This is a genomic window from Collinsella sp. TM10-22 (genome assembly GCF_003466125.1).
Classification (GTDB): Bacteria; Actinomycetota; Coriobacteriia; order Coriobacteriales; family Coriobacteriaceae; genus Collinsella.
Genome location: NZ_QSOC01000002.1, coordinates 173,015 through 337,581, shown reverse-complemented (window position 1 = coordinate 337,581; position 164,567 = coordinate 173,015). Strand labels below are relative to the sequence as shown.

Sequence of the window (164,567 nt, the reverse complement as noted above, 5' to 3'; positions counted from 1 at the left end):
GGGCCCGGGCTGACAATTTCGACTGTAATGGACGTTCTTAAGCGACTAGTCGAAAGGGACACTCTTGCGGCACTTGGCACTCGGGGACGTTCCTTTTGTGCCGGCACTTGGGGACGGTCCTTGCACCGATCTGTCGATTGAACATCGTTGCATGTTCGCGCTATCATGCATGGTTAAAAATGGTTAGCCATGGCAAACGGTTAGCGACGGTGAACATAAAAACAACGCCCTGTGGGCGCCGGGGGAGGAACACGGACGTGAAGCTCGATACACTCGAGATTGGAAAGGACGCCGTTGTCGCATCGGTGGCATCGGACGATCAGGCACTCCGACAGCATATTTTGGACATGGGTCTAACGCCGGGCACCGAAGTCACCATGATGAAGTACGCCCCTATGGGCGACCCGCTCGAGATTCGTCTGCGTGGCTACGAGCTGACGCTGCGCAAGGACGATGCCGCTCGCATTGAGCTCGTGGGCATCCACGACACCGATACGGGTCCGCGCGTGAACGCCGCTATTGGCACAACGGAGCACCCGGCCCTCGGCGAGGGGACGTATTCGCCCCGCGCGGCAAAGACGGCCGTGCCCGAGGGCGCGCCGCTGCACTTTGCCCTCGCCGGCAACCAAAACTGCGGCAAGACCACGCTGTTCAACCAACTGACGGGCTCCAACCAGCACGTCGGTAACTTTCCCGGCGTGACGGTCGACCGCAAAGACGGTACCATCCGCAACCATCCCGAGGCGAGCGTTACCGACCTGCCCGGCATTTACTCCCTGTCGCCGTACACGGGCGAAGAGATTGTGAGCCGCCAGTTTATCCTGGACGAGCATCCCGACGCCATCATCGACATCATCGACGCTACTAATATTGAACGCAACCTGTATCTAACGCTGCAGCTTATGGAGCTCGATCGCCCCATGGTCATCGCGCTCAACATGATGGACGAGGTGACGGCCAACGGCGGCGCCGTGGACGTCAACCTGCTCGAGAGCCTGTTGGGCGTGCCTGTTGTCCCCATTAGCGCTGCCCGCAACGAGGGCATCGGCGAGTTGGTGGATCATGCCTTGCACGTGGCGCGGTTCCGTGAGCGCCCCGGTCGCCTGGACTTCTGTGCGCCCGATGGCTCGGACGGCGGTGCGCTGCATCGCTGCATCCACGGCATTGCCAACCTTATCGAGGACCATGCCGCGACGGCGCACATTCCGGTGCGTTTTGCGGCGACCAAGCTGGTTGAGGGCGACGAGTTGGTGACGGAGGCGCTTCACCTGGACCGCAACGAGCTCGACGCCATCGAGCACATTATTTCCCAGATGGAGGGCGAGGCCGGCACCGACCGCCTGTCCGCGCTGGCCGATATGCGCTTTAGCTTTATCGGCGACGTGTGCGGGCGCTGCGTCGTCAAGCCGCACGAGAGCCGCGAGCACGTGCGTTCCGTCAAGATCGACCGCATCCTGACGGGTCGCTACACGGCCATTCCGGCGTTCCTGGTGATCATGGGCCTCGTCTTTTGGCTGACGTTTGGCGTGATCGGCGCAGCGCTGCAGGGACTCTTGGAGGACGGCATCGCTGCCATCATCGCTTCGGCCGATGCGGGCCTCAAAGCGTTCGGCACCAACGACGTGGTGCGCTCGCTGGCTGTCGACGGCGTGCTCACAGGCGTGGGCAGCGTGCTCACCTTCCTGCCGATTATCGTCGTGCTCTTCTTGTTCCTCTCCATTTTGGAGGACTCGGGCTACATGGCGCGCGTGGCCTTTGTCATGGATAAGGTGCTGCGCCGCTTTGGCCTGTCGGGTCGCAGCTTCGTGCCCATGCTCGTCGGTTTTGGCTGCACCGTGCCGGCTATCATGTCGACCCGCACGTTGCCGTCCGAGCACGACCGCAAGATGACCGTCATGCTCACGCCGTTCATGAGCTGCTCGGCCAAGTTGCCGGTCTACGGCCTGCTGTGCGGGGCGTTTTTCCCGCAGGCGACGGTTCCCGCTATGGTCTCGCTCTATCTGATCGGCATTGTGGTCGGCTGCGTCGCGGCTTTGGTGCTTAACCGCACGGCATTTAAGGGCGAGCCGGTGCCGTTTATCATGGAGCTTCCCAATTACCGTCTGCCGAGCGTCAAGACGACGGTGATGCTGGCATGGGATAAGGCCAAGGACTTTATTACCAAGGCCTTTACCATTATCTTTGCCGCTACCGTGGTCATCTGGTTCCTTCAGACGTTCGACATTCGCTTTAATGTGGTCGCCGATCAGTCGCAGAGCCTACTTGCCGGTCTGGGTAGCATTATCGCACCGGCGCTGACGCCGCTTGGGTTTGGCGACTGGCGTGCATCCACGGCGCTCGTTACTGGACTTATCGCCAAGGAGAGCGTTATCTCGACCCTCACGGTGCTTTTGGGTACAACCTCGCCCGCGGCACTGTCGACCATGTTCTCGCCGTTTACCGCCTACGTGTTCCTGGTCTTTACACTGCTGTACCCGCCTTGTGTGGCGGCAATCGGCGCCGTCAAGAGCGAGTTGGGCGCGCGCTATGCCGTGGCCGTGTTCGCGTTTCAAGTGATAGTCGCCTGGATCGTGGCATTTGTCGTGCATTCGGCGGGCATATTGCTGGGGTTGGCTTAGTTATGTATTGACGGCGCAACCTCTGTGTATCGAATTGTTTTCGGCCCTGCATCTGTACTGACGGATGCGGGGCCGTTGCTATATAATCGCCCACCGCTCAAGATAATCGGAGAGGTTTTCCTATATGGCTCAAACAAAGCAAGATGGCATCTCGCTCAAGCAGTGGCTCCCGCTTATCGGGCTCGCCTGTTGCGCGTTCATGTTCAACACGTCGGAGTTTATGCCCATCGGCCTTCTGACTGATATCGCCGCGTCGTTCTCGCTCACCGAGGCCCAAGCCGGCATCATGATTTCGGTCTATGCCTGGGGCGTCATGCTGCTGTCGCTGCCACTCATGGTGTTTGCCTCGCGCTTTGAGTTCAAGTGGATGCTGCTCGGCGTGCTCGCCGTGTTTTCTCTGGGTCAGTTCCTGTCTGCTGTGGCACCGACATATCCCATCCTGGTCTGTGCGCGCCTGGTGGTCGCTTGCGCACATGCCGTGTTCTGGTCGGTCGCCTCGATTATGGCCTCGCGCCTGGTTGACGCCCGCCACGGAGCGCTCGCTATCAGCATGATCGCCACGGGATCGTCCATCGCGCAGATCTTTGGCCTGCCGATCGGCCGCGCTATCGGCCTTGCCGTGGGCTGGCGCATGACGTTCGCCGCGGTCGGGGCCTTCTCTGCCGCCGCGGTGGTGTACCAGGCCGCGGTGTTTCCGGCCATGCCGGCGGGTGAGCGCTTTACCGTCAGACAGTTGCCCGTGCTGCTCAAGAACCCGTTCCTGATCGCGCTCTACGCGGTCACGGTCTTTATGGCGACCGGCTATTACGCAAGCTACAGCTATATCGAGCCCTTCCTGGCGCAGGTCGCACACGTCGATGCGGGCGCCATCACCATGACGCTGACGGCGTTTGGCTGTTCTGGTCTGCTCGGAAGCTGGCTGTTTGGCCGCCTGTTCGATGGGCATCGCTTCCCGTTCTTGGCTATCACGCTCTCCGGCGTGCCGGTGGCTCTGCTGCTTATGGCCCCCGCAGCCTCGGCACTCGTGTTGGTGCTTGCCGTCTGCGCACTATGGGGCTGCTGCGCCACGACCTTTAACGTGGCGTTTCAGGCCGAGCTCATCAAGTACACGCCGGCGGACTCGTCGGCCGTCGCCATGTCGATCTTCTCGGGCCTGTTTAACCTTGGTATCGGCACGGGCACCGCGATCGGCGGAGCCGTGGTGTCGGGCCCCGGTATCGCCTGGATCGGCTACGCGGGCGGCACGATTGCCGTCGTGGGCGTCATCCTCGCCATCACCGTGCTGTTCCCGGCCATACGCCGCGCAAAGCCTGTCGCCTAACCACACCCCCTCATCAGTTGCGGCGGAATGCGGACTGGATTGGGTAGCTAAAAAAGCCCCGTCCCAAATTAGCTACCCTGCTGGGCATACAATGGATGTCGTTGTGTTGAGCTTACCGGGAGGCTGTTATGTGGGCATACGAGACGACGTTCTATCAGATCTATCCGCTGGGCTTTTGCGGGGCTCCGCGCGAAAACGCCGCGCCTGTTGCCGAGGATGAGCTCTTCCAAGCTGCCGGTACCGCGCCCAATCCCGATGCCCCCATCATGAAAATCGCCCAATGGGCCGATTACCTGCAGGAGTTCGGTATCGGTGCCGTGTTGATCAACCCTCCGCTTGAGTCCGATAGCCATGGCTACGATACGCGCAGCCTGCGCCATATCGACCGCCGCCTGGGTGGAGATGCCGATTTTGCCGCCGTATGCGAGACACTGCACGCCCATGGCATCCGCGTGGTGCTCGATGCGGTCTTCAACCATGTGGGCCGTGGCTTTTGGGCCTTCCGCGATGTGCAGGAGCGCAAGTGGGATTCGCCCTACAAGGACTGGTTCCACATTAGCTTTGACGGCGAATCCTGCTATGGCGACGGCTTTTGGTACGAGGGCTGGGAGGGCCATTTTGAGCTCGTGAAGCTCAACCTGCAAAATCCTGCCGTAGTCGATTACCTGCTCGAGTCTGTGCGCCGTTGGGCCGATGACTTTGGCATCGACGGCCTGCGCCTGGACGTCGCCTACATGCTCGACCGCGACTTTATGCGTCGCCTGCACTCCTTTACCCGCGAGCTCAAGCCCGACTTTGTACTGATCGGCGAGACGCTCCACGGCGACTACAACCAGATCGTCAACGACGAGATACTCGACTCCTGCACCAACTACGAGTGCTACAAGGGCCTGTATTCCAGCTTTAACTCAGTCAATATGTTCGAGATCGCCCATTCGCTGCATCGCCAGTTTGGCGGCGACCCGTGGTGCATCTACCGCGGTAAACACCTGCTGAGCTTTGTCGACAACCACGACGTACCGCGCCTGGCGAGCATTCTCACCGACAAGCGCTGTCTGCGTCCCGCCTATGCCATGCTGCTTGGTATGCCGGGCATTCCGTGCGTCTACTATGGCAGCGAGTGGGGGATTGCCGGCGAAAAGGGCGGACCCGATGGCGACTGGGCGCTGCGACCCGCACTCGACGAGCCCGCGCCTAACGAACTGACAGGCTTTATTGCGCAGCTTGCACACCTGCGCTCGACAAACGATGCGGCGGCACGCGCTCTCAACTACGGCGCGTACCGTAACGTGGTGATTCAAAACAAGCAGCTGCTGTTCGAGCGTGCCTGCGACGACGCCACGGTGCTCGTGGCGGTGAATGCCGTGGACGAGACCTATTCCTTTACAGCCGGCGAGCTCAACGGGTCCTTTGTCGACCTGCTTGCCGACGACGCGCCCACGGTCGAGCTGGCGGGCACGCTTGAGCTTGCGCCCTATGAGGTGCGTTATCTGCTGAGGGTCTAGCCCATGCCTGCGTCTGACGAGGGCTATCAACATATTGAGCATGGGTTTGAGCCCGTGTTCGACCGGCACTCGCGCGTTTTGGTGCTCGGGTCGTTCCCCTCGGTGCTTTCGCGCGCCAACGCCTTTTACTATGGCAACCCTCAGAACCGCTTTTGGCGCGTGATAGCGGCATGCCTCGGTGCGCCTGTGCCACCCAATGAGGGCGATCCTTTGGCGGACGGTACGCCGGCGACACTCGACGCCTCGATTGCCGCCAAGCGATTCATGCTCCTCGACGGCGGCGTAGCCCTGTGGGATGTGATCGAGAGCTGCGATATCAAGGGCTCGAGTGACGCTAGTATTCGTAACGTCGTGCCGGCACACATCGAGCTCATCACCAGCAACGTGTCCATTGAGCAGGTAATATGCAACGGTGGCACGGCGGGGCGCCTCTACAAGCGCTATCTACAGGAGCGGACGGGCCTGCCCGCTGTCATATTGCCGTCAACAAGTCCCGCTAACGCGGCCTGGCGCCTGGAGCGCCTCGTTGAGTGCTGGCGCGAGGCCGTTGACTGGGGTGCTCGATAATTTAGATAGTTGATTGAGCGCGGGTGCCGAGACGTTTGATGATGGCGTGCCAGATTGGCGTGGGCACGGCGGGCTTGGCGAAAACCACGCCATCTGCTGTGACATCCCCGGTGTCGCCGCCGCCGAGTCGTTGGGCGTGCTCAACCGAGCAGCCCATGCGCACGGCGCCTACCAGCTTATCCATCGCTTCGGAAAACGGCCGTCGCAGAAGTCCCATGCGTGGGGAATGGTGAAGCGCCGCGATGCCGCTGCCGGCACAGATGACAACGCCGCCGCACCACGTTAGCCTACGGAGTTCGCAAGCTTGGCGCAGGCACTCGATATACCGGTGCGCCTCCTCGGTGCGCCCACAGGTGGCTTGAACGACGACATAGACGCGCGTTCCCGTATTGCCAAAGCGATCGAGTGCTTGTTGAGCGGCGGATGCCGCCTCATCGTTGGGCTTATCCGTAATCGCGAGCACAATGCCATCGACGGCGGCATCGGCGTCATTCGCCTTCAAGTCGACCGGGCGGGGGAGCGCGGTGCCGGAAAGCCGGGCATAGGCCGCGATGGCATCCTGCAGGTCCCAGAGCAAAAACTCAAGATCGGCGCTATTGGGAATACTGACGTATGCAATCTTCTGCAGTGTTTTGGGCTTATTGCCCTGCGGATCTGTCTCCATGCCGCCTCCTTTCCGGTTCGTTTCCGTTTAGGTTACACCGTCTGGCGGCGCCTCGCCGCGCTATCCTAGTGCAACCCTTACGAAAGGAACGCCATGCGCCTGCCCATGAATACCTCGCTTGCCACGCTCAAGCCTTCCGGCATTCGCCGGATCAACGCGCTCGCCGCTCAGCACCCGGGGTGCATCGCGCTCGCGCTTGGCGAGCCCGATTTTCCCACGCCCGATGTGATCAGCGCCGAGGTGGCCGCCTCGCTGGACCGCGGTGACACACACTATCCGCCCAACAACGGTCGCCCCGCCCTGCGCGAGGCGCTGTCTGCCTACATGGACGACGCGGGTCTTACGTTTTCTGCCGACGAGGTCATCCTGACCGACGGCGCGACCGAGGCCCTGTCGGCAACATTCATGGCTATGCTCAATCCCGGCGACGAGGTCATTATCCCCACGCCGGCCTTTGGCCTGTACGAGAGCATCGTCGTGGCCAACCACGCTAAGGCGATCTTTTTGGATACGGAGCCCGCGCAATTTCAAATTGACGAGGACGCCCTTCGCGCCTGCGTGACACCGGCGACTAAGGCCATCGTCATTTGCTCGCCCAACAATCCCACGGGCTGTATCCTCAACGCGGCTTCGCTCGACGCCGTGGCGCGCGCGGCGGAGCAGACGGGCATCTACGTGGTCTGCGACGACGTATACAACCGCCTGGTCTATGTGGATGGCTACGAGCGGTTTGCCCAGCGACACCCGGAGCTGCGTGATCAGACGGTGGTCATCGAGAGCTTTTCCAAACCCTGGGCCATGACCGGCTGGCGCTTGGGCTGGCTCGCAGCCGCAGCCCCCGTCATCGCCGAGATCGCAAAAGCTCACCAATACTTAGTATCGAGTGCCGTCTCCTTCGAAATGGACGCCGCAGCCAGAGCCCTCACCGTCGACCCAACTCCCATGCTCGAAGTCTACCGAGCCCGCCGCGAGCGCGTACTCGCAGCCTTAGACGCCATGGGCCTCGACGCAGTAGAACCAGCAGGAGCCTTCTACGCCTTCCCCAGCATTAAACAATTCGGCCTAACAAGCGAAGACTTCTGCATCAAAGCCATCGAAGAAGCCAATGTAGCCCTAGTCCCCGGAGACTGCTTCGGCTGCGAAGGCCACATCCGCCTAAGCTACTGCGTAAGCGACGAAAACCTAGACAAAGGCCTAAATCGCCTGTCCACCTTCATTTCGACTTTGTAGTCCTCAGGGATGCAACACATCAGCCCACCGACATAAGGGTTATGCGTGGGGCGCGTCGCTCAACGGACACGAGGATTCGCAGCAAAGGCAACGTAGCTCCGGCCGGGAGGGGCAGGGCGAGTTTTCCGTAGATTCCGCACGAGCCGAAGGCCACTTAATGTGGCCTTCGTGCGAGCCCAGGACTTGACCGAGCGGAAAACTCGCCCTGCCCCTCCCGGCCGGAGCGTATGCAGGGTTTGTGTACGAATCCTCGCGCCCGTTGACCGACGCCGGGGTCCCCGCCATAATACTTTCGGTTCACGCACGAATCCGCTGCCAGAGACAGCCGGTGCAAACGGGCTTCGCCCGCAAGCTTAATGGGACATCCCGCCAGCCGAGGTGGTCGAGTAGATATGTCTTCTCGCCCCCGTCGCTCATGCAGCGCGGGGGCTTTCTTTTTGGACATGCCCCCGTCACGTCCTTGTGGCGGACCGTGCCCGGAAAGAATTCGAGGAGGTGTAATTCATGCCCCAGCAGTACAAAATCGACAAGGTTGCAGAGATCGAGTCCCGTATCGCCGAGAACGCCGGTCTGTTCGTCGTCAACTACAACGGTCTGACGGTTAAGCAGGCTCAGGAGCTGCGTCATCAGCTTCGCGAGTGCGGCGCTGAGATGAAGGTCTACAAGAACAACCTGGTCAAAATCGCTCTCAAGAACCAGGAGCAGCCCGAGCTCGACGAGATTCTCGCCGGCCCCGTCGCTTATGTGTTCTACGAGACCGAGCCGGTCGAGGCCGCTAAGGCCCTCAAGGACTTCTCTGCTAAGTCCAAGGGCGTCCTTGAGATCAAGGGCGGTATCTCCGACGGCAAGGCCGTTTCCGCTGATGATGTTAAGGCTATCGCCGAGCTGCCCACCAAGGATCAGCTTCTCGGCCAGATCGCCGGTCTCATCTCCGGTTTCGCTCGCGACATCGCTGTCTGCGTCAACGGCGTTTCCTCTGGTCTCGCTCGTTCGATCCAGCAGGTTTCCGAGCAGAAGGCAGCCTAGTCGCTGTTTTCACCCGCGGCGGCAACGCCGCACCCCTGGCGCATTCGCGCCGTGTTTTAACTGATCTCCGTGCACAGACACGGAAACCGAAAGGACTTAGAAATGGCTAAGCTTACCACCGATGAGATCATCGATGCTCTTAAGGAAATGACCCTTCTCGAGGCTTCCGAGCTCGTCAAGGCTATCGAGGACACCTTCGGCGTTTCCGCCGCTGCTCCTGCTGCCGTTGTCGCCGCTCCCGCTGCTGGCGCTGCTGAGGCCGAGGAGAAGACCGAGTTTGACGTCGTGCTCGAGGGCTTCGGCGACAACAAGATCCAGGTCATCAAGGCCGTCCGTGAGCTCACCAACCTTGGCCTGAAGGAGGCCAAGGAGGTCGTCGAGGGCGCTCCCAAGGCTGTTCTCGAGGGTGCCAAGAAGGAGGACGCCGAGGCTGCCAAGGAGAAGCTCGAGGCTGCTGGCGCTGCTGTTACCCTCAAGTAATCAGGCTTTCTCGCCAGATTTCTTTGCAGACGGGGTTCGCATTGCGAACCCCGTCTTTTTTGTTTTTCGGTCCCTCGACATCGGTTGCTCAAACTGCCATGTTCTGTGATTTGCGTCGTATCGGGTGCCCTGCCGTTGGGCAATAAAATTGCACCATCCGAGCAATAATTTGCGTTGACCTGCTGAAGAATTGTCTCTGCCTTGTAGTGACATATAGTTCCAGCGGTAAGATGCTTAAGTATCGCAATTTGGTCTGCGGCTGTGTGCCGCACGCATGGGGCGCTTTTGCGCCTGCGAAAGGATCTTTGAATAACATGAAGGCAATCATCCCCGCCGCCGGTCTTGGCACGCGTTTTCTGCCTGGCACTAAGTGCACGCCCAAAGAGATGCTGCCGGTGCTCGACAAGCCCGTCATTCAGTACGTCGTCGAGGAGGCGCTCGAGCCCGAGGAGGTCGACGATGCCATCATCGTTACCTCTCCCGGTAAGCCCGAGCTGCTGAGCTACTTCCAGCCCGATCGCTCGCTCGAGAACCTGCTGCGCGAGCGCGGCAAGAACGCCTATGCCGATGCCGTAGCCCACGCTGGCGGTATGCCGGTCGACTTCCGTTATCAGTACGAGCCCAAGGGCCTCGGTCACGCCATTCGCTCTGCTGCCGACGCCGTGGCGGGGGAGAACTTCCTGGTTCTTCTGGGCGACTACGTTGTGCCTAACCGTGACATCTGCGACAAGATGCTCGCCGTTTCCAAGGAGCACGGTGGCGCTTCGGTTATCGCCGTCGCTGCTTGCTCGCCCGAGGAGGTCAGCCGCTACGGCGTTATCGCCGGTGAGCGCGTCGGTTCGCTCGAGGGTGCCGAGGACGTTGCCGATGCTGAGCCGGGCGCTGTCTGGCGTATCGGCGGTCTGGTCGAGAAGCCCGCTCCCGAGGCTGCTCCGTCCAACCTGTACATCGTCGGTCGCTACCTGCTGAGCCCGCTGGTCATGGACCTGCTTGCCGACCAGCAGGCCGGTAAGGGTGGCGAGATCCAGCTGACCGACGCCATGGCCCGTTCGCTCGACCGCGAGGCCATGTATGCCGTTGTCATCGACCCGCTGTCGGGCTACGACACCGGCACTCCCTCTGGCTGGATGGCCACCAACGCCCTCATGGCAGCAAGCGACCCCCGCTTTGCCGATGCCTTCTGGGACGCCATCGACGAGCGCGGCGGTCTTAAGCGCAACTAGCACGTGCCACGGGTGCGGACTTCGGTTCGCACCCGTTTTTTGTTCGCGGGCCATGTAAGCCGTTGCGGGAGGCCGTCGTTGTCCTGCAGGGGAGTGTGTGTTCACAGAAAATATATGAACGCATGTTCGATACAACACCATCTACCTGCTCGTTTTCTGTTGAAAAACTTTGCTACTCCAAAAACTCAATCGCGTCAAGGCTTTTCTTGCCCAACGGTCGGTACCTGATAAACTATTAGGTTGCGATAACTGGCGAAGCTATGCCTCGCCAACCCACCGAGCATTTCCGTGAAGGAGGAAAAACCTGGTGACCTACGCATACACTGCCACTGAGCGCAAGCGCGTCAGCTTCGGGAAAATCCCGGAGGCCATGGAGCTCCCCAACCTTATCTCTGTTCAAAGGGAATCCTTTGAGCGTTTTAAGGACGAGGGCCTTCGTGAGGCGTTCAAGGAATCCAGCCCCATCCAGAGCCAGAACCATGTTCTCGAGGTTACCTTCGGCGAGCATCAGTTCGGCGATCCCGCGCACACCGTCGAGGAGTGCCGCGAGAAGGACATGACCTATCAGGCTCCGCTTCTGACCGACGTCCGTCTCACCAACAAGGAGACCGGCGAGATCAAGGAGCAGCTCGTCTTTATGGGCGACTTCCCCATGATGACCGATCAGGGCACCTTTATCATCAACGGTACCGAGCGTATCGTCGTCTCGCAGCTCGTCCGCTCCCCGGGCGTGTACTACAGCTCCGAGATGGATTCGGGCAAGCAGATCTACAAGGCCCAGATTATCCCGTCCCGCGGTGCCTGGCTCGAGTTTGAGGTCGACAAGCGCGATCAGCTCATGGTCTCCATCGACCGTAAGCGCAAGCAGAGCGCCACGATGTTCCTACGCGCCCTTGGCATCGCCGTCACCAACGACGATATCATCGAGCTGCTCGGCAACTCCGATGTGATCAAGCGCACCCTCGAGCGCGATACCGCCCTTACCCGCGAGGATGCTCTTATCGAGATCTACCGTCGCCTGCGCCCGGGCGAACCTCCCACCGTGGATGCCTCCCGCAGCCTGCTCGAGGGCCTGCTCTTCAACCCGCAGCGCTACGATCTGGCCCGCGTCGGTCGTTACAAGGTCAACAAGAAGCTCAACCTCACCACCGAGGAAGAGGTCACGGTGCTCACCGACGAGGATATCGTCGCGACGCTGCGCTACCTGCTGTCCCTCGCTGCCGGCGAGCAGGGTTTCAAGGTCGACGACATCGACCACTTTGGCAACCGCCGCATCCGCACCGTCGGCGAGCTTGTCGCCAACCAGTTCCGTATTGGCATGAGCCGTATGGAGCGCGTCGTCCGTGAGCGCATGAGCTCCCAGGACATCGACGAGATCACCCCGCAGTCGCTCATCAACATCCGCCCGATCGTGGCCTCCATCAAAGAGTTCTTCGGTTCCTCGCAGCTCTCGCAGTTCATGGACCAGGCGAACCCCCTGACCGGTCTGACCCACAAGCGCCGTCTGTCCGCACTCGGCCCTGGCGGTCTTGCCGGCCACAAGTCGGGCTCCAGCCGCCGCACCAACGTGCCGACGGCCGTCCGCGACGTTCACAACTCGCACTACAGCCGCATGTGCCCGATCGAGACCCCAGAAGGCCCCAACATCGGCCTGATCGGCTCGCTTGCCCTCTACGCCCGCGTCAACGAGTATGGCTTCATCGAGGCCCCGTTCCGTCGCGTCGAGAACGGCGTTGCCACCGATCAGATCGACTGGATGACCGCTGACGAGGAAGAGAAGCACGTCATCGCGCCGGCCAACACGCCGCTCGATCCCAAGACCAACGAGTTCATCACGACCGATGCCGAGGGCAAGATCGTTCGTCCGCACACCGTGATCGCCCGTACCCGCGACTTCGACGGCTCCTTCGGCGCTCCCGCCGACGTGCCTGTCGAGGACGTCGACTACATGGACGTCTCGCCGCGTCAGATGCTCTCCGTCGCAGCCACGCTGATTCCGTTCCTGGAGCACGACGACGCCAAGCGTACGCTGATGGGCGCTAACATGCAGCGTCAGGCCGTGCCGCTGGTTCACCCTGCCGCTCCCTATGTCGGTACCGGCATGGAGCGTCGCGCCGCCCTGGACTCCGGCGAGGTCACCCTGGCCAAGAACGCCGGCGAGGTCATCTTTGCCGACGCCGCCAAGATCATCGTCAAGCATGCCGGCGGCATGGACGAGTATCACCTGGCCAAGTACCAGCGCTCCAACCAGTCCACCTGCATCAACCACCGTCCGCTCGTGCGTGTCGGTGACACCGTTGAGCAGGGCGAGCCCCTGGCTGACGGTCCTTCGACCGATCATGGCGAGCTCGCACTGGGTCAGAACCTCACTGTGGCCTACATGCCGTGGGAAGGCTTCAACTACGAGGACGGTATCGTCGTGTCCGAGCGCCTGGTGGCCGAGGACCTGCTGACGACCATCAACATCACCCGTCACGAGATCGACGCCCGCGACACCAAGCTCGGCCCCGAGGAGATTACCCGCGAGATTCCGAACCTCTCCGAGGACATGCTTGCCAACCTCGATGAGGACGGCATCATCCGCATCGGCGCCGAGGTCGGCCCTGGCGACATCCTGGTCGGCAAGGTCACGCCTAAGGGCGAGAGCGCTCTGACCGCCGAGGAGCGCCTGCTGCGCGCCATCTTCGGTGCTAAGGCCCACGACGTCCGCGACACCTCCCTCAAGATGCCTCACGGCGCTTACGGCCGCGTCATCGACGTCGTCCGCTTTAGCCGCGAGAACGGCGACGACCTGGCCCCCGGCGTCAACGAGCAGGTGCGCGTCTACGTCGCCCAGCGTCGTAAGATCCAGCAGGGCGATAAGATCGCCGGCCGCCACGGCAACAAGGGTGTTATCTGTAACGTTCTGCCGGTCGAGGACATGCCCTACATGGCTGACGGTACCCCGATCGACGTTATCCTCAACCCGCTGGGCGTTCCTTCGCGTATGAACGTCGGCCAGCTGCTCGAGTGCCACCTTGGCTGGGCTGCTGCCTGCGGTTGGGATACCGAGCAGGCCGACTCCGACAAGTATGTCCCCGGCCCGTTCTTCACCGCGACGCCCGTCTTCGACGGCGCCAAGGAGGACGAGATCGCCGAGGTCATCCGTCGTGCCAACAAGAACATGCTCAACAAGGCCACCGCTGCCTTTGGCGATCACATGCGTCCCGAGTTTGTCACCCAGCTTGACGAGCGCGGCAAGACCCGCCTGTTCGACGGCCGCACCGGCGAGGAGTTCCGCGAGCCCATTACCGTGGGTACGTCCTACATCCTCAAGCTCGGCCACATGGTCGACGACAAGATTCACGCCCGTTCGACAGGCCCTTACAGCCTGGTTACCCAGCAGCCTCTGGGCGGCAAGGCTCAGTTCGGCGGCCAGCGCTTCGGCGAGATGGAAGTTTGGGCACTGTACGCTTACGGTGCTTCCAACGTCCTGCAGGAGATCCTGACCGTCAAATCCGACGATACCGTGGGCCGCGTCAAGACCTACGAGTCCATCGTCAAGGGCGAGAACGTTCCTGTCCCGGGTATCCCCGAGTCCTTCAAGGTTCTCGTTAAGGAGATTCGCTCCCTCGCGCTGGACATCGAGCCCATGCACGATGCCGACGAGGACGCCTCCGCCCCTGTGACCGCCGAGGAGACCTCTGCTCTCGACGACCTGGCTGCGCTCGCTGGCATTGACGCCGACGTCGAGGCCCAGGATGCCGAGACCGCCGAGGCACCCGAGGCCGTCGCCGCCACGACCACTGATAAGGAGTAGTTGACTGTGGCAGATTTCGAAGCTACTGATTTTGACTCGGTAAAGATCTCCCTTGCCTCCGCCGACCAGATCCGTTCCTGGTCGCACGGTGAGGTCAAGAAGCCGGAGACCATCAATTACCGTACCCTCAAGCCCGAGAAGGACGGCCTGTTCTGCGAGAAGATCTTCGGTCCCGCCAAGGACTGGGAGTGCTCCTGTGGCAAGTACAAGGGCATCCGCTTTAAGGGCATCGTCTGCGAGCGCTGCGGCGTCGAGGTCACCTCGGCCAAGGTGCGTCGCGACCGCATGGGCCACATCGAGCTCGCCGCTCCGGTGTCCCACATCTGGTACTTCAAGAGCCCCACGAGCTTCCCGATGAGCCGTATGCTCGACATCAAGTCCAAGGACCTCGAGAAGGTTCTGTACTTTGCCAGCTACATCATCACCGAGGTTGACTACGAGGCTCGCGAGGCCGACGCCGACGACCTGCGCGAGGAGCTCGCTGCCGATCTGGAAGAGATCGATGCCGAGTGCGCCCGCCAGATCGAGTCCCTCAAGGAGCAGGGCGACCCCGAGAACTTTGACGAGTTCTCCGACGAGGAGCCGCTGACCCCCGAGGAGATCGCCTCTGGCATCGTCGACATCGAGGAAGAGTGCAAGGACGAGAAGCAGCTCCGCACAGACGCCTTCAACGCCTTCATGAAGCTCACCGAGCGCGACCTCATCTCCGATGAGCCGCTGTTCCGCGAGATGACCCGCTACTACTCCATGTACTTCAAGGGTGGCATGGGTGCCGAGGCCGTCCGCGACCTGCTCGCTGCCATCGACCTCCCCTCCGAGGCCGAGAAGCTCAAGGCCATCATCGCCGACGAGGACTCCCAGAAGCAGAAGCGCGAGAAGGCCGTCAAGCGCCTCGAGGTCGTTGACGCCTTCCTGAAGGGCGGCAACAGCCCCGCGAACATGATCCTGGACGTCATCCCGGTCATTCCGCCCGATCTGCGCCCGATGGTCCAGCTCGACGGCGGCCGCTTCGCTGCGTCCGACCTCAACGACCTGTATCGTCGCGTGATCAACCGTAACAACCGACTCAAGCGCCTGCTCGACCTGGACGCCCCCGCGATCATCGTGAACAACGAGAAGCGCATGCTCCAGGAGTCCGTGGACGCCCTGTTCGACAACGGCCGTCGTGGTCGCCCGGTCTCTGGCCGTGGCGGTCGCCCGCTCAAGTCGCTCGCCGAGGCCCTCAAGGGCAAGCAGGGTCGTTTCCGTCAGAACCTGCTGGGTAAGCGTGTCGACTACTCCGGCCGTTCGGTTATCGTTACCGACCCCAAGCTGCTGCTGCACCAGTGCGGTCTGCCTAAGACCATGGCGCTGGAGCTCTTCAAGCCCTTCGTAATGAAGCGCCTGGTCGAGCTCGGCAAGGTCGAGAACATCAAGGGCGCCAAGCGCGCCATCGACCGCGGTGCCACCTTTGTGTGGGACATCCTCGAAGAGGTCATCGACGGCCGCGTCGTGCTGCTCAACCGTGCACCGACTCTGCACCGTCTGTCCATCCAGGCCTTTGAGCCGGTGCTGGTCGAGGGCAAGGCTATCCACCTGCACCCGCTGGTCTGCTCGCCCTTCAACGCCGACTTCGACGGCGACCAGATGTCTGTCCACGTGCCGCTGTCCAGCCAGGCTCAGGCCGAGGCTCGCGTGCTCATGCTCTCTGCGAACAACCTGCGCTCGCCGGCATCCGGCAAGCCGGTCAACATTCCCTCGCAGGACATGATCATCGGTGTGTACTACCTCACCCAGGTTCGCGACGGCCTGCCGGGCGAGAACCACGTGTTTTCGAGCTTCGACGACGCGCTGCACGCCTATGACTGCCGCTCCGAGGTCGACATGCAGGCCAAGATTCAGGTCCGCGTGTCCGCCGAGAACGCCAACGTCATCAACGAGGACGGCACCCGTATCTTCCGCGTTAAGAACGGCAAGAACGAGTTCGTCGACTACGACGTCACCGGCAACAAGACCGCGCGCTTCGAGACCTCTATCGGCCGCATCATCTTCAACCGCCAGTGCCTGCCCGAAGACTACGAGTTCATGAACTACAAGATGGTCAAGGGCGATGTGGCCAAGCTGGTTGCGGACTGCTGCGATCGTTACCCCGAGGCCAAGGTCGGCCCGATCCTCGACGCCATCAAGTACTCCGGCTTCCACTACGCTACCCGCGCCGGCCTCACCATCTCGGTGTGGGATGCTCTCATCCCTGCCGAGAAGCAGGAGCTGCTCGACCGCGCCCAGGCCAACGTCGACCAGATCAACGAGTACTTCGAGGAGGGCTTCATCAACGAGACGGAGCGCCACATCGAAGTCGTTAACGAGTGGACCGCTTGTACCGATAAGGTTGCAGCGCTCATGCTCGACATGTTCGACGAGGAGAACCCGCTGTACATGATGGCCGACTCCGGCGCCCGTGGTTCTAAGACCCAGCTGCGTCAGCTCGGCGGCATGCGTGGCCTGATGGCAGACATGTCCGGCGAGACGATCGACCTTCCCATTAAGGCGAACTTCCGCGAGGGTCTGCTGCCGCTCGAGTACTTCATTTCGACCTACGGCGCCCGTAAGGGCCTGGTCGATACCGCATCCCACACCTCGGACTCTGGTTACCTGACCCGTCGTCTGGTCGACGTGGCCCAGGACGTCATCGTCCGCGAGGAGGACTGCGGTACGCACGAGGGCGTCACCTACAACCTCATCATCCCCGGCACCACCGACCTCAACACCGACCTCGTCGGCCGTTGCTTCATTGAGGATGTCGTGGCTCCCGATGGCACCGTGCTCTTTGAGCAGGATGGCTACATCGAGAAGGTCGCCGACATCCAGAAGATGGTCGATGCGGGCCTTAAGAAGGTCAAGCTTCGCGCGCTGCTCACCTGCCGCTCCAAGTACGGCGTGTGCCAGAAGTGCTACGGTTGGGATCTTTCCACCCGTCGTCCGGTCGCCATCGGTACTGCCGTCGGCATTATTGCCGCCCAGTCCATCGGCGAGCCCGGTACGCAGCTTACGATGCGTACCATTCACTCCGGCGGCGTCGCTGGCGTCGACGATATTACGCAGGGTCTGCCTACGGTCAGCCGTATGTTCGATATCGTCGGCAACGTCAACGAGAAGATTCTGGGTCGCGAGGCCGAGCTGGCTCCGTACTCCGGTCACCTCTCGATTAAGCCCGAGAAGTCCGAGTACGTGCTGACGCTCACCGACTCCGAGGATCACACCCGTGTTCTCGACGAGCGTCGCGTCCCCGCTTCGGTGCGCTTCATGCCCGAGATCGAGGACGGCTGCGAGGTTCGCGCCGGCGACCAGATCACCAAGGGCTTCGTCAACTTCCGCAACCTGCGCAAGCTGACCGACATCGAGTCGACGATGCACACCTTCGTCGAGAGCGTCAAGGACGTCTACACCAGCCAGGGCGTCGACCTGAACGACAAGCACATTGAGGTGCTCGCACGTCAGATGCTGCGTCGCGTTCAGATTACCAACCCCGGCGACTCCAAGTACCTGCTTGGTCAGTACGTCGACCGCTATGAGTTCGCCGACGAGGTTGAGCGCGTTGCCCGCCTGGGCGGTCAGGCTCCCGTGGCCGAGCCCGTCATCCTGGGTACGCTCAAGGTCGCGTCCAACATCGACTCCTGGCTGTCGAGCGCTTCGTTCATCCGTACCGCTGGCGTCCTTACCGAGGCTGCCATCGAGGGCAAGGTCGACCACCTGCTCGACCTTAAGTCCAACGTCATCGTCGGTAAGAAGATCCCGGCTGGTACCGGCCTCAAGCCGTACGCCAACGCCAAGCTGACGTATCGCACGGCCGACGGCTACGTGGACATCGACGGCCCGGCTTCGCCCAACGCCAAGTCGCTGCCCGAGTGGGCTCCTGTGGAGCTCAAGGACCTGGACGAGCAGCTCCCGCAGCAGCTCGACTGGGCCGGCTACGATGAGTTCGGTGGTGCTGACGGTTCGTTCACCCGCAACGGCCACACCATCTCCGCCGAGAAGGCTCGCCTGTACCTGTTCGACGACCTGGGCGTGTCGCAGCGCTGGACCAACAAGTTCAGCGAGGTCGGCATCGAGACGGTCGGCGACCTGGTCGGCAAGTCCGAGGAGGATCTGCTGCGCATCGATGGTATCGGTGCCAAGGCGATCGAGGAGCTCCGTGACGGTCTGGAGGCCCACGACCTGCTCTACATCCTCGAGAACAACGACGACGTCGCCGACGAGGAAGACCTCTCGCAGCTGCTGCAGATGGTCTTTAGCCCCGACGGTCCGGACGACATCCTGCTGGGCACCTCCGCTCCGACGCATCACGCCGACGACGAGGAGGAGCTCCTGGGCGCTCCGATCGACGACAAGAAGGCTCCCGCCAACGGTGCCATCAACGAGGACATGGCTTCCCTCGACGAGCTGCTCAACCAGCTCGTAGACACCGATGACGCCGAAGAGGCCAAGGACAACGACGAGGAGTAATTTCCTAGTACGTTAACCGCCCTTCCAAAGACCCGCTTCCCAACAGGGGAGCGGGTCTTTTTTGGTGAGGAACGTTGCCCCGACGAGCACGTCGGATTCCCGGAACGGGCGGCCCGCTGTTTAAGTTTGTCGCGAGTTCCGCACGCAAAGGAAAGCACTTAATGTGCTTTCCGTCTTGCGCAGGACTGTAGAGCAGCAAACTTAAACAGCGGGCCGCCCGGACCGGGAGTCCACCCCCGCGCACAGGAGGGGATTCCGTTTGTGTAGGCTTTGCGGAAATGTGCCAATTTTGGGATACGCCCGGCGGCGTGGTCTGTTGACGGCACAGCTAACGCCACGTATCCTATCGAACTGCGTGTTTCGTAGGGGGATGCTGACCCCTCGATTCAAGCCGTTGCACTTTACAGAAAGCTGGAATCATTCGAGAAGGAGTACGCTTTGCCTACTATTAACCAGCTGGTTCGCCAGGGCCGCCGTTCCGTGCCCAAGAAGTCCAAGAACGCTGCTCTGCAGCACAACTCCCAGAAGCGTGGCGTGTGCACCCGCGTCTTCACCACGAGCCCCAAGAAGCCGAACTCGGCTCTTCGTAAGGTTGCCCGTGTTCGCCTCGTCAACGGCATCGAAGTTACCGCTTACATCCCGGGTGAGGGCCACAACCTGCAGGAGCACTCCATCGTGCTCGTCCGTGGCGGTCGTGTCCGTGACCTCCCTGGTGTCCGTTATCACGTCATCCGTGGCGCCTATGACGCTGCTCCGGTCCAGAACCGTATGCAGGCCCGTTCCAAGTACGGTGCTAAGCGCCCCAAGGCCAAATAAGCCAGATAACGTTTTGATACTTTCGCCGTGTGCCGTCTTGAGCGCCGCACGGTAGACACTTAAGGAGATTTCACATGCCGCGTCGTGCAGCAGCTAATCGTCGTGAGGTTCAGCCTGACGCCGTTTACAACAACCGCCTGGTGACTCAGCTCATCAACAAGGTCCTTCTTGACGGCAAGAAGGCCACCGCTGAGCGCATCGTTTACACCGCTTTCGAGATCGTTGCCGAGAAGTCCGAGGGCGGCGACGCTCTCGCTACCTTCAAGAAGGCTATGGACAACGTCAAGCCCACGCTCGAGGTTAAGCCCAAGCGTGTCGGTGGCGCTACCTATCAGGTCCCGATGGAGGTCAACTCCCGTCGTTCCACCGCTCTGGGTATCCGCTGGATCGTCAACTTCTCCCGCGCTCGCAAGGAGAAGACCATGGCCGAGCGTCTCGCTAACGAGATCCTCGACGCCTCCAACGGCCTGGGTGCTTCCGTCAAGAAGCGTGAGGACGTCTTCAAGATGGCCGAGGCCAACCGTGCGTTCTCTCACTATCGTTGGTAAGTTTAAGGTAAGGAACTAACATGGCTAAGCCTAAGTACAAGCTTTCCGATACCCGTAACATCGGCATCATGGCTCACATCGATGCTGGTAAGACCACCACGACCGAGCGTATTCTTTACTACACCGGTAAGACCCACAAGATCGGTGAGGTCCATGAGGGCGCTGCCACCATGGACTGGATGGTTCAGGAGCAGGAGCGCGGCGTAACCATTACCTCCGCTGCTACTACGTGCTTCTGGAACAAGGACGGTAAGGACTACCGCATCCAGATCATCGACACCCCGGGCCACGTTGACTTCACCGCCGAGGTCGAGCGCTGCCTGCGCGTCCTCGATGGCGCTGTCGCCGTCTTCGACGCCGTTGCCGGCGTTCAGCCCCAGTCTGAGACCGTTTGGCGTCAGGCTTCTACCTTCAACGTCCCCCGCATCGCCTTCATCAACAAGTATGACCGCGTGGGCGCTGACTTCTTCAACGCTATCGAGACCATGAAGGATCGTCTCGACGCTAACGCCGTGGCCGCTCAGGTCCCGATGGGCGCCGAGGACAACTTCTGGGGCGTCATCGACCTCGTCACCATGACCGCTTGGGACTTTAAGGCCGACGAGAAGGGCATGACCTACCCCGAGCCGATGGACGAGATCCCGGCTGAGTTCGCTGACATCGTTGCCACCAAGCGCGAGGAGCTCCTCGACGCCGCTGCCAGCTTTGATGACGAGCTCATGGAGAAGATCCTCATGGAGGAGGACTTCACCGTCGAGGAGCTCAAGGCCGCTCTGCGCAAGGGCGTTCTGGCCAACGAGCTCAACCTCGTCTTCGTGGGTTCCGCCTACAAGAACAAGGGCGTTCAGGAGCTGCTCGACGCTGTTGTCGACTACCTGCCCAGCCCGCTCGACGTCAAGGCCGTCACCGGTACCGATCCGGACACCGGCGAGGAGATCGAGCGTCATCCTGACTTCGACGAGCCCTTCTCCGGCCTGGTCTTCAAGATCATGACCGACCCGTTCGTCGGTAAGCTCACCTACGTCCGCGTTTACTCCGGTCGTGCCGAGTCCGGCTCCTACGTTGTCAACGCTTCCAACGGTCAGCGCGAGCGCCTCGGCCGCATCCTCGAGATGAACGCCGCCGAGCGTATCGACCGTGATGACGCTGCTGCCGGCGACATCGTCGCTTGCGTCGGCTTCAAGAACTCCACCACCGGTGACACCTTGTGCACCGAGGGCAAGGAGATCGTCCTCGAGAAGATCGAGTTCGCTAAGCCCGTTATCGACGTTGCCATTGAGCCCAAGACCAAGGCCGAGCAGGACAAGATGTCCCTGGCTCTGACCAAGCTCGCCGAGGAGGACCCGACCTTTACGGTGTCCACCAACCACGAGACCGGCCAGACCATCATCGCCGGCATGGGCGAGCTGCACCTCGAGATCATCGTCGACCGTCTGCTCCGCGAGTTTAAGGTTGACGCTAACGTCGGTAAGCCCCAGGTTGCCTACCGCGAGACCGCTGGTCACGACGTCGAGAAGGCTGAGGGCAAGTTCGTCCGTCAGTCCGGCGGTCGCGGTCAGTACGGCCACGCCGTCATCAAGCTCGAGAAGATGGAGGAGGGCTTCGGCTACGAGTTCGTCAACGCTATCGTCGGCGGCGTCGTGCCCAAGGAGTACATCCCGTCCATCGACAAGGGCATCCAGGAGGCCCTGAACACCGGTGTTATCGCCGGCTTCCCGGTCCTCGACGTTAAGGTCACCCTGTTCGACGGTTCTTACCACGAGGTCGACTCCTCCGAGGCCGCCTTCAAGATCGCCGGTTCCATGGCTATCAAGGACGCTCTCAAGAAGTCTGACCCGCAGCTGCTCGAGCCGATCATGGCTGTTGAGGTCGAGACCCCCGAGCAGTACATGGGCGACGTTATGGGCAACCTCTCCGGTCGCCGCGGCAAGATCGAGGGCATGGAAGATCGCAAGAACAGCAAGCTCATCCGTGCCAAGGTGCCGCTGGGCGAGATGTTCGGTTACGCTACCGACCTTCGCTCCCAGACCCAGGGCCGTGCATCCTACACGATGCAGTTCGACTCTTATGAGCCCGCGCCCAAGTCCATCGTGGACGAGGTCATGAGCAAGAACGCCTAAGTTCGAGCTCCCTGTTACGTAATCCGCGAGAACATCTCTCGCACTCTTTGGAGGTTTAAGTTGGCTACCCAGAAGATCCGCATTCGCCTCAAGGGCTATGATCACGAGGTCGTCGATCAGTCCGCGAAGCTCATCGTCGAGACCGCTCAGAAGACCGGTGCTCGCGTTTCCGGTCCTGTCCCCCTGCCCACCGAGCGCAACCTGTACACGGTCATCCGCTCGCCGCACGTGAACAAGGACTCCCGTGAGCAGTTCGAGATGCGCACCCACAAGCGCCTCATCGACATCCTCGACCCCACCTCGGGCACCGTTGATTCGCTCATGCGTCTCGACCTTCCCGCTGGTGTCGATATCGACATCAAGCTCTAAGCTTTTTGCTCGATCGCACGATTGATAAGGCCGCAGCCCTTTGGGTTGCGGCCTTTTTGTATCGATGCTGTAAAGGGTCTACACTACTGAGCTATTCGACAAACGGGTGTATGAGTAACGCTGTTGGGGGCAGGTAAAGATGGTCGAGTGGATTGTTAAACGAGCACAAGGTGACCGTGCGCGCGTGGGCACGTTGACGGGCGTGGTGTGTATTATCGCCAATGTGGCACTTTGCGCTGCAAAGGGCGTAATTGGCGTGCTGTCGGGGTCGGTTTCAATCGTGGCGGACGCCATGAACAACCTGTCCGACGCCAGCTCAAACATCGTGAGCGTGCTTGGCTTTAAGCTGGCGAGTAAGCCGGCGGACCCTGAGCATCCTTACGGACATGGACGCTACGAGTATCTCTCGGGCCTGGTCGTGGCGGCGCTCGTGCTGCTCATCGGCCTTGAGCTAATCAAATCCTCGGTTGAACGCATCATCCATCCCGAGCCAGTTGAGTTCTCGCTTGCCCTGGTTGCGGTCCTGCTGCTTTCGATGGTCATTAAGCTGTGGATGGCGGCCCTCAACCAAAAGCTCGGCGACCGTATTGAGTCCGAGACGCTGCATGCGACGGCTCAGGATTCCAAGAACGATGTTCTTGCCACGGGTGCTGTGCTGGCATGTGCGATTGTTTCTCAGGTGACGTATGTCAATCTTGATGCCTGGGTCGGCCTTGCCGTTGGCGCCTATATTGGCTGGAGCGGCTTTGAGCTTATCCAAGATACGGTGAGCCCGCTTTTGGGCCAGGCACCAGACCCCAAACTGGTCAAGCATATCCGTGGCAAGATCATGAGTTATCCCGGTGTTTTGGGCGTGCATGACCTGATGGTTCACGATTACGGTCCGGGCAGGAAGTTTGCGAGCGCCCACGCCGAGATGGCAGCTGAGGTCAGTCCACTAGAGAGCCATGACACGCTCGATAACATCGAACAGTCGTTTAAGGACGAAGACGGCATGATCGTCACGCTCCATTACGACCCCATCGTGACCGACGACCCCAAGGTGGCGAGCATGCGTTTGTGCATTAACGCTATGGCTCAACAGATCGATAGCCGCCTTTCGATTCACGACTTGCGCTGCGTGCCGGGCCCTACGCACACCAACGTGATCTTTGACTGCGTGCGTCCCTCGGATCTGCAGATGAGTGCCGAAGACGTAAAGCACACGCTGGCCCAGAGGGTCGAATCCGAATATCCTAAGTCGATTGCCAAGATTACGATTGACGAAGACTACGTAGGCCATGCCCACGAGTAGGGCTGTGTCGGCAAAGTAATGTATGCAGAAGGGGAGAACATGAAGAGGCTGTATCTGCTCCGCCATGGCCAGACGGAATTCAACGTCAAAAAGCTGGTCCAGGGCCGCTGTGATTCACCGTTGACCGACCTAGGCCGCAAACAAGCGGGAATGGCGGCCGCATGGCTCAAGGGCCACGACGTCGTCCCCGACAAAGTGGTCTCATCGCCCTTAGGCCGAGCCATGGACACGGCAAGTCTCATCGCAACCGAACTCCTCGGCCCGGACGCAGCCGTCGAACCCTGCGAAGGCATCATCGAGCGCAGCTACGGTACCTTCGAAGAAGGCCCCCACGACGCCCTGCCCATCGACGTCTGGGATCCGGGCGAGGATTTGGTCCCCTTTGGAGGAGAGGGAAGCAAAGCGTTGCAAGAACGCATGGTAGCCACCCTCACCAATCTCATAAGCGCCGAGGATATCGAGACCCTCCTAGCAGTAAGCCACGGCAGCGCCAGCCGCCAATTCATCAAGGCCGCAGCCCCAGAGGGCTTTGAGCTCCCAGCAAAACTCCCCAACTGTGCCATCATGATCTTCGATTTCGATGAGGCGAAGCCACAAGTAGAAGGCGAGCCAATGCAATGTAAGTTCACCCTCCAGCAAATAGTGGACCCCCAACAAGGTAATTAGCTGAGCGAGCAGGGTTAAGCAGACATCAACGTGTCGTCTCCCGAGCTTTGGCGGAGGGGCGGGCCCGAGACTAATTAAGGTTGTCGCGAGTTCCGCACGAACAGGAGAGCACTTAATGTGCTCTCCGTCGTGAGCAGGACTGTAGAGCAGCAACCTTAATTAGTCTCGGGCCCGCCCCTCCGCCAAAGCCCAGGCGACTCCACGCACTTTACCTGCGTAAACAATGTGAGTGAAATATGAATCTCGATGGATACGCCCGCAGCCGTGTATACTAAACAGCTGTGTGAAACCAGGGGAGTATTCTGGCTGGACAAAATGCCTGCTTAATAGGGTTGTCAGGTAGTTCGGGCACAATACAAGGCTGGGGAGCACGTCGTGTAAGTAGTGGTCCTCTAGGGGCGTACGCTCGGTGGTGTACGCATTGTCCCAAGACCACGCGAGAGTTGGGATCATATCTTGATCAGCATGATTCTCGGCCGCAAGATTGGCATGACCCAGGTTTGGGACGAGAACGACAACGTCGTTCCCGTCACGGTCATCCAGGCTGGCCCCTGCGCTGTCTCGCAGGTTAAAACTCAGGCAACCGACGGCTATGACGCCGTCCAGATCGGTTTCGGCGACATCAAGGCCAAGAACGTGAACAAGCCCATGGCTGGTCACTTCGCCAAGGCTGGCGTCGAGCCTGTCCGCTTCCTTCGTGAGGTCCGCGTCGAGAACGGCGAGGAGCACAAGGTCGGCGAGGTCGTTACCGTCGCTGATTTCGCTGATGTCGAGAAGGTCGACGTCATCGGCACCTCCAAGGGTAAGGGCTTCCAGGGTCGCATCAAGCGCTGGGGTCAGCGCCGCGGTCCTATGACGCATGGTTCTCACTTCCAGCGTCACCCCGGTTCTATCGGTCAGTGCGCCTATCCTGCGCGCGTCCTCAAGGGCGTCAAGATGGCCGGTCACATGGGTAACGAGCGCGTTACCGTCAAGAACCTTTCCGTTGTCCGCATCGATGCCGAGCAGAACCTCATCTTGGTCAAGGGCGCTGTCCCGGGTGCCAAGAATGGTCTCGTCGCCATCCGTATGGCCTAAGGGCCCAGCCCATTTAGCCCAGCGTCATACCAAGGAGAACACTTAAATGGCAAAGTTTGAAGTAAAGAACAGCGAGGGCAAGAAGGTCGCCGAGGCCGAGCTCGCCGCTGAGGTGTACGGCATCGAGCCGAACATCCACGTTATGCACCACATCGTCAAGTGCCAGATGGCCTCTTGGCGTCAGGGCACCCAGTCTGCTAAGGGTCGCTCTGAGGTTTCCGGTGGCGGCAAGAAGCCTTGGCGTCAGAAGGGTACTGGCCGTGCCCGCCAGGGTTCCATCCGTGCTGCCCAGTGGCGTCACGGTGGCGTCGTCTTCGCCCCCAAGCCCCGTTCCTACGCTAAGCGTATGAACAACAAGGAGGTCAAGCTGGCTATGCGCTCCGCGCTGTCCGCCAAGCTGGCCGATGGCGAGCTCGTGCTCGTCGACGACTACGGCTTCGAGAAGCCTTCCACCAAGGCTGCCGTCGCCATGCTCAAGGCTCTCGGCCTTGAGGGCAAGCGTCTGACCATCATCGTTCGCGATGAGGACGTCAACGCCTACCTGTCGTTCCGCAACATTCCCAAGACGTTCATCATCACCGCCGACGAGGCCAACACCTACGACCTCGTCAACAACAACGCCGTGCTGATGCCCGCCGACATCGCCGCTCACTTCGGGGAGGTGCTTGCATAAATGACCGCCCACGAGATCATCATCCGTCCGATCGTGTCCGAGCGTTCCTTCTCCGGCATGGAGCAGAACAAGTACACGTTCGAGGTCGCCAAGGATGCTAACAAGTATCAGATCAAGGACGCTGTCGAGGAGATCTTCGGCGTCAAGGTCGTTCGCGTGAACACCCTGACGGTCAAGCCCAAGACCAAGCGCGTGCGCTATGTCGCCGGCAAGACCCGTTCTTGGAAGAAGGCCATCGTCACGCTGGCCGAGGGCGACACCATCGAGGTCTTTGGCAACCAGGCCTAAGACTCGCTGCTGTTGAGTGAGCTCATGCCTCCCAAATAGGGGAGGCGAGAGCTCAAGGTTTTGGGAGTATAAAATGGACACGCCCGGAACCGTGTATACGTCCGGTGTCATCGCACCCGAGGCAGAACCTCGAATCCCTGTCTGCGATGGCTAACGGATTCCTATTGAAAGGGATTGTAATGGCTGTAAAGCACCTTAAGCCGACCTCCGCTGGTAGGCGTTGGCAGACGATCTCCGACTTCTCCGAGATCACCTGCACCAAGCCCGAGAAGTCTCTTCTCGAGCCCCTGCCCAAGAAGGCCGGTCGTAACAACAACGGTCGCATCACCACCCGCCACCAGGGCGGCGGCGTGAAGCGTCGTTACCGCGTGATCGACTTCAAGCGCAACAAGGACGGCGTGCCCGCCAAGGTTGCCACGATCGAGTACGATCCGAACCGTTCCGCTCGCATCGCTCTGCTGCACTACGCTGACGGTGAGAAGCGCTACATCCTGGCCCCCAAGGGCCTCGAGGTCGGTCAGACCATCATGTCCGGTTCTGACGCCGACATCAAGCCGGGCAACGCTCTGCCCCTCGCCGACATCCCCGTCGGTACGCTCATCCACGCCGTCGAGTTCCAGCCGGGCAAGGGCGCTGCTATCGCCCGTTCCGCCGGTAACTCCTGTCAGCTGATGGGTAAGGAGGGCAAGTACGCTATCGTCCGTATGCCTTCCTCCGAGATGCGCCGCATCCTCGTTACCTGCCGCGCCACCGTCGGTGAGGTCGGCAACGCCGATCACGCCAACATCGTCATCGGCAAGGCCGGCCGTAAGCGTCACATGAACGTGCGCCCGACCGTCCGCGGTACCGTCATGAACCCTGTCGACCACCCGCACGGCGGTGGCGAGGGCAAGAACCACACCTCTGGTCGTCCCTCTGTTACCCCCTGGGGTAAGCCGACGAAGGGCCTTCGTACGCGCAAGAAGAAGAAGGTCTCGAACCAGCACATCATTCGTCGCCGTAAGAAGTAATTTCGGATACCGAGTTTTAGGAGAAAGCACTTATGAGCAGAAGTCTCAAAAAGGGCCCGTTCGTGGAGACTCGCCTTCTCTCGCGTATCACCGCGATGAACGAGGCTGGCAAGAAGGACGTCGTGAAGACCTGGTCCCGCGCGTCCACCATCTTCCCCGAGATGGTTGGTCACACCATCGCCGTCCACGACGGCCGCAAGCATGTGCCCGTGTATGTTACCGAGTCCATGGTTGGTCACAAGCTCGGCGAGTTCGCGCCGACTCGTACGTTCCGTGGCCACAAGGCCAAATAGGGGGTTAACCGTAAATGGCAACTAAGTCTATTGAAACTGAGGCCACCGAGGTTCGCGCCGTCGCTAAGTACGTGCGTGTTTCCCCCAGCAAGGCCCGCCTGGTGGTCGATTTGATCCGCCGCAAGCCTGTCGCTCAGGCCTTCGACATCCTCCACTTCTGCGACCGCGCCGTCGCCGTGGATGTCGAGAAGGTTCTCCGTTCCGCCGTTGCGAACGCCGAGAACAACAACGGTCTGCGTGCCGACAACCTGGTTGTCGCCGCTGCCTATGTTGACGAGGGTCCGACGCTTAAGCGCATCCGTCCCCGCGCCAAGGGTTCCGCTTCTCGTATTCTGAAGCGTACTTCCCACATCACCGTCGTCGTTGCTCCTCGAAAGGAGGCGTAAAGCTGTATGGGTCAGAAAGTCTACCCCACCGGCTTCCGTCTTGGCATTACCGAGAACTGGCGCTCCCGCTGGTTCGCAGAGAAGGATTACGCTAAGACCCTCGGTAACGATCTCGAGATCCGCAAGTACCTCGAGAAGCGTCTTTCCCGCGCAGCTGTCTCCCGCGTCGAGATCGAGCGCGCTGGCGACAAGGTGAAGGTCATCATCCTCACCGCTCGCCCCGGCGTTGTCATCGGTAAGAAGGGTGCCGAGATCGATACCCTCCGCACCGAGCTCGAGAAGGTCGCTGGCGTCTCCAAGGGCCAGCTCTCCGTCGACGTTGTCGAGATCAAGCGCCCCGAGCTCGACGCCAACCTCGTTGCTCAGTCTATCGCCGAGCAGCTCGAGGGCCGCGTTGCCTTCCGTCGCGCTATGCGCAAGGCTGTCCAGTCCGCGCGCAAGGCCGGCGCCAAGGGCATCCGTATCCAGTGCTCCGGTCGTCTCGGCGGTGCCGAGATGGGTCGTCGTGAGTGGTACCGTGAGGGTCGCGTGCCTCTGCACACCCTCCGTGCCAAGATTGACTACGGCACGGCTGTCGCCAGCACCACCATGGGCGCTTGCGGCGTGAAGGTCTGGATCTACCTGGGCGAGAAGCTCCCGGGCCAGCCTGTTCCCAACCCTGCACTCGAGGGCTCTTCCCGTCCTCGTCGTCGTAACTCCGAGAGGAGGGGTCAGTAGTGCTTGCCCCTAAGCGTATTCTTCACCGCAAGGTGCAGCGTGGCTCCATGAAGGGCCAGGCCAAGGGTAATACCGAGCTGCATTTCGGCGAGTTTGGTATCCAGGCTCTCGAGGCCCATTGGATTACCAACCGTCAGATCGAGGCCGCTCGTATTGCCATGACCCGCTACATGAAGCGTGGCGGTCGTGTCTACATCACGATCTTCCCCGATAAGCCCATCACCAAGAAGCCTGCGGAGACCCGCATGGGCTCCGGTAAGGGTAACCCCGAGGAGTGGGTGGCCGTCGTCAAGCCCGGCCGCATTATGTTCGAGGTCAAGGGCGTGCCCGAGGAGGTCGCTCGCGAGGCCCTGCGTCTGGCGCAGCACAAGCTCCCCATCAAGACCAAGATCGTCGCTAAGCCTGCCGCTAAAGAGACGGCCGAGGAGGAGAACTAATGAAGCCCGCAGAGATTCGTGAGCTCTCGGACGCTCAGCTCGTTGAGAAGCTGAAGGAAATGCGCGCCGAGCTCTTTAACCTTCGTTTCCAGATGGCCACCAGCCAGCTGGACAACACCGCTCGCGTTAACACCGTGAAGAAGGACATTGCTCGTGTCCTCACGGAGCAGCGTGCCCGCGAGATCGCAGCGGAGAAGTCCGCTGTCGCCGAGTAGGACCTAAGGAGAGAACATGACTGATTCGCGTAACACGCGTAAGGTCCGTACGGGTGTCGTTACCTCTGTCTCCGGTGCCAAGACCATCGTCGTCACCATCACCGAGCGCAAGCGTCACCCCAAGTACGGCAAGATGATGACCACCTCCAAGAAGCTGCACGCTCATGACGAGGAGTGCACGGCTGGCGTGGGCGACACCGTCCGCGTTATGGAGACCCGTCCTATGTCCAAGATGAAGCGTTGGCGCCTCATCGAGGTCGTCGAGCGCGCTAAATAAGCAGTCGCTCTTACGACTTGTACGTTTCCGAAGATGTGCGTATGCCTGGCTTGCATACCACGGGCCGTATAAAGGCTGCGCACCTCTCTTCGGTTCTTAGTTCGGAGGAACATCTACCATGATTCAGATGCAAACCATGCTGAACGTCGCCGACAACTCCGGCGCTCGCAAGATTCGCTGCATCAAGGTGCTTGGCGGTTCCAAGCGTCGTTATGCAGGCATCGGCGATGTGTTCATCGGTGCTGTCCAGGAGGCTACCCCTGGCGCCAACGTCAAGAAGAAGGACGTTGTCCGTTGCGTCGTCGTTCGCACCGTTAAGGAGATCCGCCGCAAGGATGGCTCCTACATTCGCTTTGATGACAACGCCTGCGTCGTCATCAACAACGATGGTTCGCCCGTCGGCACCCGTATCTTCGGGCCCGTCGCTCGCGAGCTTCGTGACAAGAAGTACATGAAGATCGTCTCGCTCGCTCCCGAGACCCTGTAGTTAGGGGAGATATATGTATATCAAGAAGGGCGATAAGGTCCAGGTTCTCTCTGGTAAGGATCGCGGCAAGCAGGGCGTTATCCTGCGTGCTCTCCCCGCCGAGAACAAGGTCGTTGTCGAGGGCGTTTCGGTCGTCAAGAAGGCCGTCAAGCCCAACGCTGCCAACCAGCAGGGCGGCATCGTTTCGCAGGAGGCTCCCATCGACGCCTCCAACGTCAATCTCGTTTGCCCCGAGTGTGGTAAGGTTACCCGCGTCGGTCACGAGAAGGACGGCAAGAACAAGCTGCGCGTCTGCAAGAAGTGCGGCCACAAGTTCTAAGCTGCCCGCAACATCAAGTTGCTAGCAAAGGTCCGGATGCCCCACGGCACCCGGGCCTTTTTCTATGCCTACTCATTGGGGATACTCATTGGGGACAGACATAAATGATTGGACATAAATGAGTGCCGTTAGAGTGGCCATTGAAAGACCGGCACCTGGGGACGTTCCTTTTCTGTCGGCAGTTTGGGACGATCCTTAGAGCTGTAGTGCGCCATGTTCGACGAAGCGAAGCGGATCATCCTGTCTTTCGAGTTCTAAGCAGAATTCCCCGTCTCTGTGCAATGACGACTGCGCATTTGTGTGTATTTGTGTGCGTAAAATTACGTGACCTTGCGTGTACATGCGCCGTTTGCGGCTGAATTATGACAATTTGGCGGTAATATACGCAGAAGTACGCACACATGCGCGAATTCGTGCGAATATAGAGCTGTCAGAAATAAGAGACTTTTCACGACGTAGGAGGCACATATGGCAGATTCCAAACAGGCTCCGCTCGATGCTGCGGCAGCAGCAAAGGCAGCGTTCGCTTCGGTTCAGGACAAGCCGTTCCCCGATGATGTCTTTACGGCTCCCGAGCTTCGCTGGGCCGTGATCGGCTGCGGTGTTATCGCCAACCAGATGGCCCAGTCTCTCGCCCTCGCTGGCCGCAAGCTTGCGGGTGTTGCAAATCGCACTCATTCCAAGGCTCAGGCTTTTGCCGAGCAGTATGGCGTTGAGAAGGTCTATGACACGGTCGAGGACCTCTATGCCGATCCTGACATCGATGCTGTCTATATCACCACGCCGCATAACACGCACATCACTTATCTGCGCGCCGCTCTGGCAGCTGGCAAGCATGTCCTCTGCGAAAAGGCCATTACCCTCAACTCTGCCGAGCTTGACGAGGCCCGCGCCATCGCCGACGAGCACAACGTGGTCCTTATGGACGCCACTACAGTGCTGCACATGCCGCTGTATCAGGAGCTCCACCGTCGCATGGAAGCGGGCGACTTTGGCCGCATGAACCTCGCCCAGCTCAACTTTGGTAGCTATAAGGAGTACGGCGACCTGACCAACCGCTTCTACAACCGTAGTCTTGCCGGCGGCGCCATGCTCGATATTGGCGTGTATGCTCTGTCCGTCATGCGCCTCTTTATGGCGAGCCAGCCTGCTGAGGTTGTCTCGCTGGGCAATACCTGTGAGACCGGTGTCGACGTTGCGGGCGGCATCGTCTGCCGTAATGCCGAACAGCAGCTGGGTGTTGTGAGCCTTACGCTCCACTCCAAGCAGCCCAAGCGCTCGGTTATCAGCTTTGACAAGTGCTATATCGAGATAAACGAGTATCCGCGCGCCGATCACGCGACGATTGTGTGGACCGCGGACGGTCATCGTGAGGACGTTGTCGTGGGTACCGAGGCTTACGCCCTGTGCTATGAGATGGCCGATCTTGAGAAGGCCGTTGCCGGCGACGACTCCAAGCGCGAGCTGCTGGATTATGCTTCTGATGTTATGGAGCTTATGACCAAGCTTCGCGCCGACTGGGGAGTCGTGTACCCCGAGGAGGAGTAAACGATGCTTGCGGAAGATAGGCTCAATGCGATTGTATCAATGGTGCAGCAGGCCGGCTCGGTTACCGTTCCGGAGCTTGCTGAGGCCCTAGGCGTGACGGCGTCTACCATTCGGCGCGACCTGCAGACGCTCGATCGAGCGCACCGCATCGCCAAGGTCCACGGTGGAGCGACGAGTCTTGAACGCGCGCATGTGACGCGCGACCTAACGCTTAATGAGCGCAGTGATCTCCATAACGACGACAAGGAGCGTATCTGCGCCCGTGCGGCGGCGCTTGTGGAACCCGAGAGCTTTGTATACATCGACTCGGGCTCCACGACCCTCAAGCTCATCGAGCATCTTCCACACCTTGAAGATGTCACCTATGTGACCGATTCCGTGCTTCACGCTCAGCACCTCGCTTTGCGCGGCATGCGCACCGTGGTGTTGGGTGGCGAGCTCAAACCCGAGACCGAGGCGCTCGTTGGCCCCGATGCCTTGGCAACCCTAGACCGCTACAACTTCAATTGTGGCTTTTGGGGTTCTAACGGCATTGCCGCCGAGCAGGGCTTCACGGCGCCCGATATCGAGGAAGCGCAAGTAAAGCGCATCTCGATGCGCCATACGGCCAAACGCTTCGTAATCTCGGACGCCAGCAAATTTGGCATGGTGGCGCCCGTCAAGTTCGCGGACTTCCGCGACGTAACGATTATTACCGCAGGCGAGGTCCCCGCCAAGTACCAGGCAATGGATAACGTCATAACGGTCTAGCGACGGGACAAGGCCAAAACCATTTAGTTTTCTCAATAGAAAAGCGGCTACGTCCATTACGGGCGTTGCCGCTTTTGTTGTCTACCGGTTTGTCTAAGTCTGTAACAACTAGACCGTTAAAAGTGGGCCAGGTGTTATAGATCGAGATACTTCCGAACCGCGCCGTCCCTTTGTCTCAATCTGTAACATCTGGGACCGATTTTGCCGAGTTACTGTTACAGATTGAGATTTCCCCTTAAGGGGGATTTGAATGTCTCAATCTATAACAGATAGACCGGAAAACGGTTTCTAACTGTTACAGATCGAGACGTTTTGGGACCGCGGCTGAGCCATTGCGGCAAAACCACCACAAAGGTGCCTGTCCCCATTGTGGTGGTTTAGGGCTCCCAGGGGCAGGGGGCTTCGATGTGGATGTGCTCGCCGGTTACGGGATGCGTGAAGGACACGCTGTGGGCGTGGAGCATCAGGCCGCAGGGGCGCGGCGTTCCGTACAGGTCGTCGCCAACCAGGGGATGACGCTCGCTGGCCAGGTGCACGCGGATTTGGTGCTTGCGTCCGGTGAGCAACTCAACATCGATATACGAGCGCGTGGGCAGGCCACGGCGGCTCTTAAGGCGCTTGAGCACCTTCACGCGCGTCTGTGATGGCTTGCCGCTGGCGCCGACGCGCATCTTTCGGCTGTCGTGGCGGTCGCGGGCGATTGGCTTGTCGATGAGCTTTTCGTTCCAGTCGATTTTGCCCTCGGCGAGTGCCAGATAGTGCTTTTCGAACGCGTGGTCGATCACCATTTGGTCAAAGACGGGCTGCGTCTGCTTGTCGAGCGAGAACAGCACCACGCCGGTGGTGTTACGGTCCAGGCGGTTGAGCGGCTGCATGTCGGTCGCGGCAAAACCGTCGCCCATCGCCAGCAAAAGGTCGCTGGCGTAGTCGGTAAGTGTGCGCTCGCCGGTGCCATCGCCGTGGACGATCATGCCGGTGGGTTTGTCGATAGCCATGAGCCAGGCGTCGCAGTAGAGGACTTGAGGTTCTTCGTTCACGTGTAAGCCTTTCGGTTAGCTAATTCCCACAAACATACAGCCCGAGGTGGCACCGCGCAGGCGGGCGGCGGGCTTGCGGCCGGCTTTCGCGGCCTCGACGGCGCGGCGGGTTCGAGCGACGGCACGGCCAATCTCATCGGCCTCGAGCAGTGTGCCGTCCACCATGAGACGACGGACGCCGGCATCGAGCAGCTGCGGAACCTGCGGCGTGAGGTCGATGGGGTAGGCGTCGTACAGGCGCGAGCGGCCATGGATATCGGTGCGCACCGGCATGACCTTGCCATCGATATTCTTGAGCGAGAGCTTGCGGGCACGCAGGCGGCAGTTGGCACAATCGTGGATGCAGCCGTTGGCAACCTGCAGAATGCAATGCTCGCTTGTCATGACGCGCGGGCGGCCAAAGACGGTGATGCCCAGAGCCGCGGGCGCGGCGGCGCCGAGCGAGACAATCTCGTCGAGCGTGATCTCGGGCGAGAGCCAAAACGCATCGGCTCCGCGCTCTGCAAGCGCCTCCATGCAGGGCGTATTGTGCACCGGCAGGCAAGAGCGGACCTCCGCCGTGGCGCCGGCCTGCGCGGCTACGGCGAGCTCGGAGATATTGCCGACGGCGACGGTGGCTCCGGCATTGATCCAGGGATCGACGCGCTCGTGGTCGATGGCGCGACAGACCTCGTCGAGTATGGGCACGATGCCCTGCTCAAATGCGTCGGCGGGGGAGAGCGCGGCGGCCTCGAGCGCATCGGTGGTCATGTAGATGCGCGTGGCGCCCTCGGTACGGGCGGCCTCGGCTGCTTCGAGCGAGGTGACGGCGGCGCAGATCTGCGGCTCATCGCGGTAATGCTCGGGCGCGGGGCGCGTGCATTTGTCGAGCACCGGCAACTCGAGCGTTCTCGCGCGCTCTTCGTACGGCGCCAGAATGGCCTCTTCCAGTGCCTTGCAGGCGGCGGCGCGCACCTTGTGCACGGCGGAGAAGCCCATGCCGCAACCGGCGTCGAGTGCCACATCAAAGCTCGCAGCCTCAAAGGGCGAGGACCCCATGCGCCCGACGTGCTCAACCAGATCGGATGCCTCGACGGCGCGGGTCTTGGCAGCCTCGACGGTAAAGCCCGTGGCTGTTGCCGTAAGCGAAGGGTCGTCACAGCAGGTGAGTGTGAGAGTAAACGGATCGCCCAAACGCGCCACAACGGACACGTCTACGGCGCGGCGGCGCAGCACGTCGCGCTTGAGCGCGGCGCCGGCGGCATCGATGGCGCGCTGGCTGCGGATGACGCGCACGCGGCAGCCCTCGGGCATGCTGCGGGGCACGCGGCACTCGATGATGTCACCGGCGGCGGCATCATCGGCGGCGATGGTGGTCAGGAACTGGTCAAACTCGTTATCGTGGCGAAGCTCCAGCAGGTCGCCCTTGCCCACGGGCTCAAACAGCTCAATGCGGGCGATGGCGGCGCGGCGACGGCGGTCGTCGGGCTTGAGGCCGCGCACATCGCGGTTGGCCGAGCGGCTGCCCAGCACCGTGCCCACGATCTGGCCGCGGTTGTTGGAACGCTCATAGCTCATCATCTCGTCGCCCGAGGTACCGTCCTGATAGGCGTGCGTAAAGTCGCGGTTGAAGCAGCGCTTGAGCTGGCGCTGACGGGCGGCTTCCTCATCCTCGGCAACGGTGGCTCCGGATAGCATGTCGTCAATTTCGTGACGATACACATCAACGATGGAGTACACGTAATCGGGCGCCTTCATGCGGCCCTCGAGCTTGAGCGACGCGGCGCCGGCGTCATACAGACGGCGAACAAGCTGTGAGGTGTTGGTGTCACGCGGGCATAGCGCACGCTCGCGGCCGGCGGGGGAGAGCGTGCGACCGTTCTCGTCGATCAGCTCGTAGGGCAGGCGGCAGGGCTGGGCGCACATGCCACGGTTGGCCGATCGTCCCGCCATGGCAAAGCTTGAAAGCAGGCACAGGCCCGAGTAGCAAAAGCAGATGGCGCCATGGCTAAAGACCTCAAGGTCCAAATCGGGCGCGGCATCGTGGATGGCGGCAATCTCGTCGATGGAAAGCTCGCGCGAGAGGGTTACGCGGTCGGCGCCCTGCTCGCGGCACCAACGGGTTCCGCGGTCGTCGTGGATGTTCGCCTGGGTCGAGATATGCGTCTCGATGCCGGGCATCGTGCGCTTGACCTCAAAGAACAGGCCCCAGTCCTGGATGATGAAGGCGTCGGCGCCCAGCGTGGAGCAGCGATGGATGAGCTGCAGCGCATCGCTCATCTCGGACTGCTTGATGACGATGTTGACCGTGACGTAGACGCGCGAGCCGGCCAGGTGCGCGGCGCGGCAGGCCTGCTCAAAGGCCTCATCGGTAAAGTTGGTTGCCTTGCGGCGGGCGTTGAAGCTGCCCATGCCGCAGTAGATGGCGTCTGCCCCGGCGGCGAGTGCGGCGGCAAAGGGCTCGGGCCCTCCGGCGGGGGCCAAAAGCTCGGGCCTGCGGTTGGTGGTTCGACTGGCGGTTGCGGTCATATCCTGCCTTTCAAAATGCTCAGATACTCAAAAGTATAGTGGCGCCGTCGCGATGGACGATGCCCGTGCTCCAAGCGGGATAAAGTCTTCAGCAGCTTGGGCTGGCTGACCCCGTGGAGAGCCGTTCGGCGGTCCGGGGAAACCGTTGGGCGATAAAATATTCTTGCAACTTGATAATTATCTTGCATCGCGCGGAAACCTTGAGTACTATCCCAATCAAGCGCGGCATTCAGACCGAACTGTGCCTCCCGGTATGAATGCCGCGCTCCCGTTCCCTTTTACTTGTAAGGAGAAAAACATGAGCAAGACCGTCGTTTCTTCCGATAACGCACCCGCAGCCATCGGCCCGTATTCCCCCGGCATCCAGACCGGCAACATGGTGTTCCTGTCCGGCCAGCTGGGCATCGATCCCGCAACCGGCAAGATGCCTGAGGGCGTCGAGGCCCAGGCTAAGCAGTCCCTTGCTAACGTCGAGGCCCTGCTGACCGCTGCCGGCGCCACGTTTGCCGATGTTGTCAAGACGACGGTCTACCTGGCCGATATTGCCGACTTTGCCGCCGTGAACGAGATTTACGCCTCCAAGTTCGAGACCCCGTTCCCCGCGCGCAGCGCCTTCCAGGTTGCCGCCCTTCCGGCCGGCGGTCTGGTCGAGATCGAGGTCGCCGCCGCTCTCTAAGGCGCTGGCGAAAACAAGACATGACATGCAAAAGAACCCTGCAGCGCGTGTGAAGCTGCAGGGTTCTTTGTGTCAGGGGTAGTCTTTTTGGGACGGGGCTATTTTAGCTACCCCTACATGCAAGATTGATTTTACTCGCGGCTCATCGAGATCACGGGCAGAGGGAGGGTAGCTAAAATAGCCCCGTCCCAAAAAGACTACCCGCGCTCCATTCTGCTCGTTAGCCCTCCTTGCGGACCTTTTGCAGGTAGCGGTATACGCTGGGCTCAGAGATGCCCAGCGCGGAGGCGGCGCAGGCCACGGCGCCCTTGAGCATAAACACGCCGTTGCCGTTGAGATGGCGGATAACATCGACGCGGTCGGCTTGGCCGAGCGAAGAAACTTCCATTCCGCGGCTTTCGAGCAACTCGGAAATACTGCGGTCGATGAGCTCCTGTGTGGACTCCGAAAGGCTTTCGACCTCGATAGGGGCGGGCTCCGTGCGCGTCGGCGCCGCGTCGAAGCACGCCATGAGCTGCTGCGCCATGGCGTTGATGGAGCGCACGGTCGAGAGGTCGGTGTTGACGCAGAGCATGCCGACGATCTCGTCATTCTCGCGGATAAAGTACGTCGCTGACTCCAACGTCTTGCCGCCGGCACCGCGTCCCTCGTAGCCCGTAATAAACGGCAGGTCGCGATACTTGGCGTCGTGCATGATCTTGAGTGCCAGATCGGTGGCGGGACCGCCGACCTTGCGGCCGCTCACGATGCCGTTGCGGATATCGACGATGGCGTGGTCGGGATCCGAGAAATCGTGCAGCACGATTTCGCTGTTCTTACCGAGTACCTGCTCCAAGAAATCGACCATCGGCAAAAAGCGACGTACGGTCTCGTTCACGGGCAACTCCTTTGGGTTCTATCGAAGTGTTCATAACAGTTTTTCTCATGGTAACACGCTGCCCATCATCTCGCATATCCGCAGGTACATTGCGTAATACAGACGAACGGTAGGATTTTGGCGGTAAGCAGTCGATCAAAAGAAAAGTTAGATGTTATTTTGACCAGACACTTTTTGACCTGCGGAAATGCGTTTTTTCGGCTGAAGAATAGTCTGATAACAAAAAATTATTATTGAGAATGAGAATCATCTTTAATGCGATATGCAACGAAGGCACAACCTCAACCCCGCACTGCGTCACAATAGAGCGTTAGATGCGAAAACAACTACTTCGAGGATTGGTGGTCAAATGACCCAGGAGACGGTTACGAACGGCACTGAAGCCCTGTTCACTCGCGAAGGCATGCCTCCCGTTAAGGCTTTAGCTTTGGTGCGCTGCTGGGCGGCGAGATCGTCGGCGGCGCCGTTGTGGTCCTCTTTGGTCTGGCCTACAGCAAGATCAAGTAGCTGTTCCCGCCCGTCGTGACCGGTACGGTCATCTTCTCCATTGGCGTCTCTCTATCCCACGGCCGCCAAGTATATGGCCGGCGGTATGGGTACGCCGTTGTGGGGTACCCCGCAGGCCTGGTACGTCGCTCTTATCACCTTTGTCGTGGTCTTTGCGCTCGCCAACTTTGGCAAGGGCACGCTCAAGTTGGGCTCCGTGTTCTTTGGCATGATCGTTGGCATGATCGTCTCCATCCCCTTTGGCATGATCGACTTCTCCAGCGTCGCCACCGCTCAGGTCTTCGCCCTTCCCAAGCTCATGCCCTATGCGCTCGAGTTTGATCCCGAGGTCTGCATCACCCTCGCCGCCGTGTTCCCCATGGTTGCCATCCAGGTTATCGGTGACGTCTCCGCCGCCTGCCTGGGCTCCATCGACCGTATGCCCACCGAGCGCGAACTCTCCGGCGCTATCGTGTCCCAGGGCCTCACTTCTATGGTCGGCGGTCTGCTGGGCGGTCTTCCCACCAGCGCCCTTGGCCAGAACGTGGGCATCATCTGCTCCAACAAGGTCGTCAACAAGTGGGTCTTTGTGATCATCGCAGCCGTCTTTGCCATCGCCGGCCTGTCCCCGCAGCTCTCTGCCGTCCTTTCCGCTATCCCGCAGCCCGTCATCGGCGGCGCGACCGTCGGCGTCTTTGGCACCATCACCATGAACGGCGTGCGCATGTTCACCCGCGAGGGCCTCACGCAGCGCACCACCACCATCGTCGGCACCTCCGTTGTCTTTGGCCTGGGTATCTGGATGGCCAGCGGTTGCCTTGCCGGCGAGGGTATGCCCACCTGGGTGTCCACCGTCATCGGCTCCAACGCCGTGATCCCCACCGCCATCATGGCCATCGTGCTCAACCTGATCCTTCCGCAGACGCCGGTCGTGGCTCAGCACATCGATGCTGCCAAGGACGCTGCCGTGGATCTGGTCTTGCCCGAGAGCAAGAAGTAACCAATTCGGTACTATTCGTCGGCGGACGCATCGCCTCGTCCGCCGGCGCCATGCGGCGTCAAGCCGCACTTCAAAGGGTTTGTCCCTTTGGTGAAGCGTTGACGGGAGAGGGCCCGTTTCCGGTGTAGGCCGGCACTTCGCACTCCGCCATGTCAGAGGTGTCAAACCCCGCCCCTGATGTTGAAGGGAGCATATATGCTTCTGGTCGCTAACGGTTCCGTCTTTACCCGCAACACTCAGACCCCGTTCATTCCCAACGGTGCGGTCGTCATTGACGGAGATACGATCGTCGAAGTGGGCCCCGAGCGCGAGCTCAAGGCCAAGTACCCGGATGCCGAGTACGTCGACGCCCAGGGCAACCTCATCATGCCCGGACTTATCAACTGCCACACCCACATCTACTCGGGTCTGGCCCGCGGCCTTGCCATTAAGGGCTGCAACCCCACCAACTTCCTGGAGAATCTTGAGCAGCAGTGGTGGAAGATCGACGACAACCTGACGCTCGACGGCACCAAGGCCAGCGCCTATGCCACGATCCTGGATTCCATCCGCGATGGCGTCGCCACGATCTTCGATCACCATGCGAGCTTCTGCGAGATCCCGGGAAGCCTCTTTACCATTAAGGATGCAGCTCAGGAGCTGGGCATGCGTTCGTGCCTGTGCTACGAGGTCTCCGATCGCCGCGGCCAGGAAAAATGCGACCAGGCCATTGCCGAGAACGCCGAATTTGCCCAGTGGGCCGCCAAGGAGCGTCGCGATAACGACAACCACATGATCGCCGCCATGCCCAACGTGGGCTGGTGCGAGGCTATGACCATGCTGTTCGAGAACAACGCCAAGATGGCCAGCAAGTACTTCGATCGTAAGCTCGGTGTGCTTGAGCCCGGCGCTGCCGCCGACGTCATCGTCATGGACTACAAGCCCTTTACGCCGCTGAGCGAGGAGAACATCGACGGCCACATGCTCTTTGGCATGATGGGCAAAAACTGCCGCACCACCATCATCAACGGCCGCGTCCTGTACAAGGATCGCGAGTTCGTTGGCATTGATGAGGACAAGATCAACGCGTGGACCATGGCCGAGTCCAAGAAGCTCTGGAGCACGCTCAACGATCGCGCCTACTAATTAACAAGTAGATTCACGCGCGTCGGATGTTTCGCCGCATCCGACGCGCGTATAGGCGACCTCCGCGGGGTCGCCGGCGCTTGTGCTAGCGCTACACCGTATTTGCGCCCGCCGCGCGGTCTCGCCGGGCGCTACAGAGAGGAGCTCACTATGAGCGACATCATGAGGCCGATCCCGTTTTCGCAGCTGATGAACTGGATCATCGAGGAGCATAAGACCCAGGACGCCATCTTTGGCGTGCGCAAGATGGTCACGACCAACCAGGAGGGCGCGCTTCCCATTTTTGACGAGCGCATCGAGACCCCGTTTGGCCCAGCTGCCGGCCCCAACACGCAGCTTGCCCAGAACATCGTGGCATCCTACGTGGCCGGTTCTCGTTTCTTTGAGCTCAAGACCGTTCAGGTGATGGATGGCGAGGAGCTCTCCAACTGCGTCAACAAGCCCTGCATTGTGGCGCAGGACGAGTGCTACAACTGCGAGTGGTCGACCGAGCTCGAGGTTCCGCAGGCCTTTGCCGAGTACGTGAAGGCATGGTTCGCCTGCCACCTGATCGCTCGCGAGTACGGCCTGGGAAGCCCGGACGGCTTTGTCTTCAACATGTCCGTGGGTTATGACCTCGAGGGTATTAAGAGCCCCAAGGCCGACGCCTACATCGAGGGCATGAAGGACGCCAGCGGCTCTGACGTCTGGAACGAGTGCCGCACGTGGGCGCTCGCTAACCTGGACAAGTTTGAGCATGTCGATGCCGCGTTTGTCGAGTCCATCCCGGCGCGTGTCTCCAACTCCATTACCGAGTCCACGCTGCATGGCTGCCCGCCGGCGGAGATCGAGCGCATCGCGACCTATCTGATCACCGAGAAGGGCCTCAACACCTACATCAAGTGCAACCCCACGCTGCTGGGCTATGAGTTTGCCCGCCAGCGTCTGAACGAGCTGGGCTTTGACTACATCGTCTTCGATGACACGCACTTCCGCGAGGACCTGCAGTGGGCCGACGCCGTGCCCATGTTCGAGCGCCTGATCGCCCTGTGCGCCGAGCGCGGCCTGGAGTTTGGCGTCAAGCTGACCAACACGTTCCCCGTCGATGTGACGAGGAACGAGCTGCCCTCCACCGAGATGTACATGTCGGGCCGTTCGCTGTTCTCGCTGACCATCGAGGCCGCCCGCCGCATTGCCGAGCAGTTCGATGGCAAGCTGCGTATCAGCTACTCCGGCGGTGCCACGGTCTACAACATCCGTGCTCTGTACGATGCCGGCATTTGGCCCGTTACCCTGGCGACCGATGTGCTCAAGCCCGGTGGCTACGAGCGCTTTAGCCAGATGGCCGGCGAGTTTACCGACCTGGACGGCAAGCCGTTCGCGGGCGTCTCTCTCGAGGCCGTGACTGCGATCCAGACCGACTCGCTCACCAACCCGCTCTACAAGAAGCCGCTGCGCCCGCTGCCCGACCGCAAGGTCGCAGGCAAGAGCCCGCTTTCCGACTGCTTTACCACGCCGTGCCGTACGAGCTGCCCCATCCAGCAGGATATTCCCGCCTACCTGGCGGCTGTTGACGAGGGCCGCTACGAGGACGCGCTTAACATCATCATCGAGCGCAACGCCCTGCCGTTCATTACCGGTACCATCTGCCCGCATCCCTGCGGCCGTTCCTGCGAGCGTGCGTTCTACGAGCCCGAGGGCGCCCAGATCCGCACCAGCAAGCTCAAGGCCGCCCGCGAGGCCATGACCGCCGTGCTGCCCAAGCTGCGCGCCCAGGCCATCGCCAACGACGGCGAGCGCAACGTTGCCGTTATCGGCGGCGGCCCTGCCGGTCTGGCGACGGCGTTCTTCCTGACGCGTGCCGGCGTGCCCGTCACCATCTTTGAGGCCCGCGACTCGCTCGGCGGCGTGGTCCGTCACGTGATCCCCGAGTTCCGTATCGCCAGCGACGATATCTCCCACGACGCCGAGCTCTGCCTGGCCTTTGGCGCCAAGGTGCAGCTCAACGCTCGCGTGGATTCCATCGACGAGCTCAAGGCCCAGGGCTTCACCGACGTGGTCGTGGCCACCGGCGCCTGGATGCCCGGCTCTGCGGGCTTGGGCGAGGGTGCCGAGCTCGACGTGCTGGAGTTCCTCGAGGCCGCCAAGAAGGGCGAGAAACTCGAGCTGGGCGAGGACGTCGTAGTCATCGGCGCCGGCAACACCGCCATGGACGCCGCCCGTGTAGCCAAGCGCCTGGCAGGCGTGAAGAACGTGCGCCTGGTGTATCGCCGCACCAAGAAGCAGATGCCTGCCGACGAGGAAGAGCTCGATTTTGCTCTTGCCGATGGCGTTGAGTTCTGCGAGCTGCTGGCGCCCAAGGCGCTCAACGGCGCCGTGCTGACCTGCGACGTTATGGAGCTTGGCGAGCCTGATGCAAGCGGTCGTCGCAGCCCCGTCGCCACGGGCGAGACCGTCGAGCTTCCCGCCACCACGGTGATCTGCGCCGTGGGCGAGGGCAACGATGCCAGCCTGTACGATGCCGCGGGCGTCGAGCACGACCGTCGCGGCCGCCTTGCCGCCACCTCCACCGGCGTCGAGGGCGTCTGGGCTGCCGGCGACTGCCGCCGCGGTCCGGCCACCGTGGTCGAGACTATCGTCGATGCCGCCGAGGTTGCCCGTGCCATCGCCGGTGTGGACTTTAACAGGTACGCCGACTGCAACGAGCAGGCCGGTCGCGAGGACACCTGCTACGAGCGCAAGGGGTTGCTGTGCCGCGACAAGTGCAACTGCACCAAGACTCGCTGCCTGGGCTGCGGCTCGGTGTGCGAGGTCTGCTGCGACGTGTGCCCCAACCGCGCCAACGTGGCCATTAAGGTGCCGGGCCTGGCCAAGCATCAGGTCGTACATGTCGACGGAATGTGCAACGAGTGCGGCAACTGCGCCGTGTTCTGCCCCTACCAGGAGGGTCGTCCCTATAAGGACAAGCTCACCCTGTTCTGGAGCGAGCAGGACATGGAGAACTCCGAGAACGAGGGCTTCCTGGCCGTGGACGAGGACCACTTTAAGGTCCGCGTCGCCGGTACGGTCCGCACCGTCTCGGTCGATGCCGTCAACACCGGTCTGCCCGAGGCCGTCCGCCTGACCATCAAGGCCGTGCGCGACAGCTATCCGTACCTCCTTAAGAAATAGGCGAGTCTCTTATGGCCAAATCCATTCAACATAACGTGGCCTACGCCGCCTGCGGAAGCGGTTGCGCCTCCGCAGGCGGCGACGCCCGCTGCGTGGGCGATGCCATTGTGTTGGTGGTCGCCGAGGACGAAGCGACGCTCGAGAAGGCCAAGAAGCTCGTAAAGATCGATTACGAGCCGCTGGAGCCCGTGCGTAACATTGTCGAGGCCAAGGCTGCCGACGCCCCTCACCTGCACGACAGCTTCTTTGCCTTTGGCAACACGGTGTAGCTCAAGGACAACGTGTGTCAGTGCCGCCATGTGACGCGCGGCGACGCCGCCAAGGCGCTGGCGGAGAGTGCGTTCACCGTGACGCAGCGCTTTACCACGCCCTTTACCGAGCATGCCTTCTTGGAGCCCGAGTGCGCCGTTGCCTTCCCGTACAAGAACGGCGTCAAGGTGCAGTCGACCGACCAGGGCGCCTACGACACGCGCAAAGAGTGCGCCCACATGTTTGGCTGGGATAGCGAACCCGAGCGCGTGGTTGTAGAGACCATGCTCGTGGGCGGCGGCTTTGGCGGCAAGGAGGACGTGTCCATCCAGCACCTGGCCGCGCTTGCTGCCTATAAGCTCCAGCGTCCTGTGAAGTGCAAGCTCACGCGTGCCGAGTCGCTCGCTTTTCATCCCAAGCGTCACGCCATGGACGGCACCTTTACACTGGGCTGCGACGCCGAGGGCAACTTTACCGGCCTGGACTGCGAGATCAACTTTGACACCGGCGCCTACGCGTCGCTGTGCGGCCCGGTGCTCGAGCGCGCCTGCACGCATGCCGTCGGCCCCTACAAGTACCAGAACACCGACATTCGCGGCTTTGGCTACTACACCAACAACCCGCCCGCCGGCGCGTACCGCGGCTTTGTTTTTGCAGGACGTTGCCGAGGCATGTGGCCTGCCGCTTCACTGTATTGCCAACGGCGAGTGCTCCACCGAGGACGCTCCCGACTCCGGCACCACGTCTGGCTCGCGACAGACGGTCGTGACTGGCGAGGCCGTGCGCGGTGCCGCCTTCCTGCTGCGCGATGCCATGCTTGACATCGAAGCCGGCAAGTCTGCGCCCGCCGCTCCCGTGAATGCGCATGGCGACGGCGTCAAGATCGAGTACGACGACGGTCGCGCCTATCAGCTGCACACGCAGGAGCTCGTCGCCGGCCAGGGTATGCATCCTCAGGATCCCGCGGCCGCCATCAAGGCGCTCGAGGGATGTGAGTTTGGCTACGTGTACCTGGAGCCGACCGACAAGCTGGGTGCGGATGTTCCCAACCCCAAGAGCCACATCTGCTACGGCTTTGCCACACATGTGGTCATTTTGGACGATGACGGCCGCGTGAGCGAGGTCTATGCCGCGCACGATTCCGGCAAGGTGGTCAACCCCATCTCCATCCAGGGTCAGATCGAAGGTGGCGTGCTCATGGGTATGGGCTATGCGCTTACCGAGGACTGGCCGCTCAAGGACTGCGTACCCCAGGCAAGGTACGGTACGCTTGGGCTGTTCCGTGCGCCCGAGATTCCGGATATCCACGCCATCTACGTTGAGAAGGACGAGCTGCTGCCCGTGGCATACGGCGGCAAGGGCATCGGCGAGATCGCAACGATCCCCACGGCGCCCGCCGTGCAGAACGCCTATCGCGCGTTTGATGGCAAGCTGCGTCCGGATCTGCCCATGGTGGATACGCCCTACAGCCGCATCCGTCACCGCGGCTAGGGTAGAGCGCGGACGGCCATTGCTGACAGATCGTCCGCGCTCAACATCAACTGTATATGCCGTGCCTTCCATCGCCCCTCGGTCACAACAAAAGCCCGACCCCTCTTTCGAAGGGCCGGGCAGGAGGCATTGGATTATATGAGGCAGAACCAAAAAACCGCCGCATCGCTCAATCGCCCAAGCGCCGCGGTGTGTGCGGCAACCATGTCTAGGCGGTCATGCCACCGTCAACGATGAGCTGCGTTCCCGTTACGTAGCTGGAATCATCGCTCGCAAAGAACACGGCGACCGTGCCAATCTCACGCGGCTCTCCGCCGCGACCCATGGGAATCTTTGCCAGCGTGTATTGGGTGAATTCGCCGTCGCGCGGCATCATCTCGGAGAAGATCGTTCCGGGACAGATGGCGTTGACGCGAATGCCCTTGGGAGCGAGCTCCGCGCCCATCGAGCGAGTGAACGAGAGCGTGGCCGCCTTGCTGGCGCCGTAGCTGCTCATACCGGGGCAACCGCCAAGGCCGCCGATGCTTGCGACGTTGACGATTGCGCCGCCGTCCGTCATGGCTTTGACGGCAAGCTGCGTGGCATAGACGTAGCTGTGAAGGTTGAGGGCCATCACGCGGTCGAAATCGTTGGCGATGTCCATGGTCTCGACCTGGAAGTTAGTCATCATGCCGGCATTGTTGACCAAGATATCGAGTTTGCCATACGCCTCGATGGTCGCGGAAAAGAGCATATCGACATCCTGCTCGTTTGTCATATCCGCCTGCACAAAGGTCGCGTCATGCCCAGCATCGCGGAGCTCCTTTTCGAATGCCTCGCCCTTTTCGCGGCGTCGACCGCAGAAAACGACCTTGGCACCTTCCTCGCAATAGCACCAGACGACACCCTGGCCAATGCCCGACGTCGCGCCCGTGACGATTGCGACCTTTCCATCAAGTTTGCCCATCTGTTCCCTCCGTTATGTTGTGAATTACGGTATCAAAACCGCTGATAAACTAAGTTTGGTCTATTTCATTCGGCATTACTAGGGGATAAAATATCCAAAAGTGTTCATAAGAGAACACATAATTAACCATCATTCATTTTGCGAAGCCGGTAATCCATGAATCGCTCGAGGAAAGCATACTTAGAGGCACTTGTCGAGTTACTGCGAACAAAGTCGTATTCCAAGATAACGGCGAGTGACATCATCGGTCGTAGCGGCTACGGACGCACGGGTTTCTACCGTCAGTTCTCGGACAAAAATGCGCTCGCCGCCGCGCTCGTCAAAGAGCATACCGCGATGTATGCTCGAATCCTCGCGAACGATCTGCGCGATTCGCAGTGCAACATGGAGGACATGGTGCGGCATATCCTCGAACACGTAATGCAGCATCGAGCGGAGTACCATGCCATTCTGTCGTCGCAGATTCCTGGGCACGGCTTCGATGAGTTCTGTGCGTGCGCGCTCGTCGATTTTCGCATTATGGCGAACGCTCGCCCCAACTGCTCCGATGCCGAGCTCGACTATGACCTGTTCTACTATGCGACCACGCGCCAGTTCGCGGATTATCTGCGCTACTGGGATGCTCACGGATATGAGCCAGCTGCACCACAAATGGCCAAGTGCATCGCAGGGGTGATTGACCACTTGTCGCCGGGGGACGCCTTGCGTTTTGAGAATTCGGATGGCGCGGAGAGTAGGGGAGACGTTGGGCTGATCTCGTTTGCCGAGCTGTCCTAAATTAGTGCCGCGGGTAAAATAAGGTCGACGGCAGCCCAAGTGGTGGAAAGCTGGGCGACGCCGTTACTTAGATCAAGGGGTCAATGCCTTAACGGCGTCGACCCCTCTTCTTTTTCTTCGAACGCTGCTTGAGTGCCTTGGAAAGTCCGACAAGCGCTCGTAGGGCGGATTTGCCCCGGTGCTTCCGGGACATTCCACGTGTGGCGGGGCGCCGCCTCTTTCGCATGCGTGCCGATTGCCATATTACGTTATAGCTAACTATATTATAGGAAGGTATAATATAGTTAGCTATAACGTAAAGGAAGGGAGGCCCTATGTTTATCGGAAGAACAGCGGAAATGTCCGAGCTCAATCGACTGTATGGCACGGGCTCCTTTGAGATGCCTGTGATTTACGGCCGTCGTCGTGTGGGTAAAACGCGTCTTATCACAGAGTTCATCCAAGGCAAGAAGGCTATTTACTTTCAAGCTCGTCGTACTAACGCAGAGGCAAACCTGCACGGCTTTAGCCAGGCGATACTTGCGGGCTCGGTTGGTGCTGCGGGTGTGTCGTTTCGTAGTTTTGACGAGGCATTCGATGCGTTAGCCACCATGGCCCGCGCGGAACGTTTGATTGTCGTGATTGACGAGTATCCCTATCTCGCTCAATCAAATCCCGAGATTAGCTCGTTGCTGCAAGACAAGATCGATCACTTGTACAAAGAGACCAAGCTCATGCTGATTCTATGCGGCTCGTCTCTTTCGTTTATGGAGGAACAGGTGTTGGGCTACGAGAGCCCACTATACGGTAGGCGTACGGCCCAGTTTAAGATCATGCCGCTCGATTTTACGACGACCCTCGGCCTGTGGCACGACATGGATCGCGAAGACGCTGCGGTTTGCTATGGCATGACGGGCGGCATTCCCGCGTATATCGAGAAAGTCGATTCCGCCGCATCGCTCAAGGACAACATCAGACGTCTATTCCTTACCCCTACGGGCTATCTCTTTGAGGAGCCGAGCAACTTGCTTTTGCAAGAGTGCCGTAATCCCGAGCAGTATGATGCGATCGTGCAAGCAATTGCTCAGGGGCGCTCGAGAATCTCGGAGGTTGCGAGCTCTACGGGAATTCCTGCAAGCAATGTAAAGAGCTATGTGGATAAGCTGGCGTCGCTTGGAATTGTCGAGCGCGAGCTGCCCCTAAACGAGACGAGCAATAAGCGAGCCGTGTATCTGCTGAGCGACCAGATGTTTAGGTTCTGGTACAAGTTTGTGCCGCAGAACATCGGGCTGATTCAAAACGATATGGCCGAGATGGCGTACAAGCGCATTGAGCCGTACTTATCGGATTACATGGGCACGGTCTTTGAGCTTATATGCAGGCAGTACGTGTACGAACTTGCGCGGGCGGGCCAGCTCGACGTGGTCCCTGCGACCGTTGGACGCTGGTGGGGGACGGATAATCGCACGCATACGCAGGAAGAAATCGACTTGATTGTTGATGATGGTGATGGCGCTGTGCTGTTTGCGGAATGCAAATGGCGCAATGAGCCGGTGGGCGAAGACGTGCTGCAAAAGCTCGTGCATCGAAGCGAGCTCTTTAGGCGGCAGCAAAAAAGCTACGTGATCTTCTCGAAGCGTGGCTTTACGCAAGGATGTCAGGAAGCTGCGAAGAGCAGGGGAGATACCAAGCTGATTTCGTTTGCCGAGATGTGCGAGCGGAGATAACCAAGCGCGCTCTGATGTGATGCTCGGAATGGGATGCGCTTTCCTTTTGCAACCCTTGGCGGAAAGCGTGTCCCAGATTTCGGCTTCAGAATGGGATGCCGTTTCCGGATCGGCCCTCAGGCGGAAACTACGACCCGGAATTTGGCTCCAAAACGGGATACGCTTTCCCGGTGGCATCTCTAGCGGAAACTGCATCCAGGAATGAGCTCTCGGAACGGGACACGCTTTCCCATCGGGGCTTCAAACGGAAACCGTGTCCCGGAATCGAGCCTCAGGGTGGGACGCATTTTCCGGTAGAGGCCTGGGACGGAAGGCGTGTCCCAGAATCCGGCTAATCCGATGGCCAGGTGGTTGAGCGAGCGGGCTCCGAGGCTCCATTACTGAAAATTCATTTGTTAAACCTGGCAACCGTGGGTAGAATAAAGTCGACGGCAGCCCAAGGGTGATAGCTGGGCAGCGCCGTTACTTAGTTCAAGGGGTCAATGCCTTAACGGCGTCGACCCCTCTTCTTTTGCTTCGTACGCTGCTTAAGTGCCTCGGAAAGTCCGATAAGCGCCGTGAGGAGCGAGACCAAAGCGGTCAGGAGCTTCACGAAATCAATCAGATCGGTCATGGGCATCACCTCCCGTCGCATGGAGGGCGCTGCCCGGCACATGGAACTGCCGTCAACAACTGCCATTCTATCAAAGCGCGGTCATAAATACGAATATATGTTCGATAATAACAGCAACGTGATTCCCTCGAATAGCAGCCTTTCGTAAGGGCGGCAGAAGACGACGCTGGGCGATTGGGGATAGACGCGCAGGTCTTCGTCACCGAAAGCCCGTTTGATTAACCAGCCCTCTGTAGGTACACTGCATATTGATGGGCTCGGGATGACCGCTGATTCAAGTCACCGGGCCTAAATCTTTTTCATGCATTTGAATAGAGCGGGCGACTCTCTTGGGGCGGTCTGCATGGCGTGCGACCGGAGCATGGTATTGCGTCCCGCTTTCATGTCCGCGCGGGCGCCTATCCTTACGGCAATGCAGCCGCCTATGTAGCAAGCGGCAGTTGACGGAGAAAGGCCATAACCGTGTCAGCTGAAAAGACGCTGGGTATCTCGGCTATCGATACGACGAACTTTGCGCGCCAGATCGTGCTGGACTTTGAGTTTGCGCCGGTGCCAAAGCAGCGCCAGCGCCGTGGGCTGCGCAATGAAATTATCGAGGTCGGCGCTGTTAAGCTCGATTACCACGGCAACATTATGGGCGAGTTCTCGCAGTTTGTGCAGACGGAATTTACCGAAGGCGTTGCGTTCCCCGTCCGCGAGCTCACTGGGATATCGGCCGTGGACACAGCGATGGCCGATCCGCTCTACGTGGTGATCAAAAGGCTCAACGATTGGATTGGTCGTTACTCCGCCCAGGTGGTCTGTTGGAGTGGGGCGGACCGCCGGCAGCTTATGACCGAGTGCCAGGCAAAGCACATCCATCTTTCCGCATTTCCTACGGACTGGGCCGACCTGCAGGCGTTTTACACCTCGATCATGGACGTGGGCAGCCACGGGTGCGTCTCTTTGAGTGACGCGGCAGCGTGGTTTGGCATCGAGTTCGACGAGTCGACGGGCCACGCCCACAGCGCCCTGGCCGATGCGCGCGTGACCGCCAAGCTGCTCAAGCAGGTGATGGGCGGGGACTACCGCGTGAGTCCGCGCGCCCAGGAGATCCGCCAGCGGTGGGGGATGGGCGAACGACCCCAGACGCGCCTTTCCAGCAAGTGCACCGAGCTGGGCGACCTGCTGCTAAAGCTGAAGGCGGAGGGAAGGTAGGGTGCGGACATCATTGTCGTTTTCGCCTGCGAAGAGGGAATCAATTAACTACAAAGTGTGGATGGCTTCTAGTGAAGACTTAACCACCAGATTATGAAAGGGTTAGCGGGCCATTGGGGTTGCAGTGTTCACCCGTCGCAAGACGTTGCTCGTTCAAATTGGGACGCTCCGCATCCGATGAAATGGTTGATGCGGAGCGTTCCTAGAGACCTGTCTTCTGTTGCCTAATAGTAGAGTTCAATATACGAATACGCCTTATCAAAAAGAGCCTGGTCTTTGAGCTTGTAGCGCATCCAAAGAATGGCGCGTAGCTGCTTCTTGACCTCTTTGACGCCTGCTGTGGTTGCCTGCCAACCGTCGAATCGGGTGATCTTAACGATTTCGTCGATGTCGCCGACGATGTTCTCGACGATGATTGGCGTGTCCCCGTTCTTTACACCATTGAAGAGTTCTGTGAGGGCCGCCTTGCCCTTGTCCTCCTCTTCTTCGGGCACGACTTCCTTTTCGGCCGCTCGAGCCTCTCTGGCGAGGTCGATGAGCATCTTGAGGAACTCGACGCTGTTGATGAGACCTTGCTCGTGACGTTCCCTCAGGTCCTCCAGGCGCTCGCCGAGCTTCTGGAACTTGCCATTCTTATCGTGCCTGCGGATTCGGGCGACGAGATCTATCTCCAGCTTACGCGTGATCTTCTCGGTATTGCTCTTGTCGTTGATGAAGTGCTCGATCATGTCCTCGTCGAGTTCAAGGATGTCGTCATCGTCTCGGACTTTCTCGACGGTGATGTTCTCGTGCACGAGCTCGATTGTCTTGGGCCCGAGCGTTGCCCAGATGAGCTTCCCGCGATTGTCTACCGGTCTCACGGAATCGTAGACCTGCGAGAGCCAGATGAAATCGGGCTTGTAGGGATTGAGACATGGGTCGGGCGAAAGGGCTTCCCACGCTCTGTTCAAGACCGAGAAGTCGGCCCCAAACTGGTCTTTCACCTTTGTCGTTGGCAGGCATTGTTGAGCTTCGAGAAGGGACTCCCAATCCGCGCTGCGGCGGTCTCTGACCGTTGAGAAGTACTCAAGACAGCAATGCATAAGCCCGGGTAGCTCGGCCTTTACCTCGTCGATGTTGGTTATAACCTTCTGCACCTCGGCCTCGTCGAAGTGCAGAGACTTGGCGACGTTGTCGAAGAGGCCGATATAGTCGACAATGAGACCGAATGTCTTCTTGTCGTTGTAGACGCGGTTGGTTCGACAGATTGCCTGCAACAGCGTGTGGTCGCGCAAGGGCTTGTCAAGGTACTGAGTTTGCAGGATGGGCGCATCGAACCCCGTGAGCAGCTTTGCAGTGACGATGAGAATCTTGAGCGGATCGTCCGGGTCGCGGAAACGGTCAAGGAGCTTTTCCTCGGCATCGCGATCTCGACGGTATGCCTTGTAGCGGTCTTCCTTGTCGTTGTTCGTGTCCATGACGATGGTGACTGCATCAGTGCCCAGGAGCTTGTCGAGCTCCTCCTTATATAGCAGGCAGCACTCTCGGTCGTAGCAGACTACCTGCGCCTTGAAGCCGTCGGGCTCAACCTTTGACTTGAAGTGCCTGGCGATGTGCTCGCATACCTTGTGGATGCGGTCGGGGGCCTTCATGACGGACTCGATCTTGACGCGCCTGGTGAGTTCCGCCTTGTCCTCTTTGCTGAGGTCTCGGGTCATTTCGTCAAAGGCGGCGTTCACGACCTCTTGGTTGACGTGGAGCTCGACGGGAACGGTTTCAAAATGGAGCGGCAATGTGGCGTGGTCGCGGATGGAGTCGGCGAAGGAATAGCGGCTCATGTAGCCGGACTTGTCCTCTTTGGCACCGAAGGTGTGGAACGTGTTCTTGTCGGTTCGGTTGATGGGCGTGCCGGTCAAGCCGAAGAAGAAGGCGTTTGGCAAGGCGAGTCGCATCTTCTCGCCGAGGTCGCCCTCTTGGGTGCGGTGCGCCTCGTCGACCATGAGGATGATGTTCTCGCGCTCGTTGAGCGTCCCCGCAACCTCGCTGAATTTGAAGATGGTGGTGATGAGGATCTTTCTCATGTCCTGCTTGAAGAAGGACTCAAGCTCCTCCTTGCTGCCGGCGCTTGCGAGGTTGGGGATATCGGATGCGTTGAAGGTCCCCGTGATCTGGGTCTCGAGGTCGATTCGGTCATCCACGATGACGACGGTCGGGTTCTTGAGTTCGGGGACCATGCGCAGCTTCTGGGCGGCGAATACCATGAGCAGTGACTTTCCTGAGCCCTGGAAATGCCAAATGAGGCCACGCTTCGGGTATCCTGCGCGGACGCGGTCCACGATGAGGTTCGCGCCCTCGAACTGTTGGTAGCGACAGATCAGCTTGATGCGTCGATGCTTCTTGTCGGTGGCGAAGAGCGTGAAGAACTGGAAGATGTCCATGACGTTCGTGGGGGTTAGCATGGACGCCATGCTTCTCTTGACGTCGGCAAGTGTGCCCTCGCTCTTCTTGTCGCCCTCATGCCAGGGTCCCCACATCTCGGGAGGCATGTTCACCGACCCGTAGCGATAGCTTTTTCCTTCGCTGGCGAAGTTGATGGCGCTACAGACGAACATCTGCGGGATGCTCTTCTCATATTTAGCGATGTCGCCAGCGCCGTCGAGCCAGGTTATCGAATCGCGCACCGGCGTCTTGAACTCGCCGATGACGAGCGGAAATCCATTGACAAGAAGGACGAGGTCGAGGCGCTTGCCGCCCTGCTCCTGGGGGTAGACCCACTGGTTGGTGACGATGTACTCGTTTTTGTCAAGATCGCCGTCCGCCGCCGTGCCAAAGAAGCGGATGGGGACCATGCGGCCGTCTTTGCCGTAGGGGAATGAGTTCTCCTCGATGACGAGCTTTTTGAACCGCTCGTTGGTGGAGACCAGGTTCTGCGGACTTGTGGACTGAATGAGGGCCCTGAGTCGGTAGATGATCTCGTCGGCGCGATCGGGGTCTTCTGCGATCTCCGGGTTAAGCCTGATGAGGGCGTCCTTGACCATGGGCTCGACCATGACGTCGGCATGGCGGCGCGGGAGGTCTTCGGCAGCCACGTATCTCCAGCCAAGGCTGGCAAGCGCCTCGACGCTCATTTGCTCGATGGTGTTGTCCTCGTTAAACATCTCCGAGTCCTAACTCTTGGTTCAAGATTTTCTTCGTCGTGGCGTTTAGCTCATCGAGTGCCTTTTGTACGGCAAATTTCGATTTGTCGACCTGAAGCACGAAGTCGGTGAACTCCTCCTGGAGTTCGAGCGGGGGAACTATAATGCTCGTCCTTCCAATTACGTTTAGATGGAGGTGTTTTACAGCAATCCCCTTAACGCCGCCTGTAAATTGGTCCTGCACTCCTGCGCTTTTTAGTTGTTCTCGTAGGAATACTCCATCAAGAATGTCGCGACGGTATTTGAGGACAGCGAGACTTTCGAATAGACCGATTGGAAAATCGACATCGACAATAGCCGGCATACCAAGTGATCCACTTTTTGTAAGAAGCACATCGCCGATTTGGGTTTCACAACGTTTTTGAATGGACTCATATTCATCCGTGCTTATATGCTTGATGTCGCTGAAATCTAGCTTGCCATCTGATGTGACATTCTTCGCAGAAATGAATGCAATTCCAGCTTCTTGATATTGGGGCGTTTTATGGGTGCCATCAGTAATTTTCGTGCATGCTTGTGAGAGGGGAATCAGTGGAAACTCTTTCTTGGAAAATATTTCGACAAATTGTGATTTGACGACGTCGTCGCAGGTCGTGAGCAGCTTACGATAATGCCCCTTGAGGCTCTCGGCTTCCGAGAGGATGCCGGCAAGCTCGCGTTGTTTTCCCGGCGAGGGCAAGTCAAATTCCAAGGTCCGGAGATCTTTCCAGTTTGCCGTCGGCGAAAGAGAGCCGACAGAGACCCGTATTGCCTCGTCAAGGAACATGTCGGAGCTGATGAAAAACGGGAAGAACATCGGATCGACGACATCGGCCTTCGGGCGCAGCACCATCCCGTGAGCCGAGAAGATGCCATCGAAGGGTGCTATGCCGACCTTCTTCTGATAGGCCCTTCGGCGGCCGAACAGGACATCGCCTTTCTTCATGAGCAGTTTGTCGCCCTTGGGAGTAACCTCGGCGCCCCAGCGGGTCACCTCAAGAGTGCCCGGATCAAGGTGCTCCAGCCCAACGTACCGGTTGCGATCGCTTTCCTCGGGTTTTTTCTTGGCGGTGCTGTTCTCGGCTATCTGGTCGAATCTATACCTTGTCATGCCGCACACCTCCGGCAGACAAATTGTGATTTGACGACGTCATCGCAGGCTGTAAGCAGCTGCCTGTAGTGAGACCTCGTTTCTTGTGCGGTCCAGAGTATGTCGGCAAGATCTTCTTGCTTAGCGATGCTGGGAAGCTCGAATTCAAATTGCGAAAGGCTCTGCCACTTGACTCTTGGCGAGAGGGAGCCTGCCGAATTGGTGACGGCGTGCTCGAATAGGGCGTCGTTCTGGATGATGAACGGGAGCAGCCTCGGAGAGAGGTTATCCTTGGGAGCGATGACGGTGATGTCTCCAGAGCAGATTCCGTCGAATGGGGCGACGGCCGCTTTACGCAGGTAGGCCCTGCGACGCCCGAACAGCACCTGCCCCTTTGAGAAAGCCTTAGTGAAGGTGGTCTCGACACCTTCGTCCCAATGGGCGAGTTCGACTTCGCCGGGGTCCAGATGCTCAAGGCCGACCGTCGGCAGCTCTTGGTCTACAGGGACCTTCTGTTTGATTTCGCGGGCAACATCGCCCAGGCAAACGTGGGTCATGTTACTCACCATCGTTTTCATGCAATTTCGCAGCAATATTATCGAGCAGGGACGCGGCCTCTGTGGAGGCGGCTCTCCAGCTTTCTACCGTCTCCTCGATGCTTCTATCGTCAGCATTTTCATCATTGGAGGGCTTCACGTACAGAGGGATGGAGAGCGAGAAGGCGTTGTCCTCGAGCTCACTAAACGATGCGTGGGATGAGAACCCTTCGATGTCCTCGCCAGACCGGTAGGCATCGACGATTCTCTTGATGTGTTGAGGCTCAAGGTAGCTTTGCGCGTTCTTGCGGGTTACCTCGGCAGAGGCGTCTACGAACAGTATTTTCTTGCTTCGATTCGGCGCTTTCTTGCTGCGGCAGATGAGGATGCATGCCTCCATCGGCGAGTTGAAGAAGAGATTGGGGCCGAGTCCGATGACGGCCTCGATGAGGTCGCTCCTGACGAGCCTCTCGCGCATTTCGGACTCCTCGTTGCGGAAGAGTACGCCGTGGGGAAGAAGAATAGCGCACCTTCCGCTCCTCGGGTCCATGCTCTTGAGGATGTGCTGTATGAAGGCATAGTCGGCCCGCCCCTGCGGCGGGGTGCCGAGGAAGTTGCGGCCGTAGGGGTCCGACGCGAACGCTTCGCGGTCCCATTGCTTGATCGAGTAGGGTGGGTTGGCGAGCACCATATCGAAGGTGCGCAGCTTTCCCGCCTCGAGGAAGGCTGGGTGCCGCAGCGTGTCGTCGTTTACAATTTCGAAGTCCTCGACGCCGTGCAGGAATAGGTTCATGCGTCCGATGGCGGAGGATAGCTGGTTGATCTCCTGTCCGTAGGCGTGAACATTGCGCCATTCCTCTCCGTGCTGTTTGAGGTGGGCAATGGAGGAGATGAGCATGCCGGCGCTGCCGCAGGTGGGGTCGTAGATGGACTCGCCGGGCCTGGGCTGGAGGATCTCGGTCATCAGGTGGACGACCGTGCGGTTGGTGTAGAACTCCTGTGCCGTGTGCCCTGAGTCGTCTGCGAACTTCTTGATGAGGTACTCGTAGCCCTGGCCGAGTTCGTCCTCGGGGCAATTGGCGATGGAGAGCGTTATGGCGCTGAAGTGCTCGATGAGGTCCTTGAGCAGGCGGTCGGGAAGTCGTTTCTTGTTAGTCCAGGCGGCGTCGCCGAAGATACCACGCAGCTTGGAACCGTTGGCCGTCTCGATGGCGCGGAAGGCGCCCACGATGGCCTTACCGATGTTTTCCGTGGCCTCGCGGACATCGCACCAGTGGGCGCCGTCCGGGATTGCGAAGCTGTGATTCTCGGGAAGGGCGGCGAACTCCGCATCTCCGTTAGAGGCTTCCAATGCCTCGGCGGTCTCCTCGTCGTAAACATCCGAGAGGCGCTTGAAGAATAGCAGCGGGAATATGTACTGCTTGTACGAGCCGGCATCGATGTAGGTGCGCAGCAGAACCGCTGCGTTCCATAGATGGTTGTTCAGCTCTTCCTGGGGGATTCTACTCTCCATCGACATAGCCTCCCTTTGAGAGCAGCTCAAGGAGTTTCTCCTCGGACTTCCTCGTCTGGCGAAGGAGGTCGTAGAAACGTTTCCTGGTTTCCGTCGGCGGCTCGATCTCCTCGCGCCTTCTTTCGACGTAATTGTTCGCCGAGAGCACGTAACCCTCGCGCTCTATATCATCGAGCGTCGCGATGGCGCACTTCTCTACGACGGGTTCGTAGGAATGGTAGAGGGAGAGCATCTCCTGAGCGTTCTCCTCCGAGATCATGTTCTGCGCGCGCTGGGCGGTGAAGATCTCGGTACCGTCGATGATGCAGACGCGGTCCCGATGCGCCGGAGGCTTGTCATTCCGGAGGAACAGCACACAGGCGGAGACACCGGTGCTGTAGAAGACGCCGCTCGCGAGCGAGATCACTGCCTCGACCTTGTCCGACTTGAGCAGCTCCTTGCGGATGGCGCCCTCCTTGCCGCTGTGGAACAGTGCGCCCTGGGGCAGCACTACAGCGCAGCGACCGCTCTTCTCGTCCATGGAGCAGACCATATGCTGTACCCATGCGAAGTCCGCCGACTTGTCCGTGGGGACGCCCCAGATGTTGCGGCCCCACGGGTCCGAGGAGAACTCTGCGGATCCCCAGTTCTTAAGGGAGAAGGGCGGATTGGCGAGGACGCAGTCGAATGTCCTGAGGGTATTCCCGGCAAGGAAGGCGGGGTCGCGCAGGGTGTCCCCCTGGGTGATGCGAAAGTCCTTCGCACCGTGGAGGTAGAGGTTCATGCGTGCTATGGCAGACGTGCTTAGGTTCTTCTCCTGGCCGTAGAGCTTGCCGTAGGCGAGCCTCGAGTTGTCCATCTGACGTACTGCCTCGATGAGCATGCCGCCCGTGCCGCATGCGGGGTCATAGACGGTCTCCCCGGGCTTTGGCTCGAGCAGGGAGACCATCATCTTCACGATCTCCCTCGGGGTGTAGAACTCGCCGGCGTTCTTCTTCTGCATATCGGCGAACTTCTTGATCAAGTATTCGTAGGCGTCGCCCATCATGTCGGCGCTATAGTTCCTGTTGCCGAACTTCTTCGCTGAGAAGTGCTCGACGAGATCCTTCAGGCGTTCGTCGGAGAGCTTGCCTTTGTCTGTCCAGCTCGCATCGTCGAAGCTACTGAAGAGGCCGCTGAGGGTGTCGGGGTTGGCGCGCTCGATTCCGACCATTGCATCGACGATTGCCTTGCCGACGTTCGTGCCGGTGTTGCGAACGTCTTGCCAGTGGCAGCCCTCCGGCACCTCAAAGCTGTGGTTTTCGGGCAGGGCGGCGTAGTCTTCATCTCCGCCCGACATCTCTAGAGCCTCGGCGGTCTCCTCGTCGTAGACGTCGGAGATGCGCTTGAAGAAGAGCAACGGCGTGATGTAGCTCTTGTACTCGTCCTGGTTGATGGGGCCACGCAGGATGTCGCAGGCTCCGAGTAAGTGGTTTCCCAGCTCGGATTTACTTATCGGTTCTTCAATCATTCGGGTACCTATGAGCTCAAAAATATAATTACAGCTCTTGTGATTATACCGTCATATTTGCCGAGATAATTGAGCTGAGCATCGCCGCCCATTCAGACAACCTGCGCCTGTAAATCACAATTTGTCGAGATGTTCGAGGGCAAGGAATATCCGAGCAGCTGCCTTTCGACTCTCGTGTCGTCGATGAGAAACGGCCTGTCTCCATCGAAGTCAGGATCGTATCGTTCGAAGGTTCTTACTCTATCCGCCATAACCCAGGGGCGCTTCGACTCGTCAGCGTGGAAAGACGGCTTCTTTACGGAGGAACCTCCTGCCGATAAGCGCATCTCAAATGAAGATTTCTATGTTTGCCGGGGCAATGGAAACAAGCATCTGGTTGGAACAGGCGAATACTCAAATGTACCAATGAAAGATATGGTTTTCCCTGACACAATGATCGCGGCAAGGATTAAACAAGAGCAAATTATCTTGCCTTATTTACGGTGTGCTTGGAATCAGCCTTCGACTCGCAAGCAAATCGAGGCATCGGCGAAAACCACCAACGGAACATTCAAGATCAACCAAACGGCTCTCGGCAATATCAAGCTTCTTGTTCCGCCTCTCGAGCTCCAGCAGGAGTTCGCCGACTTTGCCACCTCGGTCGACAAATCGAAATTTAAGTTAGGTATCTGCGGTGGGATGCTTTTACGTTGCGCTGGTCGACCATTGCGTACCTTAATGTGGTGTCTATTTTTTTATGGCCAAGGAGTACCTGGACTTGTTCGATGGGCATTCCTTTGTCGATTGCCTTTGTAGCAAGCGTTCTTCTGAACTTATGAGGGTGGACCCTTCCTAAATCAAGCTCGCGCCCCAGTTTTCTAAGCAGCGCCTCGACGCCGCCAATTTGTAACCTCTCGTGTGGCGCCTTGCTCGACACGAAGAGGGCTTCCGAGCTGTCTATTCGTGTTGACAGGTAATTCTCAATATGAACTTTAGTCTTTGCGTCAAAATAGACGATGCGGTCCTTATTACCCTTGCCGTGTACGATGCATTCCCGATTGATGGTGTCGATGGAGTTCCTGTCCAACGAGACGAGTTCACCCACACGCATGCCCGTGGAGCGCAACAGGTCGATCAGGGCAAGGTTTCGGGGCGACCCGCAGTTATCGCAAAGAATTTCAACGACTTCATCGCTATACGTTTCCTTTATGGGCTGCGGAGCCTTGACTCTTTTAATGCGTCTTACCGGGCTCTTAATGATATGGTCCTCGTCTTCGAGCCATGAGTAGAAGCTTGAGATGATTCTTCGGACATTGTCGACGGTGACGCGACTGACGCCGGCTTTTTGCTGATAGTCGGAAAGATAGGACCTAATCTCTTCGGTTCCCAGGTCGCAAGCTGGTGTATCGAATGATTCAAGCATTTTATTGATGGTGGTTTCGTAGTAGGAGATGGTCCTATCCGAGCAGCCTTCGAGGCGTTTTGCAGACAGAAAAAGATCCAGGAATGATTCGCTTTCACCGTCGCCGCCGTCTTCGGCTAATTGGCTTTCATCGAAAAGGCAGTGCGATAAAACCTTTTTGAGCTGGCGGTTCTGCTGCGTGGTCAGGTAGGGGAGCATGAGACGGGTAATTTCTCTAGCCGTTTTCGTGAGATCCATGGTGGCGTCCTTCCTTGCACGGTGGGTGGCGCTATTTCCCTTTGTTTACCCGCGCGTTATGGAAGGGATGCCGGGTGGCACTTCCGCTGGGCCGCGTCAAGGGAACCCGTGAAACCCCGCGCAGACCTCCGCATCACTCCGGTGCGGCTTTGCCTGCAGAGTGAGATGTTCAGAAGCGTTTTATTGACGGGGGATGTTTTTCGGATTCTTTTGATGGGGATGTGGAAACACTGATGAAGTTTACGAATAGCGAGGTTCAGGGGTTCGCCTGTGCCCATCGCCTCTCGTGTGCGGATGGATGGTGCCGGTGGTTGTTTGAGACTGCAGTCGCGCCGACGGGATTGGTTGGGGTCGGTACAAGGCGAGCACGCCCCATGCCGTCATGGTAGATGCATCTTTGTCGATAGAGCGCTCGATTAATCTACGCGGGAGCGCTGAGAAGATCTTCCAGCATCGGGTCTACCCCGGCGGCGACCATGCCCTCGATCAGGTGCTGGGTGTGGAACCGACCAACTGTCCATGCGATATATGAAAGCATCTGACAAGCGCGCTCCTTGATATCAAATGCAGCTTTGCTTAGAACGATTGCCTCTGCGATGTCGGCAAATGCGTCGTAATCTCCCCATGTCTTACAGGCTTGTATCATGCCCTGGTCGATAGCATCCATAACAAAGGCGCCGGATCCGTCCGCAATGCACTTGCCGTCTGCAAAGAGCTTCCAGCTGGACGGCTCGCGCGAGTCGTCTCCGAGCAGCTTGATCTGCAGTACATGCGGGTCGCCGGCGGCGCAGGGCTCTTCCTCGAGCGCCTGCACGGTAAAGCGCATCTGGTGGGAGAGACTGCTCTTGACCATGGCCGAGGCGTAGCCGTTCGGCTTGTCCAGAAGATGCATTCGTTTTGGCTTGGCTGCCAGGTTGTGGAAATTGCGCTCGTTGCGCACAGAGAAATTGTCCATACGGACTCCTTTCATCGATGTTGGCAGGGCCACCGTGCCTCTTGGCCGGTTGGCGTCGGGATCGTGGAGCCAACTCTCTACCCCGACTCTGGATAAAACGCGCCCGCTCCTTGCGGGCGCGATAGAGTCTATCAGCGCGCGCGGACAGAAATTAAGCGCCGCCTGCTGTTAAGCTTAAATTCGAAAAAGTGTCGAAATTTCCCATATAAAAGTATGGAAAAGTGTTGTAATACACACTTTAAAACCTCGGAAAAGTGTCGAAATGAGCACCTAATAACTACGGAAAAGTGTATCCTAGTGCTAAAACAGCACGTAATAAGGGGTGCGCTTATGCTGCAGAGAAAAGCGAAAGCACGGTTTGAATCTTGGCTTGCCTCGTCGCCTAACAAGGCTCTTTTGGTCAAGGGTGCCCGACAGGTAGGAAAGTCATATTTGGTCAATGTCTTTGCAAACGAATCGTTCGAAAATATCGTGACGTTCGACCTTATCGCCGACGCGTCCGTGCGCGATTCGTTTTTGGCGGCGAAAAGTGCGGACGACCTGCTTATGCGCATGTCTATCGCTGCGACGCAGCCGATGGTTGCGAACAAGACCGTCGTGGTTATCGACGAGGTGCAGCGATGCCCCAACGTGGTGACGTTTATCAAATACCTGGTCCAGCGCGGCGACTTTCGATACATCCTTACCGGATCGCTCCTTGGCGTTGAGCTCGAGGGCATCGATTCCCTGCCGGTGGGGTATGTCGAGCAGGTCCAGATGTACCCGCTCGACTTTGAGGAGTTTTGCTGGGCAAATGGCGTTGGCGCCAGCGTGTTTGACATGCTCAGGGACTGTCTAAAGGATGAGGGTGAGCTCCCTGGCTACCTGTATGACCGCTTGCTCGATCTGTTCCATCAGTATGTGGTGGTGGGAGGCATGCCCGACGCGGTCAATTCCTTCTTGGCGACGCGCAATGTCGACGAGGTTCGAAACATCCATCGTGATCTTCACGCCCTGTATCGCGATGACATCGCAAAGTACGCTCCGCCCGAGCTACGCTTGGTTATTCGCGATATCTATGATTTGATTCCCAGCGAGGCCGGCTCCAAAAATAAGCGATTCAAACTGTCATCGATTAACGGTGTCAAACGTTTTTCGCAGGTGACAGATCATTTTCTCTGGTTATCGGAGGCAGGTGTCGCGCTTCCTGTGTATAACGTAACGGCGCCCGTTGCACCCCTTTTATTGGGGGAGCAACGAAATCTGTTCAAGCTGTTTTACCTGGACACCGGAATGCTCATGTCGTCGTATTCCAAAAGGGTCGCCCAAGGCGTTTTTGATGGGGAGGCGGAGGGCCCCTTTGGCATGAACATGGGGGCGGCGTTTGAGGGCTTCGTTGCCCAAGAGCTCAAAGCTCATGGATTTAGATTGCGCTACTTTACGTCCAAAAAGGTCGGTGAGCTCGATTTTGTGGAAGAGACGTTCGATGGGGAAGTGTTTGCCATCGAGGTCAAATCGGGCAAGAGCTTTAAGTCCCACGCGGCGCTCGATAACGCATTGACAACGAAGGGCTACGGAATCGATCGCGCCCTGGTACTTGCGGAATGTAATCTTCACCGCGATGGTGACGTGCTGTATCTGCCCATCTTTATGGCAGGGCTTTTGGAGCCGTAACGTGCCGCCGGCTCTTCCGGCCCTCACTTAACCCTCGCTACTCGTCGTCTCCGTCGTTGGGGTCGCCCTTGAGGGTGTTGATGTCCAGATACTCGTTATCGTCCTCTTTTTGCTGGGTCTCCGACTCCGCTTGGGTGGGGCCGCGGAACAGCTGGAATCCCTCAAACGCAATGACGCCGAGCAGGGCAATGATAATGGCGATAAAGGCAACCTTGACTGCCTGCGGAAATTCCGAGAAACGCAGTGCCTTTTCCTCGGCGTAATAATCGGCGAAGAGCTCTTCGCCCGTGCTTTTGGTATACGCCGGTGCGGACGCGGCCTCCGGGTCATATTCCGGTGCAGGCGCGGCAGCGTACGGATCGTTGAGATAATCGCTCGATGCGGTGCCATAATCCTCGGTCCCGATGCGACCGGTGCCATCATAGCCATCGGAATAATCGGAATATGCCGCACCGCCCTCATAGTCCGCGGCGCTCGTGTTGGCGGCAAAAAGCGGGTTAACTGGAACGTCGAGCGCCAGCATGCCGGTAGAGGTCTCATCCAGATCGGCTGCAGCCCAGGAATCGTAGGCCACCTGATGGGCAGCGGGCTCATCGAGCCTTGTGACTTGAGGCTTGCGTGCCGCAGGAACAGGCAACTGCTGGGCGCTGAACATGACGGTGCTGTCGGCCGATTTGCCCTGCGTCGCTGCAGCGAGAAATGCCGCCGTCTCGGTCGGGTCGCTTGCGGGGCGGGGAGCGGGCGTGGGCGCCGAAGTGGGTGCGGGCGTAGGCGCGGGCGTCGAAACAGGCGACTGCGCAGGAGTCGGCGCAGATGCGGGCTTAGGCGCAAGTGCGGGATCGGGGCTTGACGGGCGAGCCCCGCCGCCCATGAGTTCGTCGGCGGTCCACGGGCGATCATCCATCACGTCGTCAAGGCTCAGCGAAAACAGGTTGTCTTCACCCTCATCGAACATGCGGTGCACATGTCCACCAATTGCCGGAATCAATCCGCGACCGGTGCATGATGCCTTGCTCAACGCCATTCTGTTCCACCCTTTCGAAATACCAATGACATCGATTATATGGAACTTCCCAAGCGGCTCGGTCTTGGATTCATGCTTTCCAGAACTCGCGCCCAAAAAGGGGAGGGGTGCAGGCGCGCTGACTATTTGTCGCCGGCCGCCGCCTTGGCCTCGTTGAGGTAGCTATAGAAGCTGTATTTGGAGATGCCAAAGAACTCGCAGGCGCGCTCGCTCGACTTTGAAATGAGGAAGGCGCCGCGACGGTCGAGGTAGCCAATGGCACGAATACGCTCGTCTTTGGTCATGAGCGCCGCGGGCTTGCCCACAAACTGCTCGCACTCGTGCAGCAGGTCCTCGAGCAGGTTGCCGATGTTCTTGGTAATGGGCTCGGGCTCGGTGTAGCCCGTGCCGCCGGTGCCGGTAAAGGCGTCGAGCGAACGCTCAAAAGCCTTCATAAGCGTAATGTCAAAGTTGATGCCCAAAATGCCGACGGGCTTGCCCTCGTCGTTGCGGATAAAGATCGTCGACGATTTGAGCAGCTTGCCATCGGTGGTTTTGGTGAGGTATGGCTCGCGGTCGTGCACGTCGGTGGTGCCCTCGTGCATGGACTCAAACACGATATGGCTGGGGCAGTCACCCAGTTTGCGCCCGCTGACGTGGCCGTTTTCGATCACTACGATGGAGTGGTCCACGTCCTCGGTTTCCAGATCGTGGACGACGACTTCGCAGTTGGGGCCAAATTGGAGCGCCAGACCGTGTGCAAGGCGCTTGTAGAACTCAATCTGTGCGGGGGTCATGGGTGCCTTCCTAAAAATTAGTTTGGGCTCACTGTGCCATAAACCCCACTTGTTCGCAAATAACGAAAGCGTCGCTGCGTTATAAGACCGCCGACATCTCAGGCGCCTCTTGCGAGCACGGCGAGGTCAACGCCGCCCGTTGGTTCCAGGCCTAAAGCCGGGTTGAGGTAAACCATGTAAAGGGGGCACTCTGCCACCCGGCGGGGTGCCCCCTTTTTGCATCGTGGGCGTGTGGGATAAGCGCTTTTAAGGCCAACGGCGGCGTCGCGCCCGTGCGTCTTGCCCTAAACGGTGAACCCGCCTCGCCGGTGCTGTTCCCTGCGAGTCTCTTTTCCGACCTTATGGGGCTTAAGGGCAAGGATGGCGGATCGTCGCTGCTTAGCGGTTGAACCGCTTTTGCTCTGCTCAAACCGTAGCACAGGGATGTGTCCCGGGAATGCTTGTTTATGTTCGCGGCGCCGGCGATATCGCCACGGGTGTCGCTGCCCGTTTGGTGCGCGTCGGCGTGTCGGTCGTTATGGCCGATATCGCGGTCCCCACGTGCATCCGTCGCACAATCAGTTTTTGCGAGGCCATTCGCTTGGGCGAGGTCCAGGTCGAGGGCATTCGCGCCCGCTTGGCGCAGACGTCGGCCGAGGCGCTTGAGATTACCGAGGCGGGGGATGTCACCGTGGTGGTGGACCCCCAGGCGCAGATGCTCGGCGAACTGAAGCCTGCGGCTGTGGTCGACGCGATTCTGGCCAAGCGCAACCTGGGTACCACGCGCGATATGGCGCCTGCCGTTATTGCCGTGGGACCGGGCTTCGCCGCGCCGGTTGACTGCGACGCCGTGATCGAAACCATGCGCGGGCATTTCCTGGGCCGTGCCATTACCCAGGGCTCGCCCCAGCCCAACGCGGGCGTGCCGGGCGTCATCGCCGGATATGGCAAAGAGCGCGTTATCCACAGCCCCGCCGCCGGCGTGTTTCGGTCCGACCGCGCAATCGGCGACATCGTGAGCGCCGGAGACGTGATTGGCTACGCGGGCGATACGCCCATGTGCACTCAGATCGACGGCTGCCTGCGCGCGCTTTTGGCGAACGGCGTGCAGGTGACTGAGGGCTTTAAATGCGCCGACGTCGACCCGCGCGGCGATGCCAGCTATATCAACTATATTTCGGACAAGGCGACGTCGGTCGGCGGCGGCAAAATCGAGCTCTTTGCGCTGGACGAGGCTCGCGAGCTGCTGGCCGGGGGTAAATCGCGTCTGGTCCGCTACACCATGGGCGGCGAGAACTCCGATACCGGCATGATCTGCGGCGGAGCCATCTGCCTGTGCTATCTGCACCTGGACGCGACCCAGACGCCGTTGTTCCAGTCGGTTGCCGACGTCTTGGCGTATCGACGTATCGGCGACTTCGTCATCGACTTTGAACCGTTTGTCATCCAAGCCCTCGAGGGTGACGTTGCCGAGTACCATGGCGAGGAATCGCGCCGCACCATTGCGGGCTGCCCCAGGCTTTCGCTGGTGGAGGAGGGGAGTAAGGTCACCTACACCAACGCGGCCTCCGAGATTCCCGCGGCGCACATCGAGACGCTCTGCCCCGAGGAGATCGCCATCTCCATCGCCGCCGAGATGATCCACCTACGCCGCACCAAGCTCGTCCCCCGCAAGCGCTACTCGCATCCCAGGGGTAGCTAATTTGGGACGGGGCTTTTTTAGCTACCTTGTCGCAGGGGAGCTAAAAAAGCCCGTCCCAAATTAGCTACCCCTGGCACATGCGGGTCATATTTGTGCGGGGGAGTTGTGGAGTTGTGCAGGCAGACGAGGTTTTTCTGGTAATACGCTCCCGATGCGCGTATAGTACCGATTGTTTTGTCGGCTCCTGCTGCGTCGAGTCCAAACCGCGAAATGCCATGAGCGGCGCGGATGCAGCCAGGAGGCACGAGGACAACCCATCGTGGCCACGCCCCGTGCTTAAAACCCCAAGAAGGAGTGAACAATGGCAGAAGAGAAGTATGTGCCGCGTCTGAAGACCAAGTACAACAATGAGGTCAAGCAGCAGCTTCAGGACAAGTTCCAGTACGAGAACGTCATGATGATCCCCAAGTTTGAGAAGATCGTCGTGAACATGGGTGTCGGCGAGGCCGCTACCGATTCCAAGGCCATCGACGGTGCCGTGCGCGACCTGCGCGCCATCACCGGCCAGCAGCCGATGATTACCCGTGCCCGCAAGTCCATCGCTACCTTCCGCCTGCGCGCTGGTATGCCGATCGGCTGCAAGGTTACCCTGCGTGGCGACCGTATGTGGGAGTTCTTCGATCGTCTGACCTCCGTCGCGATCCCCCGTATCCGCGACTTCCGCGGTATCTCCGCCAAGAGCTTTGACGGCCGTGGTAACTTCTCCATGGGCGTCACCGAGCAGCTCATCTTCCCCGAGATTGACTTCGACTCCGTCGATCACCAGCGTGGTATGGACATCACTTTCGTGACCACCGCCAACACCGATGAGGAGGCCAAGGCCCTTCTGGACGCCTTCGGTTTCCCGTTCAAGAAATAGGTTCACCTGCCCTATAAGCGCCGTTCCCACAAGGGGGCGGCGCTTGGGGCGAACAATACTCTATGTGAGGAGGATATAAGTGGCTAAGACATCGATGATCGTCAAGTGCAATCGCAAGCAGAAGTTCTCTACTCGTGAGTACACGCGCTGCCAGCGCTGCGGCCGTCCGCACTCTGTGTACCGCAAGTTCGGCCTGTGCCGTGTCTGCTTCCGCGAGCTTGCACTCAAGGGCGAGCTTCCCGGCGTTAAGAAGGCCAGCTGGTAAGTCACTACCAGCGTTTCAAGCATCAGTTTGGAACAGGGAAAACGCGCTAAAAAGGCTTTGCCGTTAAGGGCGGCGAAGAACCAAGAGCACGTGTTCATCAAGAACGAAGGAGAATCTGTATGAACCTTACAGACCCGATCGCAGATATGCTTACGCGCATCCGTAACGCTAACTCTGTGAACAAGGCCACGGTCTCCATGCCGAGCAGCAAGAAGCTCGTCGAGATCGCTCGTGTTCTGCACGAGGAGGGCTACATCGAGGGCTACGATGTCGAGGACACCGTTCCCCAGAAGACTCTGCACATCACGCTTAAGTATGGTCCCAAGAAGGCTAAGGTCATCAACGGCATCCGCCGCATTTCCAAGCCGGGCCTGCGTAAGTACACCGGCGTTGCCGACATGCCCCGCGTCCGCGGTGGCCTTGGTACCGCCATTATTTCCACCAGCCATGGCGTCATGACCGACCGCGATGCTCGCAAGCACAACGTCGGCGGCGAGATCATCGCTTACGTCTGGTAATTCGCTCGGTAGGTAGAAGGAAAGGAGATCACCGTGTCTCGTATCGGTAATAAGCCTGTCCAGATTCCCGCCGGAGTCGAAGTGGCAGTCAACGGCAACAACGTTGTCGTCAAGGGCCCCAAGGGCCAGCTCGAGCTCGATGTCTTTGAGAAGCTCGCTATCAACGTCGAGGACAACGTCCTCACCGTTTCCCGTCCCGACGACGAGCGTGAGACCCGTGCCCGCCACGGCCTCACCCGCGCCCTCATCCACAACATGGTTGTTGGCGTTTCCGAGGGCTTCGAGAAGAAGCTCGAGCTCGCCGGCGTCGGTTACCGCGTGCAGCAGAAGGGCAAGAACCTCGAGTTCTCCCTGGGCTTCTCGCACCCCGTGATCGTCGAGGCTCCCGAGGGCATCACCTTCGAGGTTCCCGACAACACCCACGTGAACGTCAAGGGTATCAACAAGCAGCAGGTCGGTCAGATCGCCGCTGAGATCCGCGGCCATCGTCCTCCCGAGCCTTACAAGGGCAAGGGTATCCACTACGTTGGCGAGCACATCCGCCGCAAGCTGGGTAAGGCCGCCAAGTAGTCGTAACCGACTCACTCGCATAAGACCAGCACCCCGTCAGGTGCTGGCAAGATCAACCTTTTTAGGAGTTTACGTATGAACAAGCATAAGGCGAAGCTGGAAGGCCTCAAGCGTCGTCAGCGTCGTGTTCGCGGCAAGGTCTCGGGTACCGCCGAGCGTCCGCGTCTTCGCGTGACCCGCACTAACGCCAACATCTATGCCCAGATCATCGACGACAGCAAGGGCTCCAGCCTGACGCTCGTCTCTGCTTCGACCCTCGAGGCCGAGTTCAAGGGCACCCACACCTCGAACAAGGAGGCTGCGGAGAAGGTCGGTCAGCTCGTTGGCAAGCGCGCCATCGAGGCCGGCATCACCAAGGTCGCCTTCGATCGCGGTGGCCGTATCTACCATGGCCGCGTCAAGGCCCTCGCCGACGGTGCTCGTGCCGCCGGTCTCGAGTTCTAGGAGGTATGTAGCACATGGCTCGTAATCAGAAGCAGCAGCGCGAGGCCTCCGAGTTCGAGGAGCGCGTCGTTTACATCAACCGCGTGTCGAAGACCGTCAAGGGTGGTCGTCGCATGAGCCTCGTCGCTCTCGTCGTCGTTGGCGACGGCAAGGGCAACGTCGGCGTTGGCATGGGCAAGTCCGCTGAGGTGCCCCTGGCCATCTCCAAGGCGTCTCTCGATGCCAAGAAGAACATGTTCCACGTGCCGGTGACCGAGCAGGGCACCATCCCGCACGAGGTTCTCGGCCACTTTGGTGCCGGCCGCATCATCATCAAGCCCGCTGTCGAGGGTACCGGCGTTATCGCCGGCGGCGCTGTGCGTCCCCTCTTCGAGCTTGCTGGCATCAAGAACGTCCTGTCCAAGTCCCTCGGTACCGACAACGGCCTCAACATCATCAAGGCTGCCGTCGAGGGCCTCAAGGAGCTCTCCAGCCCTGAGGACGTCGCGGCTCGCCGTGGCCTGACGGTCTCCGAGATGTTCGTCGGTAAGGAGAACTAAGCATGGCTGACACCATCAAGATCAAGCAGGTCCGCAGCACCAACGGTTGCAAGCAGGACCAGGTCCGTACTGTCCGTGCCCTCGGTCTCCACAGGATCCGCGAGGTTCGCGAGATTGCTGACAACGAGTCCGTCCGCGGCATGATCTTCAAGGTCAAGCACCTTGTCGAGATTGTAGAGGAGTAGCAAATGCAGCTTCACGATCTTACTCCCGCGCCCGGTTCCACCAAGAACCGCAAGCGCGTCGGCCGTGGCAATTCTTCGGGTCACGGCACCACTTCTGGCCGCGGTCAGAAGGGCCAGGGTTCCCGCTCTGGCGGCACCAAGGGTGCCGGCTTCGAGGGTGGCCAGACTCCGCTGGCTATGCGCCTGCCCAAGCTTCCGGGCTTCCGCAACCCCCGTCGTATCGAGTACACCGCTGTTAACGTTGAGCGTCTCGAGCGTAAGTTCGAGGACGGCGCTGTGATCGACGGTGCCGCTCTTAAGGCCGCTCGCATCACTAAGAGCGAGTTCGAGCCCGTCAAGGTGCTCGGCAATGGTGAGCTCACCAAGAAGTTCACGGTCAAGGTCGACAAGGTCAGCGCTTCTGCGCAGGCCAAGATCGAGGCCGCTGGCGGAAAGGTCGAGCTGCCGTGCTAAATGGTCTTAAGAATGCTTTCCGCATCAAAGAATTGCGTGAAAAGATTCTTTTTACCATAGCTATGCTCGTCGTGTACCGCATTGGTGCGCACGTTCCTGTGCCCGGCATTCCCTTCCAGGGGATGCTGGGCCTTTTCTCGACCGATAACAATTCGGTCGCCGCAGGTGCTATGGCCCTCCTGAATCTTTTCTCTGGCGGCGCGTTGAGCTATGTGTCGGTGTTCTCCCTGGGCATCATGCCTTACATCACCAGCTCGATCATCCTCCAGATGCTCCAGGCCGTTGTGCCTTCCCTGCATGAGCTTGCCCGCGAGGGCGAGGTCGGTCAGACCAAGATTACGCAGTATTCGCGTTACCTCACCCTGGCTCTGGCAATCCTCAACTCCGTGGGTTACCTCTTCCTCTTTAAGAGCTTCGGCATCAGCTTTACTGGCGCCGGCGCTCCCGAGATCATCTTCGACCTCATGATCGTCGGCACGCTCACCGCGGGCGCCATGCTGATCATGTGGATTGGTGAGCTCATCACCCAGCGCGGTATCGGCAATGGCATGTCGCTGATCATCTTTGCGAACATCATGGCCGGTCTGCCGCAGGCGATCTTCTCCAGCACCGAGGGCAATGCCGGTGGCATCATCACCATGGTGATCATCTGCGCCATCATCTTGCTGGTTATCCCGCTGATTGTTTTCCTTGAGCGCGGCCAGCGCCGCATTCCGGTCTCCTACGCTAAGCGCGTTGTGGGTCGTCGCATGATGGGTGGCCAGACCACCTACCTGCCCATCAAGGTCAACACCGCGGGCGTCGTGCCGATCATCTTCGCTTCGGCGCTGCTGTACTTCCCGGCTCAGATTGCCGTGTTCTTCCCTGGCATCGGCTGGATTCAGGCAGTTGCCTCTGCGCTTTCGACCGGTTGGCTCAACTGGGTGCTTAATGTTGTCCTCATCGTGTTCTTCGCATACTTCTACACCTCCATGGTGTTCAACCCCGATGACACGGCAGACAACCTTAAGAAGCAGGGCGGCTTTATTCCGGGCGTGCGTCCGGGTAGAGCTACCGCGGCCTACATCAAGAACGCGCTCAACAAGATCACGCTTCCCAGCGCTGTCTTTTTGGCGCTCATCGCCATCGTGCCTTCGATCATCTTCTCTTTCACGGGTAACCAGCTGATCCAGGCATTTGGCGGCACGTCCATCCTCATCATGGTCGGCGTCGTGCTCGACACGGTCGATAAGCTCGAAGGCCAGATCAAGATGTATGATTACGATGGATTCTTTAAATAGGCTAGAGGAGGATTGCTCATGAACCTCGTATTGCTCGGAGCTCCGGGTGCCGGTAAGGGCACCGTCGCACAGGAGCTCGTCGCCGAGTTTGGCGTCGCTCACATTTCCACGGGCGACCTGCTGCGTGCTGCCGTCAAGGGCGGCACCGAGCTTGGTATTCAGGCTAAGAAGTACATGGACGCTGGCGAGCTCGTTCCCGACCAGCTCGTGATCGATCTTGTCAAGGAGCGTCTTGCCGCCGATGATGCCCAGCAGGGTTTCATCCTCGACGGCTTCCCGCGCAACACCGCCCAGGCCGTGACGCTCGATTCCGAGCTCTCCACCATGGGTCGCGAGATCGACTGCGCCCTTCTGGTCGACGTGGCCCCCGAGGTCATTATCGATCGTCTGTCTTCGCGTCGCACCTGCCGCGCCTGCGGTTACACCGGCACCGCTGCCGATGCTACCTGCCCCAAGTGCGCCGGCGAGATGTATCAGCGCGACGACGACAAGCCCGAGACCATCAAGAACCGTCTCGACGTCTACGAGAAGTCCACGAGCCCGCTCGTCGACTACTATCGTGGCCAGGGTCTGCTCAAGTCGGTCAACGGTGACCAGGCTCGCGAGACCGTGTACGGGGATGTCAAAGAGGTCCTCGGTCTATGATCAAGATTAAGTCTGCAACGCAAATCGAGCAGATGAAGAAGGCAGGAGCGCTATCTAAGATGGCGCTCCGCCACGTTGGAGCCATGGTGCGCCCCGGCGTTTCGACTTTTGAGCTCGATCAGCTCGCGGAGCAGATTATCCGCATGCATGGCGGCACCCCTGCCTTTAAGGGATACGGCGGGTTCCCGGGGACTATTTGCGCATCGATCAACGATGCTGTGGTCCACGGTATTCCCAACCCCGACATGATCCTGCGCGATGGCGATATCATCTCCATCGATACGGGAGCCGTTGTCGACGGTTGGGTTGGCGATAACGCTTGGACGTTTTTCGTCGGCACCCCTACGCCTGAGGCCAAGGCCCTGTGCGAGGTTACGCGCGATTGCCTTAAGGCTGCCATCGAGCAGGCTGTTCCCGGTAACCATATCGGCGACGTCGGTTATGCCGTTCAGTCCCTCGCTGAGTCTCACGGTTACGGCGTGCTTCGCGACTATGTGGGCCATGGCATTGGCCGTGTGATGCACGAGGACCCCAACGTTCCTAACTATGGAAAGAAGGGGAGGGGCGTGCGCCTCCAGACCGGCATGGTCATTGCCATTGAGCCGATGGTTACGATGGGTTCCAACCATGTGAGCTCGGGCTCCGACGGTTGGATTGTTACGACCAACGATCACCTGCCCGCCGCGCACTACGAGAACACCGTCGCCATTACCAATGACGGTCCGGTGATTCTCACCACGGACGCGCAAGGTGCTTGGTGCTCCCTGCAGGGCGGAGAAATGTAAAAGTCGCCGCCCCCTGATGCCCAACCTCGCCTTTCAATTTCGAAGGCATGACCCCAAGGTCTATTCCTTCTCATTTCAAGACGATCTTGGGCATCAGGGAACGGCTTTGTTTTACATTTCAAATGTAACAAGTTCCACGTAGTTGTGGAGCCATTACGAAGATATTACGATGCGTGCATACGTATTGTAGAATACTCAATCGCTGTCGTTTTCTAGAGAAAGATGATTGCTTGTGAAGAAGGAAGACGCAATTGAGCTCGAGGGTACGGTAAAGGAACCGCTGCCCAACGCCATGTTTAAGGTCGAGCTCGAGAACGGTCATTCGGTTCTGTGCAACATTTCTGGCAAGATCCGAATGAATTACATCCGTATTCTCCCCGGTGACAGGGTTGTCGTGGAGCTTTCCCCGTACGACCTGACCCGCGGCCGCATCACCTATCGCTACAAATAGCGGCACGCATACACGCACTCCATTTCCGACTGCAGGCTTAGCTCAACCTACGGTCGGATTGTGTGTGAAGACCAGCCATAGTTTTAAACGCCTGCGGCTGGGCGAGTAGATAGTAGGGAAGTAGTTTGAGCGCTACCGAAAGGAAGAACGATGAAGGTACGTCCTTCGGTCAAGAAGATGTGCGATAAGTGCAAAATCATTAGGCGCCATGGCAAGGTCCTCGTCATTTGCGAGAACCCCCGTCATAAGCAGCGTCAGGGTTAAGAGAGGAGACTACGTTGGCCCGTATTAATGGTGTCGACCTCCCGCGTGAGAAGCGCGTTGAGATCGGTTTGACCTACATTTACGGCATCGGCCGCACCACTGCGACGAAGATTTGCGTCGAGTGCAACGTTAACGTGGATACGCGCGTTAAGGACCTCACCGAAGATGAGGTTAACGCCATCCGTGATTATATCGACAAGAACCAGATCATGGTTGAGGGCGACCTCCGCCGTGAGCGCAACCAGAACGTCAAGCGCCTTATGGACATCGGCTGCAACCGCGGCCTTCGTCACCGCAAGGGCCTCCCGGTCCGCGGCCAGCGCACCCACACTAACGCTCGTACCCGCAAGGGCCCGAAGCGTCAGATCGGTGCTAAGAAGAAGAAATAAGGAGCGCTAGATAGATGGCTACTGCTAAGAAGAACGTTCGCGCTGCCCGTCTGAAGCGCGCGGACCGTAAGAACATTTCCGTGGGCCAGGCTCACATTCGTTCTACGTTCAACAACACGATCGTTTCGATCACCGATCCCCAGGGCAACGTCATTTCCTGGAAGTCGGCTGGCCAGGTGGGCTTCAAGGGCTCCCGTAAGTCCACGCCGTTCGCTGCCCAGATGGCTGCCGAGGCTGCTGCCAAGCAGGCCATGGAGCACGGTATGAAGAAGGTTTCCGTCTTCGTCAAGGGCCCCGGCTCCGGTCGTGAGACCGCCATCCGCTCCCTCCAGGCCGCTGGCCTCGAGGTCTCGAGCATCCAGGACAAGACCCCCATTCCGCACAACGGCTGCCGCCCCAAGAAGCGTCGCCGCGTGTAACTGAAAGGATCGTATCAATATGGCAATCGACAGGACTCCTGTTCTTAAGCGCTGCCGTCAGCTCGGGATCGATCCCGCTGAGCTCGGTTACAGCAGCAAGAAGGAATCTATCCGTCAGCCCAAGCGCCGTCGCAAGGAATCTGAGTACGGCATGCAGCTGCGCGAGAAGCAGAAGGTCAAGTTCATCTATGGCGTTCTGGAGAAGCAGTTCCACGGCTACTTCAACAAGGCCCGTAAGATGAACGGCGTCACCGGTGAGAACCTCATGATTATCCTTGAGTCTCGCCTCGACAACGTCGTCTTCCGTCTTGGCTTCGCCCGCACCCGCAAAGAGGCTCGTCAGTCCGTCCGTCACGGTCACTTCACCGTGAACGGCAAGCGCGTGGACATCCCGTCCTACCGCGTCAAGGCCGGCGACGTCGTCGCTGTCGGCGAGAAGTTCCGTGACCTCCTCCCCATCAAGGAGGCCCTGATTTCCTCCGAGCGCTTTGAGGTCCCTGGCTGGCTCGAGGTCGATATCGAGAAGCTGTCTGGTAACGTGCTCGCTCTGCCGACGCGTGAGCAGATCAGCGGTGATATCAACGAGCAGCTCATCGTCGAGCTCTACTCTAAGTAGTCCATCCGGGCTGCTGAGGCTGGAGGTAATACATGTCAGAATTCATTAGGCCTCAGGTTCAGGTCGAAGAGATCAACGAGACGTCTGCTCGTGTCTCCGTCGAGCCGCTCGAGCGTGGCTACGGCGATACGCTGGGTAACTCCCTTCGTCGCGTTCTTCTGTCCTCGCTCGAGGGTGCCGCCGTCGAGGCTATTCAGATCGATGGTGCGCAGCACGAGTTCATGACCATCCCTAACATGGTCGAGGATGTCACCGACATCGTCCTGAATGTCAAGGGTCTTGTCTTCAGGGCTCTCGGCACGACCGACGAGGCGACCGCCACCATCTCGGTTGACGGCCCCTGCGAGGTCACCGGTGCGGACTTCTTTATTCCGTCCGAGTTTGAGCTGGTCAACCCCGAGCAGCACATTGCTACGCTCACCGAGGGTGGCCATCTCACCATGAGCATGCGCATCGGCTATGGCCGCGGCTATGTCTCTGGCGAGGCTAACCAGCGCGACAACGATCCCATCGGTGTGATCCACGTCGACTCGCTGTACTCGCCGGTTTCCCGTTGCGCCAAGCTCGTTGAGGCTTGCCGTGTCGGTCAGCACACCGACTACGACCGCCTTGTCCTCGAGATCGAGACCAACGGTTCCATCGCCCCGCGCGACGCCGTGGTCCAGGCTGCCAATATCATCAACCAGCATATGGCCGCCTTTATGAACCTTGCCGAGACCCCCGAGGTCGAGGAGGAGGCTTCGATCTTCGCTCCCGAGGTCACCAACGACAACGCCGAGCTGGACAAGCAGATCGAGGATCTGGACCTTTCCGTCCGTTCCTACAACTGCCTTAAGCGCGCCAGCATTCACTCGGTCCGTCAGCTCGTTGAGTTCTCGGAGAACGATCTGCTCAACATCCGTAACTTCGGTGTTAAGTCGATCGAGGAAGTGAAGGACAAGCTTGAGTCCATGGGCCTGAGCCTGAAGGCTTAATGCTTCGCATATTTGAGGAGAAACTAGACCATGCGTCACAACGTTAAGAAGGGCCTGAAGCTCGGCACCGATGCGAGCCACACCAAGGCCATGAAGAAGAGCCTTGCTAAGGCCCTCTTCGAGAACGACCGCATCAAGACCACCGAGACCCGCGCTAAGGCGCTGCGTTCGGTCGTCGACCCGATCATCACTTGGGCCAAGAAGGGCGACCTGCACTCTCGTCGTCTGGCTATCGCCAAGCTCGGCGATAAGCAGCTCGTTGCCGAGATCTTCGACAAGGCTGCCCAGGGCATGTGGCAGGACCGCAACGGCGGTTACACCCGCATCATGAAGCTCGGTAACCGCAAGGGCGACAACGCTCCCATCGTTATCATGGAGCTCGTCACCGAGCCTTGCACGCCTAAGGCTAAGAAGGCTGCTCCGGCCCCCAAGAAGGCCGCTGCTCCCAAGAAGGTCGAGGCTGTCGAGGAGACCGCTGAGTAGACATTCCGTCTGCATAGGCTATATTCGAGGGGTACGTTCGCGTACCCCTCTTTTTTTGTCGCGATACCGTTGCTTGTTTGTTGGGAGCGCCCATGACTGCGCCGTCTGATTTCAATTCGATTCTTGAGCTTGACGCCACCCTTGTATTCCGCGTCGCCTATGACGGCTCGTCGTATAGCGGGTTTGCCGAGCAGCCGGGACAGACGACGGTTGCGGGTGAGCTGCGTCGAGCCATCGAGACGCTGCTTCGCCGCCCGATCGATCTGACATGCGCGGGGCGTACCGATGCCGGCGTGCATGCCGTGGCTCAGTACATCAGCGTGCCCGTAACGGACGCTGAGCTCGCGTGTACGCGCCGTAGGTGGCTGCGGGCTATGGATGCCCTGCTGCCCAAAGATATCGCCATAAACGAGGTCTACAAGGCCCGTAAAGGCTTTTCTGCACGTTTTGACGCGCGTTCCCGTACGTATACGTACCGTATTGCCGATCGAGATGCGCGCCCCGTGCTGTCCCGCGGTGCCGTGTGGTGGCATCGCTATCCCTTGGATGTTGAGGCTATGTCTGCTGCCTGCCCCGCGCTGCTGGGCGAGCAGGACTTCAAAAGCTTTTGCAAGGTTGCCTCGGCTGTTGGCAAGCCCACGCATCGCTGCGTGATGCGTGCCGAGTTTGGCCATGAGGTTGCGTTTGGCGAGGACATCCTGACGTTCACCATCGAGGGCAATGCGTTTCTGCATTCGATGGTCCGTACGATCGTGGGCACGCTTGTCGAGATTGGTGTGCATCGCCATGAACCTGGGTGGATGCGTGAGGTCATCGATGCTTGCGACCGTACCGCTGCGGGCCCCACGGCTCCTGCCTGCGGCCTTACGTTTATGGGCGTGGATTACGATCCCGCCGAGCTTGTCGTGCTCGACTAGGGGAGGGCTCGACGCGTCGTGCGTCGACACCTGCCATCTGTGGGCTGCGCGTGTGCAACATCTGTTCTTGGCGTGCAATACAACCGGTGTCTCATTGCTTTTATTGCCGGGGTGTACCATGAACGACAGTTTGATTCACTGCTGTCGAGAGGACGGATAACTTGGTTCGACGTGGCTCGCATCCGCGACTTTCGGTGATCCTTGTGGTAGAAGGTTCGCCCACCTATGCGATGCGTGCGCTCGAGAGTATCCAGAACCAAGACCTCTATGATTTGCAGATTGTCGTTGTCTGCCGCGATGCTGCGCCCGGTGTGCGCCATTCGCTTCAAGTTGCTGCCGACAGGGACATCCATATTGATTTGATTGACGTCGAGGACGCTAAGCGCGGCGCTTGTCTTCGTGCCGGTTTTGATGCCTCGCGCGGCTCTCAAATCATCGCCATGAACGCCGATGAGTGGTTTGCTCCGCACGCCCTTTCCAAGATGGTCGATATCGCGTGCAATACTGCGGCAGACATAGTCTTCCCCACGGTGTCGCTCGACCGCTATGATGCACATCGAGAGCGCCATTCGCGCGTCTTGGATGCTACTCATATTTCCATTGATAGCGAATCTTCGATGGTGGCCGGGCTGCCTCAGTTGATTTTAGGCGGCCTGGTTGCTCAAGTCTCTGGCGTGATGTACACCCGTCCGCTGTTTGAAGCATGCCTTTTGTGCGATAAGACGTTTCGCACTGTTGGGTTTATGGCGTGTGCGCTCTCGCAGGCACAGCGCGTCTCCGGATGCGGCGACGCTTGTTTCCACGCGGCGGCGCCTAAGCTTACAGATGCCTTTGATCCCACCATGTATGCCAAGGTATCCGATGACACCCGAGCGCTCGATGAGCTTGCGGACTCACTCTCGGAAGCAGATAGCGGTGGTTGGCTCATGCTGGCAAGCCAGAAGTTCTACTTTGCCGGACTGGTCGCCTGCATCGAGAATTTGTGTCTGAGCCCGCATGGGGTGTCATCAATTGAGCGCTCCGCCCGTATGCGTGATATGCTCGAGGCGCCTCGAACCCGTCAGATGGTCGCCGCGCTCAAGGATAACCATCGGGGGCTCGGTCTGTTGTTTGGGCCGATCGCCAGCGCCAAGCCCGCGCGCTGCGTGATGTGTACGCATCTGGCAGCTTTTCTTAACCGGACGGGCGCAAAAACCGCCTAAATGGCTCATTACGAAACAAACTTGCATAGAATTGTTTCGAAATGCGTTCTTATACACAAAAGCCTTCAAATAGCGTTAAACTATTCAATCATTGATTGATTGTCTCCGCCATCTTTTGGAGTGAGGTTTGTATGGCTAAAAAACGCAATGGGCGCCAGGATGCCATTAGAGATATTGTGCGCAATAAGGACGTCCGCACGCAGCGCGTGCTGGTCGATGAGCTCCGCGCTATGGGCTTTGATTGCACGCAGGCGACTGTCTCTCGCGATATTGCCGATATGGGGCTGCGTAAGCTCCCTGAGGGCATCTATGTTCTGGCAGAGGACCTGCACCTGCAGCGTATGGTTTCCGAGCTCGTAACGGGCGTTCTGCGCACCGATAATCTGGTTATGATCAAGGCTCAGCCTGGCACGGCTTCCGGCATCGCCGCCGCCGTTGATGCGGCAGAATTGCCCGATGTGCTTGGCTCGCTTGCCGGCAACGATACGATTTTGGTTATTGCCCAGACGGCCGAGGACGGCGAGCGTCTCGAGGCGCTGATCAATAAGCTGAGCAATTCTCGCAAGTAGGCGTGCGGGTCGTGCGCTTGGCCCTGCGTGCGCTGACATAGTGGCTTGTAAGGGGTATCGACGTTGGTCGGTACCCCCTTTTTTGTTTGCAGGCATAAAGACCGCCCACCAGGTCGCTTTAAACTAAAAGGCCCCCGAGCAGTTTAATAAGCTGCTCGGGGGCCTTGTTGCTTATGGCCGGATGATTTCTAGCCGACCGTATCGTCAGGCGTGGGCGAGGGGTCGGGAGTGGGCGTGGGCGAGGGGTCGGGAGTGGGCGTAGGCGTAGGCGTGCCGCCATCGCCGCCGGTCGAACCACCAGTGGAGCCGCCCGTCGAGCCACCGGTCGTACCGGTGCCGCCGGTGGTGTCGCCGCCTGTGGTCTCGGTGGTCGTGGTCGTTGTGGTCGTCGTGGTGGTGGTTTCCTCTTCGTCCTTGTCTTCGTCCTCGTCGCTTTCCGTCTTCTTGGTGTTGTTGGTGCCGTAGAACTTCCAGACGTTATTGTTCTTGTACGTGGGGGCCGTTCCGGTCGGGAACTCCTCGCGCTCGGTTCCAGCCAAAACAGTGTTCATGAACTTCTTAAAGACGGGCAGGTTGGTGCTGTCGCCCAGCAGGTCCGTACCGTACTTTTGGATGGGAATCTCGCCTGCGGAATAACCGGTCCACAGGGCGCATGCCAGTTGCGGCGTGTAGCCGCAGAACCACAGGTTGGTGGTGTTGTCAGTGGTACCTGTCTTGCCGGCATAGGGCTGGTTGACGCTCAGCGCGCCGGCGGCACCCGTGCCACTGCCCTGCATGACGCCGGATAGAACGTCGGTAACCGCGGCAGCCTCGCCTTCGGTGAGCACCTGCGTGGGATTGTCGGTGTGCTGGTACAGAACCGAGCCGGTACGCGAGTCGATCTCGGTGATGGCGATCGGCTGGCGATAATGGCCGCCGTTGGCAAAAGTGGCGTAGGCCGATGCCATCTCGAGCGGCGAGATGGACCCGGTGCCGAGCGTCATGACGGGAACGTCCTCGATATTGTCCTTGGCGGGATCGATGCCGAGCTTTTTGACGAGCGACATGATCTTGTTGTTGCCGATGGCTTCTGCCACCTGAATGTAGCCGGTGTTGGATGAGTACGCCGTTGCCTGCTTAAGCGTGATGTTGCCATAGCTCTGGTTGGCATAGTTTTGCACCTTGGTCGTAGTGCCCTTGGCTGTAAGAGGCGAGTTGCAGTTGAGGGTGACGTTGGGGTTCATACCGTTTTGGATGGCAGTTGCCAGCGTAAAGGCCTTAAACGTGGAGCCTACGGGGCGCTTTGCCGTAGCGTGGTTCACGTGATTCTCGTCGGCGTTGTAGTCGTAGCCGCCCACCATGCACTTGATGTAGCCGGTCTTGGGGTCTACGACGACCATGCCCATGTCCAGGCCGTCGAGCGAAAGCGTGTCGAGCTGCGAGCGCACAGCCTCCTCGGCCACCTGTTGCATGGTGGGGTCGATGGTGGTCTTGACGGTCAGGCCGCCCTTAAAGAGCACGTCGGTCGAGAACTCCTGCTCCAGCAGCTGCTTAACATAGGCGACAAAGTAGGGCTGCGAGTATATGTCGACGCCGCTGCCCGAAATCTCGGTCACGTTGAGGGTGATGGGCTCGGCCTGTGCGGCATCGTGCTCCTCCTGCGTGATGTGGCCCAGGCGCAACATGTTGTCAAGGACCTTGTTGCGACGGGACAGCGCCAGGTCGGGGTTGACCGTGGGGTCGTACTGCGAGGGCGAGTTGGGAAGGCCGATGAGCAGCGCGGCCTCGCTGAGGGTGAGGTCGGCGGCGCTCTTGGACAGATAGGTCTCGGCTGCGGCCTCGATGCCGTAGGCGCCGTGGCCGTAATAGATGGTGTTGAGGTACATCATGAGGATCTCGTCTTTGGAGTACATGTCCTCCATCTTGACGGCGATGTAGGCCTCGCGCACCTTACGCTCGATGGTCGAGTCGAACTGCTCCTCCTGCAGGATGGTGTTGCGCACCAGCTGCTGGGTGATAGTCGAGGCGCCTTCGTGCCCGCCGCCGAGGGTTGCCACCGCAGCACGCGCGATACCCCACAGGTCGATACCGCCGTGCTCGTAGAAGCGCTCGTCCTCGACGTCAACGGTGCCCTGCAGCACGTAGGGGGAGACCTCGTCCTTGGTGATGGACTTGCGGTTTTGCGTGTAGAAGCTCGCGATCTTGTTGCCGTTGCAGTCGACGATCTCGGTGGGCTCGCTCACCAGATACGCGTTGGCGTCGGTGTAGTCGGGCAGATCGGACAGCCAGCGGTTGACGTTGCCGACCATGCCGATGCCAAATGCCACGCCCGCGATAAGCAGAAAGCCCAAAAACGAGAGCAGGATTATGGGCAGGGCATGCGTCTTTGAACGGCTGCGTCCCTGTCGTTGGCGAGGACCCATATATTGACCTCCAGGTATGTCGTGCCGGACGGTGGATGTGCCGTCGGGGCAGGATGGACATAAGTTATTACACGATAAACCAAACGGGGCGCGCGAGGCCTCGTGTATGCTGGAAGACGGCATTTTTCAGAGTGAATGCATACCTTGGTGAGGAGTTTGCCGATGGCGATTCGGACGATGGGGCCGAGCGGACAATACGAGACTGGATTGGATGCTGCCGGTGCGGCGCTGCCCGAGCTGCTGGCGCCGGCGGGCGGACTCGACCAGATGCTTGCGGCCATCGCCGCGGGCGCCGATGCCATCTATGCGGGGTTGGGCGACTTTAACGCCCGTGTGAGCGCCCATGGCTTTACGGATGACGAGTTTGCGCGCGGTTGTGCCGTGGCGCATGCCCATGGCGTGCGTGTGTACGTGACGCTCAACGTGTTCGTGTTTGACGATGAGTTGTCCGACGCGGTGGCGTTGGGAGCTCATGCACTGGAGCTGGGCGCCGATGCCCTGATTGTTGCCGATGCCGGATTGGCGTGCGCGCTGCGTGCGGCGATTCCCGGCGTCGAGATTCACCTGTCCACGCAGGCGGGCGTTCATAGCGAAGGCGCCGTGCGGCTTGCCGCCGATGAGCTGGGGGTCGAGCGCGTGACGACGGCACGCGAGCTGACGGTCGACGAGATTGCCTCCTTGTGCGGTACGGGCGTGCCTATCGAGGTGTTCTGCCACGGGGCCATCTGCATTGGCTACTCGGGTGCTTGTGAGTTCTCAGCCCTGAGACGCGGGCGCTCGGCGATGCGCGGGGACTGCACACAGCCGTGCCGCCTGGCGTACGACCTAGTGGACGAGGCGGGGGAGAGCGTCGTCGCCGTTGAGGGGGACCGTCTGCTGTGCCCGCGTGATTACCTGGGCATTGCGCACCTGCCCGAGCTTGTTGCCGCCGGCGTGGCGTCGCTCAAGATCGAGGGTCGCATGAAGAATCCCGACTATGTCTTTAACGTGGTGAGGGCGTGGCGTCACGCGCTCGATATGCTGCGCGACGGCACGTGGGATGCCAATGCGGTGCCGGCGCTTGAACGCGAGCTGGGAAGGTCGTTTAACCGTGGGTTTACCGATGCGTACCTGCGAGGGCGTTCGGGCGCCGAGCTTATGAGCTTTGAGCGTGCAATCAACCAGGGCGTGCGCGTGGGGCGCTTGGTCGCTGTGGGCCATGAAGAGGTGGCCGTTGAGCTCGACGCCGCCGTGGCGGCGGGTGACACGCTCGAGATTCGGTTCTATCCGGGTGTCGACGCGCGTCCCGATGTGCCCAAGCGCTGGCCGCAGGTGCCCTGCCCGGTGAGTGCCGCGGTGGGGGAACGCGTTGTCGTGCATTGCAAGCGTAAGGTGGACACGGGCTGCGAGGTGTACCTGATTCGCAGCGCCGGCGTGTTGGATCAGACGGCGGCGGCGTTGGAGCGCATGCGGGCCGAGGCAGATGCGATTGCGCCCGTTGCGCGTGCTGTTGAGGTACTGCCCTTTGAGGACGTTGCGGTGGATGGCGGTGCGTCGACGGAGTTGGTGGAGTGCGCGGTTCCCGCTCGCATGGTTTTTGCTTGGCAGCTGATGGATGCCGACCCGCGCGGAGAACTCGATTTGTCCGACGCCGTTGTGGTGCTCGACGAAGTGTACCGCACGGGTGACGCTGACCGGACCCGCTCACTGATGCAGCGTGCCGGGCGCGTCGTCTGCCGCAACCTGGGACAGGTGGTGATCGCTCGAGAGCTGGGCGTGACGTTTGACGTGGCGGCGCCGGTGTTCTGTGCGAACCGGACTACGCTTGCCTGGCTACGTGGGCTCGGCGCGGGTCGGGTGTACTTGCCGGCCGAGTTGCTCGGCAATGATGCGGAACGTATTGCCGAACTGACGGCCGAACCTGGTGTTCTGGGCCCCGTCGATGCCGACCGCACCGAGCTCATGGTGTGCGAGCACTGCCTGCTGACCGCCGAGGGGGCTTGCGCCACCGATGCGGCGCAAGCCGGGGCATGTTGTCACGATTGCATGCGTCGTCGACAGGCGCGCTATCTGGTTGAGCGGGATGGCACGCGTTTGCCAGTTGCCATCGATGCACGCGGCAGGACGAGGATTTTCCTGTCATAGGTGCCGCGTCGCGCCGTTTTGGTTATCATAAGTGAGTTTATGAACTTCCAGCACCGCCGTATCCGGTGAGGGTGCTATAGCAAAAGGAGGATACCCAATGCTGTCTGTTGACGAGCAAATGCGTATCATCACCTCGGGCGCTGCGAAGATCGTCCCCGAGGCCGACCTTCGCAAGAAGCTTGAGAAGGGCGAGCCCCTCAACATCAAGCTTGGCGTCGACCCCACCAGCCCCGATCTGCACCTGGGCCATGCCGTGCCGCTGCGCAAGATGCGCCAGTTCCAGGACCTGGGCCACAACGTTACCCTTATCATCGGCAACGGCACCGCGCTGATCGGCGACCCCTCGGGCAAGAACTCCACGCGTCCGCAGCTTTCGCAGGAGCAGATCGAGGCCAACGCCGAGACCTATGTGAGCCAGGCCATGAAGATCCTGGACCCCGAGAAGACCACCATCGTGCACAACGGCGATTGGATCCTTTCGATGGATCTGGCCGGCCTGCTGCAGGTGTGCTCCAAGTTTACCGTCGCCCGCATCCTTGAGCGCGACGACTTTACCAAGCGTTACCAGTCCCAGACGCCGATCGCCCTGCACGAGTTTCTGTACCCCGTGATGCAGGCTTTCGACTCCGTTCAGATTAAGGCCGACGTGGAGATGGGTGGCACCGATCAGCTCTTCAACCTGCTCGCTGGCCGCGAGCTCATGGAGAAGATGGGCATGGAGCCGCAGATCGCGCTTACCATGCCGCTGCTCGAGGGCACCGACGGCGTGCGCAAGATGTCCAAGTCCTATGGCAACTACATCGGCCTGACCGATGCTCCCAAGGATATGTTCGGCAAGACCATGTCCATCCCCGACGAGATGATTGGCAAGTACTATCGTCTGGCCAGTTCGCTCACCCCGGCCGAGGTCGACAAGATCGATGCTGCTCTGGCCGATGGCTCTGCCGACCCCTACGAGCTCAAGCGCGCTCTTGGCCGCGACCTGTGCGACACCTACCACGGCGCCGGTGCCGGCGACGAGGCTCAGGCCGAGTTCGACCGCGTGTTCAAGGAGGGGCAGCTTGCCGACTTCCCCGAGAAGCACGTTGAGCTGACCGTCAACGACGAGGGCCAGATCTACCTCGCTGGCCTGCTCAAGGACCTGGGTCTTTCGGCCAGCGCCGGCCAGGCCCGCCGCGATATCGACGGCGGCGGCGTCAAGATCAACGGCGAGGCCGTGGCTCCCAAGAGCTACAACATCGACCCCAGCGCCCTCAAGCTGGGCGACATCCTCTCCGTAGGCAAGCGCAAAGGATTTAAGTTGGTCTAACGAGTAAGTTAACCTCACAGAATGAGAGTGGATAATCTTCCGTTTTTGGCCTGTTTGTGGGCTCAAAGTGGGAGATTATCCGCTCTCGTCATTTGCAGGGGGTGTATTGCTGTCCCATCGTTTGGGCATACAATGGCTATTGGTTTGCTGCGGTGAAGGTCTGTCCGCCCTGCAGCTTTTTTCTACGGTTAAAGGAGTATGTATGTCCGTTGAGGTCATGAGGTCTGTGATCGACGCTGCCGAGGGTCGCGTGCCCGTCGACACGCTGTTTACCAATGCGCAGATTGTCGACGTATATGGCCAGCGCGTGGCACCCGGTAGCGTTGCCGTCAAGGATGGCGTAATCGTCGGCGTGCTCTACGACGGTCGCGACGATGCCGCCGGCACCTACGAGGCGACCGAGGTTATCGACTGCCAGGGCCGCTATCTTGCTCCCGGCTTTATTGACGGGCACCTGCATATCGAGTCTTCGAACATCCGTCCCGCCGAGTATGCTCGCATGGCCGCGACGCGCGGTACTACCACCGCCATTGCCGACAGCCACGAGATTGCCAATGTTGCCGGTCTCGACGGCTTGCGCTTTATGATCGAGGATGGTCGCCGCGCACCCATCTCCATCAAGTACATGATGCCTTCGTGCGTGCCCGCGCTGCCCGATGAGCAGGCCGGTGCCGTTATTTCGGCCGCCGATATGCAGGCGTTTTTTGCCGAGCATCCGGGTGATGTCTTTGGCCTGGGCGAGATGATGAACCTGCCGGGCGTCTTTATGGCCGATCCCGAGACCTGTGCTCGTATCGACGCTGCCAACCAGACGCCGTCCAAGCAGGTCGACGGTCACGCCCCGCTCGTTGCCGGCAAGGATCTCAACGCCTATGCCGCGGCAGGCATCATTGCCGACCACGAGTCGACGATTCCCGAGGAGGCGCTCGACAAGCTGTCCCGCGGCATGTATGTGATGCTGCGTGAGGGCACGTGCAGCCACGACCTGGCTAATTTGTCCCCGATGCTGCTGGAGAACCCTGCCCGCGCCCGCCGCTGCTGCTTTGCGACCGACGACCGCGCTCCCTCCGATGCTCTTTCGACCGGCATGATCGACAATGCCTGCCGCGTGGCCATCGAGGCCGGCATCGACCCGGTGGTCGCTATCTCCATGGCGTCCCTTTCCACGGCTGAGGCATTTGGCCTGGACCACGGCTGTCGTGACCCGCATGAGCTCCGCGGCGCGATCGCCCCGGGCAAGCGCGCCGACCTGCTGGTGCTCAACGACCTGACGTTTGTCGCGGCTCCGCATCTCGTGTATGCCGCCGGTGCGCTCGTGGCACAGGACGGCGCCTTTGTGGGCGAGATTGCACCCGAGATGGCCGAGGTTGCGGCCCTTGCCGATGAGCTGCGCGCCTCCGTTAAGCTGCCGAAGCTTTCGCTTGACGTGTTCGATTATGCCTTTAAGCCGGGCGAGGCGGTTATTGATGTGATCCCGGGCATGGCTATCACGGGCATGGTTCGTCCCGAGACTGACGAGGGCCTGCGCCGCATTATGCTGATCGAACGTCACGGCCGCGGCGTGTCGCTGCAAGCCGAGGGCGCCGACGGTGATGGTCCTGCGGGCCTGGGTCTTGTTGGCAAGCACATCGGTCGCGGCTGGGTGCGCGGCTTTACCATCACGGGCGGCGCTATCGCCTCGACGATCGGCCACGACTCGCATAACGTGTGCGTGGTGGGCGACAACGCGACCGATATGATGGCTGCCGTCGAGGCTGTTGGCCAGGGCGGCCACGTGCTGGTGCGCAACGGCGAGGTCGTGGCGCGCATTCCTCTGGCGCTCGGCGGCCTGATGAGCGAGGGCACGGCCGAGGATGTCGCCGCGCAGCACGACGACTTTATGGTCAAGGCACGCGCCATGGGTATTGAGCCGCCGCTCGACCCCATCATGGGCATCATCTTCCTGCCCCTGCCGGTCATCCCGACGCTCCGCATCCGCCCCGAGGGCATGTTCGACGTTACAACCTTCACCTACGCCGACTAGTCATTGGGGACGTTCTTAAACGCCTAGCCGCCTGCGACACTCTTTGACTTGTCGCCTGACGCCGCGACCGTGAGACCTCTGGCGCGCGTGAGCTATTTGCCGGGTCTATGTAACGTTTATGACTGCGGCGTCTTATATTTGAGCTCCCTTTGGGTACGTTGGAATCGGATACACGTTCGATTCCAACAAGCCCGAAGGGAGCTTTTCTATGTTTAAACTGATTGCATCCGATATGGACGGCACACTGCTTGACGAAAACGGCCAGGTGCCTCCCGAGACCTACGAACTGATTCTGGCGCTACACGAGCATGGCGTGCATTTCGCCGCATCGTCAGGTCGTCGATACGATCGCCTGTGCGAGTTCTTTGCGCCCGTTCGCGACAAGATGGACTTTGTCGCAGCTAACGGTGCCCAGGTCTACGCCGACGGCAAAATGGTAGACCGCGAGGTGTATTCGCACCTGGCGATTCGAAAACTCGCCCAGGCCGTTAGGACGTTTCCCAATTTGCATCTTGCGCTCTTTGACCGAGCCAAGTCCTTCCTGCTCGATGACGAGAGCAAGTTCGTGCGCGAGGTCGATAAGGACCTCCCCAATGCCGAGCGCATTTGGGAGCTGCCCGATCCCGGCGTAAATATCATCAAAGCGAGTATCTTTTGCGACGACGGTGTCGTTATGGACAGTGCGTACGTGCTACAGCGCGAACTCGGTCAGCTCTTTACCTTTGCGCCTTCGGGCAACGCGTGGATCGATGCCATGCAGCCCGGTGTGTCGAAGGCTTCGGGCATCGCACAGCTCGCGGAGCATTACGGCATTGGGCGCGATGAGGTTATGGCGTTTGGCGACTCTATGAACGACTACGAGATCATTCGCTTTGTCGGCACGGGTTGCGCGATGGAAAACGCGCGCCCCGCGCTCAAGGCGGTGGCCGATCGCGTGGTGGGTCGTAACCGCGACCACGCCGTCCAGCAAGAACTCCGCCGTGTTCTGGAGAGCCTTGCTTAATCCAGCAGTTAGGGACGTTCCTTTGCTGCCGGGTTGCTGCTGCTAGGCGAGGGCGTCCATGATGGTGCGGGCGACACCGTCGTGGTCGTTGTCGTATTTGGTGATGGCGCCGGCTGCCTCGCGGTCCTCAGGCTCGGCGTTGATCATGGCCGTGCCGTGGCCCGCTGCCTGCAGCATGGGAATGTCGTTGATGTTGTCGCCGAACGCCCAGACGTCGGCGAGAGACTCGCCCAGATGGTCGCATAGCCACGTGAGGGCCGTTCCCTTGGTGGCGCCCTCGCCCATGACCTCAATATTCATGGCGTACGAACGCGTGACCTCGATGCCTTCGAGCGTGTCGAGCGCCGCCGCGATGGCGTCGCGATCGGCCGGGTCGTGCCAGTACATGGCGATGCGTTCGAGCGTCTCGACCTCGTCGATCTTGCTGTCGACATCCAAGTCGATCGGTGTTCGTGTGCGCTTGAGCGAAGCCGCGATGTGGGGGTCGCCGCCGCAGAATTCGTCCAGGCGCGTGTAGAGCGAGCGGGGGAGGAAGCACTGCCCGTCCGCGAAGATATCGAAGGTGACGTCATGGCCGGCGGCAATGCTATGGACGCGGTGGGCGATGGTGCGGTCGAGTGGTCGGCTCAAAATGCGCGTAGCACGTGAGGCATCGGTGGGCGTATCGTCGTCGAGCTGCCAGACGCTGGCACCATTGGCGCAGACCGCGTAATGCACGGCGGGATGGGCGAGGATGGGCTCAAAGACGCCTGACAGTGGACGTCCCGTGCAGGGCACAAACTCAATGCCGCGGCGCGCAAGCTCGTCGAGCATCGCCCAGGTGGCGTCGCTCATCTGCTTACCACTCGTCAGCAGCGTTCCGTCCATATCGGAAAACACAATCATTTGATGCAGCCCTTTCTGCTGGCATAAAAAGCGTGGCCGAGGGCGGCGATGCCCTGGCCACGCTCGAGCTCTATAACGGTCCGCGTCCTAGCGGTCGGCGAGTGGCTTGTACTCCAGCGGCTCGATCACCGGACGATAGGCCGGGCGAATAATACGGTGCGCGCAGAAGAGCTCTTCCATGCGGTGCGCCGACCAGCCTGCCATGCGGGCGACGGCGAACAGCGGCGTAAAGAGCGTCTCGGGCACGCCGAGCATCTTGTAGATAAAGCCCGTGTACAGGTCGATGTTGGCGCAGATGGGCTTGGTCATACCGTGGTCGCGCATCACCTGCGGTGCCAGGCGCTCGATGCGCTCGATGAGTGCGAACTCTTCGCCCAAGTCCTTCTTGGCGGCAAGTGCGCGCGCGTAACGGCGGCATACCTCGGCGCGCGGGTCGCTGAGCGTATAGACGGCGTGGCCCATGCCGTAGACGAGGCCCGTGCCGTCGAAGGCCTGCTTGTCGAGGATCTTGCCCAGGTAGGCCGCGACCTCGTCCTCGTCCTCCCAGTTGGAGACATGCGCGCGGATGTCCTCGTGCATAGACACGACCTTGGCATTGGCACCGCCGTGGCGCGGGCCCTTGAGCGATCCGATAGCCGCGGCGTAGGCGGAATACGGGTCAGTGGCCGAAGACGACAGCACGCGGCAGGCGAAGGTGGAGTTGTTGCCGCCGCCGTGCTCGGCATGCAGCATGAGCATAACGTCGAGCAGCATCGCCTCATCGCGGGTGAACGCCATGCCGCCGCGCAGGACCTGCAGGATGGTCTCGGCGGTGGAAAGGCCGGGCGTGGGGTGTGGCACGTGAACCTCGGAGCCGCGAAGCTTGGCGACCGAGGCCATGTGTGCGAAGGCGGCGATGCGCGGGAGACGTGCAAGCATGGAAATGGCGACGTCGATTTCGTGCTCGGGCGTGATCACGTCTGGTTCGGCATCGAAGGCGTAGAGCAACAGTACGGCGCGCTGGAGCACGTTCATGATGCTCGAAGACACCGTGGTCATAGGGAACTCTTTAACGTACTCGTCACTCAGATGTCTAAAGGCGCCCAGGCGCTCGCAAAAGCCGTCGAGCTCTTCCTTGTTGGGCAGCGAACCCGTGATAAGCAGATAGGCGACTTCCTCGTAGCCGTAGCGATTCTCGGCCTGGGCATTGTTGACCAGATCCTCGATGCTGTAGCCGCGAAGCGTGAGCTTGCCCTGATCGGGCACGACCTTTCCGTCGACCTTGTTGTAGCCGTGCACATCCGAGATACGAGTGAGGCCCGCGACCACGCCCGAGCCGTCGGCATTGCGCAGGCCGCGCTTGACATTGTGCTCGACAAACAGGCCCTCGTCATAAGGGTCGGTCGGCAGGCCGTGGTAGAGGTTTTCGCTCTCAGGCGAAATCTGGCGGCTTGCTTCGTAATCCAGAACCAGGCGGCTCAAGTGGTCATCGAAGCGGTAATAGATTTTCTTGGCGTCGTAGGCCATGCGCGCTCCTCTCCGGGCCGCTTTGGGGCGGCGCGCTTGGACGATATGACGTCAGGCTGCCCCGAGCGGCTTGTTCGCTACAGGCGGTACATAAAGTTAAAGACGTCCTCGCGCTGGATGGACACGTTGACGCCCGAAAGCTCGCCTGCCTCGGCCAGGGCCTTCTGCAGCTCGGCGAAGTCGAGCTTGGACTCGGCGGTGTCGGCCAGCATGGTCATGGTGAAGATGTCCTCGATAATGGACTGCGTGATGTCGCGGATGTCGACGTTGGCCTCGCCCAGAACACGGGTGACGCCGGCGACGATGCCGGGGCGGTTCTTGCCAAGGACGGTGATGACGATGCGGGAGGACGAGATCTCGGCCATGGGAAACCCTTTCGCGTGGTTGCGGCGCGCGGGGGCGCTCCGCTACGGTACAGTGTTCATCATTGTACCTGTCTGGCGCCAAAAGGGGCACCTTTGCTGCGGCGTTACATGTCTGCAACATGAGCGTGAGGGGGCAGGCCGCATGGGGAAGAGCCGTCTGGCGCGCGTCCAGCTCGTGTTGGGTTGATTTCCGAACTCAGCCGAACACATCGAGCGGATAGGCCGTTCCCGCAGTCAGCCGAACGCCTCCGACCGCTGATTCCAAACTGAAAACGGGGGGCATCCCCCACTATTCGGTGGGGGATACCGCTCCGCGGCGCATGCCGCGGGCGGCGCCCCTATCGGACCACCGTGACCTCAGTTGGGATGGGCCCAGCACCGCGGCGTACTCGGTGGGGTAGAGCCGACTGATCGTCTTCACGTCGCGTATGACGATATTTTGGTCGTCCGGCTCGGTGACGCCGTAGCCGAACGCCTGGAGCGTCTCGATGGACTCCTGGATTCTCTGCTGGAACATGGGTCCCGGATCGACCCTCGGCCCGAGGTACCCGCGCCAGAGGCACGGCGAGACACGCAGCATGTTATGGATTTTGGAGATTGGCTCGATGTCGGCGTAGACGTTGAGCGTCGCCATGGCGTCCTTGTGCCCGAGGATCGATTGGAGCGCCTTGATATCGCCGCCCTGGCGGATCCACTGCGTGGCGAACGTGTGGCGCAGGCCGTGGAACGTGATCAGCTCGTCGTTGGTGCCCATGAGGCCGTTGGTCTCCGAGAACGTCTTGAACGCCCTGCGGATATAGCTCGCCGTCGCGAAGGCCGCGCCCGGCTCCGACAGGATGTAGCAGTTCCCGATCTCGACCGCCCCGGTAAGGTTGCGCGAGCGCAGCTTCCCGCGGTCGATCTCGTGGATCTCCTTCAGGAAGGGGAGCAGGCCGACCGGGTCGATGGGGATGCCCCTGGCGTCATGGGTCTTGGTGTCCTTGATGAACGAACCCATCCCCTTCGCGTACGCCACCGAGTGCCTGATCGAGATCAGGCCCGTCTCGAAATCCACATCGCACCACCGAAGGCCGCAGACCTCGCCGATTCGCATCCCCGTGTGCAGGGCGAGTACGACCGCCCCCTAATCCTCGGCGGACCAATCGAGTCCGAACTCCTTTCGGGCATCCTCTTCGCTCATGACTTCGAGAAGGTCTCCGGGTTGGCAACGAAGGGCGAGGCATAGCTGCTCGAGTGTGTTGAAGCGAATGCCGCGAATATGCCCTTTTTTTATACGGGACAGGTTCACGGGCGTGGTTCCAATCCTTTCGGCAAGTTCGTTCGAGGAAATCTTTCGCTCGGCCATGATCTTGTCGAGGCGAACAATTACGGGCATGGCGTTTCCTTACGCAATCTCGTCGGAGTCGAGGTACAGCTCTCGGGCGTACAAGAAGAGCTGGGAAAGCATGAGCAAGACGATGCCGAGAACCAGAGAGGTCCAGTCGAATGATGAAGCGATCTCTTGGGCGCCGACGGCCCCCTCGCCGCCAAACATCGAAACGGAGGTTTCGAGTGAGCCGGCGTAGAAGCTGGTGGCAGCTTGAACAACGAAGAGAATGCCGAGCACCTTCAAGCATGTCGCAGACCCTTTCTTGAAGGGGTCTCCGCTCTTGATCGTCCACACGAGAACGGCGCTGAGGATGGTCGTGGCGATACCGATGACGGCAGGGGCCAATGTCGAGATCGCAAGGGCTGGATACGCGGGGGAGTCTGCAATTACAGGGTTGTCGAGCACTTCGATTGCTGGCTTTAAGGAGAACGCCACTTGTGCGATGGCGGTGACGCAAAGGGCCGCAGAGGCTATCGCACATGCGATGCGGAAGGAATGAAGCCGGGGAGTGCGATTGTCGTAACTCATAATAACCTCCGAAGAATTTAAAAACCTCAGGTTACTTTTTAACAGTTTATGTTAAATTGATTTTGCCGACAAGTAATCACAGCATGCTGCAACCGAAACCCCTCTAGATTGGAGAGGATTATGTTCAGTACTGTTAAGTCGTGTAAGCTCTTGGTTTTCCTCGGCCTCGCTCTTTGTCTGTTGCTGCCGGGAGCCCCCGCTTTTGCGGATACCCCGATGCCTCCTTCCCAGGAGAGCAGCCAGTGTGCCCTCGTTGAGCCCCTCGGGTATACGGACGACGTCGTCGATACCTACTGGAGCTACAGCTGTCCTCGCGGCGTGAGCGGGCACAGCATCTCGATGTTCAACATCTCTTACAAGACGATCTCCTACCGAAATGGCTATCGCCGATCCGCGCATCATAGGGAATCCCGCCTCGCTGCAATGTGTTCCTGTGGTGTTCTTGGCACAACTGATAAATGGCAATTTGTCTATAGCACCTACTAGATGCGAGAAGGGGCCGAGCATTTTGTTCGGCCCCTCTGTTCCGACTGGATGAGGTTAAGGTTGGCGATGAATATGCTCAAAATCTCGAAGGCAATCTTTAGGTCGCTCCTCTCCTCCAGGTCGCTCTGTGTTGCCGTTGTTGCGTTGATGGTTCTTTGTGCTCTGCCCGTCTTCAGGAGCGCGGCTGGCATCGACGGACGGGTTGAATACCTCGAGTCGGGAATAACCCGTGTTGAGCAGGAATTGTCAGCATCCTATGCGGATGCGCTTGTGAATGCGGGGGAGGAGGGCGTCTATACCTCTTCATCAAGCATGCCCGCGCTTCTGTACCCTCTTGCCGCGGGGCGTCTTGTCTTGGCGCCGCTCTCTCCTCTGCTTCCGTTTCTGCAGGTATCGGATGGAGCGTACTCCTTTTATGACGGATCGAAGGAGTACTTGCTATGGGCCGCAACGGCCGTTGCCGTCTCGTTCCTTGCCGCGCGTCTTAACAAACGTGAAAAACTCATCATCCAGGCACCGATGGGTGAGCTGGGCAGGCTTGTTGCATCGAGCGTATGGGCGAGTGTTTTTGCGATGCTTGCCGTCTTCGCCGTCAATCTTCCAGGGATAATCGCCGCACTTGTGAAGAATGGCCCGGGCTCGCTGTTCTATCCGATAGGCTACGTTCAATATGCGACTCCGGTTATCAAACCGGCTTGGCTGGTGTTCGCACAGACGGCCATCTTGCAATTCTTGGTGGCGGCGTTCATCTCGCTCGTCGTTCACCTTGCCGTGAAGATTGCCAATAACCCTACGCTTGGAATCGTGTTCGTATGTGCCCTGATGGGGGCGACGATGGTTCCCGGGTATTACGGAAGATCCATCGCTTTACGTGAGTTCGCCCTGTTGAATCCCCTTACGTATGCGAACACTGAGTTGACCGTCGGCGCCTATAGCCCGTACCCGACAACGCAGATAGTGAATCTGCCTGGACTTTGCTTCGAGCGTGGCGCGATTACCCTCGTATGCGCAATCGGGATCGAGGTGCTGGCAATTAGCCTGCTTTGCGTTGCTGGAAAGAGCGGCTGCGCGCGCCCGATGTCCCCGATTTGTCTTGAGAGAGGTTCCTTCACCGCATCGAGAACGACAGCCCGTTCGAGCGCTTGTACCTCCGCCGTTGCATACGTAAGAACGATGGGGAAGCTGCTCCTGCATTCTCCTGCCCTCGCCGTATGCGCGATTGCAATGTCGACGGCGATGCTGGCCCCGGCTCTGGTCGAGGTGTTTCCTGACGCTGGTGACGTTTCCGCTGTTCGGTATAGGGATGGGGAGCTCCGTTCAATAGATCGGTATCTAGAGCAGGACGTTGCGAATATGGACGTCGAGGGCAAAGCGGCCCTGGAAGGCATGCGAGATGCTCTTTCGGGTTTCGTGTACGCGCCCACGCCTGCGGAGGGGTTTCGAAGCCTTGCGACGTACGAGCGCGCTCGAGGCGAGCTGGGCGCGGCAGATGCGACCCTCCTGCAATCGATCGGAATCGAGCCGGAGACTCCTTCTCGTGCGGAGGCGCGCGCCCTTCTGCTCGAGTCGATCGCGAGCTTGCCGGACCCCAAGGTTTACGAGTTAAGTACGAAGATGCCCCCATTAATCCTCCTTTCCTATCTCCAGGCAGCGCTTCCTTCCTTGTTTTGGCTGTTGCCCGTGGTTGTCACATCGCTTGCGTGCACCTACCTGCGGTGCCGTTCCCTTCTGGTTTTCCAAGTCCCCGCAACAGCGCATGTGCGTTTTCTGACGGCTGTTGCGCTGTCTCTCCTGCTTGGCTTGGCGCTGCTTTTGGTGTCGATGGTTCCCGCTGCGGTTGTGTCCTTGATTAAGAACGGTGCGGGTGGATCGGAGTATCCCGTCGCTCTCATTCGGGCGGGAGCTTCGACAACGTCCATGGTGGGGGAGGCGGTGTTGTGCAGTATTCCGTTGCTGGTCATGGCATACGGCGTGATTTCCGTCGTCGCTGCGTTGACAGCAGCGATTAGCCGCAACCCCGTTGTCACCGGAGTGGTTTGCGCGGTTCTCTTGGTGTTGGGTTCGTTGAGCGCTCATGTTGAAAGCGCGGGCATGGGCGTCGCGCTGCTGGCTCCATTCGCCTCGTTTGATCCCGCTTCCCAGGTGGGGACGATTGGGTTCCTTGGGCGAGGGACGAACGCGATGCCTTTTGGAGAGGTCGTCGGCGCATCGGTCGCTCTGCTGGTGGTCTTGGGCGCCGTATCTCCGTTGATGGTGCGCCTGAGTGTTCCAAAGATCGAAAGGGGATGATCTCGATGATTGGCCTTCAAACGCTGACGATCTCTTATGGAAAGAAGGTACTCGTAGATTCGGTGGACGCTGAGTTTGCCCCGGGTACGGTCTACGGTCTCGTCGCTCCGAACGGGCATGGAAAGACGACGTTGCTGCGGGCGATGGCAGGTTTGCCGGGTCCTCGCGTGGACGGGAGCATCGTTCTGGATGAGGCGCAGGGCACGGGTACAAGAGAGGTCCGTTCTATGATCTTCTACGCACCTGGTGAGGGGACGCTGCTGTATCCCGGATTGCGTGCGGAAGATCACCTCAAGATGGTTTGCGATATGTGGCCACATGCTCGCGATATCGAAGTGATAGTGGAACAAACGCAGATAGGCGAGTTCGCGAAGATGAGGATCCGTACTCTGAGCCAGGGCATGAAGCAGCAGCTTACCCTGGCGATTGCGTATGCGACGGGTGCGCGGTACCTTCTATTAGATGAGCCCATGAACGCGCTCGACCCCAGCAGGGTGGACTTGCATTCAGAGATCCTCAGGAAGCTGGCCGATTCTGGTACGTGCATCATCATGTCATCCCACATCTTGGATTCGGTCGATAGGCAGTGCGATGAGATTCTGTTTTTGAAGGATGGGAGGCTCATTAGAAGCATCCCGCAAGATGATACTGCGCCGAAGTCTCGTGGATCCCATTTCGCAAAGCCTGCCGGACGCGCCGAGGGTGCGCTAAGCACGTATCGGCGACTCTACGAAAAGGGCGGGTAGAAATGCAAGTTAAAAATCTATGTGGTCAATATGATACCGTTGAACCCGCGTATCAATACCGCTCAGCCATTTGCCTCGCCCCCGTCGCACGTATCTTCATTCGGTCTGTCATTAATTAAACTAACGATGCTTTGAGAAATGTAGGTGCTTCTAAATGTACTGTCGACTTCTTCTCAAACTAATCCTAAGAGACAGGGCCGTATGGATCTCTACGCTCGTTCTTGCCGCAGCCTTCTCCGTCCCCATCGCGTTCAATTCACCCATCTTCGGCCCCTTCTTTATGAAGCAGGGCATGCAGAGCTTTGTCGACGCATTCAATACGCGCGCAACCCAAGCCAACGGCAATATGAACGAGCGAGGAATCATCACGTTATCAGGGGCAATTTTGAGAAAGGAGATGTTTTCTATCCAAGACGTCCGTTAGGAGGACACAATGAAGAAAATCGTCGAAACCGGGATCACCAGGCGAGCCGCTATCGCCGCAGCGGCGGTTGGAGGAATCTCCCTACTGATGCCAAAAGGGGTGTTAGCGGCGGAATTTCAAACACTTGATCAGAATCGAATCGACTACTTCGTTCGCCCCGACCTCACTGAAAACCAGTTTGACGCGATGCTCCGCGAACGCGCGGAGGAAGAAGCTGCGCAAATCATCGAGCAAGCCCTCGCCGGGTACGATGGCGACGCACGAGCCGGGGGACGTCCGACCTACGACACGGTATACGGCAGCGTGGTAAACAAGAGCACTGGATGGCATGACGTCGCCGGACAGCCGGCGGGCGGCGTGCAGATATCGGGAGGTGGCTCTATCTTCGTATCACCTTCCGGCGGCGGATCGGTCGGTGTGTCGGTATCCCTTCCCGGAGGAGTTGGCAGCGTGAGCGTTTCCATCCCGAAGGCAAATCGCTCCCTCAGCGTGACGGGGTACGCGGTCAACATTTCCGGATCGGGCTTCTACAAGGCGACGGCGAACGTGACCCACAAGATTCAACCCTACGTCGTCTATGAGACGACGAACGGGGTACGCAGGGTCTACGCAAAGATGGCCACCAACACGTTCTACAGCATGGCTCTCGGCAAGCGCAAAGTAGGCTGACATGAAGACCGGCTCCGCCAAAATACCCATTGCGCTGGCGTTATTGGTCGCGATAGCCGCAATCGCAGTCTCTGCCGTATCCATAAAAGATGCGAACACCTTGAAACATGGCATTTCCGAAGGGTTCCGCCTAGACGGAGTGTACCGAGACCACGAGACCGGCTTAACCCAGCTCTCCTTCCTTGGGGAAGACGAAAACAGGTGGCAAATCGTCGACAGCAATGGAAATGTGACCGACGGTTCATTTGAGACAACCGGCGATCCGAACATCTTCATGTTGGCCGACCAATCAGGAGATGATTACGGATTTGTCCACCTGGCTTACGCCTCCGCAGACGGAAACCAAGGAAGCCTTTATTTGAACACCGGAACGTCGGTGCTCGAATTTGACAAGGTAACCAGCGGCCCGGCTTTCGTCGTGCCGTAAATGCAAATCGAGTGTCATGAGAGAAGAGGGGACTGGCCTTGCCAGCCCCCTCTTCCTTTTACTGCCCAAGCGGGAATGCTCACCACTGCAGTTCGCGAACGTCAGACGCTTCCTCCGCCCGCGGCACTCGGCCAGGTACATGCTGATGATGACTTGATACGGCACCACTGTACGGGCGGACTCCGCCTTGAAGTAGTCGATGTTCTAGCCGTCGATGTTCATAGTGACGCGGCGGCGCACCTTCCCGATGTAGGGGTTCGGAACGCTGTCGGAGAAGTCGACCTCGGCGGGCATCTCCATAATCTCGTCCTTGCCATTCGTTTCGATAGCTCCAATACTGCCGTCCCTCTGTCCTCGTCGATTTTCTCGCCGAGATTATCCTGATGGTCGAGCCGCCATGCCTCTCGCAATGGCAAACCGTCAGCACCCACGATTCCAGAACGTTGAAATTTGCAACGTTCTACCAGTGCGTGGGTCGTTTTGAAGGTAATTCATGGGACCATTTGTCGGTAATCCGTGGGTCATTTTTCCTCGCGTTGTGCCGAAAAGACCGTGAACCTTTTGTGGGACACGCGGCGCCGTGGTACCATAGCCGAGTTTGTTGTCTTGGTCGGAAACCAAGACGCCTTATGCGCTGATCGGTAACCAGCGCCTGACCAATAAGGAGTCCTACCATGAAGCAGGGTATCCATCCCCAGTATGTCGAGTGCACGGTGACGTGCTCCTGCGGCAACACCTTCAAGACGCACGCTACCGTGTCCGAGATGAAGGTCGAGCTTTGCAACGAGTGCCACCCGTTCTACACCGGCCAGCAGAAGTTCGTCGACACCGGTGGACGCGTCCAGCGCTTCGCCGACAAGTTCGGTGGCGCCGCTGCCGCTCAGCTCAAGAAGGCCGAGGAGGCCAAGGCTGCCAAGGCCGCCAAGGCTGCTGAGGCCGAGGCCGCTCGCAAGGCCGCCGCTGAGGCTAAGGCTGCCGAGAAGGCTAAGCGTGCCGCTAAGTTTGCCGAGGAGGCTGCCAAGCAGGCCGCCGAGGCTCCCGCAGAGGCTCCCGTCGAGGAGGCCGCTGCCGAGGCCGAGACCACCGAGGCTGCTGAGTAAGTAGCTCGCCGCGGAAACACTCGCATTCATGGCATAAGGGCCGCGCATCCGTTTGGGTGCGCGGCCCTTTTCTTTTTATTGGTGCAAGCTAGCCCGTCCCCATTGCGCCAGGTTGGTGCGAAGGGGACGGGCTAGCTTGCACCAAATGGCAGAGAGAGAGGCAGCGGTTTCCCAGATAAAAGCCGCCAAAATAAACCAGTCCCTTTTTGGCAGGCTGTCGTAGTTATTACGTGGTCGAGCGTGTCGACCGCATAGGCGGCGCCTTGTTTGGCTAAAGTACAAATATCTGTGTTTAACTCGTCCAAGGTTTTATGCCACGGGCGATGGCCAAAAAGGAAAACCACATGGGATTCATGTCAAAGCTGCTGTCCTTTGGATCCGATAAGGACCTTAAGCGCTACTACAAGATCGTCGACCAGATCAACGGTCTTGAGCCCCAGTTTGAGAAGATGACCGAGGAGGAACTCCGCGGCCAGACCGATAAGTTCCGCGAGCGTTACGCCAACGGCGAGTCGCTCGACGACATGCTCCCCGAGGCCTTTGCCACCGTGCGTGAGGCTTCCAAGCGCACCATGGGTATGCGCCACTTTGACGTGCAGCTTATTGGCGCCATGGCACTGCACGAGGGCCACATCGCCGAGATGAAGACCGGCGAAGGTAAGACCCTCGTCTCCACGTTGGCTGGCTATCTCAACGCTATTGCCGGCAAGGGCGTGCACGTCGTTACTGTCAATGATTACCTTGCCAAGCGCGACTCCGAGTGGATGGGCCGCATCTATAAGTACCTGGGCATGACCGTCGGTCTGCTCCAGAACAACATGCCGCTCGAGCTCAAGCGCCCGGCCTATCAGGCCGACATCACCTACGGCACCAACTCCGAGTTCGGCTTTGATTACCTGCGTGACAACATGGTTACCCGTCCCGAGCAGCGCGTGCAACGCGGCCACAACTACGCCATCGTCGACGAGGTTGACTCCATCCTGATCGATGAGGCCCGCACCCCGCTGATCATCTCGGGCGCTGGTACCAAGTCCGCCAGTACCTACAAGGACTTCGCGCGTGCCGTGCGTGGCCTTGAGCGCGGCGAGGACGTGTCGCACGACATGCTCACCGCCACCGAGGACGTCGAGCCCACGGGCGACTATGTCATGGACGAGGCCAAGCACACCATTGCCGCCACCGAGCGTGGCCTTAAGAAAATCGAGCGCCGCCTAGGCATCGAGGACATCTACGCCGATCTCTCGGGCCAGCTGGTCAACCACCTGCAGCAGGCGCTGAAGGCCCAGTACATGTTCCACCGCGATAAGCAGTACGTGGTCACCAACGGCGAGGTCAAGATCGTCGACGAGTTCACCGGCCGCATTATGGAAGGCCGCCGTTACTCCGAGGGCCTGCACCAGGCCATCGAGGCCAAAGAGGGCGTGCTCGTGCGCGAGGAGAACCAGACGCTGGCGACCATCACCCTGCAGAACTACTTCCGCCTGTATGACAAGCTCTCCGGTATGACCGGTACGGCACTCACCGAGGACGCCGAGTTCCGCGAGATCTACAAGCTGCCCGTTGAGGTCATTCCTTCCAACAGACCCGTGCAGCGCGTGGACCACGAGGACCTGGTCTACCGCACCATTCAGGCTAAGTACAACGCCGTTGCCGACGACGTTGAGCAGCGCCACGCTAAGGGCCAGCCGGTCCTGGTGGGTACCGTCTCCATCGAGAGCTCCGAGAAGCTGTCAGCCGCCCTTACCAAGCGCGGCATCGCGCACGAGGTCCTCAACGCTAAGCACCACGAGCGCGAGGCCCATATCGTTGCGCAGGCCGGACGCTACGGCGCCGTGACCATCGCTACTAACATGGCCGGTCGTGGTACCGACATCCTGCTGGGCGGCAACCCCGACGAGCTGGTGCGCGAGCGCCTTGAGTACGAGGGCCTGACCATGGAGGACGTAACGCCCGAGCAGCTCGAGCAGTTTAACGCCGAGGCCAAGGAGACCTGCAAGGCCGAGCGTGAGCGCGTGCTTGCCGCCGGTGGCCTGACCGTTATCGGCACCGAGCGCCACGAGTCCCGTCGTATCGACAACCAGCTGCGCGGCCGCTCCGGTCGTCAGGGCGATCCGGGCGAGACCCAGTTCTACCTGTCGCTCGAGGACGACCTCATGCGCCTGTTCGGTGGCGACAAGATGGACCGCGTCTCCAAGATGATGGTCACGGCCGACATGGGCGACGACATGCCCATCCAGCACAAGATCATCTCCAAGGCCGTCGAGAGCGCCCAGCACAAGGTCGAGAGCATCAACTTCTCCATGCGCAAGAGCGTCCTCGAGTACGATGACGTCATGAACAAGCAGCGCCAGGTCATCTACGCCGAGCGCAACAAGATTCTGGACGGCAAGGATCTGACCGACCACATCACCGAGGTCATGCACGACACCGTGTACCGCTGCGTGCAGGAGTTCTGCACCAAGGACAGCCACGATGGCGAGCGCGATCTCGAGGGCCTGCGCAAGTGGGTCGTGGAGCTCACCGGGCATATCGATACGCCCAAGTTCCCCGACGAGGACTTTGAGGCCCTGGCTGCCGATGTCCTGGCCTACGTCGAGAAGTGCTACAACATGAAGGCCGAGCGCCTGGGTGAGGACCTCATGCGCGAGCTCAACACCCAGGTCATGCTGCGCGTCATCGATACCCGCTGGATGAACTACCTGCAGGAGATGGACTACCTCAAGACCGGTATCGGACTGCGCGGCTTTGGTCAGCGCGACCCGCTGGTCGAGTACAAGACCGAGGCTTATGGTGCCTTCCAGATGCTCGTCGACACCATGTACGAGGATTACCTGCGCACCGTCCTGCGCATCGAGATCAAGGCCGCCCCGCACGCCGTGGAGCACAAGGAGGACCCTGCGCTCGAGGGTGCACACTTCTCCGGCCCCGCCGATGTCGATGGCGACAACGGCAACTCGGTGCTGCGCAAGCAGGCACAGGTGCAAGCCCGTACGGTCGTCCAGGGAGGCCCGGCTGCCGTCAACAACGGTGGCAAGGTGACCACCTACCGCAAGTCCGAGAGCGATGACCCTTATGTCAACGTGGGCCGCAACGACCTGTGCCCCTGCGGCAGCGGCAAGAAGTTCAAGTACTGCCACGGCAGGAATCGTTAATGGCCGAGGCTTTAGAGGTAACGCCCGCCGAGCTGGACGCGTTTGCGGACCGGCTCGGCGAGGTCGAGTCGTATCTTCATTTGGACGAGAAGCGCACGCGCGTGACCGAGCTCGAGACCAAAAGCGTGGCCCCCGGCTTTTGGGATGACGCCGACGCCGCTCGCGCCACCATGGAGGAGATCGCTCGCGCCAAGGAAGATATCGCTGCCGTGGATACCGCGCGCGGCGAGCTATCTGACGCCCGCGCGGCGCTGGAGCTTGCCGAGGAGATGGGCGACGACCCCGATGCCGCCGCATTGCGCGAGGAGGCTGCCGCTACGGCAGAACGCCTGGCCCGCGCTATCGACGAGCTCGAGCTTTCGAGCTGGTTTACCGGTGAGTTCGATCACGGCGACGCGATTGTGACCATCAAACCCGGACAGGGCGGCCTGGAGGCGCAGGACTGGACCTTCATGCTCTTCAAGATGTACATGAAGTACTGCCAGCGTCGCGGCTGGAAGGTCACCATTAACGACTGCCCCGCAGCCGAGGTCATCGGCATCGACCGTGCGACCTTTACTGTCGAGGGCAAGGACGCGTTTGGCATGCTGCGCGCCGAGGCCGGCGTCCACCGTCTGGTGCGCATTAGCCCCACCGACGACAAGAAGCGCCGCCAGACCACGTTTGCCGGCGTCGAGGTCATCCCCGTGCTGCCTGACGATATCGACATCGAGATCAGTCCCGACGATATCCGCGTGGACGTGTATCACGCGAGCGGCCCGGGCGGACAGGGCGTCAACACCACCGACTCCGCCGTACGCGTGACGCATTTTCCCAGCGGCATCGTTGTCACTTGCCAAAACGAGCGCAGCCAGATTCAAAACAAGGCCGCGTGCATGCAGATTCTCAAGGCCCGTCTGTACGAGATCGAGCTCGAGAAGCGCGCCGAGGCGCTCGACGAGATTCGTGGACCCAAGACCACGATCGGTTTTGGTAACCAGATTCGCAGCTACGTGCTCTACCCGTATCAGATGGTCAAGGACCTGCGCTCGGGTGTGGAGACCAGCAACGTCGAGGCCGTTCTCGACGATGGCGATCTGGATCCGTTTGTGATCGGCTACCATCGCTGGGCAACCGGCAACGCCGATGCGGAGGCCCCGTCTGTCTAAACCCATAGGGTTGGCTTTGGGCAGATGTGGCCAATACGGACCCTGAGCGGGGGTGGTATTTGGTCGGCGAATCGGTAAAATCGAATACAAGAAGAAGCTCAAAGCGCATCCGTTTGGGTGCGCTTTTTTGAGGGAGGCAGCATGGCATATCGTCTGGACATCAAGCGCATTCTTTCGATGAACTTCTTTCGCGATCTGCCCCAGATTATGTTGGGGTGCGCTCTGGCCGCTATTGCGACCGACCTGTTTTTGATTCCCAACGGCCTTGCTGCCGGTGGCGTTACGGGCCTTGCCACCATTATCCAGGCGGTCGGCGCCTCGCATGGCATATCGCTTCCCGTCGGTATCCAGACCATCGTGATGAATGCCTTGCTGCTGCTGGTCGTTATGCGCGAGGGCGGCATGTTCTATGTGGTGCAGACCGCGACGGGCTTTGTGCTGCTGGGCTTTTTCACCGACCTGTTCGCTCCGTTTGTGGCGCCGTTGGCACATGCCGATCTGATGCTGCCCGCTATGTGGGGCGGCATTATCACGGGCATCGGCTACGGCATGGTGCTGCGCGCCGGTGCCAACACCGGCGGCTCCGACACGATCGGCCAGATCATCTCGCGCAATACGTCGCTACCGGTGGGCTCCACCGTCATGGCGATCGATGTTGCCGTGTGCGCGCTGTCGGCCCCGGTCTTTTCGGTCGAAAACGCGCTGTATGCAGGTCTTTCGATGGTGATCAGCGGCTACGTGATCGATGCTGTGGTCGATGGCGGCAACAAGCGTCGTATGGTGCTCATCATCTCGGACAACTTCCCCGATATCGCGGCCGACATCATGTATGGCCTGGGCCGCGGCTGCACCAAGTTAAAGGCGACCGGTATGTATTCGGGCGCCGAGAAGCCGGTGATTATGGTCATCGTGAGCCGTCGAGAGCTCAACACCCTGAAGACGATCGTGCGCGAGCGCGATCCTCACGCCATTGTGACGGTTGCCGATGTTACGGAAACCTTTGGCGAGGGATTCAAGGACATTAACGCGTAGGGCAGGCTGCGCCCCATCCAAAAGACGTTCACATTGATAAACCGTTTCATCAGCGGGTCTGCCTGCTAAATTGCTCAAATAATGATAAAAAGTCTGGTAAAGCCATCAGTTTCCAGCATAATGAATGACGTACGTGCATTGCGGCTGTGTTGGGATTACCTTCTGTGCCGTGCGCATTTTGTCTAATGAGGATGAAAGGAAGGCACAATGAGCGACGAAGAGCTCAAAAAGGTTGCCAACGAGGTTAGGAAGGGCATCGTCACCGGCGTGCACGCTGCCAAGTCCGGCCATCCGGGCGGTTCGCTCGGCGCTGCCGACATCATGACCTATCTGTACTTTGAGGAAATGAACGTCGACCCGGCTGATCCCCACAAGGCCGACCGCGATCGCTTTGTGCTCTCCAAGGGCCACTGTGCTCCGGGTCTGTACGCCGTGCTCGCCGAGCGTGGGTTCTTCCCCAAGGAGGATCTCGAGACGCTGCGCCATATCGGTAGCCACCTGCAGGGCCACCCCAACATGAACGACACCCCGGGCGTCGATATGTCCACCGGCTCGCTGGGCCAGGGCATCTCCGCCGCCGTGGGCATGGCGGTTGCCGCCAAGCACTGGGGCGATGACTATCGCACCTACGCCCTGCTGGGTGATGGCGAGAGCGAGGAAGGCCAGGTCTGGGAGGCCGCCATGTTTGCCGGCAACCAGCAGCTCGATAACCTTTGCGTGATCGTTGACCACAACGGCCTGCAAATCGATGGTCCCGTCGAGGAGGTCAACGACCCCATGCCGCTGGCAGACAAGTTCCGCGCCTTTAAGTTCCACGTGGTGGAGCTTGCCGACGGCAACGATTTCGATCAGATCCGCGCCGCCTTTGCCGAGGCCCGCGCCACCAAGGGCCAGCCGACCGCCATTATCGCCGAGACCATGAAGGGCAAGGGCGTTTCCTTTATGGAGAACCAGGTGGGTTGGCACGGCAAGGCCCCCAACGATGAACAGTTTGAGCAGGCCATGGCAGAGCTCACGGCCGCCGGAGAGGAGCTCTAGGATGGCAGACGTCAAGAAAATCGCCACGCGCGTAAGCTACGGCGAGGCCCTCGTCGAGCTCGCCAACGAGCACGACGACTTTGTGGTCCTCGACGCCGACCTGGCCGCCGCCACGCAGACCGGCAAGTTTAAGGCCGCCTGCCCCGATCGTTTCTTCGATGTGGGTATCGCCGAGAGCAACCTGATGGGTGTTGCCGCCGGTATCGCGACCACCGGCCGCGTTGCCTTTGCGAGCACCTTTGCCATGTTCGCCGCCGGCCGCGCCTTTGAGCAGGTCCGCAACTCCATCGGCTATCCGCATCTCAACGTTAAGATTGGCGCCACGCATGCCGGTATCTCGGTGGGCGAGGACGGCGCCACGCACCAGTGCTGCGAGGATATCGCCCTCATGCGCGTTATCCCTGGCATGACCGTTATCGTTCCCGCCGACGACGTCGAGGCCCGCGCCGTGACGCGCGCCGCCTACGAGTGCGACGGCCCTGTGTACATGCGCTTTGCCCGTCTGGCCTCGCCGGTTATCAACGACCCCGAGAACTATAAGTTCGAGTTGGGCAAGGGCATCGTTATGCGCGAGGGCGCCGACGTTACCATCATTGCCTGTGGTCTGATGGTCGGCGAGGCCCTCGAGGCCGCCGAGCAGCTTGCTGCCGAGGGTATCGACGCCGAGGTCATCAACATGCACACCATCAAGCCCATCGACGCCGACCTGATCGTCAAGAGCGCTACCAAGACCGGCCACGTCGTGACCGTCGAGGAGCACTCCGTGATCGGTGGTCTGGGCAGCGCCGTTGCCGATGTCCTGTGCGAGCAGTGCCCGACGCCGCTCAAGAAGATTGGCGTTAACGACACCTTTGGCGAGTCCGGCCCGGGTGCAGAGCTCCTGCACAAGTACGGCCTGGACGCCGCCAACATCGTGGCGACCACCAAGGAGTTCTTGGCCTAGGACAAGACGAGGCAAAGTATCGCTTCAGCAACCGTATGCAATCCATAGCAGGGGCGTCCTCAAAGAGGACGCCCCTGTTTTTTGTCGGCAACAAACAAATTAGGCCCGCACCAAGCAAGGGCTTTCTCCGGGAAACGGGCCCAGACCAGCAAAGTGCAATTCAGACCCTTCCAACTTTGTATATGCAGCACCGTAAGATAAACGCGGCGGCCCCTTAGTAGCCGCAGGCCGCGCGCAGGGTTACCTCCCAAATCTTTCCGCAGGACGGAGGAGCCCCCGCCGCACGTAGTGCGCAGCGGGGGCTCCGACATGTCCGAGGACGATTTGGGAGGTAACCCTGCGCGCGGCCGGTGAGACCAAACCCCGCCATGCTTCTTATGTGCAGCAAAGCTAATGCTGCTAAAATACAAAGCGCTCATGTAGTTTAAACGCACGACGATAAGGAGCACCAGTGGGTAACCACTTCCGTACCTCCGGTGCGGGCGATGATGCCCCCAAGACGCAGACAGGCGTCCAGGGCAGTCGTTTCGCCACTCCGGATTCAGAGGGCCAGCCTGTTGCTCAGGCCCCCGCTCAGCCGGCAGATCAGGCACAGCCGGCATCCGATCCCTTTGCCTACAATCCCACCAGCGATGTCGCGCTTTCCGGCACGGCGGGTTTTGAGCCCGTTCAGGCCGTGACCGCTCGCGTGGAGCAGTCTCAGGCTGGCGCCGCCACGCCGCAGCCTACCATGGCCGGCATTCCCGACCCCATGGCCCCTGCGACGCCGGTTCCTCAGCCTGCGCAGTCCGGCCTCTTTGCCGCTATTCCCGACCCCACGCAGCCTGCTGCCCCGGTGGTCAAGAGCGATCAGGCAGCCGAGGTCGCAAGCCTCGATAACGCGCTCAACAATCCCGATTTTACGTCGGTGTTTGCGCCCATCGATCCGCAGGCCAGCCGCAAGAAGATGGCCAAGCAGGCCGGTGTCGAGCCCGTCATCCTTATGGAGCATGTCACCAAGATCTATCCGGCACAGCCCAACAAGCCCGCGCTCGACGATATCAACATCGAGATCTATCCGGGCGAGTTCGTCTTCCTGGTCGGTCACTCCGGCTCGGGTAAGACCACGCTGCTATCGACGCTCAACCGCGACGTCAAGCCGACGAGTGGCCGCATCCTGGTTGCCGGTCAGGACCTCATGAAGATCAAGAACCGCAAGGTTCCGTTCCTGCGCCGCCAGATTGGCGCCGTGTTCCAGGACTTTAAGCTTCTGCCGCAAAAGACCGCCTACGAAAACGTGGCGTTTGCCCTGCAGTGCATCGGCAAGCCCAAGGGCGTCATTCGCAGCCAGGTGCCCGAGGTGCTGCGTCTGGTCGGTCTTGCCGATCAGATGGACTCGCTGCCCGACCAGCTTTCCGGTGGCGAGCAGCAGCGCGTTGCCGTCGCCCGCGCTATGGTCAACCGTCCGCCGCTGCTGATCTGCGACGAGCCCACGGGTAACCTCGACCCGGCGATCTCGCTGGGCATCATGAAGCTGCTCGAGCGTATTAACCGCACCGGCACCACCGTGATCGTCGCCACGCACGACCGCGAGATGGTCGATAGCATGCACCGTCGCGTGATCGCCCTCGAGGGCGGCCACGTTATCCGCGACCAGGAGAGGGGAGGTTACGGCAACTATGGCACCAACTAACGTGGGCTACTCCTTCAAAGAGGCAATCAGCCACTTCTTCCGTAACTGGACTACCTCGCTCGGCGCCGTCATCACGATCTTCCTTTCGCTGTTTATCATCGGTCTGTTCATTATGGGCTCCGCGATGCTGAACTCCGTGATCGGCACCGTCGAGGATCAGGTTGTTATCAACGCATTCATCAGCGATGATGCCGACCAGGCGGACGTCCAGGCCTTTGAGGCCGAGCTCAAGACGTGGAGTAACGTCAAGTCCGTGACCTATAAGGATAAGGACGACGCGCTGGCCGAGTATACGAGCAAGATGTCGGGCAACGCCGATGCCACCATGAGTGCGCTCGACGGCCAGAACCCGCTTCCGGCCTCGTTCGCGATTGAGATGGACGATCCGTCTCAGGTCGAAAGCACGGCCAAGAAGCTCAAGAAGAATGCCGATTTCCAGAAGATCGCGGATGACGGCGACGTCAACGCGAGCGTGCTGTACGGCCAGGAGGAAGTGAGCCGCCTGTTCCAGGTGACCAACTACATCCGCATCGCCGCCGTGGTGCTCGTTGGCCTTCTGACCTTTATCGCATTCATCTTCATCAACAACACGATTCGCCTGTCCATCACGGCGCGTCGTCGTGAGATTGCGATTATGCGTCTGGTCGGCGCCAGCAACGGCTTCATTCGTGGCCCGTTTATCACCGAGGGCGTACTGCAGGCCATTTTGGGCTCGCTGCTTTCCATCGGTGTTCTGGAGCTGCTGCGTAATCTGATGATTCCGCGTCTGCAGGAGAGCATCGGCTGGATGTCGTTTGCCCTGCCGATGCAGTACTACCTGGTGACCTATGCTGCGCTGATTCTGGTCGGCGTGATTATCGGTCTCTTTGGTTCTGCCATCGCCATGCGCCGCTACCTGCGCGTGTAGGCATGCCTGGAATTCACCCCTTCCAACGGGTCGTCTCTTATGGGGCGGCCCGTTTTTTGATCCCTAGGGAACGGCAGGATTGCGGATCATCGTGGCGCTGGTCTATCTATGTGACCGTTTTCCTCCGCCCCCTAAGGACCATTTGGGTAGACTCTTGGGGTGTAAACGACCATCGATAGTTAGGAGGCGCCATGGGGCGCAATAATAAGCATAAGCGTGGAGCTCGCAATAAGCGCGGGCCGGTGCGCAGCGAACGCCGTCCGAGCCTGACCGGACGCGTGCAGCTCCATGAGCATAGCGCCTACGTTGTAACCGAAAACGGCGACTACAAGGTCATGGGTCGCGGTAAGCGCGAGATCATGGATGGAGATACCGTTGCCGTGAGCATTAAGAACAGCCCACACGGTGAACGGCGCGCCGTGATCGAAGGCGTGGTTGAGCGCGCAGCCATAAGCGTGGTGGGCACGTACCAGACCGCCGGTCCGCTCGGTGTGATCGAGCCGCTCGATTCGCGTCTGAAGGCCGACTTCTTCATTCTGCCCGAGGATACCTCGGCGGATTGTCTGGGCGTCCACCCGGGTGATGCCGTTGTCGCGCGCATTTTGACCTACCCGACGCGCCTGGAATCGGGCACCGTGACGATCGAGCGCCGCATTGGCGGAGATGGCGCGCCCGATTTGGGCGTTCAATATGTGATGGCGCGTTACGGCTATACCGATAGCTATCCCGAGGCCGCGCTGGACGAGGCCGAGGGACTTTCGCTCGATGTGACCGCGGCGCTTAAAGATCCGCTTCGCCGCGACCTGCGCGACCGCTTTGTCATCACGATCGACCCGGTCGACGCGCGTGACTTTGACGATGCCATTTCGCTGGAGCGCACACCCGGGGGCGGCTACAAACTGGGTGTGCATATCGCTGACGTTTCTCACTATGTGGCTTGGAACGGGCATATCGATCTTGAGGCTCGCCATCGTACGACATCGGTGTATCTGGCCGATCGCGTGCTTCCCATGCTGCCCGAACGCCTGTCCTGTGACCTGTGCTCGCTTCGCCCTGACGAGGACCGTCTGGCGTTTACCGTTGACATTGAGCTCGATGCGCAGGGCCACGTTCGCCATTACGATCCGTACCCCAGCGTGATTCGCTCGCGTGTGCGCATGGATTATGACGGCGCCGAGGCGCTGCTGGTGCGTGCCGGCGCGGTTGAGTATTCGGTGCTGGAGGGTGCGGCCGAGGATGTTGCGGCTGCCGAGACCTCGCGCGAGGAAGCGCTTGAGCGCGGTCTTGCGTGCGAGGAGGCCGCTCGCGGCTGCAACGTCGATCTCGGCGATTTCCTTGTCGCCGCCAACGAACTCGCCGAACTTCGCCGTCGCATTCGTCGCGCCCGCGGCTCAGTCGATTTTGACACGGCCGAGATCCGCGCTCTATTGGATGAGGACGGAGTACCCATGCAGATTGTCGCGCGTGAGCGTTCGTGTGCTACGTCGCTTATCGAGGAAGCCATGCTGCTCGCCAACGAGTGCGTTGCAGAGTGGCTGGCAGACCGTGATATCGAGGCCTGCTATCGCGTGCATGAGGATCCGAGCCCCGATAGCCTGCACGGTGCCGCCGTTGCGCTGGCGCAGCTCGGCATCATCGACGATCGCCGTGCTGCCGGTATTGCCCTGGGGAGTCCCGATGAACTACAGGCTGCAGTTGATGCTGCCGCCGGTACGGCCAACGCACCGCTCGTCAACACGCTGCTTCTGCGCAGCATGCAGCGCGCGCTGTACAAACCGCGTAACGAGGGCCACTTTGCGCTCGCCGCGCCGTGCTACTGTCACTTTACGAGTCCCATCCGTCGCTACCCCGATCTGGTGGTGCACCGCGTGCTCAAACTGCAGTTGGCATACGAACAGCTGGGTGGGAAAGACGCCTTAGTGCGTACGCCCAGGCTGATCGGAAAAGGCCGGGAGTCGCTTCCGCGCATTCTGCCGCAAACATGCCGTGCGTGCAGCGATGCCGAGCGCGCGGCCGACGCCGCCAGCCACGCGACGCAAAAGATCAAGATTGCCCAGTACTACGAGGATCGCCTGGGCGAGCGCTATGCCGGAACGGTCTCGTGGGTTAGCAGCATGGGTCTCTTTGTGCGTCTTGATCTCACGCAGGTTGAGGGATTGGTTTCCATCAAGAGCCTGGGCAACGAGTGGTTCGAGTTCGACGAGGACGCGCTTACGCTGACGGGCGCCGACACGGGCGCTCGTTACGAGCTGGGGCAGCGCGTGATCATCGAGGTCTCGCGCGTCAATACCACGCGCGGGCACTTGGACTTTAAGCTTATCCATTAGCTAAATCCCGACTCGTGGCGGGAGAGCGGAGGGCGGTCTTTCGGGGCCGCCCTCCGCATTTGAATCGTGGCTACCTTGCCGTCTGCTCGGCCGCCCGCTTACCTGCTATTTGAGAGGTAAAACCTACCAAAATAAACCTATCCCTTTTTGGCAGGTTTACAAGAAAGCGGGGATGAGATGGCGACGGTGTACGGTTATGCGCGGGTGAGTTCGCGCGATCAGAATCTTAATCGGCAGCTGGATGCGCTGGGCGCCTATGGCGTGGGCTCGGCGAATATTTATGCCGACCATGCGAGCGGCAAGGACTTCGATCGACCGCGTTATCGCGAGCTGCTGCACGTCCTGGGAGACGGGGACGTGCTGGTGGTGCTTTCTATCGACCGACTTGGTCGTAATTACTCCGAGATTCTTGAGGAATGGCGACGCATTACCAAGGAGCTCGGAGTTGCCATTGTGGTGTTGGACATGCCATTGCTTGACACGCGCGCCAGGGCCAGCGGCGCGCCGGATGTGACCAACACCCTGATTGCCGATATAGTGCTGCAACTGCTGAGCTACGTGGCGCAGGTGGAGCGCGAGAATATCCATCGGCGCCAGGCGGAGGGAATTGCAGCGGCACGGGCGCGAGGGGTCCGTTTCGGTCGACCTCGCAAGCCGTGCCCTCCTCAGTTTGAGCTGGTGCGCGATAGCTATGAGGCAGGCGATATTACCCGCAGCCAGGCGGCAAAGCGCCTGGGCGTGTGCGTGGGGACGTTCGATCGCTGGATGCGCGAGTCGGGGTAGGGGTTTGCGGCACGTCCGATTGGCGCCCACGCGAGGCGGTATCGGTAACAGCCTTGTTACCGATAATGCGACCTCGTTGAATCATTTTGTGTCGCGCGTATTTCCGAGCGGTCGGATTTGAGGGGCGAGCGGTAGAACGCTCGCCCTTTGTGCGCCACGATTCGGCACAATGTACCGTAAAAGCTGTTTGTATCCGGTACGAATCGTTCGTTGGTCTTTAATTCTTCTCAACGGAGGTGTTTGAGATGGCAAACGGATTGCTTTTGCGGCTTCGCGAGCGTGAGCTCAGCGCGAGCCCGGCGGAACGCAATGTCATCGCATATGTAAGCGCTCATCCGCACGAGGTGGTCGGGCTGTCCGTCCGCGGTCTTGCCGATGCCACGTTCTCCTCGCCCTCGAGCATTTTGCGCTTTTGCAAGCGCTTGGGTTTTGCGGGCTACAAGGAGTTCCAGCGCGAACTGATTGCCGAGCTGGCGCTCTTGGGTGACAAGAAAGACGTTGCCCTCGAGGACATCTCCATAGATGACAGCGTCGAACGCATCGTGGGGAAGGTGATGAAAAGCAACGTGCGCACGATCGAGGCGACGGCGCGAACGCTCGATTACACCGTCTTGGAGCGATGTGCGGCCCATCTTAAGCGGGCACGTGCGGTCAATCTGTTCGGTATCGGTGCCTCTCGTTTGGTCGCACACGATCTGGCGCAAAAGCTCATGCGTGTCGACAAAGAGTGCCATCTGTACGACGACTGGCATGATCAGCTCTTGTGTGCCAAGAACATGCATGAGGGCGATATGGCAATCGCCTTTAGCTACTCGGGCTTGACGCAAGAGGTGCTGGACTGCACCGCCGAGGCCCAACGTCACAACTGTCCCGTTGTGGCCGTGACCAAAGTAGATGGATCATCCAAGCTTGCCACCATGGCCGATGCCGTGCTCGGCGTCGCTGCGAGTGAGCCCTTGGTCCGCAGCGGTGCCATGGCTTCGCGTATGGCCCAGCTTATGGTTGTCGACGCCCTGTACGCTGCTTACGTTGCCAGCGACTACGAACGGGCGACGCATGCCATTAAGCAAAACTACATCGAGAAACAGGAAAGATGAGGTGAATGAAATGCTCGATTTAACAAAATTCACGACCGAACAGCGTAATCAAAGGTCTATGGACCTCGATACGATGACATCGCTGCAAATCGTCACGACGATGAACGATGAGGATCTTCGTGCCGTCCAGTCGGTCACAAAAGTGCTGCCCCAGGTTGCCACAGCAATCGACTGGGCTGCTGAGGCACTCGAGCGCGGCGGGCGCGTCTTTTACATGGGCGCAGGCACCAGCGGTCGTCTGGGCGTACTCGACGCTTCGGAGTGTCCGCCCACGTTTGGCGTGTCACCCGATCTGATTGTCGGGCTCATTGCCGGAGGCGAGACGGCGTTTATCAAGGCTGTCGAAGGTGCCGAAGACAGCGAGGAGCTTGGCGCGAACGACCTGCGAGAGCGTGGACTCTCGGACAAGGATTTTGTCGTTGGCCTGGCAGCAAGCGGCCGTACTCCTTATGTGGTGGGCGGCCTTGTGTACGCCAAGGCAATTGGGTGCAAGACCATTGCAATTGCCTGCAACCAAGGGTCGAAGATCGGGGAGAGCGCAGATCTTGCCATTGAGCCCGTGCCCGGTCCCGAGGTGCTGACCGGCTCAACGAGGCTCAAGGCGGGAACGGTTCAAAAGCTCATCCTCAACATGATTTCGACCGGTGCCATGGTCAAGATCGGCAAGGTATACCAAAACCTGATGGTCGATGTGCAGCAGACGAACGAGAAGTTGGTGGTGCGCGGCCAGAACATCGTGATGGAGGCGACCGGCTGCACGCGCGAGCGCGCTGTTCAGGCGCTTGCAGATGCCGACGGCCACGTAAAAACCGCTATTGTCTCGGTACTGCTGAACTGCGATGCCGAGCAGGCTGCGGTAGCTCTTGAGCGGGCGCGCGGCCATGTTCGTGCTGCGGTGAGTGGCCATGAGAAGAACAATGCCGATGCCCAATAGGTGCGCGGCGTGAGCTGATATGACATCCAAACGAGATACCCAATACAAGGAGGAGTTATGACGAACAAAGAGCTGGCTCAAAAGCTGCTGGACCTTTTGGGCGGTAAAGACAACGTGCTCGCAAACGCGGCGTGCATGACGCGCCTGCGCGTGACCGTCAAAGACACGGGCAACGTCGACACGGAGGGTATTAAGGCACTCGACGGCGTGATGGGCCTGGTCGAGGACGACACGATGCAGATCGTGCTGGGTCCGGGCAAGGTGAATAAGGTGCTCGAGGAGTTCTCCAAGCTCACCGGCCTTGCGAAAGGCGTTGCTGACGAGAGCGTGGTTGACGCTGCGGCCACAAACAAGGCCGCGCAGAAGGCCAAGTACGAGTCCAAGCCGGTTCAGGCCTTCCTCAAGAAGATTTCCAATGTCTTCGTCGCCCTGCTTCCCGGCATCATTGCGGCTGGCCTCATCAACGGTATCTGCAACGTCATTAACGTCTCGACGGCAGGCGCGCTTGCAGGCGAGTGGTGGTACCAGGGCATTCGTTCCATGGGCTGGGCCCTGTTTGCCTATCTGCCCATCTTGGTGGGCTATAACGCGGCTCGTGAGTTTGGTGGCTCCGCTGCGCTGGGCGGCATCGCCGGCATGATGTGTATCGCCAACGGTGCTATGCCCCTGCTTGCGCCTGGCGCGGCTGATCCTGCCGCTGCCATTCTGCTGCCGCTCACTAATGCGCAGTACAACCCCGCAGCGGGCGGCATGATCGCGGCTCTCATCGCTGGTGCATTTTTTGCCTGGATGGAGCGTCAGATTCGCAAGGTTATGCCCAACGCACTCGACACGTTCCTGTCCCCGCTGCTGGTGCTCATCATCGGCGCCTTTGCTCTGATGCTCGTCATCCAGCCGGTTGGCGCATGGCTGACGACTGCCATCTTTAGCGTTTTGACCTTTATCTTCGAGAAGCTGGGCGTCCTGGGCGGCTATATCCTGTCGGCAGGCTTCTTGCCGCTGGTGTCCGTCGGCCTGCATCAGGCGCTCACGCCGATCCACGCTATGCTCAACGATCCCGACGGCGCTACCAAGGGTATCAATTACCTGCTGCCCATCCTTATGATGGCTGGCGGCGGCCAGGTCGGTGCCGGTCTGGCGCTGTACTTTAAGACCAAGAACGCCAAACTCAAGAAGTACGTCGCCGAGTCCATTCCCGTTGGAATCCTGGGTGTGGGCGAGCCTCTGATGTATGCTGTTACGCTGCCGCTCGTTCGCCCGTTTGTGACGGCCTGCCTGGGTGCCGGATTTGGTGGCGCGCTCGCGGCGCTGCTTCACATCGGCACGGTTTCTCAGGGCGTTTCCGGTCTGTTTGGCCTGCTGATCGTCGTTCCTGGCCAGCAGCTCGGCTACGTTGCCGCTATGCTGCTTGCCTATGCCGCCGGCTTTGTCCTGACGTGGTTCTTTGGCGTCGACGAGCAGAAGATCAACGAGTTCTTTGGCGAGTAGTTTGATATCGCGAGCTGTGTTGCTCAGAGCTCGCGGCGCGCGGCAGATTTCTTGATGCTATGGTTGTGCCGGCGGGGCTAACTGCTCCGCCGGCCTTTTTTAAAGGAGCGTTGAAGCGTGAAAACGGGTATTTCGATTTATCTTTCCAGCCCTCTGCAGGATATTGAGCGGACGATTGAGCGTGGTGCTGCGGCGGGTGCGCGCTATGCGTTTACCTCACTGCATATTCCCGAGGATGGGGGAGCGGCGTATGCCGATAAGGTCCGTCATGTGCTGTCGCTGCTTTCCGCCCGCGGCATTGCGCTCATTGCCGATGTGGGGCCGCGCACGTGCGATTTGCTCGGGCTTGAGCGCATCGAGGACCTGCGCGATCTGGGGTTGGAATACCTTCGTTTGGACTATGGCTTTAGCGCCCAGCGGGTCGCGGAGCTGTCCGGTGTATTTCGCATTGTGGTCAATGCATCGACGGTGAGTTCTGATGAAATCGCATCGTGGCGTGAGGCCGGTGCCGATGTGACTCGTTTTGCCGCCTGCCACAATTTTTACCCCAAGCCTTATACCGGCTTAGCTCTGGAGGACATTGCTCGGGTGAATCTTCGTCTTGCGGCGCTTGGATTCGAAATCATGGCTTTTGTGCCGGGTGATGCTAACGTTCGCGGGCCGGTATTCGAGGGGCTGCCGACGGTTGAGGCGCAGCGCGGTCGCGCGTCAAAGGTTGCCCTCAACATGCTTGAGCTCGCACATGGCGCCGATTGCGACATTGTGTTGGTCGGCGACCCCGATCTTTCCGATGCGGGCTGGGCGCAGTTTGCTCAAGTTTCCGCCGGATACGTGGACCTGCAATGCGAGCTTGAGTCCAGTTATGCCTATGTACGTGGGCAGATTCATCACGACCGGCCCGATTCGAGCGTCCTCATCTTTAGGTCTCAGGAGTCGCGCACGACGCATAAGCCGGATTCCGTGCCGACAGATGCCGGAGCCGGCCTGCCGCGAAAGGCGGGGTCGATCGCTGTGAGCAATAGCGGCTATGGGCGCTACGAAGGCGAGCTTGAGATTGCTCGGGTCGATCTTCCCGGTGACGAGCGCATGAACGTTGCGGGCCATATCACGCCCGAGGCAATGGAACTGCTGCCGTTCATCAAACGCGGATTCGGGGTACGGTTCGTTTAGCGTGTGACCCGTGGGCTACAATTGGGCCATCGTGCGAAGGCGCCTCGTGTGGCGTGTGCCTGCGTTGGCCGATCTATATTCGGAGGATTCCCATGACTGTACTGTTTGTTGAATATCCCAAGTGCTCGACCTGTAAGAAGGCTAAGGCATGGCTGGACGAACACGGGGTAGAGTATATCGACCGCGATATCGTTTTGGACAATCCCACGGCTGATGAGCTTGCGACCTGGATTGCTCGTTCGGGGCTGCCGGTGCGGCGCTTCTTTAATTCGTCGGGCATGAAATATCGAGAGCTGGGCCTGAAGGCGCGTCTGGATGCAGGCATGACGGATCGGGAGTGCTACGAGCTGCTGGCGACCGACGGCATGCTGGTCAAGCGTCCGCTGCTGGTGGGCGACGACTTTGCGATTCCCGGCTTTAGGGAAGCGGCTTGGGCCGAGGCGTTGCTGTAGCGGCTGCGGAAAGTGCGACCCGTTTTGAGCGCTCGGGGCGGGACGTGTTTTCCATCGGCGGGCTCGCTCGGCTCAATCCTCGAGCTGTGCCCATTCGTGCGGATCGTAGACCTTTACGTGCTTGTTGGGCTTGCCGCTCCAGTACTCCTCGTCCATAAAGGGCAGATATGCCTGAACGCCGGGGCAGATAAAGGGAATCCGCTGCTGTTGCAGTCGCTCGCGCTGGCGCTGCTCCAGGTGCGCCTCGGATATGACGGTCGGCATACCGGACAGCTCGACGAGGCTTGCCTGGATTCGCTTAAGGTCGGGGAGTCCCGCGTGCCATGACATCCGCATGATCAAAAATGAGGCGCGGCGGTAGTTTGCCTGCATCACCGTGATGGCGGGGCGCAGTGTGGGATGGATCTTGTCCCGTTCGGGCCAAAGGTCAGCAGTGATCTCGAGGCCCAGGGTCTCCCATAGGTAATCAAGCTCTTCGTCCACGGCGCCTCGATATCTACGCGATCATTGATACTTCGATTGTGTTGCCTGGTGCTATCGTTTTCGCGGTAGAATCTGCCAACGGTTGACGGCTACCGCTCGCGGCGTTTTGCCCTTCGTGTACAGCGGTCGGCTTCACAGGTCCTTCACGGGTTGGACTAAAGTAGGCCAATTTGGCTGAATTTTAAAAAAGTCAAAATTGGGGCTTGCGTCACGGCGGTACTTCCCGTATATTTCTTTCTTGCGCAAAGGCACAGCCGAGCGCAGCGATGCAGTCATTGGGATGTCGTCTAATGGCAGGACAGCGGATTCTGGTTCCGTCAATGGGGGTTCGACTCCCTCCATCCCAGCCATTGCATTTGCTACATATGGCCCGTTCGTCTAGCGGTTTAGGACGCCGCCCTCTCAAGGCGGAGATCACCAGTTCGAATCTGGTACGGGCTACCAAAATTGAACGCCCGGGCCTCGTAAGAGACCCGGGTTTTGTGTATTGACCGATATTTAAGGCGCGCGTTGAGTCTGCCGCCCGGACCGAGGAGTTGTCATGGACCTGCCTATCAGCTTGGAAGATATCACGTATGCCGAGAACTATCTGGCGCAGGGCGACCTGGCTACGGCGACGCCGCTGCTGGAGCGTCTGGTTGAGCTCGCCGAGGAGTATATCGACGCTGAGTGCAAGACGGAGGAGAAGCGCCAGTACTTTAGCTTCGATAGTAAGTTTGAGCGTCTGGCCTATCGCCGCGTGGAGAAGGATCCGCGCGAGCTGGTGCAGGTCGAGGTTCCCTTTGACCGCCTGTACTCCGACATGGCGTTTGCCTACATCCGCCAGCAGGATTATGTGAGTGCTCGGAATGCCCTGATGCAGGCCGTGCGTTGGGATCCCATGAACTGCAACTATCGCTTGGACTTGGCCGAGCTGTTCCGTGCGCTCGAGGACAAGCAGGAGTGGGCATCGCTCTCGTTCTCGGTGCTGGAGCGCGCGAGCGACGGTAAGTGCGCCGCACGCGCCTACACCAACTTGGGTCAGTACTTCTTGGAGCCCGAGACCGAGAACATTTCGGCTGCCGTGGGCTGCGCGCGTCTGGCGCTGCGCCTGGCGCCCAATGATGCGCATACGACGCGCCTGCTCAATAAGATCCATACCACCTATCCGGATGCCGCCGATGAGAGCGACGACCACGTGATGGGTGAGCTCGCCCTGCAGGGCGTGCCGACCTCACCTTCGGCCGAGATCGCCATCTGCCTGATCATGTGTGCGACCGACGCTGCGAGCGACGGCGACAAGCAGGAGGCTACGCGCCTGACGGTCCGTGCCCGCGACCTGGTGGGCGAGGAGGCATGCGCGGCGATCATTAAGCTGGTGCGCGAGAGCGATGCCGAGCTTAACGCCGAGCGCAAGGCAAAGCGCGAGGCTGCGGGCTCAAACGCCGACGACGTCAAGGAGGCCGGCGATGCCCAGTAAGCGCGAGCGCAAGCTCATTTCCAAGAATCGCTCGGCGCATCACGAGTACTTTATCGATGAGACGTTTGAGTGCGGCATTGAACTGAGCGGCACCGAGGTCAAGTCGATTCGCGAGCGCGCCTGCCAGATCACCGATACCTTCGCGCTGATCCGCGGCGGGGAGTGCTGGCTCGTCGGCCTGCATATCCACCCTTATAGCCATGGTGGCGTGTGGAATCGCGATCCCGACCGTCGGCGTCGTCTGCTGCTGCACCGCAAGGAGATCGACTTTCTTGACGGCAAACTTCGCAACCGTGGTTATGCGCTGGTTCCGTTGGAGCTCTACTTTAATACCGACGGTCGCGTAAAACTGCTGCTGGGTCTGGGCCGCGGCAAGAAGCTCTACGACAAGCGCGAGGATATGGCCAAGCGTGACGTTCAGCGTGAAATCGATCGCGCGCTTAAGGAGCGTAATCGCTAGGAACGAATTTGCGGGGAGCTGCCCTGCTGTGCCCGTCCCGTCTTCCTAACTTTTTTGACACATTTGCCTCAAAGGCGGCGTCCGTTATGGGCGGCGCCTTTTTTGTGGGTACATACAACCGTGAGGTTCGATCCCGGGTTAGGGGAGTGATTGTTATGGACAAAACTGCGTTCTTTACCATGCCGAGCGGACTGTACGTGGTGAGCGCCGCGGCAGACGGGCTGCGCGCCGGCTGCGTCATCAACACAGCAGTGCAGGTGACGTCCGCGCCGCCACGCATCTCGGTTGCCGTGAACAAGGATAACGTTACGTCTGGCGTTATCGCGTCTGCCAAGGCCTTTGCACTGACGGTGATCGACCAGACGGCTGATATGCTCTACGTTGGCAACTTTGGCTTCCGTACCAGCAGCGACTATGACAAATTTGCCAAGTACGAGACGCGCGAGACCGCACTGGGCATGCCTTATGTTCCCGAGCATGCGGCGGCGCTGTTTAGCTGCCGTTTGATTGACACCGTGGATGTGGGCACGCACCTGCTCTTTATTGGCGAGGTTGAGGATGCCGAGCGCTTGAGCGACGAGACTCCGTTGACCTATGACTACTACCACAAGGTTCTGAAAGGTAAGACGCCGCCCAAGGCTTCTTCGTATCAAGGCTAGAAATGTTTCGAAAGTACTTGCATTATATTATTGAGAACATATACTGATAAATGAAGTACACCAGCAGTCACGTTCGAGAGGAGAACATCATGGCTGAGGAGAAGAAGACGTATAAGTTCGTATGCACCGTTTGCGGTTATGAGGTAGAGGTCGACACGCCCGAACTGCCCGAGGACTACGTGTGCCCGGTCTGTGGCGTCGGTCCCGATCAGTTCGAGCTTGTCGAGGAGTAGCTCGTAGACACACGGCTTGCAGTAACACATAGCTCTGTCCAAGGGCCCCGGTCGAATTCTCGGCCGGGGCCCTTTTGATTTATCTGACGGTTTAAAACGGTCTCACGTGTTACAGATTAAGACGTTATATCTGGACAGTCACGCCATCTCAATTACATTCCCGTTAGCAGCACGATGTCGAGAATCGTCACGATGGCACCGATCCCTACGAGCAGCGCGTTGAGCGGGCGCGAGTTGGCGTATTTGCCCATGACGCGGCGTGAGCTGGTGAGCCGTATGAGCACAAAGACCGTAATCGGCAGCTGAAGCGACAACAATGCCTGACTCCAGATGAGACCTTCAAAAGGATTTGGGACGACCAGACACGCCGCCACTGCGCCGGCGAAACAGGTCGCCACCCCGATCGAGGAATGTCGGTCGTGGATGTCGTATTCCTCGTCGAACATGCCCGCGGTGATGGTTCCCGCCGCCATGCCTGCCGTCACACTACTCGAGAGGCCTGCAAACAGCAGTGCCACCGCAAAGATGGTCGAGCTTGCCGGGCCCAGAATGGGGGAGAGCGTGGCCGCTGCGACGGCGATGTCGTCTACGACAATGCCGTGCGCAAAGAAGGTCGTTGCGGCCAGGATGACCATGGCCGAGTTGATTGCCCAGCCCACGCCCATCGAAAAGAGCGTGTCGAAGAGCTCGTAGCGCAGACGCTCTTCGATAACCTGCTCGCCTTGGCCTTCGAAGTGCATGGATTGGATGACCTCGGAGTGCAGGAAGAGATTGTGTGGCATAACGACCGCGCCTAGGACACTTACGATAATCGCTACCGAGCCAGTGGGCATACTGGGCGTGATCCAGCTTGCGGCGGCTTGCGGCCAGTCGACCTTGACCAGCGCAAGCTCGGCCAAAAACGAGAGTCCTACCACGCCTACGAAGGCGATGATCCAGCGTTCGGCACGCTTGTAGGAGTTCGTCATCAGCATCGCCATCGATACTGCCGCCACGATGACGCAGCCCGCACGCACGGGCAGCCCAAAGAGCATTTGAAGGGCGATTGCGCCGCCCAGGACCTCGGCCATGGCGGTGGCGATGGTCGCGAGATAGGCGCTGCCGAGCACCGCGCGTCCCACGATGCGGGGGAGGTAGCGTGTCGTGGCCTCGGCAAGACAGACGCCCGTGGCGATACCCAGGTGTGCCGCGTTGTGCTGCAGCACAATGAGCATAATCGTGGACAGCGTGACGATCCACAGCAGCGCGTAGCCAAACTGCGAGCCCGCGGCCATATTGGAGGCCCAGTTGCCCGGGTCGATAAAGCCGACGGTCACGAGCAGCCCGGGACCGATATGCCGCGCAATGTCTAGGCCTCCGTGACCACCGGTGCGCGGGGAGCCAAAGTGATGTTTGAGATGGTTGAGCATGGCGCGCTCCTGCGTGCCGTTTGTTTGACGCCACAAAGTATACCCGTTTTAGGCTCGAAAGTTAACAAAGACTAACAAAATTGCCGTATTTGAATAGGATAGTGAAAGGGGGCTGCCGAAATGTCTTGATCTGTAACAACTGGGGATGGAAATTGGGCCTAGGTGTTACAGATCGAGACAGGAAGAAATGGTCCTATGGAAAATCTCGACCTGTAACAGCTGACCGCCAAAGCCGGCCCTTCGTGTTACAGATTGAGATGTTCGGAATTGTCTCTCGAAAACATCTCAATCTGTAACAGTAAGTCGTCGAAATTGGGTCTTCCTGTTACAGATTGAGATGTTTGAAGCGGTGAGCTTACAGGCCGAACTTGGGGCCCTTGTTGTCGCCCTTGAGGTCGGCGGTGTCCACTCGTAGGGCGTGCGTTACGCGATTGTTTCGAAACGGGCGGGAAACACAGCGGGCCGGCGATGCTCCTAGTATGCCTATTCAACTGACTGTCTTATATCTAGGGGAGGATCGCGATGCAGGCAGATTCCGCTCAGCAGCAGGGCCTTTATCGCCCCGAATTCGACCACGATGCATGCGGCATCGGCGCGCTTGCCGATATCAACGGCGAGCGCCATCACCAGATTCTGGACGACGCGCTGTCCATTTTGGTTAACTTGGAGCACCGCGGCGGCACGGGACTCGAGAAGAACACCGGCGACGGTGCCGGCATCCTGTTCCAGGTTCCGCATCACTTTTTTCGAAAAGAGGCCCAAAAGTGCGGCCAGATTCTGCCGACAGAGGGCGACTATGGCGTGGCCATGCTGTTCTTCCCGCAGGACGACAAGGGCGTAGAGGATGCCCGCCGCGTGTTTGAGGAGGGCTGCGCCGAGGCCGGCGTGCCGCTGCTCTTTTGGCGCGAGGTACCGGTCGACCCGCACGACCTGGGCGAGACGGCCCGCGCCTGCATGCCTACTATCTTGCAGGCCTTCCTGCGCCGTCCGGACGACACGCCCGCCGGCGATGCCTTCGAGCGCCGCCTGTACGTGTGCCGCCGTACCATCGAGAAGAAGGCCGACGCTGAGTTCGCTCTGCGTGACAAGATCTTCTACGTGTGCTCCATGAGCTCGCGCACCATCGTGTACAAGGGCATGCTGGTCGCCACGCAGATGCGTCGCTTCTTCATCGACCTCAACGATGCCGCCGTCAAAACGGCTGTGGCGCTCGTCCACTCGCGCTACTCCACCAACACCACGCCCAGCTGGGAGCGTGCGCACCCCAACCGTTTTATCATTCACAACGGCGAGATCAACACCCTTAAGGGCAACGTCAACTGGATTCGCGCCCGCGAGCCCAACCTGTACAGCCCCGTGCTGCAGCACGATCTTGAGCGCGTGATGCCCATCATCAACCGCGAGGGTTCCGACTCCGCGATTCTGGACAACGTTCTCGAGTTTTTGGTTATGAACGGTCGCCCGCTTACGCGTGCCGCATCCATGCTGTTGCCCGAGCCGTGGGACCACAACGACAGCCTGAGCGAGGAACGTCGCGCCTACGACGCCTACCAGTCCATGCTCATGGAGCCCTGGGACGGCCCGGCCGCCATCGCCTTTACCGACGGTCGCACGCTGGGTGCCGCCCTCGACCGCAACGGCCTGCGCCCCGCCCGCTACTACGTGACGCGCGACGGCCGCTTTATGCTGGCGAGCGAGGTGGGCACCATCGAGGTGAGCCCCGAGAACATCCTGACGAGCGGCTGTCTGGGACCGGGCCAGATGCTCGAGGTCGATTTTGCCCGCGGCCGCGTCATCTACAACGACGAGCTGCGCGCCCGTTACGCCAAGGAAAAGCCCTATCGCGACTGGATCGACGAGGAGACGCTGACCGTCGACGCACTCGACAAGCCCGCCGCGCCCGCGCCCGCCGAGGACGCCGAGGTGCCCGCCGCCGTGCGCATGGCCAAGCTCGGGTATCACTGGGATGATGTTGACGAGGTCGTGCGCCCCATGGCCCAGCAGGGCAAGGCGCCGCTCGCCTCAATGGGTATCGATGCGCCGCTGGCCTGCCTGTCCAAGAAGACGCGCTCGTTCTTTGACTACTTCTATCAACTATTCGCTCAGGTCACGAACCCACCCATCGACGCCCTGCGCGAGCATATGGTCACCTCGACCACGCTCTACCTGGGCAACCACGGCAACCTGCTCGAGGACTCCCGTACGGCCTGTCAGCTGGTGCGCCTGGAGCGTCCGCTGCTGAGCGAGGAGGAGTTTGACCGCATCTGCGCCATCGACCGCGTGGGCTTTAAGACTCGCCGCTTCCGTGCCGTCTACCGCCGCGACGCCGGCGAGGGCGCACTGCAGGCTGCGCTCAAGCAGCTTGCCGAGGACGTTGAGGCTGCGGTCCGCGACGGCGTGAACATCGTGGTGCTGAGTGATCGTGCCGCTGCGGGCGAGGTGCCCGTGCCGTCGCTGCTCGCCGTGGGCTGCGTGCACAACCACCTGATCCGCGCCGGCGTGCGCACCTTTGCCGACATCGTGGTGGAGTGCGGCGATGCCGTGTCTCCGCACGACTTTGCGGCACTGGTGGGCTACTCCGCGAGCGGCATCTATCCGTACAACGCACATGTGTGCATCCGCGATCTGGCGGCACGCGGCGACCTGGACATGACGGCCGAGCAGGGCATCGCCAATTACAACAAGGCTGCGACCGCCGGCATCGTCTCCATCATGTCCAAGATGGGCATCTCCACGGTGCAGAGCTATCATTCCGCGCAAATCTTCGAGGCCGTGGGCTTTACGCCGGAGTTCGTCAACGCGTATTTCGCCGGCACGGTGAGCCGTGTGGGCGGTATGGGTGTCGAGGACGTCGAGCGCGAGCAGAATGAGCGCTATGATGCCGCGCTTGCCATCCTTAAGAGCCCGGCTCCCGATCAGCTGCCCACACTGGGCCTGACCAAGTGGCGCCCGTTCGGTGGTGAGGATCACCTGATCGACCCTCAGGCCGTCTACCTGCTGCAGACCGCCTGCCGTGAGGACAGCTACGACACCTTTAAGGAGTACAGCGCCCGCCTGCACCGCACCGGTCGTGCCGTGCGCCTACGCGACCTGCTCGACTTTAATGCCAGCGGCCGCACGCCGATTTCGCTCGACGAGGTGGAGCCCGCGCTCAACATCGTCCGCCGCTTTAACACCGGCGCCATGTCGTACGGTTCCATCAGCAAAGAGGCACACGAGTGCATGGCCATTGCCATGAACCGCCTGCACGGCCGCTCCAACTCGGGCGAGGGTGGCGAGGATCCGCGTCGCGAGACCCCGCTGGCCAACGGCGACTCCAAGAACTCCGCGATCAAGCAGGTGGCAAGTGCGCGCTTTGGCGTGACGAGCCGCTACCTGTGCAGTGCCTTCGAGATTCAAATTAAGATGGCCCAGGGCGCCAAGCCCGGAGAGGGCGGCCACCTGCCCGGCAAGAAGGTCTATCCCTGGATCGCCGAGGTCCGTCAGTCCACGCCCGGCATCGGCCTGATCTCGCCTCCGCCGCACCACGACATCTACTCCATCGAGGACCTGGCAGAGCTGATCTTTGACCTTAAGAACGCCAACCCCGGCGCGCGCGTGTCGGTCAAGCTGGTCAGCGAGGCCGGCGTCGGTACCATCGCCACCGGTGTGGCCAAGGGTGCTGCCGACAAGATCTTGATCAGCGGCCACAATGGCGGCTCGGGTGCCGCTGCGCGCGACTCTATCTGGCATGCGGGTCTGCCGCTGGAGCTTGGCCTTGCCGAGGCCCAGCAGACGCTGCTGCAAAACGGCCTGCGCTCGCGCGTGGTGCTCGAGGCCGACGGCAAACTCATGGACGGCACCGATGTCGCCGTCGCCTGCTTGCTGGGTGCCGAGGAGTTTGGTTTTGCGACCATGCCGCTCATCTCGATGGGCTGCCTCATGCAGCGCGACTGCCAGCAGGATACCTGCCCGGCCGGCATCGCCACGCAAAACTGCCGCCTGCGTCGTGGCTTCCGCGGCAAGCCCGAGCACGTCGAGCACTTTATGCTCTTTGTTGCCGAGCAGCTGCGCGAGGTCATGGCGAGCCTGGGCTTCCGCACCGTCGACGAGATGGTCGGCCATCCCGAGTGCCTGCGCCAGATCGAGGTCCCGGGCAACCGCAAGGCCAACCTGCTCGATCTGTCGCCCGTGCTGGCGAGCGCGACCTGCGAGTTCGGTGCCCACATTCCGGGTGCCGACGGTCGTCACTTCCTGCCGCAGATGGCTGCCGACAGTGAGCTCGACAAGACGCTCGACTCCACGCTGTTTGTGCCCTACACGGCCGATGCTCGTGCGCACCTGCGTCCGATTCGCTTCCGCGCCGATATCGCAAACGTCAACCGCTGCGTTGGCACCATTCTGGGCAACGCGGTGACCAAGGCGCATCCCGAGGGCCTGCCCGCCGGCTCCATCACCATCGATTGCGATGGATCGGCTGGTCAGAGCTTTGGCGCGTTCCTGCCGCGCGGCATTACGCTCAACGTGTGCGGTGACGCCAATGACTACTTTGGCAAGGGCCTTTCGGGCGGCGAGGTGTCGGTGCGCCCCAACCCGCATGCGACCTTCAAGTTCGACGAGAACATCATCGTGGGCAACGTTGCGTTCTTTGGCGCTACGAGCGGCCGCGGCTTCATTAACGGTCTGGCCGGCCAGCGCTTTGGCGTGCGCAACTCCGGTGCTACTGTGGTGGTCGAGGGCTGCGGCAACCACGGCTGCGAGTACATGACGGGCGGCCTGGCGCTCATCCTGGGCGAGGTCGGGCAGAACTTCGCCGCCGGCATGACAGGTGGCGTGGCCTATGTCTTTGACCAGTACGGCACGCTCGATGCCCGTGTGAACCACGAGAGCGTTGAGCTCAAGGCCCCGACGGCCGGCGAGCTGGCGCAGATTCGCGCGCTCATCCAGGAGCACGTGGACGCGACGCAGAGTCCGCGCGGCATCAAGCTGCTCTACAGCTTTGAGACGATGAGCAAGCATTTTGTGAAGGTCATTCCGACCGAGTACGAGCGCGTGCTGGCGATTGTCGCCGCGGGCGAGGCTGCCGGGAAGACGCATGCTCAGGCCGAGGAGCTGGCGTTTGACATCGTGACCGGTCGCGCGAGTGCCGCGGATGTTGCTCGCTTCGATGCTGCGGGCGATGCTGCGGGCGCTGCGTCCGTGGCTGCCAGCTCTGTTGCTTCGACCAAGAAGGAGGCGTAAGTGCCATGGGTAAGCCCGGTGCTTTTCTTGATATCGATCGCGTGACCCACGAGCTTCGCCCCGTGGAGGAGCGCAGCCATGATTTCGATCCGCTGTACGTGGAGTTCGACGACGATGCGCGTCGCGCCCAAGCGAGCCGCTGCATGATGTGCGGTGTGGCGTTTTGTCAGATGGGCGCGAGCTTTGGCAAGGCGCGTCCGAGTGGCTGCCCACTGCACAATCTGATTCCCGAGTGGAACGAGCTAGTGTATCGCGGCCGCTGGAACGAGGCTGCCGAGCGTCTGTCACTCACCTCGCCCATGCCCGAGTTCACGAGCCGCGTGTGCCCGGCGCTGTGCGAGGCCGCGTGCAACCTGGGTTCGGTCGACGGCCAGCCCACGACGATTCACGATAACGAGCGCGCGATTAGCGACCATGAGTGGGCCAACGGCGGTCCGCGACGCTTTGAGCCGGCGGGGGAGGATGCGCCCACGGTCGCCGTGGTTGGTTCTGGACCGGCTGGTCTGGTGGCTGCATGGGAGCTTGCGCGTCGCGGCGCCCGTGTGACGGTGTTTGAGCGCGATGACCGCCCGGGCGGTCTGCTCATGTATGGCATTCCCAACATGAAGCTCGAGAAGTCCGTGGTCGAGCGTCGCGTGGCGCTCATGCGTGAGTTGGGCATTGTGTTTGAGCTGAGCGCCGATGTGACGGACCCTGCGGTGGCAGCCAAGCTCGATGGCTTTGACGCTGTCGTGGTGGCTGCTGGTGCCCGTGCCCCGCGCGGGCTTTCGGCTGCGAACATCGAAGTGCCCGGCGTGGTGTATGCCGTGGACTACCTGACGGCTTCGACCGTCTCGCTGCTCGATGGTGGCGAGCTCGCGGTGGACGCTCGCGGTCTGGACGTCGTGGTCATTGGCGGCGGCGATACCGGCAACGACTGCGTGGGTACCGCCGTGCGCCAGGGTGCGCGCAGTGTGCGCCAGTTTGAGTTTTTGCCGGCCGCGCCCGATAAGCGCGCGGCGAGCAACCCCTGGCCGCAGTGGCCCAACGTTAAGAAGACCGACTACGGCCAGCAGGAGGCTATCGCTGCGATGGGTGGCGAGATGCGTGCCTGGGGCGTGGATACGCTCGAGGTGCTGCTGGACAAGAAGGGTGCGGCTGCGGGCCTGCGCGTGGTCGATCTGGATTGGTCGGCGGGAAAGCCCGAGCACATCGCGGGCTCCGAGCACGAGGTGCCGGCGCAGCTGGTGCTCATCGCCTGCGGCTTTACGGGTCCGGAGCACAGCGTGTTCGAAGCTGTCGGCGTGCCTGTTGCCACGGCCGGGCGACCTCTGCCCGTAATGGCTGCCGAGGGTTCGCATCGTGCAGCTCGCGTGGATGGCGTTGCTGCGGATGCCGCGCCGGTGTTTGTTGCCGGCGACGCCCGCAACGGCAGCTCGCTCGTGGTGAACGCCATGGCCGACGCCCTGGCCTGTGCTGCCGAAGTTGCAGACGCGCTGGAGCTGTAAGGTAGTCGCCCACAATCGAATCAACAAGGGCTGTCCCCAACTGCCGGCACAAAAGGAACGTCCCTAAGTGCCGGCAGTTGGGGACGTTCCTTTTCTGTCGGCATTCGGGGACACTCCTTGCGGATTTGCGAGCGATTTGCTCGTTTGTCGACGTACGGGTGTTCATTTGTCGACTTTTTGGGCTGTGGTCACCTGTTGTTTCTGTGGTGGCTGCGGGCATCTGGCTCAAAAGGTCGGGTTGGCTGTCTATGTCTACCTGCGGTTTCTTTGCGGTGCGCTCATTCGGTCAAGCTTTTCGTCAAGTGTTTGGTCAGCATCTGGTTTGCAGCCGGAGGCCTATTTTGCCCGCGCTTGCCTCGGTTGCTCGCCCTCCTCGTAAGCTCAAATTGAGGTCCATCAGTTTGAGGAGGATGCCATGACTGACCAAGTTTTTGACCGAGCAGAGCTGGCCGAAGCCGTCGGCAACGATATTGCCGACATGGCTCACTTTTGGATGCTGCGGAAGTTCCAGTTTTTGGAGTCGGCGCGCGAACAGTTCGAGATCATTGTCGATCCGTGGCTCAGCTATTGCACCGAACCTTCTCAAAACGAAATCATGGCCTACAACATGGCGTTTACCGATTGGCTGCTGTTTGAGCGCCCCTATCGCCATGGCGAGACGCTGCTCGAGCTATATGTGGATGAGCCGCCAGCATCGATTTTGCCAGCCTCGCTCAAGCGGCTCGAGCAGGTGCGCGACACGCAGTACTTCTCTCGCTTTGGCATTTTGGATAAGGATCCTGCGTCCGGCATGGTCGCGCTGAAGGACACACGCACCGACCATCGCTTTGATGTCTACAATCCCCATATCGTGCAAAAGGAGCATTGGAATGACGGCGCGATCGCGGTGCGCATCGCGTGCGTTGACGATGTCTGGCTTGCGGTGGGACAGCTCTACCTATATGACATCGCGCGCCTGAACGACACGGCGGTCGACGGGCCGGGTGCGGTGCATCCCGAGGATCTGCAGGACGGCTTTGACACCTCGTGCATCAGCTTCTTCTTGCGTCTGGTCCGCGACATCATGGGCGCCCAGGGGCGGTACGTAAAGTCCCTCAACATCTACGAGCAAGAGTGGGAGTAGGGGATGGGCAGCTGTCGCCTGCCTTGCCCTCTGTCTTTATGTCTCGATCAGTAACGTTTAGGGACAAAAAACCGGTCTACCTGTTACAGATCGAGACGAATGCTTGGGCGCCGCTGGTTTGTCTAAATCTGTAACGTTTAGGGGCCTGGAGAACGTCTAACTGTTACAGATCGAGACGTTTGGCACCTGGCTGGGGGAATGTCTCAATCTGTAACATCTACAGGCTGAAAGTCGACCTTACTGTTACAGATTGAGACAAAGGTTGGACGCACGACTGAAAATCTCGATCTGTAACAACTAGAGGCTCAAAGACTGTCTTCCTGTTACAGATCAAGACATTTGTCAGCGGAGGCAACGGTGACGATGGTCCATTTGTCTGACGTGGTGGTGATGGAAGTGTCTAATACCGTTTTCAAACACAAGCATACGACTCGCAACACGTTGGCACGGAACAGGATGCTCGCGCGGCTCACGGAGGCGACCGAGCAAGGTGCACTGCTCGCAACGCATGACAATGCCGAGCTCATGTGGCTGCGACGCCATGTTGGAACCGACGATATCGCGGAACCCGAGTCGTATCTGTTCTGTTTTCAACATGATTGGGATACGTTGACACCGGCGGAGCGAGCGCTGCGTACCATCAAAGGGCTTGCGAAGTTTCATCCAGATTGGGTGTTTTGGGGTTATGACGCGGCACTTTTGTGGGGTTTGGAGGTGCCGAATGATCTGCTCGGGCCGCGTTTTCTTGTTAAGACGGGTTGTTCAGTGACGTTGAGCAGCGGGTGCAGGTTGTTGCGTCCACAGGTGGCGGGCACGCTCGAGCGTGTTGATGGCGTGCGGGTGACGTCGTTTTGGCGCACGGTGGAGGATTGCTTGCTGCGTGCGCCGTTCTCCTACGGGTTGGCGATTGCCGATTCTGCACTGCGGGCGAAAAGTGTATCACGTGGGGATTTGTGCGAGCGCCTCCGCGCCGATTGCGAGGGCAGGCGAGGGTATCGCAGGGCACAGGTGATCGCGTCGTATGCGGACGGGCTGTCCGAAAACGGCGGCGAGTCGCGGTTCCGAGCGTTCTTTATTGCGTACGGCTTTCCGGTTCCGGAGCTGCAGGTGGAGTTTCGCGACCCGCTCGATCCGAGCCAGGTGTTTCGGGTTGATTATTTCTGGAAGCTCGAGGACGGGACATGTGTCATCGGCGAGCTCGACGGGAAGGGAAAGTATACCCTGCAGGATGGTGGGGATCGGGAGTCGATCGACCCATTCGTGGCAGAACGTCAGCGAGAGTCTCATCTGACGATGCTCGGGCACAAGGTGCTTCGGTTTACGTTTGATGAACTCAAGAACCCGGGGAAACTGGCTGAAAAGATGAGACTGGCGGGAATTCAACAGCGGGCCGATCTGGCTGAGGAATGGAGACGCCAGTGGTATGGGTGCTAAGGGGTGCAACTGACGCGAATGTGGTTGTTCCTGCCGAGTTTGTCTCGATCTGTAACATCTAGTGGCCCAAAATCCGGGTTTACTGTTGCAGATCGAGACGTCCGGCACGCACGGCTGGGACATCGCCGCGCTGGCCTCTCTATCCTCGCATCCTCCCTTTTCTCCGTTAACCGATACATCGGCTGCATCTCCGTCGCCTTGGGCGATAATGGACAAATGTTCAAGTTAATCGTGAGGGAGGAGCTCGATATGGCGTCTGCCGATCGTTCCACGTTGTTTATCAATGCGACCGTCCTGGATGGTTCGGAACATATGGAGTCGCAACCCGATATGGCCGTGACTGTTGAGCGCGGCGTCATCACCTGGATGGGGCCGAGTGCTGTGGCGCAGGCGCCCGCGGGTGCCGAGGTCATCGACCTGGGTGGTGCGTATCTCATGCCCGGTCTCATCAATATGCACGTGCACCTGTGCGGCTCGGGCAAACCGGTCTCGGCCGGCGATGCGGGAGCGCTGATGAAGAAGCTCGACAATCCCGTGGGCCGCGCCATCGTTCGCCACATCCTCAAAGGCAGCGCCCAGCAGCAGCTGGCAAGCGGCGTGACTACGGTGCGCGGTGCGGGTGACCCGCTGTTTGCCGACATCGCCGTGCGCGATGCTATCGATGCCGGCAAGTATCAGGGTCCGCGTCTGGTAGCGCCGGGAACGGGCGTTACAGTGCCGGGTGGCCACGGCGCGGGGCTGTTCGCGCAGGTCGCCAATACGCCCGACGAGGCGGCAGAACAGGTGCGCGACTTGTACGCGCGTGGTGCCGACGTCATCAAGTTGTTCGTGACGGGTGGCGTGTTCGACGCGACCGAAGTTGGCGAGCCGGGCGTGCTGCGCATGCCGATCGATGTTGCCGCGGCGGCGTGCAAGGCGGCGCACGAGGTGGGCCTGCCGGTTATGGCTCATGTCGAGAGCACCGAGGGCGTGAAGGCCGCGCTTGAGGCCGGGGTCGACACGATCGAGCACGGTGCCCCGATGACGCCCGAGATCCTGGAGCTGTATCGCGGCGCCGCGGGCACACAGCTCGAGGGACGCGCGCCGAGCGTGACCTGCACGATCAGCCCGGCGCTGCCGTTTGTATTGCTCGACCCGGAAAAGACCCATTCGACCGATACACAAAAGAAGAACGGCGACATCGTGTGCTCGGGCATCATCGAGAGCGCCCGTGCCGCGCTGGAAGCTGGCGTTAAGGTGGGCCTTGGCACGGACTCGAGCTGCCCGTTCGTGACGCAGTACGACATGTGGCGTGAGGTGGCCTATTTTGCCAAGTACGTGGGTGTGAGTAACGCCTTCGCGCTGCATACGGCCACGCAGGTCAATGCCGAGCTGCTGGGGCTGGGCGGCGAGACCGGCACAATCGAGTGCGGCAAGGCCGCCGATATCCTGGTGACGCGCAAGAACCCGCTCGATGACCTGTGCGAACTGCGTGAGCCGGCGTACGTGATGTGCCGTGGTGATCTGGTGCGCAAACTCAAGGTGAAGCGTATTCCCGAGGTGGACGCCGAGCTCGACACGATTATGGCCATGCCGTCCGAGGCACTGGCCGAGGAGCTCGCCCGCGACGGCGTGGCATAGGTGTGACAAAGGGGCAGCTCCGTTGCCGCATGCAAAAAGCCGAGGTCTCAACACGAGGCCTCGGCTTTTTTATCGAACAAATACTTAAGATTTGGGACAAACAAACCTGATTAATTTGTCCCGCGTGCGGGCGCTAGGAGCGCGTTTCCATCTTGGCGTGGCACTTGGGGCAGGTGACGCGGATTTTGCCCTTGCCCTTGGGGACGGAGAGCATCTGGCCGCAGTTGGGGCACTTGAGGTATGCCGTGGTCTTGCGACCCTTCCACATCTTCTTGGCCGTGCGCTTGGCGCGCTCAAAGTCTTCCTTGCTCGTTCCGGCTGCACGCGAGGCGCCTGTCGCTGAGGTGCCGCCGCCCAAACTGGCGACGAACTTGCCTAGGCCGGGGACGTTTGCGGTCACGGCGACAAAGGCCGCGTTCTCCTTGCGGCGCGCGTCGATGTTTTTGGACAGGCCGCGCAGCACGCCGAGCACGATCACAGCGATGGCGATCCAGCTGAGCCACTGGATGCGGGCCATCGATCCGATCATCGCGATGACGATGCCGGCAAAACCCATCACGATGGTGAGCTCGTCAGCACCATTGCGACCCTTCATAAAGTCATTCATGCAAATTGCCTTTCGTTCGATATGCTGCACGCCTTTATACCCGATTTAGAGCAAGGGGGACAGGTTAATCTGCGCCAATGTGGCGCAGACGTACCCGTCCCTGATGCACCATGATGGTGTAATGCAACCTGTCCCCTTTGCATCAGTTACTTGGCGAGCTTGTCGACGACGCGTTCGATCTCGGCGAGCTTAGCGGCTTTGAGGTCTTCGTCGCCCGATTCGATTGCCGAAGTCACGCAGCCCTCAATATGCGCCTTGAGCACGTCGGCGTTAATGCGCGCGAGGAGCGCCTGTGTGGCCATGAGCTGCGTGGAGATATCGACGCAATAGCGGTCCTCCTCGACCATCCGCAGGATGCCATCAATCTGGCCGCGCGCCGTCTTGAGCATGCGGGTCACCGATTTATGGTCTGCCATCATGGCGGGTCCTCGTTTCTGGTCGGGGGGGTACGTGCGGGTCGTTACGCGGCGGTCACCGAAAGGGCGTGGAACTTCTCGCCGGCGCCCTCGACGGCGGCAGCGAGCTGCTCGGCGGTCACGGTGTCGGCGCACTCCACCTGTACGGTCTGAGTCTCGTGGTCGGCGTCGGCGTCGGTCACGCTTGCCACGTTGAGCAGTGCCGTCTCGACAGTGGCGTCGCAGTGGCCGCACATAAGGCCGGAAGTCTTAATTTTGTAACGCATGGATATTCCTCTCTGTTGTGTCGGCTTTCCCAGGCACCCGACCTTGACCTTCAAGCCGTCGCTCGCGTACCAAAGTACGCGTCGCTCCTCTTTCAGGTCAATCTCGGGCACCCGGAAAACCCGTTCTAAATGGACGTAATAGTGATCCTATTTTGCCACTTTGGGCTTAAAGGATTTCAGGCGCAGCGCGTTGCTTACGACACATACGCTCGACAGGCTCATGGCCGCGGCGCCAAACATCGGCGAGAGCTGCCACCCGGTGAGCGGGAAGAACACGCCCGCGGCGAGCGGAATGCCGATACCGTTGTAGAACAGTGCCCAGAACAGGTCCTGCTTGATGTTGCGGATCGTGGCGCGCGAAAGCTCGATGGCGCGGGCGACGTCCATGAGGTCGCTGCGCATGAGTACCACGTCGGCGCCCTCCTTGGCGATGTCGGCGCCGGTGCCGATGGCAAGGCCCACGTCGGCGCGCACCAGGGCGGGGGAGTCATTGATACCGTCGCCCACCATGGCCACCATGCTGCTCGCGTCCTGCAGTTCGCGCACGTGGCGTTCCTTGTCGGCGGGGAGGACGTCGGCAATGACCTGTTCGCTGCTCAGCCCCACGCGGCGGGCGATGGCCTCGGCCGTCACGCGGTTGTCGCCGGTGAGCATGCGCACGTCGACGCCGAGCTTGCGGAGCGCGGCGATGGCCTCGGCACTCGTTTCTTTGACCTCGTCCGCCACGGCGATGGTACCAACGAGCTCGCCGTTCTTGGCAAAGAACAGCGGCGTCTTGCCCTCGGCAGCGAACTGCTCGGCAAGACCGGCGGGCACGGTAACGCCCAACTCGTCCATCAGGCGCATATTGCCGGCGGCGATGGCGTTTTGCCCCTCGCGTGCCGTAACGCCGCGACCGGGCGCAGCGGTAAAGTCCTCAACCGCGCGAGCGACAATGCCGCGTGTCTCGCACTCGGCCATAATCGACTCTGCCAGCGGGTGCTCGCTCTGGCGTTCCAGCGCAGCGGCAAGCTTCAGCAGCGCCTTCTCACTCGCCGCGGGTGACCCGTCAGCGCGCGTGGCTACCACGATATCGGTCACGGCAGGCTTGCCGCGGGTGACCGTGCCCGTCTTATCGAGCGCCACGGTGCCCACGCTGCGCAGGTTCTCCAGCGCCTCGGCGCTCTTGAACAGAATGCCCATCTCGGCGCCCTTGCCGGTGCCCACCATAATGGCGACAGGCGTGGCCAGGCCCAGTGCACACGGACAGCTGATCACCAGCACGGCCACGGCGGAGGTGAGCGCTTCGTTCACGCTGCCGGTCAGTGCCATCCACGCCGCAAAGGTCGCGGCCGAGATCACAAACATCACGGGCACGAACACGCCGGCGACCTTATCGGCCATACGGGCGATGGGCGCCTTGGTGGCGTTGGCGTCCTCAACGAGCTTGATGATTTTGGCGAGCGACGTGTCGGCGCCCACACGCGTGGCGCGGAAGGTAAACGAGCCCGTGCGGTTGACGGTGGCGGCGTTGACGGTGTCGCCGGCGGTCTTCTCCACGGGGATGGACTCGCCGGTGAGCGCGCTCTCGTCCACGGCCGAGCTGCCCTCGAGCACCACGCCGTCGACGGGGATGGACTCGCCGGGGCGCACGCGCAGGACCTGGCCGGGAAGGATGCTGTCGACGTCGACGGTGGTTTCGGTGCCGTCATCGGCAACGACGGTCGCGGTCTTGGGTGCCAAGTCGATGAGCGCCTCGATGGCGCCGCCGGTTTTGGATTTGCTGCGTGCCTCGAGGTATTTGCCCACGGTGACGAGCGACAGGATCGTGCCCGCACTCTCAAAATACAGGTTGTCCATGCCCGTCATCATGGCCTCGTGGACCTGACCCGCGGCCAGCTGGTCGGCCATGATGAACATGGCGTAGAGCGACCAGGCGATGGACGCGGTGGCGCCAACGGCGATAAGGGCATCCATGGTTGGCGCGCCGTGCGCGAGCGATTTAAACCCGTTGATAAAGTATGCGTCGTTGACGTAGACGATGGGGATGAGCAGGACGAGCTCGGTGAGGGCGAGCGTCATGCTGTGGGTATGGTCGGTGAAAATGCCGGGCAGAGGCCAGCCGAGCATGTGCCCCATGCCTATGTAGAACAGCGGGATAAGGAAGATGATCGAGATGATGAGGCGGGTGCGCATGGCGGAGGCAGTGGCCTCTAGCTTTTTGGTGGGCGACTCCATATGGGCGGCGCCGGTCCTGGCTTGTGCGCTGCCGCTTGGGCCGGCGTCGCCCGCGTCGACGGGCGAGGCCGAGTACCCTGCGCGATCGACAGCGGTGCAGATATCGTCGGGGGCGACCTGTGCGGGGTCGTAGTCGACCAACATGGAGCCGGCGAGCAGATTGACCGCGACGCTCTGGACGCCGCCGAGCTTGCTTACGGCGCGGTCCACATGCGCCTGGCAGGCGGCGCAGGTCATGCCGCCCACATCGAACTTATCTTGAGCCATGGCTTCTCCTTTCTGTGACGTAGTGTCATGAATGTTAACCTAGAGATACTATACACCCATACCCCCTGGGGGTGTCCACTGGAGATTGAAATGTATGACATTCTGGTATTGGTCGAGGTGATAGCCAGGTCGGCGGACCGTAGCCGGTCTAATGTCTCAATCTGTAACAACTAGACCCGTTTTTGTCGAGTAACTGTTACAGATCGAGACATTGCATCGAGCCACAGCTTAACGTCTCAATCTGTAACACCTAAGGACCGTTTTTTCTGATAGATGTTACAGATCGAGACAGATCGCCCGCGGCCAACTCAAATGTCTTGATCTGTAACATCAAGAGAGGTTTTTGACCCCTTACTGTTACAGATTGAGATGTTGTCTCGCGGGGCTGGGGTTTGTCTCGTTCTGTAACATCTAGACCTGTATCTGCCGAGCTAATGTTACAGATTGAGACAATTGCCGGGGAGGGGCCCCGCCGCGGCAAGGCGCCCGCTGCCTAGATGCAGAATCCGGGAATCACGCAGGTTCGCTTGTTTGGCTTTTCCGCAGGCGTTGCGTACGTAAAGACGTCGCCGTCGTGCCCCACGCGGTTCATATAGAGCGTGCCTTCGCTCTCCGATGTGTCGGGGCTCACCGTGCGCTCCCACCAACAGGTGTCCTTGCCCTTCCACTGGCGGACCATCGTCTCGTTCGTGGAATACGGGCTTACCTTGAGCTCGCGGAAGAGCTGATACTCCTTGCCCTCGCCGTTGTAGATATCTGCCAGGTAGTGAAAGTCCTCGGTAAATGACTCGGGTGGCTGATTGCCGCAGAGCTCGACCATGGCGGGCAGCCAAAGGGTTGCGGGCAACTCGCTCAGACACGATGCACTGTTGGCGGCGCCGACGTTGTTCGAGATCTTCTTGACCGGACTGATAACCGATTGCAGTTCCTTGGGAAGCAGCTTAATGCCGTCCTCATCGAGCCATGTGCGTAGCTCGCAGTCTTTCCAGCCACCGTTGAGCGGGTGCTCTGAGGCATCGCGCTCGGCAATACCTGCGTCAAAGATAAATGACAGACCGGCCTTGCCGTTGGTATCCGCCAGGTCGTCGTGAAGAATGCCCACGAGTTGCGCCCCGACCTCCAGCCCGTTGGTGAGCGTAACGCGCTTGGCACTCGGGTAGGGAATATGGCCGTCGTCGTCGAGCAGATGATAGCGCTTGGCAATCTTGCGAGCTTCGGCGTTGCTCTTCGCCGTCTTGATCTTGAGCGAAATCTCCTGCAGCTGATCCCAGGTGTAGTCGTCAAGTGAGCTGCGGATGCCGTCGAGGTAGTCGGGAATGCCAAAGCCATGAGTGGCGGCGCCGATGACGCCGAGTCCCGCGACGGCAGCGGCAACGCCGCCGATGATAAAGCGCCGGCGGGTCATGGTGTCGCGTTGAGCCTGCTCCAGGATTTCTTGTGCGCGTTCAGCGGCGACGTCGACTGTAAGATGGGTGCCGGCATCGATATCGACCGCGGTCTCGTTGCCCATGCCTTCGCTGTCTTTGGATTCGGCGGTGGGGAGGTAGGACGAGAGCACCTCGAGCATCTGCTGCTCGGTGGGACGATCGCACTGCTCGACTGAGATGCCTTTCATAATGATCTGGACGAGCGCTTCGTCGTCATTGCATCGCGGCTCGAGCGGCGCTGGCTTGGTCTTGGTCTTTATGAGGTAGAACGAGCCGGTTGCCGCGGCACCCGTCGACTCGACATCGAACGGCTTGCGACCGCTGTAGAGCTGGTACAGAATGCTCGATAGCGCATAGACGTCGATGGCGGGCGAGCGGCGAAGGGCCGCGATGCCTTCGATATCCTGCGTGAGCATCTCGGGCGCGGCGTATGCGGGCGTGGCAAAGCGCCAGATGTCGGCGCGCCGGGTGATCGTGTCGTCGCCGAGGGCCATGGTCGCGGAGCCCATGTCGATGAGACAGGGGTCAAAGGAGCAATCGGCGATCTGTTGCTCGAGCGTTCGACTGGTGGTGCAGAACATGATATTGGAGGGCGACAGGTCGCGATGGACGACCGGGTTAACGAGCCCTTGGGTCATCAGGAGTGCGCGAAGCACGGCGTTTCCAACGGCAGCCACCATCTGGGTGGTCAGCCCGCCCGAGGCGTCGTGCGGAAGCAGGGGCAGCGCCTGCTTGAGCGAGGTGCCCTCGACCCACTCCATGAGGATGAGCGGGTCATCCTCGCACGATCCGTAGCCATAGACGCGCGGAAATCCGCGCAGGTGCGAGACGGTACACAGATGACGGTACTCCTCGAACAGCGCGGCGGTGTTGGCCAGGTGCGCAGCTGCTTGCTCGGCGGAGCGATCGGGCATCTGGTCGGAAAGGATGGCGTTGTCCTTGAGCAGCTTGACGGCAAAGACCTCGCCGCTCGTGTTGGTCGCGCGCAGTACCTGTCCGATATTGCCGTCGCTGCGATAGGGCGTTTGGAGGATAAGCGTCATGAAACGGCGCTTGGCATCGTCTTCCGCGCTCGGATTGACCGCCACGGCGGTGTCGAATGTGTCGAGACGGATGAGTTTGCTGCCACGAACGGGATCCATAGTGTTCACAACGTTCCTTTGTTTATAGGGGTTGGCCGTATGCTCATACTAAAAGTACGGACATCGATAGAACCTATGATAGACGGCTCTGATGAAAAGTGAATGTTCATTGTCGCAATTATTGCGTGCAGCACGACGCAAACGGCGGAAAGGCGGAGGACGATTGGTCGCCGTCCGCCTTTCCGCGCTAGTCCACAATGACAAGGAATGTCGTGTAGAGGCCCAGATGGAGCCTGTCGCTGTTTTCGATTTCCACCGGGGGATAGACTTTGCCGGGCTCTCGTTGGTCGCGGGGCGGCTCAATCACAATATCGCCGTCGCCCGCGCCCGATTCGAGCACTGTGCCGTTGGTCGACCCAAGGCCCTGGGCGTACCAGTGCCCGCCCTCGAGCCAAATGCGGAGATGCTCGCGCGATGCATCAGCGCCTACATCGGTGATGCTGGGCGAGGTTTTGGGCAAGGACCCAATTACCGTGCCGCGCGGATCGCGTGTGAGGGGATGGATTTGCATGTCGGCGCAGTTGTCGGCATGGGTTCTGAGCAGACCGAGGTTGGGGGCGACAGTGCGCGGCTGCTCCAGGCTGCTCATAAAGCCACGTCCGACGGTAGTTTCGGTGGTGCCAAAGTGCCCGCCTGTCTTGCTGTCGCAAAAGCGCTCGACGGTGGCCACGCCTTGGATGGGGTCAGCGAGCGCCCCCGTTGCCACAAAGAGCATAAGGTAAAGCGTGCCCTTCTCGCGCACGGTATTGCCGTCAAAGTTGTCGATGTGATTGAGGGCATTTGCATATAGGCGGCTGTCCAGCTTGTAGCTGGCGAGAGCTGACATCATTTCGTTGGCTGCCGGACCACGATAGTGCTCGGCGATTGCCTGATAGGCGGACTCGCCGCCGCCGAGCTTGCTGCAGATTGCCGCGGAAATGTTGAGCGTGGTGACGGTAAAGTCGCTGTAGATGGCGGGTGCGTACTGGTCGGGCTCGCGATGGACGATGTAACGGGTGAGATACGAGCGGTTGGAAGAGCATTTCTCGAGCAAGGTGCTGCCGAGATAGGAGTTTCCATTGATAAGCATTCGGGCGATTTCGAGATGCTTAAGACCGCCGAACGAGCGAATATCGTTATAGAGGACCGAGCAAGGCGTCTCTGCTGCCACGGATACCTCCTTTGATTGCTTCCTAGCCAATATGGCGATAGGAATTAATGCCCCCCCGGTGGGCCACGTATTAAAGGGCTGCGCAATATATGGCGTAACCAAAGCAACATTATAGACCACATGTTCGAAATTGCAGGAAGACTGAGAGATTTGGTTTGGACTGGACGGAAATTCCCCTCTGTCTTGATCTGTAACAATTGGGACCGATTTTGCTGCGTAACTGTTACAGATTGAGACGTTTGTGGGCCGTGTCGACCGTTTGTCTCGATCTGTAACACGTAGAGGAAGATTTGCCCTGTAGATGTTACTGATTGAGACAATCGGCCCAGACTCGCCCGTCCGCCTCGTCATCTGTGGTTTACGTGGGGGCATGCGAAGCACGGGTATACTAACCGCGGCGAATCTGCTCCATCGCTTAGAGCTGCTGCGTCTGGACGGCGCGTGATAGGGCTGCCAAAGCGATCGCCAGCGTGCTGAGCAACGTCCTCTCTGTGCGCACCTATTTTTGTATGTATTAGCGCACTACCAAGCACGCCCGCGCGGCCGCATGCCGTGCCCATTGCGCGTGCAGATAAGGAACAACAACATATGCGTAATTCTGTATCCGACGTCACCGACGCCGAGATTCTGGACGAGGCCCGCGAGGCCATGAGCCAGGCTGCCTTCGATGCTGCCGACGAGGCCAATGCAGCCGAGGCCGTCGAGTCCGCTACCGAGAGCCTGCCCGCCTTTGACGAGCTGGGACTTTCGGACGAGATGCTCCGTGCTATTGAGAACCTGGGCTATACGGCGCCCACGCCTGTTCAGGCCGGTTCGATTCCCGTGGTGCTCGAGGGTCGCGACTTGCTTGCCGCCGCTCAGACCGGCACCGGCAAGACGGCCGCCTTCTTGCTGCCGACCATGAACAATCTGGAGCACATCGCTCCTCCCAAACCCGTGCGCGAGCGCGGCGGCCGCAACCGCCGTCGCGGTGCTAAAAAGCCCGAGGGCAACGGCCGCGGCCCCGTGATGCTCGTCATCACCCCCACGCGCGAGCTCGCACAGCAGATCGACGAGGTCGCGAGCAAGATCGCCGACGTCACCGGCCATGTCGCCGTGACCGTCGTGGGCGGCGTGAGCTACAAGCCGCAGACCGCTGCCCTCAAGTACGGCTGCGACATCCTGGTCGCCACGCCGGGCCGTCTGGTCGATCTGATCGAGCAGGGCGCCTGCCACCTGGACGAGGTTAAGGTCCTGGTGCTCGACGAGGCCGACCGCATGCTCGACATGGGCTTTTTGCCCGCCGTCCGCCGCATTGTGCGCGAGACGCCGGCCGAGCGCCAGACGCTGCTGTTCTCGGCGACCCTCGACGAGGAGGCCGTGGGCGAGATCACCGACCTGGTGAGCGATCCGGCCCGCGTGGAGATCGCGCCCGCCACGTCGACCGCCGACACCGTCGACCAGTTTGTGTTCCCGGTGTCCATCGAGGCCAAGAACAACCTGCTGCCCGAGTTCCTCAAGAAGGAGGGCCCGGAGCGCACCATCGTCTTTATGCGCACCAAGCACCGCGCCGACAGCTGTTGCCGTCGTCTGGAGCGTAAAGGCATCAAGGCTGCCGCGATTCACGGCAACCGTAGCCAGGCCCAGCGCGAGCGCGCGCTTTCTGCCTTCCGCGACGGTACCGTCGACGTGCTGGTGGCAACCGACGTGCTTGCCCGCGGCATCGACATCAGCGACGTGCGCTACGTCGTGAACTTTGACGTGCCGGCAGAGCCGACCGACTACATCCACCGCATTGGCCGCACGGGCCGCGCCGGCGAGCTGGGCTGGGCTATTACGTTTGTGACCGAGCAGGACGTCGATGAGTTCTACGAGATTGAGAAGCTCATGGACAAGACCGCCGACATCTACGAGGCCGGCGACCTGCATGTGGGTCCCAACCCGCCCGCGGTTGACCCCGAGCGCGACCCTGCCGCCTTTAAGGTGAAGAAGAAGACCAAGCGCGGCAAGTCCAAGAGCAAGAAGAAGCTTGAGCAGGCGCGTCGCGACGGCAAGCGCAACGGCGACGATTACGGCGATGTGGCCGGTCGTTCCAACCGTGGTCGCGACGAGCGTCGCGGCGACGGCGAGCGTCCGAGCCGTCCCAAGCGCGGCGGCAAGACCCGCGTGCGCGAGGGCGTTCAGGCTCGTGTGGACGAGGCTGTGGAGAGTGTGGCTCGCGAGGTGGCTTCCGAGGAGCGCGGGGGTGCTGCTGCCGTCGAGCAGACCCCGCGCGGCAACCGTGCCGAGCGCCGTGCCAAGCAGTTCCAGGGCGAAGCGCACCGCCGTCGTCGTGAGGACGAGGACCGTGGCGGTCGTCGCCGTGTTGAGCGTGAGGACGAGGGCCGTGGTTCGCGCGGCGGCAAGCGCGGTGCGGGCGACCGCCGTCGTTCCGGTCGTGATGACGAGCGCGGTGGCCGTGACGAGCGTCGCGGCGGCGAGGGTCGCGGTGAGCATGGCACCCGCAGCGGTGAGTCCCGTGGCGGCAAGCGCTTTGAAGAGCGCGGTGGCCGCGGCGGCGAGCGTCGCGAGGGCGCTCGCGGCAATGGTGGGCGCAGCGGCGCTGGGCGTTCCGGTGAGTCGCGCGATCGTCGCGATCCGCGTGCCAGCCGCGATCGTCGCGATGACTGGCGCAACTACGACGATACCCGCGAGGAGCGTCGCGGCGGCTACCGTGGTGGTCGCGGCGGCAACCAGGCCGGTTCCCGTGGCGGCCGCGCCGGCGGTCGCGATAACCGTGGCAGCTATGGCAACAGCCGTGGCGGCAAGCGCGGCGGCAACTCCCGTCGTCCCGGCGACGGCGGCGGCAAGCGCAAATAACATACGCATCGCACGCTAGCGTGAGACAAGCTAAGGGCCCCGAGCAACTACGCTCGGGGCCCTTTTTGGTGCAAAGGGGTCAGAGCAAGGAGTGTCCCTGGGTGCCGGCAGAAAAGGAACGTCCCTAAGTGCCGCATAGCTACCGTTTATCGGAGAATAAATACCGTTCACCGGTCATAATGATTATTCTGCTTTGGGCTTGTCTACAATAGCTTTCGTAAAAAGAAATGCGGAAGGTTACCGAGTCCCTCGGACGTGGGCCTAACCAAAGTCTTTGAACGGATGTGTCTCTATGGATGCATTCGCTTGATTTTGGTTGGGCTATATTTATGAAGGGACATGCCGCCATGGGTTTCTTTTCTCGCCTGATGGGCGGTTCGGATGAGCAGAAGACTGCAGCTTCCGAGTTCGAAATCCTCGCTCCCGTTTCCGGCGAGCTTGTTCATCTAGAAAATACCAATGACCCTGCTTTTAGCAGCCGCGCGGTGGGCGATGGCGTTGCCGTGGTTCCCCAAGAGGGAGCGGTGTGCGCTCCTGTTTCCGGCACCGTCGCGGCGTTGTTTCCGACTGAGCACGCGCTGGGCATCATGTCCGACGACAGCTCTGCTCAGGTGATGCTGCATATCGGAATCGACACTGTTAAACTTGAGGGCAAGGGCTTCCATGCGCTCGTTGCTCAGGGTGACCATGTCGACGCGGGCCAGCCCCTCGTCGAGGTCGATTTCGACGCGGTTCGCGCCGCTGGCTTCGACCCCACGGTCTTCGTTATCGTGTGCGAGCGCTCGGAGAACTCGACTCTTCGTGAGCGTGCTTCCGGCCCTGTTGCTGTTAAAGAGCCTGTCGTCTGGCTTTCCGAGTAAATTCTTGTGGTGGGTACCGTGGTTATCAAGCGAGTTTTCAACAATAACGTCGCAATGGTCACTTCGGACGATGGCTCCGAGCTCATCGTCATCGGCCGAGGCCTCTGCTTTGGCCGCCATGCCGGTGATATCATCGACGAGGCGTCGGTCGAAAAGACCTATGCGCTGCAGGAGGGTACCTCCCAGGATTCTCGTACGATTGACCGCTTGGCACATCTTTTGGAGTCCATCCCCACCGTTAACCTCGTGATTTCCGAGGACATTGTTCAGATGCTTCGTCGAGAGCTCAATGTTGATATCAATGACAAGATTCTCATTGCTCTCGCAGATCATATTAGCCTCGCCCTTGATCGCGAGCGCAAGGGCATTCCGTGCGAGAACCCGTTGCTGCTCGAGATCCAGCAGTTCTATCGCAAGGAGTATGCGCTTGCGGGCCGTGCCCTTCAGATTATCAAGGATTACCTGGGCATCGAGATGAGCGAGGAGGAGCAGGGCTTCATCACCTTGCATATCGTCAACGCTACCATGCCGCAGCGCTCTGACCGTCTGATCGTTTCGGTCCAGCTTGTTCGCGACGTGCTCGCGATTGTTTCCGAGCACTATGCCACGACCCTTGACGTCGCCTCGTTACCGTACGAGCGTTTCGTTCGCCATCTGCAGTTTTTTGCGCAGCGAGCGCTCGATCCCGCGGCGGGGCAGGTCAATGGCGACGCGCTGCTCCGTATCGATGAAACGGTGTATCCGAGGGCGTTCTCGTGCGCGGAGTCAATTGCCGACCGCTTAGCGTCTACCTATAACGTTGTCGTTACCAATGCCGAGAAGAGTTATCTCGCATATCACATTGTTAACCTGCTTGGAGAATCTGGTCTCTAGGCATAACGTGTCCGCACATCGATTGATATAAGACAAGGCTCATGGTCTTGTCCAGGGCACACCTGTCTTAATTTGCGGAAAAGAAAGGGGAGTATCGCTATGACCGCAAAAAAGAAGTTCAATTTCAAAGCGCCGTTGGAGGTGTTCGCGAAGTCGATCGTTCAGCCGATGATGTATCTCTCGGTTGCCGGCATCCTGCTCATCGTGGGCATCATTCTGACCAACAAGACCATCTGCGCCGTGGTCCCCGTGCTGGGCTCCGGCCCGTTCCAGCTTGTGGGCACCGTTGTCTATCAGTCGCTGATGTTTATCATCAACAACCTCTCGATTCTGTTCTGCGTGGGCATCGCCGGCGCCATGGCAAAGAAGAACAAGGGCCATGCTTCGCTTATCGCCCTGATGTCGTTCTTCCTGTTCCTTCAGGCCAATAACATCGTGCTCAACGCCACCGGTTCTCTTGCCGAAACGAGCGGCATGCTCGGCCTTACCGGAACCGGCCAGAGCACCGTTATGGGCATCCAGGTGCTCGATACCGGCGTGTTTGGTGGCATCATTCTTGGTTGCATCACCGGTGCCGTGTTCAACAAGTACTCGAACAAGCAGTTCCCCATTGCCCTTTCGATGTTCTCGGGCGTTCGCTTTCCGTTCCTGATCATGATCATCATTTCCTGGATCATGGGCGCTGGCTTCTGCATCGTTTGGCCTCCGGTTCAGGGTGCCATCTCCTCCGTTGCCGGCATCATTAATGAGTCGGGCAACATCGGTCTGTTTATCTACGGCATGCTCAACAAGCTGCTCGTTCCCACCGGTCTGCACCACCTCATCTACACCCCGTTCCAGTTCTCCGATGTGGGTGGCACCCTTACGCTGGGCGATCAGGTTATCGCCGGCGCCTATCCCATCCGTGTCGCCGAGATGGCAATGACGGGCCAGCCCTTCTCCGATAGCACGTATTTCAACAGCTACGCCTTCAACAACCTGTGGCCCTACATCGGCATCGGTCTCGCCTTTATCTTCACCGCCTACAAGCAGAACAAGGACAAGACCAGGGCTGTCATCATCCCGCTGATCATCACCGCCGTGCTTTCCTGCGTGACCGAGCCCATGGACTTCCTCTTTGTCTTTGCTGCCCCTGTGCTCTTTGTCGTCCACTCGATTCTTTCCGGCGTCTTCCTGGTTCTTCTTAAGGTTCTCTCCGTGCCCGCTTCGACTGCAGGCGGCATCATCAACATCGTTGTTTCCAACCTGGTCCTTGGTGTCGATAAGACCAACTGGCCGGTCATGCTGGTGCTTGGAGTTCTCAACGCCGCTCTGTACTTCTTCCTCTTCACCTTCCTTATTAAGAAGCTCAACCTCCACACGCCTGGTCGCGAGGAGGAGTCCGAGCTCGCCGAGTCCGTCGCCGAGGGCGAGGCCGCCGCGTCTGTCGCGGTGAAGCAGGGCGCTGTTGCCGCGGCTCCCGCAGAGGGCGTCGATGCGGGCATTGCCGATCTGGTCGCAGGTCTTGGCGGCAAGGACAACATCGAGGAGCTCGAGAACTGCTTTACGCGTCTCCGCGTGAACGTTAAGAACCCGGATCTCATCGATGAGAACCTCATCAACCACGTGCCCAACAGCGGCATCAACCGCAACGGCAATAATATCCAGATCATCTTTGGCATGAAGGTCGCCGAGATGCGCGACAAGGTCGAAAACGCAATTGAGAAGGAGCAGTAAACAATGATCATTACTCTGTGTGGTGGCGGATCCACCTTTACCCCCGGCATCGTCAAGTCCATCGCTCTGCGCAAGGACGAGCTCGACGTTGACGAGATTCGTCTGTACGACATCAACGAGGAGCGCCAGCGCAAGATTGGCGTGCTCGTGGACTGGATTTTGCACGAGGACCTTGGCCTGGACATCAAGCTCACGGTGACCACCGACAAAAAGACGGCTTTTAACGACGCGAGCTTCGTGTTTGCCCAGATGCGCGTGGGCGGCTATGCCATGCGCGAGCAGGACGAGAAGATTCCGCTGCGTCACGGCTGCGTGGGCCAGGAGACCTGCGGCTGCGGCGGCCTTGCCTACGGCATGCGTACCATCTTCCCCATGGTCGAGCTGATTGACGACGTTGAGAAGTACGCCAAGAAGGACTACTGGATTCTCAACTACTCCAACCCTGCCGCCATCGTCTCCGAGGGCTGCCGCGTCCTGCGCCCCAACGCTCGCATCATCAACATCTGCGACATGCCGATTGCGATCATCGACGTGGTTTGCGCCGCGCTCGATATCGACAAGAAGGACGTCGAGTACGACTACTTTGGCCTCAACCACTTTGGTTGGTTCACCTCGATCCGCCACAAGGGCGAGGAGGTGCTCCCGCAGCTGCGCGAGTACATCAAGGAGCACGAGATTCTGCTGCCCGATTCTTACCTCAAGGGCATGAGCTCGCTGATGTCCAAGAAGCCCGAGGAGGCCACCGACGAGCATCCCGAGCAGAACCGCCACACCAAGGGCAGCTGGTACTACGTCTGGAAGGGCGAGTACGAGATCATGGAGTGCTTCCCGGAGTACCTGCCCAACACGTATCTGAACTACTACCTGCAGCAGAAGGAGTTCGTCGAGCATTCCAACCCCGAGCGCACCCGTGCAAACGAGGTCGAGGAGACGCGCGAGAAGAACCTCTTTGATGGCATCGACCATTACGAGAAGACGGGCGAGATCGACGAGAGCACGTTCTATGCGGGCAGCCACGGCGACTGGATTGCCGATCTGGCCATCGCTCTGAAGAACGATACCAAGCAGCGCTTCCTGGTCATTTGCGAGAACAAGGGCGCTATCCCCAACATGCCCTACGACGCCATGGTCGAGCTGCCTGCCTACATTGGCAAGAACGGCCCCGAGGTCATCAGCCGCGACAACATCCCGCTGTTCCAGCAGGGTCTTATGATGCAGCAGCTGAACTCCGAGAAGCTCATCGTCGAGGCTACGATCGAGGGTTCGTACGAGAAGGCGCTCAAGGCCTTTACGCTCAACAAGACCGTGCCTTCGATGAAGGTCGCCAAGGAGGTTCTCGACGACATGATCGAGGCCAACAAGGGTTACTGGCCCGAGCTTCGCTAAAGACAGAAGGTCTCTGGCACAAAAGAGCCGCTGACCGTAAAACTTGATCAATGCCCTGTTCGCGTGTTTGCGCGGACGGGGCATTGCCGTTTTGCGCAAAGGGTTGATATGGGGGTGGGCAGCGCCGTCGCATCGAGATTGCCCGAGCCCTGCTGTGCCCAGGCGACGCGGTGATTCTGGACGAGCCCTTTACCGGTCTAGATACCGCTGCGCGCGACGCATGCGCCGAGGTCATGCTCGACTTGCTCGACGGTCGCATCCTGTTGCTTGCCACGCACGATGCCGTCGACGCTCAGGCCCTCAATATCTCGGATATCATCACGCTCTAAATACTTACTCAGCAACAAAATGATCCGTTTTTTCTCCGTCCCCATGGGGTCGGGTATGGTATTCTATCTGCGGGGTAATACTTTGGAATACCAAGTAATACCAACGCCGTAGAAACAAACTCCAGATGCGGGCCAATCGGGTTGCCTTCACAACCCGTCGCCCAGCCGCGTGGCCCGCATCTATCCGCACCACCGTCGTTTCAAAAAGGAAGCGCCATGGCAGAACACATGACCCCGGTTGTCGCGAAGGTCTTGCCCGAGGAAAAGGCGGCCTTCGCGGCGGCAACCCAGCTCGTGGGCACCACGCCGTCCAACGCCATTCGCATGTTTATCGCTGCGTTCAATCGCTGCGGCACCTTCCCGTTCGACATCTCGCCCAACGGGGCTTTTGGCACTGCGCCCGATTCTCATCAACAATGACTGTCCCAAACTGCCGGCACTTGGGGACGTTCCTTTTCTGCCGGCAGTTAAGGAACGTCCCTAAGTGCCGGGTTTTGAGGAGGTTGGCATGCTCAATGCGATGATTTGGGCGCTTGCCTGTTTTGGCGTTGTCGCGGCAGATATTGCCCTGAGTGTGGTTTTGTTCTCCGCTCTGGGCGTCGCATCGGTGTTCATGGGCTTTTCGATTGACGACCTCGATATTCAATTGCTTCAGGCTGCCGCGCAGACGGCGTCGTTTTTGATGGCGCTGCTGTGGTGGCGTTATCTGTGGCCGCGCTCGTTTATGGCGCGCTGGCAGGGCGAGCGCCCGCTTGGCGGGGGAGCAGGCAAAGCATGGAGGCGCATTGCCTGCGTTATCGTGATCGGCTTGGCACTGCAGGTGGTCGTTGGCTACGTGACCGACGCCGTGCTGTCGCTGTTACCGGAGGCCGCGGCCGACTACAGCGAACTTGTCGAGGAGACGGGCATGGGTGACACGAGCTATCCGGCCGTCCTGACCACGGTGCTCGGCGCTCCGTTTTGCGAGGAGCTGCTGGTGCGCGGTATCATTTTTGAGTTTTCGCTCCGATCGTTTAATCCGCAGTGCCGCCCACTTTGGAAGCGCCGGCGTCGTGCGGGTGCGCAGGACGGCGCTATGGTGCCCTGGGCGGCCCCGAGCACGTGGGGTATCGCCGCGGCGGTCGTGCTGCAGGCGGCGATCTTCGGTTTTATGCACCTGAACTGGGTGCAGGGCTGCTATGCGGGCGCTGCCGGCCTCATTTTTGGCTCGGTGCTCGTGACGACCGGAAAGCTCCGCTACACGATCCTGCTGCATTTTGCCTTTAACGCCGGGTCGTATCTCATGACGTTGCTCTGGTTTGTGAACACGCCGTTCGACGTGATAATCACGGTCGCGATCGCCGGCGTGATCCTGGTGGAGGCAATGCACTCGCTGCGCCAAGCGTGCCAGCAGAGCACTGCGACCACATCTACCGCATTCCTGCACTAATTGCGGCGTCCGCCTCCGTTGGCGCCCTGACGCCCCTGAGCTGCACGGTTGCGGCCGGCGGTGTTCTGCGCACGCGACATGCCGCCGTGCCCCTTGCTGCCCTTGGGGCCCTTGCCGGCGCCACCGTGGGCCTTGCCGCCCTTCTTGCCGGTGCCGTGTCCGCCGCTAGCAGACGTCTCGCCCGGGCGCGGCGGCACGGGACGGATTAGGCAATGCTTGGTGTAGCCGATCAGGTCACGACGCCCGGCCTTTTCCAGCGCCTCGCGCACCAGCTTGTAGTTCTCGGGCTTGCGATACTGGATGAGTGCGCGTTGCATGGCCTTCTCGTGCGGGTCGCGCGCCACATAGATTGGCCCCATGGTGCGCGGGTCAACGCCGGTGTAGTACATGCACGTCGACATGGTGGACGGCGTGGGGTAGAAGTCCTGCACCTGCTCGGGCATATAGCCCATGTCGCGCACAGCCTCGGCAAGGGCCACGGCTTCCTTCATGGTTGAACCGGGGTGGCTCGAGATCAGGTACGGCACCACATACTGCTTGAGTCCGTATTCGCGGTTCAGGCGTTCAAATTTACGGCAGAACGCATCGTAGACGGCGCGGCTCGGCTTGCCCATCACACTCAGCACCGCATCGCTCACGTGCTCGGGCGCTACACGCAGCTGGCCCGAGACGTGATGTTCCAGCAGCTCGCGCAAAAACTCGTCCGAGGTGTCGGCCATGGTGTAGTCAAAGCGGATGCCGCTGCGGACGAAGACCTTCTTGACGCCGGGAAGCTGGCGCAGGTCGCGCAGCAGCTGCGTGTAGCCGCTCTCGTCGACCACCATGTTCTTGCATACGCTCGGCCACAGACAGCGCTTGTTCTTGCACACGCCGTGCTTGAGCTGTTTGTCGCAGGCAGGACGGCTAAAGTTGGCCGTCGGTCCGCCCACGTCGTTGATGTAGCCCTTAAACTCGGGGTCGCGCGTGAGCAGCTCGGCCTCGCGCATGATCGAATCGTGGCTGCGCATCTGCAGCACGCGGCCCTGGTGGAAGGTGAGCGCGCAAAACGAGCACTCGCCAAAGCAGCCGCGGTTAGAGCTGATGGAAAACTTGATCTCGGCAAAGGCAGGCACGCCGCCTGCCGCGTCGTAGTCGGGATGCCAATCGCGTGCGTAGGGGAGCTCTGCCACCTCGTCCATCTCGTCAGTGGTGAGCGTCGCCGAAGGCGGGTTCTGCACCACATAGACGCTGTTGGGGTAGGGCTCTACCAGGCGATGTCCGGTGATGGGGTCCATATTCTGCTGCTGCACGTTAAAGCTGCGCGCGTAGTTGAGCTTGTCGGCGGTAAGGTCGTCCCAGCTGGGCAGCAGGTCGTAGTCGTAGACCTCGTCGAGCGAGCTGGTGCGGTAGACGGTGCCATTGATATAGGTAATCTGGTCGACGGGCAGTCCTGCGTCGAGCGCGTCGGCGATCTCGACGATCGCGTGCTCGCCCATGCCGTAGATGAGGATGTCGGCGCCCGAGTCGAGCAGTACCGAGCGCTTGAGCTTGTCCTGCCAGTAGTCGTAGTGGGCCAGGCGGCGCAGACTCGCCTCGATGCCGCCGATGATGATGGGGGCGTCCTTGAACGTCTGGCGGATGAGGTTGCCGTAGACCGTAACGGCACGGTTGGGGCGGTGACCCTCCTCGCCACCGGGGGTATAGGCGTCGGTGTGGCGGCGGTGCTTGGTCACCGAATAGTGGTTGACCATGGAGTCCATGTTGCCGGCACTGACGAGAAAGCCCAGGCGCGGCTCGCCGAGCACGGTGATGCTGGCGGGATCGGTCCAGTCGGGCTGGCAGATGATGCCCACCTTGTAGCCATGCGCGTCGAGTACGCGGCTGATGATGGCCATACCAAAGCTGGGGTGGTCCACGTAGGCGTCGCCGCAGATGTAGACAAAGTCGCACTGGTCCCAGCCACGTGCATCCATGTCGGCGCGACTGACGGGTAGGAACTTATCGCGGCCCGGACGCCAGGGGCGTGAGGGCGCTGCCTGGGTGTGCGCGGCCCGGGTGGCGGGGGCGGCCGTGACCTGCGCCTTACCGCCGCGCTTTTGCTGCTGGCCCTGTTTGCCCTGCTGACTGCGCTGGTTATTCTGAGCGTGCTGAGGCTTTTTTGCCACGATCCCTCCCGGTGTTTGTATGCTGCACGTAATTGTAACCAGTCTTTTTGGGACGGGGCTAAAAAGACTGGTGGAGTACATGAGCTGGCGGATCGGCGCGTCGATGCGGGTGTCGGCGCCTCTCCCGCCGTATGTTTCCAGACTGTGTATCTGCGCGTTGGGGGCCCGTCTCGCTCGCACGCCATGTTGTCAATGGGTTACAGTATGAACGGCGGCAATGTCTCCGCCAACGCACGAGAGGGTCGTCAACAAGGAGGATGCACGACGATGCAGCGTGCCAAACAGATATCGGAGTCCATCGAGCTGGGCATCATCTTGGCGCTTGCCGGTGGCTTTATGGATGTGTATTCGTACATTGGGCGCGACCATGTTTTCGCCAACGCGCAGACGGGCAACATCCTGCTGGTGGGCGTGAGCATCTCAGAGGGCAATTGGGCACTTGCGGGGCGCTACTTCTTCCCTGTGGTTTCGTTTGCCGTGGGCATTATGCTTGCCGACCTGGTACACGAGCGTTTTGGCAGCGTGATCCATTGGCGTCAGGTGACGGTGTTCTTTGAAGCCGTCATCTTGCTGGGCGTGAGCTTTATCCCCGGTGGCGATTTCAACCTGCTCGCCAACTGCCTTACCTCGTTTGCCTGCGGTATGCAGGTCGAGAGTTTCCGCAAGATTCATGGACACGGCATCGCCACGACCATGTGTATCGGCAACTTGCGCAACGCGCTGCAAAACGTGGACGATTACATCATCACCCACAAGCGCGGCTTTTTGGAAAACGGCCTGCTGTACTTTGGCGTGATCTTTACCTTTGTGTTTGGCGCCGTGCTGGGCAACTGGTGTATTGAGCGCATGGGGCTGCACGCCATTGCGGTGGCGAGCGTGCTGCTGTTTATCGCGTTTGCCATCATGTTTATCGACCGTGAACGCGACTTGCACTTTCGCTGGAAGGTTGCGGCCGAGGCTTGGAAAGAGGGCTGTCGAAAGTAACCGAATGCGGCAGAGGGGTTGTCCCTTTGCCGCAGTTTTTTCATTTCCTGTTGAAACGCTTTAACACTTTTGACGTTCTCACGCGTTTTTTGTTTCAAAAGCGTTAGGATGGAACTTACAGCGCGGGACGTAATGGGTGCCCCGCACACGATGGGGAGGCTATCAATGGCTAATCGTTTCGTTCTCAACACCATTTCTTATCATGGTTCCGGCGCCATCAAGGAGATCCCCGGCGAGCTCCAGCGTCGCGGCTACAAGAAGATCTTCGTCTGCTCCGACCCCGATCTGGTCAAGTTTGGCGTTACCGCTAAGGTGACCGACGAGCTCGACGCTGCCGGCATCACTTGGAGCCTTTACTCCGAGATCAAGCCCAACCCCACTATCCAGAACGTCAAGGACGGCGTCGAGGCTTTCAAGGCCGCCGAGGCTGATGCTATCGTGACCATCGGTGGCGGCTCCTCCATGGATACCGCCAAGGCCATCGGCATCATCATCAACAACCCCGAGTTCGCCGATGTCCGCAGCCTCGAGGGCGTTGCTCCGACTAAGAACCACGCCGTGTTCACCATCGCCGTGCCGACGACCGCCGGTACTGCCGCCGAGGTGACCATCAACTACGTTATCACCGACCCCGAGAAGGTCCGCAAGTTCGTGTGCGTCGACACCAACGACGCCCCCGAGGTCGCCGTCGTCGACCCCGACATGATGGCTTCCATGCCCGCCGGCCTGACCGCTTCTACCGGCATGGATGCTCTGACCCACGCCATCGAGGGCTACACCACCAAGGGCGCTTGGGAGCTCTCCGACATGTTCCACTTTGAGGCTATTAAGCTGATTAGCGAGAACCTGCGCGACTCTGTCGCTGAGGCCAAGTCCGGTCAGCCCGGCTCCGGCCGCGAGGGCATGGCCCTTGGCCAGTATGTCGCCGGCATGGGCTTCTCCAATGTTGGCCTGGGCATCGACCACGCCATGGCTCACACCCTGTCCGCTCACTACGACACCCCGCACGGCGTCGCTTGCGCCATGCTGCTGCCGATCGCCATGGAGTTCAACAAGCCGGTTTGCGCCGAGCGCCTGGCCAAGGTTGCCGTCGCCATGGGCGTTGACACCACGGGCATGAGCACCGACGAGGCCGCTGACGCTGCCATCGCCGCCGTCAAGCAGCTCTCTGCCGACGTGAACATCCCACACGTCTGCGAGGCCATGAAGGCCGACGAGATCGAGGTCCTGGCCAAGGACGCTATGGCCGACGCCTGCTTCCCGGGCAACCCGCGCGAGGCGACGCTCGACGACGTCATCGAGCTCTTCAAGAAGATCTGCCCGGCTGCCTAACTTGGTTCGGCGGGCCCCCGCCCGTTAGCCCCACAATCGTCCTCGGACATGTCGGAAGCCCCCGCTGCGCACTTCGTGCGGCGGGGGCTTCCTCCGTCCTGCGGAAAGATTGTGGGGCTAACGGGCGGGGCCCGCCGGCTCGTTATCGTGGCGGGCGCTGCTCTGAGAAGCTCGATGGGTTGTCTCGTTAGGTAAATAATTGTGCGTGGTGGTATCGTTGCTGTGGGTTTAATTCGATGTGAAAGGGTGACTTTGGTGTCCAAGATGGATTCTACGCTCTCCTATATTACTGACCAGCTTAAGACGCTGACTTCTATTGCCTCGCCTACGGGCTATACCCGTGCGGCGACTGATTATCTAATGGAAACGTTGCGCGATATGGGCTTTGGCCCTGAGCGTTCCAATAAGGGCAACGTGCTGGTCGAGCTTGGCGGCGAGGGTGAGCCGCTGGTGTTGGCCAGCCATGTCGACACCCTGGGCGCCATGGTGCGCTCCATTAAGGACAATGGTCGCCTGCGTCCCACGACGCTCGGCGGGCATCAGTGGTCTACGGCCGATGGCGAGAACTGCACCGTTTATACGCGTGATGGCAACGTCTACACGGGTGTGGTTCTTAACACCGAGCCTTCGGCGCATGTGGCCGATGAACCGGTCAAGACCGTCGAGAAGAACATGGAGATCTTGCTCGACGAGAATGTCGACAGCAAAGACGACGTGCTCGAGCTGGGTATTCAGACCGGTGACATCATCGCTATGGATCCTCGCACGACGGTGACGGAGAGTGGCTACATCAAGAGCCGCTTCCTAGATGACAAGCTATCCGCGTCGATTCTGCTGGGTCTGGCCCGCGCCGTTGCTGACGGCGAGGTGACCCTTTCGCGCAAGGTTTCGCTGCTCTTTACGGTGTACGAGGAGGTCGGCCACGGCGGTGCCTTTGTGCCGGCTGACACGCGCGAGATGATCAGCGTGGACATGGGCTGCGTGGGCGACGACCTGGGCTGCACCGAGCGCATGGTTTCGATTTGCGCCAAGGATTCGGGTGGCCCCTACAACTACGATCTGGTTACCACGCTGTCCAATATCGCGCGCGAGCTGGAGCTCGATTACGCCATCGACGTGTACCCGCACTACGGCTCCGACGTCGAGGCTACGCTTTCGGCTGGTTACGACATCCGCCACGGCCTGATCGGTCCCGGCGTGTACGCGAGCCACAACTACGAGCGCAGCCACATCGACGGCGTGCGCAATACCTACGAGCTCGTTCGCGCCTACGTTCAGCGCTAAGGGAGCAGCTTGCGACTCGGCTGACCAATCGCTAAGGCCCGATTTCTCGGGCCTTTTTTCGCTTTGGGTCGTTTAGTATTATGATGTCTGTAATCTATTAACTAAACGTGTAAATTACTTAACGAGGTGATGCGGTGTATGGATACGTCTGAGTACTTGTCTATGGGTGATGCTGCCCGCCTGTTGGGCGTTACGAAAGCCCGCATATCTCAACTTGCCGCATCGGGAACGCTCGCGTGCGATATTGTGGGCGGCCGGAAGATGATCGAGTACAATTCTGCGATCGCCTATCAAAAGGTCCGCAAACGAGGGCGCCGTCCTGCAGCCGATGTGGGACGCAAGTTTACGCTGATGTCGGCCGACCATGAGGTCGCGCATGTCTCATTTGATCCGACGCGCGAGTTTCCCTTCGAAATCGCCGAGGTCCTCGATGCGCAACGAATGCCGTTTGGCACATGCTCGAGCTCTTCTCCAACGGTGAATAAGCGGGAGCTCAACGCGTGGTGGGGGCATCGGTCGGTACCCGATGTTCGCCCCGGGCTTATCTTGCGCTACCGAGAGTTAGGGATCGTCAACGGCACTGAGGTGCCGGTTCAGTGCCTGGGCCTCTCGCTTTCGGATTGCTATTGGCTGCGGCCGACCGATTGCGACGGGCTCGAATGGCGAAACATCAATTACTTTGAGAACGAATTTGAGCGATCGGCGCCCGAGGGGCGTTCGGGTTGGCTGGAAGGCATCGGTCTTAAAAATCCCGACAACACATCCGAGGGCGAGCTTCCTAAATCGTGGATGATTCGCAACGGTGTTCGCGTCCTGGTCAAGGGGTGCGGCATGGACGATCAACGTCCCTTTAACGAGGCGGTTGCAACGGCTCTACATCGTCGCTTGCTGTCAGAGGGTGAGTTTGTTCCCTATGCGGTTGAGCGGATGTTCGATGGCCCTGTGTGTTTGTGCGACGACTTTCTTGACGGCCGCGAGGAATATGTTCCGGCTGTTTACGTTAAGAACGCTCTTGGCGGTCAGCGAGGAAACTCGACGTACGACCGGTACTGCCGCTTCCTTGGTAAGCATGGAGCAGACGAGGCTGCCGTGAGAAGGTCTATGTCGCAGATGATCATTTGCGATGCCCTTTTGGCCAACAGCGATCGCCATTGGCGAAACTTTGGCATCATCCGCAATGTCGACACCCTGGAGATAAAACCTGCACCGCTGTTCGATAGCGGCAACTGTCTGTGGTATAACGTGCCAACTGCCGTGCTCTCATCTGGGGAGTTTGGGTTTTCCGCTAAGCCGTTTGGGCCCGACCCTTTCGTCCAGCTGGCGCTTGCGGACTCGCTCGATTGGTTCGATTCATCGCGGCTCAACGGATTTGTTGATGAGGCAATCGAGATTCTTTCGCAGAGCAAATGGGCCACGGCGGAGGGTCGACTCGAGGCCATCCGCCGCGGCCTCGAGCGTCGCGTAATCGAGGTTGGTGCCGCTGTTGAGGCACTTCGACACGTGCGGCGATAAACCAGCGGCTACTTAAGTGCGCCGGTTACGGTACCACCGCCCAGGACGATGTCGCCGCGATAGACTACAACGGCCTGGCCGGGGGCGATGGCTCGCTGTGGCTCGTCAAAAGTTAGCAGCATTTGCCCGCCTTCGTCGCGCGTAAGTGTCGCTGCCTGGTCTTTCTGACGGTAGCGGTACTTGGCACCTACACGAATGCCGCCGGCATTGAGCTCTGCCTCCATGCGGTCGGCAGGGGCGCTCCAGATCCACTCATCGGCAGTTAGCGCCGAGGCGGTTAGGTCCTCGGCTTCGCCCAGATGCACGGTGTTGCTGGCGGCGTCGACGCCCGTTACATACACCGGATGCGCCATCGCGACACCCAGGCCTTTGCGCTGGCCGATGGTGTAGCGCAGCGCGCCGTTATGGCGTCCGACCACGCTGCCGTCGCGCCACACAATGTCGCCCGGTGCAGCGGCATGTCCGCAGCGGCGCTCGATATAGCCCGCGTAGTCGCCGTCCGGGATAAAGCAGATGTCCTCGCTCTCGGCCTTCTTGGCGTTGATGAAGCCCTGCTCGGCGGCAATGCGGCGTACGTCGCGCTCCTTGTCCAGCCCTGCCAGCGGAAAGATGGTGCGTGCCAGGCGTTCTTGCGTGAGCGAATATAAAAAGTAGCTCTGATCCTTTTTGGGGTCCTCGCCGCGATGCAGCTGCCAGGTGCCGTCAGGCGCCTGGCTCGTTTTGGCATAGTGGCCTGTGGCGATGTAGTCGCAGCCCATATCCAGCGCCGCATCCAGCAACGCGCCAAACTTAATGTGGCGGTTGCAGATGATGCACGGGTTGGGCGTCAGCCCCTCCTGGTAGGCGGTCACGAAGCGCTCGATCACGTTGCGGTCGAAGGTCTGCTGCAGGTCGAGCACATGGTGGGGTATCCCCAGGCGCTCGGCGACGGCCTTCGCGTCAGCGATGTCGCGGTCGACTTTACTCACGCCCGTGACAGGATCGGGTGCGGGGCAGGTGAGGCGCATGGTGGCACCGACGCATTCGTAACCCTGACTTTTGAGCAGATACGCAGTCACGCTGGAATCGACGCCGCCGCTCATGGCGACGAGCACGCGCTTATTGTGCATGGGGAGGTTCTCCTTGGTGGCATGTGGCCAAAAAAGAAAAGCGGCGCGGGAGGCTGGTTCCGCGCCGCAGACATTGTAGCAAGTTCGGACGTCTCGTGGGACACCCTGTTGGGATGAGCTCAGGCCGCCAGAAGAGAGGGGAGACCGGCGTGCCTTGGACTCGTTCTAAGAACGAGAAGCTCTAGCCCTGGAAGAGCGCCGTGGACAGGTAGCGCTCACCGGTGTCGGCAAGCAGCGCCACGATGGTCTTGCCTTCGTTCTCGGGGCGCTTGGCCAGCTGCAGCGCGGCCCACACGGCGGCGCCGGACGAAATGCCCACGAGCACGCCCTCCTTGTGGCCCACGGCGCGGCCGGTGGCAAAGGCGTCGTCGTTCTCGACGGGGATGATTTCGTCGTAGACCTGGGTGTCGAGGACGTCGGGCACAAAGCCGGCGCCGATGCCCTGGATCTTGTGCGGGCCTGCCTGGCCCTTAGAGAGCACCGGGGAAGTGGCGGGCTCGACGGCGACGATCTTAATCTCGGGGTTCTGCTCCTTGAGGAACTCGCCTACGCCGGTCACGGTGCCGCCGGTGCCAACGCCGGCGACGAAGATGTCGATCTTGCCGTCGGTGTCGTCCCAGATCTCGGGGCCGGTCGTGGCCTTGTGGATGGCAGGGTTGGCGGGGTTCACAAACTGGCCGGCGATAATGCTGTTGGGGGTCTCCTTCTGCAGCTCCTCGGCTTTGGCGATGGCGCCCTTCATGCCCTTGGAGCCGTCGGTGAGCACAAGCTTTGCGCCATATGCCTGCATAAGCTTGCGGCGCTCGACGGACATGGTCTCGGGCATGGTGATAATCACCTTGTAGCCGCGAGCCGCCGCCACGGAGGCGATGCCGACGCCGGTGTTGCCGCTCGTGGGCTCGATGATGGTGTAGTCGCCGCCGCGCACGAGCTTGCCGGCCTTCTCGGCCTCGTCAATCATGTTTTTGGCGACACGGTCTTTGACGGAGCCGGCGGGGTTGAAGTACTCGAGCTTGACGAGCACGCGGGCCTTGAGGTCCTCGTCGGCCTCAAAGTGGGTAAGCTCCAAAAGCGGGGTGTGGCCGATAAGCTGATCGATGGACGTGTAAACCTTGCTCATGGTGAACCTCCAAAGTGTTCAAATGACTGGATACCGTGTGGTTTTACGGTGTATGTAACAGCAAAACCTACAAACCCAATAGGTTGTTCGTTTAGCTGTTGGGAAGCATAGTAGACAGCAAAGCCTAGTAATGCAATAGGAATTTATGAATTATTGCGAGTCGATTAACCATCTTGACGGGATGGGTATTTTCAAAGCCAATTTTTCGGCTAGAATTTCTACGGATTAAATGACCGAAAGGCAGCAATATATATGTTGGTTTCCACAAAGGGCAGGTATGCCCTGCGCGTTATGGTCGACCTGGCAGAGCACCAGGCGGCCGGCCGCATCCCGCTCAAAGAGATTGCGGCGCGACAGGGGATTTCGGAGAAATATCTGGAGAACATTCTTGCCACACTCGTACGCGCCAATATGCTCTCGGGCATGCGCGGCAAGGGCGGCGGCTACGTGCTCACGCGCCCTCCCGAGCAGTACACGGTGGGCGAGATTCTGCGCCTGACCGAGGGTAGTCTGGCGCCGGTCGCCTGCCTGGATGGTGACTGCAAAGGCTGCTCGCGATCTGATGAGTGCCCCACGCTCGACGTGTGGAAGAACCTGGACAAGCTCATCAACGACTACCTCGACGGTGTGACACTCGATCAACTTGTCGCTCCCAACGAAGGCTACGACTACGTCATCTAACCCACACCTTCCATTTGGGGACGGGGTAGAAATGGTAGATTTCTTTACCCTCTGAGGCTCGATAAAGAAGAAGGCCGTCCATCGTTTCGATGGGCGGCCTTCATTTTGGCGTGTTGTGGCGATCCGTATCGGTTCGCTCTAGTTCTTGGCGATGCTGTCGAGAATGCTGCGCATGATGGATACCAAGATGCTGCCCATAAACGCCGATCCAAAGCTGGCGATGGAGATGCCCGCGCCCAGCAGATTCACCGATAGGTAGCTGGCGAGCTCGAGCATAAGGCTGTTGACGACAAGCTGGAAAATGCCCAGCGTAATGATGGTGAGCGGCAGCGAGATGACCGTCAGGAACGGTTTGACGAGCGAATCGACGATATTGAGGAACAGTCCTACGAAGGCGAAACAGACCCAGGCCTCGGCAAAGCCGAAGGGTTGGATGCCGGGGACGAGGAACGTGGCGATCGCGATAGCGATCGAGGTGAAGAGCCAGTTAAGCATAAAGCGCATGGCGTGAATCCTTTCTTGCGCCGGGGTTGCTGGCGTCGCGTGAAGCGGCTTGCGGCGGCGACCTGGATGGTTGCGCGGGTGCGCCGCGGTGTTTGGGCGCCCATTGTCTCAAATATTCGTGGAGCTTGCGTGCGCATTCGGTTTCAAAACGGCGTTCGACCTAAAAAACGTGCCGCTGACAGAGAGTCTTGTCGCTTTAGTTTGGTGGTGTGCTAAACTGCTACGGGCAAAAGCCACAGGCGTTGCCCTATTGCACAGAACGGGCGAACGATGCCCGATGTTAGTATCAACTTCGATGCCTTTTGGCGGGTTTGGCGGTAATCGATGAATATCGAGAACATGTTTGACAAGCCTGATGTCAAGCAGCTAGTCCACGCATTTAGCCTTTTGGACGACGAGAAAGATATCCAAGCGTTTTTGACCGATATCTGCACGCCGCGTGAGATTTGCGATCTTTCTCAGCGTTTGCAGGTGGCGCGCTATCTGGACGAGGGCGAGCCCTATGTCGAGGTCCAGGCCCGCACCGGCGCTTCGTCCACCACAGTGAGCCGCGTGTCCAAGGCACTCAACGGCGAGTACGGCGGCTACCGCAAGATCCTCATCAAGCTGGAGGATGGCGAGTAGGCTAGCGACAAAAACGAATTGCGCAGAACCGTCCCTTCGGGGGCGGTTTTTATATGCCCGCAATCGGCTGGTGCGTTGGGGTCAGGTTGCTTCGTACCAAAAGATGGAGCTGCGGTGGCAATGTGTCCGCTTGGGCGGGTAGGATGGATACATTGATTATTGCGAACGGTTTGAGTGGAGGACCATGCCTGTTCGAATCTATACCACCAACGCCGGCGCGGATTTGAGCGATGCCGAGGCGGCGCTGCTCGCCGACCTGGTTGCCCGCCACGGGCGTGCCGTTTTGCTGGTGCCTACGTTTGCCGAGCTCGATCTGTGCCGTCATGATGCGGCGGAAGCTGGGGTTTCACTGGGTATCGATTACAAGACCCCTTCGTCGTGGCTCCGTTCGCTGTGGGAGCTTATGGGCGATGGCCGTAGCTTTGTGGATAACCTTCAGTGCCAGATGCTGTTCTCGGACATGATCGACCGCCGCGATGACGCTGCTCTGCAGCCGCTCTCGCGCAGCCAGGGCACGGTGCGCATGCTTGCGCGTATGGCCCGCGATGTGTTGCCGGGCGTGGCGGGGGCGGGCGACGAACGCTGCCGCGATGCCGCCGCTCAGCCCGAGCCCAAAAGCGACGCCGAGGCCCGCGTTTTCGAGCTTTTGCGTGCCTACGCGGGTGGTTTGGACCGTCGAAATATGATCGAGCCCTGCGAGGCGGCTGACATTATGGCCGGTGCCCTGGCCGATAACCTGCCGGGGTGCGCCCGTGCCGTTTGCGTGCGCGGCGTCACGTCATTTACGTATAGCTTGCTCGAGCTGCTGTCCGCCGTGGCAAACAACGGGGGAGAGGTCGTCGTGCTGCTTGTCCGCGAGCAGGCGGCGACGCGCGAGGAGCTTGCCGCGGCATTTGATGCCCGCGGTGTGCTGTTTGAGATCGCGCCGCTGGACGAGGATGCCGGCGCGTCTGATGCCGCTTGCGGGACCGCCGCTCAGCCTGCCTTTATTGAGGTCGCCGGCCCCCATGCCCGTGCTCATGTCTATGCGGACGCAATTGATGATCTGGTAAAAGCGTGCCAGGGTTCCGAGGCCGACGGCGCCGCGACGAACGCCGACCCCGCACGCGTGCTCGTCGTTTCTGCCCGGGCACCCCAGCTGTTCGGTGAGCTCGCCTCTCGTCTGGCGGCTCGTCGTATCGCTGCTGAGACAACTGAGTTCACGGCGTTTTCCCAGTCCATCGCGGGCAGGCAGCTTACGGCGCTTGCCGGCCTGATCGAGCGCATGAAGGCCGCCGACGAGGGCATCGCCTCTAAGACCGAGTGGTGGCCCGCGCCGGAGCTTACCGACTGGATTTACAGTCCGCTTTCGGGTGCCGATGCCGCCAGCGCGCTCACGTTCGATAAGAATATGCGTCTCTCGCGCAGCAAGACTACCGCGGGCGTTAAGAGCCTGCTGCAGAGCATTCAGGGCCAGGTGAGGGGCGCGCGTAAGGCGGCGAGCGACGAAAACTGGTTTAAGAATGTGCCGTGTGTGGTCTCGGACGTGTTCCAGGCGCTGTGGCGTGACAAGCCCGTGACGGCGCTCAAGGCCATGCTTGCCGTTGCCGAGGCGTTGCCCGATCGCTCGCTGGGCAGCTTGGATGGCCAAGCCCGTCGCCAGGCGGAGGTGGCCCTGCTGCGCCATGTCATCGACATCCTTATGAACGATGCTCGCGCGCTCGACGTGTCGCAGGCCGCGACCGTGCCCGTGCTCGATGGCGTTCGCACCAAGGTGGACAAGCGTAGCACCGCCTACGATTACGAGACTTACGAGGTTGACCGTGCGCCACGTGCTCAGGTTCGGTTTGCTTCGCTTGCCGATGCGTCGGTTCTGCGTCCTGGCTGCTACGATGCCGTGCTGTTTGCCGATGTCGACCTGGACAGCTACCCGCTTTCGCACGAAGAGGGCCCGCTTGCTACGTTGACGGCCGAGCTGCGCCGCGACGGCGTGTCTTTGGAGCCCGCCGCCCTGCTGCGCGTGCGCTTTTGCCGTGCAATGCAGGCGGCGAGCGGTCCGGTCGCGCTCGCCCGCGTGACGCACGATCGCCAGGCACGCGAGTGCTACCCGGCAGCCGTATGGACCGAGCTGCGGGCGTATGCCGAGGCCGCTGGTGCCGCCAAGGTTGCGTGCGTGGGCGAGGGCGGTATCGTCGCCGATTTTGATCCGGCGGCCGGCGAGGGTATCGAGTGCAAGCGTGTTGCGTGCGAGGCTCCTCAGCATTTGAGTGATGCGGCTGTGCCGTACCTGGTCCTGTGCCGCCGCGATGGCGAGGGCGAGGACGCGCCGCTCGTGCCGCGCCTGACGTCCGCCTCGCAGATTGAGGCGTACTCGACGTGCCCGCTGTGTTGGTTCGTGTCGTATCGCGTGAAGCCCCAGTCCATCGACGCGGGCTTTGGCAACATGGAGAAGGGCAACTTTGTCCACGATGTTCTGGAGCGCCTGCACGCCCGTCTGCCCCAAGAGGGCATGGAGCGCGTGACGCCCATGAATCTGCCGCGTGCACAGGAGCTGCTACACGAGGTCTTTGACGAGACCTTGGCCGAGCATGCCTCCAAGCGTGGCAACGAGGGCCCGCTCGTGCCGCTCTCTCCGGTGGAGGAGCGCCAGGTGGCCGAGATTCTGCCGCAGCTGGAGGGAGTGCTTGCCTACGAGTCCGAGGCGCTCGCCCCCTTTGCCCCGCGTTACCTGGAGTTCGCCTTTAACGAGCTCAAAGTCGAGTATGCCGGCTGGCCGCTTGGCGGGCGCATCGACCGCGTGGACGTGGACGCCGAGAATCGTGCCGTGGTGATCGACTACAAGCATCGCACGGGCGTTGAGGAGTTTAAGCTCGCCGACCCTACGGTGCGCGACGAGGAATCGGGCGAGGCCGCCATCGACGACCCACGGTGGCTACCGCCCCATACCCAGACGCTTATCTATGCGCAGGCCATGCGCCGGGCGCTGGATTTGGACACCCGCGCGGCGCTCTACTTTTCGACCAAGGGCGGCAAGCCGGCGTTGCGCGGCGCCGCGAGCGCCGAGCTGCTCGAGGAAGAGCGCGGCGACGGTCGCATCCCAGGCCTCAAGAAAGGTTTCCCCGGCGAGGGTGGCAGCATGGACTTCGACGCCCTGCTCGATCGCGTGGAGGCCGGCATCGCCGAGCGCCTGCGGGAGCTCGAGGCAGGCAACGTTGCCGCCGTCGACCCGACGTCGGCTCAGGCCGCGCATGCGCGCTGCTCGTATAACCACGAAGGAACGTTTGTAAGGAGGGACGTGTAGACCATGGATCTTTCGACTTTGATGCCGCAACAGCTGCAGATTGTCAAAACGCTCGACCGTCCGCTGTTTGTCTCGGCGGGCGCCGGTTCGGGCAAGACCTTTACCCTCACGCGCCGCATCGTCTACGCGCTCTCGCCCGAATCCGGTCCGTTCGTTGAGCATCTGGACCAGGTGCTCGCCATTACCTTTACCAAAGATGCCGCGGCCGAGATCCGTGACCGCGTGCGCCGCGCGCTCATCGACGAGGGCATGGACGAGGAGGCCCTGACCGTCGACGATGCATGGATCTCGACCATTCACGGCA

143 protein-coding genes, 2 tRNA genes, 2 pseudogenes and 1 riboswitch (1 of these 148 cut by a window edge) are annotated in these 164,567 nt (G+C 60.1%); of the genes and pseudogenes, 113 read left to right on the top strand and 34 right to left on the bottom strand.

Going from position 1 to position 164,567, the window contains the following annotated elements; translation table 11 throughout:
* The first annotated feature begins 257 nt into the window (after window positions 1-257).
* The 4 genes from feoB to DXD94_RS03440 all read left to right on the top strand — a co-directional run bounded on the left by feoB (window position 258) and on the right by DXD94_RS03440 (window position 6,011).
* Window positions 258-2,618, top strand: a complete 2,361-nt coding sequence (gene feoB / locus DXD94_RS03455) for a ferrous iron transport protein B (protein ID WP_117763227.1) — start codon at window positions 258-260, stop codon at window positions 2,616-2,618.
* 124 nt (window positions 2,619-2,742) lie between these two features.
* Window positions 2,743-3,939 carry an MFS transporter gene (locus DXD94_RS03450; RefSeq protein ID WP_117763226.1) on the top strand — a complete coding sequence of 399 codons (1,197 nt, stop codon included), beginning with the start codon at window positions 2,743-2,745 and terminating at the stop codon, window positions 3,937-3,939.
* Between the two features lie 128 nt (window positions 3,940-4,067).
* Window positions 4,068-5,444 carry an alpha-amylase family glycosyl hydrolase gene (locus tag DXD94_RS03445; RefSeq protein WP_117763225.1) on the top strand — a complete coding sequence of 459 codons (1,377 nt, stop codon included), beginning with the start codon at window positions 4,068-4,070 and terminating at the stop codon, window positions 5,442-5,444.
* 3 nt (window positions 5,445-5,447) lie between these two features.
* Window positions 5,448-6,011, top strand: a complete 564-nt coding sequence (locus DXD94_RS03440; protein WP_117734317.1) for a uracil-DNA glycosylase family protein — start codon at window positions 5,448-5,450, stop codon at window positions 6,009-6,011.
* Window position 6,012: 1 nt separating this feature from the next.
* Here DXD94_RS03440 and DXD94_RS03435 read toward each other — a convergent pair whose 3' ends face one another.
* Window positions 6,013-6,675 (bottom strand): hypothetical protein, encoded by a 663-nt coding sequence (locus DXD94_RS03435; RefSeq protein WP_117743076.1) that lies wholly within the window; start codon window positions 6,673-6,675, stop codon window positions 6,013-6,015.
* Between the two features lie 93 nt (window positions 6,676-6,768).
* Between DXD94_RS03435 and DXD94_RS03430 the strand changes: the two genes are divergently transcribed.
* The 26 genes from DXD94_RS03430 (at window position 6,769) to DXD94_RS03305 (ending at window position 33,205) form a co-directional block, all read left to right on the top strand.
* A complete protein-coding gene (locus DXD94_RS03430) occupies window positions 6,769-7,905 on the top strand; it encodes a pyridoxal phosphate-dependent aminotransferase (protein ID WP_117763224.1) in 1,137 nt (378 codons plus the stop codon).
* Window positions 7,906-8,409: 504 nt separating this feature from the next.
* On the top strand, window positions 8,410-8,931 hold the full coding sequence (rplJ, locus tag DXD94_RS03425) for a 50S ribosomal protein L10 (RefSeq protein WP_089572500.1): 522 nt from the start codon (window positions 8,410-8,412) through the stop codon (window positions 8,929-8,931).
* 102 nt (window positions 8,932-9,033) lie between these two features.
* Window positions 9,034-9,411, top strand: coding sequence for a 50S ribosomal protein L7/L12 (gene rplL / locus DXD94_RS03420; RefSeq protein ID WP_006235005.1), 378 nt, complete (start codon window positions 9,034-9,036; stop codon window positions 9,409-9,411).
* A gap of 314 nt (window positions 9,412-9,725) precedes the next feature.
* Entirely contained in the window at window positions 9,726-10,634 is a 909-nt protein-coding gene (locus tag DXD94_RS03415) for a UTP--glucose-1-phosphate uridylyltransferase (protein WP_117734321.1), read from the top strand.
* Window positions 10,635-10,941: 307 nt separating this feature from the next.
* Window positions 10,942-14,433 carry a DNA-directed RNA polymerase subunit beta gene (locus tag DXD94_RS03410; RefSeq protein ID WP_199568359.1) on the top strand — a complete coding sequence of 1,164 codons (3,492 nt, stop codon included), beginning with the start codon at window positions 10,942-10,944 and terminating at the stop codon, window positions 14,431-14,433.
* Window positions 14,434-14,439: 6 nt separating this feature from the next.
* Entirely contained in the window at window positions 14,440-18,915 is a 4,476-nt protein-coding gene (locus DXD94_RS03405; protein ID WP_199568357.1) for a DNA-directed RNA polymerase subunit beta', read from the top strand.
* Between the two features lie 438 nt (window positions 18,916-19,353).
* The gene (gene rpsL / locus DXD94_RS03400; protein WP_006235012.1) at window positions 19,354-19,731 is read left to right on the top strand and encodes a 30S ribosomal protein S12; all 378 of its coding nucleotides are present in this window, start codon (window positions 19,354-19,356) and stop codon (window positions 19,729-19,731) included.
* A gap of 74 nt (window positions 19,732-19,805) precedes the next feature.
* Entirely contained in the window at window positions 19,806-20,279 is a 474-nt protein-coding gene (rpsG, locus tag DXD94_RS03395; protein ID WP_006235013.1) for a 30S ribosomal protein S7, read from the top strand.
* 20 nt (window positions 20,280-20,299) lie between these two features.
* Window positions 20,300-22,399: an elongation factor G gene (gene fusA / locus DXD94_RS03390; protein WP_117743072.1), complete on the top strand. Its 2,100-nt coding sequence runs from the start codon at window positions 20,300-20,302 to the stop codon at window positions 22,397-22,399.
* Window positions 22,400-22,459: 60 nt separating this feature from the next.
* Entirely contained in the window at window positions 22,460-22,768 is a 309-nt protein-coding gene (gene rpsJ, locus DXD94_RS03385) for a 30S ribosomal protein S10 (protein WP_022094184.1), read from the top strand.
* A gap of 139 nt (window positions 22,769-22,907) precedes the next feature.
* The gene (locus tag DXD94_RS03380; RefSeq protein ID WP_117743071.1) at window positions 22,908-24,062 is read left to right on the top strand and encodes a cation diffusion facilitator family transporter; all 1,155 of its coding nucleotides are present in this window, start codon (window positions 22,908-22,910) and stop codon (window positions 24,060-24,062) included.
* A 39-nt stretch (window positions 24,063-24,101) separates the two neighbouring features.
* Window positions 24,102-24,728 carry a histidine phosphatase family protein gene (locus DXD94_RS03375; protein ID WP_158564786.1) on the top strand — a complete coding sequence of 209 codons (627 nt, stop codon included), beginning with the start codon at window positions 24,102-24,104 and terminating at the stop codon, window positions 24,726-24,728.
* Window positions 24,729-25,184: 456 nt separating this feature from the next.
* A complete protein-coding gene (gene rplC / locus DXD94_RS03370) occupies window positions 25,185-25,805 on the top strand; it encodes a 50S ribosomal protein L3 (protein ID WP_089572481.1) in 621 nt (206 codons plus the stop codon).
* Between the two features lie 46 nt (window positions 25,806-25,851).
* Window positions 25,852-26,478, top strand: a complete 627-nt coding sequence (gene rplD / locus DXD94_RS03365) for a 50S ribosomal protein L4 (protein ID WP_006235032.1) — start codon at window positions 25,852-25,854, stop codon at window positions 26,476-26,478.
* Complete coding sequence (gene rplW, locus DXD94_RS03360; RefSeq protein WP_006235033.1) at window positions 26,479-26,766, top strand: 50S ribosomal protein L23; 288 nt, start codon at window positions 26,479-26,481, stop codon at window positions 26,764-26,766.
* A gap of 179 nt (window positions 26,767-26,945) precedes the next feature.
* Window positions 26,946-27,776 carry a 50S ribosomal protein L2 gene (gene rplB, locus DXD94_RS03355; protein WP_055250219.1) on the top strand — a complete coding sequence of 277 codons (831 nt, stop codon included), beginning with the start codon at window positions 26,946-26,948 and terminating at the stop codon, window positions 27,774-27,776.
* Between the two features lie 32 nt (window positions 27,777-27,808).
* On the top strand, window positions 27,809-28,069 hold the full coding sequence (gene rpsS / locus DXD94_RS03350) for a 30S ribosomal protein S19 (protein ID WP_006235035.1): 261 nt from the start codon (window positions 27,809-27,811) through the stop codon (window positions 28,067-28,069).
* A 14-nt stretch (window positions 28,070-28,083) separates the two neighbouring features.
* A complete protein-coding gene (gene rplV, locus DXD94_RS03345; RefSeq protein ID WP_006235036.1) occupies window positions 28,084-28,455 on the top strand; it encodes a 50S ribosomal protein L22 in 372 nt (123 codons plus the stop codon).
* Window positions 28,456-28,461: 6 nt separating this feature from the next.
* Entirely contained in the window at window positions 28,462-29,172 is a 711-nt protein-coding gene (gene rpsC, locus DXD94_RS03340) for a 30S ribosomal protein S3 (RefSeq protein ID WP_006235037.1), read from the top strand.
* Entirely contained in the window at window positions 29,172-29,609 is a 438-nt protein-coding gene (gene rplP / locus DXD94_RS03335) for a 50S ribosomal protein L16 (RefSeq protein WP_117734329.1), read from the top strand. The genes rpsC and rplP overlap by 1 nt, the downstream gene beginning before the upstream one ends.
* On the top strand, window positions 29,609-29,824 hold the full coding sequence (gene rpmC, locus DXD94_RS03330) for a 50S ribosomal protein L29 (RefSeq protein WP_006235039.1): 216 nt from the start codon (window positions 29,609-29,611) through the stop codon (window positions 29,822-29,824). Before rplP ends, rpmC begins: the two co-directional genes overlap by 1 nt.
* Before the next feature lie 16 nt (window positions 29,825-29,840).
* Entirely contained in the window at window positions 29,841-30,101 is a 261-nt protein-coding gene (gene rpsQ, locus DXD94_RS03325; RefSeq protein ID WP_117734330.1) for a 30S ribosomal protein S17, read from the top strand.
* Between the two features lie 118 nt (window positions 30,102-30,219).
* Window positions 30,220-30,588 carry a 50S ribosomal protein L14 gene (gene rplN / locus DXD94_RS03320; RefSeq protein ID WP_117734331.1) on the top strand — a complete coding sequence of 123 codons (369 nt, stop codon included), beginning with the start codon at window positions 30,220-30,222 and terminating at the stop codon, window positions 30,586-30,588.
* Between the two features lie 13 nt (window positions 30,589-30,601).
* A complete protein-coding gene (gene rplX, locus DXD94_RS03315) occupies window positions 30,602-30,907 on the top strand; it encodes a 50S ribosomal protein L24 (protein ID WP_099432059.1) in 306 nt (101 codons plus the stop codon).
* A 468-nt stretch (window positions 30,908-31,375) separates the two neighbouring features.
* The gene (locus DXD94_RS03310; protein ID WP_117763220.1) at window positions 31,376-32,455 is read left to right on the top strand and encodes a Gfo/Idh/MocA family protein; all 1,080 of its coding nucleotides are present in this window, start codon (window positions 31,376-31,378) and stop codon (window positions 32,453-32,455) included.
* A gap of 3 nt (window positions 32,456-32,458) precedes the next feature.
* Window positions 32,459-33,205 carry a DeoR/GlpR family DNA-binding transcription regulator gene (locus DXD94_RS03305; RefSeq protein WP_117763219.1) on the top strand — a complete coding sequence of 249 codons (747 nt, stop codon included), beginning with the start codon at window positions 32,459-32,461 and terminating at the stop codon, window positions 33,203-33,205.
* 377 nt (window positions 33,206-33,582) lie between these two features.
* Here the strand turns inward: DXD94_RS03305 and DXD94_RS03300 are convergent, their stop codons facing one another.
* Both DXD94_RS03300 and DXD94_RS03295 read right to left on the bottom strand, forming a co-directional pair.
* The gene (locus DXD94_RS03300) at window positions 33,583-34,242 is read right to left on the bottom strand and encodes an RluA family pseudouridine synthase (protein ID WP_233540309.1); all 660 of its coding nucleotides are present in this window, start codon (window positions 34,240-34,242) and stop codon (window positions 33,583-33,585) included.
* A gap of 15 nt (window positions 34,243-34,257) precedes the next feature.
* Window positions 34,258-36,750: a U32 family peptidase gene (locus tag DXD94_RS03295; RefSeq protein ID WP_117763218.1), complete on the bottom strand. Its 2,493-nt coding sequence runs from the start codon at window positions 36,748-36,750 to the stop codon at window positions 34,258-34,260.
* Window positions 36,751-37,048: 298 nt separating this feature from the next.
* On the opposite strand from DXD94_RS03295, the gene DXD94_RS03290 reads away from it, so the two are divergent.
* Window positions 37,049-37,426, top strand: coding sequence for a RidA family protein (locus tag DXD94_RS03290; RefSeq protein ID WP_117763217.1), 378 nt, complete (start codon window positions 37,049-37,051; stop codon window positions 37,424-37,426).
* A 220-nt stretch (window positions 37,427-37,646) separates the two neighbouring features.
* On the opposite strand, the gene DXD94_RS03285 is transcribed toward DXD94_RS03290, so the two are convergent.
* The gene (locus DXD94_RS03285; RefSeq protein WP_233540308.1) at window positions 37,647-38,303 is read right to left on the bottom strand and encodes a transcriptional regulator; all 657 of its coding nucleotides are present in this window, start codon (window positions 38,301-38,303) and stop codon (window positions 37,647-37,649) included.
* 592 nt (window positions 38,304-38,895) lie between these two features.
* Here DXD94_RS03285 and DXD94_RS03280 point away from each other — a divergent pair.
* The 6 genes and pseudogenes from DXD94_RS03280 (at window position 38,896) to DXD94_RS09780 (ending at window position 45,804) form a co-directional block, all read left to right on the top strand.
* Entirely contained in the window at window positions 38,896-39,789 is an 894-nt protein-coding gene (locus DXD94_RS03280; RefSeq protein ID WP_233540307.1) for a uracil-xanthine permease family protein, read from the top strand.
* A 195-nt stretch (window positions 39,790-39,984) separates the two neighbouring features.
* Complete coding sequence (locus tag DXD94_RS03275) at window positions 39,985-40,914, top strand: amidohydrolase family protein (protein ID WP_117763216.1); 930 nt, start codon at window positions 39,985-39,987, stop codon at window positions 40,912-40,914.
* Window positions 40,915-41,064: 150 nt separating this feature from the next.
* Complete coding sequence (ygfK, locus tag DXD94_RS03270) at window positions 41,065-44,064, top strand: putative selenate reductase subunit YgfK (RefSeq protein ID WP_117763215.1); 3,000 nt, start codon at window positions 41,065-41,067, stop codon at window positions 44,062-44,064.
* A gap of 11 nt (window positions 44,065-44,075) precedes the next feature.
* Window positions 44,076-44,333 (top strand): hypothetical protein, encoded by a 258-nt coding sequence (locus tag DXD94_RS09790; RefSeq protein ID WP_233540306.1) that lies wholly within the window; start codon window positions 44,076-44,078, stop codon window positions 44,331-44,333.
* Window positions 44,334-44,345: 12 nt separating this feature from the next.
* Window positions 44,346-44,903 (top strand): annotated as a pseudogene (locus tag DXD94_RS09785) (molybdopterin cofactor-binding domain-containing protein); the annotation flags it as partial.
* 61 nt (window positions 44,904-44,964) lie between these two features.
* Complete coding sequence (locus tag DXD94_RS09780; protein WP_233540305.1) at window positions 44,965-45,804, top strand: molybdopterin cofactor-binding domain-containing protein; 840 nt, start codon at window positions 44,965-44,967, stop codon at window positions 45,802-45,804.
* A 208-nt stretch (window positions 45,805-46,012) separates the two neighbouring features.
* Here DXD94_RS09780 and DXD94_RS03250 read toward each other — a convergent pair whose 3' ends face one another.
* Window positions 46,013-46,750 (bottom strand): SDR family NAD(P)-dependent oxidoreductase, encoded by a 738-nt coding sequence (locus DXD94_RS03250; protein WP_117734339.1) that lies wholly within the window; start codon window positions 46,748-46,750, stop codon window positions 46,013-46,015.
* A 156-nt stretch (window positions 46,751-46,906) separates the two neighbouring features.
* Here DXD94_RS03250 and DXD94_RS03245 point away from each other — a divergent pair, with 156 nt between their 5' ends.
* Both DXD94_RS03245 and DXD94_RS03240 read left to right on the top strand, forming a co-directional pair.
* Window positions 46,907-47,527 carry a TetR/AcrR family transcriptional regulator gene (locus DXD94_RS03245; protein ID WP_117763213.1) on the top strand — a complete coding sequence of 207 codons (621 nt, stop codon included), beginning with the start codon at window positions 46,907-46,909 and terminating at the stop codon, window positions 47,525-47,527.
* A 314-nt stretch (window positions 47,528-47,841) separates the two neighbouring features.
* The gene (locus DXD94_RS03240) at window positions 47,842-49,233 is read left to right on the top strand and encodes an ATP-binding protein (protein ID WP_117763212.1); all 1,392 of its coding nucleotides are present in this window, start codon (window positions 47,842-47,844) and stop codon (window positions 49,231-49,233) included.
* A gap of 487 nt (window positions 49,234-49,720) precedes the next feature.
* On the opposite strand, the gene DXD94_RS09915 is transcribed toward DXD94_RS03240, so the two are convergent.
* Entirely contained in the window at window positions 49,721-49,846 is a 126-nt protein-coding gene (locus tag DXD94_RS09915) for a hypothetical protein (RefSeq protein ID WP_255412934.1), read from the bottom strand.
* A 462-nt stretch (window positions 49,847-50,308) separates the two neighbouring features.
* On the opposite strand from DXD94_RS09915, the gene DXD94_RS03235 reads away from it, so the two are divergent.
* On the top strand, window positions 50,309-51,043 hold the full coding sequence (locus tag DXD94_RS03235; protein ID WP_158564785.1) for a 3'-5' exonuclease: 735 nt from the start codon (window positions 50,309-50,311) through the stop codon (window positions 51,041-51,043).
* 224 nt (window positions 51,044-51,267) lie between these two features.
* Here the strand turns inward: DXD94_RS03235 and DXD94_RS03230 are convergent, their stop codons facing one another.
* The 7 genes from DXD94_RS03230 to DXD94_RS03195 form a co-directional block, all read right to left on the bottom strand.
* A complete protein-coding gene (locus DXD94_RS03230) occupies window positions 51,268-54,180 on the bottom strand; it encodes a type I restriction endonuclease subunit R (RefSeq protein WP_117763210.1) in 2,913 nt (970 codons plus the stop codon).
* Window positions 54,173-55,309, bottom strand: a complete 1,137-nt coding sequence (locus tag DXD94_RS03225; protein ID WP_117763209.1) for a restriction endonuclease subunit S — start codon at window positions 55,307-55,309, stop codon at window positions 54,173-54,175. The genes DXD94_RS03230 and DXD94_RS03225 overlap by 8 nt, the downstream gene beginning before the upstream one ends.
* Window positions 55,306-55,845, bottom strand: a complete 540-nt coding sequence (locus DXD94_RS03220) for a restriction endonuclease subunit S (protein ID WP_158564784.1) — start codon at window positions 55,843-55,845, stop codon at window positions 55,306-55,308. The genes DXD94_RS03225 and DXD94_RS03220 overlap by 4 nt, the downstream gene beginning before the upstream one ends.
* Before the next feature lies 1 nt (window position 55,846).
* Window positions 55,847-57,337 (bottom strand): class I SAM-dependent DNA methyltransferase, encoded by a 1,491-nt coding sequence (locus DXD94_RS03215; protein WP_117763239.1) that lies wholly within the window; start codon window positions 57,335-57,337, stop codon window positions 55,847-55,849.
* Window positions 57,327-58,826, bottom strand: a complete 1,500-nt coding sequence (locus DXD94_RS03210) for a class I SAM-dependent DNA methyltransferase (RefSeq protein ID WP_117763207.1) — start codon at window positions 58,824-58,826, stop codon at window positions 57,327-57,329. The genes DXD94_RS03215 and DXD94_RS03210 overlap by 11 nt, the downstream gene beginning before the upstream one ends.
* A gap of 655 nt (window positions 58,827-59,481) precedes the next feature.
* Window positions 59,482-60,465 carry a site-specific tyrosine recombinase/integron integrase gene (gene xerA / locus DXD94_RS03200; protein ID WP_117763205.1) on the bottom strand — a complete coding sequence of 328 codons (984 nt, stop codon included), beginning with the start codon at window positions 60,463-60,465 and terminating at the stop codon, window positions 59,482-59,484.
* Between the two features lie 421 nt (window positions 60,466-60,886).
* Complete coding sequence (locus DXD94_RS03195) at window positions 60,887-61,420, bottom strand: hypothetical protein (protein ID WP_117763204.1); 534 nt, start codon at window positions 61,418-61,420, stop codon at window positions 60,887-60,889.
* 8 nt (window positions 61,421-61,428) lie between these two features.
* A riboswitch (SAM riboswitch) is annotated at window positions 61,429-61,519 on the bottom strand.
* A 114-nt stretch (window positions 61,520-61,633) separates the two neighbouring features.
* Here DXD94_RS03195 and DXD94_RS03190 point away from each other — a divergent pair.
* The gene (locus DXD94_RS03190; RefSeq protein ID WP_370448120.1) at window positions 61,634-63,073 is read left to right on the top strand and encodes an ATP-binding protein; all 1,440 of its coding nucleotides are present in this window, start codon (window positions 61,634-61,636) and stop codon (window positions 63,071-63,073) included.
* A gap of 37 nt (window positions 63,074-63,110) precedes the next feature.
* Here DXD94_RS03190 and DXD94_RS09700 read toward each other — a convergent pair whose 3' ends face one another.
* Window positions 63,111-64,097 carry a hypothetical protein gene (locus DXD94_RS09700; protein WP_117763202.1) on the bottom strand — a complete coding sequence of 329 codons (987 nt, stop codon included), beginning with the start codon at window positions 64,095-64,097 and terminating at the stop codon, window positions 63,111-63,113.
* Between the two features lie 122 nt (window positions 64,098-64,219).
* Window positions 64,220-64,873: a transcriptional regulator gene (locus DXD94_RS03180; protein WP_117763201.1), complete on the bottom strand. Its 654-nt coding sequence runs from the start codon at window positions 64,871-64,873 to the stop codon at window positions 64,220-64,222.
* Window positions 64,874-65,309: 436 nt separating this feature from the next.
* Here DXD94_RS03180 and yqeB point away from each other — a divergent pair, with 436 nt between their 5' ends.
* From yqeB to DXD94_RS03070, 22 genes are all read left to right on the top strand, one after another.
* Window positions 65,310-66,554 carry a selenium-dependent molybdenum cofactor biosynthesis protein YqeB gene (gene yqeB, locus DXD94_RS09775; RefSeq protein WP_233540303.1) on the top strand — a complete coding sequence of 415 codons (1,245 nt, stop codon included), beginning with the start codon at window positions 65,310-65,312 and terminating at the stop codon, window positions 66,552-66,554.
* 301 nt (window positions 66,555-66,855) lie between these two features.
* Window positions 66,856-67,413 carry a 50S ribosomal protein L5 gene (rplE, locus tag DXD94_RS03170; protein ID WP_006235260.1) on the top strand — a complete coding sequence of 186 codons (558 nt, stop codon included), beginning with the start codon at window positions 66,856-66,858 and terminating at the stop codon, window positions 67,411-67,413.
* A gap of 79 nt (window positions 67,414-67,492) precedes the next feature.
* Window positions 67,493-67,678 (top strand): type Z 30S ribosomal protein S14, encoded by a 186-nt coding sequence (locus DXD94_RS03165; RefSeq protein ID WP_022094280.1) that lies wholly within the window; start codon window positions 67,493-67,495, stop codon window positions 67,676-67,678.
* A gap of 119 nt (window positions 67,679-67,797) precedes the next feature.
* Window positions 67,798-68,196 (top strand): 30S ribosomal protein S8, encoded by a 399-nt coding sequence (gene rpsH, locus DXD94_RS03160; RefSeq protein WP_006235262.1) that lies wholly within the window; start codon window positions 67,798-67,800, stop codon window positions 68,194-68,196.
* Between the two features lie 33 nt (window positions 68,197-68,229).
* Window positions 68,230-68,766, top strand: a complete 537-nt coding sequence (gene rplF / locus DXD94_RS03155) for a 50S ribosomal protein L6 (RefSeq protein WP_006235263.1) — start codon at window positions 68,230-68,232, stop codon at window positions 68,764-68,766.
* Window positions 68,767-68,841: 75 nt separating this feature from the next.
* On the top strand, window positions 68,842-69,210 hold the full coding sequence (rplR, locus tag DXD94_RS03150) for a 50S ribosomal protein L18 (RefSeq protein ID WP_055252235.1): 369 nt from the start codon (window positions 68,842-68,844) through the stop codon (window positions 69,208-69,210).
* Between the two features lie 14 nt (window positions 69,211-69,224).
* Window positions 69,225-69,749 (top strand): 30S ribosomal protein S5, encoded by a 525-nt coding sequence (gene rpsE / locus DXD94_RS03145; protein ID WP_055252236.1) that lies wholly within the window; start codon window positions 69,225-69,227, stop codon window positions 69,747-69,749.
* Window positions 69,750-69,751: 2 nt separating this feature from the next.
* Entirely contained in the window at window positions 69,752-69,934 is a 183-nt protein-coding gene (gene rpmD / locus DXD94_RS03140) for a 50S ribosomal protein L30 (protein ID WP_006235266.1), read from the top strand.
* A 3-nt stretch (window positions 69,935-69,937) separates the two neighbouring features.
* On the top strand, window positions 69,938-70,387 hold the full coding sequence (gene rplO / locus DXD94_RS03135; RefSeq protein WP_006235267.1) for a 50S ribosomal protein L15: 450 nt from the start codon (window positions 69,938-69,940) through the stop codon (window positions 70,385-70,387).
* On the top strand, window positions 70,381-71,667 hold the full coding sequence (secY, locus tag DXD94_RS03130; RefSeq protein WP_117734357.1) for a preprotein translocase subunit SecY: 1,287 nt from the start codon (window positions 70,381-70,383) through the stop codon (window positions 71,665-71,667). The genes rplO and secY overlap by 7 nt, the downstream gene beginning before the upstream one ends.
* An 18-nt stretch (window positions 71,668-71,685) precedes the next feature.
* Window positions 71,686-72,312: an adenylate kinase gene (locus DXD94_RS03125; protein WP_117763200.1), complete on the top strand. Its 627-nt coding sequence runs from the start codon at window positions 71,686-71,688 to the stop codon at window positions 72,310-72,312.
* Window positions 72,309-73,097 carry a type I methionyl aminopeptidase gene (map, locus tag DXD94_RS03120; protein WP_117743545.1) on the top strand — a complete coding sequence of 263 codons (789 nt, stop codon included), beginning with the start codon at window positions 72,309-72,311 and terminating at the stop codon, window positions 73,095-73,097. Before DXD94_RS03125 ends, map begins: the two co-directional genes overlap by 4 nt.
* 232 nt (window positions 73,098-73,329) lie before the next feature.
* Window positions 73,330-73,548: a translation initiation factor IF-1 gene (infA, locus tag DXD94_RS03115; RefSeq protein WP_035137443.1), complete on the top strand. Its 219-nt coding sequence runs from the start codon at window positions 73,330-73,332 to the stop codon at window positions 73,546-73,548.
* Between the two features lie 150 nt (window positions 73,549-73,698).
* On the top strand, window positions 73,699-73,812 hold the full coding sequence (rpmJ, locus tag DXD94_RS03110) for a 50S ribosomal protein L36 (RefSeq protein ID WP_006363204.1): 114 nt from the start codon (window positions 73,699-73,701) through the stop codon (window positions 73,810-73,812).
* Between the two features lie 14 nt (window positions 73,813-73,826).
* Window positions 73,827-74,201: a 30S ribosomal protein S13 gene (rpsM, locus tag DXD94_RS03105; RefSeq protein WP_022094275.1), complete on the top strand. Its 375-nt coding sequence runs from the start codon at window positions 73,827-73,829 to the stop codon at window positions 74,199-74,201.
* A 14-nt stretch (window positions 74,202-74,215) separates the two neighbouring features.
* On the top strand, window positions 74,216-74,620 hold the full coding sequence (gene rpsK / locus DXD94_RS03100; RefSeq protein ID WP_006235274.1) for a 30S ribosomal protein S11: 405 nt from the start codon (window positions 74,216-74,218) through the stop codon (window positions 74,618-74,620).
* Between the two features lie 19 nt (window positions 74,621-74,639).
* On the top strand, window positions 74,640-75,236 hold the full coding sequence (rpsD, locus tag DXD94_RS03095; RefSeq protein ID WP_006235275.1) for a 30S ribosomal protein S4: 597 nt from the start codon (window positions 74,640-74,642) through the stop codon (window positions 75,234-75,236).
* A gap of 32 nt (window positions 75,237-75,268) precedes the next feature.
* Entirely contained in the window at window positions 75,269-76,210 is a 942-nt protein-coding gene (locus DXD94_RS03090) for a DNA-directed RNA polymerase subunit alpha (RefSeq protein ID WP_117734359.1), read from the top strand.
* Window positions 76,211-76,240: 30 nt separating this feature from the next.
* The gene (gene rplQ / locus DXD94_RS03085) at window positions 76,241-76,693 is read left to right on the top strand and encodes a 50S ribosomal protein L17 (RefSeq protein ID WP_117734360.1); all 453 of its coding nucleotides are present in this window, start codon (window positions 76,241-76,243) and stop codon (window positions 76,691-76,693) included.
* 92 nt (window positions 76,694-76,785) lie between these two features.
* Window positions 76,786-77,610, top strand: coding sequence for a tRNA pseudouridine(38-40) synthase TruA (truA, locus tag DXD94_RS03080; RefSeq protein WP_117734361.1), 825 nt, complete (start codon window positions 76,786-76,788; stop codon window positions 77,608-77,610).
* Window positions 77,611-77,813: 203 nt separating this feature from the next.
* Window positions 77,814-78,812 carry a glycosyltransferase gene (locus tag DXD94_RS03075; protein ID WP_147347119.1) on the top strand — a complete coding sequence of 333 codons (999 nt, stop codon included), beginning with the start codon at window positions 77,814-77,816 and terminating at the stop codon, window positions 78,810-78,812.
* A gap of 131 nt (window positions 78,813-78,943) precedes the next feature.
* Entirely contained in the window at window positions 78,944-79,381 is a 438-nt protein-coding gene (locus DXD94_RS03070; protein WP_006235280.1) for an arginine repressor, read from the top strand.
* Between the two features lie 188 nt (window positions 79,382-79,569).
* Here the strand turns inward: DXD94_RS03070 and DXD94_RS03065 are convergent, their stop codons facing one another.
* Window positions 79,570-81,783: a transglycosylase domain-containing protein gene (locus DXD94_RS03065; protein ID WP_117763198.1), complete on the bottom strand. Its 2,214-nt coding sequence runs from the start codon at window positions 81,781-81,783 to the stop codon at window positions 79,570-79,572.
* A 162-nt stretch (window positions 81,784-81,945) separates the two neighbouring features.
* Between DXD94_RS03065 and DXD94_RS03060 the strand changes: the two genes are divergently transcribed.
* From DXD94_RS03060 to DXD94_RS03045, 4 genes are all read left to right on the top strand, one after another.
* Entirely contained in the window at window positions 81,946-83,907 is a 1,962-nt protein-coding gene (locus DXD94_RS03060) for a U32 family peptidase (RefSeq protein WP_158564783.1), read from the top strand.
* 97 nt (window positions 83,908-84,004) lie between these two features.
* Window positions 84,005-85,216: a tyrosine--tRNA ligase gene (tyrS, locus tag DXD94_RS03055; protein ID WP_117763196.1), complete on the top strand. Its 1,212-nt coding sequence runs from the start codon at window positions 84,005-84,007 to the stop codon at window positions 85,214-85,216.
* A 202-nt stretch (window positions 85,217-85,418) separates the two neighbouring features.
* The gene (locus DXD94_RS03050) at window positions 85,419-87,239 is read left to right on the top strand and encodes an adenine deaminase (protein WP_117763195.1); all 1,821 of its coding nucleotides are present in this window, start codon (window positions 85,419-85,421) and stop codon (window positions 87,237-87,239) included.
* A gap of 208 nt (window positions 87,240-87,447) precedes the next feature.
* Window positions 87,448-88,242 carry a Cof-type HAD-IIB family hydrolase gene (locus DXD94_RS03045; RefSeq protein WP_117763194.1) on the top strand — a complete coding sequence of 265 codons (795 nt, stop codon included), beginning with the start codon at window positions 87,448-87,450 and terminating at the stop codon, window positions 88,240-88,242.
* Between the two features lie 42 nt (window positions 88,243-88,284).
* Here DXD94_RS03045 and DXD94_RS03040 read toward each other — a convergent pair whose 3' ends face one another.
* The 6 genes from DXD94_RS03040 to DXD94_RS09555 form a co-directional block, all read right to left on the bottom strand.
* Entirely contained in the window at window positions 88,285-89,127 is an 843-nt protein-coding gene (locus tag DXD94_RS03040) for a Cof-type HAD-IIB family hydrolase (RefSeq protein WP_117763193.1), read from the bottom strand.
* 87 nt (window positions 89,128-89,214) lie between these two features.
* Window positions 89,215-90,633, bottom strand: a complete 1,419-nt coding sequence (locus DXD94_RS03035) for a citrate synthase (RefSeq protein WP_117763192.1) — start codon at window positions 90,631-90,633, stop codon at window positions 89,215-89,217.
* Window positions 90,634-90,710: 77 nt separating this feature from the next.
* Window positions 90,711-90,998 (bottom strand): ACT domain-containing protein, encoded by a 288-nt coding sequence (locus DXD94_RS03030; protein ID WP_006235289.1) that lies wholly within the window; start codon window positions 90,996-90,998, stop codon window positions 90,711-90,713.
* A gap of 289 nt (window positions 90,999-91,287) precedes the next feature.
* Window positions 91,288-92,103 (bottom strand): site-specific integrase, encoded by an 816-nt coding sequence (locus tag DXD94_RS03025; protein ID WP_255415019.1) that lies wholly within the window; start codon window positions 92,101-92,103, stop codon window positions 91,288-91,290.
* A gap of 18 nt (window positions 92,104-92,121) precedes the next feature.
* Window positions 92,122-92,373, bottom strand: a complete 252-nt coding sequence (locus DXD94_RS03020; protein WP_006235292.1) for a helix-turn-helix transcriptional regulator — start codon at window positions 92,371-92,373, stop codon at window positions 92,122-92,124.
* A 9-nt stretch (window positions 92,374-92,382) separates the two neighbouring features.
* Window positions 92,383-92,895 (bottom strand): DUF2975 domain-containing protein, encoded by a 513-nt coding sequence (locus tag DXD94_RS09555; RefSeq protein ID WP_118405657.1) that lies wholly within the window; start codon window positions 92,893-92,895, stop codon window positions 92,383-92,385.
* 552 nt (window positions 92,896-93,447) lie between these two features.
* On the opposite strand from DXD94_RS09555, the gene DXD94_RS03000 reads away from it, so the two are divergent.
* The 19 genes from DXD94_RS03000 (at window position 93,448) to DXD94_RS02900 (ending at window position 117,179) form a co-directional block, all read left to right on the top strand.
* Entirely contained in the window at window positions 93,448-95,670 is a 2,223-nt protein-coding gene (locus tag DXD94_RS03000; protein WP_117743532.1) for a hypothetical protein, read from the top strand.
* Window positions 95,667-96,416, top strand: a complete 750-nt coding sequence (locus DXD94_RS02995; RefSeq protein ID WP_117743531.1) for an ATP-binding cassette domain-containing protein — start codon at window positions 95,667-95,669, stop codon at window positions 96,414-96,416. The genes DXD94_RS03000 and DXD94_RS02995 overlap by 4 nt, the downstream gene beginning before the upstream one ends.
* A 433-nt stretch (window positions 96,417-96,849) precedes the next feature.
* Complete coding sequence (locus tag DXD94_RS02985; RefSeq protein WP_117734374.1) at window positions 96,850-97,509, top strand: hypothetical protein; 660 nt, start codon at window positions 96,850-96,852, stop codon at window positions 97,507-97,509.
* 1 nt (window position 97,510) lies between these two features.
* Entirely contained in the window at window positions 97,511-97,936 is a 426-nt protein-coding gene (locus DXD94_RS02980) for a hypothetical protein (RefSeq protein WP_117734375.1), read from the top strand.
* 674 nt (window positions 97,937-98,610) lie between these two features.
* A complete protein-coding gene (rpmE, locus tag DXD94_RS02970; RefSeq protein WP_006235303.1) occupies window positions 98,611-99,036 on the top strand; it encodes a 50S ribosomal protein L31 in 426 nt (141 codons plus the stop codon).
* A 344-nt stretch (window positions 99,037-99,380) separates the two neighbouring features.
* Entirely contained in the window at window positions 99,381-102,188 is a 2,808-nt protein-coding gene (gene secA / locus DXD94_RS02965; RefSeq protein ID WP_117743529.1) for a preprotein translocase subunit SecA, read from the top strand.
* Window positions 102,188-103,336: a peptide chain release factor 2 gene (prfB, locus tag DXD94_RS02960; protein ID WP_117743528.1), complete on the top strand. Its 1,149-nt coding sequence runs from the start codon at window positions 102,188-102,190 to the stop codon at window positions 103,334-103,336. Before secA ends, prfB begins: the two co-directional genes overlap by 1 nt.
* Window positions 103,337-103,477: 141 nt before the next feature.
* Window positions 103,478-104,368: a YitT family protein gene (locus DXD94_RS02955; protein WP_117743527.1), complete on the top strand. Its 891-nt coding sequence runs from the start codon at window positions 103,478-103,480 to the stop codon at window positions 104,366-104,368.
* A gap of 207 nt (window positions 104,369-104,575) precedes the next feature.
* Window positions 104,576-105,406 (top strand): transketolase, encoded by an 831-nt coding sequence (locus DXD94_RS02950; RefSeq protein ID WP_117734379.1) that lies wholly within the window; start codon window positions 104,576-104,578, stop codon window positions 105,404-105,406.
* A gap of 1 nt (window position 105,407) precedes the next feature.
* Window positions 105,408-106,349: a transketolase family protein gene (locus DXD94_RS02945; protein ID WP_117763190.1), complete on the top strand. Its 942-nt coding sequence runs from the start codon at window positions 105,408-105,410 to the stop codon at window positions 106,347-106,349.
* 451 nt (window positions 106,350-106,800) lie between these two features.
* A complete protein-coding gene (gene ftsE / locus DXD94_RS02940) occupies window positions 106,801-108,021 on the top strand; it encodes a cell division ATP-binding protein FtsE (protein ID WP_117763189.1) in 1,221 nt (406 codons plus the stop codon).
* Window positions 108,008-108,928 carry a permease-like cell division protein FtsX gene (ftsX, locus tag DXD94_RS02935; protein ID WP_117734382.1) on the top strand — a complete coding sequence of 307 codons (921 nt, stop codon included), beginning with the start codon at window positions 108,008-108,010 and terminating at the stop codon, window positions 108,926-108,928. The genes ftsE and ftsX overlap by 14 nt, the downstream gene beginning before the upstream one ends.
* Before the next feature lie 191 nt (window positions 108,929-109,119).
* Window positions 109,120-111,255, top strand: a complete 2,136-nt coding sequence (locus tag DXD94_RS02930) for a ribonuclease R family protein (RefSeq protein WP_117763188.1) — start codon at window positions 109,120-109,122, stop codon at window positions 111,253-111,255.
* Between the two features lie 177 nt (window positions 111,256-111,432).
* The gene (locus DXD94_RS02925) at window positions 111,433-112,038 is read left to right on the top strand and encodes a recombinase family protein (RefSeq protein ID WP_117734384.1); all 606 of its coding nucleotides are present in this window, start codon (window positions 111,433-111,435) and stop codon (window positions 112,036-112,038) included.
* Between the two features lie 245 nt (window positions 112,039-112,283).
* Complete coding sequence (locus tag DXD94_RS02920; RefSeq protein ID WP_117763187.1) at window positions 112,284-113,135, top strand: MurR/RpiR family transcriptional regulator; 852 nt, start codon at window positions 112,284-112,286, stop codon at window positions 113,133-113,135.
* 10 nt (window positions 113,136-113,145) lie between these two features.
* Window positions 113,146-114,069: an N-acetylmuramic acid 6-phosphate etherase gene (gene murQ / locus DXD94_RS02915; RefSeq protein ID WP_117763238.1), complete on the top strand. Its 924-nt coding sequence runs from the start codon at window positions 113,146-113,148 to the stop codon at window positions 114,067-114,069.
* Between the two features lie 57 nt (window positions 114,070-114,126).
* Window positions 114,127-115,557, top strand: a complete 1,431-nt coding sequence (locus tag DXD94_RS02910) for a PTS transporter subunit EIIC (RefSeq protein WP_117763186.1) — start codon at window positions 114,127-114,129, stop codon at window positions 115,555-115,557.
* A 117-nt stretch (window positions 115,558-115,674) separates the two neighbouring features.
* Entirely contained in the window at window positions 115,675-116,727 is a 1,053-nt protein-coding gene (locus DXD94_RS02905; protein ID WP_117734387.1) for a MupG family TIM beta-alpha barrel fold protein, read from the top strand.
* A 92-nt stretch (window positions 116,728-116,819) separates the two neighbouring features.
* Window positions 116,820-117,179 carry an arsenate reductase family protein gene (locus DXD94_RS02900; RefSeq protein ID WP_006235321.1) on the top strand — a complete coding sequence of 120 codons (360 nt, stop codon included), beginning with the start codon at window positions 116,820-116,822 and terminating at the stop codon, window positions 117,177-117,179.
* A gap of 72 nt (window positions 117,180-117,251) precedes the next feature.
* Here DXD94_RS02900 and DXD94_RS02895 read toward each other — a convergent pair whose 3' ends face one another.
* Window positions 117,252-117,662 (bottom strand): hypothetical protein, encoded by a 411-nt coding sequence (locus tag DXD94_RS02895; RefSeq protein WP_117763185.1) that lies wholly within the window; start codon window positions 117,660-117,662, stop codon window positions 117,252-117,254.
* 276 nt (window positions 117,663-117,938) lie between these two features.
* Between DXD94_RS02895 and DXD94_RS02890 the strand changes: the two genes are divergently transcribed.
* The 6 genes from DXD94_RS02890 to DXD94_RS02865 all read left to right on the top strand — a co-directional run bounded on the left by DXD94_RS02890 (window position 117,939) and on the right by DXD94_RS02865 (window position 120,473).
* A tRNA-Gln gene (locus DXD94_RS02890) sits at window positions 117,939-118,012 on the top strand.
* Between the two features lie 17 nt (window positions 118,013-118,029).
* Window positions 118,030-118,106 (top strand) — tRNA-Glu (locus tag DXD94_RS02885).
* Between the two features lie 97 nt (window positions 118,107-118,203).
* The gene (locus DXD94_RS02880; RefSeq protein WP_117629560.1) at window positions 118,204-119,121 is read left to right on the top strand and encodes a hypothetical protein; all 918 of its coding nucleotides are present in this window, start codon (window positions 118,204-118,206) and stop codon (window positions 119,119-119,121) included.
* Complete coding sequence (smpB, locus tag DXD94_RS02875) at window positions 119,111-119,581, top strand: SsrA-binding protein SmpB (RefSeq protein ID WP_006235325.1); 471 nt, start codon at window positions 119,111-119,113, stop codon at window positions 119,579-119,581. The genes DXD94_RS02880 and smpB overlap by 11 nt, the downstream gene beginning before the upstream one ends.
* A gap of 155 nt (window positions 119,582-119,736) precedes the next feature.
* On the top strand, window positions 119,737-120,240 hold the full coding sequence (locus DXD94_RS02870) for a flavin reductase family protein (protein WP_117763184.1): 504 nt from the start codon (window positions 119,737-119,739) through the stop codon (window positions 120,238-120,240).
* Window positions 120,241-120,329: 89 nt separating this feature from the next.
* The gene (locus DXD94_RS02865) at window positions 120,330-120,473 is read left to right on the top strand and encodes a rubredoxin-like domain-containing protein (RefSeq protein WP_035137395.1); all 144 of its coding nucleotides are present in this window, start codon (window positions 120,330-120,332) and stop codon (window positions 120,471-120,473) included.
* A gap of 152 nt (window positions 120,474-120,625) precedes the next feature.
* On the opposite strand, the gene DXD94_RS02860 is transcribed toward DXD94_RS02865, so the two are convergent.
* A complete protein-coding gene (locus tag DXD94_RS02860; protein ID WP_117763183.1) occupies window positions 120,626-121,882 on the bottom strand; it encodes an Nramp family divalent metal transporter in 1,257 nt (418 codons plus the stop codon).
* A gap of 522 nt (window positions 121,883-122,404) precedes the next feature.
* Between DXD94_RS02860 and gltB the strand changes: the two genes are divergently transcribed.
* From gltB to DXD94_RS02835, 5 genes are all read left to right on the top strand, one after another.
* Window positions 122,405-127,102: a glutamate synthase large subunit gene (gene gltB, locus DXD94_RS02855; RefSeq protein ID WP_117763182.1), complete on the top strand. Its 4,698-nt coding sequence runs from the start codon at window positions 122,405-122,407 to the stop codon at window positions 127,100-127,102.
* Window positions 127,103-127,107: 5 nt separating this feature from the next.
* On the top strand, window positions 127,108-128,589 hold the full coding sequence (locus DXD94_RS02850) for a glutamate synthase subunit beta (protein ID WP_117763181.1): 1,482 nt from the start codon (window positions 127,108-127,110) through the stop codon (window positions 128,587-128,589).
* A 415-nt stretch (window positions 128,590-129,004) separates the two neighbouring features.
* Window positions 129,005-129,712 (top strand): hypothetical protein, encoded by a 708-nt coding sequence (locus DXD94_RS02845; RefSeq protein ID WP_117763180.1) that lies wholly within the window; start codon window positions 129,005-129,007, stop codon window positions 129,710-129,712.
* Window positions 129,713-130,069: 357 nt separating this feature from the next.
* Complete coding sequence (locus tag DXD94_RS02840; RefSeq protein WP_158564782.1) at window positions 130,070-131,146, top strand: hypothetical protein; 1,077 nt, start codon at window positions 130,070-130,072, stop codon at window positions 131,144-131,146.
* Between the two features lie 249 nt (window positions 131,147-131,395).
* Complete coding sequence (locus DXD94_RS02835) at window positions 131,396-132,766, top strand: amidohydrolase family protein (protein WP_233540301.1); 1,371 nt, start codon at window positions 131,396-131,398, stop codon at window positions 132,764-132,766.
* 133 nt (window positions 132,767-132,899) lie between these two features.
* Here DXD94_RS02835 and DXD94_RS02830 read toward each other — a convergent pair whose 3' ends face one another.
* The 6 genes from DXD94_RS02830 to DXD94_RS02805 form a co-directional block, all read right to left on the bottom strand.
* Window positions 132,900-133,373: a hypothetical protein gene (locus tag DXD94_RS02830; RefSeq protein ID WP_117763177.1), complete on the bottom strand. Its 474-nt coding sequence runs from the start codon at window positions 133,371-133,373 to the stop codon at window positions 132,900-132,902.
* Window positions 133,374-133,519: 146 nt separating this feature from the next.
* On the bottom strand, window positions 133,520-133,792 hold the full coding sequence (locus DXD94_RS02825) for a metal-sensing transcriptional repressor (RefSeq protein WP_117763176.1): 273 nt from the start codon (window positions 133,790-133,792) through the stop codon (window positions 133,520-133,522).
* Window positions 133,793-133,833: 41 nt separating this feature from the next.
* Window positions 133,834-134,055, bottom strand: a complete 222-nt coding sequence (locus DXD94_RS02820; protein WP_117763175.1) for a heavy-metal-associated domain-containing protein — start codon at window positions 134,053-134,055, stop codon at window positions 133,834-133,836.
* 147 nt (window positions 134,056-134,202) lie between these two features.
* Window positions 134,203-136,539, bottom strand: coding sequence for a cation-translocating P-type ATPase (locus tag DXD94_RS02815; RefSeq protein ID WP_117763174.1), 2,337 nt, complete (start codon window positions 136,537-136,539; stop codon window positions 134,203-134,205).
* 493 nt (window positions 136,540-137,032) lie between these two features.
* The gene (locus DXD94_RS02810; RefSeq protein WP_117763173.1) at window positions 137,033-139,108 is read right to left on the bottom strand and encodes a DUF6273 domain-containing protein; all 2,076 of its coding nucleotides are present in this window, start codon (window positions 139,106-139,108) and stop codon (window positions 137,033-137,035) included.
* A 187-nt stretch (window positions 139,109-139,295) separates the two neighbouring features.
* Complete coding sequence (locus tag DXD94_RS02805) at window positions 139,296-140,258, bottom strand: FHA domain-containing protein (RefSeq protein ID WP_158564780.1); 963 nt, start codon at window positions 140,256-140,258, stop codon at window positions 139,296-139,298.
* Between the two features lie 588 nt (window positions 140,259-140,846).
* On the opposite strand from DXD94_RS02805, the gene DXD94_RS02800 reads away from it, so the two are divergent.
* The 8 genes and pseudogenes from DXD94_RS02800 (at window position 140,847) to DXD94_RS02770 (ending at window position 149,689) form a co-directional block, all read left to right on the top strand.
* Window positions 140,847-143,096 carry a DEAD/DEAH box helicase gene (locus DXD94_RS02800; protein WP_199568355.1) on the top strand — a complete coding sequence of 750 codons (2,250 nt, stop codon included), beginning with the start codon at window positions 140,847-140,849 and terminating at the stop codon, window positions 143,094-143,096.
* Between the two features lie 347 nt (window positions 143,097-143,443).
* Window positions 143,444-143,956 (top strand): PTS glucose transporter subunit IIA, encoded by a 513-nt coding sequence (locus tag DXD94_RS02795; protein WP_158564779.1) that lies wholly within the window; start codon window positions 143,444-143,446, stop codon window positions 143,954-143,956.
* 18 nt (window positions 143,957-143,974) lie between these two features.
* Window positions 143,975-144,829, top strand: coding sequence for a PRD domain-containing protein (locus tag DXD94_RS02790; protein WP_117763236.1), 855 nt, complete (start codon window positions 143,975-143,977; stop codon window positions 144,827-144,829).
* Between the two features lie 99 nt (window positions 144,830-144,928).
* Window positions 144,929-146,545 carry a PTS transporter subunit EIIC gene (locus DXD94_RS02785; protein WP_117763170.1) on the top strand — a complete coding sequence of 539 codons (1,617 nt, stop codon included), beginning with the start codon at window positions 144,929-144,931 and terminating at the stop codon, window positions 146,543-146,545.
* A gap of 3 nt (window positions 146,546-146,548) precedes the next feature.
* Window positions 146,549-147,931 (top strand): 6-phospho-alpha-glucosidase, encoded by a 1,383-nt coding sequence (locus DXD94_RS02780; RefSeq protein WP_117763169.1) that lies wholly within the window; start codon window positions 146,549-146,551, stop codon window positions 147,929-147,931.
* Between the two features lie 125 nt (window positions 147,932-148,056).
* Window positions 148,057-148,260: pseudogene (locus DXD94_RS09635) on the top strand (hypothetical protein); the annotation flags it as partial.
* Window positions 148,261-148,476: 216 nt separating this feature from the next.
* On the top strand, window positions 148,477-148,680 hold the full coding sequence (locus DXD94_RS02775; protein ID WP_117734431.1) for a hypothetical protein: 204 nt from the start codon (window positions 148,477-148,479) through the stop codon (window positions 148,678-148,680).
* Between the two features lie 64 nt (window positions 148,681-148,744).
* Window positions 148,745-149,689 carry a CPBP family intramembrane glutamic endopeptidase gene (locus tag DXD94_RS02770; RefSeq protein ID WP_117763168.1) on the top strand — a complete coding sequence of 315 codons (945 nt, stop codon included), beginning with the start codon at window positions 148,745-148,747 and terminating at the stop codon, window positions 149,687-149,689.
* On the opposite strand, the gene DXD94_RS02765 is transcribed toward DXD94_RS02770, so the two are convergent.
* Window positions 149,686-151,833: a YgiQ family radical SAM protein gene (locus DXD94_RS02765; RefSeq protein WP_233540300.1), complete on the bottom strand. Its 2,148-nt coding sequence runs from the start codon at window positions 151,831-151,833 to the stop codon at window positions 149,686-149,688. The two genes, DXD94_RS02770 and DXD94_RS02765, sit on opposite strands and share 4 nt — an antisense overlap.
* Before the next feature lie 267 nt (window positions 151,834-152,100).
* Here DXD94_RS02765 and DXD94_RS02760 point away from each other — a divergent pair, with 267 nt between their 5' ends.
* The 4 genes from DXD94_RS02760 to DXD94_RS02745 all read left to right on the top strand — a co-directional run bounded on the left by DXD94_RS02760 (window position 152,101) and on the right by DXD94_RS02745 (window position 156,945).
* Window positions 152,101-152,817: a YoaK family protein gene (locus DXD94_RS02760; RefSeq protein ID WP_117763167.1), complete on the top strand. Its 717-nt coding sequence runs from the start codon at window positions 152,101-152,103 to the stop codon at window positions 152,815-152,817.
* A 165-nt stretch (window positions 152,818-152,982) separates the two neighbouring features.
* Window positions 152,983-154,149, top strand: coding sequence for a lactaldehyde reductase (gene fucO / locus DXD94_RS02755; protein ID WP_117734434.1), 1,167 nt, complete (start codon window positions 152,983-152,985; stop codon window positions 154,147-154,149).
* 264 nt (window positions 154,150-154,413) lie between these two features.
* Window positions 154,414-155,433, top strand: a complete 1,020-nt coding sequence (locus tag DXD94_RS02750) for a M42 family metallopeptidase (RefSeq protein ID WP_117763234.1) — start codon at window positions 154,414-154,416, stop codon at window positions 155,431-155,433.
* 138 nt (window positions 155,434-155,571) lie between these two features.
* Window positions 155,572-156,945 carry a DNA-binding protein gene (locus DXD94_RS02745; RefSeq protein WP_117763166.1) on the top strand — a complete coding sequence of 458 codons (1,374 nt, stop codon included), beginning with the start codon at window positions 155,572-155,574 and terminating at the stop codon, window positions 156,943-156,945.
* Between the two features lie 8 nt (window positions 156,946-156,953).
* On the opposite strand, the gene mnmA is transcribed toward DXD94_RS02745, so the two are convergent.
* Entirely contained in the window at window positions 156,954-158,177 is a 1,224-nt protein-coding gene (gene mnmA, locus DXD94_RS02740) for a tRNA 2-thiouridine(34) synthase MnmA (protein WP_255413507.1), read from the bottom strand.
* A 58-nt stretch (window positions 158,178-158,235) separates the two neighbouring features.
* Entirely contained in the window at window positions 158,236-159,174 is a 939-nt protein-coding gene (gene cysK, locus DXD94_RS02735) for a cysteine synthase A (protein ID WP_117734438.1), read from the bottom strand.
* Between the two features lie 252 nt (window positions 159,175-159,426).
* Between cysK and DXD94_RS02730 the strand changes: the two genes are divergently transcribed.
* Window positions 159,427-159,855, top strand: coding sequence for an Rrf2 family transcriptional regulator (locus DXD94_RS02730; RefSeq protein WP_089572175.1), 429 nt, complete (start codon window positions 159,427-159,429; stop codon window positions 159,853-159,855).
* 138 nt (window positions 159,856-159,993) lie between these two features.
* Here DXD94_RS02730 and DXD94_RS02725 read toward each other — a convergent pair whose 3' ends face one another.
* Window positions 159,994-160,359 carry a phage holin family protein gene (locus tag DXD94_RS02725; RefSeq protein ID WP_117734439.1) on the bottom strand — a complete coding sequence of 122 codons (366 nt, stop codon included), beginning with the start codon at window positions 160,357-160,359 and terminating at the stop codon, window positions 159,994-159,996.
* A 324-nt stretch (window positions 160,360-160,683) separates the two neighbouring features.
* Here DXD94_RS02725 and DXD94_RS02720 point away from each other — a divergent pair, with 324 nt between their 5' ends.
* The 3 genes from DXD94_RS02720 to DXD94_RS02710 all read left to right on the top strand — a co-directional run.
* Window positions 160,684-160,983 carry a YerC/YecD family TrpR-related protein gene (locus tag DXD94_RS02720; RefSeq protein WP_022094855.1) on the top strand — a complete coding sequence of 100 codons (300 nt, stop codon included), beginning with the start codon at window positions 160,684-160,686 and terminating at the stop codon, window positions 160,981-160,983.
* Window positions 160,984-161,167: 184 nt separating this feature from the next.
* Entirely contained in the window at window positions 161,168-164,263 is a 3,096-nt protein-coding gene (locus DXD94_RS02715; protein ID WP_117763164.1) for a PD-(D/E)XK nuclease family protein, read from the top strand.
* Window positions 164,264-164,266: 3 nt separating this feature from the next.
* Window positions 164,267-164,567, top strand: partial view of a UvrD-helicase domain-containing protein gene (locus DXD94_RS02710; protein WP_117763163.1) — the start only. The gene runs 3,332 nt beyond the window's last position; only the first 301 of its 3,633 coding nucleotides appear in the window; the start codon lies at window positions 164,267-164,269; the stop codon falls past the right edge of the window.

Coding starts and splice junctions, on each gene's coding strand:
- DXD94_RS03450 (WP_117763226.1), top strand. CDS start 2,743: ATGGCTCAAACAAAGCAAGATGGCATCTCGCTCAAGCAGTGGCTCCCG.
- DXD94_RS03445 (WP_117763225.1), top strand. CDS start 4,068: ATGTGGGCATACGAGACGACGTTCTATCAGATCTATCCGCTGGGCTTT.
- DXD94_RS03440 (WP_117734317.1), top strand. CDS start 5,448: ATGCCTGCGTCTGACGAGGGCTATCAACATATTGAGCATGGGTTTGAG.
- DXD94_RS03435 (WP_117743076.1), bottom strand. CDS start 6,675: ATGGAGACAGATCCGCAGGGCAATAAGCCCAAAACACTGCAGAAGATT.
- DXD94_RS03430 (WP_117763224.1), top strand. CDS start 6,769: ATGCGCCTGCCCATGAATACCTCGCTTGCCACGCTCAAGCCTTCCGGC.
- rplJ (WP_089572500.1), top strand. CDS start 8,410: ATGCCCCAGCAGTACAAAATCGACAAGGTTGCAGAGATCGAGTCCCGT.
- rplL (WP_006235005.1), top strand. CDS start 9,034: ATGGCTAAGCTTACCACCGATGAGATCATCGATGCTCTTAAGGAAATG.
- DXD94_RS03415 (WP_117734321.1), top strand. CDS start 9,726: ATGAAGGCAATCATCCCCGCCGCCGGTCTTGGCACGCGTTTTCTGCCT.
- rpsG (WP_006235013.1), top strand. CDS start 19,806: ATGCCGCGTCGTGCAGCAGCTAATCGTCGTGAGGTTCAGCCTGACGCC.
- fusA (WP_117743072.1), top strand. CDS start 20,300: ATGGCTAAGCCTAAGTACAAGCTTTCCGATACCCGTAACATCGGCATC.
- DXD94_RS03380 (WP_117743071.1), top strand. CDS start 22,908: ATGGTCGAGTGGATTGTTAAACGAGCACAAGGTGACCGTGCGCGCGTG.
- DXD94_RS03375 (WP_158564786.1), top strand. CDS start 24,102: ATGAAGAGGCTGTATCTGCTCCGCCATGGCCAGACGGAATTCAACGTC.
- rplD (WP_006235032.1), top strand. CDS start 25,852: ATGGCAAAGTTTGAAGTAAAGAACAGCGAGGGCAAGAAGGTCGCCGAG.
- rplW (WP_006235033.1), top strand. CDS start 26,479: ATGACCGCCCACGAGATCATCATCCGTCCGATCGTGTCCGAGCGTTCC.
- rplB (WP_055250219.1), top strand. CDS start 26,946: ATGGCTGTAAAGCACCTTAAGCCGACCTCCGCTGGTAGGCGTTGGCAG.
- rpsS (WP_006235035.1), top strand. CDS start 27,809: ATGAGCAGAAGTCTCAAAAAGGGCCCGTTCGTGGAGACTCGCCTTCTC.
- rplV (WP_006235036.1), top strand. CDS start 28,084: ATGGCAACTAAGTCTATTGAAACTGAGGCCACCGAGGTTCGCGCCGTC.
- rpsC (WP_006235037.1), top strand. CDS start 28,462: ATGGGTCAGAAAGTCTACCCCACCGGCTTCCGTCTTGGCATTACCGAG.
- rpmC (WP_006235039.1), top strand. CDS start 29,609: ATGAAGCCCGCAGAGATTCGTGAGCTCTCGGACGCTCAGCTCGTTGAG.
- rpsQ (WP_117734330.1), top strand. CDS start 29,841: ATGACTGATTCGCGTAACACGCGTAAGGTCCGTACGGGTGTCGTTACC.
- rplN (WP_117734331.1), top strand. CDS start 30,220: ATGATTCAGATGCAAACCATGCTGAACGTCGCCGACAACTCCGGCGCT.
- rplX (WP_099432059.1), top strand. CDS start 30,602: ATGTATATCAAGAAGGGCGATAAGGTCCAGGTTCTCTCTGGTAAGGAT.
- DXD94_RS03310 (WP_117763220.1), top strand. CDS start 31,376: ATGGCAGATTCCAAACAGGCTCCGCTCGATGCTGCGGCAGCAGCAAAG.
- DXD94_RS03305 (WP_117763219.1), top strand. CDS start 32,459: ATGCTTGCGGAAGATAGGCTCAATGCGATTGTATCAATGGTGCAGCAG.
- DXD94_RS03295 (WP_117763218.1), bottom strand. CDS start 36,750: ATGACCGCAACCGCCAGTCGAACCACCAACCGCAGGCCCGAGCTTTTG.
- DXD94_RS03290 (WP_117763217.1), top strand. CDS start 37,049: ATGAGCAAGACCGTCGTTTCTTCCGATAACGCACCCGCAGCCATCGGC.
- DXD94_RS03280 (WP_233540307.1), top strand. CDS start 38,896: ATGGGTACGCCGTTGTGGGGTACCCCGCAGGCCTGGTACGTCGCTCTT.
- DXD94_RS03275 (WP_117763216.1), top strand. CDS start 39,985: ATGCTTCTGGTCGCTAACGGTTCCGTCTTTACCCGCAACACTCAGACC.
- ygfK (WP_117763215.1), top strand. CDS start 41,065: ATGAGCGACATCATGAGGCCGATCCCGTTTTCGCAGCTGATGAACTGG.
- DXD94_RS09790 (WP_233540306.1), top strand. CDS start 44,076: ATGGCCAAATCCATTCAACATAACGTGGCCTACGCCGCCTGCGGAAGC.
- DXD94_RS03250 (WP_117734339.1), bottom strand. CDS start 46,750: ATGGGCAAACTTGATGGAAAGGTCGCAATCGTCACGGGCGCGACGTCG.
- DXD94_RS03245 (WP_117763213.1), top strand. CDS start 46,907: ATGAATCGCTCGAGGAAAGCATACTTAGAGGCACTTGTCGAGTTACTG.
- DXD94_RS03240 (WP_117763212.1), top strand. CDS start 47,842: ATGTTTATCGGAAGAACAGCGGAAATGTCCGAGCTCAATCGACTGTAT.
- DXD94_RS09915 (WP_255412934.1), bottom strand. CDS start 49,846: ATGACCGATCTGATTGATTTCGTGAAGCTCCTGACCGCTTTGGTCTCG.
- DXD94_RS03230 (WP_117763210.1), bottom strand. CDS start 54,180: ATGTTTAACGAGGACAACACCATCGAGCAAATGAGCGTCGAGGCGCTT.
- DXD94_RS03225 (WP_117763209.1), bottom strand. CDS start 55,309: ATGACAAGGTATAGATTCGACCAGATAGCCGAGAACAGCACCGCCAAG.
- DXD94_RS03220 (WP_158564784.1), bottom strand. CDS start 55,845: ATGACCCACGTTTGCCTGGGCGATGTTGCCCGCGAAATCAAACAGAAG.
- DXD94_RS03215 (WP_117763239.1), bottom strand. CDS start 57,337: ATGGAGAGTAGAATCCCCCAGGAAGAGCTGAACAACCATCTATGGAAC.
- DXD94_RS03210 (WP_117763207.1), bottom strand. CDS start 58,826: ATGATTGAAGAACCGATAAGTAAATCCGAGCTGGGAAACCACTTACTC.
- xerA (WP_117763205.1), bottom strand. CDS start 60,465: ATGGATCTCACGAAAACGGCTAGAGAAATTACCCGTCTCATGCTCCCC.
- DXD94_RS03195 (WP_117763204.1), bottom strand. CDS start 61,420: ATGGACAATTTCTCTGTGCGCAACGAGCGCAATTTCCACAACCTGGCA.
- DXD94_RS03190 (WP_370448120.1), top strand. CDS start 61,634: ATGGAAAAGTGTTGTAATACACACTTTAAAACCTCGGAAAAGTGTCGA.
- DXD94_RS09700 (WP_117763202.1), bottom strand. CDS start 64,097: ATGGCGTTGAGCAAGGCATCATGCACCGGTCGCGGATTGATTCCGGCA.
- DXD94_RS03180 (WP_117763201.1), bottom strand. CDS start 64,873: ATGACCCCCGCACAGATTGAGTTCTACAAGCGCCTTGCACACGGTCTG.
- yqeB (WP_233540303.1), top strand. CDS start 65,310: ATGCTTGTTTATGTTCGCGGCGCCGGCGATATCGCCACGGGTGTCGCT.
- rplE (WP_006235260.1), top strand. CDS start 66,856: ATGGCAGAAGAGAAGTATGTGCCGCGTCTGAAGACCAAGTACAACAAT.
- rpsH (WP_006235262.1), top strand. CDS start 67,798: ATGAACCTTACAGACCCGATCGCAGATATGCTTACGCGCATCCGTAAC.
- rplR (WP_055252235.1), top strand. CDS start 68,842: ATGAACAAGCATAAGGCGAAGCTGGAAGGCCTCAAGCGTCGTCAGCGT.
- rpsE (WP_055252236.1), top strand. CDS start 69,225: ATGGCTCGTAATCAGAAGCAGCAGCGCGAGGCCTCCGAGTTCGAGGAG.
- rpmD (WP_006235266.1), top strand. CDS start 69,752: ATGGCTGACACCATCAAGATCAAGCAGGTCCGCAGCACCAACGGTTGC.
- rplO (WP_006235267.1), top strand. CDS start 69,938: ATGCAGCTTCACGATCTTACTCCCGCGCCCGGTTCCACCAAGAACCGC.
- DXD94_RS03125 (WP_117763200.1), top strand. CDS start 71,686: ATGAACCTCGTATTGCTCGGAGCTCCGGGTGCCGGTAAGGGCACCGTC.
- map (WP_117743545.1), top strand. CDS start 72,309: ATGATCAAGATTAAGTCTGCAACGCAAATCGAGCAGATGAAGAAGGCA.
- rpmJ (WP_006363204.1), top strand. CDS start 73,699: ATGAAGGTACGTCCTTCGGTCAAGAAGATGTGCGATAAGTGCAAAATC.
- rpsK (WP_006235274.1), top strand. CDS start 74,216: ATGGCTACTGCTAAGAAGAACGTTCGCGCTGCCCGTCTGAAGCGCGCG.
- rpsD (WP_006235275.1), top strand. CDS start 74,640: ATGGCAATCGACAGGACTCCTGTTCTTAAGCGCTGCCGTCAGCTCGGG.
- DXD94_RS03090 (WP_117734359.1), top strand. CDS start 75,269: ATGTCAGAATTCATTAGGCCTCAGGTTCAGGTCGAAGAGATCAACGAG.
- rplQ (WP_117734360.1), top strand. CDS start 76,241: ATGCGTCACAACGTTAAGAAGGGCCTGAAGCTCGGCACCGATGCGAGC.
- truA (WP_117734361.1), top strand. CDS start 76,786: ATGACTGCGCCGTCTGATTTCAATTCGATTCTTGAGCTTGACGCCACC.
- DXD94_RS03070 (WP_006235280.1), top strand. CDS start 78,944: ATGGCTAAAAAACGCAATGGGCGCCAGGATGCCATTAGAGATATTGTG.
- DXD94_RS03065 (WP_117763198.1), bottom strand. CDS start 81,783: ATGGGTCCTCGCCAACGACAGGGACGCAGCCGTTCAAAGACGCATGCC.
- DXD94_RS03060 (WP_158564783.1), top strand. CDS start 81,946: ATGGCGATTCGGACGATGGGGCCGAGCGGACAATACGAGACTGGATTG.
- tyrS (WP_117763196.1), top strand. CDS start 84,005: ATGCTGTCTGTTGACGAGCAAATGCGTATCATCACCTCGGGCGCTGCG.
- DXD94_RS03050 (WP_117763195.1), top strand. CDS start 85,419: ATGTCCGTTGAGGTCATGAGGTCTGTGATCGACGCTGCCGAGGGTCGC.
- DXD94_RS03045 (WP_117763194.1), top strand. CDS start 87,448: ATGTTTAAACTGATTGCATCCGATATGGACGGCACACTGCTTGACGAA.
- DXD94_RS03040 (WP_117763193.1), bottom strand. CDS start 89,127: ATGATTGTGTTTTCCGATATGGACGGAACGCTGCTGACGAGTGGTAAG.
- DXD94_RS03035 (WP_117763192.1), bottom strand. CDS start 90,633: ATGGCCTACGACGCCAAGAAAATCTATTACCGCTTCGATGACCACTTG.
- DXD94_RS03030 (WP_006235289.1), bottom strand. CDS start 90,998: ATGGCCGAGATCTCGTCCTCCCGCATCGTCATCACCGTCCTTGGCAAG.
- DXD94_RS03020 (WP_006235292.1), bottom strand. CDS start 92,373: ATGCCCGTAATTGTTCGCCTCGACAAGATCATGGCCGAGCGAAAGATT.
- DXD94_RS09555 (WP_118405657.1), bottom strand. CDS start 92,895: ATGAGTTACGACAATCGCACTCCCCGGCTTCATTCCTTCCGCATCGCA.
- DXD94_RS03000 (WP_117743532.1), top strand. CDS start 93,448: ATGAATATGCTCAAAATCTCGAAGGCAATCTTTAGGTCGCTCCTCTCC.
- DXD94_RS02995 (WP_117743531.1), top strand. CDS start 95,667: ATGATCTCGATGATTGGCCTTCAAACGCTGACGATCTCTTATGGAAAG.
- DXD94_RS02985 (WP_117734374.1), top strand. CDS start 96,850: ATGAAGAAAATCGTCGAAACCGGGATCACCAGGCGAGCCGCTATCGCC.
- DXD94_RS02980 (WP_117734375.1), top strand. CDS start 97,511: ATGAAGACCGGCTCCGCCAAAATACCCATTGCGCTGGCGTTATTGGTC.
- rpmE (WP_006235303.1), top strand. CDS start 98,611: ATGAAGCAGGGTATCCATCCCCAGTATGTCGAGTGCACGGTGACGTGC.
- secA (WP_117743529.1), top strand. CDS start 99,381: ATGGGATTCATGTCAAAGCTGCTGTCCTTTGGATCCGATAAGGACCTT.
- prfB (WP_117743528.1), top strand. CDS start 102,188: ATGGCCGAGGCTTTAGAGGTAACGCCCGCCGAGCTGGACGCGTTTGCG.
- DXD94_RS02955 (WP_117743527.1), top strand. CDS start 103,478: ATGGCATATCGTCTGGACATCAAGCGCATTCTTTCGATGAACTTCTTT.
- DXD94_RS02950 (WP_117734379.1), top strand. CDS start 104,576: ATGAGCGACGAAGAGCTCAAAAAGGTTGCCAACGAGGTTAGGAAGGGC.
- DXD94_RS02945 (WP_117763190.1), top strand. CDS start 105,408: ATGGCAGACGTCAAGAAAATCGCCACGCGCGTAAGCTACGGCGAGGCC.
- ftsX (WP_117734382.1), top strand. CDS start 108,008: ATGGCACCAACTAACGTGGGCTACTCCTTCAAAGAGGCAATCAGCCAC.
- DXD94_RS02930 (WP_117763188.1), top strand. CDS start 109,120: ATGGGGCGCAATAATAAGCATAAGCGTGGAGCTCGCAATAAGCGCGGG.
- DXD94_RS02925 (WP_117734384.1), top strand. CDS start 111,433: ATGGCGACGGTGTACGGTTATGCGCGGGTGAGTTCGCGCGATCAGAAT.
- DXD94_RS02920 (WP_117763187.1), top strand. CDS start 112,284: ATGGCAAACGGATTGCTTTTGCGGCTTCGCGAGCGTGAGCTCAGCGCG.
- murQ (WP_117763238.1), top strand. CDS start 113,146: ATGCTCGATTTAACAAAATTCACGACCGAACAGCGTAATCAAAGGTCT.
- DXD94_RS02910 (WP_117763186.1), top strand. CDS start 114,127: ATGACGAACAAAGAGCTGGCTCAAAAGCTGCTGGACCTTTTGGGCGGT.
- DXD94_RS02900 (WP_006235321.1), top strand. CDS start 116,820: ATGACTGTACTGTTTGTTGAATATCCCAAGTGCTCGACCTGTAAGAAG.
- DXD94_RS02880 (WP_117629560.1), top strand. CDS start 118,204: ATGGACCTGCCTATCAGCTTGGAAGATATCACGTATGCCGAGAACTAT.
- smpB (WP_006235325.1), top strand. CDS start 119,111: ATGCCCAGTAAGCGCGAGCGCAAGCTCATTTCCAAGAATCGCTCGGCG.
- DXD94_RS02870 (WP_117763184.1), top strand. CDS start 119,737: ATGGACAAAACTGCGTTCTTTACCATGCCGAGCGGACTGTACGTGGTG.
- DXD94_RS02865 (WP_035137395.1), top strand. CDS start 120,330: ATGGCTGAGGAGAAGAAGACGTATAAGTTCGTATGCACCGTTTGCGGT.
- DXD94_RS02860 (WP_117763183.1), bottom strand. CDS start 121,882: ATGCTCAACCATCTCAAACATCACTTTGGCTCCCCGCGCACCGGTGGT.
- gltB (WP_117763182.1), top strand. CDS start 122,405: ATGCAGGCAGATTCCGCTCAGCAGCAGGGCCTTTATCGCCCCGAATTC.
- DXD94_RS02850 (WP_117763181.1), top strand. CDS start 127,108: ATGGGTAAGCCCGGTGCTTTTCTTGATATCGATCGCGTGACCCACGAG.
- DXD94_RS02845 (WP_117763180.1), top strand. CDS start 129,005: ATGACTGACCAAGTTTTTGACCGAGCAGAGCTGGCCGAAGCCGTCGGC.
- DXD94_RS02835 (WP_233540301.1), top strand. CDS start 131,396: ATGGCGTCTGCCGATCGTTCCACGTTGTTTATCAATGCGACCGTCCTG.
- DXD94_RS02830 (WP_117763177.1), bottom strand. CDS start 133,373: ATGAATGACTTTATGAAGGGTCGCAATGGTGCTGACGAGCTCACCATC.
- DXD94_RS02825 (WP_117763176.1), bottom strand. CDS start 133,792: ATGATGGCAGACCATAAATCGGTGACCCGCATGCTCAAGACGGCGCGC.
- DXD94_RS02820 (WP_117763175.1), bottom strand. CDS start 134,055: ATGCGTTACAAAATTAAGACTTCCGGCCTTATGTGCGGCCACTGCGAC.
- DXD94_RS02815 (WP_117763174.1), bottom strand. CDS start 136,539: ATGGCTCAAGATAAGTTCGATGTGGGCGGCATGACCTGCGCCGCCTGC.
- DXD94_RS02810 (WP_117763173.1), bottom strand. CDS start 139,108: ATGGATCCCGTTCGTGGCAGCAAACTCATCCGTCTCGACACATTCGAC.
- DXD94_RS02800 (WP_199568355.1), top strand. CDS start 140,847: ATGCGTAATTCTGTATCCGACGTCACCGACGCCGAGATTCTGGACGAG.
- DXD94_RS02795 (WP_158564779.1), top strand. CDS start 143,444: ATGGGTTTCTTTTCTCGCCTGATGGGCGGTTCGGATGAGCAGAAGACT.
- DXD94_RS02785 (WP_117763170.1), top strand. CDS start 144,929: ATGACCGCAAAAAAGAAGTTCAATTTCAAAGCGCCGTTGGAGGTGTTC.
- DXD94_RS02780 (WP_117763169.1), top strand. CDS start 146,549: ATGATCATTACTCTGTGTGGTGGCGGATCCACCTTTACCCCCGGCATC.
- DXD94_RS02775 (WP_117734431.1), top strand. CDS start 148,477: ATGGCAGAACACATGACCCCGGTTGTCGCGAAGGTCTTGCCCGAGGAA.
- DXD94_RS02760 (WP_117763167.1), top strand. CDS start 152,101: ATGCAGCGTGCCAAACAGATATCGGAGTCCATCGAGCTGGGCATCATC.
- fucO (WP_117734434.1), top strand. CDS start 152,983: ATGGCTAATCGTTTCGTTCTCAACACCATTTCTTATCATGGTTCCGGC.
- DXD94_RS02750 (WP_117763234.1), top strand. CDS start 154,414: ATGGATTCTACGCTCTCCTATATTACTGACCAGCTTAAGACGCTGACT.
- DXD94_RS02745 (WP_117763166.1), top strand. CDS start 155,572: ATGGATACGTCTGAGTACTTGTCTATGGGTGATGCTGCCCGCCTGTTG.
- cysK (WP_117734438.1), bottom strand. CDS start 159,174: ATGAGCAAGGTTTACACGTCCATCGATCAGCTTATCGGCCACACCCCG.
- DXD94_RS02730 (WP_089572175.1), top strand. CDS start 159,427: ATGTTGGTTTCCACAAAGGGCAGGTATGCCCTGCGCGTTATGGTCGAC.
- DXD94_RS02725 (WP_117734439.1), bottom strand. CDS start 160,359: ATGCGCTTTATGCTTAACTGGCTCTTCACCTCGATCGCTATCGCGATC.
- DXD94_RS02720 (WP_022094855.1), top strand. CDS start 160,684: ATGAATATCGAGAACATGTTTGACAAGCCTGATGTCAAGCAGCTAGTC.
- DXD94_RS02715 (WP_117763164.1), top strand. CDS start 161,168: ATGCCTGTTCGAATCTATACCACCAACGCCGGCGCGGATTTGAGCGAT.